The sequence below is a fragment of the Arthrobacter bussei genome, assembly GCF_009377195.2.
Taxonomy (GTDB): domain Bacteria; phylum Actinomycetota; class Actinomycetes; order Actinomycetales; family Micrococcaceae; genus Arthrobacter_D; species Arthrobacter_D bussei.
In genome coordinates this window covers 455720-686405 of the sequence record NZ_VJXX01000001.1, presented here as the reverse complement: position 1 = coordinate 686405, position 230686 = coordinate 455720, and the positions used below count along the sequence as shown (strand labels likewise).

At 69.8% G+C, this 230686-nt stretch carries 194 protein-coding genes, 1 tRNA gene and 3 pseudogenes (2 of these 198 cut by a window edge); 120 read left to right on the top strand and 78 right to left on the bottom strand.

Features of this window, described 5'->3' with window-relative positions; translation table 11 throughout:
- From FNH21_RS03120 to FNH21_RS03100, 5 genes are all read left to right on the top strand, one after another.
- Positions 1–1861 carry the 3' portion of a PTS mannitol transporter subunit IICBA gene (locus FNH21_RS03120; RefSeq protein WP_191931565.1) on the top strand. The gene continues 131 nt to the left of window position 1, outside the view, so the window shows 1861 of its 1992 coding nt (coding positions 132–1992); the start codon falls outside the window, past its left edge; its stop codon occupies positions 1859–1861.
- Positions 1861–3012, top strand: coding sequence for a mannitol-1-phosphate 5-dehydrogenase (locus tag FNH21_RS03115; RefSeq protein WP_191931564.1), 1152 nt, complete (start codon positions 1861–1863; stop codon positions 3010–3012). Before FNH21_RS03120 ends, FNH21_RS03115 begins: the two co-directional genes overlap by 1 nt.
- Positions 3013–3147: 135 nt before the next feature.
- Positions 3148–5712, top strand: a complete 2565-nt coding sequence (locus FNH21_RS03110) for a rhamnogalacturonan lyase (protein ID WP_152812229.1) — start codon at positions 3148–3150, stop codon at positions 5710–5712.
- Between the two features lie 117 nt (positions 5713–5829).
- Positions 5830–6279, top strand: coding sequence for a BLUF domain-containing protein (locus FNH21_RS03105; RefSeq protein WP_338403136.1), 450 nt, complete (start codon positions 5830–5832; stop codon positions 6277–6279).
- A gap of 29 nt (positions 6280–6308) precedes the next feature.
- Entirely contained in the window at positions 6309–6740 is a 432-nt protein-coding gene (locus FNH21_RS03100) for a DUF1801 domain-containing protein (protein WP_152812227.1), read from the top strand.
- A gap of 78 nt (positions 6741–6818) precedes the next feature.
- Here the strand turns inward: FNH21_RS03100 and FNH21_RS03095 are convergent, their stop codons facing one another.
- On the bottom strand, positions 6819–7802 hold the full coding sequence (locus FNH21_RS03095) for an acetylxylan esterase (RefSeq protein ID WP_152812224.1): 984 nt from the start codon (positions 7800–7802) through the stop codon (positions 6819–6821).
- Positions 7803–7965: 163 nt separating this feature from the next.
- Between FNH21_RS03095 and FNH21_RS03090 the strand changes: the two genes are divergently transcribed.
- The 7 genes from FNH21_RS03090 to FNH21_RS03060 all read left to right on the top strand — a co-directional run bounded on the left by FNH21_RS03090 (position 7966) and on the right by FNH21_RS03060 (position 14742).
- A complete protein-coding gene (locus FNH21_RS03090; protein ID WP_152812222.1) occupies positions 7966–9258 on the top strand; it encodes an ABC transporter substrate-binding protein in 1293 nt (430 codons plus the stop codon).
- A 19-nt stretch (positions 9259–9277) separates the two neighbouring features.
- Positions 9278–10261 carry a carbohydrate ABC transporter permease gene (locus tag FNH21_RS03085; protein ID WP_422108738.1) on the top strand — a complete coding sequence of 328 codons (984 nt, stop codon included), beginning with the start codon at positions 9278–9280 and terminating at the stop codon, positions 10259–10261.
- Positions 10258–11178, top strand: a complete 921-nt coding sequence (locus tag FNH21_RS03080; protein ID WP_338403135.1) for a carbohydrate ABC transporter permease — start codon at positions 10258–10260, stop codon at positions 11176–11178. Before FNH21_RS03085 ends, FNH21_RS03080 begins: the two co-directional genes overlap by 4 nt.
- The gene (locus FNH21_RS03075; RefSeq protein WP_152812221.1) at positions 11175–11819 is read left to right on the top strand and encodes a hypothetical protein; all 645 of its coding nucleotides are present in this window, start codon (positions 11175–11177) and stop codon (positions 11817–11819) included. Before FNH21_RS03080 ends, FNH21_RS03075 begins: the two co-directional genes overlap by 4 nt.
- 164 nt (positions 11820–11983) lie before the next feature.
- Positions 11984–13960, top strand: a complete 1977-nt coding sequence (locus tag FNH21_RS17385; protein ID WP_191931563.1) for a beta-galactosidase — start codon at positions 11984–11986, stop codon at positions 13958–13960.
- 141 nt (positions 13961–14101) lie between these two features.
- Complete coding sequence (locus FNH21_RS03065; RefSeq protein WP_152812219.1) at positions 14102–14383, top strand: HPr family phosphocarrier protein; 282 nt, start codon at positions 14102–14104, stop codon at positions 14381–14383.
- A gap of 116 nt (positions 14384–14499) precedes the next feature.
- Complete coding sequence (locus FNH21_RS03060) at positions 14500–14742, top strand: hypothetical protein (protein WP_152812217.1); 243 nt, start codon at positions 14500–14502, stop codon at positions 14740–14742.
- 87 nt (positions 14743–14829) lie between these two features.
- Here the strand turns inward: FNH21_RS03060 and FNH21_RS03055 are convergent, their stop codons facing one another.
- Complete coding sequence (locus FNH21_RS03055; RefSeq protein WP_055768341.1) at positions 14830–15969, bottom strand: glutamate--cysteine ligase; 1140 nt, start codon at positions 15967–15969, stop codon at positions 14830–14832.
- A 241-nt stretch (positions 15970–16210) separates the two neighbouring features.
- Here FNH21_RS03055 and FNH21_RS03050 point away from each other — a divergent pair, with 241 nt between their 5' ends.
- The 5 genes from FNH21_RS03050 to FNH21_RS03030 all read left to right on the top strand — a co-directional run bounded on the left by FNH21_RS03050 (position 16211) and on the right by FNH21_RS03030 (position 20697).
- Positions 16211–16558 carry a DUF6507 family protein gene (locus FNH21_RS03050; RefSeq protein WP_152812215.1) on the top strand — a complete coding sequence of 116 codons (348 nt, stop codon included), beginning with the start codon at positions 16211–16213 and terminating at the stop codon, positions 16556–16558.
- A 2-nt stretch (positions 16559–16560) separates the two neighbouring features.
- Positions 16561–17916, top strand: a complete 1356-nt coding sequence (locus FNH21_RS03045) for a hypothetical protein (RefSeq protein ID WP_152812213.1) — start codon at positions 16561–16563, stop codon at positions 17914–17916.
- 86 nt (positions 17917–18002) lie between these two features.
- A complete protein-coding gene (locus FNH21_RS03040; protein WP_191931562.1) occupies positions 18003–18542 on the top strand; it encodes a hypothetical protein in 540 nt (179 codons plus the stop codon).
- Positions 18539–19846 (top strand): DcrB/PsbP domain-containing protein, encoded by a 1308-nt coding sequence (locus FNH21_RS03035; protein ID WP_152812211.1) that lies wholly within the window; start codon positions 18539–18541, stop codon positions 19844–19846. The genes FNH21_RS03040 and FNH21_RS03035 overlap by 4 nt, the downstream gene beginning before the upstream one ends.
- A gap of 32 nt (positions 19847–19878) precedes the next feature.
- A complete protein-coding gene (locus tag FNH21_RS03030; RefSeq protein WP_338403134.1) occupies positions 19879–20697 on the top strand; it encodes a shikimate 5-dehydrogenase in 819 nt (272 codons plus the stop codon).
- Positions 20698–20718: 21 nt separating this feature from the next.
- On the opposite strand, the gene FNH21_RS03025 is transcribed toward FNH21_RS03030, so the two are convergent.
- From FNH21_RS03025 to FNH21_RS03005, 5 genes and pseudogenes are all read right to left on the bottom strand, one after another.
- Positions 20719–22611: an amylosucrase gene (locus FNH21_RS03025; protein WP_152812209.1), complete on the bottom strand. Its 1893-nt coding sequence runs from the start codon at positions 22609–22611 to the stop codon at positions 20719–20721.
- Positions 22612–22696: 85 nt separating this feature from the next.
- The gene (locus FNH21_RS03020) at positions 22697–24037 is read right to left on the bottom strand and encodes an ABC transporter substrate-binding protein (protein WP_152812207.1); all 1341 of its coding nucleotides are present in this window, start codon (positions 24035–24037) and stop codon (positions 22697–22699) included.
- Between the two features lie 80 nt (positions 24038–24117).
- Positions 24118–24949, bottom strand: a pseudogene (locus FNH21_RS03015) (carbohydrate ABC transporter permease).
- Positions 24950–25044: 95 nt separating this feature from the next.
- Entirely contained in the window at positions 25045–25983 is a 939-nt protein-coding gene (locus FNH21_RS03010; protein WP_152812205.1) for a carbohydrate ABC transporter permease, read from the bottom strand.
- Positions 25961–28036 (bottom strand): beta-galactosidase, encoded by a 2076-nt coding sequence (locus tag FNH21_RS03005; RefSeq protein WP_152812202.1) that lies wholly within the window; start codon positions 28034–28036, stop codon positions 25961–25963. Before FNH21_RS03005 ends, FNH21_RS03010 begins: the two co-directional genes overlap by 23 nt.
- Positions 28037–28325: 289 nt before the next feature.
- Between FNH21_RS03005 and FNH21_RS03000 the strand changes: the two genes are divergently transcribed.
- Both FNH21_RS03000 and FNH21_RS02995 read left to right on the top strand, forming a co-directional pair.
- Positions 28326–29012 (top strand): hypothetical protein, encoded by a 687-nt coding sequence (locus FNH21_RS03000; protein ID WP_152812200.1) that lies wholly within the window; start codon positions 28326–28328, stop codon positions 29010–29012.
- Between the two features lie 266 nt (positions 29013–29278).
- Positions 29279–30130, top strand: a complete 852-nt coding sequence (locus tag FNH21_RS02995; RefSeq protein ID WP_241742707.1) for a S1 family peptidase — start codon at positions 29279–29281, stop codon at positions 30128–30130.
- 225 nt (positions 30131–30355) lie between these two features.
- Here the strand turns inward: FNH21_RS02995 and FNH21_RS02990 are convergent, their stop codons facing one another.
- Entirely contained in the window at positions 30356–30802 is a 447-nt protein-coding gene (locus FNH21_RS02990; RefSeq protein WP_152812196.1) for a VOC family protein, read from the bottom strand.
- Positions 30803–31041: 239 nt separating this feature from the next.
- Between FNH21_RS02990 and FNH21_RS02985 the strand changes: the two genes are divergently transcribed.
- Positions 31042–32496 carry an APC family permease gene (locus tag FNH21_RS02985; RefSeq protein WP_152812194.1) on the top strand — a complete coding sequence of 485 codons (1455 nt, stop codon included), beginning with the start codon at positions 31042–31044 and terminating at the stop codon, positions 32494–32496.
- A gap of 249 nt (positions 32497–32745) precedes the next feature.
- On the opposite strand, the gene FNH21_RS02980 is transcribed toward FNH21_RS02985, so the two are convergent.
- Complete coding sequence (locus FNH21_RS02980) at positions 32746–33099, bottom strand: histone-like nucleoid-structuring protein Lsr2 (protein ID WP_152812192.1); 354 nt, start codon at positions 33097–33099, stop codon at positions 32746–32748.
- A 679-nt stretch (positions 33100–33778) separates the two neighbouring features.
- Between FNH21_RS02980 and FNH21_RS02975 the strand changes: the two genes are divergently transcribed.
- Both FNH21_RS02975 and FNH21_RS02970 read left to right on the top strand, forming a co-directional pair.
- Positions 33779–34627: a PhzF family phenazine biosynthesis protein gene (locus tag FNH21_RS02975; RefSeq protein ID WP_152812190.1), complete on the top strand. Its 849-nt coding sequence runs from the start codon at positions 33779–33781 to the stop codon at positions 34625–34627.
- 185 nt (positions 34628–34812) lie between these two features.
- Complete coding sequence (locus tag FNH21_RS02970) at positions 34813–35994, top strand: FAD-dependent monooxygenase (RefSeq protein ID WP_152812188.1); 1182 nt, start codon at positions 34813–34815, stop codon at positions 35992–35994.
- Between the two features lie 149 nt (positions 35995–36143).
- Here FNH21_RS02970 and FNH21_RS02965 read toward each other — a convergent pair whose 3' ends face one another.
- The 5 genes from FNH21_RS02965 to FNH21_RS02945 all read right to left on the bottom strand — a co-directional run bounded on the left by FNH21_RS02965 (position 36144) and on the right by FNH21_RS02945 (position 38861).
- Entirely contained in the window at positions 36144–37040 is an 897-nt protein-coding gene (locus FNH21_RS02965) for a DUF4394 domain-containing protein (RefSeq protein ID WP_152812186.1), read from the bottom strand.
- A 77-nt stretch (positions 37041–37117) separates the two neighbouring features.
- Entirely contained in the window at positions 37118–37663 is a 546-nt protein-coding gene (locus FNH21_RS02960; protein WP_152813910.1) for a GNAT family N-acetyltransferase, read from the bottom strand.
- Positions 37664–37722: 59 nt separating this feature from the next.
- Positions 37723–37917, bottom strand: coding sequence for a hypothetical protein (locus FNH21_RS02955; RefSeq protein WP_152812184.1), 195 nt, complete (start codon positions 37915–37917; stop codon positions 37723–37725).
- Positions 37918–38014: 97 nt separating this feature from the next.
- Positions 38015–38509 carry a Cys-tRNA(Pro) deacylase gene (gene ybaK, locus FNH21_RS02950; protein ID WP_191931561.1) on the bottom strand — a complete coding sequence of 165 codons (495 nt, stop codon included), beginning with the start codon at positions 38507–38509 and terminating at the stop codon, positions 38015–38017.
- A 19-nt stretch (positions 38510–38528) separates the two neighbouring features.
- Positions 38529–38861 carry a hypothetical protein gene (locus tag FNH21_RS02945; protein ID WP_152812182.1) on the bottom strand — a complete coding sequence of 111 codons (333 nt, stop codon included), beginning with the start codon at positions 38859–38861 and terminating at the stop codon, positions 38529–38531.
- A 479-nt stretch (positions 38862–39340) separates the two neighbouring features.
- Here FNH21_RS02945 and FNH21_RS02940 point away from each other — a divergent pair, with 479 nt between their 5' ends.
- Entirely contained in the window at positions 39341–40357 is a 1017-nt protein-coding gene (locus tag FNH21_RS02940) for a LacI family DNA-binding transcriptional regulator (protein WP_152812180.1), read from the top strand.
- A 24-nt stretch (positions 40358–40381) separates the two neighbouring features.
- Positions 40382–40675 carry a DUF503 family protein gene (locus FNH21_RS02935; protein WP_191931560.1) on the top strand — a complete coding sequence of 98 codons (294 nt, stop codon included), beginning with the start codon at positions 40382–40384 and terminating at the stop codon, positions 40673–40675.
- Between the two features lie 6 nt (positions 40676–40681).
- Here the strand turns inward: FNH21_RS02935 and FNH21_RS02930 are convergent, their stop codons facing one another.
- Together FNH21_RS02930 and FNH21_RS02925 are read right to left on the bottom strand one after the other, a co-directional pair.
- Positions 40682–41401: an HAD family hydrolase gene (locus FNH21_RS02930; protein ID WP_152812178.1), complete on the bottom strand. Its 720-nt coding sequence runs from the start codon at positions 41399–41401 to the stop codon at positions 40682–40684.
- 113 nt (positions 41402–41514) lie between these two features.
- The gene (locus FNH21_RS02925) at positions 41515–42729 is read right to left on the bottom strand and encodes a THUMP-like domain-containing protein (protein ID WP_152812176.1); all 1215 of its coding nucleotides are present in this window, start codon (positions 42727–42729) and stop codon (positions 41515–41517) included.
- Between the two features lie 241 nt (positions 42730–42970).
- On the opposite strand from FNH21_RS02925, the gene groES reads away from it, so the two are divergent.
- Together groES and groL are read left to right on the top strand one after the other, a co-directional pair.
- A complete protein-coding gene (groES, locus tag FNH21_RS02920; RefSeq protein WP_055768411.1) occupies positions 42971–43267 on the top strand; it encodes a co-chaperone GroES in 297 nt (98 codons plus the stop codon).
- A 72-nt stretch (positions 43268–43339) separates the two neighbouring features.
- Complete coding sequence (gene groL, locus FNH21_RS02915; protein ID WP_055768414.1) at positions 43340–44956, top strand: chaperonin GroEL; 1617 nt, start codon at positions 43340–43342, stop codon at positions 44954–44956.
- A 288-nt stretch (positions 44957–45244) separates the two neighbouring features.
- Here the strand turns inward: groL and FNH21_RS02910 are convergent, their stop codons facing one another.
- On the bottom strand, positions 45245–46879 hold the full coding sequence (locus FNH21_RS02910) for a ribonuclease J (protein WP_152812174.1): 1635 nt from the start codon (positions 46877–46879) through the stop codon (positions 45245–45247).
- Positions 46880–47153: 274 nt separating this feature from the next.
- On the opposite strand from FNH21_RS02910, the gene guaB reads away from it, so the two are divergent.
- A complete protein-coding gene (guaB, locus tag FNH21_RS02905; RefSeq protein ID WP_422108737.1) occupies positions 47154–48770 on the top strand; it encodes an IMP dehydrogenase in 1617 nt (538 codons plus the stop codon).
- Between the two features lie 45 nt (positions 48771–48815).
- Positions 48816–50645: an ABC transporter ATP-binding protein gene (locus FNH21_RS02900; protein ID WP_152812172.1), complete on the top strand. Its 1830-nt coding sequence runs from the start codon at positions 48816–48818 to the stop codon at positions 50643–50645.
- Positions 50646–50659: 14 nt separating this feature from the next.
- On the opposite strand, the gene FNH21_RS02895 is transcribed toward FNH21_RS02900, so the two are convergent.
- Together FNH21_RS02895 and FNH21_RS02890 are read right to left on the bottom strand one after the other, a co-directional pair.
- Entirely contained in the window at positions 50660–51361 is a 702-nt protein-coding gene (locus FNH21_RS02895; RefSeq protein ID WP_152812169.1) for an LmeA family phospholipid-binding protein, read from the bottom strand.
- 234 nt (positions 51362–51595) lie between these two features.
- A complete protein-coding gene (locus FNH21_RS02890) occupies positions 51596–52225 on the bottom strand; it encodes a GNAT family N-acetyltransferase (protein WP_152812168.1) in 630 nt (209 codons plus the stop codon).
- Positions 52226–52605: 380 nt separating this feature from the next.
- Between FNH21_RS02890 and FNH21_RS02885 the strand changes: the two genes are divergently transcribed.
- From FNH21_RS02885 to FNH21_RS02870, 4 genes are all read left to right on the top strand, one after another.
- Positions 52606–53100 carry an FBP domain-containing protein gene (locus FNH21_RS02885; protein ID WP_152812166.1) on the top strand — a complete coding sequence of 165 codons (495 nt, stop codon included), beginning with the start codon at positions 52606–52608 and terminating at the stop codon, positions 53098–53100.
- A 161-nt stretch (positions 53101–53261) separates the two neighbouring features.
- Entirely contained in the window at positions 53262–54401 is a 1140-nt protein-coding gene (locus FNH21_RS02880) for a GuaB3 family IMP dehydrogenase-related protein (protein ID WP_055768435.1), read from the top strand.
- Positions 54402–54461: 60 nt separating this feature from the next.
- Positions 54462–56186, top strand: coding sequence for a glycerol-3-phosphate dehydrogenase/oxidase (locus FNH21_RS02875; protein ID WP_152812164.1), 1725 nt, complete (start codon positions 54462–54464; stop codon positions 56184–56186).
- A 103-nt stretch (positions 56187–56289) separates the two neighbouring features.
- Complete coding sequence (locus FNH21_RS02870) at positions 56290–56772, top strand: PTS sugar transporter subunit IIA (RefSeq protein ID WP_055769300.1); 483 nt, start codon at positions 56290–56292, stop codon at positions 56770–56772.
- Positions 56773–57021: 249 nt separating this feature from the next.
- On the opposite strand, the gene FNH21_RS02865 is transcribed toward FNH21_RS02870, so the two are convergent.
- Both FNH21_RS02865 and FNH21_RS02860 read right to left on the bottom strand, forming a co-directional pair.
- Positions 57022–58767: an ABC transporter transmembrane domain-containing protein gene (locus FNH21_RS02865; protein WP_191931558.1), complete on the bottom strand. Its 1746-nt coding sequence runs from the start codon at positions 58765–58767 to the stop codon at positions 57022–57024.
- The gene (locus tag FNH21_RS02860) at positions 58760–60481 is read right to left on the bottom strand and encodes an ABC transporter transmembrane domain-containing protein (RefSeq protein WP_191931557.1); all 1722 of its coding nucleotides are present in this window, start codon (positions 60479–60481) and stop codon (positions 58760–58762) included. Before FNH21_RS02860 ends, FNH21_RS02865 begins: the two co-directional genes overlap by 8 nt.
- A gap of 131 nt (positions 60482–60612) precedes the next feature.
- Here FNH21_RS02860 and FNH21_RS02855 point away from each other — a divergent pair, with 131 nt between their 5' ends.
- The 4 genes from FNH21_RS02855 to FNH21_RS02840 all read left to right on the top strand — a co-directional run bounded on the left by FNH21_RS02855 (position 60613) and on the right by FNH21_RS02840 (position 67940).
- Positions 60613–61560 (top strand): SURF1 family protein, encoded by a 948-nt coding sequence (locus tag FNH21_RS02855; protein ID WP_338403133.1) that lies wholly within the window; start codon positions 60613–60615, stop codon positions 61558–61560.
- Complete coding sequence (locus FNH21_RS02850) at positions 61553–62041, top strand: DUF3817 domain-containing protein (RefSeq protein ID WP_191931556.1); 489 nt, start codon at positions 61553–61555, stop codon at positions 62039–62041. Before FNH21_RS02855 ends, FNH21_RS02850 begins: the two co-directional genes overlap by 8 nt.
- Positions 62042–62174: 133 nt before the next feature.
- A complete protein-coding gene (guaA, locus tag FNH21_RS02845) occupies positions 62175–63761 on the top strand; it encodes a glutamine-hydrolyzing GMP synthase (protein ID WP_191931555.1) in 1587 nt (528 codons plus the stop codon).
- Positions 63762–63854: 93 nt separating this feature from the next.
- A complete protein-coding gene (locus FNH21_RS02840; protein ID WP_152812160.1) occupies positions 63855–67940 on the top strand; it encodes a DUF4011 domain-containing protein in 4086 nt (1361 codons plus the stop codon).
- A 47-nt stretch (positions 67941–67987) separates the two neighbouring features.
- On the opposite strand, the gene FNH21_RS02835 is transcribed toward FNH21_RS02840, so the two are convergent.
- Positions 67988–68656 carry an RcpC/CpaB family pilus assembly protein gene (locus FNH21_RS02835; protein WP_152812158.1) on the bottom strand — a complete coding sequence of 223 codons (669 nt, stop codon included), beginning with the start codon at positions 68654–68656 and terminating at the stop codon, positions 67988–67990.
- Between the two features lie 86 nt (positions 68657–68742).
- Between FNH21_RS02835 and FNH21_RS17380 the strand changes: the two genes are divergently transcribed.
- Complete coding sequence (locus FNH21_RS17380; RefSeq protein WP_338403211.1) at positions 68743–69078, top strand: hypothetical protein; 336 nt, start codon at positions 68743–68745, stop codon at positions 69076–69078.
- 62 nt (positions 69079–69140) lie between these two features.
- Here the strand turns inward: FNH21_RS17380 and FNH21_RS17485 are convergent.
- A pseudogene (locus FNH21_RS17485) lies at positions 69141–69227 on the bottom strand (FmdB family zinc ribbon protein); the annotation flags it as partial.
- An 87-nt stretch (positions 69228–69314) separates the two neighbouring features.
- Positions 69315–69956 (bottom strand): 5-formyltetrahydrofolate cyclo-ligase, encoded by a 642-nt coding sequence (locus FNH21_RS02825; RefSeq protein WP_152812154.1) that lies wholly within the window; start codon positions 69954–69956, stop codon positions 69315–69317.
- A gap of 56 nt (positions 69957–70012) precedes the next feature.
- Here FNH21_RS02825 and galU point away from each other — a divergent pair, with 56 nt between their 5' ends.
- From galU to FNH21_RS02810, 3 genes are all read left to right on the top strand, one after another.
- Positions 70013–70915: a UTP--glucose-1-phosphate uridylyltransferase GalU gene (gene galU / locus FNH21_RS02820; protein ID WP_152812152.1), complete on the top strand. Its 903-nt coding sequence runs from the start codon at positions 70013–70015 to the stop codon at positions 70913–70915.
- A gap of 6 nt (positions 70916–70921) precedes the next feature.
- On the top strand, positions 70922–71551 hold the full coding sequence (locus tag FNH21_RS02815; RefSeq protein ID WP_152812150.1) for a GNAT family N-acetyltransferase: 630 nt from the start codon (positions 70922–70924) through the stop codon (positions 71549–71551).
- 92 nt (positions 71552–71643) lie between these two features.
- Positions 71644–72651, top strand: a complete 1008-nt coding sequence (locus FNH21_RS02810; RefSeq protein ID WP_152812148.1) for a hypothetical protein — start codon at positions 71644–71646, stop codon at positions 72649–72651.
- Positions 72652–74196: 1545 nt separating this feature from the next.
- On the opposite strand, the gene FNH21_RS02805 is transcribed toward FNH21_RS02810, so the two are convergent.
- A complete protein-coding gene (locus tag FNH21_RS02805; RefSeq protein WP_152812146.1) occupies positions 74197–75069 on the bottom strand; it encodes an alanyl-tRNA editing protein in 873 nt (290 codons plus the stop codon).
- Between the two features lie 68 nt (positions 75070–75137).
- The gene (locus tag FNH21_RS02800; protein WP_152812144.1) at positions 75138–75620 is read right to left on the bottom strand and encodes an Lrp/AsnC family transcriptional regulator; all 483 of its coding nucleotides are present in this window, start codon (positions 75618–75620) and stop codon (positions 75138–75140) included.
- Positions 75621–75789: 169 nt separating this feature from the next.
- On the opposite strand from FNH21_RS02800, the gene FNH21_RS02795 reads away from it, so the two are divergent.
- From FNH21_RS02795 to FNH21_RS02755, 9 genes are all read left to right on the top strand, one after another.
- The gene (locus FNH21_RS02795; RefSeq protein ID WP_152812142.1) at positions 75790–77031 is read left to right on the top strand and encodes an MFS transporter; all 1242 of its coding nucleotides are present in this window, start codon (positions 75790–75792) and stop codon (positions 77029–77031) included.
- A 93-nt stretch (positions 77032–77124) separates the two neighbouring features.
- Entirely contained in the window at positions 77125–78102 is a 978-nt protein-coding gene (locus FNH21_RS02790; protein WP_152812140.1) for an N-acetylglucosamine kinase, read from the top strand.
- Positions 78103–78404: 302 nt separating this feature from the next.
- The gene (locus tag FNH21_RS02785) at positions 78405–79523 is read left to right on the top strand and encodes an ABC transporter ATP-binding protein (protein WP_152813892.1); all 1119 of its coding nucleotides are present in this window, start codon (positions 78405–78407) and stop codon (positions 79521–79523) included.
- A 2-nt stretch (positions 79524–79525) separates the two neighbouring features.
- Complete coding sequence (locus tag FNH21_RS02780; RefSeq protein WP_152812138.1) at positions 79526–80233, top strand: ABC transporter permease; 708 nt, start codon at positions 79526–79528, stop codon at positions 80231–80233.
- Positions 80233–80985 carry an ABC transporter permease gene (locus tag FNH21_RS02775; protein ID WP_191931554.1) on the top strand — a complete coding sequence of 251 codons (753 nt, stop codon included), beginning with the start codon at positions 80233–80235 and terminating at the stop codon, positions 80983–80985. The genes FNH21_RS02780 and FNH21_RS02775 overlap by 1 nt, the downstream gene beginning before the upstream one ends.
- Positions 80982–81944 (top strand): ABC transporter substrate-binding protein, encoded by a 963-nt coding sequence (locus FNH21_RS02770; protein WP_152812136.1) that lies wholly within the window; start codon positions 80982–80984, stop codon positions 81942–81944. The genes FNH21_RS02775 and FNH21_RS02770 overlap by 4 nt, the downstream gene beginning before the upstream one ends.
- An 89-nt stretch (positions 81945–82033) precedes the next feature.
- Positions 82034–83251: a pyridoxal phosphate-dependent aminotransferase gene (locus tag FNH21_RS02765; protein WP_152812134.1), complete on the top strand. Its 1218-nt coding sequence runs from the start codon at positions 82034–82036 to the stop codon at positions 83249–83251.
- A 46-nt stretch (positions 83252–83297) separates the two neighbouring features.
- On the top strand, positions 83298–84152 hold the full coding sequence (locus FNH21_RS02760; RefSeq protein WP_422108736.1) for a PPK2 family polyphosphate kinase: 855 nt from the start codon (positions 83298–83300) through the stop codon (positions 84150–84152).
- A 61-nt stretch (positions 84153–84213) separates the two neighbouring features.
- On the top strand, positions 84214–85050 hold the full coding sequence (locus tag FNH21_RS02755) for a formate/nitrite transporter family protein (RefSeq protein WP_152812132.1): 837 nt from the start codon (positions 84214–84216) through the stop codon (positions 85048–85050).
- 304 nt (positions 85051–85354) lie between these two features.
- Here the strand turns inward: FNH21_RS02755 and FNH21_RS02750 are convergent, their stop codons facing one another.
- Positions 85355–85591, bottom strand: coding sequence for an exodeoxyribonuclease VII small subunit (locus FNH21_RS02750; RefSeq protein WP_055768492.1), 237 nt, complete (start codon positions 85589–85591; stop codon positions 85355–85357).
- Positions 85592–85712: 121 nt separating this feature from the next.
- The gene (gene xseA / locus FNH21_RS02745) at positions 85713–87035 is read right to left on the bottom strand and encodes an exodeoxyribonuclease VII large subunit (RefSeq protein ID WP_152812130.1); all 1323 of its coding nucleotides are present in this window, start codon (positions 87033–87035) and stop codon (positions 85713–85715) included.
- 178 nt (positions 87036–87213) lie between these two features.
- On the opposite strand from xseA, the gene FNH21_RS02740 reads away from it, so the two are divergent.
- Together FNH21_RS02740 and FNH21_RS02735 are read left to right on the top strand one after the other, a co-directional pair.
- Positions 87214–88080, top strand: a complete 867-nt coding sequence (locus FNH21_RS02740; RefSeq protein WP_152812128.1) for a hypothetical protein — start codon at positions 87214–87216, stop codon at positions 88078–88080.
- A gap of 62 nt (positions 88081–88142) precedes the next feature.
- Complete coding sequence (locus FNH21_RS02735; protein ID WP_152812126.1) at positions 88143–89240, top strand: 4-hydroxy-3-methylbut-2-enyl diphosphate reductase; 1098 nt, start codon at positions 88143–88145, stop codon at positions 89238–89240.
- 96 nt (positions 89241–89336) lie between these two features.
- Here the strand turns inward: FNH21_RS02735 and FNH21_RS02730 are convergent, their stop codons facing one another.
- Positions 89337–90683: a DNA recombination protein RmuC gene (locus FNH21_RS02730; protein ID WP_152812124.1), complete on the bottom strand. Its 1347-nt coding sequence runs from the start codon at positions 90681–90683 to the stop codon at positions 89337–89339.
- 83 nt (positions 90684–90766) lie between these two features.
- Here FNH21_RS02730 and ychF point away from each other — a divergent pair, with 83 nt between their 5' ends.
- Positions 90767–91852, top strand: a complete 1086-nt coding sequence (ychF, locus tag FNH21_RS02725) for a redox-regulated ATPase YchF (protein WP_191931553.1) — start codon at positions 90767–90769, stop codon at positions 91850–91852.
- Between the two features lie 51 nt (positions 91853–91903).
- Here ychF and FNH21_RS02720 read toward each other — a convergent pair whose 3' ends face one another.
- The 4 genes from FNH21_RS02720 to FNH21_RS02705 form a co-directional block, all read right to left on the bottom strand.
- A complete protein-coding gene (locus FNH21_RS02720; protein ID WP_338403132.1) occupies positions 91904–93244 on the bottom strand; it encodes a Y-family DNA polymerase in 1341 nt (446 codons plus the stop codon).
- The gene (locus FNH21_RS02715) at positions 93237–93614 is read right to left on the bottom strand and encodes a LexA family protein (protein ID WP_422108757.1); all 378 of its coding nucleotides are present in this window, start codon (positions 93612–93614) and stop codon (positions 93237–93239) included. Before FNH21_RS02715 ends, FNH21_RS02720 begins: the two co-directional genes overlap by 8 nt.
- A gap of 236 nt (positions 93615–93850) precedes the next feature.
- Positions 93851–95026, bottom strand: a complete 1176-nt coding sequence (locus tag FNH21_RS02710) for an RtcB family protein (RefSeq protein WP_152812118.1) — start codon at positions 95024–95026, stop codon at positions 93851–93853.
- Positions 95027–95080: 54 nt separating this feature from the next.
- On the bottom strand, positions 95081–95395 hold the full coding sequence (locus tag FNH21_RS02705) for a hypothetical protein (RefSeq protein WP_055768512.1): 315 nt from the start codon (positions 95393–95395) through the stop codon (positions 95081–95083).
- A 449-nt stretch (positions 95396–95844) separates the two neighbouring features.
- Here FNH21_RS02705 and FNH21_RS02700 point away from each other — a divergent pair, with 449 nt between their 5' ends.
- From FNH21_RS02700 to FNH21_RS02690, 3 genes are all read left to right on the top strand, one after another.
- Positions 95845–97614, top strand: a complete 1770-nt coding sequence (locus FNH21_RS02700) for an ABC transporter family substrate-binding protein (protein ID WP_338403131.1) — start codon at positions 95845–95847, stop codon at positions 97612–97614.
- A gap of 243 nt (positions 97615–97857) precedes the next feature.
- A complete protein-coding gene (locus tag FNH21_RS02695) occupies positions 97858–99399 on the top strand; it encodes an ABC transporter permease (RefSeq protein ID WP_152813884.1) in 1542 nt (513 codons plus the stop codon).
- Positions 99396–100427, top strand: coding sequence for an ABC transporter permease (locus FNH21_RS02690; RefSeq protein ID WP_152812112.1), 1032 nt, complete (start codon positions 99396–99398; stop codon positions 100425–100427). Before FNH21_RS02695 ends, FNH21_RS02690 begins: the two co-directional genes overlap by 4 nt.
- Before the next feature lie 8 nt (positions 100428–100435).
- Here the strand turns inward: FNH21_RS02690 and FNH21_RS02685 are convergent, their stop codons facing one another.
- Positions 100436–101059 carry a PH domain-containing protein gene (locus FNH21_RS02685; RefSeq protein WP_152812110.1) on the bottom strand — a complete coding sequence of 208 codons (624 nt, stop codon included), beginning with the start codon at positions 101057–101059 and terminating at the stop codon, positions 100436–100438.
- Between the two features lie 89 nt (positions 101060–101148).
- Here FNH21_RS02685 and FNH21_RS02680 point away from each other — a divergent pair, with 89 nt between their 5' ends.
- The 7 genes from FNH21_RS02680 (at position 101149) to FNH21_RS02650 (ending at position 111467) form a co-directional block, all read left to right on the top strand.
- On the top strand, positions 101149–102978 hold the full coding sequence (locus FNH21_RS02680; protein WP_152812108.1) for an ABC transporter ATP-binding protein: 1830 nt from the start codon (positions 101149–101151) through the stop codon (positions 102976–102978).
- 380 nt (positions 102979–103358) lie between these two features.
- Positions 103359–104996 carry a peptide ABC transporter substrate-binding protein gene (locus tag FNH21_RS02675; RefSeq protein WP_152812107.1) on the top strand — a complete coding sequence of 546 codons (1638 nt, stop codon included), beginning with the start codon at positions 103359–103361 and terminating at the stop codon, positions 104994–104996.
- Positions 104997–105132: 136 nt separating this feature from the next.
- Positions 105133–106059 (top strand): ABC transporter permease, encoded by a 927-nt coding sequence (locus tag FNH21_RS02670; RefSeq protein WP_055768523.1) that lies wholly within the window; start codon positions 105133–105135, stop codon positions 106057–106059.
- Positions 106052–107062 carry an ABC transporter permease gene (locus FNH21_RS02665; RefSeq protein ID WP_152812106.1) on the top strand — a complete coding sequence of 337 codons (1011 nt, stop codon included), beginning with the start codon at positions 106052–106054 and terminating at the stop codon, positions 107060–107062. Before FNH21_RS02670 ends, FNH21_RS02665 begins: the two co-directional genes overlap by 8 nt.
- A complete protein-coding gene (locus FNH21_RS02660) occupies positions 107059–108756 on the top strand; it encodes an ABC transporter ATP-binding protein (protein ID WP_152812104.1) in 1698 nt (565 codons plus the stop codon). The genes FNH21_RS02665 and FNH21_RS02660 overlap by 4 nt, the downstream gene beginning before the upstream one ends.
- 224 nt (positions 108757–108980) lie before the next feature.
- Positions 108981–110897, top strand: a complete 1917-nt coding sequence (gene typA, locus FNH21_RS02655) for a translational GTPase TypA (protein ID WP_152812102.1) — start codon at positions 108981–108983, stop codon at positions 110895–110897.
- A 21-nt stretch (positions 110898–110918) separates the two neighbouring features.
- The gene (locus tag FNH21_RS02650) at positions 110919–111467 is read left to right on the top strand and encodes a hypothetical protein (RefSeq protein WP_152812100.1); all 549 of its coding nucleotides are present in this window, start codon (positions 110919–110921) and stop codon (positions 111465–111467) included.
- A 21-nt stretch (positions 111468–111488) separates the two neighbouring features.
- Here FNH21_RS02650 and FNH21_RS02645 read toward each other — a convergent pair whose 3' ends face one another.
- Positions 111489–111983 (bottom strand): ArsR/SmtB family transcription factor, encoded by a 495-nt coding sequence (locus tag FNH21_RS02645; RefSeq protein ID WP_152812098.1) that lies wholly within the window; start codon positions 111981–111983, stop codon positions 111489–111491.
- A gap of 372 nt (positions 111984–112355) precedes the next feature.
- Here FNH21_RS02645 and fdxA point away from each other — a divergent pair, with 372 nt between their 5' ends.
- The 3 genes from fdxA (at position 112356) to FNH21_RS02630 (ending at position 115308) form a co-directional block, all read left to right on the top strand.
- Positions 112356–112703, top strand: coding sequence for a ferredoxin (fdxA, locus tag FNH21_RS02640; protein ID WP_055768541.1), 348 nt, complete (start codon positions 112356–112358; stop codon positions 112701–112703).
- A 3-nt stretch (positions 112704–112706) separates the two neighbouring features.
- A complete protein-coding gene (gene dapC / locus FNH21_RS02635) occupies positions 112707–113858 on the top strand; it encodes a succinyldiaminopimelate transaminase (RefSeq protein ID WP_422108756.1) in 1152 nt (383 codons plus the stop codon).
- A gap of 166 nt (positions 113859–114024) precedes the next feature.
- Positions 114025–115308 carry a citrate synthase gene (locus FNH21_RS02630; protein ID WP_152812097.1) on the top strand — a complete coding sequence of 428 codons (1284 nt, stop codon included), beginning with the start codon at positions 114025–114027 and terminating at the stop codon, positions 115306–115308.
- A gap of 74 nt (positions 115309–115382) precedes the next feature.
- On the opposite strand, the gene galE is transcribed toward FNH21_RS02630, so the two are convergent.
- Positions 115383–116411 carry a UDP-glucose 4-epimerase GalE gene (gene galE / locus FNH21_RS02625; RefSeq protein WP_152812095.1) on the bottom strand — a complete coding sequence of 343 codons (1029 nt, stop codon included), beginning with the start codon at positions 116409–116411 and terminating at the stop codon, positions 115383–115385.
- Positions 116412–116539: 128 nt separating this feature from the next.
- Between galE and FNH21_RS02620 the strand changes: the two genes are divergently transcribed.
- Positions 116540–117154: a hypothetical protein gene (locus FNH21_RS02620; protein WP_152812093.1), complete on the top strand. Its 615-nt coding sequence runs from the start codon at positions 116540–116542 to the stop codon at positions 117152–117154.
- Positions 117155–117166: 12 nt separating this feature from the next.
- Here the strand turns inward: FNH21_RS02620 and FNH21_RS02615 are convergent, their stop codons facing one another.
- Both FNH21_RS02615 and dapD read right to left on the bottom strand, forming a co-directional pair.
- A complete protein-coding gene (locus FNH21_RS02615) occupies positions 117167–117982 on the bottom strand; it encodes a hypothetical protein (RefSeq protein ID WP_152812091.1) in 816 nt (271 codons plus the stop codon).
- 66 nt (positions 117983–118048) lie between these two features.
- Entirely contained in the window at positions 118049–119050 is a 1002-nt protein-coding gene (gene dapD / locus FNH21_RS02610; RefSeq protein ID WP_152812089.1) for a 2,3,4,5-tetrahydropyridine-2,6-dicarboxylate N-succinyltransferase, read from the bottom strand.
- 33 nt (positions 119051–119083) lie between these two features.
- Between dapD and dapE the strand changes: the two genes are divergently transcribed.
- Positions 119084–120175, top strand: a complete 1092-nt coding sequence (gene dapE, locus FNH21_RS02605) for a succinyl-diaminopimelate desuccinylase (RefSeq protein WP_152812087.1) — start codon at positions 119084–119086, stop codon at positions 120173–120175.
- Between the two features lie 110 nt (positions 120176–120285).
- Here the strand turns inward: dapE and FNH21_RS02600 are convergent, their stop codons facing one another.
- The 4 genes from FNH21_RS02600 to FNH21_RS02585 all read right to left on the bottom strand — a co-directional run bounded on the left by FNH21_RS02600 (position 120286) and on the right by FNH21_RS02585 (position 123581).
- A complete protein-coding gene (locus FNH21_RS02600; RefSeq protein WP_152812085.1) occupies positions 120286–121155 on the bottom strand; it encodes an amino acid ABC transporter permease in 870 nt (289 codons plus the stop codon).
- Positions 121152–121829 carry an ABC transporter permease subunit gene (locus tag FNH21_RS02595; RefSeq protein WP_191931550.1) on the bottom strand — a complete coding sequence of 226 codons (678 nt, stop codon included), beginning with the start codon at positions 121827–121829 and terminating at the stop codon, positions 121152–121154. Before FNH21_RS02595 ends, FNH21_RS02600 begins: the two co-directional genes overlap by 4 nt.
- A gap of 77 nt (positions 121830–121906) precedes the next feature.
- Positions 121907–122746: a glutamate ABC transporter substrate-binding protein gene (locus tag FNH21_RS02590; RefSeq protein ID WP_152812083.1), complete on the bottom strand. Its 840-nt coding sequence runs from the start codon at positions 122744–122746 to the stop codon at positions 121907–121909.
- Between the two features lie 58 nt (positions 122747–122804).
- Entirely contained in the window at positions 122805–123581 is a 777-nt protein-coding gene (locus FNH21_RS02585; RefSeq protein WP_152812081.1) for an amino acid ABC transporter ATP-binding protein, read from the bottom strand.
- A 117-nt stretch (positions 123582–123698) separates the two neighbouring features.
- Between FNH21_RS02585 and FNH21_RS02580 the strand changes: the two genes are divergently transcribed.
- The 5 genes from FNH21_RS02580 to FNH21_RS02560 all read left to right on the top strand — a co-directional run bounded on the left by FNH21_RS02580 (position 123699) and on the right by FNH21_RS02560 (position 127300).
- Complete coding sequence (locus FNH21_RS02580; RefSeq protein WP_152812079.1) at positions 123699–124562, top strand: LOG family protein; 864 nt, start codon at positions 123699–123701, stop codon at positions 124560–124562.
- A 35-nt stretch (positions 124563–124597) separates the two neighbouring features.
- A complete protein-coding gene (locus tag FNH21_RS17370; protein ID WP_338403130.1) occupies positions 124598–125071 on the top strand; it encodes a DivIVA domain-containing protein in 474 nt (157 codons plus the stop codon).
- Positions 125068–125706: a DNA-3-methyladenine glycosylase I gene (locus FNH21_RS02570; protein ID WP_191931549.1), complete on the top strand. Its 639-nt coding sequence runs from the start codon at positions 125068–125070 to the stop codon at positions 125704–125706. The genes FNH21_RS17370 and FNH21_RS02570 overlap by 4 nt, the downstream gene beginning before the upstream one ends.
- Entirely contained in the window at positions 125703–126968 is a 1266-nt protein-coding gene (locus FNH21_RS02565; protein ID WP_194718414.1) for a hypothetical protein, read from the top strand. The genes FNH21_RS02570 and FNH21_RS02565 overlap by 4 nt, the downstream gene beginning before the upstream one ends.
- A gap of 164 nt (positions 126969–127132) precedes the next feature.
- Entirely contained in the window at positions 127133–127300 is a 168-nt protein-coding gene (locus tag FNH21_RS02560; RefSeq protein ID WP_082471292.1) for a DUF3117 domain-containing protein, read from the top strand.
- Positions 127301–127335: 35 nt separating this feature from the next.
- On the opposite strand, the gene FNH21_RS02555 is transcribed toward FNH21_RS02560, so the two are convergent.
- Positions 127336–127974 carry an O-methyltransferase gene (locus FNH21_RS02555; RefSeq protein ID WP_152812077.1) on the bottom strand — a complete coding sequence of 213 codons (639 nt, stop codon included), beginning with the start codon at positions 127972–127974 and terminating at the stop codon, positions 127336–127338.
- Positions 127975–128290: 316 nt separating this feature from the next.
- Between FNH21_RS02555 and sigE the strand changes: the two genes are divergently transcribed.
- The 3 genes from sigE to FNH21_RS02540 all read left to right on the top strand — a co-directional run bounded on the left by sigE (position 128291) and on the right by FNH21_RS02540 (position 130480).
- Complete coding sequence (gene sigE, locus FNH21_RS02550; protein WP_422108735.1) at positions 128291–128938, top strand: RNA polymerase sigma factor SigE; 648 nt, start codon at positions 128291–128293, stop codon at positions 128936–128938.
- A 5-nt stretch (positions 128939–128943) separates the two neighbouring features.
- On the top strand, positions 128944–129930 hold the full coding sequence (locus FNH21_RS02545; protein WP_152812075.1) for a zf-HC2 domain-containing protein: 987 nt from the start codon (positions 128944–128946) through the stop codon (positions 129928–129930).
- 133 nt (positions 129931–130063) lie between these two features.
- Positions 130064–130480 (top strand): twin-arginine translocase TatA/TatE family subunit, encoded by a 417-nt coding sequence (locus FNH21_RS02540; RefSeq protein WP_191931548.1) that lies wholly within the window; start codon positions 130064–130066, stop codon positions 130478–130480.
- A gap of 15 nt (positions 130481–130495) precedes the next feature.
- Here the strand turns inward: FNH21_RS02540 and FNH21_RS02535 are convergent, their stop codons facing one another.
- Genes FNH21_RS02535 through FNH21_RS02525 form a run of 3 tightly spaced genes read right to left on the bottom strand, consistent with a single transcriptional unit; the run spans position 130496 to position 133510 of the window.
- Positions 130496–131638: an Mrp/NBP35 family ATP-binding protein gene (locus FNH21_RS02535; protein WP_338403129.1), complete on the bottom strand. Its 1143-nt coding sequence runs from the start codon at positions 131636–131638 to the stop codon at positions 130496–130498.
- A complete protein-coding gene (locus FNH21_RS02530) occupies positions 131635–132222 on the bottom strand; it encodes a DUF1003 domain-containing protein (protein ID WP_241742852.1) in 588 nt (195 codons plus the stop codon). The genes FNH21_RS02535 and FNH21_RS02530 overlap by 4 nt, the downstream gene beginning before the upstream one ends.
- A gap of 4 nt (positions 132223–132226) precedes the next feature.
- Positions 132227–133510 carry a magnesium transporter MgtE N-terminal domain-containing protein gene (locus FNH21_RS02525; RefSeq protein WP_191931547.1) on the bottom strand — a complete coding sequence of 428 codons (1284 nt, stop codon included), beginning with the start codon at positions 133508–133510 and terminating at the stop codon, positions 132227–132229.
- A 172-nt stretch (positions 133511–133682) separates the two neighbouring features.
- Here FNH21_RS02525 and FNH21_RS02520 point away from each other — a divergent pair, with 172 nt between their 5' ends.
- Positions 133683–134609 carry a YflT domain-containing protein gene (locus FNH21_RS02520; RefSeq protein ID WP_191931546.1) on the top strand — a complete coding sequence of 309 codons (927 nt, stop codon included), beginning with the start codon at positions 133683–133685 and terminating at the stop codon, positions 134607–134609.
- A gap of 110 nt (positions 134610–134719) precedes the next feature.
- Here FNH21_RS02520 and FNH21_RS02515 read toward each other — a convergent pair whose 3' ends face one another.
- Positions 134720–136300, bottom strand: coding sequence for an aminopeptidase P family protein (locus FNH21_RS02515; protein WP_152812072.1), 1581 nt, complete (start codon positions 136298–136300; stop codon positions 134720–134722).
- Between the two features lie 116 nt (positions 136301–136416).
- Here FNH21_RS02515 and FNH21_RS02510 point away from each other — a divergent pair, with 116 nt between their 5' ends.
- The 4 genes from FNH21_RS02510 to FNH21_RS02495 are packed head-to-tail and all read left to right on the top strand — an operon-like array spanning position 136417 to position 138978.
- On the top strand, positions 136417–137052 hold the full coding sequence (locus tag FNH21_RS02510) for an NAD(P)-dependent oxidoreductase (protein ID WP_152812070.1): 636 nt from the start codon (positions 136417–136419) through the stop codon (positions 137050–137052).
- Positions 137049–137501 carry a MarR family winged helix-turn-helix transcriptional regulator gene (locus FNH21_RS02505; protein WP_152812068.1) on the top strand — a complete coding sequence of 151 codons (453 nt, stop codon included), beginning with the start codon at positions 137049–137051 and terminating at the stop codon, positions 137499–137501. Before FNH21_RS02510 ends, FNH21_RS02505 begins: the two co-directional genes overlap by 4 nt.
- A complete protein-coding gene (locus FNH21_RS02500; RefSeq protein WP_191931545.1) occupies positions 137498–138139 on the top strand; it encodes an alcohol dehydrogenase catalytic domain-containing protein in 642 nt (213 codons plus the stop codon). Before FNH21_RS02505 ends, FNH21_RS02500 begins: the two co-directional genes overlap by 4 nt.
- Entirely contained in the window at positions 138136–138978 is an 843-nt protein-coding gene (locus tag FNH21_RS02495; RefSeq protein WP_191931544.1) for a PHP domain-containing protein, read from the top strand. The genes FNH21_RS02500 and FNH21_RS02495 overlap by 4 nt, the downstream gene beginning before the upstream one ends.
- 20 nt (positions 138979–138998) lie before the next feature.
- On the opposite strand, the gene FNH21_RS02490 is transcribed toward FNH21_RS02495, so the two are convergent.
- From FNH21_RS02490 to FNH21_RS02475, 4 genes are all read right to left on the bottom strand, one after another.
- Positions 138999–139880, bottom strand: a complete 882-nt coding sequence (locus FNH21_RS02490) for a DNA methyltransferase (RefSeq protein ID WP_191931543.1) — start codon at positions 139878–139880, stop codon at positions 138999–139001.
- Between the two features lie 6 nt (positions 139881–139886).
- Positions 139887–141686: a DEAD/DEAH box helicase gene (locus FNH21_RS02485; protein WP_191931542.1), complete on the bottom strand. Its 1800-nt coding sequence runs from the start codon at positions 141684–141686 to the stop codon at positions 139887–139889.
- A 298-nt stretch (positions 141687–141984) separates the two neighbouring features.
- Positions 141985–143469 (bottom strand): RNB domain-containing ribonuclease, encoded by a 1485-nt coding sequence (locus tag FNH21_RS02480; protein WP_338403127.1) that lies wholly within the window; start codon positions 143467–143469, stop codon positions 141985–141987.
- Positions 143470–143576: 107 nt separating this feature from the next.
- Complete coding sequence (locus tag FNH21_RS02475) at positions 143577–144023, bottom strand: YdeI/OmpD-associated family protein (RefSeq protein ID WP_152812064.1); 447 nt, start codon at positions 144021–144023, stop codon at positions 143577–143579.
- A gap of 176 nt (positions 144024–144199) precedes the next feature.
- Here FNH21_RS02475 and FNH21_RS02470 point away from each other — a divergent pair, with 176 nt between their 5' ends.
- Entirely contained in the window at positions 144200–145036 is an 837-nt protein-coding gene (locus tag FNH21_RS02470; protein ID WP_152812062.1) for a ferritin-like fold-containing protein, read from the top strand.
- A gap of 153 nt (positions 145037–145189) precedes the next feature.
- Here the strand turns inward: FNH21_RS02470 and FNH21_RS02465 are convergent, their stop codons facing one another.
- Both FNH21_RS02465 and FNH21_RS02460 read right to left on the bottom strand, forming a co-directional pair.
- Positions 145190–145414, bottom strand: a complete 225-nt coding sequence (locus FNH21_RS02465; RefSeq protein WP_191931541.1) for a DUF3107 family protein — start codon at positions 145412–145414, stop codon at positions 145190–145192.
- Positions 145415–145459: 45 nt separating this feature from the next.
- Positions 145460–146080 (bottom strand): TetR/AcrR family transcriptional regulator, encoded by a 621-nt coding sequence (locus FNH21_RS02460; protein WP_338403126.1) that lies wholly within the window; start codon positions 146078–146080, stop codon positions 145460–145462.
- Between the two features lie 150 nt (positions 146081–146230).
- On the opposite strand from FNH21_RS02460, the gene moeB reads away from it, so the two are divergent.
- Positions 146231–147481, top strand: a complete 1251-nt coding sequence (gene moeB, locus FNH21_RS02455) for a molybdopterin-synthase adenylyltransferase MoeB (RefSeq protein WP_152813866.1) — start codon at positions 146231–146233, stop codon at positions 147479–147481.
- A 49-nt stretch (positions 147482–147530) separates the two neighbouring features.
- Here the strand turns inward: moeB and FNH21_RS02450 are convergent, their stop codons facing one another.
- Entirely contained in the window at positions 147531–148913 is a 1383-nt protein-coding gene (locus FNH21_RS02450) for a glutamyl-tRNA reductase (protein WP_191931540.1), read from the bottom strand.
- Between the two features lie 183 nt (positions 148914–149096).
- On the opposite strand from FNH21_RS02450, the gene hemE reads away from it, so the two are divergent.
- The 8 genes from hemE to hemL all read left to right on the top strand — a co-directional run bounded on the left by hemE (position 149097) and on the right by hemL (position 158175).
- Positions 149097–150158 carry a uroporphyrinogen decarboxylase gene (gene hemE / locus FNH21_RS02445; protein ID WP_152812056.1) on the top strand — a complete coding sequence of 354 codons (1062 nt, stop codon included), beginning with the start codon at positions 149097–149099 and terminating at the stop codon, positions 150156–150158.
- Between the two features lie 2 nt (positions 150159–150160).
- Positions 150161–151876: a protoporphyrinogen oxidase gene (gene hemG, locus FNH21_RS02440; protein ID WP_338403125.1), complete on the top strand. Its 1716-nt coding sequence runs from the start codon at positions 150161–150163 to the stop codon at positions 151874–151876.
- Positions 151877–151947: 71 nt separating this feature from the next.
- Positions 151948–152667, top strand: a complete 720-nt coding sequence (hemQ, locus tag FNH21_RS02435; RefSeq protein ID WP_152812054.1) for a hydrogen peroxide-dependent heme synthase — start codon at positions 151948–151950, stop codon at positions 152665–152667.
- A gap of 47 nt (positions 152668–152714) precedes the next feature.
- Positions 152715–153869 carry a ferrochelatase gene (locus tag FNH21_RS02430; protein WP_152813861.1) on the top strand — a complete coding sequence of 385 codons (1155 nt, stop codon included), beginning with the start codon at positions 152715–152717 and terminating at the stop codon, positions 153867–153869.
- 14 nt (positions 153870–153883) lie between these two features.
- Positions 153884–154849: a hydroxymethylbilane synthase gene (hemC, locus tag FNH21_RS02425; RefSeq protein WP_152812052.1), complete on the top strand. Its 966-nt coding sequence runs from the start codon at positions 153884–153886 to the stop codon at positions 154847–154849.
- Positions 154850–154881: 32 nt separating this feature from the next.
- Positions 154882–155847 (top strand): uroporphyrinogen-III synthase, encoded by a 966-nt coding sequence (locus FNH21_RS02420; protein ID WP_191931539.1) that lies wholly within the window; start codon positions 154882–154884, stop codon positions 155845–155847.
- Complete coding sequence (hemB, locus tag FNH21_RS02415; RefSeq protein WP_152812047.1) at positions 155844–156830, top strand: porphobilinogen synthase; 987 nt, start codon at positions 155844–155846, stop codon at positions 156828–156830. Before FNH21_RS02420 ends, hemB begins: the two co-directional genes overlap by 4 nt.
- A gap of 10 nt (positions 156831–156840) precedes the next feature.
- Entirely contained in the window at positions 156841–158175 is a 1335-nt protein-coding gene (gene hemL / locus FNH21_RS02410) for a glutamate-1-semialdehyde 2,1-aminomutase (RefSeq protein WP_152812046.1), read from the top strand.
- Between the two features lie 392 nt (positions 158176–158567).
- On the opposite strand, the pseudogene FNH21_RS02405 reads toward hemL, so the two are convergent.
- Positions 158568–159248: pseudogene (locus FNH21_RS02405) on the bottom strand (exonuclease domain-containing protein); the annotation flags it as partial.
- A gap of 75 nt (positions 159249–159323) precedes the next feature.
- On the opposite strand from FNH21_RS02405, the gene FNH21_RS02400 reads away from it, so the two are divergent.
- From FNH21_RS02400 to FNH21_RS02390, 3 genes are read left to right on the top strand one after another with little or no spacing between them, the layout of a single operon-like run.
- Positions 159324–159779, top strand: a complete 456-nt coding sequence (locus tag FNH21_RS02400; protein WP_152812044.1) for an MGMT family protein — start codon at positions 159324–159326, stop codon at positions 159777–159779.
- A 57-nt stretch (positions 159780–159836) separates the two neighbouring features.
- Positions 159837–163190 (top strand): ATP-dependent helicase, encoded by a 3354-nt coding sequence (locus tag FNH21_RS02395; protein ID WP_152812042.1) that lies wholly within the window; start codon positions 159837–159839, stop codon positions 163188–163190.
- Positions 163187–166672, top strand: coding sequence for an ATP-dependent helicase (locus FNH21_RS02390; RefSeq protein WP_338403124.1), 3486 nt, complete (start codon positions 163187–163189; stop codon positions 166670–166672). The genes FNH21_RS02395 and FNH21_RS02390 overlap by 4 nt, the downstream gene beginning before the upstream one ends.
- 131 nt (positions 166673–166803) lie before the next feature.
- Here FNH21_RS02390 and FNH21_RS17365 read toward each other — a convergent pair whose 3' ends face one another.
- Positions 166804–168312, bottom strand: coding sequence for a phosphotransferase (locus tag FNH21_RS17365; RefSeq protein WP_152812038.1), 1509 nt, complete (start codon positions 168310–168312; stop codon positions 166804–166806).
- 163 nt (positions 168313–168475) lie between these two features.
- Between FNH21_RS17365 and nudC the strand changes: the two genes are divergently transcribed.
- Genes nudC through FNH21_RS02370 form a run of 3 tightly spaced genes read left to right on the top strand, consistent with a single transcriptional unit; the run spans position 168476 to position 172120 of the window.
- Complete coding sequence (gene nudC / locus FNH21_RS02380) at positions 168476–169432, top strand: NAD(+) diphosphatase (RefSeq protein ID WP_152812036.1); 957 nt, start codon at positions 168476–168478, stop codon at positions 169430–169432.
- Positions 169432–171540, top strand: a complete 2109-nt coding sequence (locus FNH21_RS02375; RefSeq protein ID WP_338403123.1) for an ATP-dependent DNA helicase UvrD2 — start codon at positions 169432–169434, stop codon at positions 171538–171540. Before nudC ends, FNH21_RS02375 begins: the two co-directional genes overlap by 1 nt.
- Positions 171527–172120, top strand: coding sequence for a YgjP-like metallopeptidase domain-containing protein (locus FNH21_RS02370; RefSeq protein ID WP_191931537.1), 594 nt, complete (start codon positions 171527–171529; stop codon positions 172118–172120). The genes FNH21_RS02375 and FNH21_RS02370 overlap by 14 nt, the downstream gene beginning before the upstream one ends.
- 60 nt (positions 172121–172180) lie before the next feature.
- Here the strand turns inward: FNH21_RS02370 and FNH21_RS02365 are convergent, their stop codons facing one another.
- Positions 172181–173776: a zinc-dependent metalloprotease gene (locus FNH21_RS02365; RefSeq protein WP_152813856.1), complete on the bottom strand. Its 1596-nt coding sequence runs from the start codon at positions 173774–173776 to the stop codon at positions 172181–172183.
- Between the two features lie 242 nt (positions 173777–174018).
- Between FNH21_RS02365 and FNH21_RS02360 the strand changes: the two genes are divergently transcribed.
- From FNH21_RS02360 to FNH21_RS02350, 3 genes are all read left to right on the top strand, one after another.
- Positions 174019–175113 carry a YlbL family protein gene (locus FNH21_RS02360; RefSeq protein ID WP_338403122.1) on the top strand — a complete coding sequence of 365 codons (1095 nt, stop codon included), beginning with the start codon at positions 174019–174021 and terminating at the stop codon, positions 175111–175113.
- A 241-nt stretch (positions 175114–175354) separates the two neighbouring features.
- The gene (locus FNH21_RS02355) at positions 175355–178396 is read left to right on the top strand and encodes a UPF0182 family membrane protein (protein ID WP_191931536.1); all 3042 of its coding nucleotides are present in this window, start codon (positions 175355–175357) and stop codon (positions 178394–178396) included.
- 68 nt (positions 178397–178464) lie between these two features.
- A tRNA-Met gene (locus FNH21_RS02350) sits at positions 178465–178538 on the top strand.
- Between the two features lie 395 nt (positions 178539–178933).
- Here the strand turns inward: FNH21_RS02350 and FNH21_RS02345 are convergent.
- The 3 genes from FNH21_RS02345 to FNH21_RS02335 form a co-directional block, all read right to left on the bottom strand.
- Positions 178934–180334: a cryptochrome/photolyase family protein gene (locus FNH21_RS02345; RefSeq protein WP_152812032.1), complete on the bottom strand. Its 1401-nt coding sequence runs from the start codon at positions 180332–180334 to the stop codon at positions 178934–178936.
- Between the two features lie 114 nt (positions 180335–180448).
- Complete coding sequence (locus FNH21_RS02340; RefSeq protein WP_152812030.1) at positions 180449–181243, bottom strand: PspA/IM30 family protein; 795 nt, start codon at positions 181241–181243, stop codon at positions 180449–180451.
- A 55-nt stretch (positions 181244–181298) separates the two neighbouring features.
- A complete protein-coding gene (locus FNH21_RS02335; RefSeq protein ID WP_191931535.1) occupies positions 181299–183458 on the bottom strand; it encodes a TPM domain-containing protein in 2160 nt (719 codons plus the stop codon).
- A 454-nt stretch (positions 183459–183912) separates the two neighbouring features.
- On the opposite strand from FNH21_RS02335, the gene FNH21_RS02330 reads away from it, so the two are divergent.
- The 4 genes from FNH21_RS02330 (at position 183913) to FNH21_RS02315 (ending at position 188393) form a co-directional block, all read left to right on the top strand.
- On the top strand, positions 183913–185529 hold the full coding sequence (locus FNH21_RS02330; RefSeq protein WP_338403121.1) for a S1C family serine protease: 1617 nt from the start codon (positions 183913–183915) through the stop codon (positions 185527–185529).
- A 299-nt stretch (positions 185530–185828) separates the two neighbouring features.
- Positions 185829–186656: an electron transfer flavoprotein subunit beta/FixA family protein gene (locus tag FNH21_RS02325; RefSeq protein WP_191931534.1), complete on the top strand. Its 828-nt coding sequence runs from the start codon at positions 185829–185831 to the stop codon at positions 186654–186656.
- A gap of 33 nt (positions 186657–186689) precedes the next feature.
- Positions 186690–187637 (top strand): electron transfer flavoprotein subunit alpha/FixB family protein, encoded by a 948-nt coding sequence (locus tag FNH21_RS02320; RefSeq protein ID WP_152812028.1) that lies wholly within the window; start codon positions 186690–186692, stop codon positions 187635–187637.
- A 3-nt stretch (positions 187638–187640) separates the two neighbouring features.
- A complete protein-coding gene (locus FNH21_RS02315; protein WP_152812026.1) occupies positions 187641–188393 on the top strand; it encodes a PIG-L deacetylase family protein in 753 nt (250 codons plus the stop codon).
- A gap of 180 nt (positions 188394–188573) precedes the next feature.
- Here FNH21_RS02315 and FNH21_RS02310 read toward each other — a convergent pair whose 3' ends face one another.
- The 7 genes from FNH21_RS02310 to folP form a co-directional block, all read right to left on the bottom strand.
- Entirely contained in the window at positions 188574–189425 is an 852-nt protein-coding gene (locus tag FNH21_RS02310; RefSeq protein ID WP_191931533.1) for an anti-sigma factor, read from the bottom strand.
- A gap of 16 nt (positions 189426–189441) precedes the next feature.
- Complete coding sequence (gene sigK / locus FNH21_RS02305) at positions 189442–190059, bottom strand: ECF RNA polymerase sigma factor SigK (RefSeq protein WP_152812022.1); 618 nt, start codon at positions 190057–190059, stop codon at positions 189442–189444.
- A 178-nt stretch (positions 190060–190237) separates the two neighbouring features.
- Entirely contained in the window at positions 190238–191080 is an 843-nt protein-coding gene (locus FNH21_RS02300; protein ID WP_152812020.1) for a class I SAM-dependent methyltransferase, read from the bottom strand.
- Between the two features lie 19 nt (positions 191081–191099).
- Positions 191100–191567: a tRNA (cytidine(34)-2'-O)-methyltransferase gene (locus FNH21_RS02295; RefSeq protein ID WP_191931532.1), complete on the bottom strand. Its 468-nt coding sequence runs from the start codon at positions 191565–191567 to the stop codon at positions 191100–191102.
- A 9-nt stretch (positions 191568–191576) separates the two neighbouring features.
- Positions 191577–192536, bottom strand: a complete 960-nt coding sequence (locus tag FNH21_RS02290; RefSeq protein ID WP_191931531.1) for a J domain-containing protein — start codon at positions 192534–192536, stop codon at positions 191577–191579.
- 232 nt (positions 192537–192768) lie between these two features.
- Positions 192769–193548 (bottom strand): pyrimidine reductase family protein, encoded by a 780-nt coding sequence (locus tag FNH21_RS02285; protein ID WP_152812016.1) that lies wholly within the window; start codon positions 193546–193548, stop codon positions 192769–192771.
- On the bottom strand, positions 193545–194489 hold the full coding sequence (gene folP, locus FNH21_RS02280) for a dihydropteroate synthase (RefSeq protein ID WP_422108734.1): 945 nt from the start codon (positions 194487–194489) through the stop codon (positions 193545–193547). Before folP ends, FNH21_RS02285 begins: the two co-directional genes overlap by 4 nt.
- A 115-nt stretch (positions 194490–194604) precedes the next feature.
- On the opposite strand from folP, the gene FNH21_RS02275 reads away from it, so the two are divergent.
- Genes FNH21_RS02275 through FNH21_RS02260 form a run of 4 tightly spaced genes read left to right on the top strand, consistent with a single transcriptional unit; the run spans position 194605 to position 198409 of the window.
- Positions 194605–195831 (top strand): cysteine desulfurase family protein, encoded by a 1227-nt coding sequence (locus FNH21_RS02275; protein ID WP_152812012.1) that lies wholly within the window; start codon positions 194605–194607, stop codon positions 195829–195831.
- The gene (gene mnmA / locus FNH21_RS02270; RefSeq protein ID WP_152812010.1) at positions 195828–196967 is read left to right on the top strand and encodes a tRNA 2-thiouridine(34) synthase MnmA; all 1140 of its coding nucleotides are present in this window, start codon (positions 195828–195830) and stop codon (positions 196965–196967) included. Before FNH21_RS02275 ends, mnmA begins: the two co-directional genes overlap by 4 nt.
- 43 nt (positions 196968–197010) lie before the next feature.
- Positions 197011–197388 (top strand): chorismate mutase, encoded by a 378-nt coding sequence (locus FNH21_RS02265; protein ID WP_152812008.1) that lies wholly within the window; start codon positions 197011–197013, stop codon positions 197386–197388.
- Positions 197381–198409, top strand: a complete 1029-nt coding sequence (locus tag FNH21_RS02260; RefSeq protein ID WP_191931731.1) for a uroporphyrinogen decarboxylase/cobalamine-independent methonine synthase family protein — start codon at positions 197381–197383, stop codon at positions 198407–198409. Before FNH21_RS02265 ends, FNH21_RS02260 begins: the two co-directional genes overlap by 8 nt.
- A 99-nt stretch (positions 198410–198508) precedes the next feature.
- On the opposite strand, the gene FNH21_RS02255 is transcribed toward FNH21_RS02260, so the two are convergent.
- The 6 genes from FNH21_RS02255 to FNH21_RS02230 all read right to left on the bottom strand — a co-directional run bounded on the left by FNH21_RS02255 (position 198509) and on the right by FNH21_RS02230 (position 205377).
- A complete protein-coding gene (locus FNH21_RS02255) occupies positions 198509–199177 on the bottom strand; it encodes a DUF4166 domain-containing protein (RefSeq protein WP_152812006.1) in 669 nt (222 codons plus the stop codon).
- A 184-nt stretch (positions 199178–199361) separates the two neighbouring features.
- Complete coding sequence (locus FNH21_RS02250; RefSeq protein ID WP_191931530.1) at positions 199362–200654, bottom strand: DUF58 domain-containing protein; 1293 nt, start codon at positions 200652–200654, stop codon at positions 199362–199364.
- 57 nt (positions 200655–200711) lie between these two features.
- Positions 200712–201788, bottom strand: coding sequence for an AAA family ATPase (locus FNH21_RS02245; RefSeq protein ID WP_152812004.1), 1077 nt, complete (start codon positions 201786–201788; stop codon positions 200712–200714).
- Positions 201785–203071 (bottom strand): DUF4350 domain-containing protein, encoded by a 1287-nt coding sequence (locus tag FNH21_RS02240; protein ID WP_152812002.1) that lies wholly within the window; start codon positions 203069–203071, stop codon positions 201785–201787. Before FNH21_RS02240 ends, FNH21_RS02245 begins: the two co-directional genes overlap by 4 nt.
- 95 nt (positions 203072–203166) lie before the next feature.
- The gene (locus FNH21_RS02235; RefSeq protein WP_152812000.1) at positions 203167–203838 is read right to left on the bottom strand and encodes a DUF4129 domain-containing protein; all 672 of its coding nucleotides are present in this window, start codon (positions 203836–203838) and stop codon (positions 203167–203169) included.
- Between the two features lie 42 nt (positions 203839–203880).
- Positions 203881–205377 carry a DUF7847 domain-containing protein gene (locus FNH21_RS02230; protein ID WP_152811998.1) on the bottom strand — a complete coding sequence of 499 codons (1497 nt, stop codon included), beginning with the start codon at positions 205375–205377 and terminating at the stop codon, positions 203881–203883.
- A 201-nt stretch (positions 205378–205578) separates the two neighbouring features.
- Here FNH21_RS02230 and mtrA point away from each other — a divergent pair, with 201 nt between their 5' ends.
- From mtrA to secA, 7 genes are all read left to right on the top strand, one after another.
- On the top strand, positions 205579–206256 hold the full coding sequence (gene mtrA, locus FNH21_RS02225; RefSeq protein ID WP_152811996.1) for an MtrAB system response regulator MtrA: 678 nt from the start codon (positions 205579–205581) through the stop codon (positions 206254–206256).
- A 136-nt stretch (positions 206257–206392) separates the two neighbouring features.
- Positions 206393–208174 (top strand): MtrAB system histidine kinase MtrB, encoded by a 1782-nt coding sequence (mtrB, locus tag FNH21_RS02220; protein WP_241742702.1) that lies wholly within the window; start codon positions 206393–206395, stop codon positions 208172–208174.
- Positions 208164–209909 (top strand): LpqB family beta-propeller domain-containing protein, encoded by a 1746-nt coding sequence (locus FNH21_RS02215; protein ID WP_152811994.1) that lies wholly within the window; start codon positions 208164–208166, stop codon positions 209907–209909. Before mtrB ends, FNH21_RS02215 begins: the two co-directional genes overlap by 11 nt.
- A 61-nt stretch (positions 209910–209970) precedes the next feature.
- Positions 209971–211056: a ComF family protein gene (locus FNH21_RS02210; protein ID WP_152811992.1), complete on the top strand. Its 1086-nt coding sequence runs from the start codon at positions 209971–209973 to the stop codon at positions 211054–211056.
- A gap of 107 nt (positions 211057–211163) precedes the next feature.
- Positions 211164–211898: a ribosome hibernation-promoting factor, HPF/YfiA family gene (gene hpf, locus FNH21_RS02205; RefSeq protein ID WP_152811990.1), complete on the top strand. Its 735-nt coding sequence runs from the start codon at positions 211164–211166 to the stop codon at positions 211896–211898.
- Between the two features lie 99 nt (positions 211899–211997).
- Positions 211998–213212, top strand: a complete 1215-nt coding sequence (locus tag FNH21_RS02200; protein ID WP_152811988.1) for a winged helix-turn-helix domain-containing protein — start codon at positions 211998–212000, stop codon at positions 213210–213212.
- 123 nt (positions 213213–213335) lie between these two features.
- Positions 213336–216056, top strand: coding sequence for a preprotein translocase subunit SecA (gene secA, locus FNH21_RS02195; RefSeq protein ID WP_191931529.1), 2721 nt, complete (start codon positions 213336–213338; stop codon positions 216054–216056).
- On the opposite strand, the gene FNH21_RS02190 is transcribed toward secA, so the two are convergent.
- Positions 216057–216656 (bottom strand): Rv3235 family protein, encoded by a 600-nt coding sequence (locus FNH21_RS02190; RefSeq protein WP_152811986.1) that lies wholly within the window; start codon positions 216654–216656, stop codon positions 216057–216059.
- A gap of 151 nt (positions 216657–216807) precedes the next feature.
- Positions 216808–217611 carry a LysM peptidoglycan-binding domain-containing protein gene (locus FNH21_RS02185; RefSeq protein WP_206687019.1) on the bottom strand — a complete coding sequence of 268 codons (804 nt, stop codon included), beginning with the start codon at positions 217609–217611 and terminating at the stop codon, positions 216808–216810.
- A 114-nt stretch (positions 217612–217725) separates the two neighbouring features.
- Between FNH21_RS02185 and FNH21_RS02180 the strand changes: the two genes are divergently transcribed.
- A complete protein-coding gene (locus FNH21_RS02180) occupies positions 217726–218280 on the top strand; it encodes a hypothetical protein (protein WP_152811982.1) in 555 nt (184 codons plus the stop codon).
- A gap of 50 nt (positions 218281–218330) precedes the next feature.
- Here FNH21_RS02180 and FNH21_RS16995 read toward each other — a convergent pair whose 3' ends face one another.
- Positions 218331–218558, bottom strand: a complete 228-nt coding sequence (locus FNH21_RS16995) for a helix-turn-helix domain-containing protein (protein ID WP_338403120.1) — start codon at positions 218556–218558, stop codon at positions 218331–218333.
- 184 nt (positions 218559–218742) lie between these two features.
- Here FNH21_RS16995 and FNH21_RS02170 point away from each other — a divergent pair, with 184 nt between their 5' ends.
- The 4 genes from FNH21_RS02170 (at position 218743) to FNH21_RS02155 (ending at position 227218) form a co-directional block, all read left to right on the top strand.
- The gene (locus FNH21_RS02170; protein WP_338403119.1) at positions 218743–219399 is read left to right on the top strand and encodes a CpaB family protein; all 657 of its coding nucleotides are present in this window, start codon (positions 218743–218745) and stop codon (positions 219397–219399) included.
- Positions 219396–220727, top strand: a complete 1332-nt coding sequence (locus tag FNH21_RS02165) for a nucleotide-binding protein (protein ID WP_191931528.1) — start codon at positions 219396–219398, stop codon at positions 220725–220727. Before FNH21_RS02170 ends, FNH21_RS02165 begins: the two co-directional genes overlap by 4 nt.
- A gap of 47 nt (positions 220728–220774) precedes the next feature.
- Positions 220775–225604 (top strand): NAD-glutamate dehydrogenase, encoded by a 4830-nt coding sequence (locus tag FNH21_RS02160; RefSeq protein WP_152811979.1) that lies wholly within the window; start codon positions 220775–220777, stop codon positions 225602–225604.
- A 135-nt stretch (positions 225605–225739) separates the two neighbouring features.
- Positions 225740–227218 (top strand): sensor histidine kinase, encoded by a 1479-nt coding sequence (locus FNH21_RS02155; protein ID WP_152811977.1) that lies wholly within the window; start codon positions 225740–225742, stop codon positions 227216–227218.
- A gap of 91 nt (positions 227219–227309) precedes the next feature.
- Here FNH21_RS02155 and FNH21_RS02150 read toward each other — a convergent pair whose 3' ends face one another.
- Positions 227310–227558 carry a WhiB family transcriptional regulator gene (locus FNH21_RS02150; protein WP_055769355.1) on the bottom strand — a complete coding sequence of 83 codons (249 nt, stop codon included), beginning with the start codon at positions 227556–227558 and terminating at the stop codon, positions 227310–227312.
- A gap of 241 nt (positions 227559–227799) precedes the next feature.
- Between FNH21_RS02150 and FNH21_RS02145 the strand changes: the two genes are divergently transcribed.
- Positions 227800–228222: a hypothetical protein gene (locus FNH21_RS02145; RefSeq protein ID WP_152811975.1), complete on the top strand. Its 423-nt coding sequence runs from the start codon at positions 227800–227802 to the stop codon at positions 228220–228222.
- On the opposite strand, the gene FNH21_RS17250 is transcribed toward FNH21_RS02145, so the two are convergent.
- Positions 228185–230686: the 3' portion of an FtsK/SpoIIIE domain-containing protein gene (locus FNH21_RS17250; protein WP_152811973.1), read on the bottom strand. The gene runs 102 nt beyond the window's last position; only the last 2502 of its 2604 coding nucleotides appear in the window; the start codon falls outside the window, past its right edge — the gene reads right to left on this strand; the stop codon is at positions 228185–228187. The genes FNH21_RS02145 and FNH21_RS17250 overlap by 38 nt on opposite strands.

Below are 230686 nucleotides of genomic sequence, written 5' to 3'. Positions count from 1 at the left end.
GTTCATCGAGGCCGGGTACTTCCCCGTGGGCGTCCTCGGCGGCTTCGGGGAGAACGCGGCGGGGGATCCGAACGTGGGGCTCGTCGGCCCCATGATCACCTACCTGCTGCCGCTGCTCATCGGCTACACCGGCGGCAAGATGATCTACGAGACCCGAGGCGGGGTCGTCGGTGCCGCGGCCACGATGGGCGTGATCGTCGGGACGAGCATCCCGATGTTCATCGGTGCCATGATCATGGGCCCGCTCACCGCCTACCTGATGAAGAAGCTCGACTCCATCTGGGACGGCAAGATCCGCCCCGGCTTCGAGATGCTCGTCAACAACTTCTCCGCGGGAATCTTCGCGGCGATCATGGCGGTCTTCGGCCTGCTGGCCGTCGGCCCCGTGGTGACCCTGTTCAGCGACGCCGCGGGCAGGGGCGTGGACTTCCTGGTCAGCAACGGCCTGCTGCCCTTCACGAGCATCCTGATCGAGCCGGCGAAGATCCTCTTCCTCAACAACGCCATCAACTACGGCGTGCTCACACCCCTCGCCACACAGGAGGCCACCGAGACGGGGAAGTCGCTGCTGTTCCTGCTCGAGGCCAACCCCGGCCCCGGTCTCGGCCTCCTGCTCGCCTACGCGATCTTCGGCCGCGGCATGGCCAAGGCCTCCGCTCCCGGCGCCATCATCATCCAGTTCCTCGGCGGCATCCACGAGATCTACTTCCCCTACGTGCTCATGAAGCCCCTCATGGTCCTCGCCGTGATCGGTGGCGGCATGGCCGGTATCTTCACGCTCGTCCTCACGGGAGCCGGCCTGCGCTCGCCCGCGGCGCCGGGCAGCATCATCGCCGTCTACGCGGCGACGGCGTCCGACAGTTTCGTCGGCGTCACGCTGTCCGTCCTCATGGCGGCAGCCGTCAGCTTCCTCATCGGCTCCGTCATCCTCAAGACCTCGAAGTCCTCGGACGACGACGACATCTCGGGTGCCGCAGCCAAGATGGAGGGACTGAAGGGCAAGAAGAGCTCCGTCGCCGGGAACTTCGCGTCCTCGTCGGCCACCGACGGTCCCATCCGCTCCATCGTCTTCGCCTGCGACGCCGGGATGGGTTCCTCCGCCATGGGCGCCTCGGTCCTCCGCAACAAGATCAAGGCCGCCGGCTTCCCGGACGTCAAGGTCACTAACTCGGCCATCGCCAACCTGAAGGACGACTACGACGTCGTCGTCACGCACCAGGACCTCGCCGCGCGCGCCGAGCCCCTGACGCGGAGCGCCACGCACGTGGCCGTCGACAACTTCATGAACAGCCCGCGGTACGACGAGATCGTCGAACTGGTCCGCGCCAGTGCGGCGGCCGAGGGCGGCGTCGACCCGAAGGCCCCGATGCCCGCAGCAGCGGCATCCGAGGTCGACGACGTCAGCCACGGCGACGCAGCCGCGGGCGGCAACGACGTCCTGGCCGAGGAGAGCGTCGTCCTGCACGGCAGCGCCACGACCCAGGAGGACGCCATCAACGAGGCGGGCCGCCTGCTGGTGGATCGCGGCGCGGTGGATGCCACCTACGTCGCCGCCATGCACGAGCGCGAGAAGTCGGTCCCGACCTACATGGGCAACTTCCTCGCCATCCCGCACGGTACCAACGCGGCGAAGGACCTCATCAGGCGCTCGGCCGTCTCGGTGGTGCGCTACCCCGAGGGCATCGACTGGAACGGCAAGCAGGTGAAGTTCGTGGTCGGCGTCGCCGGCGTCAACAACGAGCACCTGTCCATCCTCTCCGCGATCGCCCGTGTCTTTTCCGACAAGGACCAGGTGGCCAAGCTCGACGAGGCCACCTCGGTGGACGAGGTCCTCGCCCTCTTCGGAAAGGTCAATGCGTAGTGAAGGCAGTACATTTCGGTGCCGGCAACATCGGACGCGGCTTCGTGGGGCTCCTGCTCCACGAAGCCGGGTACGAGGTGGTCTTCGCCGACGTCGCGGACGCCCTGATCGACCAGTTGGCCTCGACGCCCGGCTACGAGGTCCATGAGGTCGGTGAGGAGCCTGCTGTGAAGACGGTGGACAACTACCGCGCCCTCAACTCGCGCTCGCAGGAGGAGGAGGTGGTCGCGGAGATCGCCTCGGCCGAGATCGTGACCACCGCCGTGGGACCGAATGTCCTGAAGTTCCTGGCCCCGGTCATCGCCCGGGCCATCGCACAGCGCGACGCCGCGTCGGCACCCCTGCAGGTCATGGCCTGCGAGAACGCCATCAACGCGACGGATCTCCTGCGGCGCGAGGTGGAGCAGGTCTACGACGGTGCGGACCTTCCGGCCCGCGCGGTCTTCGCCAACACGGCCGTCGACCGGATCGTCCCGAACCAGGCCGAGGGCCAGGGTCTCGACGTGACGGTGGAGACCTTCTTCGAGTGGGTCATCGACCGCACGCCGTTCGCGGGCCGGGCTCCGGAGATCCCCGGGGCCACCTATGTGGACGACCTCGCCCCGTACATCGAGCGCAAGCTGTTCACGGTGAACACCGGACACGCCTCGGCCGCCTACTTCGGCTACGCAGCCGGTGTGGACAAGATCGCCGACGCGATGGCGGACGAGGGGATCGCGGGCAAGGTGCGCGCGGTCCTCGACGAGACCAAGCAGCTGCTGGTGTCGAAGCATGGCTTCGACGAGGCGGAGCAGGAAGCGTACGTGCAGAAGATCCTGCGCCGTTTCACGAACCAGCACCTGCCGGACACGGTGGTGCGTGTGGGACGAGCGCCGCTGCGGAAGCTGAGCCGTCATGAGCGCTTCGTGGGACCGGCTGCCGAACTGGCGGAGCAGGGCGTCCACCCGGCGGCCCTGCTCGAGGCGATGCGGGCGGCGCTGACCTTCACGGCGCAGGACGATCCGGAGGTCGCGGCGCTGGCCGAGATCCTCGCATCGCAGGCCCCGGACCAGGCGACGACGTCGATCACCGGCCTCGAGGCGGATCACCCGCTGTACGTCCCGGTGCGGGACCTGATCGCGCAGCACGCTCCGGGGCACCACCCGGCGTAGGGCCCGGACCTGCACCGCAGGGAAGGGGGGAGGGGGCGGCTTCGGCCGCCCCCTCTTCGCGTGCCTGCCCTTGACGGATCCCCGGGGGACTCCTAGCGTGTTAAGGAAAGCGTTTTCCAAACAGAGGATTCAATGATGAGTTCGGTACAGAAAACAGCACGGCCCGTCTGCGTCGCCCTGACCGCCGGAGTCCTCCTCACCGCCGGCCTGTCGGTCCCCGCCCTCGCCCAGGGTGGGGGAACGGCGAATGGGGCACCGATCGGCGGGGTCCAGCTCGAGTACCTCGACCGCGGGCTGGTGGCCGCCGCCACGCCGCAGGGCGTCTTCCTCAGCTGGCGCCTGAGTGCCACCGAGGCGGCGGAGGGAGCAGCCGGCGCCGGCGGACCCGACTTCACGGTCTACCGGGACGGACAACCGATAGCGACGGTCACGGACAGCACGAACTTCCTCGATCCCTCCGTCATCGGGCCCGCCGCGGCGGGTGCTGCGCGCTACAGCGTCGCCGCCGTCGTCGACGGACTCGAGGTGTACCGCAGCGCCGAGGTTGCGCCCTGGGCCCAGGCATACACCGACCTCCCGCTGGACAGACCGGCCGACGGCGTCACGCCGGCAGGGGAGGCCTACACCTATGCGGCGAACGACATGAGCGTCGGGGACGTGGACGGTGACGGTTCCTACGAGTACTTCGTGAAGTGGGACCCGTCGAACTCGAAGGACGTGTCGCAGGTCGGGTACACGGGCAACACCTACATCGACACCTACGCCGCGGACGGCCGGCTGCTCAGCAGGATCGACCTCGGGGTGAACATCCGCTCCGGCGCCCACTACACGCAGTTCATGGTGTCCGACTTCGACGGCGACGGGCGCTCGGAGCTGATGCTGAAGACGGCGCCCGGAACGAAGACCAGCACCTACGGCCCGGACGGCGGCGTGCTGTCCGAGGAGTACGTCACCCTCCCCCAGGCAGACGTCGCGGCAGGCTTCGGCGACACCGACGACTACCGGCTGAGCGCCGCCGGGTACTACGAGCACGTCGTCGATCTCTTCTCCGGCTGGCAGGACCACCCCGAGGTGGCCGCCGGGAACTGGCCCGCCACGCTCGAGGAGGCCTTCGGGATCGAACCCCGGTACGAGTACCCGCTCTCCGACGCCGACGCGCGGGCCATGGCCGACTACTTCATGGACGTCTACGCCCCGTCCCGCAGTGCCCGCAACAACCTCCGCGCGTTCGAGGGCTTCATCGTCGACGGACCCGAGTACCTGAGCGTGTTCGAGGGGGCCACCGGTGCCGAATTGGAGACCGTGCCCTACGAGCCCGGCCGCGGTGACGACGGCCTGATGTGGGGCGACTACGCGATGGCGCGGATCGAGCCGGGCAACCGCGTGGACCGCTTCCTCGCGGGCGTGGCCTACCTCGACGGCGAGAACCCGTCGGCCGTGTTCGCACGCGGCTACTACACGCGGGCCACCGTCGTCGCCTACCGCTGGGACGGCGAGCAGCTGACGCGCGACTGGGCCGTGGACTCGGGCCACGTCCCCATGTCCAACCCCTTCAACGACGGACCGCACGGTGGCACGGGCACCAGCCCCGACTTCGGGACCCTCACCGGGCAGGGCTTCCACTCCCTGAGCGCTGCCGATGTGGACGGCGACGGGCGCCAGGAGATCGTTTACGGGAGCGCGACCATCGACGACGACGGCTCGCTCCTCTACAGCTCCTTCGACGCCCTCCCGGCCGGGAGCTCCGCTCCGGGTACGGTGGCGAAGCTCGGTCATGGCGATGCGATGCACGTCACGGACATCGACCCCGACCGCCCGGGCCAGGAGATCTTCTCGGTCCACGAGGGCGCCACGGGCGCGCCCTACGGATGGGCCATGCGCGACGCCTCGAACGGCGAGGTGCTCTTCGGGGGGTACACGGGCAAGGACACCGGACGCGGCATGATCGGTGACGTCGATCCTGCCGTCCGGGGCCTGGAGAACTGGGCCGTCGGACTCCGCTCGGCCTCGGGCACGCTCCTGCAGCCCACCGGGTACGGCACCAACATGAGTATCCGCTGGGCCGCGGACGGCACTACGCAGCTCGTCAACGGCTCGGGCAACCAGACCCCCACCATCGACGACGCACGCCGTGGCCGGCTGCTGACGGCGACCGACACGCGGACCAACAACGGGACCAAGGGCAACCCGTCGCTCGTCGCCGACGTGTTCGGTGACTGGCGCGAGGAACTCCTCGTCCGGACGGCGGACAGCTCGGCGATCAGGATCTTCACGAGCACCGAGGTGACGGACCGCAAGCTGTACACGCTGATGCACGACCCCCAGTACCGCGCGGAGATCGCCCGGCAGAACACGGCCTACAACCAGCCCGCGTACACGAGCTTCTACCTCGCCTCCGATACCGACCTTGCCGCGGTGCCGGTACCGGACGCCTTCCTGCTCGGCGCCCTGCCGGCCCTGCAGCGGCAGCTCGAGGAGTTCATCGTCTCCGGCCGGGTCACCGGGCCGGCCGTGCAGCAGCTCCGCGCCCCGCTCGATCAGGCACAGCGCGCGGTGGACCGGGACCAGGCGGGCCAGGCCGCTCGTGCCCTGGAGAAGTTCATCGACCGGCTGGGCAGGGACAAGCCGGGCTCGGTCGAACGGCAGGCGCGCACCATGCTGGAGCGCTCGGCGACCCTGGTCCTGCCGACCCTGCACTGACGGGGCGGACGGAGACGTCCGGCAGGGCCGCGTGCGGACGGGTACGCGGCCCTGCCGGATCCATGCCCGGAGGAAGTGGCTCGTTCCACGCCGTGATTGTCGGTTAGATTGACAGGTGTGACCAACGCTTCCCGTGACCTGCTGTCGATCGTCTACTCCAGCAGCGCTGCTCATCCCTACGACGACGAGGGCCTCGGCGCCCTGCTCGCGCTGTGCAGGGCGAACAACGCCCGCAACGAGCTCACGGGCATGCTGCTCTACCGGAACGGGCGTTTCCTGCAGGTCCTCGAAGGGCCGGAGGACCAGCTGCGGCGCCGGATGTCCATCATCGCCGCGGACCCCGAGCACACGGACGTGCGGGTCCTGTTGCAGGAGACCATCGACGAACGCCAGTTCCCCGACTGGACGATGGGCTACGAGCCCGTGTCGGAGACCCTCGAGGAGGACGTGCCGGGCTACCGCAGCACGTTCTCGGATCTCGAGCGCGAGCAGGAGCCCACGCACTCCCTGCAGGCGCTCAAGGAACTCATCCGCTGGTTCCAGGACCGTGCCGTCCAGCTGCGCTGATGGTCCCGACGGCGGCGGAGTCCTGACCCATGGCCGATCCCGTCGCGCGACCCACCGCTGAGGACCCCGCGGCTTTCCTCGCGGCCGTCCAGCACCCCGTCCGCCGCAGGGACGGGGTGGCGCTCGCCGCCCTGATGGGCGCGGTGACCGGTGCGCCCGCCACGATGTGGGGACCCTCCATCGTGGGCTTCGGCTCCTACCACTACAGCTACGCCTCCGGTCACCAGGGTGACGCCGCAGCCGTCGGGTTCTCCCCGCGGAAGGCGCACCTCGTCCTGTACGGACTGACCTACGGCCCCGGCGCGGGGGACTTGCTCGCGCGCCTCGGGAAGCACCGGCGTGGAGCGGGATGCCTCTACGTGAACACCCTGGCCGATGTCGACCCGGGCGTGCTGCGGCTCCTGGTCGCGGGCGGTTACGACCACGCGACGACGGTCCTGCACGTGCCCCGGCAGTCCTGAGGACCGCTCGCAGCGCGCAGGGGCGGACTGCGAGCGGTTCCGCGGGCTCACAAGGGGTGCGCGACGGAGGACGGGGGGTCAGCCGCCCATGATCTCGCGGACGAACGCCAGGTGCTCGACGTCCTGGAAGGCGCCGCCCTGCTCGTGTCCGTTGTACGGGTAGACCTTCATCCGTGCAGGGCCCGCGTAGTGGTTGTGCGCCGCGAAGACGCACGACGGCGGGCACACGTCGTCGAGCAGTCCCACGGAGAACAGCGCGGGCATGGTGCTGCGCGCGGCGAAGTTCACGCCGTCGAAGTAGCTGAGCGTGCGGAAGACGGTGTCGACGTCGTTGCGCCTGGTCCCGAGGTATCTCGAGATCTCCGCGTAGGGCGCCGTGTCCACGATCTCGGTGGCGCGTCGCATGTGCGCGAGGAAGGGGACGTCGACGATCGCCCCCACCGGAGGGGTGCCGTTCACGCGCTGGGTGAGAGCCGCCGTGGCGAGGGTGATGCCCCCGCCCTGACTCCCGCCCGAGATGACGATCCGTGCCGCATCGACGGCGGGGTGGGCCTGCGCCGCCGACACGGCATGCACCGCATCCACGAAGAGCCGCCGGTAGTAGTAGGTGTCGGGTTCCTGGATGCCCAGGGTCATGAAGCCGCCGTGGTGCGGCCCGGCCAGGGGGCCGTCCATGGTGTCCCCGGTCCGGTGTCCGGCCCCCTGCCCGCGGAGGTCCATCACGAAGTGGGCGTAGCCGGCGCTCGGCAGGCCCGTCCACTCGCCGAGGAGGCCACGTCCGCCGCCGTACCCGATGTACGTGATGACCGTCGCCAGCGGGCCCTCCACGTGCCGGGGCCGCAGCAGCCAGCCTTTCACGGGCTGCCCGTCGAAGCCGGCGAAGGTCACGTCCTCGGTCACGAGCTGCGAATACCCGGCGTCGACCTCCACGAACATCGGCTGCGCCCTGTGGACGCGCTGTCCGTCGAGCGTGCGGTCCCAGAAGGAATCGAAATCAGTGGGCTCGTCCCGCTCGGGGCGGTAGCGCTGCAGATCGGCGAGCGGCATGTCGAATTGGGGCATGGGGTGCATCCTTTCACGCGCCGGATGAGCGAGGATAGTGGGCGACGACGTCCCGCCCTCATCCGACTGTTGACCATTGATACGATTCAATCTACGCTGTGGGATAACGCTTTCCCGAAGCGTTCCACGATGGCTGACGATGAAGTTTTCCAGGAGGACAACGATGTTCCGCACTCTCACACGGCGCACCCTGACGGGTGTCGCGGCCCTGGCGGCCACCGGGTTGGTCCTGACCGGTTGCGGCGGTGGCGGGAATGAGCCGGCCGCCCTCGACACCGAGGAGCAGATCACCCTCAACTACACCTTCTGGGGCAACGACGACCGCGCTGCGCGGTACGACAAGGCGATCGCCGCGTTCGAGGAGGAATACCCGAACATCACGATCAACGACACCTTCACCGACTACCCCTCCTACTGGGAGAAGCGTCAGACCGAGGCTGCCGGTGGTGGCCTGCCCGACGTCATGCAGTTCGACTACACGTACCTCCGCCAGTACGGCGACAACGGCCTGCTGCTGAACCTCGAGGACTACTTCGGCAGCGGCATCACGACCGACGCGATCGACGAGACCCTCCTGGCCACCGGCACGCTGGAGGACGGGACCTTCGCCATCCCCACCGGCTACAGCGCCTGGTCCGTGTTCCAGAACCCGGGTCTGCTCGCAGACACGGGGGTGGAACCCTACGAGGGCGGCACGAGCTGGGAGGACTACGACGCCTACATGGCCTCCGTGACCGAGGCGGGCGGCGGGACCGTCTACGGCGGCACCGACACGACACAGCGCATCCAGGACCTCGAGCTGAAGCTGCGGCAGCAGGGCCGTGAACTGTTCACCGAGGACGGTGAGCTCAACTTCACGCAGGAGGAGCTGGCCGAGCACTGGACCGAGGGCCAGGAGAACCGCGACAGCGTCACCGTTCCGCAGAGCAAGCTGGAGGAGATCAACCCGGTCTCCGGATTCGGCGGCGCCATCACCACCAGCGAGATGAGCTGGAGCAACTTCCTCGGTGGTTACCTCGGCGACTCGGGGGCCGAGGAGATCACCATCGTGGCACCTCCCACGAGCAACCCCGACGAGAAGGACCTGTACCGGAAGGTCGGCCTCATGCAGGCCGCGTCCGCCCAGACGGAGCATCCCGAAGCTGCCGCAGCGTTCGTGGACTTCCTCATCAACAGCCCCGAGGTCGGCGAGATCTTCGGTGCGACGCTCGGCATCCCCGCCTCGGAGACGCAGCTCGAGGGAGCGAACCTCGAAGGACCCGACAAGGCCGTGAAGGACTACCTCGACTCGATCGAGGAGCGCATCGGTGACGCTCCGGCGGCACCCGTCAACGGCTTCGGCGCCGTCGAGCAGACCTTCTGGGACCTCGGCAAGTCGATCGGCCTGGGCGCCGTCACGCCGGAGGACGCCGCGAAGCAGTTCTTCGACGAGGCCGCCGTCACGCTCGGTAACTAGCAGGACAAGGAGTCAGCCCGTGACCACGGATTCGGCGCACGCGCCGGCAACACCCCGCACCGCCGCATCCGGTGCCCGTCCGGCGGATCATCGCCGGACGGGCACGCCCCGCCCGCGCCGCAGGAACCGGGACACGGTCGCCGGCTACGTGTTCCTCTCGCCCTGGCTGCTCGGCTTCGTCGGGCTCACCCTCGGTCCCATGCTGGCCTCGCTGTACCTGGCCTTCACGGACTACAACCTCTTCACCGCCCCGGAGTGGACGGGCCTCGAGAACCTGACCCGGATGGCCGGTGACGAGCGCTTCTGGGACTCGGTGAGGATCACGCTGATCTACGTGCTCGTCGGGACGCCGATCAAGCTTGCAGCGGCGCTCGCCGTGGCGATGCTGCTGAACTACAAGGCCCGCGGCACGGGATTCTTCCGCTCCGCCTTCTATGCGCCGAGCCTCATCGGCGCGAGCGTGAGCATCGCCCTCGTGTGGCGTGCCATGTTCTCCACGGAGGGGCCCGTGGACAGCACGCTGAACCTGTTCGGCATCAACATGGGCGGCTGGATCGGTAACCCGTCCCTGATCATGCCGATGATGATCCTGCTGGCCGTGTGGCAGTTCGGCGCCCCCATGGTGATCTTCCTCGCCGGACTCAAGGGCGTCCCCGCGGAACTGTACGAGGCGGCGTCGGTCGACGGCGCGAAGTCCTGGCGCAAGTTCATCAGCGTCACGGTGCCGATGCTCTCGCCGGTGATCTTCTTCAACCTGCTGCTGGAGATGATCAACGCCTTCCAGATCTTCGCCTCGGCCTACATCATCGGCTCCGGGACCGGCGGACCCGGGGGAGCCACGAACTTCTACACCGTGTACCTCTACACAAGGGCCTTCGCGAACAACCAGATGGGCTATGCGTCGGCCATGGCCTGGGTCCTCCTGCTCGCCGTAGGAGTCCTGGCCTTCATCCTCTTCCGCACCTCCAAGAGCTGGGTCCACTACGCAGGAGACTCCAAGTGACCACGATCGAATCGAACCCTGCCGTCCCGGTGCCGGTGGACCCGGACCACCGGAGGCAGTCCGGCCCCCGCCGGCGGCCCATGCGCCGCCACCTCCCGACAGCACTCTGGATCGTAGGGATCGCGGCGCTGACGGCTGTCGTCCTCTACCCGCTCCTGTGGATGTTCTCGGCGTCGTTCAAGCCCAATGCGGAGTTCGGCAGCAACCAGGGGCTCCTCCCGGAGAACCCCACCTTCGACAACTTCGTGAAGGTCATGCAGGGCATCGCCGGCATCCCCACGTGGAAGTTCTTCCTGAACTCGCTCATCCTCGCCGTCGGCGCAGTGATCGGTACCGTGATCTCCTCGTCGATGGCCGCCTACGCGTTCTCGCGCATCACCTTCAAGGGCAGCAAGATCCTGTTCGCCGCCATGATCGGGACGCTGCTCCTGCCGTTCCACGTGCTGATCATCCCGCAGTACATCATCTTCCGGAACCTCGGCCTGATCGACACCTTCTGGCCGCTGCTCGCCGGCAAGTTCCTCGCCACCGAGGCGTTCTTCGTCTTCCTGATGGTGCAGTTCATCCGCAACCTGCCCCGTGAGCTCGACGAGGCCGCGCGCATCGACGGCTGCGGCCACGGGCGGATCTTCCTGTCCATCACGCTGCCGCTCATCAAGCCGGCCCTGATCACGTCGTCGATCTTCGCGTTCATCTGGAGCTGGAACGACTTCCTCGGTCCGCTCCTGTACCTGAACTCGCCGGACAAGTACCCCCTGCCGCTGGCACTGAACATCTTCAACGACCAGACGAGCACGTCGGACTACGGCGCCACGATCGCCATCTCGGTGCTGGCGCTGCTCCCGGTCATGCTGTTCTTCATCATCTTCCAGCGGTTCCTCGTGGACGGCGTCGCCACCCAGGGCCTGAAGGGATGACCCGGGGCCGGCGGGACGTTGCAGCCGAGCGCGGGCGTCTTTCGGCCGTCCGCGACGGCAGCGCCGTGCGCTGGCCCGGTGCGACGGCGAGGTTCGCCCTGTTCGGCGAGGTGCTCTGGGTCGGCGTCCTGTGCTGTGTCGCCGCGCTCGGGATCATCACGCTCCCGGCGTCCCTCGCGGCCGGGTCCGCGCACCTCCACCGCTTCCTCCGTGCGGAGGACTCGACCGTGCGGCAGTTCCTGGCTGACTTCAGCGCAGCGCTGCGCACCGGCTGGCAGGCGGGGATCGGCGTGCTCGTCGCGGCCGCGCTGCTCCTGCTGGACATCGTCGTCGCCGGCTCGGGCCTCCTGCCCGGCGGGCCCCTCGTGCTCGGGGCCGGGATCCTGCTCCTCGTCGGGCTGCTGTGCGGCCTCGCGGGCACCACTGCGCGCTGGTACGCGACGCGGTCCTGGCGCATCGCGGCGCGCCACTGGCTCAGCGACGCGCGCCAGGACCCGGCGGGGATCCTGTGGCTCGCCGCCGCCGTCGTCCTCACCGCCGTGGTCACCTGGCAACTTCCGCCGCTGATCGTCCCGGGTGTGGGCTGCCTCGTCTTCGCGGCCCTCGCGACGTCTGTGCGGGAGCGCCGGAGGCGCTCCTGACGCGCCCGGCGCACCGTCCCGGTCGCACCGCCCCAGGCCCGACCCAGATCCGACCCTGATCCGACCCAGATCCGATCCAGATCCGCCCCTGATCCGACCCAGTCCACCCGCATCCCCCGTAGCACCGGCAGCACCGGCAGCACCGGCAGACAACAGGAGACCACGTGCACTACGGCGCCGATTACAACCCCGAGCAATGGCCCGAGGAGGTGTGGCCCGAGGACGTCGCCCGCATGCGCGAGGCCGGCGTCACCCTGGTGAGCCTCGGCATCTTCTCCTGGGCGCGCATCCAGCCCTCCGAGCACGAGTTCGACTTCGCGTGGCTGGACCGCGTCATCGGGCTGCTGCACGAGGGCGGCATCGCCGTGGACCTCGCCACGGCCACGGCCTCACCGCCGCCCTGGGCGACCGTCGCCTACCCGGAGATGCTCGCGGCCGACGAGAACGGGACACCCTACTGGCACGGCAGCCGCCAGCACTATGCGCCGTCGTCGCCCGCCTACCGCAGGCTCGCTGCGGCCCTCGTGACGAGGATCGCCGAACGCTACGCCGGGCACCCCGCCGTGGTGCTCTGGCACGTGAACAACGAGTACGGGTGCCATCTGAACACGGACTACTCCGACGCCGCGCGTGATGCGTTCCGCGGCTGGCTCCAGCAGCGCTACGGCTCGATCGACGCCGTGAACGAGGCGTGGGGCACGATGTTCTGGTCACAGCGCTACGGCACCTTCGCGGAGATCTTCCCGCCGCGGCACGCGCCGTACAGCCACAATCCCGGCCAACTGCTCGACTACCGCCGCTTCACCTCGGACATGCTCCTGGAGTGCTACCGGATGGAACGGGACATCATCCGGGCGGCCGGGGCCACGCAGCCCGTCACCACCAACTTCATGGGCGCGTTCAAGCCCGTGAACTATGCGCAGTGGGCGGCGGAACTCGACGTCATCAGTGACGATCTCTACCCGGACCCGAACGAGCCCGAGAGTTTCCGGGAGGGGGCGTTCCACGGGGACCTCATGCGCTCGCTCAAGCCGGGGACGCCGTGGCTGCTCATGGAACAGGCCTCGAACGCCGTGAACTGGCGGCCCACCAATGCCCCGAAGGCACCGGGTCAGCTCGCCGCGCAGAGCATGCAGGCGGTCGCACGCGGGGCGGACGGCATCCTGTTCTTCCAGTGGCGGCAGTCCAGGGCCGGATCCGAGAAGTTCCACTCCGGCATGCTGCCGCACGCCGGAACGCGAACGCGCACGTGGCGCGAGGTGACGGCCCTCGGCCGTACCCTCGCGAGCCTGCCCGATCTGCCGGCCGGCGACGGCTCGGCGCGCGTCGCGCTCCTGATCGACTGGGAGAACTGGTGGGCGATCGAGAACCCCGACCATCCCGTACCGCTGGACTACCTGTCGCTGCTGCGCGGCTGGTACGACGCCGCCCATCGCCTCCATGTGCAGGTCGACCTCCTGCCGCCGACGGCCGACCTCGCGCCGTATGACGTCGTCCTCGCGCCCCATCTCTACCTCCTCACCGCGCAGGCCGCCGCCAACCTGCAGGGCTTCGTCCACGCGGGTGGGCACCTGCTGGTGACGGCGTTCTCCGATGTCGTCGACGAGTACGACAGGTTCCGACCCGGCGGCTTCGGTACCCAGCTGCGGGACCTGCTGGGGATCGTCGTCGAGGACTTCGGCGCGCTGGTGCCCCCGGGGTCCGCGGGTCCCGGCCAACAGCACGCGCGGGTCCGGGGTGAGGCCGTCGCCTTCGAGGGCTCCCTCCTGGCGGAGGAGGCACACGCAGTGGATGCCGACGTCCTGGCACGGTTCGACGGCGGGCGTGAGGACGGCCGTCCCGCCTTCACCGTCGCGGACCGGGGGGACGGCCGCGCCTACTATCTCGCGACTGTCCCCGACGACGGCGGCGCGCGCCAGGTGCTGCAGCAGGTGTTCGCCGGTGCCGGCGTGGAACCCGTGCTGCCCGACCTGCCGCCGACGGTCGAAGCCATCCGGCGTGGCTCGCTGCTGACCGTGATCAACCACGGGACCGACGCAGCGGAGGTCGGCCTCCGCGGCGAGGACGTCCTGGGCGGCGGAGCCCTGGACGGCGTGACACTCCAGCCCTTCGGGTACGTCGTCGTCCGCACCGGCGGCTGACCGGACCGGGGAACATCGGATTCGAGCCGGATCTTCGGTCGATCCCTGCAGCGGAGGCGGGTAGATTTCTCAGTGGGCCCGCCGGACGGACGCGAGCAGCCCATCGCGGCGACGCGAGCGGACCGGGCAGGAAGGCAGGACATGGTGGACGAGGTGGTCATCGGTGATCCCCACGGTCTTCATGCCGCCCTCGCCCGACGGATGGCGGACCTCGTGGAGGGGTCGGGCTGCGACGTGCGCCTCCACCGATCGGCCGAGCCGCAGAACGCCGCCGACGCAGCCCGGCTGCTGGATGTCCTAGGCCTCGGCCTCGGAGCGGGAGAGATGGTCCAGGTGACGTGCTCCGGTCCGGCAGCCGAGGGAGTCCTCGCCGAGGTCGTCGCCCTGCTCGGGGCAACCCCGCCCGGCACCTCCGGCACCTAGGCGCATCACCTCCCGTCTCGAGGCCGGCACCTCCCACAGACAGCCGATGGGTGCAACGATGTCGTGGGCGGCAGTCCGCCCTGCGGCCGGACAGCGCTCCGGCCTACGCTCGTTTGATGAAACAGCCGAGCGAGAACCACCACCTGAAGGACTTGGGCAGCACCGAGGGGATCGATCCGACGGACGTCGGCCAGATCCAGGACGGACCCCTCACGGCGGCCGACGAGGTCGACCTCATCGCGAACCAGGCCGTGCCCGACGGCGATCCGTCCCCGCAGACGGCCGCCGGGAATCTCGGCCTCGAGGATGCTCCCGCGGACAACCCGACGACCGACGACCGCTTCACCGGCGGCCGATAGGGCCAACCGGCGAGCAACCGGCGAGCGACCGGCGGCCGACTGGCGGGCGACCGGCGGGCACCCTCGGCGGAACCGGCCGCGCGGACCCTAGGCGCGCAACTGCTCCACCATGTCGAGCACGACGGCCCGGAGGTCGCCATCGTTCTCCTCGGCGATCCGCCTTTGACGCTGGTACCCGGCGCCGCGCCGCATGATGTCCTCGACGTCGGCGAGCTCGCTGCTGCAGCCGAGCTCGGCGGCGATGGGCTCGAGCCGGTTCAGGACCTCGACGAGGTGCTCCGTGACGAGCTGCTCGTTGCCGTCGGCGTCGAGGATGATGATCGCGTCCAGACCGTAGCGGGCAGCCCGCCACTTGTTCTCCTGGATGTGCCACGGCTGCATGGTGGGTATGGTGCCGCCGGCGTCGAGCGCCCGCGAGAACTCATGGACCAGGCACTGGGTGAGGGCAGCGACGGCCCCGACGTCCTGCAGGGTCGAGAGGCCGTCGCACACGCGCATCTCCACTGTACCGAGGTTGCCCACGGGCCGGATGTCCCAGCGGATCTCGCTGACGGAGTCGATGACGCCCGTGGTGGACATGTCCTGCACGTAGGACTCGTAGCCCGACCAGTCGTCGAAGTGGAAGGGGAGTCCCGCGGTGGGCAGCTGCTGGAACATGAGGGCCCGCTGCGACGCATAGCCCGTATCCTCGCCGCCCCAGAACGGGGACGATGCCGAGAGCGCCTGGAAGTGGGGGAAGTAGTTGGTCAGGCCGTCGACCACCGGCAGGGCCTTGTCCCGCGCGTCGAGGCCCACATGGACGTGCACGCCGTAGATGACCATCTGCTGGCCCCACCACTGCGTGCGGTCGATCAGCTTGGCGTAGCGCTCCTTGTCCGTGACGGGCTGGGATCGGGGCGCGCTGAAGGGGTGCGATCCGGCGCAGAACAGTTCGATGCCCATGGGGTCGGTCACTTCCCGCACGGCGGCGAGGGAACGGGAGAGGTCCTCCTTCGCCTCCGCCACGGTGCTGCAGATCCCCGTGACCAGCTCCACGGTGTTGAGCAGCAGCTCCTGCTTGATGTGGGGATGCTCCTCGTCCTCCTGGAGCTCGGGGTGGTTCGCGCTGACCCCGCGCAGCACCTGGTCGGCCACCGAGACGAGTTCGCCGTTGTACCGGTCCACGAGGGCGAGCTCCCACTCGACGCCGAGGGTGGACTGCGCGGACTGGGCGAAATCGATCTTCAAGGAGACGCTCCTGGAACGGGACGGGACGGGAAGGGGTGCGGACGCCTCGTCGATGCGCCGTCGCAGGGAGGACTGTCCCCAGTGTAGTGACGGAGCCGGGTGCAGCGATGCGTCCCCGTCTCGACGGTGGCACTGGATGGGGAGTTCTCCCCATCGCCCGGAACCCGCATCAGCACCTAGAGTGCAGGAGGGACGCGGCGCTCAGGCCGCCGTCCGCAGCTGAACGCATGGGGGAATGGATATGGCGATACCGGGGTACGACATCGACGTGGCCGCATGCCGGGGCGTGCTGGCCGGCGTGACGGCCGAGAGTGCGGAGATCGACACCGCGCGCGCCGACCTCAGCTCGGCGATCGATGCGGCGATGACGGCCTCCCGCAGCCAGCAGATCGGCGGAGCCCTCATCGCCCTCTGGAACAACGTGCTCGTCCTCCAGTGCGAGGCCGCGGCGACCAGGGTGGAGAACGCCGTGAACGGTGTGGGTGCTGCGATCAACGCCTATGTGGAGGGGGACGCCGCCATGGCGGACACCGCTCGCGCCCGGGTGACGGAGATGCCCTCCCTCGACATCGACGACGCGAAGGAGTGACGGTGGGCTTCGACACGAGCGGCCTGGACGACTGGGCGCTGACCGCCGACCTCGACGCCGCAGCCGCGGAGATCGCCACAGCGGGGACCGCTGTCAGCGCCGCCGTCGACGGCCTGGCCACCACCTGGTCGGGACTGTCCGCCTCCTACAGTGCACCCGAGCAGGTCGACGTCCTCGCGGTGTTCAGCAGCATCACACCCCACGGGGACGTCCTCGAACTCGCCGCCGCGCAGGCGAAGACGGCGCTGACGGCCTTCGCGGACACCGTCCGCCAGCTCGAGGCCCGGCGTTCAGCCCTGCTCGGCGAGGCCGCCGCCTTCGAGGCGGACCCGCCACGCGTCGACCCCGCCGATCCGGATTCGGACGTCGACCAGATGCAGCAGGGTCTGCTGCAGCACGACATCACTGCGCTGGCGCAGGACTACGACGACGCGGTCCTCGCGTGCGTCGCTGCACTCAACGGCATCGACGGCACCACCGACGACACGGTGAGCACCCTGAGCGGACCCGAGGTGGGACTGGTCGTCGCGGGTGGAACGAACTACTCGGGCACCTACACGTTCAAGCGCGTCGACATCACGGCCTACCGCCAGGTCCCCATGCCGTGGCAGGACTTCAGGTTCACACCCCTCGATCCGAACCTGCCGCTCACGCCGGCGGAGATCGCGGGGAACCGCTACCTGACCATCGACGGTCGCGATGTCCACATCGGCAGCCCGGACCACCCCGACTACGGCCGCACGGTGTCCGAGGCCTACACGCGGAACGGGTTCGTACCCGCGGTGGATTGGCGCCCGTCGGTGAACCAACGGCTCTACGACACCTCAGCGGCCTACCGGGCGCGAGTGGACGCGAACCCCTCCAACTGGCGCATCCCCGATCCGGCGGCGCCGAGGCCCACCTTCGGCGAGCTGCCGAACGGGCTGAAGGGGATCAGGATCGGCGGCGGCGTGCTCGCGGTGGGTATGGCGGGATTGACCATCGCGGACGAGCGCGGCAAGGCCTACGACCGTCTGCTCGTGGAGCACCCGGAGATGAGCGAGGCGGACCGGAGCGCCCGGGCCACCGAACTCGGCGTGGTGCGCGGTGGAGCGAAGACCGCGTTCGACGTCGGTGCGGGCATGACGGGTGCCGCCGTCGGGACCATGATCGGCGGTCCTGTGGGTACGGTGATCGGCTTCGGCGTCGGCATGGGCATCTCCTACCTCGCGGACCAGGAACTGCCCGACTGGCTGGGCGGGGAGAGTGTCAAGGACGCCGTCGCGGACGGTGCGGAGGCGGCGTACGACGCCGGCAAGGAGGTCGTGTCCGACATCGGAGGGGCGATCTCGGACGGGTGGGACTCGGTCTTCGGCTAGGCTGGCCGCGCCGCCGAGCGTCCGACGCCGCCGCCCGGCCGAGGACCCTGTGATCCTGCCCGCCCCTTCGCCCCACGGAGCCCCTGATGTCCCCGATCCTCCTGTTCACCGCCCTCCCGCTGGGCCTCTTCCTCATCGTCGCGAGCATCGCGACGATCCGCCGGACCTGGACCTTCCTCGTGGTGGGGGACGGCTTCCTGCCGGGCAAACCCAGCCTGGCGATGCTGCCGATCGGCGTCTTCCTGATGGGTATCGCCGTCGATGACGCCCTGCTCGACCTGCCGCAGCCCGCAGCCGGGCTGGTCGGTCTCGTCCTGACCGCCTGCCTGGCCCTGGGACTGCTCGGCTGCTTCTTCGTGCCACGCTTCCTCCAGCCCCGCTGGATGAGGGAGTCCGACGACCGCATCAGGAACGGGACGGACGCCTTCTCCCGGAAGTACGGGCCGACGGACGGGCAGACCGACGGGCAGGAGGGCGGGCATCGGGACGCCGCACCCCGGGACCGGCCACCGACCCGGACGGACACCCCGATGCAGGACCCGATGCAGGACCCGATGCAGGACCCGATGCAGGACCCGATGCAGGACCCGATGCAGGACCCGATGCAGGACCGGAAGGCGCCATGACCACGCAGCTCGATCAGGGGTGGACCTGGGAGACGGCGGGCCCGGTCTCCGTCCCGCGGCTCGGCGCCTGGCAGCGGCTGTCCGAGCGCGGCGCCGCACTGGTGCTCGCGCATCCCGAGGTCCCCGAGGGGACGTTCCGGCCGAACCTCGTCGTGCGCCTCGGTGAGAGCGGCGGGGCGTCACTCGCCCTGCTCGCGACGAGGGCCGTCATCTCCTCCCTCCGATCCCTGCCGGGAGCCCATGTCGTCGGACACGAGGAAGCCACTCTCGGCGGGCATCCCGCCCGCCGCCAGAAGATCACCTACGAGCAGGCCGGCCAGGCCGTCTGCGCCGTGCGGTGGCTCTGCGTGGTCGGCGGGCTGTCCCTCGAGATCACGTGCAGCTTCGCGCCCGAACAGCTGATGGGGATGGAACCCCTCCTTCATCGGATGGTCTCCCTGGCGACCGTCGAGACAAGGCAGACCACGCCGCCGGCCGGGGCTCCGGCGGTGACCGGTCCCGAGCCGGCCCTCGACCGGACCGCCTCCGAGCACCTGGGGCGTCCCCTCGAGGATCTCTCCCGCATCGCCGCCGTGCAGCCGTTCGTCGCCGGCGGCCACATCGTCGGTGACGAGGCCCTCGGCCTGCTGATGAGCCGTGCCGAGGACCGTGCGGGCGCCTCCGATCGGGCCGAGGAGGGTCCGCTGCGTGCCGAACTCGCCGCAGCCGGTCTGCTCGACGCGACGGGTGTGTCGACGACGGCGGGACGGCACCTGCTCGCCCCGCTGAGGGAGCAGACCTTCTCCTTCACGGTCGGCGCCTCCCGCACCGATCTCGCGACATCGCTCACGGCATGGGTCGGCCCGGCCGGTGCCTTCCTGGTGTCCGGTCCGGCACCGGCCGGGGACCCCGCGGTCCCGGCGCTCGGGCGGAGCCGGGTGCAGGCCGTGAACGTCGCCGGCCTGCCCGCCCTGATCGTCTCCTGGCTGGGGGTGGGACCCGCCTGGAGCTACACCGGCGAGCACCTCGCCCTGACCGCGGAGGCCTTCGCCCGCCGGCTCGAGACCGGCCCGGTCACCAGTCCGCCGGGCCGCGATCCTGGTCTGGCGCGGATGTGGCGGGAGCCGTGGCTCGCCTGGTCCCTGCAGGACGCGGGCGCGGCGGCGCCGGCGAGCACGTGGCTCTCGGCAGGCACGGCGGGTCAGCACCTCGTGTTCGTGAACGGGACGGGAGGCGTCGAGCTCGAACCCTTCGAGTCCGCCGCCGTGTGGAGCGTTCTGGCCCGGCACGTGCACGACGGCATGGTGCGCCTGGGCGCCTACTAGGCCGGATGCCGCACGGCAGGGAGAATGGCCGGGTGCCCATCCTGAACAAAGACATGACCCTCTGCATCTCCCTGGCAGCCCGACCGAGCAACATCGGCACGCGCTTCCACAACTACCTCTACGAGGAGCTGGGGCTGAACTACATCTACAAGGCGTTCACCACCACCGACCTCCCGGCCGCCGTCGCGGGCCTGCGCGGCCTAAGCATCCGGGGTTGTGCCGTGTCCATGCCCTTCAAGGAAGACGTGATCCCGCTCGTCGACCGGATGGATCCGTCGGCCACCGCGATCGACTCCGTGAACACCATCGTGAACGACGACGGCGTCCTGACCGCCTACAACACGGACTACCTGGCCGTAGAACGGCTGCTCCGCGAGCACGCTGTCCCGCCGGCGTCCTCCGTGCTGGTGCGGGGGTCGGGCGGCATGGCGAAGGCTGTCGTCGCCGCCCTGCGGGACTCCGGGTTCGAGCGGGTCACCGTCGTCGCCCGCAACGAGCGGACCGGGCGCGCGCTCGCCGGCCTGTACGGCTTCGACTGGCGTGCCGACGTCGGCGATGCGGTGGCCGATCTCCTGCTCAACGTGACCCCCCTGGGCATGGCGGGAGCGGATGCGGACGCCCTCGCCTTCCCGCAGGCGGCCGTCGACGCCGCGCAGGTGGTGTTCGACGTCGTCGCCTCCCCGTCGGAGACGCCCCTCGTCCTCGCCGCGAGGGCGGCCGGGAAGCCCGTGATCACCGGGGCCGAGGTGGTGGCCCTGCAGGCGGAGGAGCAGTTCGTGCTGTACACCGGGATCAGGCCTACCCCGGACCAGGTCCGTGCAGCGGGGGAGTTCTCGCGCCGGGAGGCCTGACGCACGCGGCCGTCGCCGTCGTCAGACCCGCAGCCACCGCACGCCGTACGGTTCGAGGGTCAGCGCGGTGTCCAGGCGGACCACCCCGCCCCCGATGAGGTCGACGGCGGTCCGCGGCAGCCCGGACAGCGTGGTCGACGCGACGACCTGGTGGGTGTCGGCGACATTGGCGAACACGACCACGGTGGAGTCCTCGCCGTCGAGCAGCCCGGGCCGCTGGTACCCCAGGACGTGCGGGTTGTGGGTGTGGAAGGGCACGAGCCTCCCGCCGGTGAACTCGGGCGTTCGCTTCCGCACGCCGATGAGTCCCGACAGGCCGGTGAAGAGTGCGCCCGCTCCGGTGGCGGGGTCGGTCCTCGTGGCGTAGCGCTCGGCGGGGTAGGCGGGCCGGCCCACCCAGCGGCTGTCCCCGGCCTTCGCGGGATCGTCCACGTAGGAGTAGTCGTTCAGCTGGCCCACCTCGTCCCCGAGGTAGAGCAGAGGGATGCCGCCCGTGCTGAGGATGATGGAGTGGGCCAGCAGGATGCGGGCCACCGCGGCGCCGTCGCCGGCCTCCAGTCCCGCGAGCGAGGCCGTGGTCCCCGAGATGCGGCAGTCGCCGGTGCGCGGATTGTCCTGGAACGGGACGCCGCGCGCGAAGCTGTCCGGGAAGCGGTCCACGTAGAAGGCGTTGAGGAACCGGCGGTGGTCGTGGCCGTCGATGCCGAGTTCCGCGGCGTCCTCGTCGGAGAAGGTCCACCCGATGTCGTCATGGCTGCGGACGTAGTTGACCCACGCGGTGCCGTCGGGGAGGTCGTGCCGGCGTTCCAGCGCCTGGGCGAGGAGGGAGGCGTCCCGCGTGGCGAGCGAGTTCCAGATCAGGGCCATCTGCAGCGGGTTGTAGCTCAGCCGGCACTCATCCGGGTCGACGTACTGCACCACCTCGTCGGGGTGCACGATCGCCTCCGACTTGAACAGGAGCGACGGCGCCGCGAGGCGGCACACGGCGTTGAAGGCCTGGAGGAGGAGGTGCGCCTCGGGCAGGCTCTCGCAGGGGGTGCCGAGCTGCTTCCAGATGAAGGCGACGGCGTCCATCCGGATGATGTCGATGCCCTGGTTCGCGAGGTAGAGCATCTCGCCGGCCATGGCACGGAAGACCCTCGGATTGCGGTAGTTCAGGTCCCACTGGAAGGAGTAGAAGGTGGCCCAGATCCAGCGTCCGTCCTCGAGCTGCACGAAGGAGCCGGGGTGGTCGTCGGGGAAGATCTCGCGCACCGTCCGCTCGTAGGCGTCGGGCAGCTCCCGGTCGGGGTAGATCCAGTAGAAGTCGGCGTAGTCGGGGTCGCCGGCAACGGCCCTGCGCGCCCATTCGTGCTCGTTGGAGGTGTGGTTGAAGATGAAGTCGACCACGAGGGCGATACCCTCCTCGCGGAGCTCCCGTGCGAGGTCCGCGAGGTCGTCCATGGTCCCGAGCCGGGGGTCGACGTCCCGGTAGCTGGACACCGCGTAGCCGCCGTCGGAGTTCGCCTCGGGCGCGAGGAAGAGCGGCATCAGGTGCAGGTAGGTGAGCCCGAGTTCGCGGAAGTAGGGGATGCGCTCACGTACCCCGGAGAGATCGCCGGCGTACAGGTCCACGTAGCAGACGCCCCCGAGCATCCTGTTCGACTGGAACCACTCGGGTGCCATGGCCCGCGACGCGTCGATGTCCTTGAGGTCCGCGGGGCGCTCCTGCCAGGACCGGGCGGCGTCCAGCACCACCTGCACCAGCTCCGCGTCCGCATCCGGCCCGTAGATCCGGTGGAACAGGGACTGCAGACGCGGGAACTCCGCGTCGAAGCGTACCTCGAAGGACCTCCACTCGGCATCCGGCGTCTCCGCCGAGCGGGCGGACCGCAGCTCTGCTCGGATGCGGTCCTCGGGCAGTGGCGTGGTCATCCGTCAACCCTATTCCAGGCGGATGCAGGAAGCGCCGCGTCCCTTCCGGGACGCGGCGCTCCATGGTCTGGTGCTCGGCGCGGAGCTACTCCGAGACGGGGATCGACTGCGCCTTCAGCGAGTCGATCGTCTTCTGCTGGCCGGTCTCGAGGGCGTCCATCAGCGTGCCCGAACCACCGATGGCGGCACCGAACCCGTCGGAGACGTCGGTGTAGGTCTGCGTCATGGTCGGTCCCCAGGTGAAGTCCGGGTTGACGTTCGAGGAGGCGTCGGCGAAGACGTCGTAGATCTTCTGGCCGCCGTAGTAGTCGACGCCGCCGGCGAAGGCTTCGAGGTCGGTGGCCGACTTCGCAGCCGGGTAGAGGCCGCCGAGTTCATTGGCGAGGGCGAGGGCTTCGGGATCGGTGTTCAGCCAGAGCGCGAACTTCGCGGCTTCGGCCGGGTGCTCCGAGCCCTTCAGCACTGCGGTGGAGGAACCGCCCCAGTTGCCTGCGGTCTCGCCGCCGTCCTCCCACTGCGGCATCGGGGCCACGGCCCACTTGCCGGCGGTGTCGGGTGCGCCGTCGGACAGGGTTGTCGCGCCCCAGACCGCCGAGACCCAGGTCCACTGCTGGCCGGTGTTGAAGGACGCGTTCCACTCGTCCGAGAACGAGGGGAGGGTGGAGACGAGGTCCTTGGACAGCAGGTCCTGCCAGTAGGTGGCGACCTCCTCGGACTCGGGGCTCGTCAGGTTGACGTCCCAGTTCTCGCCGTCGTTCGCGAACCACTGGCCGCCGTTCTGCCACACCATGCCGGCGAACCAGTTGACGTCGGTCTTCGGGAAGTTGGTGATGTAGGAACCCTGGGCCTTGATCTCCTCGGCCGCCGTGGCGTACTCCTCCCACGTGGTGGGCACCTCGATGCCGGCCTCCTCGAAGAGGTCGGCGCGGTAGTACATGGCCATGGGGCCGCTGTCCTGGGGGACCGCGTAGACCGAGCCCTCCTCGCCAAAGGTCACCTGGCCCCACGTCCAGTCCACGAACTGGTCCTGGGCGTCGGCGACACCCTCGCAGCCCGCGATGTTCTCCAGGCCGTCCTGGACGCGGAAGTTCGGCAGTGCGTCGTACTCGATCTGGCCGAGGTCCGGGGCGTTACCGGCCTGGATCTGGTTGAAGAAGTTCTGGTACGTACCCGAGTTGCCGTTGGGACCTGTCTGGACGGTCACCTGGATGTCCGGGTTCGCCTCGTTCCAGAGCTCGACGACCTGGTCCATGCCCGGTACCCAGGTGGTGAACTCGAGGGTCACGGGGCCGTCGGAGGCCTCGCAGGGGGCTGCCTCGGCCCCTGCCTCGGCTCCGGAGCTGTCTCCGCCGGCTGAACAGCCGGAGAGAGCCAGCGCAGAGATCATGGCAAAGGCCGCGGTGACTTTTCCGTAATGCGCGCGCATTGTCTTTCCTATCGGTTGATTGAGCAGTGCGGGGGCGGACGCCCCGACACCTGTGGTGCTGGTCGGGAAGATCGGGAGTGCTACTTGACGCCGCCGGCGCCCAGGCCGCTGCTCCAGAACCGCTCGCGCGAGGAAGGCGATGATCAGCGGGACGATCGACACGAGCGCTCCGACGATCACGAGCGAGCGCAGTTCGGGGATCTGGCTGATCTGGCTGTTCCAGGCGTAGAGGCCGAGGGTCACCGGGAAGAGCGCCTGGTCGCGGAGCATGATCAGGGGCAGGAAGAAGTTGTTCCAGATGGCCACGAACTGGAAGAGGAAGATCGTCACGAGGGCCGGTGCCATCAGGCGCGTGGAGACCGTGAAGAACGTCCGGATTTCCCCCGAACCGTCCAGGCGGGCCGCCTCGAGCAGTTCGCCCGGCACGCTGGCCGCGGCGTAGATGCGGGCGAGGTACACGCCGAACGGGCTCACGAGGCTCGGCAGGAAGACGGCCCACATGGTGTTGGTGAGCTCGACCTGGCTGAAGATCAGGAACAGCGGCAGGGCGAGCGCCGTCGCCGGGACCAGGACACCGCTGAGGACGATGTTGAAGATCGCCTCGCGGCCCCTGAACTCGTACTTCGCCAGGGCGTACCCGCACATCGCCGCGATGACCGTGCCGATCAGCGCGCCCACTCCTGCGTACAGGGCGGAGTTCAGCAGCCAGCGGCCGAAGAGGCCGTCCCCGTAGGAGAACAGGCGGCCGAGGTTCCCGAAGAACGTCCCGAAGGAGTTCGCCGTGAACCACAGCGGAGCCGTGGAGGTGATCTCGCCGCCGGTCTTCGTGGACGTGGTGAGGAGCCACCAGATCGGTGTCAGGAAGTAGAGGGTGAAGACCCCCATGATGAGCATCGCGGCGCTGCGGGACATGATGCTCTGGCGCGGCCCGCGGGCACGCGTGTCGGCACCGGGCGCCGTCGTGCTCCCGCCGCGGCGGCTCCTGGGGGTGGTGGCTGGGGCTGCCGTCACTGGGTGACCTTCCGCTGGGTGGACTTCAGGAAGACGAAGGAGAGGATGAACGTGGCGAGGGCGAGGACCACCGAGAACGCCGCGGCGAGGTTGTAGTTCGGCACCGACGCCGTGGTGTAGACCGCGAGGTTCGGGGTGAACGTGCTGTTGATCGCCGAGCTGAAGCTGCGCAGGGTCTGCGGTTCCGCGAGCAGCTGCAGGGTGCCGATGATCGAGAACACCGCGGTGAGGATGATCGCGGGGATCACGAGGGGGATCTTGATCCGCCAGGCGATCTGGAGGTTGCTGGCGCCGTCGAGCCGTGCTGCCTCGTAGATCTCGGTGGGGATCGCGAGGAGCGAGGAGTAGATGATCAGCATGTTGTAGCCGACGTAGACCCACGTCACGATGTTCGCGATGGCCCAGAGCACCAGGTTCCCGCCCAGGAAGTCGACGTTGGAGGTCACGGCGCCGAAGGGCGAGAGCGACGGTGAGTAGAGGAAGCCCCACATGATCGCGGCGATGACGCCCGGGACGGCGTACGGGGCGAAGAACGCGAGGCGGAAGAACTTCTTGCCCTTCAGCAGCGGGGAATCGAGGAGCAGGGCGAACAGCAGGGCGAGGCCCAGCATGATCGGTACCTGGACCACGCCGAACAGGAGGACGCGGCCCACGGATTCCCAGAACGCCGTGTTCTGGAAGACCTGCTCGTACTGCACGAGGCCGCCGAAGACCTGGCGCGGCGGTCCGAAGGTACCCTCACGCTCGACGGTGAGCAGTGACTGCACGATCGCGTAGATGATCGGGACGGCGTAGAAGGCGAGGAACAGCAGTGCGAACGGCGCGATGAACAGCGCCACCGCGCGGCGCTGCGCTCCGGACGAGCGGTTCTTCCGCGTGGCCGGTGGCGCCTTGGGCGCGTCGGCCGGAGTGCTAATGACGGTCATGGCCTGCATCCTTTCGGCCCTGGGGCGAGCCGTCGGTGTGGGGGAGTGCTGATTCCGTGGTGTCGGTGCGGACGACGCGGACCGCGCCTGCGGGAACCACGACGACGTCGGCCACGGCCTCGGCGGTCAGCAGTTCCATCCCGCGGACCCGGTGCTTGCGGTCCTCGGTGGAATGGTTGATGAGGAAGACGTAGTCGTGGCCGTTGCCGCGCCGGGTTACGCACTCCAGCCCGGACTGCGCTTCCGGGAGGCGGACGCCGGCGGCCACGGCCGCCCGCAGCAGCAGGTCCTTCAGGACCCCGCCGTCGAGCACGGTCGAGGCATACCAGGCCTCGCCGGCCCCGGCGCGATTGCGGGTCACGGCCGGAGCACCTGCGTGGTGGCCGGTCGCGTACCGGAGGACGGCTTCGGCTGTCGTGAGGTGGAGCGACTCGGACCAGAGCGACGCCGGTGACCCGTTGTCCAGCGTCAGCGGGTGTGCCGGGTGGAGCGGGAAGAACTCCTCGGACCGGATGCCGAGCAGGTCCCGGAAAGCGCCCGGGTAGCCCCCCGGACGCACGCGTTCGTTCTCGTCGACGATCCCGCTGAAGAAGGTGACGAACGCCGAACCGCCGGCGCGGACGAAGGCGCTGATCCTGTCGGCGTCCTCGTCGCGGATCAGGTAGAGATGGGGGACCACCGCGAGTTTGTACCCCGAGAGATCCGCTCCGGGCGCGACGACGTCGACGGTCAGTCCCGCTTCCCACAGCGCCCTGTAGGCCGCGTGCACCTGCTCGATGTACCGGACGTCCCCGGAGGGGTGTGATTCCTGGTCGTGCGCCCACCAGGCCTCCCAGCTGAAGACGAGGGCCACGTCGGCGTGCACCGTGGTGCCGGCGAGCTCACCCAGCCTGCCGAGCGAGGAACCCAGGTCGACGACGTCGCGCCAGGTCTGCGAGTCGGTGCCGGCGTGCGGGACCATGGCCGAGTGGAACTTCTCGCTGCCCTGCAGCGACGCGCGCCACTGGAAGAAGCACAGGCCATCGGCACCGCGGGCGAGGTGCGTGAGGGAGGTGCGGAGCATCTCGCCGGGTCCCTTGGCGATGTTGCGGGGCTGCCAGTTCACGGCTCCGGTGGAATGCTCCATCAGCAGCCATGGACGGCCCTGGGCGAGCCCCCGGGTGGCGTCCGCGGTGAAGGCGAGCTCCGCGAGGGGGGCCTCGAGGCGGTGGTCCACGTAGTGGTCGTTCGCGATGACGTCCATGTGCGGCGCCCAGGTCCAGTAGTCCTGGTTCCGGATGTGTGCGGCGACCATGAAGTTGGTGGTGACGGGCGCATCGCTGGTGCGCCGGAGGACGGCCTCCTCCGCGCGGTAGTGAGCGAGGAGTTCGTCCGAGCTGAAGCGGTTGAAGTCGAGCGTCTGGGTGGGGTTGGTCGCGGAGAGCGTGAGCCTCGGCGGGAGGATCTGCTCCCACGCGGAGTAGCGCTGGCTCCAGAAGGCGGTGCCCCAGGCGGCGTTGAGCGCGTCCAGGGTGCCGTAGCGCGTGCGGAGCCATCCTCGGAACGAGTCCGCGGAGACGTCGCAGTAGCACAGCGAGTTGTGGCAGCCGAGTTCGTTGGAGACGTGCCACAGGCGGAGGGCGGGGTGGTGGCCGTAGCGGGTGGACACCTGCTCGACGAGGGCGAGGGCACGCTCGCGGTAGATGGGCGAGCTGGGGCAGAAGGCCTGCCGGCCGCCCGGCCAGCGGGCGGTGCCGTCGGCCGTCCGCGGCAGGATCTCCGGGTGTGCCGTGGTCAGCCACGCCGGGGTCGACGACGTCCCGGTGCCAAGATTCACGCCGATCCCGTTCGCGGCGAGGAGGTCCATGACGGCGTCGAGGTCGTCGAAGCGGAAGGTGCCCTGCTCGGGTTCGATCTCTGCCCACCCGAAGATGTTGACGGCGACGAGGTTGACGCCGGCTTCCTTCATGAGGCGGACGTCCTCGTCCCAGACGGACCGGTCCCACTGCTCGGGGTTGTAGTCGCATCCGTACACGAGCTGCCCGGTCCCGGACAGTGCTGCGACGGTGGTTGTGCGTGCCAAGCCTGCTCCTCGATGCTGCGATGCCGATCCCGTCGTCGGGGAGGCGCCGGCGCATTCTGTGAACGCTCCCACAACTGGGCGGCGGGACTCTCCATCGAGGATCTGTGAACGTTCCCAGAGTAAGCGTCGTCACACGGGCTGTCAACGCACGGAGCGGTCCGGTCGGCCGGGCGGTGATCCGCGTCGACGCGGTTCGGTACCCGCCCCGCCCCATCCCTGCGCCGTCCTGAGGTCATCGGTGCGGCGTCCCGCTCTCGCGCAGCATCGGACGCGACGCTAGGGTCGGCCTGTGAGTGGTGTGGTGGCGGCCGTGGGCAACAACGCGGACTGGTGCTCTGCCGTGTGCCGCGCCCACGACGTCCCGGTCACGGTGTGGAACGGCATCTGGCGGACCGGGACGACGCCGCCGCGCTTCTATCCCGACGCCATGACGCTGCGTCCGGGGCAGACGTCCTCGGCACTCGTGGAAGGTCTGGGTGATCGCCCCGCCTGCGCCGTGAAGGACGGGTGGGCTTCGCTCGATCTCCGTGCTGCCGGCTTCGAGCCGGTCTTCACCGTGTCGTGGATCCGCCGGATGCCGGACGACGCCGCCGGCACAGCGCTGGCGTGGACCCGGGTCGACGACCGTCCCGGCGCGGCCGCCTGGGAGGACGCCGCCGAACTGCCGGGCCTGCTCCGCCCAGGACTCCTCGGCGAGACCGCGGTGCGGATCCTCCTCGCCCGCGACGGGGCGACCGTGGTGGGCGGGGCGATCCTCTTCAGGAGCGCGTCCGTCGTCGGGCTGTCGAATGTCTTCACCACGCCCGAGGCGCGCGGCGCCGTCTGGGGTGACCTGCCTGCCCTCGCGCAGGCGACAGACGCCGGCGTGCCGGTGGTCGGCTACGAGCACGGCGCCGATCTCGACCTCGCCAGGGGCGCGGGATTCCAGCCGATAGGCCAGTTACGGGTCTGGCGTCGCGGCGGCGAGGACCGCTAGGTCATCCCCGCACCCCTCCTGCGAACCCTTCCTGCGAACCCTTCCTGCGCATCCTTCCTCCGCACTCTTCCTGCGCACTCTTCCTGCGATCCTGCGCTGCCGCCGGACCGCACCTGGAGCGCAACAGGCGGCCGGCCGGACCAGGGCGATCCGTCGTCGGTTGCCCGCCCATCGTGCCGCTTCTGAAAGCCCTCCGGAATCAGTGGCCGTAGCTCCGCCAGCGGCTGTACGGTTCTCGCACCACCCGCTTCGGAAAGGTCGCAATGATGAGACGTCTCCTTCGAATGTCCGCGCTCCTCGCCACGTCGGCGATGGCGCTCGCCGCAGTCGGCATCCAGCCCGCCGCAGCCATCACCGGGGGTCAGCCCGACGGCGAGGCGCACCCCAATGTGGCACTGATCCTCGCGTACGACGAGGACGGATCGCGGTACCGCTGCTCGGCCACCCTGATCGAGCCGACGGTCCTCCTCACGGCCGCGCACTGCACGGACCCCGCCGTCGGCAGCACTTTGGTCACCTTCGACACGGTCGTCGCCGAGACGCCCCCGCTGCCGTTGCCCGTGGCCGCAGACCCCTCCGCCGGGTACACCGACGAGGAGATCACGGCGGCAGGATTCTTCGCCGGCACGGCCCTGACCCATCCCGAGTACTCGGACTTCACGGATACGGACAACTGGAACGATGTCGGCGTCATCGTCCTCGATGAGCCCGTGGTCGGCATCGAGCCGGCCGTCGTCGCCCCGCTCCGGTACCTCGACCGGTTCGCCTCGCCCGTGCTCAACAGGACCCTCTTCGAGGTCGTGGGATATGGGACCGAGGTGCGCAAGCCGGCGACAGGTCCGCAGAAGCCCCAGCCCATGTCGTATCCCCTGATCCGGCGCAGCACCACCTCCCCGGGACAGAAGCTGACGCCGCAGATCCTCCAGCTGCAGGGCAACCCGAATGACAACCGCGGGGGAGGAGGAACCTGTTTCGGTGACTCCGGGGGGCCCGTCTTCCTCGATGGCTACCTCGTGGCGGTCACGAGCTATGGGTACACCTCGAACTGCCGCTACCTCGGCGGCTACCAGCGGGTCGAGATCCCCGTGGTCCAGGAGTGGCTCGCAGCGACCCTCTGACCCGACCCGAGCCCACCCGTCAGGAGCCGCTCCCGTTCGTGGGGGGCGGCTCCTGCCGTGTCCTGCCCCCGAGGTCCTGCCGCGTTCTCGGGCTGACGTCGCCCGCGCCGTCGTGCACGCCTTGTCGCGCGCTCGTCCCTGATCACCGGCGTGTCCCGGCGCGACACGCACACTGCCCCCGTAAAGCCGTGCACGATGCCGCGGGCCGGGACACCCGGACCGGGCTCAGGCCGGCTGCTGCTCCCCGTACTTGGCCTGCACCGCTTCCCAGTCGCCGGTCTGGGCGATCGGGTCCATCCACAGGACTTCCCAGGCATGTCCGTCGGGATCGGCGAAGGAGCGCGAGCGCATGAAGCCGAGGTCCTGGGCCTTCCCCTCGTCGGCGCCGGCCGCCACGGCCCGGTCGACGAGCGCGTCGATCGCGGCCGGGGACCCCACGCTGATCGCGTTGATCACTGCGGAGCTCGTCCGGGTGTCCGCCACCGGCTTGTCCGTGAAGCGGGACCAGTGCCCGTGGGTGAGGAGCATCAGGTGGATGGTGTCGCTGATCGTGACGGCGGCGGCGTCGTCGTTCGAGAAGTCGGGGTCCAGGGTCCAGCCGAAGCCGGTGTAGAACTCCCTGGACCTGCCGAGATCGGTGACGGGGAGGTTGATGAAGACCTTGGTGCTCATGGCTGTTCTCCTGTTCGTGGTGCTGCTGCTGAAGGGGCTCTGTGCTGAACCGTGTATCCCTTGGACGAGGGATAGTCCGGAAAATCATCGGTAGCGGACCAAGCTTCGTCCACGGCCGCGCCGAGCGCGAACGGGCGCGGTCCCCGCCCTGCGTCACGAGTGACATTTCTCCGGGCGAGTGCTTGCTAAGCAGACTGAACAGGGCCACAGTGAGGTGGAAAACCTAGGGGAGGCCGACCATGAGTACTTCTGCCGAGCACGTGTCCGACGCTCCGACCACGACCGGCGAGCCCGAACTGAAACGGGTCCTCGGACCGAAACTGCTCCTGCTCTTCATCGTCGGCGACATCCTCGGGGCGGGGGTCTACGCCGTGACCGGGACCATGGCCGGCACCGTCGGCGGAATCGTCTGGCTCCCGTTCCTGCTGGCCTTCATCGTCGCGACCATGACCGCCTTCTCCTACCTGGAACTCGTGACGCAGTACCCCCAGGCGGCCGGGGCGGCGCTCTACACCCACAAGGCATTCGGCATCCACTTCGTCACGTTCCTCGTGGCGTTCGCCGTCGTCTGCTCCGGGATCACGAGCGCTGCGACATCGGCCAACGTCCTCGCCCAGAACTTCTTCGGCGGCCTCGAGGTGAACGGGTGGCTGGAGATGCCGGGGCAGGGCGTCATCACCGTCGTCGCCCTCGCCTTCATGCTGCTGCTGGCCGTGATCAACCTCCGCGGGGTCGGCGAGAGCGTCAAGTTCAACGTGGTGCTGACACTCGTGGAGATGACCGCACTGTGCATCGTGATCGGTGTCGGATTCCTGGCGATGGCGCAGGGCAAGGGCAATGTCGGCGAGATCTTCGTGTTCACCGACGCGCAGGACAAGGGACTGTTCCTCGCCGTGACCGCGGCGACGTCGATCGCCTTCTTCGCCATGGTGGGGTTCGAGGACTCCGTGAACATGGTGGAGGAGACCCAGAACCCGGAGCGCATCTTCCCGCGCACCATGCTCACCGGCCTGGGGATCGCCGTCATCTTCTACATGCTGGTGGCCATCTCGGTGGTCACGGTGCTCAGCCCCACCGAACTCGCCGGGATCCGTGAGGCCGAGGGGGCGGCGTTGCTGGAGGTGGTCCGCGCCGGTTCGCCGGACTTCCCGATCGACAGGATCTTCCCGTTCCTCGCCGTCTTCGCGGTCGCGAACACCGCCCTCATCAACATGCTCATGGCCAGCCGGCTGATCTACGGCATGGCCCGTCAGGGCGTGCTTCCCCGCCCGCTCGGCAAGGTGCTCCCGGTGCGCTGCACACCCTGGGCCGGCATCGCGTTCTCGACCGTCCTGGCCCTCGGGCTGATCCTGTACGTGACCAGCGACCCGGACAGCAACATCGTGGCCAACCTCTCCGGCACCACTGCCTTCCTCCTGCTGTGCGTCTTCACCGTGGTGAACATCGCCTGCGTGGTGCTGCGACGGAAGCGCGACGTCAATCGCAAGGTCTTCTTCACCTCGCCCGGACCGCTCCCCATCGTGGCCGCGCTCCTCTGCGCCTTCCTGGCCGGTCCCTGGGTGGGGCGCGACGTCGTCCAGTACCAGATCGCAGGCGGCCTCATGGCCATCGGGGTGGTGCTGTGGCTCATCACCTGGCTCGTCAATCGGCGCACCAACACGACCGCGGGTGACCTGAGCAGCCTGGACGGGTGAGCGACGGGAAGCCGACCTGCAGGCTCGTCGCCCGGCAGCAGCGATCCGGCGGCAGCGAGCACGACGGCGAACGGACACACGTCGATCGGGACCTAGCGGATGTCGCGGACCGCAGTGTCTTGCCCCTTCACTGATCGGCGAGACCTCGGGCCTACCGTTCGGCCCTCGCCCACCGCTCGTCGGACGCCGCCATCAGATCATCCCGTCCGCGCCGGTCCTCTTCGCTCCTGGTCGGCTGCGACCCGGCTCCTACCGAGCTTCGTTGTACGCGTCGATGATCGACTGGGTGATACGTCCCCTCGAGCTGGGGTTGTGACCGTTGTCCTTGGCCCACTGGCGGATCTGCTGCGTCTCTTCGCGCTTGGACTTGGTCGTCGACGGCGTCGAGGTCGCCTGGCGGGCCTGCCCGCTCTGACCGCGCCGGCCCGCAGACGACTTCCGCCCCTTGTCGACGTAGAGGGACAGGATCGAGCGCAGCTTCTCGGCATTCTCTGCCGTGAGATCGATCTCGTAATCGGTGCCATCGACGCCGAATCGCACGGTTTCCTGTGCTTCCGCACCATCGAGGTCGTCGACCAATTCCACCTGGACGCGCTGTGCCATTGTTCTACTCCTGGATTACTCGTTGTCGACGAATGTGTCCCCCTTCTCCTGACTCTATCCCGGAACTGACTAAGCCTGCTTTTTATCCCCGATATCACCACCGACGTCCCCCGCCGTGCTTTTCATTCCTCGGCGCGTTCCAGGACGACCGAGCGGCACATGCCATCGCGGAGCAGGTCCACAGGAATCGCCGGCACGGAGGAATTCGAGGCTCGTATGTCAGGGCTGACAGATGTCCTGGATAATCCGCTGGACCTGGTCTCTCCGGAAGAGGCCGACATCGGTGTCGTCGCAGCGGAGGCCTTCCTGGACAGCGCAGATATCGATCCTGCTCATTGCAGGGCACGGTTTCCGACGGTCTGGCGTCCTCCCGGGCAGAGCGACTCAGGGAGTCATGGGAATGGGCCGAGCCGGAAGCGATGGGATCCTGCTGCTGGTGATGATCGACGGTTCGACCGAGAAAGCCGTCCGACGGACTTTCGATATCGGGCGTGAGCGGATTGCTCGGTGCTCGCCGGCCTCGAATGAATTGTTTCTGGATCTCATCGGTGAGGAGTCCTACGCTCTGCCCCCTCATCGAGTCATCGAGTCATTCAGTCATCGACTCATCGACGTCGACGACAGCAAGCGACCCGCGCAGCCCCGGCGGATCAGGCGGTGTGCCCGCTAGCCTGTGCGCATGGAGATCCTCCGCTACGCAGCCTTCACGGACACGCCCGACGGCGGTAACCCGGCTGGGATAGTGCTCGACGCCGATCACCTCGAGGCGGCGGAGATGCAGGCCATCGCCGCGGAGATCGGGTACGCGGAGAGCGCGTTCGTCCTGCGGCGATCCGCCGGTCGAGCACAGCTCCGCTACTTCGCCCCGGAGGCGGAGGTACCTTTCTGCGCCCATGCGACGATCGCCACGGGCGTGGCGCTGGCCGAGCGTGAGGGTGTGGGGCGACTCCTGCTGGATGCACCGGTGGGGCCGATCGACCTCGTCACGGAGCTGGTGGACGGACGTCTCGTGGCGTCACTCGTGACGGTCGAGCCGCGCGTGGAAGGGATCGACGGCGGTGTGCGCGCGGAGTTGCTGCTTCGTCTGGGGCTCGGTGAGACGGACCTCGACCAGAGCCTGCCCGTGCTGCTCTCCTACGCGGGCAATGTCCATCCGGTCGTCCCCGTGCGGAGCGCGGCCGTCCTGCGCGGGCTCGACTACGACTTCCCCGGGCTGAGGAGGCTCATGGCAGCCCAGGGCTGGAATGCGACCGTCGCCGTCGTGCATCGGCGGGACACGCTCGTCTTCGACGCCCGCAATCCGTTCCCACCGGGAGGCGTCCGCGAGGATCCCGCCACAGGATCCGCGGCGGCCTCCCTGGGCGCCTACCTGCGGCACCTCGGAGAGGTCTCGCCACCGGCGACGCTGACGGTCCACCAGGGCGCCGACGTGGGCCGCCCGTCGCGGATCACCGTGCTCGTTCCACCCTCGGGGGGCCTGACGGTCCGGGGCGGCGCCGTGCCCATCGTGGCGTCGTCGATCCTCTGACAGACACAGACACAGACACAGACACAGACACAGACAGGACGCGGACAGGACGCAGCCAGGACGCACGGCTCCGACGTGGAGCCTCGGGTAACGAACGCCGTGCCGGCTTCGCGGGGTTTCGCTGTCCCGAGGAGTCGCCGCTCGGCGTACGCTCGGCTGATGGAAGCGCATGAGGGGATGGGATCATGACGGCCGAGCACCACGCGGTGGTCGTGGGCGGAGGCATCGCCGGCCTGGCTGCGGCGGTGTCTCTCGTGCAGGAGGGCTGGACGGCGACAGTGCTCGAGCGGGAGCGAGCCTTCACCGAGGTCGGTGCGGGGCTGACGATCACCCCCAACGGGATGTCCACCCTGGCCTCCATCGGCGTCGACGCTGCTGTCCGCCGCGCAGGCTTCCGGGTACGGATGGCCGGCACCACCGACGAGCACGGCTCCTGGTTGGTGCGCCTTCCTCGCGCCGAGGCGACCGGCCCGGGCCAGGATGTCTACGGTATCCACCGCCAGGACCTCCACGGCGCGCTGCTCACAGCAGCCCGAGATGTCGAACTGGTCAGTGGTGCCCGCGTCATCAGCGTCACCCCGGGCACACCGGGCGGAGCCAGGGCGCGGGTGGACTGTCGAGGAGCGGCGGGCGCGACGTCCTACGACGCCGATCTGGTCGTCGGAGCCGACGGTCTTCGCAGCACCGTCAGGAGCCTCCTTGCGCCCGGACCGGTACCTCGGTTCAGCGGCAAATCGTCGTGGCGGGGGATCGCCACCGATTCCGCGCTGGTGACCGAGGACTTCACCGTTCGCTGGGGCCCGGGAACGGAGTTCGGGGCCGTGCGTATCGGAGCGAACCGGGTCTACTGGTACGGATACACCTCCTCGGATGAGGGGCGGCGTCGGCCTGACGAGAAGACCGCGGCCTTGCACCATTTCACGGGGTGGGCCGACCCCGTCCGGCCTCTGATCGATCGGACGCCGACCGATCAGGTCATGCGCCATGACGTCTATGACCTGGCCCCCCACCTCGGGACCTACGTGCATGGACGAGTGGCGCTCGTCGGCGACGCGGCGCATGCCATGCTCCCCACGATGGGGCAGGGAGCGAACTCCTCTTTGGAGGACGGCGCGTGCATCGGTCTCCTGGTCGGCCGACCCGTCAGGGAGGGAGAGTCCCTGGAGGTCGCATTGAGCAGGTTCGACGCAGCGCGCCGCCCGCGTACGCAGAAGATGGTCGGCCGGTCACGGGGTGCCGGGCGGGTGGGAGCCGACGTCGACGGCAGGATCAGCATTGCCGTCCGCAATTCGATGATGAGGATGGTGCCGGCCGGACCGGCAGTGAAGGCAGGAGCATCGGTCCTCGCCTGGAGAGCATCGCACTGAGCGGAAGCGAGCAGGATGACCGCCTCGTGCCGGCGCGCTCCGGCTGCCCGGAGCCTGCTCCGCTGCTGCGATCGGGGTTCGGAGGACGAGCGGCCCCACCCGGGACGAGGACGCGACGGCCGCGGCCGGGTCCGGGGCGGGGACGCGCGTCAGCGCTGGTCCAGGGGCAGGGCGATATCGGTGACCGCCGCGCCGATCGTGCCGCGGGAGGTTGCCGTGCCGCTGAGCAGGGCGATCTCGTAGAGGGAGCCGTTCACGGCGGCGAAGCCCGTGACTCCGACGGTGGTGCCGTCCCGGAGCGTGGAGTAGATGTCGAAGCCTGTATCGCCACCGGCATCGACACCGAGCATTCCTGTCGGGGCCAGCGATCCGGCATTGGCGGGAGACTGCACGGCGATTTGGTTCAGGGCGGTGTCCAGGTCGAACAGCGTGGTCGCGGTGTTGGGATCGAGGTCGTTGTTGGTGTAGGCGGCGCCGTTGATGCCGGGGGCGATCGCCGGCGCCGCATAGCTCAGCGCGCCGTCCGCGACGGTCGGCGCACCTGCGGTGGCGAAGGGCTGGCGCAGGTTCTGACCGCTGTCGCTGGTGATCCTGAGCGCGTTCGCGGCGGGGTTGAAGTCGACGCCGAACGTCGACCCGGTCAGGGCGACGGTGAGCCGGGTGACCAGGGTCGCCAGGCCTGTTCCCGCATCGATCCGGTACACACCGGCGCCGGCGGCTCTGTCGCCCACGCCGTAGAGGTGGCCGTCCTGCACGCGGTAGTCGATGCCGATCAGGCGCGTGTCACCTCCGGTCAGACCGGTCACGCCGACTGCACCGCGCACCTTGCCGGGCTTCGCGGTCTCGAAGTGCACCAGTGCGGTCCCGCCGTCGGCCAGGCCCACGATACGCAGCTTGCCGGCTCCGTTCCCGCCCCCGTTCGAGTGCTGCACGGACGCACTGCCGGTCTGGGAGGAGCCGCCCGTCGCGCTGGCGACGGCCGGGACCAGGCCCACCGCAGCGATCGTGGCGAGTGCAAGGACACCCAGTGTGGTCTTCTTCTTCATCGTGTTCTCCTCGGGAAGCGCCGGTCACCGGGATTCGGCGACTCGTGAGGGGTATACGCGTTCCGGGGGAGCAGCGTTCACGCGCCACCCAGGGAAGGGGGATGCGGTACCTCCGTGCCCGACGGGACGTCGCGGATCCTGGCGTAGGACATGAGGTCCCGCCGTCGGCCGCCGATCTCGAGGTAGCCTCGCAGCAGCCCCTCGACCGCGAATCCCGCCGACGTGGCGGCGCTCGCCGAGGCGCTGTTCCACGGCTCGACGTGCAGTTCCAGGCGGTGCAGTTCCGGGAGGGTCCACGCGAACGGGACGAGGGCGCGCAGGGCGTCGGTGGCGACGCCCCGGCGGCGGGCCCGGGGCATGACGGCGTACCCCACCTGTGCGCGACCGAGGGCGCGGTCACGCAGCCACAGCCCGATCATGCCGAGCGCCTGGCCGCTGCCTGCGTCCCCGACGGCGAACGAGAACCCGGTGCCCTCGACGTGCCGTTGCCGCTGGCGCGCGATGTAGGCCAGGGCACCGGCGCGGTCGCACGCCGGCGGAAGGGTCCCGATCAGGGGTACATAGGGATCGGTCGAGAGCTCCTGCACCATTCCCACATCCCGGTCCTCGAACCGCCGGAGCATCACCTGTCCGGCGGACGGCGCTGTGGCCGGCCACGCCGGAAGCTCCCACAGCGGGTGGTTCACGGCCGGAGACCGAAGGCGGCGAGACCGAGTTCCGCGTGTCGGCGGACACCCATCGAGGCGTAGAAGGGGTGTGAGCTGGAGGCGCCCGGGGTGTCCTCGGCATCGGTGGTGAGCGCGAGGAACATGCATTGCCTGTAGCGGTCCCTGATCTCTTCGGCGGCCGGAGGGATGCTCGCGCTGATCGTGATCACGCCTCCACCGTAGCGGTCGACGGCGGGACCGCAGCTACCTCGGCGCGGACAGCCGTAGCGGGCGGCAGGACAGCCGGCCCGGGTGTCGACGTGTGCCTCAGGGGTCGGCGATCGGGGCCGTCAGCGCTCCGGTCACCGCGATGAGGTCCGCGGGGGAGAGCTCGACGTCGAGCCCCCGCTGTCCTCCCGAGACGAAGACGGTGGAGTGCTGCAGTGCCGTCACGTCGATCACCACGGGCGGTGGAAGCCGCTGCCCGACCGGCGAGATCCCCCCGAGGACGTAGCCGGAGCGCCGCTGCGCGTCGGCCGGATCCGCCATCACGGCCCTGCGCCGGCCGAGGGCCGCTGCGAGTGCCTTCAGGTCCAGGGAGCCGCTGACCGGGACGACGGCGACGGCGAGCACCCCGTCCACACTGGCCATGAGGGTCTTGAAGACCCGGGACGGCTCGACGCCGAGCGCTTCGGCGGCTTCGAGGCCGTAGGACGAGACGCCGTCGTCGTGACGGTAAGGACGCGCGGTGAAGGCGATCCCGGCGTCGGAGAGGACGGCCAGCGCGGGGGTGCTGCGCGTGCCGGCGGTCCGTCGGGCCACGGTGTCTCCTTCGGACGTCCTACGAGGCGGTCGCGACGTCCCGCGCCGCGGCGAGGTCCCACAGATCGGGCTGGCCCCAGGCGCCCGTGAAGTCGCAGGTGAGGATGAATTCTGCCATCACACCACCCGTGAGGACGAGTCCTTCGATGCAGTCCACGCCGTTGTGCTGCAGGCGTTCCACGCCTTCCTGCGCGACGAGGGCCGTGATGAGGTCCTCGGTCGTCAGGGGAGTGTCGGTGCGGGTGGAGCACCAGTACAGGTACAGTCCCTCGAGCTCATCGGCGGGGACGAGGGAACCGTCGGCGGTGACGGCGGTGCAGTCCTGCAGGAAGGTGGCGATGTGCTGCGTCATGGGGGTGGTCCTTTGCAGTATGGCGTACAGGTGCCGGGAAGGGATGGGCCGGCGGGGTGGGGACGCTCGCAGGGGCCGAGGCAGGAAGGTGACGTGCAGGGCCCGGAGCGGGAGGTGCGGGAGGAGTGCCACGACGGGCATCCACCGCGTCAGGAGGCGGTGCGGATCCCGGTGCGGAACACTGGGGCGACGACGCCTGGCGGGCACGGCGAGGCCGTGCGGCCGGCGCCTGGACGGCGGACGGAAGGATCCGCAGGACGGCTGGTACGGCAGCCTGCGAGCGGCTGTGGAAGAAGGACTTCCTGGTCGTTCATGGTGCACGCCCCGATCGGGGATGGTGCTCTACTGACCGGCACGCGATCCGTGGATCGGCGACCAACGAGAAGAACCGAGGTCAGCCGCCTTCTTCTAGACAACTGCTCCCCACCCTACGCCTGTTTCACGCCGGCGGCCCGTGGGGGCTCGGCTAAAGTACACGTATGCCCCCGCCCCGCACCCGGAACCGCCGGGCGACCATCAACGATGTCGCGACCGCGGCCGGGCTCTCCAGAGGGACCGTCTCCCGCGTCGTCAACGGTGAGCGCTATGTGTCCGACGAGGCGCGGATCGCCGTGGAGGAGGCGATCGCGAGCGTCGGCTACGTCCGCAACTCGGCCGCCCGCAATCTCGTCACGCAGGAGTCACGCGCCATCGCGCTGATCATCCACGAACCCCACTCGCTCCTGTTCGAGGATCCCAACATCGGCTCGATCCTGCTCGGGGCCAACGAGGTGCTCTCGAGGGCGGACTACCAGCTGGTCTCGCTCATCATCGACTCCGACCGCGACAGCCGCCGCGTGGCCGACTACCTGCGGGGCGGGCTCGTGGATGGCGCCGTCATCGTGTCCGCGCGCGCCTCGGATCCCATCGCGTCCGCCGTCCGCGACATCGGGGTACCGGCTGCGTTCGTCGGCCACCCACCCGGGACCCCGGACCTCCCCTACGTCGCCATCGACAACTCCGCGGCCGCGCGGTCCATCACCGAGCGGCTCGTGGCGACGGGCCGCAGGCGCATCGGGATGATCGCCAGCGCCATGGACCGCGACTCCGGACACGACCGCTTCGCCGGGTTCCGCGAGGCGATGGGTTCGCGCTTCGATCCGTCACTCGTGGTCGAGTACCCGCTCTACACCTACGCCGCGGGGCTCCAGGGGATGCAGGAACTGCTGCGCCGGTGCCCGGAGATCGACGGCGTGTTCGCCGCGTCCGATGCCGTTGCCGCTGGGGCCATGACGGCGCTGCAGGAGTCGGGGCGGAAGGTGCCCGACGATGTCGGGATCGTAGGGTTCGACGACAGCAGCTGGGCACTGCGGACCCGCCCGCAGCTCTCGACGGTCCGGCAGCCCGCCGACCTGCTCGGCAGCACCGCGGCCGAGCTCGTCCTCGCGCAGATCAGGGGCCTGCCCAGTGCGGTGCAGGTCCTGGACACCGCCGTCGTCTGGCGCGATTCCGCCTAGTAGCCGCAGGTCAGGAGCATCACCGTGTGGATCGGGTCCATCGAGTTCGACATCCTGCTGGGTGACGTGCATTCCCTCAAGGGAAAACGGTCCGTGGTACGGCCGATCCTCGCCGACCTCCGGCGCTCCTTCGAGGTGTCCGTCGCCGAGGTGGGCCACCAGGACCTGCACCGGCGGGCGATCGTGGGCGTCGGACTGGTCAGCGGCGACCGGCAGCACGTGGTGGACGTGCTGGACCGCGTGGAGCGCCACGTCGCGTCCCGTCCGGAGATCGAGCTGCTCAGTGCTCGGCGGCGGCTGCTCGACAGCGAGGACTAGGCGCGGTCAGGGCTTCGCGTCGGCCGCTGCGAGCCGGTGCAGCGCACCGTCGTCGAACGCCGTCAGGAGCGCCCGGATGTCCTTGTGCACCTCGACGGCCCCTGCCTCGCGGAGCTCGGCCGCGCTCGTGCCGCCGGAGGCGAGCCCGACGGTCGGGATGCCGAGTTCGGAGGCCGCCAGCACGTCCCACACGGAGTCCCCGACGAACACCGTGTTCTCGGCGTCCAGTCCGCCCGCCGTCAGCGCCGCCTGGAGGATGTCCGGATCGGGTTTGCTGTTCTCGGCGTCTCCCGAACTCGTCGCGGCGCTGATGGCCTCGTCCGCGCCGATGATGCCGCGCGAGACGGCCAGCTCCTGGTGCGAGGCGGAGGAGGCGAGGACCACGGTGAGGCCGTCGTCGGCGCATCGCCGCAGCAGCTCGCCCGCGCCCTCGAAGCTCCGAAGCCCGGGCCAGAAGGTCGAGAACACCGCGGAGCGGGTGGCATCGAGCTCGCCGTCCTGCTCTGTGTCGCGATCGTCGCCGAGCAGGTGGGCCACGAGCTTGTCCCCGCCCATGCCGATCGCACGGTGGATCTCCGCCATCGGCAGGTCGTGGCCGAACCGGCGGAAGGCCTGCCACCACGCCAACGTGTGCTGGTAGTTGGAGTCGACGAGAGTTCCGTCCACGTCGAAGAGGACCCCGTGCCGTGTCGGCCGGTCGTCCGTGCTGCTGGCGCTGCCCGTCATGCCTGTGCTCCGTCCCTCCGTCGCCCGTCCTGGTTCCCCACGAGTCTAGGAAGCCCGGCGCATCCCCGGGAGGGGCGCCGCCGGGTTGCGGTCGTCCCGGATGTATGGCTCGGTCAGGGGGAGGGTACGGGTTCGACGACGATGGCCACCCGGTCCTCGCCGATCCGCGTCAGGACGAGGGTCGCCTTCCTGCGGCCCTTGCCGGAACCGGTCAGGAGCTGCTTCCGGACCTCCTCCGGGGTGACCGAGGTCCCCCGTTTCTTGATGTCCAGCACGCCGATGCCCTCGGACCGGACCCACGCCTTCAGCGCCTTCACGTTGTAGGGGCGGACCTCGAGGACACGGTAGGCCCGGGCGAAGGGCGTGTCCGTGAGCGTGGGGGCGCAGATGTAGGCGATCATCGGGTCCAGCAGGTGCCCGCCCAGCTGCTCTGCGAGGTCCGCCACCAGCTCGGCGCGGATGACGGCGCCGTCGGGCTCGTAGAGGTAGCCCCCGGGTTCCCCGACCGCCGCCGTCGGGCCCTCCCCGAAGGATGCCTCCGACACCATCTCGGCCGCTCCCCGGGCCCCGAGCAGGAGCGCTGCGCGCCGGACGCCCGGCCGGCGCAGAGCGTTGAACCAGAGCGCCACCTCCGTGACGTCGCCGTCCACGGAGACCCACTGCGCCTCGCACGTCCCGGGAATCGACTCGTGCGGCATACCGGGGCCCATCTTCACGCCGACGGGCATGCCGCTGTCGGCGAGCTGCTGGACGAAGGAGAGCGGGGGGGAGAACGCCTCGGGATCGAAGAGGCGGGACGTGCCCGACGTCGTCGTCGTCCTCCGCGCCGGATCCAGCCACACGCCGTCGTACCCGGCCGTGTCGACGAAGGCGGCGTCGGCGTTCACCACGCGGGCGTTGGGGAAGGGCATCAGGTTCATGGTGGCCGCGGCCGCCGTGGTCTCGTCGAGCTCGACGGCGGTGACCTCGCGGTCGAGCGTGGCCAGAGCCATGCTGTCGGCCCCCAGCCCGCAGCCGAGGTCCGCCACCTTGACGAGTCCGGCGTCGACGAAGCGCCGTGCGTGCTGTGCGGCGACGCTCAGGCGCGTGGCCTGCTCGAGCCCGGCGGTGGTGAGGACCATGTGGTCGGCGAACGGCCCGAACTTCGCCGAGGCCCTGGCCCGCAGGCGCGACTGCGTGAGGGCGGCGGCGACGACGCCGGGCGCGTGACCGGCCTTCCGCAGCTGCTCGGTGAGACGGAGGCTGTCGGCCTCGGTGTAGGGCCCGAGCGAGTTCAGCAGCTCCCAGCCCTCGGGGGTCAGGATGTCCGCGATGTTGTCCGAAGCCATGCTGCCAGCCTAGGCGACGCAGCCGTCGGACCTGGTCCGCCCACGGGTCCCACGGCGTCGGCGGGCCGTCGACATTTGGCACTCGCCTTGACCGAGTGCCAGCCCTTGCATACAGTCTGAGTTGGCACTCACTCCATGTGGGTGCTAATCCCGAGGGAAGCGTTCGCCGGCACCGCGACGACGGTTCACGCCCACCCCGACGGCCCCAATCCATTGGTATCGAACGCAAAGGAGAGCCCGAGTGTCGGTCTCTATTAAGCCCCTTGAGGATCGCATCGTTGTCCGCCCCCTCGAAGCCGAGCAGACCACTGCTTCCGGCCTCGTCATCCCGGACACGGCCAAGGAAAAGCCCCAGGAGGGCGAGGTCGTGGCAGTCGGACCGGGTCGTGTCGACGACAACGGCAACCGCGTCCCCGTCGACGTCGCCGAGGGCGACATCGTCATCTACTCGAAGTACGGCGGAACCGAGGTCAAGCACGGCGGCCAGGAGTACCTGGTGCTCTCCGCCCGCGACGTCCTCGCAGTGGTCGTCAAGTAGTAACCCCTTGAGAAGCCCCGGCCCGCAGTGGCCGGGGTTTTTCTCGCTGCACAAGCCTGAAAGGAATCAACAATGGCAAAGCAGTTGGAATTCAACGACGCCGCCCGCCGTGCCCTCGAGGCCGGCGTGGACAAGCTCGCGAACACCGTCAAGGTGACGCTGGGCCCCCGCGGACGCAACGTCGTGCTGGACAAGAAGTGGGGCGCCCCCACCATCACGAACGACGGCGTCACGATCGCCCGTGAGATCGAACTCGACGACCCGTACGAGAACCTCGGCGCGCAGCTGGCCAAGGAGGTCGCCACCAAGACCAACGACGTCGCCGGTGACGGCACCACCACCGCGACCGTCCTCGCCCAGGCACTCGTCAAGGAGGGCCTGCGCAACGTGGCCGCCGGCGCGGCTCCCGGACAGCTCAAGCACGGCATCGAGGTGTCGGTCGAGGCCGTCGCCAAGCGCCTGCTGGAGAACGCACGCGAGGTCGTCGGTCAGCAGACCGCCAACGTCGCGTCCATCTCCGCGCAGAGCACCGAGGTCGGGGACCTCCTCGCCGAGGCCTTCGAGAAGGTCGGCAAGGACGGCGTCATCACCATCGAGGAGTCCTCCTCGACCGTCACGGAGCTCGTCCTCACCGAGGGCATGCAGTTCGACAAGGGCTACCTCTCGCCGTACTTCGTGACCGACGCCGAGCGACAGGAAGCCGTCCTCGAGGACGCGCTCATCCTCATCAACTCCGGGAAGATCTCCTCGCTGCAGGAGTTCCTGCCGCTGCTGGAGAAGGCACTACAGGCCGGCAAGCCGCTGTTCATCATCGCCGAGGACATCGAGGGCGAGGCCCTGTCCACACTGGTGGTCAACAAGATCCGCGGCACCCTGAACGTCGTCGCCGTCAAGGCTCCCGGCTTCGGTGACCGTCGCAAGGCCATGATGCAGGACATCGCGACCCTCACGGGTGCGCAGGTCGTCTCGCCCGATCTCGGGCTCAAGCTCGACCAGGTGGGTCTCGAGGTCCTCGGCTCCGCACGCAGGATCACCGTCACCAAGGACGCCACCACGATCGTGGACGGCACCGGCAGCGAGTCCGACGTCGCCGACCGCGTGGCGCAGATCCGCGCCGAGGTCGAGCGCACCGATTCCGACTGGGACCGAGAGAAGCTCCAGGAGCGCCTCGCGAAGCTCGCCGGCGGTATCGGCGTGATCAAGGTCGGCGCCGCCACCGAGGTGGAGCTCAAGGAGAAGAAGCACCGCATCGAGGACGCCGTGTCCTCCACGCGTGCCGCTCTCGAAGAGGGCATCGTCGCCGGTGGTGGGTCCGCCCTGGTCCACGCCGGCAAGGCGCTCGACACCGACCCCGCCGTCCTCGCACTCGAGGGCGACGCCGCCACGGCGATCGGCCTCGTGCGCCGTGCGCTCGCGCAGCCGCTGCGCTGGATCGCCGAGAACGCCGGACACGAGGGCTACGTCGTCGTCTCCAAGGTCTCCGACCTCGAGGTGGGTCACGGCTTCAACGCCGCGACCGGCGAGTACGAGAACCTCGTGGACGCGGGCATCATCGATCCCGTGAAGGTGACGCGCTCGGCACTGCGCAACGCGGCCTCCATCGCGGCGCTGGTGCTGACCACCGAGACGCTCGTGGTCGAGAAGCCCGAGGAGTCCGAGGGCGACGAGGGCCACGGCCACTCGCACTAGGACGACTGCCTGAACGGCACACGCTCCCGGCACGTCCAGCAGCACCCCGGCTCATCGAGCCGGGGTGCTGCTGCGTGTGGCCCCTTCCGCGCGGTCAGACCCGGTGCCGTGTCCGGCGCATGGGGCCCATGAAGGACCCCGCGACAGTGGGCAGGGTCGAACACCCCCACTCCGCGAAGCCCCAGAAGGGGGATCCGGGCGACGACGTCCCGACGACGACGAAGCCCCGGCCACTCCTGGGAGTGCCGGGGCTTCGGGTGCTGCGGGCGTCGATCCCGGAGCGTGGGATTAGGCGTCGACGACGATCGCCGTGACGACCGGCTGGCGGTTGTAGAAGCGGCGCATCCAGTTGGCCGTGGCCCGTTCGATGATGTCCTCGGGGTCCTGCCGGCGGCCGCCCTGGCGGTTGGACGCGGCGTCGCGCAGTGCCTTCTCGACGGCGGCTCCGGCCTTGTCGAGATCCTCGTCGGAGCAGGAGAAGCCCTTCGTGAAGAACTCGGGTGCCTCGACCATCTCCCCGTTGTCCGGGTCGATGATGGCGAGGACGGTGACCACGCCCTCCTCGGCGAGGCGACGGCGCTCCACGAGGTCCTCCTCGGTGATGCCGCCGACGCTGTCGCCGTCGACGAACACCAGGCCGGCGTCGACCTTGCCGGAGAGCGTGGCGCGGCCGCGCGCGAGGTCGACGGTCACGCCGTCCTGGGCGATGACCACGTTGCGGGGATCGACACCGGTCGCGACGGCGATCTCCGAGTTCGCGCGGAGGTGGCGCCACTCGCCGTGGACCGGCATGACGTTCCGCGGCTTGACGATGTTGTAGCAGTAGGCCAGCTCGCCGGCGCTGGCGTGGCCGGAGACGTGCACCTTGGCGTTGCCCTTGTGGACCACGTTGGCGCCGATCTCGGTCAGGGCGTTGATGATGCCGTAGATCGCGTTCTCGTTGCCCGGGATGAGCGAGCTCGCGAGCAGGACGGTGTCACCCTCGCTGATCCGGATGGCGTGGTCCTTGTTGGCCATGCGGGACAGTGCGGCCATGGGCTCGCCCTGCGATCCGGTGCAGATCAGCACCACCTTGTGGTCGTCGCTGCGCTCGAGCTTCTTGAAGTCCACGAGCAGGCCCTGCGGGATGTTCAGGTAGCCGAGGTCCGCCGCGATGGTCATGTTGCGGACCATCGAGCGTCCCACGAACGCCACCTTGCGGCGGTGGCGGTGCGCGGTGTCGATGATCTGCTGGATGCGGTGGATGTGGCTCGCGAAGCTCGAGACGATGATGCGGCGCGGGGCGGTGCGGAACACGGCGTCGATGGCCGGGCCGAGGTCCTTCTCCGACGTCGTGAAGCCCGGGACGTCCGCGTTGGTGGAGTCCGTCAGGAACAGGTCCACGCCCTCGGCGCCGAGGCGGGCGAACGCGCCCAGGTCCGTGATGCGGCGGTCGAGCGGGAACTGGTCCATCTTGAAGTCACCCGTGTCCAGCACCATGCCGGCGGCGGTGCGGATGGCGACGGCGAGGCTGTCGGGGATGGAGTGGTTGACCGCGACGAACTCGAGGTCGAAACCGCCCATGGTCCGGCGGTCACCCTCCTTGACCTGGACGGTCTTCGGGGTGATCCGGTGCTCCTTGAGCTTCGCCTCGATGAAGGCCAGCGTGAGGCGTGAGCCGACCAGGGGGATGTCCGCGCGCTCCTTGAGGAGATAGGGGACACCGCCGATGTGGTCCTCGTGCCCGTGCGTCAGGACGACGGCCACGACGTCGTCGAGCCGATCCCGGATGTAGGAGAAGTCGGGGAGGATGACGTTGATGCCGGGCTGGTGCTCCTCGGGGAACAGGACTCCGCAGTCGACGATCAGCAGTTTGCCGTCGAACTCGAACACGGTCATGTTCCTACCGATCTCACCGATCCCACCCAGGGCGACAATGCGCATGGCTCCCTTGGCCAGGTCCCGTGGTGCTGTCAGTGCGGCAGGTCTTTTATTCACAGATTAGGTTTCTCTCAGTGGTGGCGGGGGCAGGGGAGAGGCCGCCGGACGTGTGTCGTCGAGGCCGGCCAACCCGGCAGATCCCTGGAGTGGTCCCGGTCGAGCCGGGCGGATACTCCTTCTAGGGTACGACGTCCGGTGCCGCATCGGCGGATCGGGTCCGGCTGGACGGCTCGCCCGGCCGGTGACGTGAGCGCTGTCACCGGAATAGGGCACCCTGATGAACCGTTCTAGACTGGCAGAGCCCGCCGGCGTCAGCGCCGAAGGCCCCACCCAACTCCCATCGGGCGACACCGAAAGAGGCGCAGCAGTGAGCGAGCAGTCCGGCCAGAACCAGACCCACGACCCCTTCGGATTCATCGGCCTGACGTACGACGACGTGCTCCTCCTCCCCGGCCACACCGACGTCATCCCGTCCGAGGCCGATACCTCCTCGCGCATCTCGAAGCGCATCACGGTGCGGACGCCCCTGCTCTCCTCCGCCATGGACACCGTCACCGAGTCCCGCATGGCCGTCGCCATGGCCCGGCAGGGCGGCCTCGGCGTCATCCACCGCAACCTGTCCATCCAGGACCAGGCGGACCAGGTGGACCGCGTGAAGCGCAGCGAGTCCGGCATGATCACCAACCCGCTGACCATCGGTCCCGATGCCACCCTGCAGGAACTCGACGAGCTCTGCGGCCACTACCGCGTCTCCGGCCTGCCCGTCGTCGACGATGCCGGGCACCTGCTCGGCATCGTCACCAACCGGGACACGCGCTTCGTGCTGGAGCGGGACTTCCCGACCACCCGTGTGCACGACGTCATGACGAAGATGCCGCTGGTCACCGGGCACGTGGGCATCAGCGGTGACGACGCGATCAACCTCCTCGCGAAGAACAAGATCGAGAAGCTCCCGCTCGTCGACGGCGAGGGCATCCTCCGGGGCCTCATCACCGTGAAGGACTTCACGAAGGCGGAGCAGTACCCCCTGTCGACGAAGGACGACGACGGCCGCCTCCGGGTGGGGGCCGCCATCGGGTTCTTCGGCGATGGCTGGGAGCGGGCCATGACCCTCGTCGAGGCGGGTGTCGACGCACTGTTCGTCGACACCGCCAACGGTCACAGCGCGGGTGTGCTCGAGATGATCTCCCGCCTGAAGGCCGAGACCTCGGCGGCGCACGTCGACATCATCGGCGGCCAGGCAGCCACGCGCGAGGGGGCCCAGGCGCTCATCGACGCGGGGGCGGACGGCATCAAGGTCGGCGTGGGCCCGGGTTCCATCTGCACCACGCGCGTGGTCGCCGGAGTCGGCGTGCCCCAGGTCACCGCGATCTACGAATCGGCCAAGGCGGCCATCCCCGCCGGCGTCCCGGTCATCGCGGACGGCGGGCTCCAGTACTCGGGAGACATCGGCAAGGCCATCGTGGCCGGCGCCGACACCGTGATGCTCGGTTCGCTCCTGGCGGGATCCGCCGAGGCGCCGGGTGAGCTGATCTTCGTCAACGGCAAGCAGTTCAAGACCTACCGCGGCATGGGCTCGCTCGGGGCCATGCAGACGCGCGGCAAGAACACGTCCTACTCGAAGGACCGCTACTTCCAGGCGGACGTCACGGGTGACGACAAGCTCATCCCCGAGGGCATCGAGGGGCGTGTCGCCTACCGCGGTCCGCTCGCGTCCGTGGCCTACCAGCTCGTCGGCGGCCTCCGCCAGACCATGTTCTACACGGGCGCGCGCACCATCCCGGAGCTGAAGGCGAAGGGCAAGTTCGTCCGCATCACGGCGGCCGGGCTCAAGGAGTCCCACCCGCACGACATCCAGATGACGGTCGAGGCACCCAACTACGGTTCCAAGTAGCGCAGCCCTCGGCATCAGCCCCCTCACAGAGGGGGCTGATGCCGTATGAGCGGACTGCCGCAGCCCGAAGCCACGGCCCGCCGGAAGCTCCGCCTCGGACCGTACGCGCGCGCCGTCGGGCAGGTCCTCGCCGTCAGCGCGAAGGCGTCGCCGGGCGCCGTGGCGATGAAGGTGGCCGGCTCCCTGATCTCCGCGGTGCTGCCGCTCGTGACAACCTACTTCGCCTCACTCACGACGACGGCGCTCGCGGCCGCCTACGCGAGCGAGCCCGACGCCGGCCGGGCGGCCATCACCTACGTGATCGTCACCGCCATCCTCGGGCTCCTGTGGGGCGCCTTCACGAGCGTGGACCGCTACATCCAGCAGGTCCTCAGCTTCCGCGTCGGTGCGATCGTCGGTGACCGCATGTACGAGCGGTTCCTCGCCCTCGAGTTCTGGCGGTACGACGACAAGGAGACGGTGGACCTCTACGACCGGGCTCGGCGCTTCTCCGACTCCTACGCGCGGGTCCTCGACCGCATCGCGGCGATCTTCACCCAGCTGGCATCCGTGGTCCTCGCGATCGGGGCCCTCCTGCTCGTGAGCTGGTGGATCGCGCTGATCGTCCTCGTCGCCATCATCCCCAGCGTGTACCTGCAGTTCCGCCTCTCGCGCGAGCAGATGGCGCACTGGAACACGCAGGTGGACTCCCGCCGCCAGCGGCGCATGATCGAGAACAACCTCATGAAGCCGCAGCACATCGCCGAGATGCGCCTGTACGGGATCGTCCGCCACCTGATGGGCCTGCGCTCGACGCTCCGGGACGCCGACGAGAAACGGCGGCTCGACTTCCAGAAGCGCTACATCCCCAAGCAGCTCCTCGCCGACGCACTGCAGTACGGCGCGGAACTCCTCGCCCTGGTGTGGATCGTGGGGCAGATCATCGCCCGCGCGCAGCCCGTGGGCCAGTTCCTCTACGTGCAGCAGATCGTCAGCCGGGCCCTGAGCACCGCGAACAACCTCGTGTCCTCGCTGAGCTCCATCGACGAGGACCTCGCGAACCTCAAGGACTACGAGCAGTTCATGGACTTCCCGCTGTCCACCTCGGCGACGGGGCGCCTGGAGGCGGCCCCGTCCGCCGTCGAGCTCCGCGACATCCACTTCACCTACGCGGGCGGCGAGGCAGAGGTGCTCAGGGGGATCTCGATGTCCTTCGAGCGCGGGACGCACGTCGCGATCGTGGGGGAGAACGGGGCGGGGAAGTCCACGCTCATCCGTATCCTCGCGGGCCTCTACCAGCCCAGCACGGGTGAGGTGCTGCTCGACGGCCGCGACTTCCGGGACATCGGGATCGACGACTGGCACCAGCACCTGGCGGTGATGTCGCAGGACTTCCTGCGGTACGAGTTCGCCACCGCCGAGAACAACATCTACTTCGGCGATGTCCACCGCCCACGTGACGACGAGCGGGTGCGCCGCGCCGCTCGGGACGCCGAAGCGATGGAGTTCATCGAGAAGATGCCCAACGGCTTCGAGAACTACGTGAGCAACTGGATGGAGGACCCACGCGGCCGCAAGGGCAGCGGCCTCTCGGGCGGCCAGTGGCAGCGCCTCGCGATGGCCCGCAACTTCTACCGCGACGCGCCCTTCGTCGTCATGGACGAGCCGACGTCGGCCATCGACGCCCTCGCCGAGCACCGTATCTTCACCCGCCTGTTCGCCGACCGGAGCCGCACCATCATCGCGATCAGCCATCGGCTGGCGACGATCGAGAAGGCCGATGTCGTGCACATGCTCGAGGACGGGCGGGTCGTGGAATCGGGCACGCACCGGGAACTGGTGGCGCTCCGCGGACGCTACTTCCGCATGTTCGAGAGCCAGCTCCCCGAGGACTAGCGGGCCGCGCCGCATCACGGCTGGAGGAGGACGTCCTCACCCGCGAGCGCCGCGCGGAACCCGTCGTCGCGCACCACGACGTCCTGAAGGACGAGACCCTCCGGCAGTCCCTCGATCTCGTGCTCGAGCGACACGGAGTTGCGGACGATCGCGGCGATCGCGCCGGAGAGGAAGTCCGGCCCTCCGACGTCGATGGAGCGCGGATCCAGGACGAGGCGGCCGTCCTCGACGTCGACGGTTCCGGTCGCGGTGACGCGCAGGTCGCGGCCGAGTGCCTCGACGGTACGCACCACGGTCGCCTGCCCGTCCTCCGCCGGGCGCACTTCCGCACCGCCGCCCAGTTCGGCCGCGACGACGTCGAAGGGTACGGTCGCGTCGACGGTCAGCTCCGCGGCGACCAGGCCGTCCTGCCCTGTCACCACGTCCCGGCCGACGGCGCGCACGTCCGTCAGCGTCGAGCCCGAGGCGAGTACGGTACCCGCGTCGAGCCGGAGGTCCCCGAACCACACCTGGTCGTCGGACAGGTCCGCGGGCGGGGTGGGGACGCCGGCACCACCGTCCGGCGGCGACGACGACGGTGCGGACGTGGCAGGCCCGGCCCGCCCGGCGTCGGCCGGCTCGGTGACGGCCCACCAGAGGATGATGCCCGCGATGACGAGGAGCACCACCATCCCGGCCGCGCCGATGAGCCAGTCCCGGGCGCGCGTCCATGTCATGAGGCCAGTCTGGCGGGTCCGGTGGGGGAGGGCGAAACGCAGACCGGGGCAACGGGCGCGGCAGGTCCCGGACCAAGGGGGCCCGGCGGGATCGAGGCACGTGGCCGACAGTAGGGGCCGCGACGGTCGGAGCGGACCGACGGCACCGGCGGGACGGGCGGCGCCGGCGGGGACGGGCGAGCGCCGGCGGGGACGGGCGGACGACGCCGACAGCGACGGGCGACAGAGGAGGCGCTAGGGGTGCCTGGGTTGGACCGGCTGCACCGGACGCACCATGGCCACCCTGGGCCATGCATCGAGGCCGGCGTCGGCCTCGTGGCGGCGGACGGCAGCCAGCTCCGGCCCCCACGCGCTCGGGGCGAGGATCGAGAAGCCGAGGCGACGGTAGTAGGGCGCGTTCCAGGGGACCTCCTCGAAGGTCGTCAGGGTGAGGGCAGGAAAGCCCGCCTCCCGGGCCCATTCGTCCACGGCGTCGATGAGCCGGGCCCCGATGCCCGCACCGGCGGAGTCAGGGTGCACCGTGACCTGCTCGACGTGCGCGTTGCCGTCGACGACGTCGAGCAGGAGGTAGGCGATCGGGGCCGCACCGGCGGCCGGTCGCGGGGAGGAGGCCACCCAGGCCCGACCGGCATGCTGGTACCCCGCGAGGACCGCCCGCGGCAGGGCGCCGTCGTCCGCGATCCGTGCCATCCCCACACCCCGGAACGCTTCCCCGGCGGCGTGCTCGATGTCGGGGAGGAACGGCAGATCGGCGGCCTCTGCGGGACGGATGATCGGTTGCGTGCGGGAGGCCGCGGAGGAGGACAGCGGGCGGGGCTGCGGCGGCACAGACGGCGGCGGCACGGGTGGCGGCGTGGTGGTCATGGGCGGTCCAGGGTCGACGACGACGGCGGGGCTGACCCGCCTGCCGGGCGTGCGGCGGCTTTGCGCTGCGTCCGCCGCTCCTGAGAGGATAGCTCTGCAGGACGATCACGGACCGGTGATCGCGGAACAAGGACGGTTGAGCATGCTGGGGACCTCGAAGGCCCGGAGCACCGCGGTGAGCGGGGTGGCCCGCGCGGGCTGCTGTGCGCCCCGGCCGTTGCCGGCCTACCAGCATGCAGCGGGCAGCCCACAGGGCTGACACCGCAGGACCGCCCTCCTCGCGGCGGTTCCTCCACGGGGACGCTTCGATGCGGTCCTCCCATGCCCGGAGCCGGCAGAGCGCGCATCCCCTCGATCCTCCTCTGCAAAGGTGTCCATCCATGCTCCCTGTCTCCAGCTCCGCCATCCGTTCCTCCTTCATCAACGCCACGCGGTCCGAGACCGCCAAGCTCACGCCGCCCAAGAACCTTGACACCCTCGACTGGGACGCGCTCGACGTCCTCGGCTGGCGTGACGAGAAGATGCCGTTGCGCGGCTACCTGGTGCTGCCGACCGACCGCGGTCTCACGGGCATCCTCCTGCGCGCCCCCGAGGGCGGGGCGCGGAAGAACCGCTCCGTGCTCTGCGAGCTGTGCCGCGACGTGTACTCGAAGGAGGACGTCCTGCTCTGGGTCGCCCGCCGCGCCGGTCAGTCAGGGCGCGACGGCAACAGCGTCGGGACCCTGATCTGCGCGGACTTCGTCTGTTCCTCGAACGTCCGCCGGCAGCCTCCCGCGAGCGAGATCCACCCGGACCCCGCCGTCGTCGTGCGCCGTCAGGTCGCCGGACTCCAGGACCGGGCCGCGCAGTTCCTGGACCGCGTGCGGCAGCAGTAGTCCCGTCGGAGGCCCCGGTCCACACCCGGGCCAGGACCCGACCGGATCGGCCGGACCCGCCTGGTCCGGCCGATCCGGGGTACCGGCGTCAGGCCGTCCCGGCGGCGTCACGGAGCGTCGACGCCGCCGGGACGGTACGCGCGCTGGGCTAACCTAGAGCAGTGACTTACGAGATCGAGATCGGCCGAAGCAAGCGCGGACGCAGGGCATATTCGCTGGACGACGTGGCGGTGGTGCCCTCCCGCCGGACCCGGGACCCCCTCGACGTCTCGGTCGGCTGGCAGATCGACGCGTACCAGTTCGAGATGCCCGTCATCGCCGCGCCGATGGACTCGGTCATGTCCCCGGCCACGGCCATCGCCCTGGGTCGACTCGGCGGCCTCGGCGTCCTGAACCTCGAAGGACTGTGGACCCGGTACGAGGATCCGCAGCCGGTGCTGGACGAGATCGCCGGGCTGAGTGCCGGGGACTTCAGCCCCGCCGCGACGCTGCGCATGCAGGAGCTCTACGAGGCGCCGATCCGCGCCGAGCTCATCACCAGCCGCCTGGCCGAGATCCGCGAGGCCGGCGTGACGGTCGCGGGATCGCTCACCCCGCAGCGCACCCAGCAGTTCTACAAGACCGTCCTCGCCGCGGGCGTGGACATCTTCGTCATCCGCGGCACCACGGTGTCCGCCGAACACGTCTCCAAGAACGAGCAGCCGCTGGACCTCAAGAAGTTCATCTACGAGCTCGACGTCCCCGTGATCGTCGGCGGCGCAGCCGGCTACACGCCCGCGCTGCACCTCATGCGGACAGGCGCCGCGGGGGTCCTCGTCGGCTTCGGGGGCGGTGCCACCACCACCACGCGCCGCGCGCTCGGGATCCACTCACCGCTCGCGTCCGCCATCTCCGACGTCGCCGGCGCCCGCCGCGACTACCTGGACGAGTCCGGCGGCCGGTACGTGCATGTCATCGCCGACGGCGGGATGGGCGTCAGCGGCGACATCGTGAAGGCGATCGCCATGGGCGCGGACGCCGTCATGCTCGGGTCCGCGCTCGCCCGGGCCGAGGAGGCGCCCGGGCAGGGCTGGCACTGGGGCCAGGAGGCGCACCACCACGAACTGCCGCGTGGCGACAGGGTCGCCATCGGCACCGTCGGACCGCTCAAGGAGGTGCTGTGGGGTCCTTCGCACCACACGGACGGGACCTCGAACCTGATCGGTGCGCTGCGCCGGGCGATGGCCACCACCGGCTATTCGGACCTGAAGGAGTTCCAGCGGGTGGAAGTGGTCCTCTCGCCCTATGTCTCCAACGACTGATGGGATTACAGTTGCCGTAGCTCCCCAGGGGCTCACAACCTCCCGACGAAGGGTATGGCCATGGCATCCGGTGCACTCAGTCCGCAGGACCGCGACGATGCGCTGAGGGCGCTCAGGGACACGACGGAGCCGGGCAGGGAACTCGACATCCTGATCGTCGGCGGAGGAGTGGTGGGCGTCGGGGCCGCCCTCGACGCCGTCACGCGCGGGCTCACCACCGGCATCGTCGAGGCCCGCGACTGGGCATCGGGAACGTCGTCGCGCTCCTCGAAGCTGATCCACGGCGGGCTGCGCTACCTGGAGATGCTCGATTTCGCGCTCGTGCAGGAGGCGCTGAAGGAACGCGGACTGCTGATCCAGCGCATCGCGCCGCACCTCGTCAAGCCCGTCCCGTTCCTCTACCCGCTGACCAGGCGCTTCGTCGAGCGTCCCTACGTGGGCGCGGGGATCGCCCTGTACGACGCCATGAGCATGACCGGCGGCAACTCGCGCGGTGTCCCCTTCCACAAGCACCTGAGCCGGAAGGGCACGCTCCGCGCCGCTCCCAGTCTCAAGGACGACGCCATGGTGGGCTCCATCAGGTACTACGACGCTCAGGTCGACGACGCCCGCTACGTGGTCAACATGGTGCGCACGGCGCAGCACTACGGTGCCCGGGCCGCGAACCGCGTCAGCGTCGTCGACTTCCTCCGCGAGGGCGAGCGCGTGGTCGGGGCCCGGGTCAAGGACCAGGAGAGCGGGGACGTGTTCGAGATCCGCGCCAAGCAGGTCGTGAACGCGACCGGGGTCTGGACGGACGAGACCCAGGCGATGGTCACCGATCGCGGCCAGATGAAGGTCAGGGCGTCCAAGGGCATCCACCTCGTGGTACCCCGCGACCGCTTCCAGTCCACGGTGGGCCTGATCCTCCGCACCGAGAAGTCAGTGCTCTTCGTCATCCCCTGGGGACGCCACTGGATCATCGGCACCACGGACACCGACTGGGACCTGGACAAGGCGCACCCGGCAGCCACCTCGAAGGACATCGACTACGTGCTGGAGCACGTCAACAAGGTCCTCAAGCGGCCCCTGACGCGCGAGGACGTCGAGGGTGTGTACGCCGGGCTGCGGCCGCTCCTCGCGGGCGAGAACGATTCCACCGCGAAGCTGTCCCGCGAACACGTCGTCGCGCACCCCGTGCCGGGGCTCGTCGTCGTCGCGGGCGGCAAGTGGACCACGTACCGGGTCATGGCGAAGGACGCCGTGGACGAGGCGACCCGCGCACTCGACGAGAAGGTGCCCGAGAGCTGCACCGAGACCGTCCCGCTGCTGGGCGCCGAGGGCTACCGGGCGGCCTGGAACATGCGGGCGAAGCTGGCCGACGACGCCGGCGTGCACGTCGCACGCGTCGAACACCTCCTGCAGCGCTTCGGCACGCAGGCCACGGAGGTGCTGGACCTCATCCGGGAGGATCCCTCGCTCGGCCGGCCGCTGCCCGGCGCGGACGACTACCTCCGAGCGGAGGTCGTCTTCGCCGTCACCCACGAGGGCGCCCGGCACGTCGACGACGTCCTCACGCGACGCACCAGGATCTCCATCGAGTCCTGGGACCGCGGCGTGTCAGCGGCTCCCGTCGTGGTCGAGCTCATGGCGCCGTTCCTCGGCTGGAGCGAGCAGCAGGCCGAGCGCGAGGTCACGCACTACCGGGCACGCGTGGAGGCGGAGCGGCTCAGCCAGGAGCAGCCCGACGACGTCTCGGCGGACAGCGCACGCATGGGTGTGCACGATATCGTCCCGCTAAGCTAGGAGGGCCGGGCGGGCCGCGACGAGCAGTCCCTCACCGGCGCGCGGCGACCGGGCACCCGGTGGCCGCGGCCGTGGGATCTTCGAAAGGCACACAGTGAGCGATCTGTCCTCCGAGCTGCACGACGCCCTGTTGACCACGCCCGACCTCGTGATCCTCGAGATGGAGGCGGCCTCGAAGGAGGACGCGGCGGCGCAGCTCGCGAGCCGCCTGCACGCCGCCGGGCGCATCTCGGACCTGCAGGCCTTCCTCGACCAGGTGAACTCGCGTGAGCACCAGATGGCGACCGGCCTGCCCGGCGGCGTCGGTCTGCCCCACGCGCGCAGCGAGTACGTGAACCAGACGTCGATCGCCGTCGGCGTCACGCGTTTCGGCCACAGCCTGGACTTCGGCGCGGTGGACGGGCCCGCCACCCTTGTGCTCCTCATGGCCACCCCCGCGCAGTCCTTCTCGGAGCACCTGGAGGTCCTCGCGACGATCGCGCGCAGCCTCTTCAAGGAGAACTTCCGCGAGTCGCTGCGCCGCGCGCACGACGCCGAGGTCATCGCGGAGCTCATCAACTCCTCGCTGGTGTTCTTCGACCACTAGCGCCCGGCGGGGCGTTCCCTCGTCCGCATCGTCCGGCTCCTCCGTTCCTCCTATGCGGCGTGTCCTGTACCGACACGCCGGTCCTGCCTCATAATCCGCGAACGACCGCCCGGCCCGGCAGGACGGCACCTTCCGAGCGTCCCGCCGACGTGCTCCGCCGACGTGCTCCGCCTACTCGCTCCGCCGACGTGCTCCGCCTACTCGCTCCGCCGACGTGCTCCGCCTACTCGCTCCGCCGACGTGCTCCGCCTACTCGCTCCGCCAGGAGTTCCAGAGCGAGGCGTACGCTCCATCGAGCGCCAGCAGCTCGTCGTGCGAGCCGAGCTCCGCGATCCGGCCCTCCTCCACCACGGCCACGCGGTCGGCGTCGTGCGCGGTGTGCAGCCGGTGGGCGATCGCGATCACCGTGCGGCCCTCCAGGACCGCGTTCAGCGAGCGCTCGAGATCACGGGCGGCCTGCGGATCGATCAGCGACGTCGCCTCGTCCAGGACCAGCGTGTGCGGATCGGCGAGGATCAGCCGGGCCAGGGCGAGTTCCTGCGCCTGGGCCGGAGCGAGCTCGTAGGCACCGGAACCCACCTCGGTCTCCACGCCCTCCGGGAGCTGCTTGACCCAGTCCAGCGCCCCGACGCTGCGCAGCGCGTCCTCGATCTCGCCGTCGCCGGCATCCGCGCGCCCGAGCCGCACGTTGTCGGACACGGAGCCCACGAAGACGTGGTGCTCCTGGGTCACGAGTGCCACCTCGCGCCGCAGGTCGTCGAGCGGGCGGTCCACGAGCGGCACGCCGCCCACGGTGACCGAGCCCGACGTCGGCGGGTGGATCCCCGCGATCAGGCGTCCCAGCGTCGACTTCCCGGCACCCGATGGTCCGACGACGGCCAGGCGCTCGCCGCGCACCAGGGTCAGGTCCACCGCGTGCAGGACGTTGTGGCCGGGGCGGTAGGCGTAGCTGGCACCCGAGACCACGATGTCCTCGTCGGCAGGCTCCGCCGTCGTCGCGTGGCGGTCCGGCTCGACGTCCTTGATGCCGACGATCCGCGCCAGCGAGGCAGCACCCACCTGGATCTCGTCGGTCCACATGATGAGCAGGTCCACGGGGTCGATGAGCCGTACCGCGAAGAGCGCGACCGCGGCCACCGCGCCCGGGGTCACGAGGCCCTGGCCGGCGAGCCAGCCGCCCCACAGCAGCACCGCCGCGGCGGGCAGCCAGAAGGCGATGTCGGCGGCGGGGAACAGCACGGAGCGCAGCCACAGCGTGTAGCGCTCGGCCCGGAAGCTCGAACCGAGGGCCTCGTCGAGGTCCTCGCGGCGCAGGCTCCCGAGGCTCAGGGCATCCACGGTGCGCGCGCCCTCGATGGTCTCGGTGATGGTCCCGTTCACCACGGCGTACGTCTCGCGCTCACGCATGTAGCCGGCCGCGCTGCGCCGGAGGTACCAGCGCGTCGCCGGCCAGAGCAGCGGCAGCCCGACGAGCAGGGCGAGGGACAGCACGGGCGAGGTGACGACGGCGGCGCCGAGGGTCAGGACGATCGTCACCACGGACACGACGACCTGCGGTACGCCGAAGCGCACCGTGTGGGACACGGCGTCGATGTCGTTGGTGGTGCGGGCCACGAGATCGCCCGTGCCCGCTTTCTCGACGGTGGAGAGCGGAAGGGCGGTGACGTCCCGCATGAAGTCCTCGCGCAGCTCGGCGAAGACGCGCTCGCCGAAGACCATGCCCGAGCGGACGGCGAAGCGGCGGAGGACGGACTGGACGGCGAGGAATCCGAGCATGCCGAGCGAGACGGCCGCGACGAAGCCCGACGTCGTCCCTGCAGCGAGGGCGTCGATGAGGATGCCGAGCAGCAGGGGCCCGGCGAGGCCCGCGACGGCCGACCCGACGTACAGGGCGATCACGGACCCGAGGCCCTTCCGGTGGTGCCGGATGAGGCGCGCCGCCTCGTCCCGCACCGTCCGGGGCGCGGCGACCGGGAGTTTCGCGGTGCTACTCACTGCGGATCACCACGTTCCTGTACTCGTCGTTGCGGTTCATGAGCTCCTTGTGCGTACCCCGGTCCGTGACTCGCCCGCCCTCCATGAACAGGACGCGGTCCATCGTCCGCAGCACCAGGGGACTCGCCGTCACCACCACGGTGGTCCGGCCCTCGCTCCGTCGTGCGCCGGCGAGGCGCGCGGCGATGCGCTGCTCGGTGTGGGCGTCCACCGCGCTGGTCGGCTCCACCAGCACCAGGTTCTCCGCCTCGGTGAGATAGGCGCGCGCAAGGACGAGGCGCTGGCGCTGACCACCCGAGAAGCCCCTGCCGCGCTCCGTGACCTCGTGGTCGAGCCCGCCCTCCAGTCCGTCGAGGATGTCCAGCGCGCTCGCCGCCTCGAGGGCGGCGAGGACGGCGCCGTCCTCGTGCGTGCCGCGCGGGTCGAGCTGGGCACGGAGCGGACCGCTGAACAGGTGGGGGCTCGCTTCGCTGACGACGACGCGCGCACGGATGTCGGCGAGCGGGACGTGCCGCAGGTCGGCGGCTCCCCAGCGCACGGTAGCCTCCTCGAGGACGGCGTCCTCGAAGCGGCCGAGGCGCGTGACGGCGTCGGTGGACTCGGCGGGTTCGCGGGAGACGACGGCGGTGAGCAGGCCGGGCTCGACGACGACGCCGGAGCGCTCGTCGACGAGGACGGACCCGGGCGGGGGCGCCGAAACGGTGGTCGCGCTCTCCGAGACGTTGGCGTCCACGGACAGCACGGCGATGATCTTGCGCGCGCCGACATGGGCGCGGATGAAGCGGGCCACGGAGTCCGCCGCTGCGCGGACGGGGGTCATGAGGAAGATCGAGAAGCCGTAGAGGGCCACGAGTTCGCCCGGCGTGATGTCACCGGAGAGCACCAGGGACGCGCCGACCCAGGTGAAGACGACGCTGAAGGCCCCGGCGATGAAGACCTGCGAGGCCTCGAGGTCGGCGAGGGAGTGTGCCACCCGGATGCCGGAGTCGCGGGTCGCGGCCGATTTCACCCGGTAGCGGTCGACGAAGATGTGCTCCCCGCCGATCCCGCGCAGCACGCGGAGACCGGCCACGGTGTCCGCGCCGACCGCCGTCATCCTGCCCGAGGCCTCGCGCTGCTCACGTTGCCGCGCCTGCATGGGTTTCACCACGAACAGCAGCAGCGCGCAGCACACCGGGACGCCGATCAGCACCACGACGCCGAGGACGGCGGAGGTCTGCCAGATCAGGACGGTCACCACCACCCAGGCGGCGGCCGCCCCGGCCAGGCGGGTCAGGACCTCGTAGACCTCACCGAGCCGGAAGGCGTCCGAGGCCGCCGTCGAGACCACCTCGCCCGTCGAGAGTGCGGTGGGCAGGGCGTCCCCGGTCCGGGCGATCTTGTGGCCGACCAGGCGGACGGACCGGAAGGCCGCCTGCATCCAGTTGCTGACGCCGGCCCGGTGGGTCGCGGTGTCCGAGACCGCCTGCACCACCATGAGCCCGAGCAGTGCTGCTGCCCACCCGAGGAGCGCGCCTGCGTCCCCGCCGATCACACCGTCGTCGATCGCCCTGCCGAGGACGAAGGGCATCACGGCCTGCGATGCCATCCAGACGGTGCCGAGGAGGATCCCCGCGGCGAGCGTCGCCTTCTGGAGGCCGCCCAGCCAGAGCAGGTAGCGCGCGGGGGAGCGCAGGTCCGGCTCGGAGGTCAGGGGATAGGGAAAGGCACGCACGAGGATCCATCCTAGACCGCCTCCGGACAATGCGATAGGGATTTCCCAATCAGTTTTCGGGTCGCTGTGCCGGCAGTGATCCTCTTCATCGTCATTCGCTGTTCTACAGAGGTACGAAGTACCGTGGAGGGGTGTTGAAGACCGCGCTCAAGCCTCGATGGATCCTCATGCTGATCCTCGCGATGGCGATCGCCTCGGTCTTCGTGCTCCTCAGCCAGTGGCAGTTCACCTCCTCCCGCGAGGAGCCGCCGCCCGCGCCGAGCACCACCGAGCAGGTGCGCCCCCTCACGGACGTGCTCCAGCCCCTCACTCCGCTCTACGCCACGGCCGCTGACCAGATGGTCTCACTCGACGGCGAGTTCCTGCCCGGTACGCGGGTCCTGGTGCAGAACAGGCTCCTCGAGGGCGACGACGGCTCCTGGGTGGTGCAGGGATTCGCCGTGGCACCGGCTGCCGGCGCGTCCGACGCGGCCGCCTCGCCCGCTGACTCCGCTCCTGATGGTTCCGCGGTGTCCGCTCCCGATGATGCAGCGACAGCAGGGGATGCCGTCATACCCGTCGTGCTCGGCTGGGTGCAGGAGGACGGTGACGCCTCGGCGCTGCCGGAGCAGGAGGGACCCGCCTCCGTCGTCGGTCGGCTGCTGCCACCCGAGGCGCCCGAGGTGCAGCGACCGGTCGAGGGAGAGGTTCCCACCCTGTCCACGGCGGAGCTCGCGAACCTCTGGGACGTCCGGTCCTACTCGGCCTTCGTCGTGGCGTCCGACGTGTCGGTGGGCGGTGCGGCCGTCCCCTTCGCCTCGGACATGTCCCGTGTCGTCGTCGGCCCGCAGCCCCAGGAGACCCCCCTCAACTGGCTCAACATCTTCTATGCGATCGAATGGGTCGTCTTCGCAGGTTTCGCCTTCTTCCTGTGGTGGCGGCTCGTCGCCGACGACCACCGCCGCATGCTCGAGGACGAGGCGGACGCCGCCGAAGAGGCCCGGCACGCCCGTGCCGGGGGCAGCCGCGGCGGCGCGTCCGAGCGCTCGGACGCGACCCGAACCACCACTCCTCACGAAAGCGGTACCCACCGTGACTGAACCAGCCCGCAACCCCTCCGCGCGGACCACCGGGCGGTCCGCACCGGCGAAGCAGAAGCGTCGGTTCGGGGGCACCCACGCGCAGATCCGTTCGGCCCTGAAGCTCTACAAGGTGCTGGCCTACGCCACCGGCGTCATGCTGCTCCTCGTCGTCGTCGAGATGGTGGCGAAGTACGGGTACGGCTCGGAGATCGTTGCCGGGGGTGGGGCTCCGCTGCAGTTCCTGCCCGAGGTGGTCGCCGAGACCGCGGGCGGGTTCAACCTCTCGACGGCCGTCCTGATCGTGCACGGCTGGCTGTACGTGGTCTACCTCATCGCGGACTTCCGCCTGTGGCAGTTCATGCGCTGGCCCTTCAGCCGGTTCATCCTCATCGCGCTCGGCGGCGTGGTCCCCCTGCTGTCCTTCGTCGTGGAGAAGCGGATCCATGCCCAGGCGGAGACGGACCTGGCCGAGCACCCCGAGGCAGCGCCGCGGTACTGATCCGCCGGCTCGCGCCGGTGCCCGGCAGGCTCGCGCCGTCCCCGTCTCGACGAGCGGATGGACGGTCCGCAGTTCCCCTGGCCCGCGCGGTCCCTGATGTGCGGCACGGAAGTGCGCAGACTATTGTTGACGGGTGACTACCCCCGAGAACGGCTCCGAACACCGCCCTGTCCTCGTCGTGGACTACGGTGCGCAGTACGCCCAGCTGATCGCCCGGCGTGTCCGTGAGGCGGACGTCTACTCCGAGATCGTGCCGCACACGCTGAGTACCCAGGAGATCCTCGCGAAGAACCCCTCGGCCATCATCCTCTCCGGCGGTCCCTCCAGCGTGTACGCCGAGGGGGCGCCCAGGGTCGAGGCGGACCTGTTCGACGCCGGGGTGCCCGTGCTCGGCATCTGCTACGGATTCCAGGCCATGGCCAGCGTCCTCGGTGGCACGGTCGCGAAGACCGGGCTGAGGGAATACGGCTCGACGGACATCACCTCCGACGGAGCGTCCCGCTCCATCCTCGAGGGGACGCCCGAGCACCAGAACGCCTGGATGAGCCACGGCGACAGCGTGCAGGAGGCTCCCGAGGGTTTCGAGGTCCTCGCCAGCACGGCCGGCGCCCCCGTCGCCGCCTTCGCCAACGAGGCCAAGGCGCTGTACGGCGTGCAGTGGCACCCGGAGGTCAAGCACTCTCAGCACGGCCAGGCGGTCATCGAGAACTTCCTCTTCCGCGGAGCGCGCCTGGATCCGAACTGGACCACGCGCAACATCCTGGAGGAGCAGGCGGATCGCATCCGCGAGCAGATCGGGGATGCACGGGTGATCTGCGGCCTGTCCGGTGGGGTGGATTCGGCCGTGGCCGCGGCACTCGTGCAGCGGGCGGTCGGCGACCAGCTCACCTGCGTCTTCGTGGACCACGGGCTCCTGCGTGAGGGCGAGGCGGAGCAGGTCGAGCGCGACTTCGTCGCGGCCACGGGGGTCAAGCTCCACGTCGCCAACGAGCAGAAGCGGTTCCTCGAAGCGCTTGCCGGTGTCTCGGATCCCGAGACCAAGCGCAAGATCATCGGGCGTGAATTCATCCGTGCCTTCGAAGAAGCCGAGCGCGCGATCATGCGGGAGGCCGAGGCGGAGGGCGAGCCCATCCGCTTCCTCGTGCAGGGCACCCTGTATCCCGACGTCGTCGAGTCCGGTGGTGGCGAGGGTGCAGCGAACATCAAGAGCCACCACAACGTGGGCGGGCTGCCGGAGGACCTGCAGTTCGAACTCGTGGAGCCCCTGCGCACGCTCTTCAAGGACGAGGTGCGGGCCGTCGGTGCCCAGCTCGGGCTGCCGGCGGAGATCGTCGGACGCCAGCCGTTCCCCGGCCCGGGGCTCGGGATCAGGATCGTCGGCGACGTCACGGAGGAGCGCCTCGCCCTCCTGCGCAAGGCCGACGCCATCGCGCGCGCCGAGCTCACGGCAGCCGGACTCGACAACGAGGTCTGGCAGATGCCGGTGGTCCTCCTGGCCGATGTCCGCAGCGTGGGCGTCCAGGGCGACGGACGGACGTACGGTCACCCGATCGTGCTGCGCCCCGTGTCGAGCGAGGATGCGATGACCGCGGACTGGTCGCGTCTGCCGTACGACCTCCTCGCGCGCATCTCCAACCGCATCACCAACGAGGTGGACGGCGTCAACCGCGTGGTGCTCGACGTGACGAGCAAGCCGCCGGGAACCATCGAATGGGAGTAAGCGGACAGGGGAGTGGGGTCGGCTCCACTCCCGTCCGCCCGGGCCGCGTTGCTATCCGCGGGGTCCGTCCGCTTTTCGGATAGCTTGGAAGACATGCCCATCTGGTCGAGATCAGCTCGTGACAATGCAGGGAAGAAGGCCGCCGTGCCGGAGCAGGACCAGCGGGACGCGGCTCGGACGCCGTCGGATCGCCAGCGGGACGCAGCCGGAGCGTCGTCGCACGCCGCCGGAAGCACGTCGGGTGTCCCCCCGGAACCCTCCGCAGACACGTCCGCGCAGGACTTCCTGGTGCCGTGGCTGGAGGGCCTGGGTCCGCAGGCCGTCGGTGATACGCTGCTCCACTTCCGCCCGTCCGCCGGCACGAGTATCGACCTCACGCACGCGCATCCCTCCGGACTCGCCCAGCTGCTCGCCGGACGGCGCACGCGCCTGTCCACCCTCCTGCGCGATCCCGTGCAGTACAGTGCGGCCAAGGCGGCGGCGCGGGCTCTGCGGGCGAAGATCTTCGAGCTCGGGACCGAGCGCGGGATCGACGTCGGCTACCTCGCCGCCGGCACGGCGTCATGGCGCTCCGTCGACGGGTCCGGACGTTCGGAGACGCTCAACGCCCCGGTCCTGCTCACCGCCGTGTCCCTCACCGTCCACCCCTCGCAGGACGACTACGAGCTGCAGATCACCGAGCAGGCCCGGATGAATCCCGCGCTCGTCCGGCACCTCCGGAACCAGCAGGGACTCGACGTCGATCCGGGGGCCATCGCCCGCCTCGCCTACGGGACCGCACGGTTCGATCCGCACCCGGTCCTGGAGCGCATGCGCATCCTCGCCGACGGCGTGCGCGGCATGTCCGTGGAGCACCGCGTCCTCGTGTCCACCTTCGCTGACCTCGCCGGCGTCAAGGGCGATCCCGCCCTCCACCCGGACCACCCTGTGCTCTCCGCCCTCATGGGTGCGGCCCGCGGCGACGAGGTCGCCGCGTCCGCCCTGGTGGGCGCGGCCGACGGTCTCGTGTTCCCCGGCCCCGACGAGCGCGATCCCGGCCAGGAACTGCTGGTCCTCGATGCCGACCGGGCCCAGCAGGACGTCCTGGACCTCGTGGACGCCGAGGTCAGTCTGGCGGTCGCCACCCCTCCCGGGACAGGCCAGACGCAGACCGCCCTCAACGTCGCGGTGCGTGCCGCGGCCACCGGTCGGCGGGTGGTCGTCGCGGCCGAGCGCCGCGGAACCCTCAACGAGTTCGTGCAGGACCTGGACGGGCTCGACCTCGGCTCCCTGGTCCTGCAGGTGGGCAGCCAGACGGGTCCCGCGCAGCTGCGCGAGGCCGTGATCCGCGCCCTGGTCCGCAACGAGAAGGCGGTCGAGCCGCAGCTCGAGAGTCTGCACTCCACCCTGACCGGGCACCGGCACCAGCTGACGGAGCATGTCCGGAGCCTGCACAACGTACGCAGTCGCTGGGGCTGCTCGCCCTACCAGGCCATGCAGTCCCTCGCGGGACTGACGGCCCTCGACCCGGCGCCCTCGACGACCGTGCGGCTCAAGCGCAGCGTCCTGGACTCGATCGCGAACCGGCAGGAACTCACCGAGCGCCTCCGACGGGCAGCGGAGCTCGGGAGTTTCAGCAAGGCCTCGACGGAGAGCCCCTGGTACGGGGCGCAGCTGCTCAACCGGAAGGAGACCGAGCACGCGCACGGGCTCGCCGAGCAGCTTTCCACCGAGCTCCCGGAGCTGCGCGGGAAGGTGCAGCGCGTCGCCGAGCACTCGCACATCACGCTCGGCGGAACGGTGCGGGAGTGGGGCGAGCAGCTCGAACTGCTCGTCGCCGTCCGGGAGAGCCTGGACAAGTTCACCCCGGACATCTTCGACCGACCTGTCACGGACCTCATCTCCGCGACGGCGCCGTCCTCCTGGCGCAAGGAGCGGGAGATCGAGATGAGCTCGATGACGCGGTCCCGGCTCCGGCGCGTGGCCAAGGAGTACATCCGGCCCGGCGTGCACATCTCCGACCTCCACACCTCCCTGCTCGAGGTCCAGCAGCAGCGCACGCTCTGGACGCGGTACGCCCTCACCGAGCGCCACCCATCCGTTCCCACGGGACTGGCGGAGATCCACGCTTCCTATCGGGCGGTCGAGACGCGACTCGCAGAACTGACCGACATCCTCCACCACACGGCGCGCCGTCCTGATCTGGCAGGACTGGACCTCGACGGGCTGGAAGTGATCCTCAGTGACCTCGCTGCGGACCGGCAGACCCTGGAGACGCTGCCGGAACGGACGCTGCTCCTCGACGAGATGCGCGAGCAGGGGCTGGCCGATCTGCTCGACGACCTGGCGGAGCGGGAGATCGCCATGGACCGTGTGGGATCCGAGCTCGAACTCGCCTGGTGGCAGTCCGCCCTGGAAGCCATGATCAGCGGCGACGACTACCTGGCCATGTCCGACGGCACGTCCCTCCGCAAACTGGAGGCCGAGTTCCGCCTGGCGGACAACGCGCACATCGCCTCGGGACCCGCACGCATCCGGTGGACGCTCGCCCAGCGGTGGCGCGCAGCGGTCGAGGACCATCCCGAGGACGCCGGCCGCCTCCGGCAGGAACTCAAGGACGGCACCCTGACTCTCGAGGTCTTCGCCGGCCTGCACCGGGATCTGGTCGGGGCCCTGCTGCCCGTCTGGGCCGTGAGTCCACTCACCATCCGCGGCGCGGTGCCCGAGGGCTACCGGTTCGATCTCGCCGTCGTCCTCGACGGCGAGTCGATGTCGCTGCAGAGTGCGGTGCCCTGCGTCGCACGGTCCCGCCAGGTCGTGGTGTTCGGCGACGACCGCCTCGCAGGGCCCAGCCGGTTCAGCATCGAGGTGCAGTCGGCCGATCGGGCGTCCGCACTCGAGCCCCTGCCCAGTGCCTTCGACGCGCTCCGCGACGTCCTGCCGGTCCGGGGCCTGACGGAGATCTATCGCGGGGTCGATCGCAGCCTCGACACCTACCTCAGCGAGGCCTTCTACGACGGGAAGCTCTCCCGCCTCCCGCAGGCGTCCGAGGTCACCGGCGAGGGTCGCGGCCTCGTGGTCGAGTACCTGCCCAACGGCACCGGTATGCCGAGTTCCGAGCACGACGGCGTGGAGAGCGTGGCGGTCGAGGTGAACCGCGTGGTGGAACTGGTCTTCGAGCACATCCGCCACCGCCCCAGCTTCTCGCTCGCCGTCGTCACGGCGAGTGCCCGGCATGCGGCACGGGTGGGGGAGGCCATCCGCCTGCAGATGGCGGAGTTCCCCTGGGCCGCGGAGTTCTTCACCCCCGGCAGGGAAGCGTTCCGCGTGGTTCCCGTCGAGCGGGCAGGGGGACTGGTGCGGGATGACATCATCTTCTCGCTGGGCTTCGGGCGCACACCCCACGGCCGCGCCCTGCATTCCTTCGGTCCCCTGTCGGCACCCGACGGGCGGCGCAACTTCGTCATGGCGATGACCCGCGCCCGGCGCCTCCAGCACGTCCTGACCTGCTTCCAGCCCGCGGATCTGGATCCCGAGCGGCTCACCGCAGGAGCCCTGGACTTCTTCGAACTCCTGCAGCGCGAGCTCGGCGACGGCGGACGGCAGGGTACGGCTGCCTCCCAGAGCAACGAGGATCCGCTGGTGGCCGATCTGGTGGATCGCCTCCGGTACCGCGGGGCGCACGTCTGGGACCACTACGCCGGTGTCCTCGACATCGTCGCCGTGCGGCCCGCGGACATCGCCGCCGACGGCAGCGCCGCGAGCATGCAGGACGAGCGGCCCGCACCGCTCGCCATCGCGTCCGACGGGACGGAGCGCTACGGCGCGATGTCCGTGCGCGAGCGGAGCAGGCTGCGTCCCCAGGTCCTCGAGCGCATGGGCTGGCGCTACCTGCCGCTGTGGACCATCGAGGTCTTCACCGATCCCGACGGATGCGCCGAGCGGGCATCGTCGGTCATCGGCCTGCCGCCGCGGGACTCATCAGACCAGACCGGAACACGGAAGGACGCCGCCAGGATGCGGAAGGACGAGCAGCACCCGGCCCGCGGTACCGCGGTGGGACGTACGGGTGACGAAACGGACACCTCCGCCGCCGTCCTGCCCAAGCTCGCGGCAGAGGATGATGCACGGTCCTGGGGCGACGCCGAGGGTGGTCACGACGAGTGGTTGAAGGAGCAGCGCCCGCCGCACTGGGGCTGAGGCCCGACAGTGACGGCTCCCTGACCGGAGGGACTGCGTCCACCCGGTCAGGGAGCCGTCAGGACCAGATGCACGTCGCCGGAGCTCGACGAGCCGGCAAGCTCCAGAGCACTCTCCGGTGGTGCCGCTACCACGACGAGCCCGGCGTCGTCGCCTGCTCCGGGCCAGCTGCCGACGTCGCCGCCCGCGTCCGTCCAGAGCACGGCGACGGATCGTGCGAGGACCGTCGACCCAGCGGCGGACTCGTACCCGTCACCCGCCCGCAGGATGACGTCGACCAGTTGCCCCGGCGCGAGGAGTCGCACCACGGCGGGATCGGCCGGTCGGAGGGGTACCGCGACCGTCCCGGGCGGAGTGCCGGTGAGGAGTCCCTCGCCGATCAGTGACGTCCGGGACACCGGCGCACCCAGCGACAGCGGCGCGGCGACCTGTCGACCCACGACCTGCGTGGTGCTGGTGGCGGCGCCGACGGCGAGTGCTTCCTCGGGCAGGCGGACGACGGCGATGTCCGCGTCCGTGAGAACCGTCCCGACGGCGAGGTCCCGTGTCGCGGTGACCACCGCCGTCGTCGGATAGTCCTGCCCCACCGCCGCTTCCACGGCCACGCCTGCCGCCGCGCAGAACAGCAGCGCCGCCAGGAGCCTCTTGTGTCGGTGCACGGTCCGGCGAAGACGATAGCGGAGGGGCGGGCCCTGGGTACGGCCGGAGCGATTCATGCACCGACCGTAGGCGGGATGGTCCCACGGCGGTGCCACGTGCCGGGCTATGTGGGCAACTGGAGCCGTGCGCTGACGAGGAGCCTGTGTACCGGCGCACGTCCGTGCCTGCCCGCGACACCGACCGATGGGGTCACGCGGTACGGGATGCCCTGAGGACGGACGGCACGGACACGCGGCCGGTCGATTGCGGCGGTGGTGGTGCGACCGGTCAGGAGGCGGCTGCGGTCCCGCCACCGGACGAGGAGGCCACCGGCTTCGCAGCCGGCTTCGAGGACGAGGACGACGACGAGGACGACGAGGACGACGAGGACGACGAGGTCGAAGCGGACGAGTTCGAGGTGGAGGACGTCGAGGAGGACGTGCCCGACGTCGTCCCGGCGTCCGTGCTCGTCGCGGTGGAGCGGGAGTCGTTGCGGTAGAAGCCCGACCCCTTGAAGACCACTCCCACGCTGTTGAACTTCTTGCGGAGTGATCCGCCGCAGGCAGGGCACACGGTCAACGAGTCGTCCGAGAACGACTGCTGGATGTCGAAGGCGTGGCCGCAGTCCTTGCAGGCGTAGGCGTACATGGGCATGGAGTTCCTCCTGGCGGGCGTCGTGGTCCCCGGATGGCTCGGTCCGACAGTCGCTGGCACTCTCCGGGTGCGAGTGCCAGTCTACACCGCCGTACCCGCCGGCCGGACGCGCAGCGGCCCGTCCGCGGTGAAGATCCCGTCGAGCCGCTGATCGTGCGGCTCGACCGGGATGACGCCATCGGCCAGCACCTCCGACCGGTAGACGACACCCCACCGTGGGACGGCTGATGGCACATCGGCCAGGAAGCGGTCGTAGTAGCCGCCGCCCTGTCCGACGCGGTGCCCGGAGCCGTCGACGCCGAGCGCCGGGACGAGGATCAGACCGACGCCTGTGAGTTCCCCGAAGGCGCTTCGCGGCCCGACGGGCTCCAGCACCGGCGCGCGGACCGAGCGCTCCAGTGCGATGTCAGGGGTCCACAGCACCCAGGACAGACGGTAGCCGGGCTCGCAGACGGGCAGGACGACGTCGATACCGAGGGCCCGGAGTCCGGCGAGGAGGGGAGCGGTGTCGGGTTCGGGGTCACCGGCGAGATAGGCCGTGACCACAGGGCGCCGTCCGGGACGGTCCCCGGCTCCGTGCAGCAGCTGGTCGGCGTGGTCCGCCACCACGCGCGCGAGGTGCACGGACTGCGTGCGCCGGTCGCCGGGATCGAGGGCAGCCCTTGCGGACCGGAGCGTCGAGCGCAGTCGGGCCTTGGCCGTATCACGTGGGATGACTGTCATTCCACCATTGTGCTCATCCACCCGGCGATCGGGGGCCCGTTATGTAGTGTGGTGCCATGACTTTGCGATCACGCGTGACGAAGGCCGTTATCCCTGCGGCCGGCCTGGGGACCCGCTTCCTTCCTGCTACCAAGGCGATGCCGAAGGAAATGCTTCCCGTCGTGGACAAGCCCGCCATCCAGTACGTGGTCCAGGAAGCCGTCGACGCCGGCCTCTCGGACGTCCTGATGATCACGGGACGCAACAAGCGGGCCCTCGAGGACCATTTCGACCGCGTGCCCTTCATCGAGCAGACGCTCGAGGCCAAGGGCGACCACGACAAGCTGGCCGCAGTCCGCCGTCCGTCCGAGCTCGGTGACATCCACTACCTCCGGCAGGGTGACCCGAAGGGTCTCGGCCACGCGGTGCTCCGTGCCAAGCTGCACGTCGGGAACGAGCCCTTCGCCGTCCTCCTCGGTGACGACCTGATCGACGAACGTGACCCCCTCCTCGAGACGATGATCGAGGTGCAGGCGAAGACGGGCGGATCGGTCATCGCCCTGATCGAGGTGGACCCCGAGCAGATCAGCGCCTACGGCTGCGCCGACATCACGGGGATCGACGGCGAGGACCACGTCCGCGTGAACCAGCTCGTCGAGAAGCCGGCAGTGGAGGATGCGCCGTCCAACCTCGCCGTGATCGGCCGTTACGTGCTGCACCCGCGCGTCTTCGAGGTCCTCGAGACGACGGCGCCGGGACGCGGCGACGAGATCCAGCTGACCGACGCCCTGCAGACGCTCGCCGCTGCCGAGGGCGAGGGCTCCGGCGTGTACGGGGTGGTCTTCCGCGGCCGCCGCTACGACACCGGGGACAAGCTCAGCTACCTGAAGGCCGTGGTGACGCTGGCATCGGAGCGCGAAGACCTCGGTCCCGATCTCCGCGCCTGGATTAAGGACTTCAGCTCGAGCATCTCGGACTAGCACGCCATGTGGTCGGCACCCGGCTGGCCTGTGACGCTGAGGACCGGGTCCCTGGTCCTGAGGCCCATCCGCCATCGGGACAAGGCCGCCTGGACGGCGCTGCGCCATCGCAACGCGCGCTGGCTGGCGCCGTGGGAGGCATCCAATCCGGACCCGGAGGGGTTCCTCCCCACTTACCACCAGATGGTGCGGTCGCTGACCGCGCAGGCCCGGGCGGGTTCATCCCTGCCGTTCCTGATCACCGAGCAGGAGCCCGGCTCCCGGGACGCCCGGCTCGTCGGACAGCTGACGGTCTCGGGCATCACGTGGGGTTCGGCGATGTCGGCGACGCTGGGGTACTGGGTGGATTCCGCCCGTGCCGGCCGGGGGCTTGCTCCGACGGCGGTGGCGCTCGCGACCGACTTCTGCTTCAGGGACCTGGGCCTGCACCGTATGGAGATCAACATCCGGCCGGAGAACCGCGCCAGCCTGCGGGTCGTCGAAAAGCTGGGATTCCGCGATGAGGGGCTGCGCCCTCGCTACCTGCACATCGCCGGCCAGTGGGCCGACCACCGGAGCTTCGCACTGACGGAGGAGGAGGTTCCGCGGGGACTCCTGACGCCGTGGCTCGAAACGCCGCGGTCCCGGCGGGAGTAGGGCGCGGTCGAATTCCGCAGGCAGCATATTAGGGCCCGACACACCGGTTCCAATGCTGCACGGCGGACGCAAATGCTCCTACCGTTCTGAGTGTGGTCTTCTCCCTGGATAGCTCGTTGGTGCTCGTCGCGATCGTCGGTCTCTGGCTCGTCTGGGTGGCGCCCTTCCTCCTCCGGAGGGCTGCGCCGGACCTCGCTGCACACTCCCTCCCCGTGACGAACGCCGGGACGACACGTTCCAGGAAGACCGTGATGACGATGAGCGCGTTTCAGGATGACCGGCACCGTCGCCAGGGAGCGCCCCAGGCCGACTCCGCGGGAACTACGACGGGCACCTCCGACTCCGCGGACTCCGACGGTGCCGCCCGATCGGCCCGGGGTCGGTTGGCCCGCGCCGGACTCGGCTCCGTCCACTGGGGCCGCCTCTGCGTCGCCCTGATCGGAGTACTCGCCCTCCTGTCCATCCCCGTCACGCTCGTGCTGATGGCGTTCGGTCTCGTGCCCGTCGCGACGCCCCTGATCGGCCTCGCGGTGGCCGTGGCCGCCGTCGTGACCCTGAGGGCACTCGCCCTCCGCAACCGGCGTGCCAGGGTGGACCGTGCCTTCGCCGAGGCCATGGCGCCCGTTCGCGTCGATGCGATCGGGCCGGCGCCGACGGCACCTGTCGTCACCGCTCCGCGACGTCCGACCACCCTGTTCGATGCGGACGAGACGCAGGTCCGACTCCTGACCGCGATGGAGCTGCGGACCGCCGCCCTCGCCGTCGCCCATGGGTCGACCGTCGTCGACGTCCGGCCGGGGGATGCGGAGGCCGCCGCCCCCGTACTCCCCGAGAACGGGCGCACGACGGGCGCTGCGTGGGCTCCGGTCGAGCTGCCCCGCCCCACCTACGTGGACGCTGCCAAGGTCGAGCGCCAGGCGCCCGCGCCGCTCGACCTCCCGGAGGCGCCGAAGCCGTCGTCGAGGACGCCGATCAAGGCATCCGAAGCCGCGGCCCGGTCCGCCGAGGCCTCGGACGCGTCCGAACCGATCTCCGCGGATAGTGCACCGGCCACCGGACGGATCAACCTCGATGACGTGCTGCAGCGACGGCGCGCCTGACCCGTGCGGGAACCAGCGGGTGGTCGCCTTCGCGGCCCGTGCCTGCGCTAGCCGGACCCCGGCCGGCACGTGAGGGCCCGCGATGCGCGGATTACCCGCGAGCAGGAGACGCTGGAGCTCCTGAGCTCCGGGGCGCCGGGAGACCTCCTGCGCGACACCCTGGCGGCTAGGGGCTGGGACCTGCGCTCGTGGCAGCCGGGATCCCTCCATCACCGGCCCGGAGCCGGGGTGACGGGCGTTTTCCCGATCGAGGTCGCCGCGCCTGCCGCGCCTGCCGCCCCTGGCCACCGCGGCGGTCCGCGCCCGACGTCGGCCCCCGGGTACGCCTGCATCACCTCCTGCACCCTCCGGGAGCTGGGCGAGGAGGTCCGGGTGTTCCATCGGTGCGACGCGGACACGCTCTTCGCCTGGATCCATCCGGCCGACCCCCTGCTCCCGGGACTGCCGCTCGCCCTCGACGTCGGACGGGCCACCATGCTGGCGTTCGGCAGCAGCACGGACCCACACGACATTGTGCTCGACCTGCGCAGCTATCGGCCCCTCCGGCGTGCCGTCGTCCATGTGCAGAACGGCGAGGACCGCCGGTACCTCAAGGCACTCCGGCGCAATGCCGCGGCACCCCTGGCGGAGCGCCACCGCCTCCTGCAGGAGGCGGGCGTACCGGCTCCCGTGCTCGACGGTGAGCCCGTCCAGGACGTCATCGCGATGCGTCCGGCGACGGGTCGGCCACTCGCCGAGCTCCTGATGTCCGACGGCGCCGCGGAGGTGGACCCGCACGCGCTGGTCCGGGTCCTCACGTCGCTCCCGGCCGCGGTGATGTCCCTGCCCGTCCGCGCGCCGTGGTCCGCGAGGGTGCTCGACTACGCCGAAGGCGCCGTGGCGGCCCTCCCCTCCCAGGCAGACCGTATCCGGAGGGTCGCCGCCGGCATCGATGACGCGGTCCGCTCGACCGCGGCCGGCCCGCTGGTCCCCACGCACGGCGACTTCTACGAGGGGAACCTGCTGATCCGGGACGGTCTCGTGTCGGGGCTGCTCGACGTCGACGCGCTGGGGCCCGGCCGGCTCGTCGACGACCTCGCGTGCTTCCTCGGGCACCTGGCCGTCCTGCCGGGACTCCACGAGGGCTACACGCAGGTCCCGGAGGCACTGCTGCGCTTCACCGATGCCTTCGAGCGCCATGTCGATCCCGCAGCCCTGCGCAGCCGTGCCGCGGCGGTCAGCCTCACGCTGATCGCCGGCGCACGGCGCCGCGCCGCGCCGGGGACCGGGGAGAGGGGGGGACGGAAGCAGGGACGGAAGCAGGGACGGAAGCAGGGACAGAAGCAGGGACGGGGTCAGGCACGGCCTCCAGGACACACGCTGCGCCGGACGAGGGCCTGGGCGAGGCCGGATCACGCCTGGCGGTGGCGGAACGCTTCCTCTCCGAAGCCGCGGCCCTGGGAGCGCTGCCCCGCGGCGGGGCGTCCTGACGCCATCACGAGTCGCCCTGCGTGTCCGCGGGACGCCGGTCTAAGGCCCGTCGGTCGGCGGGGGAGGGGCGCCCGGTCAGGCCTGCGCGGAGGTGACCGTGGTGTCCATCTGCAGGACCGGCGTCCCGTCCGCCTCCGCGAGGTCCAGCCGGACGGTGACACCGATGCCGGCCAGCGACGTGAGGTGCGTGCCGCCGCAGGGGATCTCGGCGCGCTCCCCCGGCAGGTCGCACACCCAGTGGCGGCGATCGGTGAGGCCCCCGCCATGGGCCCGGATGCTGATGGGAGCGCCCGTCGCCGTCCACGCGGCGAGCGTGTCGTTGACGGTCGCCGCGATGGCTGCCGGGTCGAGGTCCTCGACGCCGAAGCCCTTCCGCCGGAGCGACTTGCCCAGTCGGTAGCGGTCCCGGGAGCCGAATTCGCCGATCACGGTGGTGTCGATCGCGAGGGCGTCGAAGTTGGGCGCGCCGAGGGCATCCCGGGTGACGTCCTTCTTCCACCGGTCGGCGAGGGCCCGGTTCAGGGCGAGGGACGCCAGGTGGCAACCCGTATGGCCCGCGGACACGGCGGCGCGGTGCGTGGCGTCGACGCGCACCAGGACATCGTCGCCCTCCGCGGGCGTCGCCTCCGAGCCCAGGACATGCGCGACGACGAACGCCCAGCCCTCGGTCCCCTTCCGGACCGGCGACTCGGCGCCGAGGTGGAGCGTGGTGCCGTCGGTGGCACCGACGACGCAGTCGCTCACCTCCCACACACTCTCGCCGCTCGCCAGCACGCCGCGATCCGGTCCCTGGTCGGGCCAGGCGGAGTCGACGGGATGGAAGGCCGTGGTGTCGAGCAGGACCACCCGCCGGCCGTCGTCGCGCATCTCGACGTGCAGCACGCGCGACGTCGATTCGACGGCGCCGGAGGGGTAGGTCACGAGCGTGTCGTGGCGGGGCAGGGTCATCGGAGCTCCTGAAGGGGGTGGGGGCGGCGCGGGTGCGTCACCACGGTCGGGGAAGTGTGCGTCAGGCGTCAGGCGTCGGGCGGCAGCTGCACCAGCCGCTCGAGAAGGGGTTCGGTGCGGTAGGGGATGTGCTCGTGCAGGGCGAGCACCGTCTCGGTGCGGATGACGCCCTTGATGCGCAGGACGGAGCGCAGCGCCACCTGCAGCTGGTGGGTGTCGGTGGCAGCGACGCGGCACCAGACGTCGCCGCGGCCGGAGATCTCGTGCACCTCGAGTACCTGGTTGAGGGTCCTCAACCCGGCGATCACGCCGTCGAGCTCGCGGTGCGCGACCTCGATGGTGATGAAGGCGACGACGTCGTAACCGAGCGCCTCGAGGTCGAGCTCCCGCCCCCCTGGGCGCAGCGCCCCCGCGCGCAGCAGCCGGCGCATGCGGGCCTGGGCCGTGTTCCGGGCCACCCCGAGCAGGTCGCTCAGCTCGCTGACCTGTGCCCGGGGGTCACGGACCAGCTCGAGCAGCAGGCGCAGGTCGAGGTTGTCCAGCTTGCTCATGTAGCTCACTTCCCGTCAGTCGCCGACGTCCCCATTGCGCACGCCGCTCAAAAACGGACGCAGCGACATCTCAGGGAGTGCAGTGGACCTCATCCTATAGAAGTCCGGGCAGACCGCTGCCCCGATAGGCGCCTACGCTGGGCGCGTGTGCGCGAGGAGAAGTGGTGGGATGAGCGTCATCAACGAGCTGCGGATGAGACCGGCGACGGCCGAGCGCCGCAGTTGGGATGCCTCGCTGGCGGTCCGCCTCGGGCTCGCCGTGACCGTGATCTCCACCCTCCTCATCGGCGCCAACCTCGCCACGCCGATCTATCCGCTCATCCAGGAGGACCTCGGCCTGACGCCCTTCGCCGTCACCGTGGCCTTCGCCTCCTATGTCCTCGCACTGATCACCGGTCTCGTCCTCGCGGGCCACTGGTCGGACCACATCGGCCGGCGGGCGGCGCTCGTCGTCGCCGTCGTCCTCGGGCTGCTGGGAGCCGCGCTGTTCGCCGTCGCGACCTCCCTGCCCGTGCTCGCGGCCGGTCGGGTGCTCCAGGGTGCGGCGGTCGCCCTCGCCACCGGTGCCAGTGCGGCGGCCCTCCGCGACCTGCTGCCGTCCCGGCCCGAATGGGCGTCGCGCTTCACCCTCATGGCCTCCGCCGGGGGAGTGGCCGCGGGTCCGGTGATCGGCGGTCTGCTCTCCCTCCTGCCTGCACCGACCCGGACGCCCTTCGTGATCTACCTCGGGGTCCTGGCCACGCTGCTCATCCCCCTCGTGCTGCTGCGGGCGCGCCCGGCCGTGAAACCGCCCGCCGGGGACAACCCACTCGCGGTGCTCCGGCCGCGCCGACCGGCGGTGTCGGCGGAGGCCCGGCGGGCGTTCTGGACGGCCTCGAGCGTGGGCTTCCTCAGTTTCGCGGTCTTCGGGTTCACCCTCAGCCTGGCTCCCACCTGGTTCGCGGACATCGCCGGCACACAGTCGCGCCCGCTGATCGGCCTGCTCGCGGCCCTCGTGCTCGGGTCCTCGGCCGTCAGCCAGCTGCTGTCGCCGCGCGGACGCTTCGTCGTTCCGGTGGGACTCGCCGGGATGGCGATCGGTGTCGGCCTGCTCCCTGCGGCCCAGTCGACCGGCAGCCTCCCGCTGCTGGTCGGGGCCTGCATGGGCGCCGGATTCGGACAGGGCATGGCCTTCCGGGTGGTGTTCAACGAGGTGTCCGTCCGCGTCGACCCGGCGCACCACGCGCAGACCGTCAGCGCCGTGTACGTCATCACCTACCTGGGCAGCGCTGTTCCTGTGCTCGGGCTCGGCGCCGCAGCGGGCATCTGGGGCCTCACCGCGTCCGTGACGGTGTTCGCGCTGCTCGTGGCGGCGGTCTGCGCCGTCCTCGCCGTGGTGTCCCTCGCAGTGCGCCTGGGGGGACCCCGCTGACCCCTTCCGGTCCCGGGGCCACCGGTGCCCCGGGACGGTCGGCGGCCTGCCCGGGCGACGGGTCACCCCACGGCGCCTTTGTAGGCTGTAGCCATGCCTGACATCTCCAGCGCCCCCTCCACCCCCCAGCAGGCCGGCCGTGGGCAGGCCGGCCCGTCCGCGGAGCCGGCCACGTCGCTGGTCGTGGGACTGGACATCGGCGGGTCCAAGACGCACGGTGCGCTCTGGGCCGACGGCGTGCTCGTCGGCGAGGCGCGTGCGGGCAGCGCCAACGTGCAGAACGTGACGCCCGACGATGCCGCGCGGAACCTGGCGGAGCTCTTCCGGGAGCTCACGCCGGCCGGAGGCGCGGACGTGGCGCAGGTCGTCGCCGGCTCCGGGGGAGTGGACACCGCGGGAGACGCCGAACGGCTGCGCGGGCTGATCCGTCCGCACGCCCCCGGCGCCGCCATCGACGTCGTGCACGACACGCGGCTGATCCTGGCGGCCGGCGGTGCCAGGACCGGCATCGCCGTCATCGCCGGCACGGGCTCCGTCGCCTGGGGTGTCGACGGGGAGGGCCGGGAAGCCCGTTCGGGAGGCTGGGGATACCTCCTCGGCGACGAGGGCAGCGGTTACTGGGTGGTCCGCGAGGCCGTGCGACGGACCCTGCACCGGTACGACGCCGGTCAGCAGCCCGACGACCTCGACGCCGCGGTCCTCGCCCTCAACGGGGTCGCCACGCCCACCGAACTCATCGGGCTGTTCCACTCGGGTGCCGGGCGGACCTACTGGGCGGCGCAGTCGCGTGCCGTGTTCGACGCCGCACGGACCGGTCACGCGGAGGCAGGCGGCATCATCGAACGTGCGGCGGGGGACCTCATGCAGCTCGTGCTCGACGTCGTCGACGTCATCGGGCTGCCGGGTCCCGTGGTCCTCGGGGGCGGGCTCGCGATGCACCAGCCGGACCTCCAGGCGCGCCTCCGGTACCGGCTCTCCGACCGCGGCATCGACGACGTCGTGTTCCTCGACCGGGACCCCGTGATGGGCGTGCAGTTCCTCGTCGCGGACAGCGGCCGGGCCGGGCGCTGACCCCGGGCAACCGACGGACCGCCGGGAAACCCGTGATCAGGGTGCCGGGCCTGCAGTGGCGCGGGCGCCGACGTGATGGACCCGTGACCCATATGCGGTCTTGTCCGCTCCGAAGTCAGGGTTAGACTCAGAACTTCCGACAGCTTGAACTGACCGCTGCGCGCCCCGCCCAGTGACCATCCAGACGGCAAGCCGGACCCGTACCTCGTACGGACCCGCGGGCGCAGCCCGGCCGAGAAGCTCCTGCCCGGAAAGGCACAGCTGCCATGACATCCCCAGAGCAATCGTCCGGCCCGCTCCCCATGATCCGGTTCAACGGCATCACCAAGACCTACGACGGCGGCCGGCCCGCCGTCGACGACCTGAGCATGGACATCGACCGGGGCAGGATCACGGTCTTCGTGGGACCGTCCGGCTGCGGCAAGACCACGTCGCTGCGCATGATCAACCGCATGGTCGAGCCCACGTCCGGCACCATCCTCCTCGACGGGCAGGACGTCGCCCTGCAGAAGGCCGCCGAGCTCCGCCGCTCGATGGGCTACGTCATGCAGTCCTCCGGTCTGATGCCGCACCGCTCGGTCATCGACAACATCGCGACCGTCCCCCGCCTGAACGGGGTGCCCAGGGCGGAAGCGCGGGTGCGCGCGAAGGAACTGCTCGACGTCGTCGGCCTCGCGTCCGAGCTCGGGCGCCGCTACCCCGGGCAGCTCTCCGGCGGCCAGCAGCAGCGCGTCGGCGTGGCGCGCGCACTCGCCGCTGACCCTCCCGTGCTGCTCATGGACGAGCCCTTCAGCGCCGTGGACCCCGTGGTGCGTGCAGAGCTCCAGGAGGAGCTGCTGCGCCTGCAGCGGGACCTGGCCAAGACCATCGTCTTCGTCACGCACGACATCGACGAGGCGACGATCCTCGGCGACAAGGTCGCCGTCTTCGCCGTCGGGGGCCGCCTCGCGCAGTTCGCAGCGCCCGAGGAGATTCTCCGTGCGCCCGTCGACGACTTCGTCGCCGGCTTCGTGGGGCGCGATCGCGGGTTCCGGCACCTCTCCTTCCAGCAGGGGGACCACGTCACGGTGCATCCGATCGAGACCATCGAGGTGGATCAGCTCGCGGACCCGACGGTGTCGGTCCGATCGGCGTGGACGCTCCTCGTCGACGCCGACGGGCGGCCCCACGGCTGGGTCCCGCAGGCCACCCGCGGCAGCATCACCACGCAGGCCGACGCCGTGCCGGGAGGATCGCTCTACACCCGCGGCGACACGCTCCGCCGAGCGCTGGACGCCGCCCTCTCGTCGCCGTCGGGCCTCGGCGTGGCGGTCGACGACGACGGGCGCGCGATCGGCATCGTCCGGGCCGCCGAGGTCTTCGAGCTCATCGAGGGCGCCCGCCTCGACCGTGGACGCGCCGACCACAACACGGCGGTGTAGGGATGGACTGGGTCCAGGGAATCGTCGAGTACATCCCCGCCAATGCAGCCCTGCTGCGTGAGCTCACCGGGAACCACCTCGTCCAGTCGATCCTGCCGATCGTGTTCGGGGTCCTCATCGCCGTGCCCCTCGCGCAGATCGCCCGCCTCAACCGTCCGGCGGGCGCCGCCATGCTGACGGCGTCGTCGCTCCTCTACACCATCCCGTCGCTGGCGATGTTCGTCTTCCTGCCCCTCGTGCTCGGCACCAGCATCCTCAGCATGGTGAACGTCGTCGTCGCCCTGACCATCTACGCGGTCGCGCTGCTGATGCGCTCCACCGTCGACGCGCTGAACTCGATCGACGACGGCGTCCGGCAGGCCGCCGTCGCGATGGGCTACACGCCCCTGCGCCGGTTCCTGACCGTCGACCTGCCCCTGTCCGTACCGGTCCTCATCGCGGGCGTGAGGGTCATCTCGGTCACCAACATCTCGATGGTGAGCGTGGGCGCGCTGATCGGGGTACCGAGCCTCGGCCGCCTCTTCACCGACGGCCTCACGCGCAACTATCCCGAGCAGATCGCCGTCGGGATCCTCGTGACGCTGTTGCTCGCCCTCGTGCTCGATCTCCTGCTCGTGCTGCTGGAGCGGGTCCTCACACCGTGGACGCGCGCCACCCCGGCCCGCACCGCCCGGGCTGCGGCCCTCGAGGCGAGGACGGTGGCCGCCTGATGGATTACTCGAGCAGCAACCTGTTCGTCCAGATGGGCGAGTGGCTGTCGGATCCCGTGAACTGGAGCGGCTCCCGCGGGATCCCGATGCGCGTCCTGGAGCACCTGGGCTACGTCGGCCTGACCATGCTGATCGCCTGCGCCATCGCCATCCCGCTCGGCCTGTTCGTCGGGCACACCGGCCGTGGCCGGGTGCTGATCGTCTCGGGCATCGGCATCCTCCGGGCGCTCCCCACCCTCGGCATGGTGTTCCTCTTCGCCCTGCTCTTCTACCGGGGGGTGCTGCCCTCGGTCTGGGCCCTGGTGCTGCTGGCCGTTCCACCGGTGCTCAGTGGCGTGTATGCCGGGATCTCCTCGGTGAACCGCACCGTGGTCGACGCCGCCCGCAGCATGGGGCTGACCGAGTGGCAGATCCTCTTCCGGGTGGAGGTGCCGAACGGTCTCCAGGTGATGATCGGCGGCGTCCGCGCCGGGATCCTGCAGGTGGTCGCGACCGCTACGGTGGTCGCCTACGCGAAGGCGGACGGCCTGGGAGTGTTCCTCGTGGAAGGGACGCAGATCAACGACAACGGCCGGCTCTTCGGGGGTGCCGTGATCATCGCGGTCCTCGCGATCGCCGTCGACGGCCTGATGGCCCTCATCCAAAAGTTTGCGATCTCCCCGGGGCTGCGGGCCACGCAGCCGCCCGCGGGACCGCTGAAGGAATCTGGCCGGCAAGAGGCCGTAGCCAGTGCACAAGGAGGAACAACATGAAGAACCTGTCACACCCGCGCGCCGCTCGGCGCGCCATGATGGGACTGGCCGGCGGCCTGACGGCCATGCTGGCGTTGACTGCCTGCGGTGCCAACAGCGACCCCCAGGGGGAGACAGAGAGCGCAGGGCCCGAAGGGTCCATCGTTGTCGGCTCAGCTGATTTCCCGGAGAGCCAGATCATCGCGGAGCTCTACGCAGGCGCGCTGAACGCTGCCGGCGTCGAAGCGACCACCAAGCCGAACATCGGTTCGCGCGAGATTTACTACCAGGCCATGGAGGACGGCTCCATCAATGTCATCCCCGAGTACAGCGGGAACCTCCTGCTGCTCGCCGACACCGAGGCGACGGCCGCCTCGGCCGAGGAGATCATGGCAGCCCTTCCCGACGCCCTCGCGGCCAAGTCCCCGGATGCGAACCTCGGTGTCCTCGAGCCCAGCGAGGCCGAGGACAAGGACGCGCTCGTCGTCACGGCGGCCACGGCCGAGGAGTACGGGCTGGAGTCCATCGCCGATCTCGCCGAGGTCTGCGGCGAGATCACCCTCGGTGCACCGAGCACCTTCCAGGAGCGCTCGTACGGTCTGCCGGGCCTGAAGGAGAAGTACGGCTGTGAGCCGGGCAGCTTCGAAGCCCTGAACGACGGCGGCGGTGAGCTCACGCTCCAGGCGCTCCTCAACGACGACGTCCAGGTGGCGGACATCTACACGACGACGCCGTCCATCGAGGACAACGACCTCGTGGTCCTCGAGGACCCCGAGAACAACTTCATCGCCCAGCAGGTCCTCCCGCTCATCAACACCGAGACGGTGAGCGAGGAGGCGCAGAACGTCCTCAACGAGGTGTCGGCGCAGCTGACCACCGAGGACCTGCTGTCCCTGAACCGCGAGGTCAGCGGCGAGGAGAAGCGCAGCCCTGCTGACGCCGCCGCCGACTGGCTGGCCGACAAGGGCCTCGCCGGCTAGCCCGGGAGCTTCCTGCCCGCAGGACGCAGGGGCCCGGGACGCGCATCGCCATGCCGCGTCCCGGGCCCCTGCTGTGGCATCCTGATCCAATGGCCACCTACAAGCAGTCGGAAAAGCTCCGGAACGTCCTCTACGACATCAGGGGGCCGCTGCTCGAGCACGCCATGACCATGGAGGCCCAGGGCCACCGCATCCTCAAGCTCAACATCGGCAACCCGGCGCCCTTCGGGTTCGAGGCACCGGACGCCATCCTCGTGGACATGATCCGCAACCTGCCCAAAGCGCAGGGCTACAGCGATTCCCGCGGGATCTTCTCGGCGCGCACCGCCGTCGTGCAGTACTACCAGGGCCGCGGCATCAACTCCATCGACGTCGACGACGTCTACCTCGGCAACGGCGTCAGCGAACTCATCACGCTGTCCATGCAGGCCCTGCTCAACGCGGGCGACGAGGTGCTGATCCCCACCCCCGACTACCCGCTGTGGACGGCATCGGTGGCGCTGGCGGGAGGCACACCGGTCCACTACCTCTGCGACGAGGACAACCACTGGTGGCCCGACCTCGAGGACATGGCCTCGAAGATCACCCCGGACACCCGGGGGATCGTGCTCATCAACCCGAACAATCCGACGGGTGCCGTCTACCCCCGGCCCGTCCTCGAGGGGATCGTGCGCCTCGCCCGCGAGCACGGGCTGATCCTGTTCGCCGACGAGATCTACGAGAAGATCCTGTACGACGACGCGGTGCACGTGAACGCCGCGTCCGTGGCGGGCGACGACGTCCTGTGCCTGACCTTCAGCGGTCTCTCCAAGGCCTACCGGATCGCCGGGTTCCGCAGCGGCTGGATGGCGATCTCCGGCCCGAAGCGTGACGCCGCGAACTACATCGAGGGCATCAACCTGCTCGCCAACATGCGCCTGTGCGCGAACGTCCCCGCGCAGCATGCCATCCAGACGGCCCTCGGCGGGTACCAGAGCATCAACGACCTGATCCTGCCGGGCGGACGCCTGAAGCAGCAGCGCGACAAGGCGGCGCAGCTGCTCAACGCGATCCCCGGCGTCAGCTGCGAGGTGGCTCAGGGAGCTCTCTACCTGTTCCCGAAGCTCGACCCCGACGTGTACCCGATCAAGGACGACGAGAAGTTCGCCCTCGATCTCCTCAAGCAGCAGAAGATCCTCATCTCCCACGGCAGCGCGTTCAACTGGGTGAACACGGACCACTTCCGCATGGTGACGCTCCCGAGCGTCGAGGTCATCGAGGACGCGATCGGCCGGCTCGCCGACTTCCTCTCCACCTACAAGCCCTGACCGCGGGCGGGCCCGCAGCCCGTCCCGCCCCACCCCAGGAGGACCCATGGCGTCACCAGACGATACCGCCGACGAGATGCGCAGGCTCCTCCTCGCGGGGCCGGACTTCTCCCTCGCCGCCGTCGACCCGCACTCGACCCCCGGGTTCGACGGCGGGAAGAAGAAGGGTGCCGCGGCGCTGGCGGACGGCGGGGAGGTCCTCTCGTCCCTGCAGGAGAAGCTGTTCGCCGAGAGCCGGGCCGGCAGCGAGATCGCCGTGCTGCTCGTCCTGCAGGGGATGGACACCTCGGGCAAGGGCGGGATCGTGCGCCACGTCGTCGGGCTCGTCGATCCGCAGGGCGTCCAGCACCATGCGTTCAAGGCGCCGAGCGAGGAGGAGCGCAGGCACTCCTTCCTGTGGCGCATCCGGCACCAGCTCCCGAGGCCCGGCATGATCGGCGTCTTCGACAGGTCGCACTACGAGGACGTGCTCATCCACCGGGTGCGGGGGTTGTCCCCCGCGGAGGAGATCGAGAAGCGGTACGGGGCCATCCGCCGGTTCGAGGCGGAGGTGGCGGCGTCCGGGACGCGCGTGCTGAAGGTCATGCTGCACATCGGCAGGGACGAGCAGAAGGCCCGGCTCGCCGAGCGCCTCGAGCGCAAGGACAAGTACTGGAAGTACAACCCGGGCGACGTCGACGAGCGCGGGTACTGGGACCAGTACCAGGAGGCCTACCAACGCGCCGTCGAGCGCACGAGCACCCCGGAGGCCCCCTGGTTCGTGGTTCCCGCAGAACGCAAGTGGTATGCCCGGCTCGCGGTGCAGCGGCTGCTGACCGCTACGCTCGAGGACATGCAGTTGAGCTGGCCCCGCGCCACGTTCGACGTCGAGGCAGAGAAGCAGCGCCTCGCCGCCACCTGACTGCTGACTGCCGGGCGGGACCCTCACCCGGGAGCGGGGCGACCAAGGACGGACGGGCACCATGAGCGAGGAACGCCGGCGCGAACTCGGTGAGTCGGATGCGCCCGTCGAGGACGAACTGAAGGAGTCCTTCGACGCCACGGTGATCGAGGGCGCGGAGCGTCTCCACCGCACCATAAGGAACATCCTCGTGACCGGGGTCTTCGGTGGCTTCGAGATCGGGCTCGGCATCATGGCCTACCTCGCGGTACTCCACGAGACCGGCAACGAGCTGCTCGCGGGACTCGCCTTCGGCATCGGCCTCGTGGCCCTCCTCCTCGCGCACAGCGAGCTGTTCACGGAGAACTTCCTCCTTCCGGTGGCCGCCGTCGTCGCGAAGGAGGGCAGCGTCGTCCAGCTCACCAAGCTCTGGGGCGGCACCCTCGTCGCGAACCTCGCGGGCGGCTGGGTGTTCGTCTGGATCATCATGCAGGCGTTCCCGCAGTGGTCGGAGACGGTCTCGGAGAGCGCGCACCACTACGTCGACGCGCCGTTCTCCCTGCAGACCGTGGCGCTCGCAGTCCTCGGCGGCAGCACCATCACCCTCATGAGCCGGATGCAGCAGGGCACCGACGACGACGTCGCCCGGATCGTCGCCACGATGATCGGCGGCTTCCTGCTGGCCGGGCTCCAGCTCTTCCACTCCATCCTGGATTCCCTGCTGATCTTCGGCGCCATCCATTCGGGCGCCGACATCACCTACGGCCAGTGGCTCGGCTGGTTCGGCTACACCCTGCTGTTCAACATGCTGGGCGGCCTCGTGCTGGTGACGCTGCTGCGGCTGGTCCGCAGCAAGGAGCTGATCGAGGAACGCCGTCAGCGCGCCCCGGCCGATCCGGACGCGCCGCACAGCACCTAGCCGGCTCGGCGCATCCCGGCCCGACGCATCCCTGCGCCCCCGACCGCGTCCACGGACCGGATCGGACCGCATGCCGTACCGCGCTGGTACCCGGATCCGGGACGCGGGTTCTGGAGGCAAATTCAGAGCCGGGCATGGACCGGACGGACGCGCCCGTCACCGCACCCGTCAGCGCCGTGGATTGAGCACGGGCCGAGCTGTACTCCAGCGTTGCGCGACGAGGTCGTAGGTCGCCGCGACCGCGTCACCGTCCAGCCTCGTGGTCATCGGATCGATCGGATCGGCAGGATCGCTGATGCGGGCGCTACTGTCCCTCGGCCCTGTCCCGGGCAGCCGCCAGGCGGACCTTCGCACCTTCGAGCCAGGATTCGCAGCGGTCGGCGAGTGCCTCCCCGCGCTCCCACAGAGCCAGGGACTCCTCGAGGCTCACGCCGCCCGCCTCGAGCCTGGCCACCACTGCCACGAGTTCCTCCCGAGCCTGCTCGTAGGACAGCGTGTCCACCGCTGCGGGGTCGGGGGCCGACGTCGTGCTCTCTGTCATCTCAGGTTCCTCGTCATGTCGCTGTGCTGCGGTCCGGGTTCTGATCCCGTACGCCGTGCCGCGGGGGGGGGCAGGTCGCGCTGGTCGTCCTGGCTTCTGTGGTCTTCGTTGTGGAGCAGGGTCAGGGCGGCCCGTCGGACGATCTCCGGTCCGTCGCTCCATCATCTGTACCACCCGCCGCGTCAGTCGCCGTCACGCCGAACCGGCCACCCGCCACCCTGATCCGCAGCGCGTCGCCGGCGGCCACCTCCGAGGGGTCGGTCACCACGTGCCCGGCCGCAGTCTGCACGACGGCGTAGCCGCGGTCGAGCGTCTTCTGGGGGGACAGGGACCTGACCCGCTCGCGGAGATGGAGGACTGCGTCGGCCTCACGCTCCACGGCTGCCGTGGTGCAGCGCAGAGCCCGGGAGCGGAGGCGCCCGACGTCGGCTTCCCGGACATCGATCATTCCCTCAGGCTTCGCGAGCGACGGCCGCGACCGGATGTTCGCCAGGCTTTCGCCCTCGCGGTGGACGAGGACCCTGATCGACCGCTCTAGTGCTCCGCGCGCCTGGCGGATGCGCCCGAGTTCCTCGGTCACGTCCGGGACCACGCGCTTCGCTGCGTCGGTGGGCGTGGAGGCCCTGAGGTCGGCGACCTCATCGAGCAGTGGGCGGTCCGCCTCGTGACCGATGGCGCTGACGACGGGTGTCGAAGCCTTCGCGACCGCGCGGACGAGGGATTCGTCGCTGAAGGGCAGCAGATCCTCGAGCGCTCCGCCACCGCGGGCGATGATGATGACGTCGACGCGCGGATCGGCGTCGAGCTGGGCCAGCGCGGCGGAGACCTGCGCGACGCTGCTGACGCCCTGGACCGCGACCTCCCTGACCTCGAACTCGACCGCGGGCCACCTGAGCGCGGCGTTGCGCATCACGTCCTTCATGGCGTCCGAATCACGCCCTGTGATGAGGCCGATCCGGTGCGGGAGCAGCGGCAGTGGCTTCTTGCGTGCTGCGGAGAAGAGCCCCTCCGCCGCCAGCGCCTGGCGCAGGCGTTCGATGCGGGCGAGGAGGTCACCAATGCCCACCGGCCTGATGTCGATCGTCTGCATCGAGAGGCGGCCCGTCTTCACCCAGAAGTCCGGCCGGAGCCGCGCGACGACGCGCGAGCCCCGCTCGAGGGGGGAGGACACGCGGTCCATGACGGTCCCGTAGACGGACAGGGAGAGGGAGACCTCGGAATCGACGTCGCGCAGGGTGATGTAGCACATGCTCGCCCGGCGGTTAAGTTCGATGACCTGGCCTTCGACCCACGCAGCCGGGGCGCGCTCGATATGGGCCTTCAGCTTCTCCGACAGCAGATGCAGGGGCCATGGCGCATCAGGGGAGGTCTCCGCCGCCGTCGCGGGCACCGTGGAAGCTGCGCCGGCCGAGGGCGCGGGTGACCGCACGTGCTCGCTCGTCATCGGTGTCCTGTCCTCCTGGTGGTGCGGCACGCCGTCCCGGTCGGAGAGCGGCAGCTTTCATCTGTATCATCCGCGACCCCCGGGACGTCGGACGGTCAGCGGCTATGTGCGTTTCGAGGCTACCGCCATCGGCCGGTCGCGATGGGCCACCTCTGCAGGGAACAGGCATAATCGTGGGTTGGACCTCCAGCCTAAGGACCTCATGCGGACCCTCCTCTCTGCCCTGCTCGCCTTCCTTGCGCTGTGCGCCGCGGCGATAGGCCTGGCCTCGGCCTGGATCGACGAGAACCTCGTGCAGGAATCGGGTTTCGTCGCGCTCGCTGCCCCCCTCGCGGAGGACGCCGACTTCCAGATGGCACTGTCGGACTCGCTCGTGGAGGAGGTGACGGGTCGTACGGGTCTGCCGGATCGGCTCGATTCCTTCGTCGAGCCCCTCGTCCGCAACGCGGCCGGGGCCGTCACGGAGGCGTCCGGCTATCCGGCAGCCTGGTCGGAGACGCTCCGCCTGTCCCACGCCTTCACCTTCGCCCAGGCGCCCGACGCCGCCGAACCCGCCCCGGCCGTCCTGACACTCGATCTCGGACCCGTCGTGCAGCTGGTCGCCGACGGCATCGGCGGCGGCCTCGGCGTGGACGTCCCGCTCCCGGAGGACACGACGATCGACATCGGGTCGATCGAGCGCGGCGGGCTGCTGAGCGGGGTCGCCGATGTCGTGCAGTCCTGGGCGCTGTATCTCGCCGGTGCGGGCATCCTCGCCGTCCTGGCGCTGCTGGCCGCCCGGCGGCGGGGTACCACCGTGGCGTTGCTCGGCGCCGGCGTGCTGGTCATCGGGGTGCTGGGGCTGCTCGCACGCGAGTGGGTCCCGGCCGCCGCTGCCCGGGCCCCCGGTACGAGCGCGATCGCAGACGTCTTCGTGCGGGGTCTCGCCGAACGTGCAGGTGCCGACATCGCGGTGTCCAGCCTGCCCGTGCTCGTCGGGGGCCTCGTCGTTCTCGTGCTCGGAGTCGTTCTCCAGCTCGTCGCCGGGCGCCGGCGTAGGGCTTAGCTCACAGGGGAGCGGTACGGAGATCAGCCGGGCGTCTGCCCCGGACCCGGTAGAATCAGGGCATGACCAGTACCACCGTTCAGGTCCCCATGCCCACCATCCCGCGCCGACGCCGCTCCCCGGAGGACGTCGCCGCGGCCGCGACCGTGGCGGGACCGAGGAAGGTGCTGCTCGCAGCGCCGCGCGGGTACTGTGCCGGCGTCGACCGCGCCGTGATCGCCGTCGAGAAGGCCCTCGAGCACTACGGGCCTCCGGTATACGTGCGCAAGCAGATCGTCCACAACCTGCACGTCGTCTCCACTCTCGAGGCGAAGGGCGCAGTGTTCGTCGACGAGACGGACGAGGTCCCCGAGGGCGCTCTGGTGGTCTTCTCGGCGCACGGAGTCTCGCCCGCCGTCGTGCAGTCGGCAGAGGATCGCGGACTGCGCACGATCGACGCCACCTGCCCCCTCGTCACGAAGGTGCACAAGGAGGCGCAGCGCTTCGCCCGCGACGACTTCGACATCCTCCTGATCGGCCACGAAGGCCACGAGGAGGTGGAGGGCACCGCCGGTGAGGCACCCGAGCACATCCAGATCGTCAACGGTCCGGAGGACGTCGATAAGGTGCAGGTCCGCGATCCGGAACGGCTCATCTGGCTCTCGCAGACGACCTTGAGCGTCGACGAGACCATGATGACGGTCAACCTCCTGAAGGAGCGTTTTCCCACCCTGCAGGATCCGCCCAGCGATGACATCTGCTACGCGACGTCGAATCGCCAGGCCGCCATCAAGAAGATCGCCCCGGAGTCGGACCTGGTGATCGTGGTCGGGTCGGCCAATTCCTCGAACTCGGTCCGCCTGGTGGAGGTCGCGCTGGAGTACGGAGCCAAGGCGTCACACCGGGTCGACTTCGCGAACGAGGTGGACGAGTCCTGGTTCGAGGGTGTGGCGACCGTGGGCATCTCGTCGGGTGCCTCCGTCCCCGAGAACCTCGTCCAGGACGTCCTGCGGCTCCTCGCCGACTACGGCTACGGGGACGTCGAGGAGGTCGTCACTGCCGAGGAGGACATCATCTTCTCCCTGCCCAAGGAGATCCGCGCCGCGCTGAAGGCGATGGGCGATCCCTCGCAGGGCCGCGGCGGTCGCGGTCCCCGGCAGGATCGCGGCTCGCTCAACTAGGCTTCGACGCGTTCCACGGCCGCCGCTCGACGTCGGCGGCCGGCGAGGTCCCGGTCCGCGTCGGACCCGCCAGAGTCCTCGGTACCGACCGGCACATCAACCCGCGGTACCCTCGAGCAGTTCATGGGCCGTCAGGGATCGAGGCGTCGCGTCGATGGTCGCAGCGGGCTGGGCCGAACCCGCAGCGCTGCTGCCCGCGCGCTGCGCACGGGCGTGACCGAGCAGGCTCACTCCAGCGCCCTGTGAGCCTTCCGGGCCGTCATGTGCCCCGTCGACCGCAGCATCCACCGCATCGAGTGAGGCGGAGTCGAAAGCGCCGATACGCCGTGCAGTCGGCAGGACCCTCGATTCGAGTGCGCCGACAAAGGAGTTGTAGCGCTCCACCGAGGTCTTGAGCGATGCCCCGAGACGCGTCACGTGGCCGCCCATCGTCCCGAGCCGTTCGTAGAGCTGCTTGGAGAGATCGAAGAGCTCCCGGGCATTGTCCGTGAGGACGGCCTGCCGCCAGCTGAACGCGGCGCCCTTGAGGATCCCGAGAAGCGAGATAGGAGAGGCCAGGGCCACGTTCCTCGAGAAGGCATAGTCGAGTAGTTCGGGATCGGCACGCAGCGCCTCGGACAGGATCGACTCGACGGGGATGAAGCAGATGACCAGCTCGGGGGAGTTCGCGGCGCCCTCCCAGTACTTCTTCTTCGCCAGAGCATCGACGTGCGCGCGCAGCGCCTTCCCATGCCGGCGCAGCAGTTCGGAGCGCCGCGCCTCGAGGGCTGCTGCGTCCGCCTCTGCCCAGTCGGCGGACCTGCCGTCCAGTTCCTGGGCGGTGAGGAAGGCGCTGAGCGGCACCTTCGCATCGATCACCAGTTGCTTGTCGCCGGGCAGTTGCACCACCATGTCCGGCCGTGCGCGGTCCCCGCCCTCGCTCCCGTCGAAGGAGACCTGCTCGATGAAGTCGACGCGGGAGAGCATCCCGGCAGCCTCGACGACACGGCGCAGCTGTACCTCGCCCCACTGGCCGCGGGCGCTGGTGCTGCGCAGTGCCCCCGCCAGCGAGTGCGTCGTCGAGAGCAGCCGCGCGTCGACCACCCGGGCTTCCTCGAGCTGCCGGGCGAGCTGTCCGTACTGCTCCACGCGGTCGCGCTCCAGCAGGCCGACCTGGCGCTGGACCTGGGAAAGCTTCTCCGCGACAGGGGCCAGGGCCCGCAGCACCTCCTGGTCCGTCGAGGTCTTCCCCGACAGTTCGCGGTTGTGCTGCTGCAGGAGGTCCCGTTGTGCGGAGGCGGCCGCCAGGTCCGTCGTCGTCCTGCCGAGGCGGGCGGTGGCGTCGTCGAGCTCGGTCCGGAGCTCCTCGGCACGGGTGCGCTGGGTGCGGGCGACGAGGAAGGCGCCCACGGCGCAGCCGAGGACGAAGGCGAGGAGGACGAGAAGGACGGCGGTGGTGCTCATGCCCACACTGTCGCAGGAACCTCCGACATTCAGGCCCACCACACCGGAGGACGGTCCTTCGAGGCCCGGTAGACTTGTCTCCCGTGGCTCTTACTATCGGCATCGTCGGACTGCCCAACGTCGGCAAATCAACTCTCTTCAACGCGCTGACGCGCAACAACGTGCTGGCGGCGAACTACCCGTTCGCGACCATCGAGCCGAATGTCGGGGTGGTCAGCCTTCCCGATCCGCGCCTTGCCAAGCTCGCCGAGGTCTTCAGCTCGAAGCAGCTCCTCCCGGCGACGGTGTCCTTCGTGGACATCGCGGGCATCGTGAAGGGCGCGTCCGAGGGCGAGGGCCTCGGCAACCAGTTCCTCGCCAACATCCGCGAGGCAGAGGCGATCGCCCAGGTGATCCGCGTGTTCGACGATCCCGATGTCATCCACGTGGACGGCAAGGTGGATCCGCGCTCGGACATGGAGACCATCAACACCGAGCTCATCCTCGCCGACCTGCAGACGCTCGAGAAGGCGATCCCGCGCGTCGAGAAGGAAGTGAAGATCAAGAAGCGCGAGGCCGCCCAGCTGGCCGCGATGCAGGCGGCGCAGGCCGTGCTCGAACGCGGCGACACGATCTTCTCCTCCGTCGCGAGCGACAAGCTGGAGATGGAGCACCTCCGCGAGCTCAGCCTGCTCACGGCCAAACCCTTCATCTACGTGTTCAACGTGGACGACGCCGTCCTGGGCAGCGCGCACCGCCAGGCCGAGCTCAGTCAGCTCGTCGCTCCCGCCGACGCCATCTTCCTCGACGCCAAGCTCGAAGCGGACCTCGTGGAACTCGACGAGGCCGAGGCCCGCGAGATGCTCGAGATGAACGGCCAGGAGGAGTCCGGCCTCGACCAGCTCGCCCGGGTCGGGTTCCACACCCTCGGTCTCCAGACCTACCTGACGGCGGGCCCGAAGGAGAGCCGCGCGTGGACCATCAAGAAGGGCGCAACGGCGCCCGAGGCCGCCGGTGTCATCCACTCCGACTTCCAGCGAGGCTTCATCAAGGCCGAGGTCGTCTCCTTCGACGACCTCATCGATGCCGGTTCGATGAGCGAGGCCAAGTCCCGGGGCAAGGTGCGCATCGAGGGCAAGGAGTACGTCATGTCCGACGGCGACGTGGTGGAATTCCGTTTCAACGTGTAGCTCTCGTGTCCCGACATCCCGTAGGTGGTTCGTCGCTCGACGGTCGCCCGATCAGGCTTTGACGACCGGAAGGTCCGCCCACTTCGTCGTGTAGTGCGGCGAGAGCATGTCGCGCTTCATCGTCCACTCCGAGCCTGCCCTGAGGCCGGCGTGACCGAGACCGATGGAAGAGCGCCCGAATCTCCGGCTGATCTCGTGGAGCAGCGGGCCGGTGTCTTTCGCGCCGGCTCTCCCGCCCTCCGGGTCCGCGTCGTCGCCCGAGCCCAGCTCGAGGTTCAGGAGCGAGTCCTGTGTACCGACGGGCTGGAGGTCGGTGATGATGACGCCGGCGCGGATGTACGAGACGCCTTCTTCGATGAGGGGCAGCAGCCCGTGCGCAGCCCGTGTGAGTTCGAGCGGATCAGCGGTGTGCACAGGCAAGGGAATGCAGATGCTGGGCGAGCTCCTGGTGCCGGTGCTGAAGGGTGAGGTACCGGCGAACGCGGTGAGTACTCTGCCCTGGAGGTCTTTGCGTGCCAGGCGTGACGCAGCTCCCTGGGCGTAGACGCTCAACGCCTGCCGCATGGCCTCCGGAGTGCTGACCGGATGAGCGAAGGACCGGGAGAACATGACCTGCTCGTTGCCGGTGGACTCGTTGGACGTGATGCAGGGCGTGCCCTGCAGTTCGAGCACGGTGCGCATCAGCACCACCGAGAACTTCTTCCGGATCACCACCGGATCGGCTTGGGTCAGGTCCCACGCCGAGTCGATGCCGAGCGCGTTCAGGCGTGCAGCGCTCCTGGCGCCGACCCCCCAGATGTCGGTGACCTTCAGCCTGCGCAGGAGCGCCTCACGCTGCCCGGCCGGGATGAGCTCCCAGTGGCAGACACCGTCGAGCCTCGTGTTCCCCTTGGCCCACCGGTTGGCGAGCTTCGCGAGGGTCTTCGTGGGCGCGATGCCCACGCAGACCGGAAGCCCGGTGTTCCTCTGCACCGTCTGCTTGATGGTCCTGCCGGTGGTGCGTTGTTCGCGGTGAGTACCGCCGAGGGTCAGGAACGCTTCGTCGATGCTGTAGATCTCGAGGTCGGTCGTGTGCCGGCCGAGGACTTCCATGACCCGGGCGCTCATGTCCCCGTACAGCTCGTAGTTGCTCGACCGGGCCTGCAGTCCCCATGCCTTCGCCTGCTCCGCGATCTGGAACCACGGGGCCCCCATCGGGATGCCCAGAGCCTTTGCCTCTGCGCTGCGGGTGATCACGCACCCGTCGTTGTTCGACAGGACGACCAGTGGTTTCCCCTCGAGCGACGGGTCGAAAGCCCGCTCGGAGGAGACGTAGAAGTTGTTGACGTCGACCAGGGCCACACTCGACCTCGTGGGCGTGGAAGCCCGGATCCGTGACTCCTGGTCAGACACGGTGCAGGCACCTGGTCGCCACGCCCCAGATGACGAGATCCTCTGGATCCGGAACGGGCATGTCCGGGTAGGCAGCACTGGCCGCGACGAGCGTGACCGCCCCGGCACCAGAGCCGGGATCAGGGCTTGCGACTCGTAACCTCCGGATGACGAGTTCGCCGTCGAGGACGGCGATGACCACGGATCCGTCCCTGGGCCGCAGGGCCCGGTCGACGATCAGTTCGTCACCGTCGGAGATGCCTGCACCCTCCATCGCGTGCCCGGATACCCGCACGATGTAGGTGCTGGTGATGTCCGGGACGAGATGCCTGTTGAGGTCGATCCTGTCCTCGAACCAGTCCTGTGCGGGCGAGGCGAATCCTGACGGCATGAGCTCGGTGCGGGCAGCAGCCGGAGCCGGCCGGCCGACCGTCGTCCCTGAGGCTCCGAACTCATCCACGCGTCCGCGCACCTCTCCCTCTTTCATGCCGGTCCACCTGCAGAGCGGCCCCGGCTCAGGCACCTGATCCTAGACGTCGCCGGTGACACCCGACGTCCACTCACGCTCCGAGGGTCCTGCTGAGGCCACGTCCTGGTCGATCCACCGAGCCTCAGCCCGGTACCCGGTCAGTCGCCTTTCACGTTGAGGATCTGCCGGAGGGTGTGATCCACGCGGACGAGCTTCCGGGCGTCCTCCATGACGACGTCGATGTCCTTGTACGCCTGGGGGATCTCGTCGATGAAGGCATCGGTGTCGCGGTACTCGATGCCGACCATGGCCTGGCGGAGCTGCTCGTGCGTGAAGGTCCTGCGCGCGGCATTCCGGCTGTACTCGCGGCCGGCGCCGTGAGGCGCGCTGTTCAGGGACGGCTCGTACCCGCGGCCGGTGACGACGTAGGAGCGTGTGCCCATGCTGCCGGGGATCAGTCCTCGGACCCCCTCGGCGGCGTTGATCGCGCCCTTGCGGCTGAGCCAGACCTGACGTCCGCGGTGTTCTTCCTGCTCCGTGTAGTTGTGGTGGCAGTTGATGCGCTCTGCCTCGTCGACCGCCCCGTCGACGAATTCGCCGAAGGCGTGGATGACGCGGTCCATCATCTCCTCGCGGTTGAGCAGTGCGAAGTGCTGGGCCCATCGCAGGTGCGCGATGTACGTCCGGAACTCGGGGGTCTCCTCGACCAGATAGGCGAGATCGGGGTTCGGGAGCTTGATGTGCAACATCCTGTTCAGGTCGGCAGCCACCCTGATGTGGTGCTGGGCGATTTTGTTGCCGATGCCACGTGAGCCGGAGTGCAGGAACAGCCAGACGCGGTCCTCCTCGTCGAGGCTGACTTCGATGAAGTGGTTGCCGGAGCCGAGCGTGCCGAGTTGCAGACGCCAGTTCCGGGCGTAGCGGCCGGGGTCGAAACCGGCGTCGTCCGCCTCGCCGTGCAACGCCTCGATGCGTTTCCGGGTGCCGTCGCTCCACAGGGTGGTGTTGTAGTTGCCGGCGCTGAGGGGGATCAGCTGTTCGATGCGCTCGCGCAGGGGACGCAGGTTCCCGGGGAGGTCGTGCGCGCTGTACAGGGTGCGGACGGCGATCATGCCGCAACCGATGTCGACGCCGACTGCGGCGGGGATGATGGCCCGCTCGGTGGGAAGGACGGTACCCACGGCGCATCCCTTGCCCAGGTGCACGTCGGGCATGCTGGCGAGGTGCGGGTACACGAAGGGCATGGACGCTGTTTCGATCAGCTGCTGCCGAGCGGCATCGTCGAGAACACTGGCGAAGCCGAGGTACCTGGGGGCGAGGAATTGCTCTGGCATGTGTGCTCCTTCTCGACGGACACTGCTACTGCCGGCGATGCTCCGGTCCGGCCCTCACCACATCCGGCTGTTGGTCTCCGAGACGAAACCCCGGCCGTCGGAGAACCAGTGGATCGTGGGGCTGTTGCGCGCGGTCGGGGTGGTGAGCTCTGCGAAGAGATCCGCATTGAACCGGTTGTTGAGCTCGGGTGAGCTGAGCACCGTCTCCCTGGTGATGACGAAGACGGGCCCCTTCAACCCCTTGCTCTGGATGGAGAGGTGCACCTCCCTGTGCTGGTCCAGCCGCGCCTTCAGGGCGCCGATGGCTGCCTGCACGTTGGCGTCGTCGTCCCACACCGCTGCATGCTGGTCGACGAACAGCCAGGCCATGGTGCTCCTCATCCGTCTGTCCGCCCGCCCTGCGGGGGCGGCGATCCCTTGTCCGCCGGCAGGCCGACGCCGCCGCGGTGTCCTAAGCAAAACACCCGCCGCGCGAGCGTTCAAGCCGCGGGCGGGCGACGACGTCGGACCGTACAGACCCGCGCCGGAGCGCCGACGCGCGGGTGCTGCTGCCACGGGTCCGCCGGCCCGGCCCGGCGCATGCGGCGCTGAAAAGAAGCTGGAGAAGGACTGTGAACATTTGGTTGCAGCTCGATAACAACAGGGGAGTGGCCTGTCCGATGGATACCTGCTGGTAACAATGTGCCCCTAGGCTGTCGCTCATGTGAGTGACATCACCCCCTTGGGGTCGCGTGTCGGCTGTCATGCAACACCGCGTGCAGCTGGAACCACACTGAGAAATAGGAGGCGGAATGCGTTTCGGACGTACTTCCAAAGCTTTGGGGGTTGCTGCTGTCGCGGCGCTCGCATTGAGCGCCTGCGCTGCGAACACGGGAACAGAGACTCCCGAGGAGAGCGCCGAGGGCGAAGCAACGGGCGGAAACATCCGCGTCGTAGAAGTGAATGCCTTCAGCTCGTTCAACTCGAACAGCTCCGAGGGCAATGTGGACATCAACGGCAAGATCGCCTACGCGACCCACTCCGGCTTCGTCTACATCAACAATGACCTCGAGGTGGAGAAGAACGAGGACTTCGGCACCATGGAGGTCCTCTCCGAGGATCCCCTGAGCGTGAAGTACACGGTCAACGAGGGCGTCAACTGGTCCGATGGCGAACCGGTCGACGGCGGAGACCTCCTGCTCTCCTGGGCCATCGGGTCCGGCTACTTCAACGACGCCACCACCGACGACGCCGGCGAGATCGTCTCCGGGGCGACCTACTTCGACTATGCGGGCGACACCGGCGGGCTCGCCCTCACCGAACTGCCGGAGATCGGCGACGACGGACGGTCCATCACCCTCAACTACTCGGAGCCCTTCGCGGACTACGAGGTGGCGTTCGGCCTCATGACCGAGGGCGGTATCTCCACTCCGGCGCACGTCCTGGCCGAGAAGGGCGGACTCGCCGATGAGGATGCACTGATCGAACTCATCGAGACCGAACCCAAGGGTGACCCCGAGAGCCCGGTCGAGCGCCCCGAGGTGCAGGCCCTCGCCGACTTCTGGAACACCGGCTTCGACACGAAGTCACTGCCGACCGACGAGTCCCTGTTCCTCTCGAACGGCCCGTTCATCGCCTCGGCCATCACGCCGGACCAGTCGATGACGCTGACGCGCAACGAGGACTACAGCTGGGGCCCGGAAGCCAAGGTGGACGAGATCACCGTCCGCTACATCGGCGAGGCGCCGGCGCAGGTCCAGGCCCTGCAGAACGGCGAGGTCGACATCATCGCGCCCCAGGCGTCCGCGGACACGGTCGAGCAGCTCGAAGGGCTCGAGGGCGTCACGGTGGAGCAGGGCAACCAGCTCTCCTACGACCACCTCGACCTGAACTTCAGCGGTGTCTTCGAGGACGAGGCCGTGCGTGAGGCCTTCATGAAGACGGTTCCGCGCCAGCAGATCGTCGAGACGATCGTCAAGAAGATCAACCCGGATGCGCAGCCGCTCGATTCGCAGCTGTTCCTGACCGACCAGGCTCCCTATGAGGAGTCCTCGTCCAACAACGGTTCCGAGGCCTACGCCGAGGTCGACATCGAGGGTGCCAAGGAGCTGCTCGACGGCGCCACCCCCGAGGTCCGGATCATGTACAACCGCGACAACCCGAACCGCCTCAACTCCTACACGCTGATCGCGGAATCGGCCGCCCAGGCCGGCTTCAAGATCGTCGACGGCGGACTGGGGTCCTCCGACTGGGGGGCCGCGCTCGGCAACGGTACGTACGACGCCACGATCTTCGGCTGGATCAACTCGGGTGTCGGCGTGTCCGGCGTCCCGCAGATCTTCAAGTCCGGGAACGGCTCGAACTTCAACGGCTTCTCCAGCCCGGAGGCCGACGAGCTGATGAACGAGCTGATCGTGACCACGGATCCCGACGAGCAGGACGCGCTGCAGGTGCAGATCGACAAGCTGATCTGGGATTCGAAGTACGGACTGCCCCTCTTCCAGGTTCCCGGCGTGGACGCGTACAGCGACAACGTCACCGGCATCGAGTACATGCCGAACCAGACTGGCGTCTGGTGGAACTTCTGGGACTGGCAGGTCGTCCAGTAGCCTCACCGCTGCATCAGGCACGTTCGTAGAAAGGCGCCGGGACAGGGGAACTCGCCCGTCCCGGCGCCTTTTTTCGTGCCGTGCGCCGCGGTCCGCCGGCGTTGCGGAAGGGTCGACGCCGGTGGCCCCGAGGGGGCGGACTGATTGTGAAACGCCACATTCCGTACCCCGGGACCCTGCACTACACTTTCGCCAAAGCGCGGGTACACCCCATCCGCATCCAACATTGAGGCTTTGAAACACATGGTGACCTACATCGTCCGGCGTCTCGTGACCGCCGTCCTCATCCTGTTAGGCGCGTCCTTCGTCGTCTACCAGCTCACCGCCCTCTCGGGGGACCCGCTGGAGGACCTCAGGGCCAGTAACGCCCCCAACAGGGAGCAGCTGATCCAGGCACGGACGGAGCTTCTCGACCTCAACACCCCTGCGCCGCTGCGGTACTTCGGCTGGCTTTCCGGCGCCGTGAAGTGCCTGGTCCCCTTCGCCGCGACCTGTGATCTCGGAGCCAGCATCCAGGGGGAGTCCGTCACCACCTCACTCGCCCGCGCGATGGGCAACACCATCACCCTCGTCAGCACCGCCACCGTCCTCGCCATCATCATCGGTATCTCGCTGGGCATCATCACCGCGCTGCGGCAGTACAGCGGCCTCGACTACGGCGTCACCTTCATGTCCTTCCTGTTCTTCTCCCTGCCGATCTTCTGGCTCGCAGTGCTCCTCAAGGAGTTCGGCGCCATCGGCTTCAACAACTTCCTCGCCGACCCCGACATACCGGTCAGCACCATCGTCGTCGTCGCGATAGCGAGCGGCCTGATCTGGGCCCTGTTCGCCAGCCGGTCCTGGAAGCGGAAGGGCATCGCCTTCCTTCTCGGCGCCGTCGTCGCCGCCGGCCTGCTCTTCGTCCTGGACCTCGTCGACTGGTTCTCGACGCCGGGCCTCGGCCCGATCGTCATCCTGGTGACCGGAGTCGGCATCGCGTTCGGGATAGTGCTGCTGACGGCAGGGCTCCGCAACCGCAAGGCGCTCGTCTCCTCGCTGATCATGGTCGCGGTGGGGCTCGTGGCCTACTACGTGGTGAATCCGATCCTCAACGCCGCAACCATCTGGATGATCATCATCCTCGCGGTCATCACCGTGCTCGTCGGCATGGGCGTCGGATTCGCGATGGGCGGCTACGACCGCGGACAGAGCATGCGTGCGGCCGCCCTCACGGGTCTCCTGATGGGCCTGCTGATCGTGGTGGACCGCTTCATGGTCACGTGGCCCTCCTACGTCAGCAACTCACGCGTGCGGGGCCGCCCCATCGCCACGGTCGGCGCGGAGACACCGGGCCTCGACGGCACCTTCTGGATCAACGGCCTCGACACCTTCACCCACCTCCTCCTGCCGACGCTCGCGCTCCTGCTCGCGTCCCTCGCCAGCTACAGCAGGTACTCCAGGGCCTCGATGCTCGAGATCATGAACATGGACTACATCCGGACCGGGCGCGCGAAGGGCCTCAGCGAGCGGACCGTCGTCATGCGGCACGCCTTCCGCAACGCGCTCATCCCCCTCGCCACCCTCGTCGCCTTCGACATCGGCGCCCTGATCGGCGGCGCCATCATCACCGAGCAGGTCTTCGCCTTCGCGGGCATGGGCCAGCTGTTCGTCCAGGCGCTCCAGCGGACCGATCCCGATCCCATCATGGGCTTCTTCCTCGTCGCGGGCATCCTCGCACTCGTCTTCAACCTGGTCGCCGATATCGTCTACTCGTTCCTCGATCCTCGCGTAAGGGTGAAAGCATGAGCATCCAGACCCCCTCGGACCTCCCGAGCGGCGAAGCGGCCACCGTCACCGGCCCCACGCATCCCGCACCCGAGCCGGAGGCCAAGGGCCTGTCCCAGGGCCAGATCGTCCGCCGGAAGTTCTTCGACAACACCGCGGCGATCATCAGCCTCGTCGCCTTCGCCGTCATCTTCCTCCTGGCGTTCACCTCCGTCGGGTTCGCGGGTATCCCGGGCTGGTGGAAGTACAACCACACCGAGTTCCTGCCCCTGCTCAACGGTGGGGCGCCCACCGTCACCGGTCCGTTCAGCTGGGGGGACCATCCGTTCGGGCAGGACTCGATCGGCCGTGACTACTTCGCCATGACGATGCGCGGGACGCAGAACTCCATCATCATCATGTTCATCATCGGCGCACTCGCGGGACTCGTCGGCGTGATCGTCGGCGCCTGCTCCGGGTACTTCCGCGGCTGGACCGAGGCCGTGCTGATGCGCTTCACGGACGTCATCATCATCATCCCCGTGGTCCTCGCCGCAGCGACGCTCGGCCAGGCCGTGAACCGATACGTGGGGTCGGGGGCGCAGATCTGGCTCCTCGGCCTGTTCCTCGGCCTGGTGCTCTGGACGGGGCTCGCCCGCCTGGTCCGCGGTGAGTTCCTGACGCTGCGCGAACGCGAGTTCGTCGACGCGGCCAAGATCGCCGGGGCGTCCAACACGCGCATCATCTTCAAGCACATCCTGCCCAACGCCGTCGGCGTGATCATCGTGAACACGACCCTGCTCATGTCCTCGGCCATCCTGCTCGAAACCGCACTGAGCTACATCGGGTTCGGCGTCAAGGCGCCGGACGTGTCCCTCGGACTCATCATCAGCCAGAACCAGGAGGCCTTCCAGACCAGGCCGTGGCTGTTCTGGTTCCCGGGCCTCTTCATCGTGCTGATCTGCCTGTGCATCAACTTCATCGGCGACGGCCTGCGGGACGCCTTCGACCCGCGGCAGAAGAAGTTCAACGCCGGCCGGGCGAAGGACGCAGAGAAGCCCGCGGCGTGAGGTCCCTCCTAGGAAATGACGCCGAACGTCAGGGCCGTCGCGACGACCAGGAGGACGCCCGCCGCGAGGGGGGCCAGGTTCCACCTGCGCTGCGCCTTCTCCGGCCGGTCGACGTCGAGCCGGCCGGTCTCCACCAGCTCCTGCCAGCGCGAGCGGACGAGGTACGCCGCGTGGCCGGAGTCGGTGTTCTTCAGGTCTCCGGGCCGCACCGAACCACCGGGTCCGTAGCTCGTCGACGGGAGGTTCGTCAGGTGCTCCACCTTGCCGGAGTGCGTCCCCCAGACGCCGGGAGCGGGAGCGGCCCAGGCGGTGTACCCGCGCGACGGCGTGACCAGTTTCAGGGCGTACCTCGTATCGACGTCGATCAGGGCGTTCCACGGGACGCGCACCGTGACCAGGGGGTTGCGGAGCGAGACGGCGTCCTCGGCGACGAGGACCGCCGGGTACCAGAACAGCCACCACCCCCCGTAGGCGATGCCGAGGAGCGGCCATGCGGTCAGCAGGCCCGCCGGTCCGTCCGTCGCCACGACGGAGGCGAGGCCCCCTGCGGTCACCAGTACGGCGAGACCTGTGAACCACCTGCTGGTCCGCGCCTTGAAGACGGTGGCTCCGGCCACACTCGAGCTGTCCATGGCTCCATGGTCCCAGCACCGACGCCGCCCGCGGCAATCGAGGAGCCCCGGCCCACCGGCACGGGCTCCGCCACGAAGGAGAACCCCTCATGAGTACACAGGTCATCGGCGGCACGCCAGAACCCGGTGCCGGCCGCCCGGCAGCACAGGGGCCCGTGCTCGAGGTCCGCGACCTCTGCGTCGATTTCGGCGTCGACAAGAAGTGGGTGCCCGCGGCCATCGACCTGAACTACGAGGTCAACGCGGGTGAGGTCCTGGCGATCGTGGGCGAGTCGGGCTCCGGCAAGAGCGCGAGCTCGATGTCGCTCCTCGGCCTCCTGCCCTCCAACAGCCGCGTGACGGGGGAGGTGCTGCTCAACGGCAAGTCCGTCCTCACGATGTCGCCGGCGAAGCTGCGGCAGATCCGTGGCAATGACGTGGCGGTCATCTTCCAGGAGCCGATGACGGCGCTCAATCCCGTGTACACCGTCGGCTTCCAGATCGTCGAGACCCTGCGGCTGCACAACGAGATCTCGCCGGACGAGGCCAAGCAGCGCGCCCTTCGCCTTCTGCAGATGGTGGAACTGCCCGATCCCGACAAGGCCTTCCGCTCCTATCCCCACCAGCTCTCCGGCGGGCAGCGGCAGCGTGCCATGATCGCGCAGTCCCTCTCCTGCGATCCCAAGCTGCTGATCGCCGACGAGCCGACCACAGCCCTCGACGTCACCGTGCAGGCGGAGATCCTCGACCTCATGAGGAACCTGCGGAACCAGCTCAACAGCGCCATCGTGCTCATCACGCACGACATGGGTGTGGTGGCCGACCTCGCGGACCGGATCGCGGTGATGCGCAAGGGGCGCATCGTCGAGACCGGCACGGCGGAGCAGATCTTCAACAATCCGCAGCACGAGTACACCAAGGCGCTGCTGGCTGCCGTGCCGCACCTCGGGCAGGGCGACGGGAACGACGACGTCGACATCACCGCGGCGCTGGCAGCGGCGACGCACACCGAACTCCAGTCGGTGGACCACGCCGAACTCGAGCGGCGGGAGAACGAGGTCCTCGCCCAGCTCCACGACGAGGTCCGGGTCACCGCGCCCTCGTCCGAGCCCGTGCTCGAACTGGTCGACGTCGCCATCGAGTACCCGAAACAGGGCCGCGTGCCCGCCTTCAGGGCGGTCGAGGGAGCGCACCTCACGGTGTACCCCGGACAGGTCATCGGACTGGTGGGCGAGTCCGGCTCGGGCAAGACGACCATCGGACGGGCGGCCGTGGGACTGCTGCCCGTCGCGGCGGGCTCCCTGAAGGTCGTGGGGACCGACATCTCGGGCTTCCGCCCGTCGTCGAAGGAACTGGGCGCCGTGCGCCGGCACGTCGGCATGGTCTTCCAGGACCCGTCGTCGTCCCTGAATCCGCGACTGCCCATCGGCGAGAGCATCGGCGAGCCGATGTTCCTCGCGGGCGAGGCGAAGGGCGGCGCCCTGCAGAAGCGCATCGAGACGCTGCTGGACCAGGTGGAGCTCCCTCGTTCCTATCGGAACCGGTACCCCCACGAGCTCTCGGGAGGGCAGAAGCAGCGCGTGGGCATCGCCCGGGCGCTTTCGCTCCGCCCGAAGCTCATGGTCGCGGACGAGCCGACGTCGGCCCTGGACGTGTCGGTGCAGGCCAAGGTGCTGGAACTGTTCCAGAACCTGCAGCGTGAACTCGGCTTCGCGTGCCTGTTCGTCACCCACGACCTCGCCGTGGTGGACGTTCTCGCCGACTACATCTGCGTCATGAAGCGCGGGCGGATCGTCGAGCAGGGCAGCCGCGACCAGATCCTGCGCAGCCCACAGGATCCGTACACCCAACGCCTCCTGGCCGCCGTACCGCTGCCCGATCCCGCCAAGCAGCGGGAGCGCCGCGAACTCCGGGCGAAACTCATGGCGACGAGCGACTGACAGCGCGCGCCCCGCAGGGGGATCGCCTGCTGCTCCCGGAAGCCCGTCCTGCTGCGTCAGGGCGGGCTTTCGCGTGCCGGGCCCGAGGTGGCCGGCCCGGCGGTCGCCGCCGTGGTCCGACAGGGCGCTGTACAGTACTCGAGGCCGAATTCCGCCAGTCGTTATCCAAGCGTGACCAGCATGCGCCGGTACCGCTGGCCTGCGGAAAGACCCCGATGCCGCCTTCTCCCGGGACCCGGACCAGCTCTCAGCCACCTCAGATGTTCAGGGAAGCAACGAAACGGGCATATGATTTTTCGGTGTGAGTTGGCTCTCGCTCTCTGCGGAGCCACCCGACCGGCCACATCAGCGCCGGAAGAACCCAATACCTAGGAGGCGGAATGCGTTTCACGCGCACTTCCAAGATGCTCAGCGTCGCGGCCATCGCCGCGCTGTCGCTGAGTGCATGCGGCGGCGGAAGCAATGAATCCGGCACGAGCGAAGGCACCACCGATGCCGTCATCGTGGTGGACGGATCCGAGCCCCAGAACCCGCTCATCCCCACCAGCACCAACGAGGTGGGTGGCGGCGCCATCCTCGACCTCATCTTCGCCGGGCTGGTCAGCTATGACGCCGACGGCAAGCCGGAGAACGAGATGGCCGAGTCCATCGAGACCGAGGACGCCCAGAACTACACGATCACGCTCAAGGAGGGGAAGACCTTCACCAACGGCGATCCCGTCACCGCGAGCTCCTTCGTGGACGCCTGGAACTACGGAGCCGCAGCCAAGAACGCGCAGCTCTCCAGCTACTTCTTCGAGAGCATCGAAGGGTACGAGGAAGCCAGCGCCGAGGGCTCCACCGTGGAGACCATGAGCGGGCTCACCGTCGTGGACGACCGCACCTTCACCGTCAAGCTCTCGCAGCCGGAGTCCGACTGGCCGCTGCGCCTCGGCTACAGCGCGTTCTTCCCGCTGCCCGCCGCCGCCCTCGAGGACCCCACGGCGTTCGGCGAGAACCCGATCGGCAACGGCCCGTACAAGTTCGCCGCCGAGGGTGCCTGGCAGCACAACCAGCAGATCGAACTCGTCCCCAACGACGAGTACGAGGGCCCGCAGGAAGCGCAGAACGGTGGCGTGACGTTCAAGATCTACCAGAACGACACGACGGCGTACCAGGACCTCATCTCGGACAACCTGGATGTCCTGAAGACGATCCCCACGAGCGACATCAAGAACTTCAAGAACGACCTCGGAGAGCGCTCGATCGAGTCGCCGTACGCGGGCAACCAGACGATCGCCATCCCGTACTACCTCCCGAACTGGGAGGGTGAGGCCGGCAAGCTCCGCCGCCAGGCGCTGTCGATGTCGATCAACCGCGACGAGATCACCGAGGTCATCTTCAACGGTGGCCGTGAGCCTGCCAAGGACTTCACCGCCCCCGTACTCGAGGGCTACAGTGACGAGCTGCCGGGGAGCGAGAACCTCGAGTACAACCCCGAGCAGGCCAAGAAGCTCTGGGAGGACGCCGAGAAGATCGCGCCGTACGACGAGTCGCAGCCCCTGACCATCGGCTACAACGCCGACAAGGGTGACCACAAGACCTGGGTCGAGGCCGTGGTCAACAACATCAAGAACAACCTCGGCATCGAGGTCGCGGGCAAGCCGTACGCGACGTTCAAGGAAGCGCGCACCGAAGCCACGGAGGAGACCCTCACCGGTGCACTGCGCGCCGGCTGGCAGGCCGACTACCCGTCGCTGTACAACTTCCTCGGACCCATCTACGCCACGGGTGCCGGCTCGAACGACGCCCGCTACAGCAACCCCGAGTTCGACCAGCAGCTGACCGACGGACTCGCCGCCAGCACTGTCGAAGAGGGCAACGAGGCGATGAACAAGGCACAGGAGGACCTCCTCGAGGATCTCCCGGCCATCCCGCTGTGGTACCAGGTCGCCCAGGGCGGCTGGAGCAGCAACGTGGACAACGTCGAGTTCGGCTGGAACGGTGTTCCGCTCTACTACGCCATCACCGGCAAGTAACCCCTAACGGACGCGGGGGCCTGCCCGCCTGCGGGCAGGCCCCTTTTCCGTGCTCCAACGAAAAGGTCCAACACCTCATGAGCAACCCCCACCTGCGTCCCGTCCGGACGCCGTCGGCATCGGGAGGTCGGCGCTGATGGTCTGGTACATCGTCCGACGTTTCCTCCAGCTGATCCCCGTCTTCCTCGGCGCCACCCTGCTGGTGTACTTCCTGGTCTTCAGCCTCCCCGGTGACGCCACCGCCGCCATCTGCGGCGAGCGTGGCTGCACCCCCGCCGTCGTGGCCGGTCTGCGCGAGCAGTACAACCTCGACCAGCCCTTCTGGATCCAGTACCTGCTCTACCTCAAGGGCGTCCTGACCTTCGATCTCGGGACGAACTTCTCCGGCCGGCCGATCGCGACCATCATCGCCGAGGTCTTCCCGACCACCGCGAAGCTCGCCATCATGGCCCTCGTCATCGAAGCCGTCTTCGGGATCGTCTTCGGCCTCATCGCAGGCCTCCGCAAGGGGAAGATCTTCGACTCCTCCGTCCTCGTCCTCTCCCTGATCGTGATCGCGGTCCCCATCTTCGTGCTCGGCTTCCTCATGCAGTTCCTGATCGGTGTGAAGCTGCAGTGGACCAATCCGACCGTCAGCGGCGACGCCACCTTCACGGAGCTGCTCCTGCCGGCGGTGGTGCTCGGGCTCGTGTCCTTCGCCTACGTCCTCCGCCTCACCCGCACGAGCATCATCGAGAACGTCAACGCGGACTACGTGCGCACGGCGACGGCCAAGGGCCTCAGCCGCCGCCGCGTCGTCGTCGTCCACGTCCTCCGCAACTCGCTGATCCCGGTGGTGACCTTCCTCGGCGCCGACCTCGGCGCGCTCATGGGAGGCGCGATCGTCACGGAGGGCATCTTCAACGTCAACGGCGTCGGCAACACCCTCTACCGCGCCGTGCTCAACGGGGACGGACCGATGGTCGTCTCGATCGTCACGTTCCTCATCCTCATCTTCTGCCTGGCGAACCTGCTGGTGGATCTCCTGTACGCGTGGCTGGACCCAAGGATTCGATATGCCTGAACCAACACCCACCTCACCCGGCACGCAGGGCCCGGCGCCCGTGGTCCGCACCAAGACCTCCGCCTACCCGATCGAGCACTTCGTCGCGAACGTCGACGAGACGCCGGTCCGTGCTACGGACAGCACGGTGTCCGACGCCGCCCCCCGCAGCCTCTGGGGGGAGGCCTGGCGCAGCCTGCGCAAGCAGCCGCTGTTCATCATCAGCGCCGTCCTGATCCTCGCCGTCATCTTCGTCGCGCTGTTCCCCGGTGTCTTCACCGACGAACCGCCGAACGAGAACTGCCTGCTCGAGAACTCCGACGGCGGGCCCGTCGCGGGACACCCGCTCGGCTTCACGGTCCAGGGCTGCGACATCCTCTCCCGCGTCGTCTACGGCACGCAGTCCTCCCTCACGGTCGGGCTGTTCGCCACCCTCGGCGTGGTCCTGATCGGTGGCCTCATCGGCGCCCTCGCCGGCTTCTTCGGTGGTTGGGTCGACGCGATCCTCGCCCGCATCGGTGACATCTTCTTCGCGCTCCCGCTCATCCTCGGCGCGATCGTCGTCGTGCAGCTGCCCGTCTTCCAGCAGAACCGCAACGTCTGGACGCTCGTCGTCATCCTCGTCACGTTCGGCTGGCCCCAGATCGCCCGCATCACCAGAGCCGCCGTGATCGAGGTACGCAACGCCGACTTCGTGACCGCGGCGCGCTCGCTCGGGGTGTCGCCGCTCGGTGCCCTCGTCAAGCACGTCATCCCGAACGCCCTGGCACCGGTCATCGTCATCGCGACCATCTCGCTCGGGACGTTCATCGTCGCGGAGTCCACGCTGTCCTTCCTCGGTATCGGGCTCCCGCCGGACGTCATGTCCTGGGGGAATGACATCTTCTCGGCGAAACCCTCGCTGCGGAGCAACCCCATGGCCATCTTCTGGCCGGGCCTCGCCCTGTCCATCACCGTTCTGAGCTTCATCATGCTGGGCGACGCCCTGCGTGATGCTCTCGACCCGAAGGCGCGCAAGCGATGAGCCACAGCACAGGCCACCAGACCGCCATGCCCCTGCCGCTCCTCGAGCTCCGGGACCTGGCCATCACCTTCTCGACGTCGAACGGCGACGTGCCGGCGGTGCGCAACGCGCACCTGACCGTCATGCCCGGCGAGACCGTCGCGATCGTCGGGGAGTCCGGGTCCGGGAAGTCGACGACGGCGCTGGCCGCGATCGGCCTCCTGCCCGCCAACGGACGCGTGTCCAACGGCAGCATCATCTTCGACGGCGAGGACATCACCCACGCCTCGGAGAAGCGGATCGTCGAGCTCCGGGGGTCGTCCATCGGCATGGTGCCGCAGGATCCGATGTCCAACCTCAATCCGGTCTGGAAGATCGGCTTCCAGGTGCGGGAGACGCTCAAGGCCAACGGCCTGCCGAGCGGGCCGCAGGACGTCGCGAAGGTGCTCGCGGAGGCGGGCCTGCCCGACGCCGCATCGCGCGCCAACCAGTACCCGCACGAGTTCTCCGGCGGGATGCGCCAGCGAGCCCTGATCGCCATCGGGCTCTCCTGCAGGCCGCGCCTGCTCATCGCGGACGAGCCGACGTCGGCCCTGGACGTGACGGTGCAGCGGCAGATCCTCGACCACCTCGACACCATGACGGAGGAGCTCGGCACCGCGGTGCTGCTCATCACGCATGATCTCGGCCTCGCGGCCGAACGCGCCCACAAGGTGATCGTCATGTACAAGGGTCAGGTCGTGGAGGCCGGGCCCGCGCTCGAGCTGCTCACCAACCCGCGCCACCCCTACACGCAGAAGCTGGTGGCCTCGGCGCCGTCGATCGCCTCCCGCCGGATCGAGTCGGCGAAGAAGGCCGGCGTCCGGACGCAGGACCTGCTGGCACCCTCGGTCACGGCAACCGCTGCGCTCGACAGGGTGATCGAGGTCGAGGACCTGACGAAGGTCTTCAAGATCCGCGGCAGCTGGGGCACGTCGACCGACTTCACCGCGGTGGACAAGGTGTCCTTCTCGATCGCCCGCGGCACCACCACGGCCGTCGTCGGCGAGTCCGGATCCGGGAAGTCGACCGTCGCGAAGATGGTCCTCGGCCTGGAGGGGGCGACGTCGGGCAGTATCCGGTTCGACGGCGTGGACATCACGACGCTCGGGCGCAAGGAGATGTTCGACTTCCGCCGCCGCGTGCAGCCGATCTTCCAGGACCCCTACGGCTCGCTCGACCCGATGTACAACATCTACCGGACCATCGAGGAACCCCTGCGGGTCCACGGTGTCGGTACGGCGAAGACCCGTGAGAAGAAGGTCCGGGAGCTCCTCGACCAGGTGGCCCTGCCGTCCGCGATGATGCAGCGCTTCCCGAACGAGCTCTCGGGCGGGCAGCGCCAGCGCGTGGCGATCGCGCGTGCGCTGGCCCTCGACCCGGAGGTCGTCATCTGCGACGAGGCCGTCTCTGCACTCGACGTGCTCGTGCAGGCGCAGATCCTGAACCTGCTCGCCGACCTGCAGTCCGAGCTCGGGCTCAGCTACCTGTTCATCACGCACGACCTCGCCGTGGTCCGGCAGATCGCCGACCACGTGGCCGTCATGGAGAAGGGGAAGCTCGTGGAACAGGGCACCACCGACGAGGTGTTCGACAACCCGACGACCGCGTACACCCAGGCGCTCCTCGCAGCGATCCCGGGCGCTGCCCTCGAGCTGCCGCCCGAGGTCGCCTAGCCCCACCGGGCATCGAGCGGCGCGGCCCGGAGCGGGCCGACGCACCACGACGACGGCGGTCCTCCACCCGGAGGGCCGCCGTCGTCGCGTGCCGGCGCCGATCCGGACAGCCATTGACAGGCTGCATTAGGTCTGTTTTTCCCCAGCGCCTAGACTGGTGAGAGGGCGTGCAGTGCAGCCGCCGTCAATTTCCCCGCAGTAGATACCGAATTGAGTAATCACGCATGTCTGAAACCACAGGCAACACCGCTGTCCGCAGCGATCTCCGCAACGTAGCCATCGTGGCCCACGTTGACCACGGAAAAACCACCCTGGTCGATGCCATGCTGAAGCAGACCAATTCGTTCGCGGCCCACGGCGACGTGGCCGACCGCGTCATGGACTCGGGCGACCTCGAGCGCGAGAAGGGCATCACCATCCTCGCGAAGAACACCACGGTGTTCTACGACGGCCCCGCGGCCAAGGGCGAGACCATCACCATCAACGTCATCGACACCCCGGGCCACGCCGACTTCGGCGGCGAGGTGGAGCGCGGACTGTCCATGGTCGACGGCGTCGTCCTGCTCGTCGACGCGTCCGAGGGCCCGCTGCCCCAGACGCGCTTCGTGCTCCGCAAGGCCCTCGCGGCCAAGCTTCCGGTCATCCTCCTGGTCAACAAGACGGACCGGCCGGACTCCCGCATCGAGGAGGTCGTCAGCGAGTCGATGGACCTGCTCCTCGGACTCGCTTCCGACCTCGCCGACGAGGTGCCGGACCTCGACCTCGACCTCATCCTGAACGTGCCGGTCGTCTACGCGGCGGCCCGCGTGGGTGCCGCGTCGATCGAGCAGCCGGCGAACGGCAGCGCGCCGTCCAACGACAACCTGGAACCCCTGTTCCAGACGATCATCGACCACATCCCGGCACCCCGCTACAACCCCGACGGCGTCCTCCAGGCGCACGTCACCAACCTCGACGCCTCGCCGTTCCTCGGCCGCCTCGCGCTGCTGCGCATCTTCAACGGCACGCTGCGCAAGGGCCAGCAGGTCGCCTGGGCCCGCCAGAACGGCGAGCTGAAGACCGTCAAGATCACCGAGCTGCTCGCCACCAAGGCGCTCGACCGCGTCCCGACGGACTCCGCCGGTCCGGGCGAGATCGTCGCCGTCGCCGGCATCGAGGGCATCACCATCGGCGAGACCCTCACCGACGTCGACAACCCGCAGCCGCTGCCGCTCATCACGGTCGACGATCCCGCGATCTCCGTGACCATCGGTATCAACACCTCGCCGCTGGCCGGCAAGGTCAAGGGTGCCAAGGTCACCGCACGCCAGGTCAAGGACCGCCTCGACAAGGAGCTCATCGGCAACGTGTCGCTCCGCGTGCTGCCCACCGCGCGCCCCGACGCCTGGGAGGTCCAGGGCCGCGGCGAGCTCGCGCTGGCCATCCTCGTGGAGCAGATGCGCCGCGAAGGCTTCGAGCTCACGGTCGGCAAGCCCCAGGTGGTCACCAAGACCATCGACGGCAAGATCCACGAGCCGATGGAGCACATGACCATCGACGTCCCCGAGGAGTACCTCGGCGGCGTCACGCAGCTCATGGCCGCCCGCAAGGGACGCATGACCAACATGGCCAACCACGGCACCGGCTGGGTCCGCATGGAATTCATCGTGCCCGCCCGCGGCCTGATCGGCTTCCGCACCCGCTTCCTCACGGATACGCGCGGCGCCGGCATCGCGGCGTCCATCTCCGAGGGCTACGAGCCGTGGGCCGGTGACATCGAGTACCGCACCAACGGGTCGATGATCGCCGACCGCGCCGGTGTCGTGACCCCGTTCGCGATGATCAACCTGCAGGAGCGCGGCTCGTTCTTCGTGCAGCCCACCTCCGAGGTCTACGAGGGCATGATCGTCGGCGAGAACTCCCGCGCCGACGACATGGAGGTCAACATCACGAAGGAGAAGAAGCTCACCAACATGCGTGCCGCTTCCTCGGACACCTTCGAGAACCTCACCCCGCCGCGCAACCTCACGCTCGAGGAGTCCCTCGAGTTCGCCCGCGAGGACGAGTGCGTGGAGGTCACGCCGGAGTCCATCCGGATCCGCAAGGTCATCCTCGACGCCAACGAGCGCATGCGCGCATCGCGTTCGCGCGCCCGCGCCTGATCCCGGCAGGTCCAGCGCACCATGGCTCATGACGACGCCGGCACCTCCCCAGCAGGGGAGGGCCGGCGTTCGTCGTTCCCGCTCGAGGATGGTCCCGGTCGGTCCACCGCGGGTGCCGCGCCCGTGTCACCGACCCGGGATGCCGCGGATGCCGCGCCAGGCGCTGTTCCCGGCCGTGTCCCCTCGATCCTCGCGAGCGTGGCCGCGGGAGTCGTGGCGGCCGTCTTCGGGACCCTGCTGCACGGGCAGCTCCTGTACGTGGGCTCCACCGCGATCCCGATCGGTGCGCTCGGCGCCCTGGTCCTCGCCGCGAGCCTCTTCCTGCTCAGCGGCCTGTGGGCGCGCACCGTGATCCAGACGGCCGTCGCGGGCGCCGTGGCCTACGGCGTCGTGGCCCTGATCTCTACGTCCCGTAAGACCCTGATCCTCACCGGCGCCTCGGAGTCCGCCCCGGGGACCGCGCTGGCCGGCAACCTGTGGCTCTTCGGCGTCCTGGTCGTGACGCTCGGCGCCGTCGTGGTGGGGAGCCTCGTGCTGAGGCCGGTCAGGTCCGCGCGCCGGAGGACCTGAGGGGACGGCAGCGTCTCATCCTCAGTCCGCGGTGCGGTCCAGATGGTGCGCGAGCATGATCGAGGTCGCCGTACCGTCGGGGTCCGGTTCGCGCCGCGCATAGTCCTCGAAGACCTCGCGGATGCGTCCCATCATCTCGGCGCGGTTGGCGTCGTTGAGCTTGACGCCCATCCGCCAGACGTCGATGTCGGCGGGCTGCAGCCCCTCGATCTCCTGCAGGAACGTCTCGACGAGGACGGGCGCGGCATTCGGGATGCGGCTGTTCCACGAGAGACCGGTGGCGCGGTAGGGGATCTCCTTCGCACCGCGGTTGCCCGTCCGGGCGTTTTCGGCGGCGAGGAAACCCGTGGACAGCAGGGTCCGGACATGATGCAGGGCCGTTGCCGGATTCAGCTCCAGGATCTCGGCGATCTCCTTGTTGGTCCTCGCCTTGTGGAGGCACAGGCGCAGGATGCGGATCCTGACCGGTGAGCTGAGTGCCCGCCCGCGGGCCTGGAGATCCTCGTCGACAGTCATCCCCTGATTGTACGGGCACCCGGGCGATTGATTGACGGGTCCCAATCACTGTGACGGGTGATGACGTGCCCCCACGCCGCGTCCGCACGGTGCACGTGCCGGCGTCGAGCGCCACGAGGTCCCCGAGGGAGTCCGAGAACCCGTCCCCGTCGCGGCGGCGCACCACCACCCTCGTGCTGAGGGGGAGTGAGGCGAGGAGATCGGCGGGGTTCTGCACCCGTCAAGGGTAGGCGCACTGCACCTCCGACGGGCCGGCGGGTGGAACAGCGACCTCCGTGGATCCGGTCCGGGCGGGCCGGGGCCTTGCGTTAAGCTGGAAGCCGTACCCCAGGGTGCGTCAGCCGACCCCAGTCACCAGGAAAGGCGTGGGAAGTGACCTACGTAATCGCGCAGCCATGCGTGGATGTCAAGGACAAGGCCTGTATCGAGGAATGCCCTGTCGACTGCATCTATGAGGGCGAGCGGTCGCTCTACATCCACCCCGACGAGTGCGTGGACTGCGGCGCGTGTGAACCCGTGTGCCCGGTGGAGGCGATCTACTACGAGGACGACACCCCCGAGCAGTGGGCCGAGTACTACAAGGCCAATGTCGAGTTCTTCGACGTGCCCGCTCCGGCAGGCGCGGCGCTCGGGTCGCCCGGCGGAGCGGCGAAGGTCGGCAACGCCGGATTCGACCACCCGATCATCGCGGCGCTCCCGCCCCAGAACCAGCCCGCCTAAGTGGTGGCCGGGGAGCCGAAACCGTTCGGCCTGCAGCTGCCGGACTACCCGTGGGATGCCATGGCGCCCTACCGGGACATCGCCGCACGGCACCCCGACGGCGTCGTCGACCTGTCGATCGGCACCCCCGTGGATCCCACGCCCGCGCTCATCCAGGACGCCCTGGCCTCGGCGGCGGACGCGCACGGCTACCCGACGACCCACGGGACGCAGGCACTCCGCCAGGCCATCGGCGACTGGTTCGCGCGCCGCAGGGGAGTGACCGGCCTGGATCCGCGGGACATCCTGCCGACGGTCGGCTCCAAGGAACTCGTGGCCTGGCTGCCCCTGCTGCTGGGTCTGCGGGCCGGCGACGTCGTGGTGCGTCCCACGGTCGCCTATCCCACCTACGACGTCGGCGCCCACCTCGCCGGCGCCACCCCGGTCGCGGCCGACTCCCTCGACGAGCTCCCCGACGACGTCCGCGCACGGGTCCGGCTCGTGTGGATCAACTCTCCCGGCAATCCGACCGGAGAGGTGCTGGATGTCCCTGCGCTGAAGACCGTCGTCGACGACGCCCGCGCGCTCGGTGCCGTCGTCGCCTCGGACGAGTGCTACGGCGAACTGGGCTGGGGCGCGTGGGATCCGGCCGACGGCGGTGAACCGGTCCCGAGTGTGCTCGATCCGCGGGTCTGCGGCGACTCGCACACGAACCTCCTCGCGGTGTACTCGCTGAGCAAGCAGTCGAACGTCGCCGGGTATCGGGCCGCGTTCACGGCCGGCGATCCGGCGATCGTCGCCAACCTCGTCAACTCACGCAAGCACGCCGGCATGATCGTGCCGTACCCGGTGCAGGAGGCGATGCGTGCAGCCGTTGCGGATGACGCCCACGTCGCCGCGCAGAAGGATCTCTACCGCCGCCGTCGGGCGGTGCTGGTGCCCGCACTGGAGCGCGCGGGATTCACGGTATCCGGTTCGGTGGCGGGCCTGTACCTCTGGGTGAGCAACGGGCAGGGGACCTGGGACACCATCGGCATGCTCGCCGGGCTGGGGATCCTCGCGGGCCCCGGCGTGTTCTACGGGGACGCCGGGAACGGCTTCGTCAGGGTCGCCCTGACGGGCACCGACGAGCGGGTCGACGCGGCTGCCGCCCGGCTGGCGGACGCTCCCCGCTGAGGAGGCGTGCCGTTGCTGTTCCACAACGAAGGCCAGCAGGATTAGTGGTGGAGGGCTACCGGACGGTAGCGTTTCAGCTGAATATGCGATCGCCGGAACGACGCGTGTCCTCCTGCGTAGCGATGATCGTGGCGACACCCCCGCTCCAGCTCCTGAAGGAGAATCAATGACAGAGCAGAAAGCTGCCTCCCTGCACTACGACGGCGGAGAACTCAGCCTGCCGCTGGTGCCCGCTGTCGAGGGCAACAACGGCTATGACGTGTCGAAGCTGCTGAAGCAGACCGGCCAGGTCACCTTCGACCCCGGCTTCATGAACACCGCGGCCACCACGTCCGCGATCACGTACATCGACGGCGACGCCGGTATCCTGCGGTACCGCGGCTACCCGATCGAGGAGCTCGCGAAGAACTCCAGCTTCCTCGAGGTCTCCTACCTCCTCATCTACGGCAATCTGCCCACACCCGAGGAACTCGGCGCCTTCGACGGCCGGATCCGCCGCCACACGCTGCTGCACGAGGAGCTCAAGGGCTTCTTCGGCGGCTTCCCCCGTGACGCGCACCCGATGCCCGTGCTGTCCTCCGCCGTCTCGGCGCTGTCCACGTTCTACCAGGACTCCCTCGATCCGTTCGACGACGAACAGGTGGAGCTCTCGACGTTCCGCCTGATGGCGAAGCTGCCCGTCATCGCCGCCTACGCCCACAAGAAGTCCATCGGACAGCCGATGCTGTACCCGGACAACTCGATGAACCTCGTGGAGAACTTCCTGCGGCTCTCCTTCGGCCTGCCGGCCGAGCCGTACGACCTCGATCCGATGATGGTCAAGGCACTCGACCTGCTGCTCATCCTGCACGCCGACCACGAGCAGAACTGCTCGACGTCGACCGTCCGCCTCGTCGGAAGCTCCAACGCGAACATGTTCGCGTCCGTCTCCGCGGGGATCAACGCCCTGTTCGGCCCGCTGCACGGCGGTGCGAACGAGGCCGTGCTCAACATGCTGCGCGACATCCAGGCCAAGGGCATGCAGCCCGAGGACTTCATGGAGAAGGTCAAGAACAAGGAAGACGGCGTGAAGCTGATGGGCTTCGGGCACCGCGTCTACAAGAACTACGACCCGCGCGCGAAGATCGTCAAGGCCACGGCGCACGACATCCTCAGCAAGCTCGGCGGGAACGACGAGCTCCTCGACATCGCGATGAGGCTCGAGGAGAAGGCGCTCGCCGACGACTACTTCATCGAGCGGAAGCTGTACCCGAACGTGGACTTCTACACGGGCCTCATCTACAAGGCCATGGGCTTCCCGGAGAAGATGTTCACCGTGCTGTTCGCGATCGGCCGCCTGCCCGGGTGGATCGCCCAGTGGCGCGAGATGATGCAGGATCCGCAGACGAAGATCGGCCGTCCGCGCCAGCTCTACACGGGTGAGGGCGAGCGCCACTACCCGGCCAACTAGCACCGCCGCACGGACCGTACGACGACGGCCGCCCACCTCGCGAGGTGGGCGGCCGTCGTCGTGGTGCCGGTGGGTCAGGCGTTCTCGTGCGTGGTCGCGTAGCCCTGGGGGTTGTTCCGCTGCCAGCGCCAGTGGTCCTCGCACATCTCGGCGAGCGTGCGGGAGGCGGACCAGCCGAGGTCGGCGAGCGCCGAGGACGGGTCCGCGTAGCTGACCGCGGCGTCGCCCGGCCGCCGGGGGGCGAACTCGTATGGGATCTCGCGGCCCACGGCGGCCGAGAAGGCGGCAAGGACCTCGAGGACCGAGGACCCGTTGCCGGTCCCGAGGTTCCAGGTGTGCACGCCGCCGTGGGCCACGAGGTAGTCCAGCGCGGCGAGGTGACCGGCGGCGAGGTCGACGACGTGGATGTAGTCGCGGACACCCGTACCGTCCGGCGTCGGGTAGTCGTTGCCGAACACCATGACCTTCTCGCGCCGCCCCACGGCCACCTGCGCGACGAACGGCAGCAGGTTGTTCGGGATGCCGGTGGGGTCCTCCCCGATGGAGCCCGAGGAGTGCGCGCCCACCGGATTGAAGTAGCGCAGCAGTGCGATGTTCCAGCGGGGATCCGCCGCGCCGAGGTCGCTGAGGATGTCCTCGATCTGCTCCTTGGTGCGTCCGTAGGGGTTGACGGCGTCGAGCGGCAGCTTCTCCGTGAGCGGTACTTCCTCGGACGCCCCGTACACCGTGGCGGAGGAGCTGAAGACGAGCGTGCGCACTCCGGCGTCGTCCATGACGCGCAGGAGGTTCAGGGTCCCGCCCACGTTGTTGTGGTAGTAGTACAGCGGCTTCTCCACCGACTCGCCGACCGCCTTCAGTCCCGCGAAGTGGATCACGGCGTCGACCTGCTCCTCCGCGAAGATCGCGCGGAGCCGGGGTTCGTCGAGGAGGTCCGCCTGGTGGAACACCGGGGCACGGCCGGCGAGGGTGGCGACACGCTGCAGCGAGGTCTCGGTCGAGTTCAGCAGGTTGTCGACGACGACGACGTCGTGGCCGTTCTCGAGCAGGGTCAGGACGGTGTGCGAGCCGATGTAGCCACTGCCACCGGTTACGAGGATCTTCATGCTTCCATCCTAGGCGGGCGCATTCTCCGGACCAGGTGATGACGGCGCGCATGCGGTGCGTGCGCCTCTGGAGCGCCGTGGATCCGGAGGCTACTGTATGACCAGCATGACCGGTCCGAAGGAGGCCCATGTCGTACCCCGACCCCGGCTACAGCACGTACTTCACCGTGGACACCTCGGAGGTGCTGCTCGTGGCGCTGTACCTGAGGGACTGCGCGGGCTTCCGGGGACTCGGGAGGCCGGCGCTGCCGCCGGTCACGCCTGCGGTCCGCCCGGTGGACCTCCGGCGCCTGATGGAACCCTTCGGGGGGTCGGCCACGCTGCGCGTCGAGTGGGAGGCGTGGTGGCACAGCCTCCTGTCGCACCGCATCAGTGACGCCGTCCTTCCGGTCCCGCCGCGCTTCGAGGCGCTCGACGGCATGGAGGCGCTGAAGGCCCTCCTGCGGGCCCGCGTCGGGGCGGCGACCGCCTGGGCCGAGGAGCGGTGCGCGGAGTATGCCCTGCACGCCGGCTCACGCGGGGCCGAGAGCATCGAGTACCTGCTGTCCCGCATGATCCAGGAGCGCGAACTCGAACTGGGCCGGGCGGCGCGGCGGTTCACCCTCCAGGTGATCGAGCTGCCCCTGGGGGTGCGCCGCGCCTGGTGGGTGGAACCGGACAAGCTCCTCATGTGCCAGGAACTGTTCGACGACGAACAGTCCTTCCGCAGTTACGTGGAGCCCGTGATCAGGATGCTGGCCTGACCTGCCCGTGACTCAGGGTGTGGCGCCCGCGACGGTGATGGTCACGATCCCCGACTCCGTCCCGACCGTGCTCCAGCCGCCCTCGGCCCGGTCCCACTCCAGGCCCGAGTGGGAGACCGAGGTGATGTGGAGGGTCGAGGCGTTCGCGACGGCCCACTGTGCGGCCGCCCACCCGAGGCTGCCCGAGACGTCCAGTCTCAGGAGGGTGCCGTCGGCGGTACCGCCCAGCGGCCCGAAGGCCTCGTCAGCGGCGGCGGAGACCGCGAGGGCGTCGCCCGTCGCCGTCGGGTCTCGGAGCGTGCAGTCCAGAGCGGCGGGGGAGTTGCCCGTGAGGGCCGAGGCGAACGCGCGGCCCTCGGGCTCGTGGTCGGCGTAGGCCTCCGGGAAGGCCGAGCGCTGGACGGTCTGCGCGGCCTCGGTGATGGGCAGGTCCTCGTAGCCCGGTACCTGCACGAGGGCGTCGTAGAACGCGCCGGTGGCGTAGGCGGGCATCATGATCTGCTCCTCGGTACCCCACCCCTGGGACGGACGCTGCTGGAACAGCCCCCGGGAATCCGGCCCCGCGTCGTCGCCGTAGTCGATGTTCTCCAGGCGCGACTCCTGGATGGCGGTCGCGATCGCGATCGACGCGGCGCGGGCGGGCAGCCCGCGCTGCACGGCGATCCCCGAGATGAGGGCGGCGTTCCCGGCCTGCGTCGGAGTGAGCTCGAAGGTGTCGGCGCCCACCGTGGCGCTGCACCGCTCACGGACCAGGACCTCGCTCCGATCCAGCTGCGTCACCGCCAGCGCGGCACCGCCCACGACGACGACGCCGAGCACGGTGAGCATCACCGCCGTCCGGACGCGTCGTCGACGCCGCCTCACGGCAGCCGTCGGAGATCGTGGGGTCACGGGTCAGTTGGCGTGCAGGGCCGGGTTGAGCGCGATGCCCTCTCCCGTGCGCGGCTGCGCCTCCACGGCTCCGGTCGTGGAATTGCGACGGAACAGGATGCCGGGCTCGCCGGAGAGGTCCTTCGCCTTCACGACGCTCCCGTCCTGCAGCGTGATCTTGGTGCCGGCCGTCAGGTAGAGGCCGGCCTCCACCACGCAGTCGTCACCGAGCGAGATGCCGACTCCGGCCTCGGCACCGAGCAGGCAGCGCTCGCCGATGGTGATGCGTTCCTTGCCGCCGCCTGAGAGGGTGCCCATGATCGAGGCACCTCCGCCGATGTCGGAACCGTCGCCGACGACGACGCCGGCCGAGATCCGGCCCTCGACCATGGAGTGGCCGAGGGTCCCGGCGTTGAAGTTCACGAACCCCTCGTGCATGACCGTGGTGCCCTCCGCGAGGTGCGCGCCGAGGCGCACGCGGTCCGCGTCGGCGATCCGCACGCCGGCCGGCACCACGTAGTCCACCATGCGGGGGAACTTGTCCACCCCGTACACGGCGACGGGTCCGCGGGCGCGCAGGGCGGCGCGCACCGTCTCGAAGCCCTCGGCGGCGGCGGGCCCGTGATTCGTCCAGACGACGTTGGCGAGGAGACCGAAGACGCCGTCGAGGTTTACGGTGTTGGGCTGGACCAGCCGGTGCGAGAGCAGATGCAGCCGGAGGTAGGCGTCCTCGGTGCCGGCCGGTGCGTCGTCCAGCTCGATGGTGATGTCGACGACGTGCTGGGAGACCCCCCGCGCGTTGTCGACGCCGGCCCGGGCCAGTGCCTCGAGGGTGTCGCGGAGCCCCGACCCGGTCGCGCCTGCCGCTCCGCCGATGGTTCCGTCCGTGGGTGCCTCTCCCAGCCAGGGTGAGGGGAACCAGGTGTCGAGGACCACGCCGTCCGTGGTGACCGTGGCGAGGCCCAGACCACCGGCCGGCCGCCGGGAGTCGCCGGGCAGGGGTGAGTTCGGCAGGGGAGTCGTCATGGGCAGCAGTCTACCGAGCGATAGTGTTTGAGCATGATTCAGACACCCTCCCCGGCGCTCGATCCGACCGCCGACGTGGCGCACCTGACCGCACGCCTGATCGATCTCGAGAGCGTCTCGGGGGGCGAGCGCGGGATCGCCGACGCCATCGAGCAGGTCCTGCGGCCCCTCACGCACCTCGAGGTGGTGCGCGACGGCGACTGCGTGATGGCCCGCACGAATCTCGGGCGCGCCGAGCGCGTGATCCTCGCCGGGCACATCGATACCGTCCCGCTGCCCACGGCGGGTGGATCCCGGGGCACGGTCCCCTCGACCTGGGACGGGGACGTGCTCTACGGGCGCGGCGCCACGGACATGAAGGGCGGCGTCGCGGTGCAGCTGGCACTCGCGGCCACCCTGACGGAGCCGACGCGCGACATCACGTTCGTCTTCTACGACCACGAGGAGGTCGAGGCGTCCCTGAGTGGGCTCGGCCGCGTCGCGGTCTCCTTCCCGGACTGGCTCGTCGCGGATTTCGCCGTGCTGCTGGAGCCTACGGACGGGACCGTGGAGGGTGGCTGCAACGGCACCGCCCGCTTCGACGTGCGCGTCGCGGGCCGCGCCTCGCACTCGGCCCGTGCCTGGATGGGCGTCAACGCCATCCACGGCGCGGCGGAGATCCTCGTGCGCCTGCGCGACCACGAGCCGGCGACGGTGCACGTCGACGGCCTGGACTACCGCGAGAGCCTCAACGCCGTGAAGATCACCGGCGGGACCGCGGGCAACGTCATCCCGGACAGCGCGGTGATCGAGGTGAACTACCGGTTCGCCCCCGACAAGAGCCCGGAACAGGCCGAGGAGTACGTGCGCGCGCTGCTCGAGGGGTTCGAGGTGGAGCGCACCGACGCCGCCGCAGGGGCTCGCCCGGGCCTGCAGCACCCCGCCGCCGCCGCCTTCGTCGCCGCCGTGGGGGCGGAACCGAAACCCAAGTACGGCTGGACGGACGTCGCACGGTTCAGTGCCCTCGGCGTACCTGCGGTGAATTTCGGGCCGGGCGACGCACTCCTCGCGCACACCGACGACGAGCACGTGCACGCCGACGCCGTCCGTGCGTGCCTCCGAGCGCTCACCATCTGGCTCTCCTGACAGCACCGACGACACCGACGAGGAAGGGCCCGGTTCTCCTGAACCGGGCCCTTCGCCGTCCGTGTTGCGTGCCCGGCCGGACCTGGCCGGTCACCGGAGCGTGGTGATTGTCAGGTAGCGGCCGCCTCCGGCACGAGAGGTCCCGGCGCCACGGGCTTGCGGCCCTTCGTCCTGAAGCTCAGGAGGACCGACAGCCGGGTCGCGAGGGTCGACAGCGCGAAGTTGATGAGGATGAAGATCGCTGCCGCGACGAGCAGCGAGGGGATGACATTGCCCTCTCCGACGCCGAGCCGACGGGTGAACTGCAGCAGCTCGGGGTAGGTGATGATGAAGCCGAGCGCCGAGTCCTTCAGGATCACCACGAACTGGCTGACCAGCGCCGGCAGCATCGCGATGAGTGCCTGCGGCACCTCGATGTTCCGCAGCGACTGGTTGCGGGTCAGGCCGATCGCCATGCCCGCCTCGCGCTGGCCCCGGGGCAGGCCGTGGACGCCGGAACGGACGAGCTCCGCGATGACGGAGCCGTTGTAGAGCGTGAGCGCGACGACGACGGCGATCAGGGGCGCGTCCTGCGGCTTCACGGCGCCCGAGCTACCGAGCGCGAGCCAGAAGAAGATCATCATCAGCAGGACGGGTACGGCCCGCAGCACCTCGACGACGGAACCGGCGACCGCGCGGATCGGTGCGGAGTGGGACAGGCGTCCCACGCCGAAGATCAGGCCGAACAGGACAGCCGTGACGATCGAGATCCCTGCGGCCTTCAGCGTGTTCACGAGACCGGGGAGGATGAAGAACTCCCAGGTGCGGGACTCGAGGAACGGAGTCCACATGCTCGCCGCGAGCTGGCCCTTGCCGGCCAGTGCCGACAGGATCCAGGCGAGGACGGCGACGGCGATGAGGACACCCACGATGTTGCCGAGGAGGATGATGCGGCGCGCACGCGGACCCGGCGCGTCGAAGAGGACCTGCTGCGCGCTCATCGTGCCACCGCCAGTCTGCGTGAGGCCCACGTGGTGAGGAGCCCGATGGGAATCACCAGGATCACGAACCCGAGGGCGAACGTGAGGAAGATGGGGACGACCAGGTCTGAGCGGAACTCGATCATGGTCTTCATGAGCCCGGAGGACTCGGTGGCGACGGATCCTGCGGCGGCGACCGTCGAGTTCTTGATGAGAGCGATCAGCACGTTCCCGAGCGGGGCGATGGCCCCGCGGAAGGCCTGCGGAAGGATGATGAGGCGCGCGGCGGGCAGGAAGCTCAGGCCGATCGCCCGGGCGGCTTCCGCCTGGCCGAGCGGGACGGTGTTGACACCGCTGCGGATCGCCTCGCACACGAAGGCCGCGTGGTAGAGCGCGAGGCCCAGGATGGCGATCCGGAACAAACTCGCGTTGAGGTCGCTCGCCAGGCTGATCTGCATGACGGAGAACAGGCCGAGGAAACCGAACGCGAGGATGATGGTCAGTGGCGTGTTGCGGAAGATGTTGACGTAGGCCGCCCCGAACCACTGGAGGCTCGGGATCGGGGAGATGCGGAACAGGGCCAGCACGGTGCCGATGACGAGCGCGAAGATGGCCGCCCAGAACGACAGCTGGATGTTGACCCAGAACGCGGCGGGTACGTCATAGGTCTCGAACAGCGACAGGTAGTTCTCCACGGTTCACCTCTTTCCTGGTGGGGAACATGGCACGGGTGGGGCGGTCCGTGCGGACCACCCCACCCATGGGAGCGATGCTAGGCGCAGGGCGCCGGGGTGGGCGGGTTGAGATCCGCGTTGAACTCGTAGTCGGCCCCTTCGGTGTTGCTCGTGATCGCTTCCTCCCACGCGCCGTCCTCGATCATCTTGGTGATGGCCGCGTTGACCTCCTCGCAGCGCTCGGTGCTGCCCTTCGGCAGGCCGACGCCGTAGTTCTCCTCCGAGAACGTGTTGCCGACGACCTTGAACTTGCCGGCGTTGGCCTCCTGCGCGGCGAGGCCGGCGAGGATGATGTCGTCGGTGGTGACGGCGTCGATCTGGCCGCCACCCATGGCGGTGACGCACTCGGCGTAGCCGGGCTGCTCGACGAGCTGGACACCGGGGTACTGGTCCTTGATCTTCTGCGCCGAGGTGGAGCCGGTGACCGAGCAGAGGTTCTTGCCCTCGAGGTCCTCGGGCCCGGTGATGTCGCTGTCGGTCGGGACGAGCAGGTCCTGGCCGGCCACGAAGTACGGTCCACCGAAGTCGACCGTCTCCTTGCGGGTGTCCGTGATGGAGTAGGTCGCGAAGATCATGTCGACCTGGTTGTTGGAGAGCAGGTTCTCGCGGTTGGCCGACGGCGCCTCGACGAACTCGATCTGGTCCTCGCCGAAGCCGAGCTCGTTCGCCACGTACTTCGCGACGTCCACGTCGAAGCCGGAGTAGGTGCCGCCCTCGTCGTAGCCGAGGCCCGGCTGGTCGAACTTGATGCCGATGCGGACCATCTCGCCGCCGGACTCGCCGCCCTCGCTCTCGGCGCTGTCTCCGCCACCACAGGCGGACAGTGTCAGTGCGGCCACCGCGGCCACCGCGGCTGCTGCGTATCGGGTCTTCTGCATGGGTGCTCCTTGTGTTGCGGCCCCGGAAGGCCTTGGGTGCGAGTGGTGATGTGGGGGATCAGTGGGAGAGGATCTTGCCGAGGAAGTCCTTGGCGCGCTCGCTCCTGGGGTTGGTGAAGAACTCCTCCGGGGTCGCCTGCTCCATGATCTGTCCGTCGGCCATGAAGATCACGCGGTCGGCGGCCCGCCGGGCGAAGCCCATCTCGTGCGTGACGACGATCATCGTCATGCCCTCCTTGGCGAGGGCGACCATCGCGTCGAGGACCTCGTTGATCATCTCCGGGTCGAGGGCGGAGGTCGGCTCGTCGAACAGCATCACCTTGGGCTGCATGGCGAGTGCGCGGGCGATAGCCACGCGCTGCTGCTGGCCGCCGGACAGTTGCGCGGGCAGCTTCTGGGCCTGGTTGTCGACGCCGACGCGCTTGAGCAGGGACATGGCGAGATCCTTGGCAGGACCGGGCTTCATGCCCTTGACCTTGACGGGGCCGAGGGTGACGTTCTCGAGGATCGACTTGTGCGCGAACAGGTTGAAGGACTGGAACACCATGCCGACGTCGGCGCGCAGCTTCGCGAGTTCCTTGCCCTCCGCCGGGAGCACCTTGCCGTCGATGGTGATCTCGCCGTCGTCGATGGTCTCCAGGCGGTTGATCGCCCGGCACAGCGTCGACTTGCCGGAGCCCGAGGGGCCGATCACCACCACGACCTCACCGCGCGCGACGTCCAGGTCGATGTCCCTGAGCACGTGCAGGTCGCCGAAATGCTTGTTGACCTTGCGGAGGGAGACGAGGGGACGTGTCGAGGACGCAGGCGTAGACGGTTGCGCTTCACTTGTCATGGGAGAAATGTAGCGAACTATTCCTCCTCAGCAATACGGAGCAGCCCGGCGGCACCGATTGTGATTCAAGAGCAACCAAATCCGCAGCGTGTGCCGCTCGTTGGTTAGCCTAGGGAAATGTCTCCTTCCCAGCACCCTTCGGTATCCAGTGACGCGTGGCCCCCGGCAGGGGAGGACGACGTCGTGGATCCGCCCGTGGCGGGGCCTACCCGCGCGTCCGGCGAAGCACATCCTGCCGCGTCGCCAGAGGCCACGCGCCGCCGGGGATCGGTGGAGCTGCGCCGCGGACAGGCGACCGGACCGCAGTCCGACAACTCCCTGCTCGACGCGCCGGATTCCGGCGCCTTCACGCGGACGGACCCGTGGCGGGTCCTGCGGATCCAGAGCGAATTCGTCGAGGGATTCGGCACCCTGGCCGACCTCGGCCCGGCCATCAGCGTCTTCGGCTCCGCCCGGACGACCCGCGACTCCTCCTTCTACGGTATCGGGGAGGAGGTGGGGCGGCGTCTGGTCGAGGCCGGCTACGCGGTCATCACCGGCGGCGGACCGGGTGCCATGGAAGCGGCGAACAAGGGTGCGTGCGAGGCCGGGGGAGTGTCCGTGGGGCTCGGCATCGAACTGCCCTTCGAGCAGGGCATGAACGAGTGGGTGGACCTCGGCATCAACTTCCGGTACTTCTTCGCCCGCAAGACGATGTTCGTCAAGTACGCCAGCGGCTTCGTCGTCCTGCCCGGCGGCTTCGGGACGCTCGACGAGCTGTTCGAGGCCATGACGCTGGTCCAGACGCGCAAGGTGACGTCCTTCCCGATCGTCCTGATCGGCGTCGACTACTGGCGGCCGCTGCTCGACTGGATCGAGGGCACCCTGCTCACGGAGGGGACCATCTCGGAGAAGGATCTGTCCCTCCTCCAACTCGTGGACACGGCGGAGGAGGCCGTCCGGATCGTGGCGGCGTCCGCCGGTCACCCCGGCGCTTCCTGAGCTTCGCGCATGCGCGCCTCTGGCACCATTGCCGTGTGACTATCTTCCTGGTGATCCTCGCCATCGTGCTGGTGGGTGCTACGGCGCTCCTCGCGTCCGGTCGCGAGGTGCCGGCGGTGCTGCGGTCCCGGGGCGCCCGGCGAGGGATACCGTCGGCCCGGCGCCGCGCCGCGGACGGGCCCGACGACGCGGCCGAGCGGCATCCGGCGGGAACCTCGACGGGCCACGACGACAGCGGGGTCCTGACACCCGGCGGCGACGAGGACCGGTCGGGACGGGGAGACGGACTCGGCCTGGTCGAGCCGGTCGCGAGCCTGCCGCCGGTCCTGCTGCCCGATGATCCCTCGGGGTCCGACGTCGATGCCGTGCGGTTCGGACTGGGCCTGCGCGGGTACCGGATGGACCAGGTGGACGAGGTCCTCGATCGTCTCTCGACCGCGCTCGAGGCCAGGGACGCCACGATCAGGGCACTGCGGGCCGAACTCGCCGGACGGGACGGACGCCGGTGAGCGGGGCGGTGCCGGGGTCGGACGGTCGCCCGCGCTGCGGCTGGGCCGTATCCAGTGCGGAGTACGAGCGGTACCACGACCTCGAGTGGGGGCGGCCGGTCACGGGCGAGACGGCACTCTTCGAGCGACTGAGCCTCGAGGCGTTCCAGTCCGGCCTCAGCTGGATCACCATCCTGCGGAAGCGCGAGGCCTTCCGCTCCGCGTTCGCCGGGTTCGAGCCCCGCACCGTGTCCGCCTTCGGCGAGGCGGACATTGAGAGGCTCCTCGCCGACCCGGGCATCGTCCGGAACCGCCAGAAGATCGAGGCGACCATCTCGAACGCCCGTGCGCTCCTCGCCCTGCCCGCGGGGACGACGCTCGGCTCGGTCCTCGCCGCCCACCGCCCTGCACAGGTCGCCGCTCCGGCCACCCTCGCGGACGTCCCGGCCATCTCACCGGAGAGTACCGCCCTCGCCCGCGCGCTCCGTGGTCTGGGCTTCCGGTTCGTGGGTCCGACGACGGCCTATGCCATGCTGCAGGCCACGGGCTACGTCGACGACCACCTCCAGGACTGCTGGGTGCGCGATGCACCGTCCGACGCCGCCCCCGCGATCACGCCGGGGAGCAGTGCGGCCACGGGGGCGCGCCTCCCGTGAGCAGCAGCCGCGCACGGACCGGCACCGCGACGAGGGCGGGCCCCGAGCCGGTCGCACAGAGCGGGCGCCGGACCGTCGTGCCCCGGCTCCTCGGGCACTGGTCCGTCCAGGTGCTCGTGATCTTCGTCGTCGGGCGCCTCGTCAGCACGGGCATCCTCCTTCTCGCTGCCTCCCGCCAGGGGGTGAGCCCCTGGTCCGGGCCCGCACCCGCCTACGGCACCTTCATCAACTACTGGGACAGCGGGTGGTACGAGCGCATCTTCCGCGAGGGCTATCCGACGGACCTGCCCACGGACCTGTTCGGCACCGTCACGCACAACCAGTGGGCCTTCTACCCCCTGTATCCGGGCATCGTCCGCAGCCTCGACGTCGTCACGGGCCTCGGCTGGGGGGTCCTCGCCCCGCTGGTCGCGTGGCTCGCCGCTGCGGGCGCGGCCCTCGTGATCTATCGGCTGTTCCGGCAGCGGGCCGGTCACCGCACCGCGCTCGCGGGTGTCACGGTCGTGTGTCTCGCTCCGGTCTCGCCGATCCTGCAGATCCCCTACGCCGAATCCCTGCACCTGCTGCTCCTCGCGTCCGCGCTGCACCTCGTGTCGGCGCACCGGTACTACGCGGCGATGCCCGTCGTCGTCCTCATGTGCCTGTCCCGTCCGGCCGGAGTGCCGTTCGCGCTGGCCCTCGGCATCGTGTTCCTCCACGAGGTGTGGACCTGGCGCCGCGCGGGGGCGGATCCGGTGCTCCGGCGGGAATCGGCCGGCCGGATCCTGCCCCTGCTGCTGCTCGGTGTCGTCGCGTCGCTCTCCGCCGTCGCCTGGCCCCTCATCGCCTGGATGGCGACGGGTCGGCGTGACGCCTACGTCGCCACCGAGACGGCGTGGCGTGGCGAGGCGCTCACACCCTTCCTCCCGTGGTTCGAGAACCCGGCGGTCCTCATCGGTCCGGCAGCCGCGTCCCTCGTGGTCCTGGCGCTCCTCCTCGGCGGGGCCGGACTGTTCCTCGCGCGCTCGGTCCGGTCGCTCGGGCTGGTCCTGAATGCGTGGTGCGCCGCCTACCTGCTGTACCTTGCGGCTTTCTGGGACCCGCAGTCCAGCACCTGGCGCATCCTCGTGCCGCTCTTCCCCCTCGCCCTCGCAGCGGCGTCGCTGCAGAGGGGCAGGGTCCTCCCGGTGCTCCTGCCCCTCTCGGTGGTCCTGCAGTTCCTCTGGGTCGACTGGCTGTGGGGCTGGACTCCCACGGGATCGAACGGGGATTATCCACCCTGAGTGTGATCCACGCCGCACCTGAATTAGCAGGAGCAGGGCTTGTGCTGAATAATGAAGGGGATGACGTGCACCGCCGGGCCTCTCACCGGGTCGACGGGACGGAGCACCGTTTACTGTCGCGCTGCCGCTGACCGCGGTTGCGCCCTGTTGAAAGGGACACCCCTATGGCTGCCATGAAACCGCGTACCGGCGATGGACCGATGGAAGTCACCAAGGAGGGGCGCAGCCTCATCATGCGGGTACCCATCGACGGCGGCGGACGCCTGGTCGTGGAACTCAATGCGGAAGAGGCAGGCAACCTCAAGGACTGCCTGCTCACCGTCACCGGTTGACACCGCTTTGCCCCTCCGCCGGAGCCTCGTCGCCGTCAGGCCTTCTGCTTGACGGCGAGGAGGAGTCCCGTGCCGGTCGGGAGGAGTGCCGAGACGAGCGAATCGTCGTCGCGGACCATCCGGCCCACCTGCCGCAGCGTGTTGGTCGACTGCTCGCGGACGGCGGGTTCCGCCACGCGGTCCTGGTCGAGGGCGTCGTTGACGATGAGGATGCCGCCATCCTTCAACAGGCGGATCGCCTGCTCCACGTACACCGGGAGTCCCGCCTTGTCGGCATCGATGAAGACGAGGTCGTAGGCGCGGTCCGTCAGCCGGGGCAGGACGTCCGCGGCACGGCCCGAGATGGTGCGCGTCCGGTTGGAGGGGATGCCCGCTTCCGCGAAGGCCTCCCTCGCCGCCCGGAGGTGATCGACGTCGGAATCGATCGTGGTCAGCACGGCGCTCCGTCCGAGCCCCCGCAGGAGGCAGACCCCCGACACGCCGGCACCCGCGCCGACCTCGACCGCCGTCGTCGCCTTGGAGGCCGCCGCGAGCACGGTCAGGGCAGCGCCGACCGCGGGTGTCACCGGGGCGACGCCCAGCTCGTGGGACCTATCGCGGGCACGAAGCAGGATGTCGTCCTCGTCGGGAAGCCCTTCCGTGTAGGACCAGCTGCTGTGTTTGTCGGCGGCCATGGGCATCCGTTCTGTGATGGGATTAGGGGGGACTGTCGGAGGCCGGAGCCCCGCCCCAACACTACTGGCTGGGCTGCTCGCACTTCCATGCGGGCGTTCGTTCCGGACCGTCGGCCCTGAGGCGGAGGGTAACCGACGGTGGCACCGATACCGGGAAGCAACACGCGCCGGCCTGCCAGCTACCTCCCAGCTTGGTGCGAAAGACTTCTGACTCGGGACATCCGGCGCGAGCACGGTCCCGAATCCCTGATACCACCGCCTGCTGCACGGGCACCGGCGTGGTGGCCCGATCGGGATACGCGGCGAAAAGGGGTAGATGATGTCCAGCGTGAAGGCGGCACAGCCCGTTGGTAGGTCCGCAGTGGCGGACGATCCCATCCTCGATGAACACGGCAATCCATGGGTGGCACCCTCCTGGGAGGAAGTGGTCACCAACTACTCGCCCAAGGTCTACCGCCTGGCCTACCGCCTGACCGGTAACCGCTTCGACGCCGAGGACCTCACGCAGGAGGTCTTCGTGCGGGTCTTCCGGTCCCTCGCGAACTTCAAGCCGGGCACGCTCGACGGCTGGCTGCACCGCATCACCACCAATCTCTTCCTCGACCAGGCGCGGCGCAAGACCCGCATCCGGTTCGACGGCCTGACGGAGGAGGCCGAAAGTCGTCTCCCCAGCAAGCACCCCGGGCCCGAGCGCAGCTTCGAGTTCAACAACCTCGACATCGATGTGCAGTCGGCGCTCGAGGAGCTCCCACCGGATTTCCGTGCCGCCGTCGTCCTGTGCGACCTCGAGGGACTGGCGTACGACGAGGTGGCGCAGGTGCTGGGGGTCAAGCTCGGTACCGTCCGCTCGCGTATCCACCGCGGCCGCACCATGCTCCGCGAGAAGCTTGCCCACCGCGATCCGCGACCTACCGGAGGAAGCGGTACCGCCCTGGGTGTCCCGCGGATCGCCGGTCTGGGCTAGGGACGGTGCTTCATCCCCGTCGCCTCCTGCAGGACCTCGTGGACGGCGAACTGCCGGACCGACGCCGGATCGGCGTCGAGCGCCACGTCGCGCGCTGCCCCTCGTGCGCAGCAAGCGTATCCAGGCTCCGTGCGCTGAAGAGTGCCCTGCTCGGCCTGCACCGGCCTGCGCCCGACCCGGAGTTCCAGCGGCGGCTCCTGGCCCCCGCCGTCGCGGCCGAGGCTCCGCCACGGTTCCAGCGGCGGGAGGAACGGGCAGGATCCAGCGCAGCCTTCGTCCGTGACCATCACGAGCGGACCGAACACCACCGACGCCGTCGCACCGCCGTCGCCGCAGCCGGCGGGACCGTCGTCGTGGCCGGGGCGATCCTCGGCAGCGCCTATATCGTCGGATCCGAGGCAGCCTCCACGACGGTCGAGGCGGCCGACGGCTCCACGGCACTCCGTGCAGGCTGGGAGTCGGTGGCCCCGCGCACCCCGACGACCCTCGACGCCGAGCAGCTGGACACCCTCCGTGCCGGGGGCTGGTACTGCCCGGAGCTCGAATCCCTCGGGTTCACGCTCAGCAGCGCCGAGGGGATCACGGTGGACGGCAGGCCCACGCTCGAGCTCACCCTCGAGAACGACGGCTCCACCGTCACGGTCTACGAACAGAGGAAGGTCGGCGACGAGGGCGGGAGCGCGGCCGCCCCGTTCAGCGCCGTGACGGGGCGCGTGGTCACGGCCGACGGCTTCGAGCACGTCGGCGGTGCCGACCGCGATCTGTGGGTGCGCTCGGGCGAGCCGTGGCAGGTGGTGCTTGACTCCCCGACGGTCACGTACACCGTGGTGTCCTCGATGCCCGCCGCCGCCATGCCGCAGACGCTGAGTCAGCTCGTGACGACGGAGCACGCCCAGCTGGCCGTGACTCCACCCCGCCAGGAGGATTCGATGATGGAGCGCATCGTCCGGGGACTGTCGATGATCACGCACCCCGGGGGAAGCTCCAGCTAGCAGCGGTCCTCCGGCCGAACCGGGTGACACGGGCATGACGGGCCGGTGAACGTTCGGTGATTCATGACGGGGTCCCACCGCGCGGAGACCCGTGACGGTGATGGGCCTCCGGCCGGGAAGGTAGTCTTTTCAGGTGTTGGGAATCAACGGCCTCGAACTCGTGGTCCTGGCGATCATCGCCGTCGTGGTGCTCGGCCCGGAGCGCCTTCCGGAGTACGCCGCCCAGCTCGCTCGGCTCGTGAAGGGTCTCCGCCGCATGGCCACCGGAGCACGCGAGCAGCTCCGGGAGGAAGTGGGACCGGAGCTCGACGAGGTCGACTGGCGCAAGCTCGATCCCCGCCAGTACGACCCGCGGCGCATCATCAAGGAAGCCCTCCTCGACGACATCGAGGACGTCTTCAAGCCGGTCAGCGAGGGGGCACCGAAGCCTGTCGCCGCCGCCGCGCCCGGTGCCGCGGCACTCGCTTCTCCGCGACCTGCCGTGACGGTCCCCATCGGGCCGCGCCTCGAAGCAGGACAGGCCGCCCCCTACGATCTCGAGGCGACCTGAGCCCTGCGGGCACCCCTACCGGGGCGTGACGTTCAGCCTCAGTCCGTCGAGCCCGCGGGGCCGGCGGGCCAGGGCGCCCGCGATCCGCACGAGTTCCGTGCCCGCCCTGGACGACAGGTGGTCGAGGACCAGCGGGACGCCGTCGTCCCCACCCCGGCGCAGGGCGACATCCAAGGGAATGCTGCCGAGCAGGGGGATGTCGGTCCCGAGCGTCGCCGTCAGGCGGCCGGCCACCGCCTCGCCGCCGCCGCTCCCGAAGAGATCGAGCCGGGTGCCGTCGGGCAGTTCGAGCCACGACATGTTCTCGATCACCCCCGCCACCCCCTGGCCGGTCTGCGCCGCCATGGCCCCCGCGCGTTCCGCCACGTCCGCTGCGGCGCCCTGCGGAGTGGTCACGACGAGCAGTTCCGAGGTCGGCAGGAGCTGGGCCACCGAGATCGCGATATCGCCCGTGCCCGGCGGGAGGTCGAGGAACAGGACGTCCAGGTCGCCGAAGTACACGTCCGTCAGGAACTGCTCGAGCGCACGGTGCAGCATGGGCCCTCGCCACGAGATCGGCTGGTTCCCCTCGACGAACATGCCGATCGAGATGACCTTCACGTCATGGGCGACCGGAGGCAGGATGAGCTCGTCCACGCGGGTGGGCTGCCGGGTGATACCCATGAGTGCCGGCACGGAGAATCCGTACACGTCGGCGTCGACGATGCCCACGCGGAGCCCCTGTGCGGCCATCGCGACGGCCAGGTTGACGGTGACGCTGGATTTGCCGACGCCGCCCTTGCCGCTCGCGACGGCGTAGACCCGCGTCAGTGAGCCGGGATCGTTGAAAGGGATGCCCCGGCGTCCGCCGGCGCCCTTCAGCCGTTCCTTGAGGGCGTCGCGCTGCTCCTGGTCCATCACGCCGAGATCGACCTCGACCCGCCCGACGCCGGGCACGGCGGACAGTGCCGCCTCGGCGTCCTGCACGATCGTGTCGCGCAGCGGGCACCCGGCGATGGTGAGCAGGACGCGGATGCGCACCGTCGCATCCTCGACGGACACGGCGTCGAGCATGCCCAGTTCGGTGATGGGGCGGCGCAGTTCCGGATCGATCACCGTGCCGAGGGCAGCGTGGACCGCGTCCTCCGAGGGCCCGCCGACGGGAAGGTCACTGCTCACCGGACGGGCTTCCTCCCGGCCGGCTGGACCTTGGGCATGGCCACGGTGTTCTCCGGGGGCTTCCGCGGCTTGCGTTTGTGGAGGGTCAGCTCCTGGCCATCCGTCGTCTCGAGCAGTTCCTCGAGGACCGACCGCAGCTCCGACCGGACGTAGTCGCGCGTGGCGACCTCCCGCAGGGCGATGCGCAGTTCCGCGATCTCGCGGGTGAGGTACTCGGTGTCCGAGAGGTTGCGTTCCGCCCGTTGCCGGTCCTGCCGCAGGGAGACGCGGTCGCGGTCGTCCTGCCGGTTCTGGGCGAGCAGCAGCAGGGGAGCGGCGTAGGAGGCCTGGAGGGACAGCATGAGGGTGAGCGCCGTGAAGCCCAGGGCCGCGCTGTCGAACCGGAGGCCCGCCGGCCCGAACGTGTTCCAGCACAGCCAGATGATGCAGAACACCGTCATGTAGAGCAGGAACTGCGGTGTGCCCATGAACCGCGCGAAATTCTCCGTCGCGCTGCCGAACCGGTCGGGGTTCGGTCGCGGGCGGTTGAGGAACCGCTTCCGCGTCTCCTTCGGCGTGTCCAGCCCCCGGGAGTTGGACCTCATCTTCTCAGCCACGGCGGCCACCCCGTTTCGGTTCCGGTGCATCGTCCTGTGCCCGCCAGTCGTCCGGGAGCAGATGGTCGAGGACGTCGTCGACCGTCACCGCGCCGACGAGGCGCCCCTCGGTGTTGACGACCGGCAGCGAGTTCAGGTTGTAGGTCGCGAGGATGCGCGATACCTCGCTGACGTCCGCCTGGTCGCCCACCGCCTCGAGATCGGTGTCGATGATGTTCCCCAGCGGCTCGGGCGGGGGGAAGCGGAGGAGCTGCTGGATGTGCACGACACCCAGGTAGCGGCCCGTCGGCGTCTCGAGCGGTGGACGGCAGACGAAGATGGAGGAGGCGAGGGCGGGCGTCAGCTCCTCGCGGCGGACGTGTGCCAGGGCCTCCGCCACGGTGGCTTCCGGCGGCAGGATGACCGGGACCGTCGTCATGAGGGACCCGGCGGTGTCCTCCTCGTACTCGAGCAGGCGGCGCACGTCCTCGGCGTCCTCGGGCTCCATGAGCTGGAGGAGCTCCTCCTTCTGGGCCTCGGGCAGCTCGTTGAGGAGGTCGGCGGCGTCGTCCGGGTCCATCTCCTCGAGGACGTCGGCCGCCCGCTCCCGGGTGAGCGAGGTCAGGATCTGCACCTGGTCGTCGTCGGGCAGTTCCTGGAGGACGTCGGCGAGGCGGTCGTCCTGCAGCTCCCCGGCAACCTCGATGCGGCGCTTGTCGTTCATCTCGTGCAGGGCGTCGGCGAAGTCGGCCGCTTTCAGGTCGTCGTGCTGGGCGACGAACTGCGTGGCCCCCTGGGGCTCGTCGGTGGCACCGTGGAAGGCGTCGAGCCAGTCGATGATGATGCGCTCACCGCCCCGCCGCAGACCACGCAGTGCGGAGGTCGAACCGCCGCGTCGGACGAAGAGCTGCGACACGTGCCAGTCACCCGCGCGGTTGCGCTCCATCGCGACGTCCTCGACGACCGCGTTCCCGCTGCCGTCGCGCAGTGTCAGCCGGCGGTCGAACAGCTCCGCGACCACGAGCATCTCCGCCCCGCGCTGCTCGAACCGGCGCAGATTGACCAGGCCGGTGCAGATGATCTGCGACGGATCCATGGAGGTGATCCGCGTCATGGGTACGAAGACGCGTTTCTTCCCGGGCACCTCGACGACGAGGCCGATCGCCTGGGGCGGCTTGCCCGGACCGCGGTCGAGCACCACGGCGTCGCGGAGACGCCCGAGGCGGTCACCAAGGGGGTCGAAGACGTCGAGGCCGAGGAGCCGGGCGACGAAGACGCGGGTCGGGTTGGTAGTCACCGCTCTAGGCTATCGGGCGGCACACAACCGGGCGGCATCCTGCGGCCGTGCGACGCCCGGACTGGTGGGCGGCGCGTTCGGGGCGGGCGGACGGCGGACACCGGGCGAACTGCCAGTTCACTCCCGGCGATACGGCACCCATGGACGGCGGTGGTACGCAAGAATGGGGAGCATGTCGACACCACCTCTCGGAACAACTGCCTCCCGCGACCTGGGCCGCGTGCTGCCCACCGGCGAGACGATCGGGCGGTACACCAGCTACCTCGATGCGCAGAAGGCCGTGGACTACCTCGCCGACAACAAGTTCGCCGTGCAGCGCGTCGCCATCGTGGGCAACGACCTGAAGGCCGTGGAGCGGGTCACGGGGCGCCTCAGCTACCCCCGCGTCGCCCTGAGCAGTGCGCTGTCCGGCGCCTGGTTCGGACTGTTCGTCGGCCTGATCCTGAGCCTGTTCGCGAACAGCGTCATGGTCAGCACGGTGCCGTCCTCGATCCTCCTCGGTGCCATCTTCTGGCTGCTCTTCGGCGTCATCACCTACGCGTTCCAGCGCGGCAAGCGGGACTTCACCTCGACGAGCCAGGTGGTCGCGACGAGCTACGACCTCCTGGTCGAGCCGAGCCTCGCCGGTGAGGCTCGCCGGTTGCTGCAGCAGTTGCCCATGAACGGACAGGCCCAGCATCCCGGCACCAACCCGGTGGCGTGGGGCCAGGGGCAGCAGCCGCCCCAGCAGGGACAGGCGCCTGAGCGGCCAGCCTCCTGGAGCGATCCGTTCCCTACCCAGCAGCCCCAGCAGCAGCCCGGACAGGCACAGCCCACGGACGTCGAGGGTCCGGCGGCGGACTCGACGGCAGGACCCGGAACCACCGGACCGCGGCGTGGACAGTTCCCGGACCTGCCCGACGGCCGCCCCCAGTACGGGGTCCGGGTCGAGGATCCGGCCGGACCTGCGACGCCCGTCCCCGACGGGACGCAGGCCGGCGCCGATCGTTCCGTCGCCGGCACCCAGGGACCGGAAGCGCACCAGCAGGGCGCGCAGGCGCCCGGGGACGGCGACGGTCCGGGCGGCTCCGGTTCCTCGGCCGTCGGCGGACCGCGCTAGCCGAGGGTCGATCGACGCCGACGAGTCTGCGTCGATCGACGCGAAGGAACAAATAAGGCAGGGACCCCGCGGTCCCTGCCTTTTTGTTCCCCCTGCGCCGGGCCCCGCGACTACTCCCCGGAAGGGCCCCAGATCCCGGTCATCCAGTCCTCCACGTCCTCGGGCTTCCGCGGGAGGGCGGCACTCAGGTTGACCGGCCCGTCGGCTGTCATCAGGATGTCGTCCTCGATCCGCACGCCGATGCCCCGGTACTCCTCGGGCACGGCGAGATCCTCGTCCTTGAAGTACAGGCCGGGCTCGATCGTGAACACCATGCCCTCGGTCAGCACGCCGTCCAGGTACAGTTCCCGCTTCGCCTGGGCGCAGTCGTGCACGTCCATGCCGAGGTGGTGGCTGGTGCCGTGCGGCATCCACCGTCGGTGGTGCTGGCCCTCATCGGCGAGCGCTTCCTCGAGCGTGACCGGCAGCAGTCCCCAGGCGGCGAGGTTCTCGGCGAGGACCGTGACGGCGGCGAGGTGGATCTCACGGAACTTCCGGCCGGGCTGTGCTGCGGCGAAGCCTGCGTCCGCCGCGTCGAGCACCGCCTGGTAGACCTTCCGCTGGACGTCGGAGTACCGGCCGTTGACGGGAAGGGTCCGGGTGATGTCTGCGGTGTACAGGCTCTCCGCTTCGACGCCGGCGTCGAGGAGCAGGAGCTCTCCCGCCTTCACCTGTCCGGTGTTGCGGATCCAGTGGAGGGTGGTCGCATTGTTGCCGGAGGCCGCGATGGTGTCGTAGCCGAGGTCGTTGCCCTCCTCGCGGGCCCGGGTGAAGAAGGCGCCCTCCACGACGCGCTCGCCGCGGGGATGGCTGATGGCGCGGGGGAGGGAGCGCACCACCTCGTGGAATCCGCTGACGGTCGCCGCGACCGCGGCCTCCATCTGCTCGATCTCCCAGGCGTCCTTGATGAGCCGCAGCTCGGACAGGGCCTCGGCGAGCACGGCGTCCAGGGCATCGGCCTTCTCCAGGTCCACCCCGGTGTTGATGCGGGAGGTGTCCACGAGGGCGTCGGCGTTGAGGTCGACCTCCCTGAGCAGGCGGATCCCGGTGCCGCCGATCTCGACCACACCGGCGTCCTTGGTGATCGCGACCTCGAGGTCGCCGAGGTCCGCGGTCTCGAGGGCGAGCTGCGCCCTGATCTGCGCCATGGACAGCCGCTGGCCGATCCAGAACTCGCCGTACCGGGCGTTGGCGTAGAACTCCGCGCTGTCCCGGCCCGCCAGTTCGCGGAAGTACAGCGTGGCGACGTGGTGGCCGCCGTCGTCGCCCGTCCCGGGATCGACGGGCTCGAGGACGAGGACGGCGTCCGGCTCGTGGTCGAGGCCGAGGCCCGTCAGGTGGGCGAACCCGGAGTGGGGGCGGTACCGGTAGTCGGTGTCGTTCGAGCGGACCTTGAAGGGGCCGGCCGGGATCACCAGGCGCTCGCCGGGGAAGCGGTCCGAGATGGCACGACGGCGTCGGGCGGCGTGCGCGGCGACGGGCGCCTCGGGCGGCAGCTCCTCCGAGGACCGGGCCCAGTCGCCGGCCATGAAGGCCTTGAAGGCGTCGGAATCAGGCCGCTGCGAGCGGTTCTCGTTGCGATCGGAGAGGGGCTGGCCCTCGGGGGAGTCGGTGGGATTCAGGCCCGCGGGCGCGGTGTCGTCGGTGCTCATCCCGTCATCGTCTCACCGGGGCGGCGCAGCAGGAAAGTCTGGCCACAACATAGTTTAGCCGCTAAAGTAAATACCGGCAATGACACCGATACCGACTCGTAGGCTCAGGAGACTCCATGACAACGATCGCGATCTTCGGCGGCTCCGGCAGGACGGGGCGCCTCGTCGTCGAGCGGGCGCTGGCGGCCGGACACACCGTCCGCCTTCTCGCCCGCACGCCCGCGTCCGTTCCACCCCGGGGTCCCGGGGTCAGCGTGGTGCAGGGGGACGTCCTGGATCCGGACGCGGTTGCGCGCGTCGTCGAGGGGAGCGAGGCCGTCATCAGTGTCTTCGGTCAGGTCAAGGGCTCTCCTCCGTCGCTACAGACCGAGGGCACCCGGAACATCACCCGGGCCATGGCGAGGTACGGGGTACGGCGGATCGTCTCCCTGTCGGGTGGCGGGCTACCCGACCCCGAGCACGACCGCCCCAAGCTCGCCGACCGCGTCATCCGTGTGCTCCTGAAGCTCCTGGCGCCGCAGGTCCTGGCCGACGCCCGGAATCATCTCGCCGTGCTCAGGGAGAGCGGTCTGGACTGGACGGTCGTCCGCGGACCGAGATTCAAGGACACGCCCTACACGGGGCACTACCGCGTCGGGTGGGTGGGGGTGGACGCCAGCACCGCGGTGGGGCGCGCGGACCTCGCCGAGTTCCTCCTCGCGCAGGTCAACGACCGCTCGTTCCTCCACCAGCTCCCGCTGGTCAGCACATGACCCACGCGCGGCCCGGACGTGACGCCGTCCTCGCCGAAGCCATCGACGCGATCTCCGCGCTGACCCGGGACCTCGCCGCCGCCGGTACGTATCCGTTCCGAGATCGCCGCCTGGGGCGCGCACAGATGAACCTCCTCTACCAGGTGTCGCGCTCGGCGGGCATCGGCGTCGGTGCGCTCGCGGCAGCTCTCGATGTGACCAGTGGAGCCGTCAGTCAGCACGTGGACGCCCTGAGGGTTGCCGGCCTCGTCACGGTCGACGTCGACCCCGCGGACGCGCGAGCCCGCATCGTGGCTCTCACCGACGTCGCCCGGGAGGAGGTCGATGCGTTCCAGCAGGACTGGATCGCGGCCGTCGCCCCCCGCTTCGACGACCTGTCCGACGACGAGGTGGGCGAACTCCGGCGGCTGCTCTCCCTCGTTCGGCCGGCCGTACGCGCCGCGCGGTGAGGGCGGCGGGCTTCCGCCGGTACGGCGGACCGGACGAGCTGGCCCTCCTCGAGTTCCCTCCGCCGGTCCCCGGACGGGGTGAGGTGCTCGTCCGCGTGGTGGCAGCGAGCGTCAACCCGGCCGACACCCACCTGCGCGCCGGCCATCTCCGCCGTGTCCTGCGCCTCGGCCTGCCCTTCGTCCCGGGCTGTGACGGCGCCGGGACCGTCGTCGCCGTGGGTCCCGCGGTGGACGGCCTGGCAGAGGGCGACGACGTCGTCGTGATGGCCTCGCCCCGTCAATCCGGGCTCTACGCGGAGCTCGCCGTGCTGCCGGCCGCCCAGTGCGGGATCGCCCCGACGCGAGGGGGCCTCATCGCCGCGGCCGGCCTCCCCGTCACCGGCATCACGGCCCTGCAGGCACTGCGTGACAGGGCGCGGGCCACGGCGGGGCAGCGGGTGCTCGTGTACGGTGCGTCGGGCGGTGTCGGCACCATGGCGGTGCAGATCGCCGTCGCGCTCGGCTGCGAGGTGACGGCCGTCGCTCACCGCAGGAGCGAGGAGGGGCATGTCGCGGGGAAGCTCGTCCTGCTCATCGCCGAACACCGCCGCGGAGCAGACAGGAGACGCCCCTCCCGGCGCGTAGATTGGACCCGGTGAGAATCGACCTGCACACGCACTCCAACGTCTCGGACGGCACCGAGGACCCCGATGTCCTGATCGCCTCCGCCGTGACCGCCGGCCTCGACGCCGTCGCGCTGACCGACCACGACTCGACTGCGGGATGGAGCAGGGCACGCACCGCGGCCGGCGCCCTGGGGATCACCTTCGTCCCGGGCATGGAGGTCTCCTGCCGCACGGACACCGGCATCAGCGTGCACGTCCTGTCCTACCTGCACGATCCGCTGCACGGCGGGCTGGGAGAGGAGATCGCGAAGTCGCGGCACGCACGCCTCACGAGGGCCCGCCACATGGTCGAGCTCATGTCCGAGGACTACCCGATCACCTGGGAGCTGGTGCAGGAGCACGTGACCGAGGGCGCAACCGTGGGACGCCCGCACATCGCCGATGCACTGATCGCGCTCGGGATCGTGACGAGCCGATCCGAGGCCTTCGAGCGCATCCTGACCGCACGGTCGCCGTACTGGGTCAGCCACTATGCACCGCACCCGGCAGCCGCCGTCGCCCTCATCCGCGAGGCGGGCGGCGTCCCGGTCTTCGCACATCCGTCCGCGTTCAACCGCGGGGCCGTGGTGGGCGGCGCCGTCATCGACGAGATGATCGATGCCGGGCTCCTGGGCCTCGAGGTGGAGCACCGGGACAACCCGGAGGGCGCCCGCGTCGAGCTGCGGCGCATCGCCCGCGACAACGGCCTGCTCGTGACCGGCTCCAGCGACTACCACGGCACCGGCAAGCCGAACCTGCTCGGCGAGAACGTGACGAGCGCGGAGACCCTCGAAGCGATCATCGGTCTGGCCACCGGGACCCGGGTCGGCTGACCGGGGTTCCGGTGGGTCGGCTAAGGCGCTGATCCGATCCAGGGGGCGAGGCGCGTCTCCATGATCTCGACGGCCTGCGGGTTGCTGTCGACACAGACGAAGCGCCGGCCGAGCTTGCCGGCCACGGCACCCAGGGTCCCGGACCCTGCGAAGAAGTCCAGGACCCAGTCGCCCTCGCGGCTGCTCGCGGCGACGGCACGGCGCAGCAGCCCCTCGGGCTTCTGCGTGGGATAGCCGGTCTTCTCCCGGCCGGTCGGGGACACGATGGTGTGCCACCACACGTCGGTGGGCAGCTTGCCGAGCGCCGCCTTCTCCGCCGTCACGAGTCCAGGGGCCATGTAGGGTTCCCGGTCCACCTCGTCGCTGCTGAAGTGGTACCCGGCCGGGTCCTTCACGTACACGAGGATGTTGTCGTGCTTCGCGGGCCATTTCCGCTTCGCCCGCGCGCCGTAGTCGTAGGCCCAGATGATCTCGTTGAGGAAGCAGTCACGCCCGAAGAGGGCATCCAGCATCACCTTGGCGTAGTGCACCTCCCGGTAGTCGAGGTGCACGTAGAGCGTGCCGTCATCGGCGAGCAGCCGCCAGGCCTCGGCGAGCCGAGGGGCGAGGAAGTCCCAGTAGTCCTCGAACGCGTCGTCGTAGCTTGCGAGGATGCCCTTCACGGTCGAGTAGGACTGTCCCTTGAAGCCCACGCGATCGCCCGACCCCGGGGCCGCCCGCAGCATCGACGTCTGCTGCCGTCGCTGCGCGCGGCCGGTGTTGAACGGCGGGTCGACGTAGATCATGCTGAACGACGCATCGGGCAGGGTGGGCAGGTACTGCGCGTTGTCGGCGTGGACCACGAGATTGGCGCCGTCCGCGCTCCACACGGGAGACGCGGACGGCGCAGGAAGTTCCGTCACCGAGGACTAGTCCTCCGAGCCGCCGGCAGGGTTCCCGACGACCTCGCCGTTGCGGCGACGTGTGCGGCTCCGGCGGGGGCGGTCGCCCGCAGCCGTCTCGCCGGACGTGGCGTCGGCGGTCCGACGGCGGCGTCCGCCCTCGGAGTCGGCTGCCCCGGACCCGGCCGGTGCTGCAGCGGAGGACGTCGCATCGGCGGGACCATTGCTGTCCGCCCCGCGGCCGCCACGGCCGCGGCCTCGCGAGCCCCTGCCGGACTCGCGCTGCTGTCCGCCTGCTGCGGCATCGCTTCTCTGTCCGCCTGCTGCGCCGTCGCGGCCTTGGCCGCCCCGCCCGCCGTCGCGGCCCTGACCCCGGCCGCCCGCGCCACCGGCGCCGTCCGAGCGCCCGCCGCCACGCTTGCCGGTCTCGCCGAGGTCCTCGAGGGTCTCGGCGTTGATCCCGGCGAGCTTGCGGTCCTTGCGGGGCAGCCGCCCCTTGGTGCCCTCGGGGATGTCCAGATCGGTGTACAGGTGCGGCGACGACGAGTAGGTCTCGACCGGTTCGGGCGCGTCGAGGCCGAGCGCCTTGTTGATCAGGCCCCAGCGGGGCACGTCGTCCCAGTCGACGAACGTAACGGCGGTGCCCTTCTTGCCGGCACGGCCCGTGCGGCCCACGCGGTGCAGGTAGGCCTTCTCGTCCTCGGGGCACTGGTAGTTGATGACGTGCGTGATGTCCTCGACGTCGATGCCGCGGGCTGCGACCTCGGTCGCGACCAGCACGTCGATCTTGTCCCCACGGAAGGCGCGCAGGGCCTGCTCGCGCGCTCCCTGGCCGAGGTCGCCGTGGATGGCGCCGGCCGCGAAGCCGCGGTCGATGAGCTCCTCGGAGAGCTTCGCCGCGGTGCGCTTGGTCTTGCAGAAGATGATGGTCCGGCCGCGGTTGCGGGATTGGAGGATCCGGGCCACGACCTCGGCCTTGTCGAGGTTGTGAGCCCGGTAGATGACCTGCCGGATGTCCTTCTTGGTGATGCCCTCGTCCTCGGGGTCCGCTGCCCGGATGTGCGTGGGCTGCGTCATGTAGCGGCGCGCCATCGCAATGACGGGGCCGGGCATGGTCGCGGAGAAGAGGAGTGTCTGGCGAACCGGCGGCGTCGCGGCGATGAGGGTCTCGACGTCGGGCAGGAACCCGAGGTCCAGCATCTCGTCGGCCTCGTCCAGCACCACGATCTTGACGTTCTTCAGGACCAGGAGCTTCTGCCGGTAGAGGTCGATCAGGCGGCCAGGGGTCCCGACCACGATCTCGACGCCCTTCTTGATGGCCTCGATCTGCGGCTCGTAGGCACGCCCGCCGTAGATGGTGACGATGCGCGCGTTGCGCTTCTTCGCCGCCGTCGTGAGGTCACCGGCCACCTGCACGGCGAGTTCACGCGTGGGGACGACGACGAGGGCCTGCGGTGCGCCGGGGACGGGCAGCTTCTCGTAGCCGGCATCGTCGGGCCCGACGACACGCTGGATCGCCGGGATGCCGAAGCCGAGCGTCTTGCCGGTTCCGGTCTTGGCCTGCCCGATGATGTCGTGTCCGCCGAGCGCGATGGACAGGGTCATCGCCTGGATGGGGAAGGGGTGGATGATGCCCGCATCCGCGAGGGATTCCACGATGTCCGGGCGGACGTTGAAGTCCGCGAAGGTCTCCACGACGGGAGCGTGGGGCTCCTCGGTGGTGACCAGCGTATCCTCGACGTCGATGGCGTCCTCGGAATTGTCGGCGACGAGGTGGTGGGCGTCGGCCGCGGGGGAACTGTTCGTGTCGTGATCTGTGTTGTGCACGTTCTACCGTTCATTCAGGCCGTACGGCCGCTGAGGCTCGACGCCCGGGTGGAATCCATCCGGTGCGGAGCGTATCGGCGGGCGCAGGGCGTCCAGTGGAAGCCGATCGCGGGCTTGCAACTGCGTGCGGGCTGCGGAGGGAGACCTGCGCCTGCGGGAAAACTCGGGATCGAGTAGGTACTGCGGGTTATCGAAGAGGGATAACGACCGGGCATCCATTACTACGCTCCAAGCCTACCCTGCCCGCCCCCGGGAGCGTGTCATCGCCCGCGCGTGCACGCCGTGCCGGATGCGGGGGTCACCGTGCGTCAGTGGGTTTGACCTCGAAGCGGAGGCGCCGGCGGGCGATGTCCGCCTCGAGCAGCACCACGGTCACGCGCTCTCCCGCCACCAGTTCCCCGTAGCACTTCGCCTCCAGCGGCGGCTCGGTGACCTGGACCGTACCCGAGAGACGCGGTGCCTGCTTCCCGGGTGCGTCCGCCACGGCGGGCGGGGAGCCCTGCAGGACGACGGCGGAGAACGCCTCGCCGATGCGGTTGCTCAGCAGCGCGGCCTGCACAGCGTCCATGGCTCCGGAGTCGAGGCGTGACGCCGTCTGGTTGGACGACGCCATGAGCGCGTTGAGGTGAGGAAGGGCGTCCCGCACCCACGCAGGCACCTCCTCGCCCGCGCAGAGCGATGCGCAGATCACGAGGACGAAGCGGTCGACGAGCCGGCGCAGGGGAGCGGTGGTGTGCGCGTACGGGGCGGCGATGGCGGACTGGACGACGGCCTCGGGGACCGCGCCGTCGAAGGCCGTGTAGCCGGCGCCGCGGAAGAGCGAGGCCGCGGCGTGCATGAGGGCCAGCTGGCGGGGATCGGTCACGTCCAGCGTGCGGAGGAACGCACCGTAGGGGAGGTCCTCGGGCCACGGGTGATCGAGCGCCTCCGACTGCCGCCGGAACTTGCCGAGCGCGCCGTCGTCGGGCTCGGGCATGGTGCGCAGGACGCCGATGCCGCCGTCGATCATCATGCGCGCGGCCGCCATGCCCGTCATGAGCGAGATCTGGGCGTTCCAGTCCTCGCAGGGGAGTGCCGGCTCGGTGAGGATGCTGTAGCTCCCGCCGTCGTGGATGATCTCCTGGCGGGGGAGGTTGAGGCTGGCTCCGCCGCGGTCGAGTTCCTGCTGGATGCGGAGCAGGCCGATCTCCTGCAGGAGCTCGAGCTGCGCGTCCGCCCTGCCGGCGTCCACGTCCGCCTGGACCTCCGCATAGGTGAGCTGGCGGCGGCTGCGCACCACGGCCCGCTCGACCGTCACCGATCGGACGACGGCGGCCGCGTCCAGCCGGAAGTGCCAGACGAAGGCGGGCCGGTCCTCCTCGGGCAGGAGACTCGCGGCGTCCTCGGAGATGACCTCGGGATGCAGCGAGATACGGCCGTCCGGAGCGTACATCGTCTGTCCGCGCAGCCGTGCCTCGGCGTCGATCGCGCCGCCCGGAGCAACGAACAGCGGGACGTCCGCGATGGCGTACCAGACCTCGAACCCGCCCGCGGGCTCCGGGAGGCGGGCCAGGTGGACGGCCTGGTCGAGGTCGGTGGACCCCGGCGGATCGATGGTCAGGAACGGGAGGTCGCGGAGGTCTGTACCCGGCAGGCGGTGCGCGGCGACCGCCTCCTCCGCCTCCCGCAGCACGTCGGCCGGGAAGTCCTCCCTGATGTCGAGTTCCTCGCGCAGGAGTCGCAGCGACTCGGTGAGGCGCTGCTGGGACTCCCGGTCCCTCAGGTCCATATGCTGTGCTGGCACAGGGCTCAGGGTAATGCACGTCACAGACATCCGGTGCGAGCACGGCCCGGTGGCGCCATGGGCCGGTCCGGTGCGGCCGGGGGCGCGCGGGCGTTCGGATCCTGCCGTCAGTCGGTCGGCGGGCGCAGGGAGTCGACGGCCTTCGCGACGCGGCGCGTCCGTGTGTCCGCCCCCTTGGCCTGCTCGATCGGCACCACGAGGGCCTTCCCCCGGCTGACGGACAGGGCGTCGAACGCGGCGACGAGCCGCGGATCCGACGACAGGGCCACGGCGAGATCCTCCGGCACGTCGACCGTCCGCTCGGCGCGGTCCAGGTCGAGGCGCACCTGTACGGTCTGGCGCGCGGTCAACCCTGCGGCAGCGCGGTGCTCCCCGCTGACGGGGATCATCGCCCTGCCGTCCAGGGAACCGACGGTGGTGCGGAACGTGTAGGAGCCGAGCGTCACCCGGACCGGCGGGCGCCGTCCGCCGTCGAGCGCAGCCAGGACCTCCTCGGGCACCTCGATGCCGGTCGCCGTGCGGCCCGAGAGCTCGAGGACACCTGAGAAATCCATCTGGTCCTGCCTTCCGCCCGGCATCCTGCCGGATCCTCGTCCGTCCATACGATGATCACCTGCCACGGACCGGAGGTGCTGATCCTAGACCGCTTCGGCACACCGGGGACAGGGGGACCAGCGCACGGGCCTCGAACGCGCTTGCCGGACCTCCCGGAGTGCGTACTCTTAGCAGAATGAACAACGGCTCCTCCGACAGCACGGCCCTTTCCGCGACCGATACGGGCCGGACGCAGGACCGGTCCGCCGGAGGATCTGCCGGCGACGGTGCGCCGGCGTCACCGGATCGACCCGGTGCGCGGGACGCGTCGCTCCCGGCCGATGCCGGGCAGCTACCGGCGAGTGCCGCGGACGACGCACTCGGCAACCCACGCTACGCGAGCTTCGTCACCGATCTCCTCGGTGTCATCGCCTACGGGGAGCTGTCCGGTTTCGAGCGGCTCTCCTCCGATGCCCGTTTCTCGCCCAGCCTCGCGGACCGTGCCAGTCTCGGGCGGCTCGCCGTGCTCGAGTTCGAGCACTTCGAGCTGGTCGGCCGGTTCGTGGCCGGTCTCGGCGTCACGATCGAGGACGCCATGGCGCCGTTCCAGGCCTCGATCGACGCCTTCCACGAGCGCACCCGCCCGGGCGACTGGTACGAGTCCCTGATGAAGGCCTACGTCATCGACGCCTTCTCCGGCGACTTCTACCGGGCGCTCGCCGACAGCCTCGACCCGAGAACCCGCGACCTGATCGGCGCGATCGACTCGGGCGACGGCGCCGCGCACCTCCAGCGACGCCTGAAGGAGGCCCTGGCGGACGATCCACGGCTCGCCTCCCGGCTCGCGCTCTGGGGACGGAGGCTCGTGGGAGAGGCCCTGACGCAGGCTCAGCGCGTCGGGATCGAGCGGGAGTACCTGGCGGGACTGCTCTTCGCCAACGAGGCCGACCACACCCAGCACACCACCGCCCTGTTCTCGCAGCTCACGCGGAACCATTCGCGGCGCATGAGCGCACTGGGCCTCACGGCGTAACGCCGATCACCGGGCGGGGACCGCTACCGATCCCCGCCGCGCCGTCCGCACCCTGCCTCGTCCCGGCACAGCTCCGGACCGACCCCGGACACGCAAGAACCCACGGCCGAGGAGCGGAGCCGCGGGTTCTCGTCGAACGGTGGATCAGGAGTGCTAGAGGGCGCCGAACCCGACGCGGCGAGATTCCTCGGCGCCGATCTCCACGTACCCGAGGACGGAGGTCGGGACGATGACCTGGCGGCCCTTGGAGTCCTTCAGGCGGAGCTCGGAGCCGCCGCCCATGGCTGCCGCGACGAGGTCGGCGATGGCGTCGGCGCTCTCGGAGGACTCGAGCACGATCTCCCGGTTGACGTTCTGGATACCGATCTTGACTTCCACGGCGGATGCCTCCTGTGTAGTGAGCGTTACTGCTTCGAACCTACTCTAGATCTCCTTGGGGAAGCGGCTGATTCCGCGCCAAGCTAAACGGTAGATCAGCTCCGCGGCGGCATCGATGTCGAGGCTGCCATCGGTCTCGAGCCAGTAGCGGGCGCTGATCTGCGCCATGCCGGCGAGGCCCCGGCCCAGGAGCGTCGCCTCAACCATCGAGAGCTGGGTGTCGCCGGCGATCACGCCGGCGATCGCACTCGCGAACTGCGCGTTGAACTCCTCGAGCCTGCTGCTGACGTCGGGCTCGTTGCTGATGTCCGACTCGAAGACGAGCCGGTGCGCCCGGCTGTCCTGCGCGATGAACTGGAAGTAGGCCCGCATCGTCGCGTGCACGCGCAGCTTGTTGTCGTCGGTGGAGCGCAGGGCGTCGTGGAGCAGTTGCGTGAGCTCGGCCAGGTGGCTGTCCAGCAGGGCGAGGTACAGGTCCCGCTTCCCGGGGAAGTGCTGGTACAGCACGGGCTTGCTGACCTTTGCCGCGACCGCGATGTCGTCCATCGCCGCCCCGTGGTAGCCGTTGCCGACGAACACCTCCTGCGCTGCCGCCAGGAGTTGCCGACGTCGCTCGTCCCGCGGCAGCCGGACGGCTTTTCCTGCGGTGCTCGGGTCGGCGCTCACGGGGGATCCTCGGGTCCTGGGGGCGGGTGGGGCCAGATCAGTCTACCCACCAGTCCTCCGGCGATGGCTCCACCGGTGCGCGGCGGAATACCCTTGGGCATGACCGCTTCACCGACCACTCCGAACACCTCCGCCGACGTCGGGGCGCCGATGGGGGCGCCGTCCGGGCCGTCGGTCGGTGCGCGTTCCGGGACGCCGTCCACGGCCGTGTCCGGCCTGCCTCCGCTCGTGGAGCCCGCGGCCGGCCTCACCGCCGAGGAGACGCTGCGCTACTCGCGCCACCTGATCATCCCGGGCTTCGGCATGGAGGCGCAGCTGCGGCTGAAGAACGCCCGGGTGCTGGTCATCGGCGCCGGCGGCCTCGGTTCGCCCGCGCTGCTCTACCTCGCGGCAGCGGGCGTCGGCCTGCTCGGGATCGTGGACGACGACGACGTCGAGCTCTCCAACCTGCAGCGACAGGTCATCCACGGCATGGGCGACCTCGGGCGGTCCAAGGCGGAGTCCGCCCGGGCGAGCATCCTGGAGCTCAACCCGCTCGTGGACGTGGTGATGCACGAGGAGCGGCTCGACCGTGGGAATGCGCTGGAGCTGTTCTCGCAGTACGACCTGATCATCGACGGCACCGACAACTTCGCCACGCGGTACCTGGTGAACGATGCCGCGGCGATCCTCGGCAAGCCCTACGTCTGGGGGTCGATCCTGCGCTTCGACGGCCAGGTGAGTGTCTTCTGGCAGGGCCACGGACCGACCTACCGCGACCTCTACCCGGAGGCGCCGCCTCCTGGCTCCGTGCCCTCCTGCGCCGAGGGCGGGGTGCTCGGCGTGCTGTGCGCGCAGATCGGTTCGGTCATGGTCAACGAGGCCATCAAGCTGATCACCGGCGTGGGCACCACCCTCCTCGGGCGGGTCCTGGTGTTCAATGCGCTGGACATGAGCTGGCGGGAGCTGCGCGTCCGCCCCGACCCGTCGGCGGAGCGGATCACGGAGCTGATCGACTACGAGCAGTTCTGCGGGCTGCCCTCGCTCGGTTCCGGGGGCGACCGCGCGGCCGGGAAGGGCGAGGACGCGCCGGTTCCCCTGGTCACGGTGGACGAGCTGGCGGAACTCCTGGCCGCACGGTCCGCCGGCAGCGCGGACTTCGACCTGCTGGACGTCCGGAACCCGGAGGAGTACGCGATCGTCGGCATCGATGGTGCGCGGCTGGTGCCGCAGCACCTCATCCTCGACGGCGAGGAGCGGATCGATGCCGCCCGTCCCGTGATCGTCCACTGCAAGTCGGGGGTGCGCTCGGCCGCCGTCGTCCGCTTCCTCCGGGCGCAGGGCCATCCCGACGCGCGGTCCGTCCAGGGCGGGATCCTCGAATGGGTCAGCCGGATAGAGCCCGGGAAGCCGAGCTACTGACCGGCGTTCCCGGAAAGGGACGGTCGTCACGTCAGGGTGACGCGCGGAGTCAGGCGGTCCGGGCGGGCCGCTCGTGGTCGACGGGGCACACGGCGCCATCGGCGTGGACGTGGCCGGCGTGCGGCGCAGCGGCGGGCGGTAGGGCCGCGTCCGAGGTCCCGGTCGCCTTCTCGGCCGTCGGAGCCACTTCGATGCCGTAGAGGGCCTCCAGTGCTGCGGTGTACTCGTCCTGGCGACCCTCGGCGGCGAGCTCACGCGCCCGTACGGTCGGGACGTGGAGGAGCTGGCGGACCATGCGGCGGAGGGCGAACTCGACCTCCTCGGCGGCAGCCGTGCACCCGTGCTGCGCGCGGACGCGCTCCATCTCGGAGTCGAGCACGGCCTGCGTGTGCTGCCGGAGGGCCACGATCGCGGCGTTCATCGCGCGGGTCGCCTGCTGCTCCTCGAAGGTGCGGGCGGCGTCGCGCACGAGGTCGCCGGCCTGGCAGAGGGCGTCCGCTTGTTCCTCGGGGGCCGCTGCGCGCACGGATTCGAGGGTGATGAGCTCGACGTCGTCGAGCATGCCGACGGCGGGGTCGAAGTCGTGGCTGAGGGCGAGGTCGATCACGACGAGCGGCCGGTCGACGCCCTCACGGATCCGCTGGAGGTCGGCCGCATCGATCCGCGCGTCGCTGCCGCTGCAGCCGATGACGACGTCGGCGCGGCGCATGGCTCCGGGGAGGTCGGTGGCGGTGACGGCGGTGCCGCCGCGGGTGGCGACGAAGGCCTCGGCGCGACCGGACGAGGAGAACACCGAGATGTCGGTGCAGCCGCGGTCCTTGAGTGCTGCCATGGTGGCGCCGGCGTAGGCGCCGGTCCCGAAGAGGACGACGGTCTTCCGTGACCAGTCGGCGTCCGCGGAGATGTCCCCGGCGAGTTCGAGTGCCACGGAGACGATCGAGCGGCCGCGGCTGCCGAGCGCGGTCTGCGCCCCGACGTCCTTCGCGGTCCTCGACGCGGCCTGGAAGAGACGCACGAGCCCGCCACTCGCAGCCCCCGAGCCCTGCGCATCGATGAGGGCGCGCCGGACCTGGCCGGCGATCTCGCGCTCGCCGATCACGGCGGAGTCCAGTCCGGCGCCGACGGCGAAGAGGTGCTCGGCGACGTCCTGGCCGGTATGGGTCTCGAATGATGCCGAGACGGACTGCTCGGGGATGCCGGAGTACTCGCTGATCGTCGAGACGATGGCGGACCGTGCCGCTTCGACGTCGTCCTCGGACGGGGCCTCGGCATAGATCTCGAAGCGGTTGCAGGTGGCCAACACGACGGCGCCGGAGACGGCCCTGTCATCGGCGAGCACGGCGGCAGGGACCTGGGGGGCCCCGACGCTCAGTCGGGCGACCGTTTCCAGGTCCACATTCGAGTGTGTCGCTACAAGTGAAAGAAGTACCACAACCCCTCGATCATACCGAGAACGGCCCTTCCCCACTGAATAGGCCAGCCTTACCGGAGCTTGCAATCCGCGGAATCCTGCGGAATCCTGCCCCACTCCGACGGGCGTGATCTTGGGCACGCCCGGTCCACGCGTGCCGGTGCCGGTTATCCAAACGCTGCGAACTTCGGCAGAATCGGCGGTATGGACCTTGGAGCATCGCACCCGCTGGTCGACGGACGTACGTCCGGCTCGGCACTCATCTCCGCCTACCGCGGGCAGACCCCGCATCGGCGGCCCGTGTGGTTCATGCGCCAGGCCGGCCGGTCCCTGCCGGAGTACCGGGCCCTCCGCGCGGGGACCGACATGCTCGAGTCCTGCCTCGATCCGGAGATGGCGTCGGAGATCACGCTGCAACCCGTCCGCCGGCACGACGTCGATGCGGGCATCTTCTTCTCCGACATCGTCATCCCGCTCAAGCTCGCAGGGGTGGACGTCGACATCGTGCCCGGTGTCGGGCCGGTCCTCGGCTCCCCGATCCGCTCGGCGGCCGACGTCGCCGCCCTGCCCACGCTGACCGACGAGGCACTCGAGCCGATCAGGGAGGCCGTGGCCCTGACCGTGGCGCAGCTCGGGACCACGCCGCTCATCGGGTTCGCGGGCGCCCCCTTCACGCTCGCCGCGTACATGGTCGAGGGGAAGCCGTCACGGGACCACCTGGGTCCACGCACCATGATGCACGCCGATCCCGGCACATGGTCCGCGCTTACCGACTGGGCCGCGGACGCCTCCGGCGCCTTCCTCCGCGCACAACTCGAGGCGGGCGCCAGTGCGGCCCAGCTCTTCGACTCGTGGGCGGGATCCCTGGGCCTCGCCGACTACCGTACGCACGTCGCCCCGGCCTCCCGCCGGGCCCTCGACCATGTGCGGGGTTCCGGCGCACCCCTCATCCACTTCGGCACCGGCACCTCTGAGCTCCTGGTGGCGATGCACGAGGTCGGCGTGGACGTGATCGGCGTCGACTACCGGCTGCCGCTGGACGAGGCCAACCGGCGCCTCGGCGGCTCGGTGCCGCTCCAGGGCAACATCGACCCGGCGCTGCTGCCCGCGCCGTGGCCGGTGCTCGAACGCCATGTGCGCGACGTCCTCGCAGCCGGCGCCTCGGCGCCCGGCCACGTGGTGAACCTCGGGCACGGCGTTCCCCCGGACACCGACCCCGATGTGCTCACCCGCGTCGTGGAGCTGATCCACTCCGTGGAGCCGTAGGCGTGGCGCGGGGGGTGGGGCGCGGCCGGCGGGAGACGTCCGGCAGCGGCGCAGCAGCGGACAGCGGGACAGGTGGCGAGACCGGCGTCGTCGGCGGGACCGGCGGGGCCGGCACCGCCGCGTCCGCTGACGGGCGTCCGCTCGCGGCCTCCGCGCCGGCGCCGACGGTCGTGCGGGCATCCCCCGCGGACACGCCCGCACCGGCAGTGCTGCCGGCACCCGCGCCGGACGCAGGAGCGGGCGATGGCGCAACCCCGGCACCCGCCCGCCGCCGGATCGTCGTCATCGGCGGAGGGCTGGCCGGCCTCGTCGCCGCACGGACCCTGCTGGCCCGCGGACTGGCCGTCACCGTCCTGGAACGGTCCGATCGTTTCGGCGGGACGGTGGACGGCCGGTCGCTCGGAGGATTCCAGCTCGACAGCGGTGCCGAGTCCTTCTCGACCCGCTCGGCCACGGTCCCGGCGCTCGCCGGCGAGCTCGGACTCGGTGACCGCATCGTCACCCCCGATGCCACGGGTGCCTGGGTGCAGCTGCCCGGCAGGGACCTCCGGGCCGCGGCGCAGCCCCTGCCGAACTCCGGGGTCCTCGGCATCCCCGCGGATCCGGGCGATCCCGCCATCACCGCGGTGATCGGCCGGGCAGGGTCCCTGCGCGCGGCCCTGGACAGGGTGCTGCCCGTGGGATCGCTGGCGACGCGCAGTGGGGTCAGCCTCGGTGAACTCGTCCGCACGCGGATGGGGGAGGAGGTGCTGACGCGCCTGGTCGCGCCCGTCGCCGGTGGAGTGTTCTCCGCCGACCCGGACGATCTCGACGTCGACTCCGTGGCCCCCGGTCTGCGGGCGACCATGGGACGGCTGGGATCCCTCGGCGCGGCGGCCGGAGCGCTGCGGAAGGCCGCACCGGCGGGCGCCGCCGTGGGTGGCCTCGACGGTGGCATCGCCCAGCTCCGCGATGCGCTCGTGGAGCAGCTCAGGGCCGACGGCGCAGACCTGCGGACGGGAGAGCAGGTCTCCGCTGTGGCCCGCGACGGTGCAGGCTGGACGGTGACCACCGAGCACTCGACCCTGACCCGTCGCATCGGGGCGGACGCCGTCGTCGTGGCCACCGAGGGTCGCGGCGCTGTCGACCTGCTGGCTCCTGCCATCCCGGCCCTCGCCGACGAGCGTCCCGATCCGGTACCCGGCGTCGCCCTGGTGACGCTGATCGTGGACGTGCCCGAACTCGATGCCCGGCCGCGCGGGACGGGCGTGCTCGTGGCCCGGGGTGTCGAGGGGGTCGCCGCGAAGGCACTGACGCACTCGACCGCGAAGTGGGCATGGCTCCGGGACCAGGCGGGTCCCGGCTCGCACGTCCTGCGGCTGTCCTTCGGGCGCGTGGGGGACACCTCGGCCGACGTCGGGCTCGCCTCACCCGACGACCTCCTCTACCGGCACGCGCTCGCGGACGCCTCGACCCTGCTCGGTGTCGCCATCGACGAGGCGGACGTCCTCGACTGGGACGTGGTGCGCTGGGCAGGCGCCCTGCCACACGCCTCCGTGGGGCACCGCGAGCGTGTGGCCCGCATCCGGGGGGCGGTGGCCGCGGCCGCGGCGTCGCTCGCCGTGACCGGCGGATGGCTGGCGGGGACGGGACTCGTGGCCGTGATCGACGACGCGAGGCTGCGGGCGACAGCCCTCGCCGACGCCCTGCTGACGGGCGATACCGGCGCCCCGATGTGACGTTCGTCTCTTCTACCGTTTGTAGAAGAAAAGGATTTCGAATCGTCTTCCGGCGGGGGCAGACTAGTACCATGACTGAGCCGAACGGTAGCAACCCCGCCCACGCTCCACAGCAGACCGGAGAGGGCGCCGAAGCCCCCGGTGAGTTGTTCTACACGCTCTGGACGGTCTTCAAGCGGGGATCCGCGACGACCGATTCCGGTGCCCACACGCTCGACGAGGTCGTCGCCTCCTTCGAGCAGGACGGCGTCGTGCTCCGTGGCTTCTACGACGTCTCCGCGATGCGGGCCGACGCCGACGTCATGGTCTGGCTGCACGGACCCCGCCCGGAGGACCTCCAGATGGCTGTCCGCAGGCTCAGGAGGACCGAGATGTTCGCCGAGACCACCATGGTGTGGTCCGCCATGGGCGTGCACCGCGACGCGGAGTTCTCGAAGTCCCACAGCCCGGCGTTCTCCCGCGGCGTGGCTCCGGCCGAGTGGGTCTGCGTGTACCCCTTCGTCCGCTCCTACGAGTGGTACATCCTGCCCACCGACGAGCGCCGCGAGATGCTGATGGATCACGGGCTCAAGGGCCGGAAATATCCCCAGGTCATCTCCAACACCGTGTCATCCTTCGCCCTCAACGACTACGAATGGATCCTGGCACTCGAGGCTCCGGAACTCGTCGACCTCGTCGACCTGATGCGATACCTGCGGGAGACCGAAGCACGCCGCCACGTGCGCGAGGAAGTGCCGTTCTACACCGGCCGGCGGATCAACCACGACGAGATTGCAGAGGTGCTCCAGTGACGACACAGGCATTCAACCCCCTCGACGGAGTCGACGAGAACGGCCGCATGGCGCCGAAGGCGTACGACGCCGTCGTGCTCGCCTCCTTCGGCGGACCCGAGGGCCAGGACGACGTCATCCCGTTCCTGCGCAACGTCACCCGCGGCCGCGGCATCCCCGACGAGCGGCTCGAGGAGGTCTCGCACCATTACCGGGCCTTCGGCGGCGTCAGCCCCATCAACAGCCAGAACCGCGCCCTCCGCGCGGCGATGGAGGCGGAGCTGCGCAGCCGCGGCATCGACCTGCCGGTCTTCTGGGGGAACCGCAACTGGGAGCCGTTCATCGCCGACACCCTGCAGGAGGCGTACGACGCCGGACACCGCAAGGTGCTCGCCGTCACCACGAGCGCCTACTCCTGCTACTCCAGCTGCCGCCAGTACCGCGAGGACCTCGGGATGGCACTCGTGAAGACCGGCCTCGAGGGACGCCTCGAGGTGGACAAGGTGCGCCAGTACTTCGACCACCCGGGCTTCGTCGAGCCGTTCGTGGAAGGTGTCACCGGGGGACTCGCCACGGTCCGTGCGGGCCTCGCGGAGCAGGGCACGCCGGACGCCCCCGTGCACATCATGTTCTCCACCCACTCGATCCCCATGGGTGACGCCGAGGCCGCCGGGCCGCGCAACGGCGAAGGCGGGCCCGCCTACGAGGAGGGCGCCTACGTGGCGCAGCACCTCGCCACCGCGCAGGCCGTCCTCGACCGCATCCCCGAGGCCGCAGGTGTCGAATGGTCGCTGGTCTACCAGTCCAGGTCCGGTGCCCCGCACATCCCGTGGCTCGAGCCCGACATCAGCGATGCCCTGCGTGACCGCTACGAGGGCGGCACCCGCGGCGTCGTGATCGTGCCGCTCGGTTTCGTCTCCGACCACATGGAGGTGGCCTGGGACCTCGACACCGAGGCGCTGGAGACGTGCGGCGAGCTCGGTATCGTGGCGGACCGCGTCCCGACCCCCGGCACGCACGCCACGTTCGTCGCGGGCCTCGTCGACCTTATCCTCGAGCGGACGATCGACAACAACATCGCCGACCGTCCGTCCGCCACCGCGCTCGGCCCCTGGTACGACGTCTGCCGGCCGAACTGCTGCGCGAACCGGCGTGGGGAGAAGCCGACCATCGCCTCCGTGGACTCCACCGTGGGGACGCCGCTGCCCAACCCCGGTATGTGATGTCGGCGGGAACCATGGACACGCAGGCCGGCGCGACCGGCGCCATCCGGGTGGGGACGAGGGGCAGCGCGCTCGCGATGACCCAGACGACGACGGTGGCCGAGCGCGTGGCCGACCTCGCATCCCTGCCGTACGAGCTGGTGCGCATCCGCACGGAAGGAGATGTCCTCCGGGGATCGCTGTCGCAGATCGGCGGTACGGGTGTGTTCGTCGCGGCGCTGCGTGACGCGCTGCTCGAGGAGCGCTGCGACATCGCGGTCCACTCGCTCAAGGACCTGCCCACCCTGCCCGCTCCGGGCCTCACCGTGGCGTCCGTCCCGGAGCGGGAGGACGTCCGCGACGCCCTCTGCGCTCGTGACGGGCTGACGCTCGCGACCCTGCCGGACGGTGCGCGCGTGGGGACCGGGTCCCCCCGCCGGGCGGCCCAGCTCCGCGCGGCGCGGCCCGGCCTCGACGTCGTCGACATCCGCGGGAACGTCGACACGCGCCTCGGACGCGTCGCGGGACTCGTGATCGGCGCGCCGGGTGATCTCGACGCCGTCGTCCTCGCCGCTGCCGGCCTCATACGGCTCGGCCGTGACGACGCCATCACGGAACTGATCGATCCCGCGGTGATGCTCCCCGCACCCGGACAGGGAGCGCTGGCCGTCGAGTGCCGCGAGGCCGAGGACACCCCCGGGACGCGTGCGGCCCTGGCCGCCTACGACCATCTGCCGACGCGCCTGGCCGTGACGGCGGAGCGAGCCGTCCTGCTGCAGCTCGAGGCCGGCTGCGCCGCTCCGATCGGTGCCCTCGCCCGGCTGCAGGGCGAGGAACTGGCGCTCGAGGCCGTGGTGTGCAGCCTCGACGGCCGGTCGATCCTCCGCGTGACGCGATCGGCTCCCGTGACGGATGCGGTGGCCGCCGCGCGACTCGGGGTGGAGCTCGCGGAGGAACTGCTCGCTGCCGGCGCCGCCGATATCGCCCCCCTGAGCAGCTGACCCGCGTGGTCGGCGGCCCGGCGGCCAGGAGCGTGATCGTCCTCCGTCATCCTGCACGGGCGGTCCGCGTGGCCGACGCGCTCAGGGCGGCGGAGCTGTCCGTCTTCGCGTTGCCGCTCACGGAGACCGAGCTCCCGCGGGATGTCGACGCCGTCCTGACGGGGCTCGCCGCCCTGGCGCGGGGGGAGTACCGGTGGCTCGTGGTGACGAGCGGCAACACGGTCCAGGCGCTCGATACGATCGGCCGAGCCCGCGCGGTGGGCCTCGCGGCAGCGGTGGCGGCGGGCGGGACCAGGGTCGCGGCCGTCGGCGCGGCGACCGCCCGCCTGCTCGCGGACGCGGGTGTCGCCGTCGACCTGGTGCCCGACGACGCGACCTCCGCGGGCCTGCTCCGCACCATCGGGCGGGGACACGAGCGGATCCTCCTGCCGCAGGCCGACCTCGCACCCGACGACCTCCGGGCGGGCCTCACCGGCCTGGGCTGGCGGGTCGAGCGGATCGAGGCCTACCGCACGGTCCCGTACCCGGCACACCCGTCCCGGCGCGTACCCGGCGTGGTCGAGGACGGAGTACCGCCGCCACTCCTGGTCCCGGGTGACGTCGTCGGGCTGGCGGCCGCTGGTGTCCAGCCCGCCGTCGTGTTCACCGCGCCGAGCACGGTGCAGCAGTTCCGTGAAAGGCTGGCCGCTGGGCCGTTGGCGTTCCACCCCGTCGCGATCGGTCCGACGACGGCGGCAGCACTGCGCGGGCAGGGCTGGGAACCGGGGGCGACGGCGACCGGACCCACCCCGTCCGCGATCAGGGCGGCGGTCCTGGAAGCTTTCGGGACCGAACCGGTGACCCTGCCGTCGGGACGACCGGTGTCCGGGTCGAAGGGACCGCCCGCAGGACCCGCGCCAGCACCACCATCCGTACCTACCTCAGCACCTACCTCAGCACCTACCTCGGCACCTACCTCAGCACCTACCTCAGCACCACCGATCGGAGATCAGCCATGAGCTTCCCCCAGCACCGACCGCGCCGGCTGCGCTCCACGCCGGCGCTCCGCCGCATGGTGGCCGAGTACCGCGTCCACCCGTCCGAGCTGATCCTGCCCGCCTTCATCCGCGAAGGGCTCACGGAGCCCTCGCCCATCCTGTCGATGCCCGGCGTCGTCCAGCACACCACGGAGTCGCTCAAGCGCGCGGCGGCCGAGGCGGTGCAGCGCGGGGTCGGCGGCATCATGCTCTTCGGCATCCCCGAATACCGCGATGCGACCGGCAGCGCCGGCATCGATCCCGACGGCGTCCTCAACCGGGCGATCGCCGATGTCCGGGCCGAGGTCGGCGATGCGCTCGTCGTGATGAGCGACGTCTGCCTCGACGAATTCACCGACCACGGCCACTGCGGCGTCCTCGCGGGCGACGGATCGGTCGACAACGACGCCACGCTGGCGCTGTACGCGCAGATGGCCGTCGAGCAGGCGAACGCGGGGGCGCACGTCCTCGGGCCGTCCGGGATGATGGACGGGCAGGTCGCCGTCATCCGGCAGGCGCTCGACGAGGCGGGACACCAGGACACCGTGGTGCTCGCCTACGCGGCGAAGTACGCCTCGGCGTTCTACGGTCCGTTCCGTGAAGCGGTCGACTCGCAGCTCACCGGCGACCGCCGGACCTACCAGATGGACGCCGCAAACCGGCGCGAGGCCCTCCTCGAGGTCGAACTCGACATCGAGGAGGGTGCGGACATGGTGATGGTCAAGCCCGCCATGAGCTATCTGGACATCCTCGCGGATGTCGCGGCCATGTCACCCGTACCCGTCGCCGCGTACCAGATCTCCGGTGAGTACGCGATGATCGAGGCCGCCGCGGCGAACGGCTGGATCGACCGCCGCCGCGCCATCGAGGAGTCCGTCCTCGGCATCAAGCGCGCCGGTGCGCAGATGATCCTCACCTACTGGGCCTCGGAGCTCGCGCTCTGGCTCGACGAATCCCACAGCTAAGGAACCCACCATGACGACGTCCACGACCTCGGACTCCCTCTACGAGCGCGCCCGCCACCTCATGCCCGGCGGTGTCAACTCGCCGGTCCGGGCCTTCGGATCGGTCGGCGGCACTCCCCGCTTCCTCGTCGACGCGCACGGCGCCTACGTCACCGACGCCGACGGCACGCAGTACGTCGACCTCGTCTGCTCCTGGGGCCCGGCGCTCCTCGGGCACTCCCACCCGGACGTCATCGCCGCCGTGCACCGCGCGGTCGACCACGGTCTGACGTTCGGCGCATCGACGCCCGCCGAGGCGGACCTGGCGCAGCTCGTCAAGGAACGGGTGCCCGCCGTCGAGCTCCTGCGGATGGTGTCGACCGGCACCGAGGCGACCATGACAGCCGTCCGGTTGGCGCGCGGCTTCACGTCCCGCACCCTGATCGTCAAGTTCGCGGGCTGCTACCACGGCCACGTGGACAGCCTGCTCGCCGCCGCGGGTTCCGGCGTCGCCACGCTGGCGCTGCCCGGTTCCGCAGGCGTCACGGAGGCGACGACGGCGGAGACGCTCGTGCTGCCCTACAACGACGTCGAAGCCGTCGAGGAGGCCTTCCGAACGCACGGCGAACACATCGCCGCCGTCATCACCGAAGCCGCACCGGCGAACATGGGTGTGGTGACGCCTGCTCCGGGCTTCAACGCGTTCCTCAGCCGGATCACCACCGAGCACGGCGCCCTGTTCATCGTCGACGAGGTGATGACCGGATTCCGCACGCACCCGGGCGGCTACTGGAAGCTGACCGGCGGGGCCGACGACGCCGAGCACCCGTGGACCCCGGACCTCCTCACCTTCGGCAAGGTCATCGGCGGCGGCATCCCGGCGGCGGCGCTGGGCGGACGCGCCGACGTCATGAACTACCTCGCGCCGATCGGGCCCGTCTACCAGGCCGGAACGCTCTCGGGGAACCCCATCGCCATGGCGGCCGGTGTCGCCACCCTCACCGCAGCGACGGACGACGTCTACCGGCACGTCGACGCACGGTCGCTCGAAGTGAGCGACGCCCTGTCCGCCGAACTGGCGAGGGCCGGGGTGGACCACTCCATCCAGCGTGCCGGCAACCTGTTCAGCGTGGCGTTCGGCACCGCCGAGCGCGGTGTCCGGAACTACGCCGATGCGCAGGGCCAGGAGGCCTTCCGCTACGGCCCGTTCTTCCATTCCATGCTCGACTCGGGCGTCTATCTCCCGCCGTCGGTCTACGAGGCCTGGTTCCTCTCCGCGGCCCACGACGACGCCGCCATGGAGCGCATCCAGGCGGCGCTGCCCGCGGCGGCGAAGGCCGCCGCTGAGGCCGTGCCGGTCGACTGAGCCTGGCCGGCTGCTACCGGGCCGCCGTCGATCGGCAGGAGTCAGGCGACGGCGGCGACCTGCGGTACAGGGATCGCTTCCGTCGCCCTTATTGGGCCCGATGGATCGTGGACGGGCCCTATGCCGGACCCTATGCCGGAGCGTATGCCGGACTCGACGCCGGACCCTATGCCGGACTCGACGCCGGACCCTATGCCGGACTCGACGTCGGAGCGGGCGACGTCGGAACCGACCGCGCCGGAGTTCGCCGTCGGTCCGGCGCCTGCGGGCAGGACCTCGCTTGCCTCCGCAGGTGCGGGTAGGCCGGAGGTACCGGCTGTTGAGGCGCCTGTCGCGCCGTCCACTTGCTCGACGTCGGCAGCCCTTTGCGGGCGCTGCATGTCCCGCTCGTGGGGTACGACGGGCCAGGCCCGTTCGATCACGGCGTCGGGCTCGGTCCGGCGCAGGTACTCCTCGAAGCTGGCAGCCTGGCGGTCGGCCCACACGACGAGCGCGCTGTGCAGTTCCCGCGCCGGACGCTGGAGGAACGGGAACCGGTCGGCGAGGATGTCACCGACCCGCAGTGTCGCCTGGACATCCGCGACGGACGTGTGGGCGTTGTCGAAGCGCACGCCGTAGTGCTCACACAGCGCCGTCAGGGTCCGCTTGCCCCGCCGGTACCGGTCGGCCTGCTTGTCCATGATGAAGGGATCGATCACGGGCGAGGGCGCCGGTACGGCGATGCCGTGCCGGCGTCCCTCCTCGGCGAGCACGGTGAAGTCGTAGCGGGCGTTGTAGGCCAGGACCGGGATGTCCGCGGCGAACAGGCGCGCGAGGACCGCGGCGATGCCGCTGACCACCGCCCCGGCGTCCAGACCGAGCGAGCGGGCGTGGTCCGTGGTGATGCCGTGGATCGCAGCCGCGCCCTCCGGGATCTCGACACCCGGATCGGCCAGCCACTCGTGATGCTCCAGTACCGTGCCCGCACCGTCGACGACGATGATGGTCGCCGTGACGATGCGTGCCGACAGGGGATCCCGTCCGGTCGTCTCCAGATCGAAGGCCGCCCTCGGCGCCGTGTGCCAGCTCGTCATGGCATCACCGTAGCCGCGGGGTCCGACCAAATCGGTGCGCCGCTCCGGCTGGCCCGCCGGACTAGGGTTGACCCCATGCGACCACGAGCAGACGGCCCCCGGCAGCCTCCGGGTCCGCAGGAGGCCGCCGCGGGATCTCGGCCGGCTGCACGGGCTGACCCCGCAGCCTATGCCGGGGCGGTCCTCGACGTGACGGCGATGATCCCTTCGGGGAAGGTGCTCACCTACGGGGACATCGCCGAACTGCTGGCCTGCGGAGGGCCGCGGCAGGTGGGGCGGGCGCTCTCCCTCGCCACCCGGGACGTGCCGTGGTGGCGCGTGCTGCGGGCCGGCGGCCGTCCTGCCCAGGGCCTCGCGCGGGAGGCGAGGTCCAGGTACGACGACGAGGGCACTGCCCTCGCCGTACCGGCGGACCCCGTGGGCGAGGACGACTACAGGGTGGTCCTCGCGGAGGCGCGCTGGTGGCCGTCCCCTGCCCAGCAGGACGCACTGGCCCGCCTCGGCGCGTCGCTGAGCCGCCCCGCGCCGTAGCGCAGGACACCCGTTGCGGTACCCCTGATTGTCCGTGGGATGTGATGGTCTTGAACCATGACCAGCACGCTCCACCAAGGACCGCCCGCTCCCGCGACCGGCGGCCGTCCCCACCGTGACGACGGGCTCACGGACGGGTACGAGGATGTGCTCGCCTCGCTGCAGGACCACGCCGGCCAGGTCCTCGTCCTCGGTGCTCCGGGCAGCGGCAGGTCGACGCTGCTGACCGATCTAGCGGTGCGGCGGATCGAAGCCGGCGTCCTCGATCCCGAGGGCCTGCTGCTGCTCGGTCCCACACGGGCTGCCGCCACCAGGCTGAGGGATGACCTGACCGCGAAACTCGACCGGAGCATCAGCACGGCTCCCGCGCGCACGTGGTCCTCCTATGCCTTCGACCTCATCCGTCGGGCCAGGGCGGAGGGCCGGACGCCGCTCATCACACGGCCGCCGAGACTCCTCTCGGGTGCCGAGCAGGATCTCATCATCAAGGAGCTGCTCGCCGGCCATGACCGGGCGGGCGCGCCGCGGCTCGTCTGGCCGTCCGACCTCTCCCTCGCCCTGCCGACCCGTGGGTTCCGCCAGGAAATCCGGGACCTGTTCGACCGCGTCAGCGAGTACGGCGTATCTGCCGAGGACCTGGCTGCCTGGGGAGAGCGCTTCGACCGCCCCGACTGGGTGGCCGCCGCATTCCTCTACCGTGAGTACCGGGACGTCCTCGATCTCCGCATGCCGGAGGCCTTCGATCCGGCGGGCATCCTCACCGCAGCGCGGGAGATCCTCGAAACGGATACATCATTCCTCGACCAGGAGCGGGCCCGCCTGCAGCTCGTCCTCGTGGACGATTACCAGGAGGCCAATCCCGCGGTCCACGCGCTCCTCGGGCTCATCGGGGCAGGGAACGACGTCGTCATCACGTCCTGCCCGGACACCGTGGCGCAGGGCTTCCGTGGAGCCAGGCCCGAACTCGTGGGTCGGCTGTCCGGCCTCTTCGGTCGGCGGGCTCAGTTCTCGACGCTGCTGCTGCCCGGGTCGCTGACGCTGTCGGGCGGTCTCGCCCGGGCCTGGGAGAATGTGGCATCCCGCATCGCCACCACCGGCGTGAGCACGGCCTACCGGACCCTGCCCGCCGCGGATGTCGAGCCCGCACCCGCTGGGGACCCCGTCGCAGGGATGTCCGGTGCGGGCGCGGCCACCGCGCATGTCCTCGACAGCGCGTTCCACGAACAGCGCTTCATCACGCAGCGGATCCTCGAGGCACACCTGTTGGGCGAGCGCAGCCTCGATGACATCGCTGTGATCGTCCGCAACGGCGCGCAGGTCTCCGCAGTGCAGCGCTTCCTGTCGGCGCAGGGGATCGCGGTGAACGTCCCTGCCGCGGAGACCGCCATCCGGGAGGAACCCGCGGTCCGGCCTCTCCTCGATCTCTACGCCGTCGTGGTGGGGCGTGCGGAGCTCGACACCGAGCTCTGCATCTCCCTGCTGACCTCGAGGATCGGGGGAGCGGGCAGCCTCGACCTCCGACGGCTCCGTCAGATCCTGCGTCGGACCGAGTTGCAGCTGGGCGGGGGCCGGACGAGTGACGAACTGCTCACGGCCCTCTTCTCGTCGCCGGAGGAGATCGCCGCCCTCCCGGCGGAGGGTGCACCGGTGCGGCGCCTGCACCGGATGCTGGAGGCCGGCAGGACCGCCGCCGCGGATACCGGACGAGACCCGGAGACCGTCCTGTGGGCACTGTGGTCGGCGTCGGGTCTCGCCCAGCAGTGGTCGGGGGCTGCCCTTGCGGAGGGCCCCTCGTCAACCCGGGCCGACCGCGACCTGGACGCCATGATGGCCCTCTTCCACACGGCCGAACGCTTCGTCGAGCAGATGCCGGGCGCCGATCCCGAACTCTTCCTCGACTACATCCTGAGCCAGGACATCCCCATGGACACCCTGGCCCAGCGCACCAAGCGGCAGGCGTCCGTCTCCGTGCTGACACCGGCGAGTGCCGCCGGCCGCCACTGGCCGATGGTGATCGTCGGTGGGGTGCAGGACGGGGTCTGGCCCAATCTCCGCCTGCGCGGCGAGCTCCTGGGCTCGGGGGAGCTGCGTGCCCTCCTGGACCACGGCGAGACCTTCCGCAGTACCCGTGACCCAGTGTCACTGCTGCAGGACATCCGCTTCGACGAACTGCGGACCTTCTCGCTGGCCGTCTCGCGTGCCACCGAAGAACTGATCTGCTGCGCGGTGGCATCGCAGGACGAGCAGCCGTCACCGTTCCTCGACGTCGTGGATCCCCTGCCGGCCGGCCTCGCCGAGAGGCCCCGCACGCAGGTCCTCAGGCCGGTGACGCTCCGGGCCCTCATCGCGGAGCTGCGCACCTTCGCGCAGGATCCGCAGGTGGCCGGGGTGCTCACGCGGGAAGCCGTCCGGCACCTCGGACGCATGGCGACCCTCGAGCCGCCCGTTCCCGGTGCCCATCCGGACCAGTGGTGGGGCGTGCTGGGCCTGAGCACGAACGAGCCGGTGGTTCCGCCGGAACAGCCTATCCCCGTCTCGCCGTCGAAGGTCGAGTCCGTGCTGGCCTCTCCGTTGAGCTGGTTCGTCTCCGCGGCAGGCGGGGAACGCACCACCGACTTCGCCCGCTCACTCGGAACGCTCGTGCACCAGATCGCGCAGGACCTACCGGACGCCACCGGCAGCGAGTACGTCCGGGAGCTGGAGCGTCGCTGGCCCCAGCTCGGCATCAAGGACACGTGGGAAGGGCAGGCGGATTTCCGCCGGGCCGAGGGCATGGTGCGGAAGCTCGCCGCCTACGTGCTGGCGATGCGGAAGGACGGCAGGTCCTTGCGCGCCACCGAGGTGGACTTCTCCGTGGACCTGGAGGTGGATGTCGCCGGGGCGGCGCGGGTCGCACGGCTCCGTGGGCAGATCGACCGGCTGGAGCTCGATGCGGAAGGGCGTTTCGTCGTCGTGGACCTGAAGACGGGCAAGAGCGCGCCCGCGGCAGCGGACATCACCCGCCATCCGCAGCTCGCGGCCTACCAGACGGCTGTCGCTTCGGGGGCACTGGCGGGTGATCCGTCGGGTGAGCCGTCGGCAGGTTCCGACGCCGGGATCGACGGAGAAGGTGCGGTCGCGGGAATGACCGAGGACGGAGCAGCGCGCGCCGATCCGATGGCGAGCCTTCCCGGAGGGGCGTCGCTGGTCCAGTTGGGAACCACCGCGAAGAACGTGTCCGTGCAGGACCAGCCCCCGGTCGGGCCGGACGACGCATGGGCGCGGACCATGATCGGGGACGCAGCGGCCCTGATGGCTGCCGCATCCTTCGAGGCGGTCCACGACCCGCGGCGGTCGGGGTTCGGCGGCAGCGGTTGCCGGCTCCCCGAGGTGTGTCCGCTGTGCGAAGAGGGCAAGCAGGTGACGCAGTGACGGGCATCGCCGCTGACGGCTCGTCCCGTCCGGCCGAGCCGGGCCCGGGCCCGGGCCATCCGCGCTATTCGGCCCGCCGCCTCGCGGAACTGCTCCATTCCGATCCCGACGCTCCCGTGCAGTACCCCACGGAGGACCAGGCACGCGTCATCGAAGCGCCGCTGGAACCCCTGCTGGTCATCGCCGGCGCCGGATCGGGCAAGACCAAGACCATGGCGGACAGGGTGGTCTGGCTCGTTGCAAACGACCTCGTACGCCCCGAGCAGATCCTCGGGGTGACCTTCACGCGTAAGGCCGCCGGCGAACTCGCCTCCCGTGTCCGCCAGCGACTGGCGCAGCTCTATGCGTCGCGCCCGGACGACGGCACCTCCGTCGGCAGCGATCTCCTCGACCGGCTCGACCCCACCATCTCGACCTACCACTCCTTCGCGAACGGCATCGTGCAGGACTACGGTCTGCGGATCGGTATCGAGCGGGACTCCGTCATGCTGGGGACTGCGCAGTCCTGGCAGCTGGCCTCCTCCGTGGTCGAGGCCTTCGACGGCGAGTGGGAGCACTTCACCGCCGCGAAGAGCACCCTCGTGAAGGCGGTCCTCGACATGGCGGGTGAGTGCGCGGAACACCTGGTCAGCCCCGCGACCGTCCGTGCCGAGCTGCGTCGGCACATCGACCATGTGGCCGCCCGGTCCTACATCGCGGGGGCGGCCCGGCCCGCGACCCAGAAGGTGCACGACCTCCTGAACAAGCTGCGTACCCGGATCACCGTCACCGAGCTGGTGGAGCGCTACGCCGCCGCGAAGCTCGCACGCCGCCAGCTCGACTTCGGCGACCTGGTCTCCCTCGCCGCGCGGATCGCGCAGGACATCCCGGAGGCCGGACGGATGGAGCGCGAGAAGTACCGGGTCGTCCTCCTCGACGAGTTCCAGGACACCTCGCACGCCCAGATGGTGCTGTTCTCCCGGTTGTTCGCCGATGGCCGTTCGGTCACCGCCGTCGGTGATCCGCACCAGTCGATCTACGGCTTCAGGGGCGCGTCGGCGGGCCAGCTCGCGACGTTCCGAACGGCATTCCCCATCGTCGCACCGGAGGGCCGGGCACCGTCACCTGTGGCTCACCTGTCGGTGGCATGGCGCAATTCGACGTCGATCCTCGAGGCCGCCAACACGGTGTCAGCGCCCCTCAACGTCCCTGCTCCATGGCTGCGCCGGTCCTCGGTGCAGCAGGTCCCCGGCCTTGTCGCCAGGCCGGACGCCCCCCTCGGCGAGGTCACCCTCGGGCGGTTCCGTACCGACGCGCCGATCCCTGCGGCCTCAGCACCCGCGGCGATTCCCGGACAGGCTGCCGGTACCGAGGCCCTGTCCGGCTCCGCGGCTCATCCGCTCAGCGAGGCAGAAGCGATCGCCCGCGAAGTGCTGCGGCAGCGGCGGCGGTCCTTCGAGACGGGCGACGACGGCACGGCACTCCGACCCACGATGGCGGTGCTCTGCAGGGGCCGCAAGCAGTTCGATCCGATCCGGCGGGAACTGGAGCGGGAAGGCATCCCGGTGCAGGTCGTGGGTCTCGGCGGGCTGCTGCGCACACCGGAGATCGTCGATCTGCTGGCCACCCTGCGGGTGCTCGGCGATCCCGACCGCTCGGATTCGATGCTCCGGCTCGTCGCCGGAGCCCGGTGGCGGCTCGGCCCGGCGGACCTGATGGCGCTGGGCGACTGGTCACGGCAACTCGCGCGGACGCGGGAGGCGATGTTCCGCCGGGGAGGCATCTCGGCGGAGGAGCTGGACGAGGACCAGAGCCGTGACGCCGTCGTGGCCCCCGATCTCGCCGAGGCGGGGAGCCTCGTCGAAGCGGTCGACTACCTTCCGCCGTCGGACTGGGTGTCCTCGTCGGGACGCTCCCTCAGCGACACCGCGCGTCGTCGGCTCGATGTGCTGAGGAAGGAACTGCGGACCCTCCGTGGCTTCGTCGGCGATGATCTCGGCAGCCTGATCGGGGAGGTGGAACGCACCATCCTGCTCGACATCGAGGTCGCCGCGAAGCCGGGCGTCAGCATCCACGAAGCGCGCCGCAACCTCGACGCCTTCACAGAGGCCGTCGCCGGTTTCGTGTCCAGCGCCGAGCGGGTCGATCTTCCGGCCTTCCTCGCCTGGCTCGAGGCCGCCGACCAGGAGGAGGACGGGCTGCCCGTCACTCAGCTCGAAGCCAGCCGGGACGCCGTGCAACTGCTGACCGTCCACGCCTCGAAGGGCCTCGAGTGGGACGTCGTCTTCGTGCCCGGACTGAACGGGAAGTCCTTCCCGAGCGGCAAGGACTCCCGATGGAGCAGCGGTGACTCCGCCATTCCCTGGACCCTGCGCGGAGACGCTCCCGAGTTGCCTCAATGGGACTGGGAGCAGCCGGACCAGAAGGAGTGGCTGGTCAGCGAACAGCAGTTCACCGACGAGGCCAGGGCCCATGCGGAGCGGGAAGAGCGGCGGCTCGCCTACGTGGCCTTCACACGCGCGAAGCACGCTCTCGTCTGCACGTCGTCCGCCTGGGGCGGGGGGCGTTCCAAATCTTCCGATCCATCGCCCTACCTGACCGATCTCGTCGCCCTGGCTGATTCCGGTGCACCGGGATTCTCGACGCCGTCCTGGCTCGCAGAGGGCGCGGAAGGTGATGCCAATCCTGCCAACGCCCGTCCGGAACGCGCGGCCTGGCCCGTCGATCCTCTCGGCCCCAGGCGCCAGGACCTGGAGAAAGCTGCACGGGCCGTCCTCGAGCAGACGGCACTGCCGACCCTCGACGTCGATGTCGACGGCGGACGGTGGGGGCGGGAAGTGAGGCTTGCGCTCGCACGGCAGGCTCGTGAATGGGAGCGGACGCCCCTCGGACTTCCCCCGCACATCTCGGCATCCACGCTCGTCGAACTCCGGGAGGATCCGGAAGCCGTCCTGCAGCAGCTTCGACGGCCGCTGCCGCGCCGGCCCGGGTCGGCGGCCCGGAAGGGTACCGCCTTCCATGCATGGATCGAGGAGTTCTACGGGTCCGGCGGCATGCTCGACCTCGGAGAGTATCCCGGCGGCGCCGATGCCCACGTGGACGAGACGCTCGGGCTCCAAGAGATGGCGGCGGTGTTCGAACGGTCGGAGTGGGCGTTGCGTGAACCTGCCGCCATCGAGGCTCCGATCGAGACGAAGATCGGCGGCATCGTGGTGCGTGGACGCATCGATGCCGTGTTCCGGGATGCCGACGGCGGCTGGGACCTGATCGACTGGAAGACCGGCCGTCCGCCCGCCCCGGACCGGCGCGCGGCCAAGGCGGTCCAGCTGGCCGTCTATCGTCTCGCGTGGTCACGGCTGAAGGACGTGCCCCTCGACACGGTGCGCGCCGCCTTCTTCTACGTGGCGGACAACCTGGTGGTGCGGCCCCATGACCTGGCCGACGCGGCCGACCTCGAGCGCATCATCAAGACTGCAGCGCTCGCCGCCGATGCACCGGGGTGAGCGCCGGCTGGGTGAAGGGCGAGGGCGGCGTCGCCCTCCGCCTCGGGTCGGAGAGGCGGCACCGGAGGTGGCGCCCGAGCTGGCAGGACGACCACCGGACGCGTCACGCACCGCGGCGATCGGACCCGGGCTCAGCGTCCGTAGGAGACGATCGGCAGCGCCGACGTGGCGACGTCGTCGGGGGAGCCCGCAGAGGTGTCGCCGCCGCGGAGCAGGGTCACCTTGGACGAACCCCCGGTTGCCGGTCGTTGCCGGGCGGCGACCAGGCGGGCGTGCGCCAGCGACGACCCGGACGGAGTGTCGGCCTCGCGGTGCCCGCGCCCGTGGTCGGCCCCATGGTCCACGGCGCGGGAGCCACCTTCCGTCGACGGGCTGGGCCGGGACGCGGCGCTGGGATCGTAGGCGTGACTGCCGGTGCGCTCCGGGTCATCGGCGCCGGAACGCCCGGCCGGGGCGTCGTCACGGTCTGTGGTCGCTCGGTCAGGCCGAGGAGCGGTCGTACCGGTGCCCGAACCCGCGTCTGCAGCAGTATCCGAACCGTCAGCGGCGTTCCGACGCACGGTGGGGCGAGCGTTCGGCCGGTGATCGGACTGCACGGTGGACGACCACGATCCGCCCGTCGAACCCGGAGTATCGTCCTCGGCGGGCTCGTCCTCGGCGTCGTCGCCGTGTTCGTCGCCCCATTCGCGGCGCTCCTCCTCGGCGCGCTGTGCCCTCTGCGCAGCTTCGTGCTGCTCGCGCTCGATCGACTCCACGTCGGCTGCGAGCGTGGCGAGCATGCCTTCGGCTTCGTGGATCATCGCGCCATCGTCGAGGGCGACTCCGCGGACCAGCCACTGTGCCAGCGCGAACTCCGCCGCAAGTGCGGCCCTGCGGGAGAGGTGGGGGTCGACGGCGGAAGTGCGGGCCGCGCCGTATGCGGCATGCACGGCATCGACGAAGGTGCTGTCCTCGGCCGCCGCCAGCCAGGCGAAGTCCTCGGCCGGGTCGCCGATGCAGAGGTCGGTCCATCCTGTCACCGCGGACACCCGGCCCGCCGAGACGAGCAGGTGGTCCTCGTGGAGATCGCCGTGCATCACGGTCGGGCCGAAGCGCCAGAGCGCCACGTCCTCCAGCGCGTGTTCCCAGCGGCGCAGCAGGACGGAGGGGATCTTGCCCGTGGTCGCTGCCTGGTCCAGTTCGTTCAGCTTGCGCTGGCGGTACTCGTCGGCCTCGTAGCTCGGCAGGTCGGCGCGCTGCACCATGTCCTTGGGCAGTTCGTGGATCGCGGCGATCACGCGCCCGAGTTCCGCGGCCATCGGGCGGCCACCGGCGGCCAGGGTTTCCAGCGTGCGTGTGCTGCCGGCCAGGTGCGAGTAGACGAACGTGCTGAGATCACCCTGCCGGACACTCCCGGCCATGTGCGGGATGAGGAAGGGAAGTTCAGCCTTGACGGCCGGGGTGAAGGCCCGCAGAGCCTGCAACTCCGTCTCGAGGCGCATGCTCGCCTCGGCATGCTTCGGTGATCTGACCCGCCACTGCTTGCCCGCGTCGTCGACCAGGAGGGCGGAATCGAAGTCCGCAGCATCATCCGGTGCGCCTGCGACGCCGGTCGGGGCCAGACCGGGCACTGCGGCACTGGCGATGGCAGCAAGTTCCATGGGTGTCCGTTTCACAAGTTCCACCGTAGGTCGTCCGTCCTCCGCCCGCTCCGTTCCGGCGCGGCGAGTCGCCAGATGTACTACTCGTCTTCCCGTCCGGACCACTCCTCCACCCGGCCTCCGCGGAATGTGTTTTGGGAGAGCGAGAACGTACCGTAGGACCATGACCGAACCCCTCCGGACCCTGGTGCTGCCTCCCCTCGGATCGCTCCCGCTCTCCCGCGCCGATTCCGATCGCGACGGAGTCGCGAGGGTCACCGAGGGGCTCCTGGATCGCCTCTGGGAGACACCGGAGACCAGGGTCCTGACCCTCGTCCGGGGCAAGGCTCCCGTGACCGCCGACGCCTTGCTGCTGCTGGCGCCGTCCGACGTCCAGCGACCCGAGCTGGTCGTGTATCTGGGCCGGATCAACGAGGGTGCGGTGGACGCCGGGGCGCCCGTTGTGCTCGCGGTCCTGCCCGAGGAGGACCCCGCGATCGCCCCCACGCAGGGGTGGCTGGGGCTGCGGGAGATCGCCGCGTCGCTGGACGCCCGTGACGCGGGGCTCTTCGTCGAGGCTGCGGCGATCGCCAACTGGCATGCCACGCACAGCCACTGCCCGCGATGCGGCACGCCCACGGACGTCCGCGACGGCGGATGGGTACGCCAGTGCCCGAAGGATTCATCACAGCACTACCCGCGGACCGACGCCGCGATCATCGTCTCGGTCGTGGACGACGACGACCGCCTCCTCCTCGGCTCCGCCGTCGCCTGGCCCGAGGACCGGTACTCGACGCTGGCCGGGTTCGTCGAGCCCGGGGAGTCGCTCGAGGCTGCGGTGATCCGGGAGGTGGGGGAGGAATCCGGCATCGAGATCCAGTCGCCGGAGTACCTGGGCTCCCAGCCCTGGCCCTTCCCCGCGTCGCTCATGCTCGGCTTCACGGCGCGCGCGGTCACGACCGACGCCGTACCCGACCGCGACGAGATGCGGTCGCTCCGCTGGTTCACGAGACAGCAGCTGTTCGCGGAGGTGCGTGACGGCACCATCGCCGTCGCAGGTGGTGTCTCCATCGCGCGCGCCCTGATCGAACGCTGGTACGGCGGACCGCTGGACGAGGAGCCGTCGGAGGCGCGTCCCTAGTGTCCGAACTGCTGCTCGAGGACAGCATCCTCGAAGGACTGGACGACGAACAGCGGACCGTGGCCAGCACGCTGAGCGGTCCGCTGTGCGTCCTCGCCGGCGCGGGGACGGGAAAGACCCGGGCCATCACCCATCGCATCGCCTACGGCGTGCACACGGGGGTCTACAAGCCGCAGCAGGTCCTCGCGGTCACCTTCACCGCTCGGGCCGCGGCGGAGATGCGGACCAGGCTGAGGGATCTCGGTGCCGGGGGGGTCCAGGCACGGACTTTCCACGCCGCGGCGCTCCGGCAGCTGCAGTACTTCTGGCCGCAGGCCGTCGGCGGGCCGCTGCCGGCCCTCGTCGACCACAAGGCGCAGCTCATCGCCGAATCTGCCCGGCGACTGCGCCTGTCGACGGACCGCGCGGCGATCCGCGATGTCGCCGCGGAGATCGAGTGGGCGAAGGTGTCCATGCTCACGCCCGACGCCTATACGGCCGCAGCGGCGGGCCGGGCGGAACCCGCGGGGATGGACCTGATCACGGTGTCCCGCATCTTCTCGACGTACGAGGACCTGAAGATCGACCGCAATCTCATCGACTTCGAGGACGTCCTGCTCACCACCGTCGCCATCCTGGAGGAGGACGAGAAGGTCGCCGCCACGGTCCGGGCCCAGTACCGTCACTTCGTGGTGGACGAGTACCAGGACGTCTCCCCGCTCCAGCAGCGGCTCCTCGACATGTGGCTCGGAGAGCGCCGCGAGCTGTGTGTCGTGGGTGACGCGAGCCAGACGATCTACTCCTTCACGGGCGCCACCTCCCGTCACCTGCTCGACTTCACGAAGCGGTACGAGGGCGCGCAGGTGGTCCGGCTCGTCCGGGACTACCGCTCCACCCCCCAGGTGGTCCGGGCCGCCAACACGCTGCTGGCGGCAAGGAGCAGCGAGGCGGATCGCCGGGCCGTCAACACCACGTGGTCGGCTCCGCTCGAACTCGTCGCCCAGCGGCCGGCCGGCCCCGAGCCGGTGTTCACGGAGTGCAGTGACGACGAGGCGGAGGCCGCAGAGTGCGCGAGGCGGATCGGCGTCCTCCTCGACCAGGGCGTCAAAGCCAGCGAGATCGCGATCCTCTACCGCACCAACGGCCAGTCGGAGGCGTACGAGCAGGCTCTGGCGAATGCCGGCATCGGCTATCAGCTGCGCGGCGGAGAACGGTTCTTCCAGCGCCGTGAGGTCCGTGACGCCCTCCTGCAGCTGCGGGCGGCGGCCCGCACCCAGGGGGACGACGACGTCCCCCAGCAGGTCCGTGACGTGCTCGCGTCGCTGGGCTACACGTCGGTCGCGCCGCAGAATTCCGGAGCCGTGCGGGAGAAGTGGGAGTCGCTGGCCGCGTTGGTCGGACTGGCCGACGAGCTCAACCGGGTGCGCGGGGCCGAGTCCTTCACCCTGCAGACGTTCGTCGCCGAACTGGAGGAGCGAGCCGCGGCCCAGCATGCTCCGACCGTGCAGGGTGTGACGCTCGCATCGCTCCACTCCGCCAAGGGACTCGAGTGGGACGCCGTGTTCCTCGTCGGGCTGAGCGAAGGGCTCATGCCGATCTCCTTCGCGGACACGCAGGAAGCCGTCGACGAAGAACGCCGCCTCCTCTACGTCGGGATCACCCGCGCCCGGGTCCACCTGGCGCTGTCCTGGTCCACCTCCCGTTCGCCGGGCGGGCGGGCGAGCCGGAAGCCGTCGCGTTTCCTCGATGCGCTCCGCCCCGCGACAGCCGGGCAGGCGAGCTTCCGCCAGCCTCGAGCGAAGTCGACGCGCAAGTCCTCCGCACCAGCGGTGTGCAGGGTCTGCAAGCGACCGCTGCTCACCGGCGCCGAGCGGAAGATCGGGCGGTGTACCGAGTGCCCGGCAAGCTACGAGGAGGAGACGTTCGAGGCGCTCAGGGCTTGGCGGCGGGAGGAGGCACGGGAGAAGGAGGTGCCGGCCTTCGTCGTCTTCACCGATGCGACCCTCATCGCGATCGCCGAGGCGCGCCCACAGACACTCGACGAGCTGGGCGAGCTGGCGGGGATTGGATCGTCGAAGCTGGAACGCTACGGCGAGGCCGTCCTCGAGATCATCAGTGACGCCTCCTGACCCTGCCCGGCCGGACCTCGCAGCGCCGTTGCCGGTCGTCGTCGTGCGATCGGCCCGCAGACGACGGACCGTCAGCGCGGACATCAGAGACGGGGTCCTCCGGGTCTCGATCCCGGGCCATTTCTCCGCCTCCCAGGAGAAGCACTGGGTGAAGCGGATGGTGGAGCGCATGGCGCAGAAATATCCGACGGCGCCGCCCGTCGAGAGCGACGCCCCCGTACCGGACCTTCTCCTGCGCGCCGAGGAGCTGGCGCGCAGGTTCCTCGACGGGCGGGGTGTCCCGGCGCGGATCAGCTGGGTCACCAACCAGAACTCCCGGTGGGCCTCGGCGACTCCCGCGCACCGAACCATCCGCCTCTCGCATCGCCTGCAGGGGATGCCGGACTGGGTGGTGGACTACGTGATCCTGCACGAGATGGCCCACCTGATCGAGCCGTCGCACAGCCCGGCCTTCTGGCGCCTGCTGACGTCCTATCCCCGGACGGAGACGGCCAAGGCCTTCCTCGACGGAGCAGCCTTCGCCGCCCACCGCAACCTGATCGATACGGGCGGCGGGACCGGACCGACAGCTCACTCCTGAGGAGCGGCTGTCAGGAGTGTGGAGCGCCGCCGATCCGGCATGCCGTGATCGGCGTCCGGATCAGCGGTTCGACCCGCCGTCGTGGGCGTCGGGGTCCTGGCTACCGTTCGGTTCCTCTCCGGCCCTGGGGGTTCCGTCGGGCTCCTGCGCAGCGTCGGAGGCCGTTCCCCCACCCGTCTCCTCGACCGTCCCGGGATCGTCGGCGGCGGCATGAGCGCTATTGTCCTCCGCTTCAGCCGCGCCGCTGTCGGATGGCTCTGCCGCGGGCTCGAAGCCACCTGAGAGGAGTCGCTCAAGGGCCGCATCGACGTCCGCGTCGGAGGACTCCAACAGTCTCCGGCGCTCGGAGAATCCGGCGGGATCGTCGAGGTCCTCCGCGTTGGGCAGGAGGTCGGGATGCTGCCACAGGGCGTCACGGCCTTCGATGCCGCGCTCGGTCGTGAGAAGTGACCACAGGGCCGCCGCATCCCGCAGTCGCCGCGGTCGCAGTTCCAGTCCGACGAGGGAGGCGAACGCGTGCTCGGCCGGTCCGCCGGTCGCCCGGCGGCGGCGCACCATCTCGCGCAGGGCACCGGCCGAGGGTAGGTTGGCTGCTGCAGCCGCCGTCGTCTCGTCCACCCAGCCCTCGACGAGGGCGAGAGTGGTCTCGAGGCGCACCAGCGCCGCGTCCTGCTCCGGCGTGCGCTCGGGCATGAAGACGCCCTGCGAGAGAGCGCCCTGGAGACTTTCCGGATTGGTCGGGTCGATGTCCCGCGCGGCTTCCTCGATCTTGTTCATGTCGATGTGGATGCCGCGGGCATAGCGCTCGATACTGCCGAGCAGGTGCCCGGTCAGCCAGGGGATGTGGGTGAACAACCGGACATGTGCGGCCTCGCGCACGGCCAGGAAGAGCTGCACCTCCTGTTCGGGGATGTCGAGTCCCTCGCCGAAGGCTGCGACATTCGCCGGGAGGAGCGCCATCCGGCCGTCGGCCAGCGGGACCCCGATGTCGGTGGAGCCGACCACGTCCTTGGACAGAGCGCCGACGGCCTGCCCCAGTTGCATGCCGAACATCGCACCTCCGACGTTCTGCAGCATGGACGCCGGCCCGCCCATCATCCCCATCATGGACTTCATCTCCTCCGGCAGCTGCTCGGAGATCACATCGGACAGGGCCTTCGCGATGCTCGTGGCGACCGGCTCCGTGAGCCGCCGCCAGGTCGTCATCGTCGCCTCGACCCATTCGGCGCGCGACCACGCGCGGCCGAGCTGGCCCGTGCTCGGGAAGTCGGTGACCGGATCTAGCCACATCTCGGCCAGCTTCAGGGACTCGTCGACGCTGCGTCGCTGGAGTGCCGTGACCGATGGATCGTTGTCGGAGGCGGCAACGCGTCGGGCCTGGTCGTGGGCCATGGTCCAGTTGACGGGCCCCTCACTGGGCGTGGAAAACATCGCCTGGACCTGCTGCATCATCATCGCCATGGCTGCCGGGTCGGAGGGCAGTCCGGCTGCCTTCGCGATCTCCTGCGGGTCGAACCCACCGGCGCCACCGCCGAACATCTTCGACAGCATCTCGGACAACGGGTCCTGGGGCGTGTCGTCGTCGCCGTTCGAGGGGTTGGATGGGTTGGTCACTGATACCACCGGTCCTGGGAGTAGCTTGGCGGGTCCGGGCATGAACGGCTGTGCCATCCGCGCCGGCTGTGGGGATCACGCTACCGGCCACGGGCAGCCGGTGTCCCGCGCCCCGTGTGTCGTTCGCTGAGGGCAAAGACGCGCCCACACCTGCGCCGGCGTCCTGGTGGCCGGGCGATGTCTGCGCACGGATCACGAGGCGTGTCGGTCCGGGCGTCTATTCTGAGAGAGCCGGAAGGGTGCGCACAGCGCCGCAGCACGGCATGCCAACAGAGAGAAGCGCAGTGACGCAGCCTGTCCACTTCGAGTCCTACAGCCCCGAGGAACCGACCCGCCCGAGGGACCCGCGTTTCCGCGCCATGGCCATCTCCGGCGGACTCGCCGTGGTTCTGTCGGCGGCTGCCGTCCTTCTTCCCGCGCCCTACGTCATCGAGGCGCCGGGCCCGACGTTCAACACCATCGGCGAGGTCGACGGTCAGCCGCTCATCACGGTGGCGGGCAGGGAGACGTTCCCGCCGGAGGGTGAGCTCGACCTCACGACCGTCTTCGTCAGCGGAGGTCCCAACGGGCAGGTGAACGTGCTCGACACCCTCCGTGCGTGGGCCGATCCGGTTGAGAACGTCGTCCCCGAGCAGCTCGTGTATCCGGAAGGCACGACGCCCTCGGACGTGCAGGAGCAGAACGCGGTGGCCATGACGTCGTCGCAGGAGTCCGCGATCGCCGCCGCCCTGTCGCACGAGGACATCGACTTCACCGAGGAGCTGTCCGTCGCCGGCTTCGCCGAGGACTCCGCATCGGAGGGGATCCTGCGGTCGGGTGACGTCCTCCGCAGCGTCGACGGTCGCCCGATCGAGGACATCGACGTCCTGCGGTCCACCCTCGCCGATGCAGGGGGTGCTCCGGCCGAGCTGGCCATCGTGCGGGAGGGAGCCGAACAAACGGTCACCGTGACGCCGAAGGAGTCGGAGGCGGGCGGCTACCAGCTCGGGATCGTCCTGTCGTCGACGTTCGACTTCCCGTTCCAGGTCACGATCCAGCTCGACAACGTGGGTGGGCCCTCGGCCGGCACCATGTTCGCGCTCGGCATCATCGATACGCTCACGGAGGGGGACCTGACCGGCGGCAGGCACTTCGCAGGAACCGGCACCATCGACTCCGCGGGAGCGGTAGGCCCGATCGGGGGGATCGCGCAGAAGCTGGTCGGAGCTCGATCCAGCGGCGCGGAGTTCTTCCTCGCTCCGGCGGACAACTGCGGGGACGTCGTCGGGCACATCCCCGACGGGCTCACCGTCGTCAAGGTGGAGACACTCGACGACGCTGTGCAGGCCGTCGAGTCGTTGGGCTCCGGCGGCGACGCGTCTGGATTGCCCTCCTGCTGAGTTCGCAGCAATCGCCACCACGGCAGGTGCTGCAGGTTCAAGCCCTCCGACGACACGGTTCGATGACGATCCTCCGCCTCCGGCGATCAGCGGGAACCTAATTGGTCCGCCTGATCGTGGACAGGGCAGAATGAAAACACGAAGGGCGTGACTGCGCGCTGTCTTCTGTCCGTGTGCGGGCTGGGGGAGCGTTGTGGAACACCGGTCGTCGTGACCCGCAGCAGCTAACGATGAGGTAGATGTGACATCCGGACCAGACCGTCCGTTCGGCAGTAGGCCGAGCCCAGCAAGTGCAGCAACGAGCCGGCGCCGCAGCCCGCTGATACCGACCATCATCGTCGTGGCGGTGATCGTGATCGCGTTCGTCTACCTGTCCCAGGTCTACGCCGACGTGCTCTGGTACCAGCAACTCGGGTTCCTCGAAGTGTTCGTGACGGAGAACCTGTCGCGGATCGTCCTCTTCGTCATCGCGTTCCTCGTCATGGCCGGAGCCGTGTTCTTCAGCCTCCGCATCGCGTTCCGGAGCCGCCCGATCTACGCCCCGGACAGCGCCATCCAGGACAACCTCAACCGCTACCAGGCGCAGCTCGAGCCCATTCGCCGGCTGCTGATGCTCGGGATCCCGGTGGTCCTCGGAGCGTTCGCCGGAACGGCCGCCTCCTCGCAGTGGCAGGAGGTGCTGCTGTTCCTGAACCAGGAGCCGTTCGGCAAGCAGGACCCCGAGTTCGGCATGGACTACGCCTTCTACATGTTCACCCTGCCGTTCCTGAGCTTCGTCCTCGGGTTCCTCATCAGTGTGGTCATCATCAGTGCCATCGCGACGATCCTCACGCACTACCTCTACGGGGGCATCCGCCTGGAGGAGAAGGGGCTCTTCACCACGAAGGCCGCCCGCATCCAGATCGCCGTCGTCGCTGCACTCTTCCTCGTCCTGCAGGGCGTCAACTACTGGCTCGACCGCTACGACACCCTGCTCAACCAGGGCACCTGGGCCGGCGCCCTCTACACCGACGTCAACGCGGTCATCCCGACTAAGGCGATCCTCGCGGTCGCCGCGATCATCGTCGCGGTCCTCTTCGTGGCGTCGGCCTTCATCGGCCGCTGGCGCCTCCCGCTCATCGGCACGGCGATGCTGATCATCACGGCGCTGCTCGCCGGCGGCGTCTACCCGGCAGTCGTGCAGCGCTTCCAGGTGCGCCCGTCCGAACTCAGCCTCGAGAGCCAGTTCATCGACCGCAACATCGACCTCACCCGGGAGGCCTACGGGCTGGACCAGGTGGAGGTGGAGCCCTACACGCCGGAGGCAGTCCCGCAGGCGGGAGCGCTCGGCGACGACGGGGAGACCACTGCCAACATCCGCCTCCTGGACCCGAACCTCGTCTCGGACGCCTTCAGCCAGCTGCAGCAGTTCCGCCAGTACTACCAGTTCCCCGAGACCCTCAACGTGGACCGGTACGAGATCGACGGCGAGGTGCAGGACACCGTCATCGCCGTCCGTGAACTTGACACCAACGGTGTCCCTGACGGGTGGGTCAACGAGCACGTCTTCTACACCCATGGCTACGGCGTGGTGGCGGCAGCCGGTTCGACCGTCCAGCCCGACGGCCGTCCGTCCTTCCTGCAGTCGGGTATCCCCAGTACGGGAGTGCTCGGCGACGAGTCGACGTACGAGCCCCGCATCTACTTTGGTGAGGATTCACCCGAGTACTCGGTGGTCGGCGCTCCCGAGGGCCAGGCACCGGCGGAGATCGACCGTCCCCAGAACGAGAACTCCGACAATGAGTCCCGGACGACCTTCAGCGGTGAGGGTGGACCGGATGTGGCCAATGCCTTCAACCGTCTCGTCTATGCCCTGAAGTTCCAGTCCACGGACCTGCTGCTCTCGGACCAGGTCAACAGCTCGTCGCAGATCCTCTACGACCGTGATCCCGTGGACCGCGTGCGCAAGGTGGCTCCGTACCTGACCCTTGACGGCAACAGCTATCCGGCGATCGTCGACGGCCGCGTCAAGTGGATCATCGACGGCTACACGACGAGCGCGAGCTTCCCCTACTCGACCGAGCAGGAGCTGGAGTCGGCGACACAGGATTCGCAGACCGCGGAAGGGCTCGCCACGGCACTGCCCGCCGAGCGCGTCAACTACATCCGCAATGCCGTCAAGGCGACCGTGGATGCCTACGACGGCTCCGTCAACCTGTATGCCTGGGACGACCAGGATCCGGTGCTGAAGTCGTGGCAGAACGTGTACCCCTCGTCGTTGAAGCCCTTCAGCGAGATGTCGGCCGATCTCATGGCCCACGTCCGCTACCCGGAGGATCTGTTCAAGGTGCAGCGCGAACTGCTCGCCCGGTACCACGTGACCGACACGGACGCCTTCTACAACAACAGCGAGGCCTGGAACGTACCGGGTGACCCGGGCCAGACTTCCGACGGGCAGACGTCGACGGCGCTCACCGACCGCCAGCCGCCGTTCTACCTGACGCTGCAGATGCCGAACCAGGATCAGGCCGCGTTCTCCCTCACCACGCCGTTCATCCCCTTCGTACCGGCGGGGCAGACCCCGAGGAACGTGCTCTACGGATTCCTGGCCGCGAACGGTGATGCGGGAACCGGCGAGGACGGCGTCAAGAGCGAGGACTACGGACGCCTGACGCTCCTCGACAGCTCCGGCCAGGATTCCGTGGTGGGCCCGGGCCAGGCGCAGAACCTGTTCAACTCGGACACCACCGTGTCCCAGGAGCTGAACCTGCTGCGGCAGGGCGCCTCCGAGGTGATCAACGGGAACCTGCTGACGCTGCCGATCGGCGGCGGTATCGCCTACGTGCAGCCCGTGTACGTGCAGTCCTCCGGCAGCTCCTCCTTCCCGGTCCTGCGTCGCGTCCTCGTGAGTTTCGGTGACGACGTCGGATTCGCACCGACCCTCGCCGAGGCCCTCGACCAGGTGTTCGATGGCAACTCGGGCGCCACCACGGGCGACGAGGAGAACGTCGGAGCCACTCCGGAGGATCCGGCGACGCCCGCTGAAGGTGGGGACGAGGGGGCGACCCCTGCTCCTACGCCGACGCCGGGAGCAACCTCGGGTGCCACCCCGCCGGCGACGAGCGGCGATCCGGCCGCGGACCTCCGCACGGCGCTCGACGACGCGAACACGGCCATCCAGGACGGTAACGCCGCCCTGGCAGCCGGCGACTTCGCCGCCTACGGTGAAGCGCAGGACCGGCTGCAGGATGCCCTGCAGCGCGCGCTCGACGCCGAAGCGCAGGTCTCGGGCTCAGGCGAGTAGTCCTCAGGAGCCCGGGCACCCGCTCGATTTGCCTCCTGGCCCCGCGGCCGGTAACGTTAGTTACACGCCGCGGGGTGGAGCAGTTCGGTAGCTCGCTGGGCTCATAACCCAGAGGTCACAGGTTCAAATCCTGTCCCCGCAACGGAGAAGAAGTCCGGTCCACCTGAGGGTGGGCCGGACTTCTTGCTGTGCAGGGAAGAGATCCGGCGGTAGCGACCGACCAGCGATCGCGTCGCGGCACCCGGGCCCCTGCCGCAGTCGCACCGTCGGCCTCGATGATTCCGCCGCCGACCGACCCGGAGTGGTGCCGGGCACGCCCTGCGCGTCCTTGCGCCGCCCTGCGCGTCCTTGCGCCGCCCTGCGCGTCCTTGCGTCGCCCGGTGCGTCCTTGCGTCGGCCTGCGCGTCCTTGCGCGGTCCTGGACGTCCTCGCCCTGCCCTGGGCCGCCCTGCGCGTCCTTGAGTCGCCCGGCGCCGCCCTGCGCGTCCTTGCGTCGCCTGGTGCCGCCCTGCGCGTCCTCGCGCGGTCTGGACGTCCTCAGGACTCCGAGAGCGCCTTGTACGCGCTGAGGGCGCGCTCCCTGCTCTCCTTGAGGTCCACGACCGGCGCCGGATATCCCGGTGCGGAGCCCTTCCACGGTTCGTGCACGTTCTCGGCGTCCGCCAGCTCCGGGACGAAGCGCACCAGATAGTCGCCCTTCGGGTCGAACTTCTTGCTCTGCAGGACGGGGTTGAAGATGCGGAAGTACGGGCTGGCATCGGCGCCGGAACCGGCCACCCACTGCCAACTCGCGGCGTTGCTGGCAGCATCGGCGTCGACGAGGCAGTCCCAGAAGAACTTCTCGCCGACCCGCCAGTCGATCATCAGGTTCTTGATGAGGAAGGATGCCGTAGCCATGCGGACACGGTTGTGCATCCAGCCGATCTCCCACAGTTGCCGCATCCCGGCGTCGATCAGCGGGTACCCCGTGCGTCCCCGCTGCCATGCCTCGAGCTCCGCCTGCGTCGAGCTCTCCCAGGTGAAGGCGTCGAATTCGGGACGGTAGTTCACCGTGGCGAGCTCGGGATTGAAATACAGCAGCTGCCAGCTGAACTCCCTCCACCCGAGCTCTGATCCGAAGACGCGGATGTCCTCGGCCGTGGAACTGTCCTTGTGGTCCTGGGCGGCGTGCCAGACCTCGAAGGGGCTGATCTCGCCGAAGCGCAGATGAGGGGAGAGCATGCTCGTGCCGTGGACGGCCGGGAGGTTCCGGCTGTTCTTGTAGCCCTGCGCAGCGCCGTCGAGGAAGTCATCGAGCCGCTCGTGCGCGCCGGCCTCACCGGGCGTCCACGTGTCCCGGAGGCCCTGGGCCCAGTCGGGTTCGGTGGGAAGGAGGCCCCACGCAGGGAGCTCGTCGGAGTCCAGGCCGGGTCCGTCGGGCGATGAGAGCGAATCAGGCGCCGCCAACGGCGCGCGGGGGGTCCTGAAGGTGAGGCAGGCACGCCAGAAGGGCGTGAAGACCTTGTACGCCTGGCCCGACCCCGAGGTGACCTCCCACGGTTCGTACAACAGGTTCGCCTGGTAGCTCGTGGCGTCGACGCCGCGGTTGGTCAGGGACGACTTGAGGGACGAGTCTGCTGTACGCTCCGCGAGCCCGTACCGCCGGTTCCAGACCACCGCGTGGGCACCGCTGTCCTCCACGAGTCGGTGAATGACGTCACCGGCGGCGCCGCGGCGGAGTACGAGCGGGACGCCGAGCTGGTCGAGGGAGGCGCCCAGCGCCGAGAGGGAGTGGTGGAGCCACCATCGGGAGGCACCGCCGAGGGGACGAATGCCCTCCGTCTCCTCGTCGAGCACGTAGCAGGCGACGACGTCGTCCCCGCTGTCCGCGGCCGCGACCAGCGCGGGGTTGTCGGAAATACGGAGATCGTCGCGGAACCACACCAGTGTCACAGCCATGGCCTCAATCTAGACCGTGCCACCGACGCGCCGGACAGGGCGGACGGCAGGGGGATCATGGCTGCGCGGCCATGATCCCCCTGTGCTATGCAGGCGCCACGGCGCCCCTACCGATCAGTAGGTGGTCTCGCCCGTCGTCGATGGCGTCCCGTCGGCGGCACCGCTGCCGGTACCCTGACCGATCGCCGACTGCGATCCGGAGCCGGACTTCAATGCTGCGAGGCGCGCCTCGATCTCCGTCTGCTCGCCGAGGTCCTCCAGGCTCTCGAACTGCGCATCCAGGCTCGACGACGCAAGCTCCTGCTGTCCACGGACCTTGGCCTCCTCGCGCCGGATCTTCTCCTCGAAACGGCCCACCTCGCTGGTGGGGTCCATGAAGTCGATGCTCTTCACGGCGTCGTGCACCTGCTGCTGCGCCTGGGCGGTCCGGGCCCGCGCGATGAGCTGGTCGCGCTTGACGGTCAGCTCGCCGAGCTTGCCCTTCATCTGGTTGAGGCCGTCCTTGAGCTTGTCCACGATCTCGGTCTGGGACGCGATGGTCGGCTCGGCGCCCTTTGCCTCGTTCTCGGCGGCCATCTGGCGCTGGATCGCGACCTTGGCGAGATTGTCGAACTTCTGGGCGTCGGTGGTGTCGCCGGTCCCGCGGTACTCGTCCGCCTTGCGCGAGGCGGCAAGGGCCTTGTTGCCCCAGCTCCGTGCGTTCTCCACGTCCTCGTTGTAGTCGTCCTGCATCATGCGGAGGTTGCCGATCGTCTGCGCGACGGCACTCTCGGCCTCGGCGATGCTGTTGGTGTAGTCACGGACCATCTGGTCGAGCATCTTCTGCGGATCCTCCGCCTGATCGAGCAACGAGTTGATGTTGGCTCGCGTGAGCTGGGCGATCCTGCCGAAAATTGACTGCTTTACCATTGATTTTCCCTTTCGATTCTTCATGATGGTCTATGCCCTGCAGGTGGGGGAGCGGCTAGAAGTCGCCTCCTCCACCGCCGAAGTCGCCGAAGCCGCCGCCTCCGCCGTCGAATCCGCCGAAGCCTCCTCCACCGAAGCTGCCACCGCCTCCGTCGAACCCGCCCCCGCCGTCGCCGCCGCCGAAGCCGCCGCCTCCGAACCCTCCTCCACCGAAGCCCCCTCCGTTGAGGATGGAGCCGAGGAGAATACCGCCGAGCAGCGCGCCTCCCATGCCGTCCCCGCCACGGCCGCCGTACATGCCACCCATGCCCATGCCGCCGCGCCCGAAGCCTTCCACGTCCTGCTCGGCGAGCTGGGCCGCGTGATCGGCGAGGGTGGCGGCCTGCTGGGCGTGGGACAGGGCGGTCACCGGATCGGACCGCTGCAGATCGAGCGCGTGGTCGAGGTTCCGCTCCGCCTCGGCCAGGCGTGTTCGTGCCTCGCTGCCGACGCCGCCCCGTCGAGCCCGGATGTAATCGGCGGTACCGGAGATGCTGGACTGCGCAGCGATGATCGCGTGCTGGAGCGAGTCCTGCGCACGCCGGGCATTCTCCGCCTGGTCACGGACGCCACCGAGAGCGGCGTCGAGCTGCGCGTGCGCCGCCTCGAGCCGCTGCAGCAGGGCCAGGGGATTGCTCCGCGCGCTCTGGCGCTCCTGCCGGACGGTGGTGACGGCGGACTGCACGGCGGCGATCGGCCCGGCGAGGTCCCTGTACTGCCCCGTCCGGTCCATGGCCTGGGCCTGCGCGAGGTCCTGCTCCGTCTCGGGGAGCGCGCGCTCGAGCTCGCGCTCCGCTGCAGCCAGTTCCTCGGACCGCTTGTCGATCGCGTCGAGCAGGACGGTGCTCTGGTGGACGGCCTCCTCGGCGGCACGGACGGCGACGACGGCGCGGCCGGTGTCACCCGCCGCCATGCGCGACTGCGCCTCGGTCGCCGCGCTGTCCACGAAGGAGAGGCGCTCCCGAGCCTGTTCGATGTTGTCGGCCACCTGGCTCGTGGCGGTATCGGGGTAGCGCCCCTGCAGCGATCTGAGGCTCTGCTCCGCGGCGCTGAAGCGACGGCGGGCCTGCTCGGCGGCGGACTCCGCGCCGGCGAGCGCCTCGGGCGCGTTCCGCTCGAGCTCGCGCAAGGCGTCGAAATCGGCCTTGTGCGCCTGCAGGGAGGAGTTGACGTCCTCACAGCGGCGGATGATCTCGCCGAGCCACTCGCGCTGCTGCTCCTCGGTGTCGGGGATGTGGTCGTCCAGCTGCTGCTGGAGCTTGAAGGATTCGCTCATGTGGCCCTTCGCGGCCGCGATGTCCTGCGAGAAGGTGGTGATCGCCTCGGCGCCGTACTGGGCCTCCGCGAAACCGAGCTCCTGCTCGCTCGACTTGATGGCGTCGTCCGCCGCGACGAGCAGGCTGCCGGCGCGGGTGCGGAGGTCCTCGACGCTCAGTCCGGCCAGGGGATCGACGACCTCACCGTTCGCCGACGGGACCGGCCCGTAGCCGTACTCCTCGCGATTGCGCTGCGCACTGTTGCCGTTGCGGTTCTTCAGCAGCAGGTAGCCGCCTGCGCCGGCGACGGCGACGAGCCCGCCCACGAGGACGAGGCCTCCGAGGGCTCCGCCGCCGGAGGAGGTGCCGGTGCCCGACGACGAGCCGCCGGTACCTCCATCGGTGGTGCCACCCCCGGTGCCGCCGGATCCCGACAGGGCCTCGGACGTGCCCTGGACTGCGGCCAGGCCGGCTCCTGCGAAATCCCTACCCTGCCGCAGCTCCGGTTCGATGTACTCGCTGTAGATGGCCTGGCCCTGTCCGCCGACTGCTGAACCGCTCCCCACGACGTAGGTGGCAGCACCTTGCTCGACGGCGATGGCCAGCAGGCCCTCATTGGACGTCTCGTCGTTCAGCTGGGCCGTGGTCGTGGCCCAGTCGTTACGATCTGAGGGATTCTCGAAGGTGTCGACATAGGCGACCCGCACCGTGAAGCCCTCCTGCGAGCGGAGCTCCTCGATCGCGGCCTCCAGGTCGGCCTCCTCGCTGTCCGAGAGCGCATCCGCGGCGTCGACGACGTAGTCGCGCGCGGAGAAGGTGAGCGGCTCGTCGGCGACAGCCGCCACGCTCGTGAACAGTGGGACGGCCACGACGGCGCCCACGACAGCAGAGACGCAGATGCGCCTGCTCGACATTCGCATTTTCGACCCTTCAGCACGTCCCCCGAGCCGCACCCGATCCCAGGACTGGGGTCGGCGGATGCCGGAGGCTCCCTGTCTTCCCGATTCTATGGTTGGGGTAGGGGAGCGTCCACCACGACTCCTGCGCCCCTAGCGAAAGCGCAGCGGCCTGCCGCGAAGCCACACACCGGGTAGGCGCAGGCCGGGGAGTGACCGGATCGCACTCCTTCCGGCGCCGTCTCCCCCTGCGCATCCCCTCGTGGTCCATGTCTGCCCGGTACGCACGAATGCCTCGCGGTGGACCATGCGAGCATTGCGCCCTCGAAAGCGGAGGATACTGGGTGCGGACGTGTCGGTTCAGGCATTCGAGCAGGCGAGAGGTTCCAGCAACCTCCCAGACACTGCACAGCGAATGTAAGCGTGACGCTCAGCAGCCGTTGCCATGATGTGGTCAACAGCAACGAAAGGACTCCCCGTGAACGAGCAGCCAGGCTCCCAGGGCAACCCGGAACGCCCCCTCCCTCCTCAGCCGCAGACCCCGCCGACATGGGGGACGGGCTGGAACCGGGGGGAGAGTTCGAACCACCAGGGCGCAGACGGAGGCGGGGCCGCGTCACACGCGCAGCCCGAGCCGCAGAACCCGCCGGCCCACGGAGCAGGGCACACCGGCGAGGCCTACCCTGAGACGGCCGCGCAGCAGGTATCACACCCGCGCACGGCCCAGCACCAGGCGGCACCTCTGCCCGCGCAGGCAGCCGATCCGCGGCAGCAGGCCTTCCAGCAGGCGCAGGCCGTGCCCCACCCGGCCTACGCGGGCCACCAGCCCTTCTACGGCGAGCAGAGCGGGTACGGCCGGCCCGGTCAGCCCTCGAACGGTCGCGGCACCGTGAAGGAGCGCAAGCGCGTCGGCCTCGCCACGTTCGCCGCGGGCGTCCTCGTCGCGGGGCTCATCGGCGGTGGTGTGGCCACCGCGGGCGTGAATGCCCTGGACGGAGGCACGACGGCGGCAACGAACCAGTCGGCGCCCGAGTCGGTCGTCGTCAACAACACGGATGACGTGAACACCATCACGGGCGCGGCCGTCACCGCGTCACCGAGTGTCGTCACGATCGCGGTGAGCGGAGGGAGCGCCAGCGGATCCGGATCGGGCATCATCCTCGACACCGACGGGCACATCCTCACCAATACGCACGTCGTGACTCTCGGCGGGCAGGTGTCCGATCCCTCGGTGGAGGTCAAGCTGAACGACGGACGTGTCTTCCCCGCCACGGTGGTCGGCACCGATCCGCTCAGCGACCTCGCCGTCATCAAGGTGGACGCCCCCGACCTGAAGGCAGCCACGCTCGGCAACTCCGACGAACTGAACGTCGGTGACACAGCGATCGCGATCGGTGCTCCGCTCGGACTCAGTGGCACCGTCACCGACGGGATCGTCTCGACGCTCAACCGGACCATCAGCGTGGCGTCCTCCGCGGTTCCCGAGGAGCAGCCCGACAGCAGCGGCTCCGAGGACGGTGAGGGCTTCAACTTCCTGCCGCCGGGAGGGTCCGGCGGTCAGCAGACCCAGTCCCAGGGTTCCATCTACCTGAACGTCATCCAGACGGACGCCGCCATCAATCAGGGCAACTCGGGTGGCGCGCTGGTCGACGCCGACGGCCGGATCATCGGGGTCAATGTGGCGATCGCCTCGGCGGGATCCGGCGAGTCGACCGGCAACATCGGCGTCGGCTTCTCCATCCCGATCAACTATGCGGACCGCATCGCCCAGGAGATCATCGCCGACGGCGAGGCCACCCACGGGTTCCTCGGTGTCAGTGTCACGGCTGCGGCCGGCGACGGCTCGCAGTCGGACTCGTCCTTCTCGTCGGGCGCGCTCGTCGAGTCGGTCGAACCGGGATCCCCGGCGGAGGGCGCCTCCCTCGAGGTCGGCGACGTCATCACGAAGGTCGGCACCTTCACGATCTCCGATCCCCAGTCGCTCACCGCGGCCGTCCGGATCCAGACCGTCGGCCAGCAGGTACCGGTCGAGATCATCCGCGGGGGTGAGAGCCGCACCATCGAGGTCACGCTCGCGCAGGCTCCCACGCCCTGACCTACCCCCAGGGCGGTTCGACCGAGGTCCGACCGCCCTCCGTACGGGTCGGCGGTCCCGCTGCACACCGCTGACCGCTTCCAGCAGCACCCCGGAAGCACCCCAGAAGTACCGCAGAGGTACCGCAGAAGCACCGCGAAGAGAAGGCGGACCCGGATCAGGGTCCGCCTTCTGTTCGTCGGACCGGTGCAGGCGCAGTGCCGACGGCGGATCCGGCCCGCGCCTGCGCCCGGGCACAGGCGTCACCGCGCTGTGGTTAGCTAGGCGGTGGGAAGATCCCCGAACGAGGAAGGTCATCAATGGACGAGGCCCCAGCAAACGGACTGCACATCGCGGTCCTCGTGAAGCATGTTCCCGACGCCCAGTTCGACCGGCACATCAGCGGTGACGATCTGACGACGGTCCGTTCGGAGAGCATCCTGTCGGAGCTCGACGAGTACGCCCTCGAGGCGGCGCTCCAGCTGGTCGAGACGCACGGGGGACCAGCATCCGGCCATCGCATCACGGCGATCACGATGGGGCCCGCAGGCGCCGTCGCCGCCGTGAAGAAGTCCCTCCAGATCGGGGCCGACGACGGTGTGCACCTGACCGACGAGGCCCTCGGCGGCTCCGACGCCTCCGCCACCTCAAAGGCCCTCGCAGCCCTCCTGCGGCACGTCGGTCCCTTCGACCTGATCCTCACCGGCATGGCCTCCACGGACGGGGAGACCTCCCTCGTGCCCGCGCAGCTCGCCGAGCGCCTCGCCCTGCCCCAGGTCACCTTCGCCGCCTCACTCGACCTCACCCCCGGCGACGACGGCTGGAAGCTGGCGGCCCGTCGCGACAACGACACCTTCGCAGAGACGATCGAGGCCCCGCTTCCCGCCCTGGTCTCGGTGACGGATCAGATCAACGACCCCCGCTACCCCAACTTCAAGGGCATCATGGCGGCCAAGAAGAAGCAGATCCAGGTCCTGTCCCTGACCGACATCGGCCTCGAACCGGCCGAGGTCGGTCTCGAGGGATCGTGGACCAGGGTCGAGGCCGCCGCGCCGCGGCCGCCGCGCACCCAGGGTGTCCTGATCACGGACGAGGGCGACGCCGGTATCCGGCTCGTCGATTTTCTCGCCGGCCAGAAGCTCCTCTAGTCCGATGCTCGCCTTCCTTCCCGGAGTCCGCCCATGACCACAGTCCTCGTCTTCCTCGACCACGCCGGAGCGAGCCTCGCCAAGAGCGAGCGCGAGCTCCTCTCCCTCGGTGCCACGCTGGGCGACGTCGTCGTCGCCCTCGCGGGGGAGGCCGAGCAGGCCTACCTCGACGGCATCGGCTCCTACGGGGTCGGGGAGGTCTACCGCCCGGACTCCGCCGAGGCGTCCGACGTCCTCGTCGCGGGCAAGGCCGTCTTCCTTACGGAGGCGGTCCGTGCCTCGGGCGCGGAGATCCTGCTGCTTGGGAACTCCTACGAGATGAAGGAGATCGCCGCGCGGGTTGGCGTCCGGCTCGAGTCCGGTGTCATCACGGACGTCGTCGCCCTCGCGGGGGACCTGACGGCGACCAAGGCCGATTTCGCCGGGTCCTATTCCGTCGACTGCCGCGTGACCACCGGGATCGCCGTCCTCACCATCAAGCCCAACAGCGTCGAGGCGACCGAGGCCGGGCTCCCGTCCCCGCCCCGCGAGGTGCGGATCCCCGTGGAGGTCCCCGAGGCGGTCGCCAGGATCACCGGGCGGACGGACAAGCCGGTGAGCGGGCGCCCCGAACTCGCGGAAGCCCGGGTGATCGTCGCCGGTGGGCGCGGGGTGGACGGGAACTTCGGACCGCTCGAGGACCTCGCCGACGCCCTCGGCGGTGCGGTCGGTGCGTCCCGCGCGGCGACCGATGCCGGGTGGATCGAGCACTCGGCGCAGATCGGGCAGACGGGCAAGACCGTGTCCCCGCAGCTCTACATCTCCGCCGGGATCTCCGGTGCCATCCAGCAGAAAGCCGGGATGCAGACCTCCAAGGTCATCGTCGCGATCAACAAGGATGCTGATTCTCCCGTGTTCGAGATCGCGGACTTCGGGATCGTGGGTGACCTCTTCACCGTGCTGCCCCAGGCCACCGAAGAGATCCGGAAGCGCGGGCTGTAGGGCATGGCCGAGGACGGACAGCCTGCCGCGCCCCGCCGGGTCCTGGTGTTCGCCGCCCATCCTGATGACATCGACTTCGGCGCCTCGGCGACGATCGCGTCGTGGACGGCCGGTGGCGCTTCGGTGGAGTACTGCGTCCTGACCGACGGCGACGCCGGCGGCTTCAGCGATGAGGATCGCCCGGGCATCGCTGCACTCCGGCGGCAGGAGCAGCGTGCAGCAGCAGCGCTCGTGGGCGTGCAGGAGGTGACTTTCCTCGGCGAGCCGGACGGGTACCTCGAACCCACCGACGCCGTCATCCGGGAGATCGTCCGGCGCATGCGCGAGGTCCAGCCCGACGTGGTGCTCTCCATGCACCCGGAGCGGAGCTGGGACAGGATCCAGAAGAGTCACCCGGATCATCTCGCGTGTGGCGAGGCAGTGACGAGGGCCGTCTACCCGGCCGTCGAGAATCCCTTCGCCTACCCGGAACTGGAGGCGGCTGGGCTGCACAGCTATCGGGTGCCCTGGCTGTGGTTCTACGGATCACCAACCCACCACGAGAACCGCTTCGTCGACGTCACCGGCAGGGAGGACCAGAAGATCGCGGCGATCACCGCGCATCGCAGCCAGCACCCCGATGTGGACCGCATGCAGACCCGGGTTCGTGCCTTCCTCCAGGACAATGCCCGGAGGGGCGGACTACCCGAGGGCCGCAGTGCCGAGGCCTTCCACGTGGTCGGCGTCAACACCGATAAGACCATCGCGGGCTTCTAGTCCGTCCGGTCAGACGCCTGCCATCCGTCGTCCCGTCCACGTGAACCTGTTCCCGCCCGCCGGCAGGGAGCTGCCTTCCCTGTGGGCAGTGCGAATGGACTGCCCACGGAATGAGAAGAGCCCCGCCGATGACCCGGCGGGGCTCTTCTCAGGTGCTCAGCGTGCTACCAGCCGCCGTGGTCACGCTCCGAGCGGGATCTGGGCGACGATGGGGAGCGTCGGTACCTCGGAGCCGCCCTCCGGCTCGACCGTGATGGCCAGGGCACTGAATCCGCTGATGTCGGACACCTCGGTGACCTTGCCTCCCGAGACGTCCTCGCCGGTCATGGTGCTGACCGAGATCGGGGCCGTCCCATCGGCAGGGACACGCCACATCTGGTAGACGAAGCCCTCGGCAGGAGCGGGAACCCCGGTCAGCGTGACGACGGCGGCGTCCTCCTCGCCGGAGACCGCGAGTTCGGCGGTGCCTCCGGACTGGAGGGTGAGCTCCTCGGTGCGGACATCGGAGGCCTGCAGTACCTGCTGCTCGAGGCTCGTCTGCTGCAGGTTCTGGGCGATGGTCACGCCGCCCACGGCGAGGACCACCGCTGCGGCAGCGGCGACGACCCAGCGGGCTGCCCGGGAGGACATCGATGCCTTGGCTGCCCTGCGGCCGGCCAGTTCATCGGGGACACCGCTGACGTCGGAGCCCCGCGGTGCGGTGGACCCGGAGAGCCCTCCGGCAGTTCCGAAGGTGGTGGGGGCCTCGGGGCCGCCGGTTCGGGCGCCGGGGAGCTGCGCCACGATCCGCTCGAAGAGGTCTGCGGGAGGGTCGATCTGATCCGTGGCGTAGGCCGAGGCGACCGTCTCGCGGCACGTGCGGACACGGTCTGCGAAGGTGACGCCTACGGCCGGATCGACGTCCTCCAGGAACGCTTCGATGACCTGGCGTTCCTCGGCGCTGATGGCATCGAGCGCATAGAGTTCCGCCCACTCGAGCACGTGGCCACGGGCCAGGTCGGTGTCGAGGTCATCTGCAAATTGTCTGTTCATATCCTTGTCCTGCATCTCAGTTCACCCCCAAGCATGTCTTGAGTCGGAGTAATCCATCCCGGATTCTCGATTTGATGGTCGGTACCGCGACGCCGAGTTTCTCAGCCACCTCGCGGTAGGTGAGGCCGCCGTAGTAGGCCATTTTCACCGATTCCTGCTGGGTCGCGGTGAGCGTGTCCAGACACCTCACCACGCTCTCGGCCTCGAGGCGTTGCGTGACGGTGTCGACGACGTCGTCATGATCGATGGTCTGCGTCGCCGCCCCGTACCGCGCTTCACGGTCCGTGGCGCTCTGCTCCGAGCGCACCTTGTCCACGGCCCGCCGATGAGCCAGCGTCATGAGCCAGGCCATCGGACTGCCGAGCGCGGGGTTGAAGCGGTCCGCGGTGTTCCAGACCTGGAGGTAGACCTCCTGGGTCGCGTCCTCGCTCAGTTCCGGATCGATGAGCACCCGCCGGGCGAGTCCGTAGACCCGCTTCGACGTCTGCTCGTAGAACAGCGCGAAGGCCGTGCGGTCCTGCTGCGCGGTCCGCAACAGCAGATCGGTCAGGGTGGGACCGGCGCTGGGATCAACGGCCACCTCGTCCGCTGCGGGTGAGATGGGACTGACCCGGCTTACTCGTGGCGTTTCCATAGGGCTCCAGCATAAAGCGCCGGATGCCTCAAACCGAATAGCATCGGGAGGGTCGTGCCGCGGGGGACGAACCCGTCCCTGCTGCAATAGCACCATCCATTCCTCCGATCGCTGCGGGGCTCTGCCCCGTCACCCATCATTCGAAGCAGGTGCAGCGCCGGATGGCTCGGTGGTGCAGCTACTGCTCCGGCCGGGAGGCGACGGCGATGAGGGAATCGGCGTTCAGGACGAAGTCGTCACCGAGCCGGCCCACAAAGGTGTCACGGACCCGGGCGAGGGCTTCGGCATCGTCCGGGAGAAGCCCCCGGTAGCCGCTGCCGAGGGCCAGCGACCAGGCGTAGTCGGCTTCGAGGGGGACGGCCAGGCCTAGCTTCTCGACCGTGATGTCGGTGAGCCCACGCGCGGCCAGCCACGCCTGAAGACAATCCGCGGAGGCGAGGCGCCGACAGTTCTCGACGAAGACGGGGGCTGCGGGAGGGTCGATGCCCTCCCCGCCCGGCCCCCCGGGCTCGATCCGTTCCGTATCGACGGCGCGAAGGACCTCCAGCAGCAGCTCGCCGAAGGGCTCGAGGGCGCCGTCGTCCCAGGCGCTCATGGCCACCCGACCGCCGGGACGCAGCATCTGCACGATCCGATCCATCCCGGTGTCCATGTCGTCCAGGAGGAAGATCCCGTAGCAGCTGATGACGGCGTCGTACTGCTCCTCGGGGACCCAGTCGGCAGGCTCGACGCGGTGGAACGAGACGTTGCCGAGTCCGAGCGCCTCGGTCTTCACCGCCGCGAGCTCGATCATGGCCGTGGAGCGGTCGATCGCATCCACCCGGCCGGCGGGACCCGCCAGCTGTGCGGCGGGCACCGTGCCGCTACCCGTGCCGGCGAACAGGTCGAGGACCCGCTCGCCCACGAGGATGTCGGCCGCGGCGACGACGGCATTGCTCACCGGGTTCCACACAGCGGGCGCGAGGCGGTCGAAGTCCTCTGCGCCGCCGTCGGGCAGGGTTGCGGCATGGCGAGCGGGCATGGAGGCTCCTAGGCGGGGTTCATCGCTGGGCACCTGCGAAGTCCTGCTGGCGCCAGGCTTCGTAGAGCACGATGGATGCGGTGTTGGCGAGGTTGAGCGATCGGCGCGAGGGGAGCATGGGGACCCGGACGCGGGCGGTGACGCGGGCGTCCTCCTTGACCTCCTGCGGCAGTCCGTCGGACTCCCGTCCGAACATGAGGACGTCCGAGGGCTCGTAGGCGATGTCCGTGTAGGAGACGTCACCGTCGGAGGTGTACGCGAAGACCCGCCGGGGCTGCAGCGCGGTCCATGCGTCCTCGAGGTCACGGTGCACGTGCAGCACCGTGAGGTCGTGGTAGTCCAGGCCGGCGCGCTTCAGCTTGGAGTCCTCGAGGCTGAAGCCCAGGGGTTCCACGAGGTGCAGCTCCGCACCGGCAACGGCGGCGAGTCGAATGGCGGCTCCCGTGTTGCCGGGTATTTCAGGAGTGTGGAAGAGGATGCGGAACACGACCCCATCCTAACTTTCCGCGGCGGCGAGCAGACGCGCGAGCACCGGCAGCTGCACCACGCCCGGTGACGGCCCGGAGGCGAGGAAGGACCGGATGGTCCGGACCGCGGTGCCGGCGTTGACCACCTGGACGAGGCCGGGCGCCGACCGGTCGAATCCCGGGGGGACGTCGATCACCGGGGCGAACGGGTTGTCGGGAGCGCCGTGGATGAGCACCCACCCGGCCACATTGCACTCGGGGAACATCTCCTGCAGGACCCGCACGCTCGCCCCCATGCGGTAGTCGACGGGCCGGCCCTGCTGCCGGAGGACACGTCCGTCCCAGGAGAACGTCCCCGGGGGAGCGGTGAAGGAGTCGATGACCGCCATGCGGTATCCGGCGAGCAGCACATGCCCGGCCTCGGTGTTCTCCCGGTCGTCGAACTCGAGCCCGTTGACGAGCCGCGCCGCCGGATAGGTGGGCAGCAGTGCGCGATCGAGCAGGGCAGCGGTCCGCAGTTCGCCGTCGATGCGCGCCCGGACCCCCGCGTTGAGCCTGCCGAACATGCCCGGTTGCCGGGGGGAACCGTGCAGCTGCTTCCCGGCGAGGATGAGCGGCACGGCAGGCGGGGACGACGGCGAGAAGGGCGGCAGGTAGGTGGCCGGAGCTCTGGCTGCTTCGTCGTCCTCGACCCGGGTGCGGGTGGGTTGTGGCGCACGGGCTGCGCCCGGGCGGCCGGCTGCGGCACCGGGGGCCGGTGGGGCGGCGGGCCGGCGTCGACCCGTCTCGGCGTCGTACCGTTCGCGTCGCAGCGGGTCGCTGAGCGTCTCGTAGGCCACGGCGACGTCGTGGAAGCGTGCCGCGCTCCCGCCGAGGTCCGGATGTGCCGCGCGGGCCGCGCGGCGGTAGGCGTCCTTGATGACCTTCGCGTCGGCTTCGGGAGGCACGCCGAGGACGTCGTAGTAGGACGTCCGTGCTGCCTCTGCCATCGATGGCCCTTCCTGGGGATGTTCGCGCCGACCGGTCATGGTGTCGGCGGTGGCGCGGTGTCGCCTCGCTCCGCCGTCCGGTACCACCCGAGACTAGAGGTCCGCCGGGGGCCGCACAAAAATCCGGACGGAACGGCTGCCCGTGCCGACCCAGGTACAACGGTGCAGTCCGCCGGTAAGTTCTCGGGAGTGACGGGACCCACCCGGCTGCGCCGACGCGGCGTACCGGCGGTCAGGCGCCCCGCCGGTACAGCGCGTAGAGGGCGGACTCCTCGGTGAGGAGGGAGGCGAGATCCATCGGGACGGAGTCCTTCGGACTGTCGCCCGTCGAGATGCGCGGCCCCTCACCGCCCGCGAGGAGAGGACTGATGGACAGGGCCAGTTCGTCCACGGTGTGCGAGCGGGTGAAGTCGCCCAGGACGGCGGGTCCGCCCTCGCACAGGACCTTCAGCAGTCCACGCCGGCCGAGCTCGGCGAGGACCGCGGGAGCCTCGACGGTCCCGGTGCCGCAGTCGACGACGTCGGCCACGGCCGACAGGGCGGCCCGCCTGCCGGCGTCGGCGGTGCCGGCCGTGAGGATGACCGGGCGCACGGGTGCCCTCGTGAAGAAGCCGCTCTCCGGGTCGAGGTTCAGGCTGCCGGAGATCACCGCGATGGCCGGGTGCGCGGCGAGCCCGTGCTGTGATCGCCAGGCGCGTGCGTCGTCGTCGACCAGTTCCCCCTCGTAGCCCTCGGCGCGGATGGTGCCCGCGCCGACGAGGACGACGTCGGCGAGCCTCCGCAGCACCGTGAAGATCCGCTTGTCGCCGTCGTTCCCGAGGCCCGCGGAGAAGCCACCGCTCGTCGCTGCGCCGTCGGCCGCCGCCACGAAGTTGAACCGGACATAGGGCCGGTCCACGGCAGGGTAGGCGTAGTTGCGGTGCAGGGCCTCGTCGTCGAGGCCGGCGGAGGTACCGGTGCCGGGGCCGTTGTCGGCGGACGGGCCGGAGCCGGGGAGGAGGGAGATGATCATGGGGCCGCCGGTTCGTTGTAGTCGCCCATGTTGTGGCGGAGGTGAAGGGGTTCGCGCCAGCCGAGGACCGCCTCGGTGAGATCGATCGCCGCGCGGGATGCCGCGACGTTGTGCATGCGGAGCACCCGGGCACCGCCGAGGATGCAGATGACGGCCGCCGCGAGCGACCCCTCCACCCGCTCGCGCTTCGGGCGGTCGAGTGTCTCGCCGATGAAGTCCTTGTTGGAGACGGCGGCGAGCGTCGGGAAGCCGAGGCCCGCGATCTCCGCGAACCGTCGCGTGATCTCCAGCGAGTGCAGCGTGTTCTTGTTGAGGTCGTGCCCCGGGTCGACGAGGATCCGGTCCTCGCCGATGCCGAGCCGGACGGCGTCGTCGACCCTGCGGACGAGGAACTCCGCGACCTCGCGGACGACGTCGTCGTAGGTGGGACGCGGATAGACCGTGCGGGGAGCCGCGAGGCTGTGGGTGATCACGAGGTGCGCGCCGGCCTCGGCCACGACCGCGGCCATGTCCGGGTCCCGCAGGCCGGTCGTGTCGTTGACGACATTCGCCCCGGCCGCGAGCGCCTGGCGTGCCACCTCGGGAAGGAAGGTGTCCGCGGAGATGATCACCTCCGACACCGCGCGCACGGCGCTGATGACCGGGACGATCCGATCGGCTTCTTCGGCGGCGGGGATGGGCTCGCCGGGGGAGAACGGCGCGCCACCGATGTCCACCCAGTCCGCGCCGTCGTCGACGGCCTTCAGGGAGGCGTCCACCGCGGCCTGGAGCGCGAAGGTCGCTCCACCGTCGTAGAAGGAGTCCGGGGTCCGGTTGATGACGGCCATCAGGGCGACCTGGCGGTCGAAGTCGACGGTGCGCGTGCCGAAGGTGTGTACCGCGTGCCGGAAGCCGGGCAGATAGGTGCCGGGCGAGGAAGGAGCCGCTGCGTGACTGTCCACCCTGCATTCATACCACTGCACCCTGCGCGTCCCGCTGCAGGTCCGAGGTGGCACCGCCACCGTGACCGGCGCCACCGGAATGGGCTGCGCGGCGTGGCGCCCGTAGAATCGGAGCATGCCCGTGTATGTCGATCACGCGGCGACCACGCCCATCTCGGCGCCGGCGCTCGCCGCACTCACCCTCGAACTCAGCCGCAGCGGCAATCCCTCCTCGCTGCACGGCTCGGGTCGTCGTGCCCGGCGGTCGGTGGAGGAATCCCGCGAGACGCTCGCTGCGGCCGCCGGAGCACACGCCTCGGAGGTCGTCTTCACCTCCGGCGGCACCGAGGCGGACAACCTCGCCATCAAGGGCCTCTACTGGGCGCGCAGGTCCGCCGACGCGGCGCGCACCCGCATCCTCTGCAGTGCCGTGGAACACCACGCGGTGCAGGACACGGTCGAGTGGCTCGAGCGGCACGAGGGGGCCGAGGTCGTGTGGCTGCCCGTCGACGCTGCCGGCGTCGTGTCACTCGACGCCCTTGAGGCCGCGCTCGCGGAAGCGCCGGAGCGTACGGCCCTCGCCACGGTCATGTGGGCCAACAACGAGGTCGGGACGGTGCAGCCCGTCGAGGCCGTCGTCGCCGAAGCCGCCCGGTACGGCATCCCGGTCCACAGCGACGCGGTCCAGGCCTTCGGTTCCCTGCCGGTCTCCTTCGCCGCCTCCGGACTCGCCACCATGGCCGTCAGCGCCCACAAGATCGGCGGACCGGTGGGAGTCGGCGCGCTCCTCGTCCGCCGCGACGTCACCCTGACGCCCGTGCAGCACGGCGGCGGACAGGAGCGGGACATCCGATCGGGCACGCTCGACGGCGCGGGCATCGCGGGCTTCGCGGCCGCCGCGGACGACGCCGTCGCGCACCTTCCCGTCGAGGCGCCGCGTCTCGCGCGGCTCAGGAACCGCCTGATCGAGGGCATCGCGCGCCAGGTGCCCGACGCCGTCCTGCGCGGGATACCGCACCCCGCACCCGAGGGCGCGCGCCTGCCCGGCAACGTCCACTTCACCTTCCCCGGCTGCGAGGGGGATTCGCTCCTGTTCCTCCTCGACCTGGCGGGCATCGAGTCCTCGACCGGCTCGGCCTGCACCGCCGGCGTCCCGCGGCCCTCGCACGTCCTCCTCGCCATGGGCCTGAGCGAGGACGAGGCCCGCGGTGCGCAGCGTTTCAGCCTCGGGCATACATCCACGGAGGACGACGTTGACGCGGTGGTGGGTGCCATCGGTGACGCCTACGGGCGCGCCCGTACGGCGGGCATGGCAGGACACGCATCGACCATCCAGACGGCAGGGACGGGTTTTTCGGCATGAGGGTACTGGCAGCGATGAGCGGCGGCGTCGATTCCGCGGTGGCGGCGGCACGGGCGGTCGAGGCGGGGCATGACGTCGTCGGCGTCCACCTCGCGCTGTCCAGGATGCCCGGGACGCTCCGGACGGGCAGCCGGGGCTGCTGCACCATCGAGGACTCGAGGGACGCCTGGCGCGCCTGCGACATCCTCGGCATCCCCTACTACGTCTGGGACTTCTCGGAGCGGTTCAAGGCGGACGTCGTGGACGACTTCGTCGCCGAGTACGCCGCCGGACGCACCCCGAACCCCTGCATGCGCTGCAACGAGCGCATCAAGTTCGCCGCACTCCTCGAGAAGGCCCTGGCCCTCGGGTTCGACGCCGTCTGCACCGGACACTACGCCAAAGTCGTCGAGGACGCCGACGGCAACCCTGAGCTGCACCGCGCCGCCGACTGGGCGAAGGACCAGTCCTACGTGCTCGGGGTCCTGACGCACGAGCAGCTCCGGCACTCGATGTTCCCGCTCGCCGAGACGCCGTCGAAGGCCGAGGTCCGCGCCGAGGCCGAGCGCAGGGGCCTCTCGGTGGCGAACAAGCCCGACAGCCACGACATCTGCTTCATCCCGGATGGCGATACGCGCGGCTGGCTCGAGGAGCGGATCGAGATGACCGAAGGGGACATCCTCGACGTCGACGGTCAGCGGCTCGGCAGCCACCCCGGCGCCAATGCGTTCACCGTCGGCCAGCGTCGCGGCCTCAAGCTCGGCACGCCCGCCGCGGACGGCAAGCCCCGCTTCGTCCTCGAGATCCGGCCCAAGCAGAACGAGGTCGTCGTCGGCCCCGAGCACCTGCTCGCGATCGATGAGATGACCGGCATCAAGGTGTCCTGGGCAGGCCTGCCGATCGGGGAGGTCGCCACGGGTGAGGAGTTCGACTGCATGGCGCAGGTGCGTGCACACGGCGATCCCGTCGCCGCCCGGGCACGCGTCCACGCAGGCGCGGGCGCCACGACGCTCGTGGTCCGGTTGGTCGAGCCCATGCGCGGCGTCGCCCCGGGCCAGACCGTGGTGCTCTACCAGGGCACGCGTGTCCTCGGGCAGGCGACCATCGACGCCGCTCGCTCCGCGCTCCGACCGGACCTCGCGGCGGCCGAGGGCTAGTCGCAGTTCACGGACCCCCTCCGGGGTCTGCTTGACTGGAGTCATGACGCATCCCCGCAGTGGTTTCGACCCGTCTGCCAGCTCGCTCGCAGGGGGCGTCGCCCCCGAGGTGATGGCCGAACTGCTCTCCGTGAGGAGCTCGATCGACAACATCGACGCGACCCTCGTCTACCTGCTGGCCGAACGCTTCAAGGCGACGCAGCGCGTGGGCCACCTGAAGGCCGAGCACGATCTGCCCGCCGGGGACCCGCAGCGCGAGGCGGCGCAGATCGCCCGGCTCCGGATGCTCGCCGAGGAGGCGCAGCTCGACCCCGCGTTCGCCGAGAAGTTCCTGAACTTCATCATCTCCGAGGTCATCCGGCACCACCAGGCCATCTCGGAGAACCGCCGTCCGGAGGCGACCGGTGGGCCCCGTGCCTGAGATCGGCTCCGCGACCGTCAGGGCGACGGCTGCGGGGGACTGGCCCGGGACCGATCCCCTCGAGGCCGACCGCGCGGTGCGCGGCGAGTTCGGCGGGGCGAACATACCCTTCCTCCCGGCCCTGCCCGCGCGCGGACCCGGGAGTGACGACGTCGGCCGCACCCTGGGGATGCTCGTCGAGCTGCCGTTCGACCTGCAGCCGCACGGATGGCGTCTCGTCCAGCGCCCCGGGGCCGACCAGCGCCGCGCCGAATCCGCGCTGTCCTCCGACCTGAACGCGCTCGGGGACATCGCGGGCGCCGAGGACCGTCCTGCTGCCGCATTGAAGCTGCACCTGCACGGTCCGCTGTCGCTGGCCGCCGGGCTGCACCTGCACAGCGGCGAACGCGTCCTGATCGACCACGGGGCCCGGCGGGAGCTCTACGCGTCGTTGGCCGCGGGCGCGGCCGACGTCGTCCGGCGCGTGTCCTCCGTGGCGCGCGGCGCGGACCTCGTCATCCAGTTCGACGAACCCGATGCGGACAGGATCCTCAGCGGCCGGGTGCCGACGGCCAGCGGCTACCGTACCCTCCGCGCGATCGACCGGCGCGAGGCGACGGAGGCGTGGGGCCTCGTGGCGTCGTCGGTCCTGGCCGCCGGAGCGGTCGGCACCGTGCTCGCCCTCGGTACCACGGACACCGCGCTGGAAGCGGCCCGCGAGGTGGCCGGCACGGCCCTGGCCCTGCAGCTGCCCGCGATCTCCGACCGACAGTGGGAGGCGCTCGCCGAGGACGTCGAGGCCGGTCGGGCGCTCTGGCTGGCGATCCTGGATCCGCGGGCCATCACTCCACAGGTCAGCGCGCTCGTGGAGCCGGTCCTCGCCGCCTGGCGTCGCGTCGGCCTCCCGCCGCGAGCCCTCTCGGCCGTGACGGTCACGACGCCGTCGGGCCTCGCCACGCGCTCGCCGGCGGACGCGGTGCGGGCCCTGACGCGACTGGCCCAGGCCGCGGACGCCCTCGACCAGGTGCGCGCGGAGGGCTGACCGCGGCGACCGTCAGACGCGCTGCGGGCCCTGACGCGACTGGCCCAGGCCGCGGACGCCCTCGACGAGGTGCGCGCGGAGGGCTGACCGCGGCGACCGTCAGACGCGCTGTTCCCAACGGCTCGGCCGTGCGGTCGCGGGCAGGGCGCCGTCGAACGGATGGGTGGCGTACTCGAACACCCCCGCGTACACGAGCAGGGTGCCCAGCTGCCGGTGGATGACGTTCGTCGTGATGCGGAAGGCGCCGAGGTCGTCGTCCCACCACTGCTCGACGTAGGCGAGTGCGCCGAGGGCGTCGGGCAGGGGGAGCCGGAGCCCTGCGAACACGCGCGTCTGCGAGGAGACCATGCGCATGCGGCCCTGCTCCGAGGCGGTGCACGTCAGGAGCGTGGCCATCCGGCGGTGCCGCCCAACGTAGTCCGTGAGGATGCCGTCCTGCAGCGAGGTGGTGTCCTCGAAGACCCGCACCGCGGTGCCGAAGTCCAGTTCACGGCGCGCCGTGAGGGCCGGGCGTCCGAACGGATCGGTGTGCGGGTAGTTGTCGATCGTGAACGGCACGTCGGTGTTGTACTCGGGGAAGAACGCGTTCTCGAGCGCTGTCAGCCGGAAGGCCGGCCGCGCGAACCACGCGGGGGAACCGGCGACGTCGAACACACCCCGCCCGTGGCCGGCGAGGCCACTGCCGGCATGCAGGCCGAAATACTCGCGCAGCTCGGGCTGGAGTCGTCCGAACCCTGTACCCATCGCCTGCTGGTAGATCGAGGTCATGCTGCCCACTTCCGTCGCTCGGACAACCAGTCAACCATGACGCGCACGGTGGGCCGTGCGTGCGTGCGCAGCCGGGGGCTGCCCGGGACCTCGGGTTCCGCACCGAGCGCGTCCACCAGGCGGTCGCGCATCGCACGGGGGGAGCGAGGCGTACCCCGGGCGCCTCGACGGACAGGCAATCCCGTCACAGCCGGCCGGCGGCCTTGAGGCGGATGTACGCGTCGGCCAGCTGCGGCGGCAGCTCGGACGGCACGGCGTCCACGACCTCCGCCCCCAGCAACCGGATCTGCTGCGCCACGGCTGCGCGATCGAGCAGGGCGCGTTCGGCGGCGGCCGCACGGAACGTCGCCGCCGCCGTCGTCCGGTCGTCCCGCATCTCCTCGAGCCGCGGATCGCGGACCGACGCCACCACGACCACGTGGCGTTCGGTGAGGCCGGGCAGGGCCGGCAGCAGGCCCTCCTCCACCGCGCCCGCGTCGAGGGACGTCAGCAGCACCACGAGCGAGCGGTGCGCCGACGCCGCGCGTACCTGCGCCGGGACCCGGGACCAGTCCGCCTCGATCAGCTCCGCCTCCAGGGGCGCCATCGCCGTCACGAGGGAACTGAGGAGGTTGCCCTTCGCCGTCGAGTCGACGCGCGCGCGCAACCTGCGGTCGAACGCCAGGAAGTGCACCTTGTCGCCGCCCCGCTCGGCGAGCACGGACAGCAGCAGTGCCGCCTCGATCCCGGTGTCCAGCCGGGGTTCGTCCAGCACCCGCGCAGCGGACGTGCGCGAGGTGTCCAGCAGGACGACGACGCGACGGTCCCGCTCCGGGCGCCACGTCCGTACGACCGTGTCGCGTCGGCGTGCCGTGGCGCGCCAGTCGATCGATCGGACGTCGTCGCCCCGCACGTAGTCACGCAGGGAGTCGAACTCGGTGCCCGCACCCCGGATCTGCACGGCGGACTGCCCGTCGAGCTCCCGCAGCCGGCGCAGCTTCGAGGGCAGGTGGCGCTTGGAGTTGAACGGGGGCAGGACCCGCAGGACGCCCGGAGCGGGAACGGCCAGCTGGCGCGCCGCCATCCCCAGCGGGCCGGAACTGCGGATGGTGACGGCGCCGACCCGCAGGATCCCGCGTCTGGAGGGCTGCAGGAGCACGGACATCCGCCGCGCCTCGCCCGGCGGCACCACGACGCGCTGCTCCGGATCGCGTGCGCCGGCAGACGGTTGCCAGGCCTCCCGCACGGTGGCACGCAGCCTCCTCGCCGTGTCATTGCGCAGCACGAGCGCGCTGGTGCACTCCTCGCCGAGCCGCACGCTGTCCGGCAGGGTCCGGACGATGCCCACACGCCTCGGCGACGCGGCGAGTGCTGCGTCCGCCGCCGCGAGGACGGCGAGCAGGGCGGCCCACAGCAGGATCGACGTCGCGCCCGGGAACAGGACGACGGGCACGACGCCGAGCAGCGCCAGCAGGACGAAGCGGCCGGTGATGACCACGGTGAACTCCTCTCGGACCCCGCACGGTCCGTGCGGCGGCCCTGCGGTGGGGTCGGTCTACCGGGGGACGGGGACGGTACCGAGGATGCTGCCGAGGACGTCGTCGACCTCCACCCCGTCCATCTGTGCCTCCGGCCTGAGGGCCACGCGGTGGCGCAGCGCGGGCAGGGTGAGGGCCTTGACGTCGTCGGGCGTCACGAACGTCCGGCCCGAGAGCCAGGCCCAGGCGCGCGAGGTGTTGAGCAGGGCGGTGGCGCCGCGCGGTGACACGCCCAACTGGAACGACGGCGAGCTGCGCGTGGCACGGACTAGGTCCACGATGTAGGCGAGGACCTCGGGAGCTATCGACACGGCGTCCACCGCCGCCCGGGCACGGTCGACGTCACCGGCGTCCGCGACGGCACGGATCCCGGCGGCACCGAGGTTGCGGGGGTCGAAGCCGACGCTGTGCCGGCGGATCACCTCGATCTCGTCCTCCCGGCCGGGCAGAGGCAGCGTGAGCTTGAGCAGGAACCTGTCCAGCTGCGCCTCGGGCAGGGGATAGGTGCCCTCGTACTCGACCGGGTTCTGGGTGGCCGCGACGATGAAAGGCGTCGGCAGCGCCCGGGAGACGCCGTCGACCGATACCTGGCGCTCCTCCATGGCCTCCAGGAGTGAAGCCTGGGTCTTGGGCGGCGTCCGGTTGATCTCGTCGGCGAGCAGGATGTTGGTGAAGACGGGGCCCTCGCGGAACGTGAACTCCGAGGTCGCGGACTCGTAGATGAGCGATCCGGTGATGTCACCCGGCATGAGGTCCGGGGTGAACTGGACCCGCTTCGTGTCCAGGTCGAGGGCAGTTGCGAGCGTCCGCACGAGCAGGGTCTTGGCTACGCCGGGAACACCCTCGAGCAGCACGTGGCCGTCGGCGAGGAGACCGATCAGCAGTCCGGTCACGGCGGCGTCCTGCCCGACGATGGACTTGCCCACCTCGCTGCGGACCCGGAGCAGCGCCGCGCGCGCGGACCGGCTGTCCTCGGTCTCGACGCCCTGCTCCGTCTCCGGGCGGTCGGCCAGACGGGTGGCCGGGTGGGACCCTCCGGAGGCGGCCGTCGGGTAGTTCCGGGAAGCGTCCTGCCGGCCGGGTGTGTCGGTCATGATGACGTGATCTCCTTCTCGAGGTCGAGGATCTCCTGTGCCCAGTGCACGAGGTCGCGGTGCGAGGTCGGGGTGTGATGGAGCAGTCGCTGTTCCAGCTCGACCCGGGGCCGGCCCGTGTGGCGGGCGGCTGCGTCCACCACCTCCAGCGGTGACGCCGAGCGGTCGACGCGCAGTCGACGGGCCACGCGGGCCAGTGTCGCGGCGCGGAGGTTCCGGGCCGCGTGGTCCACCGAGCGTGCGTCCTGGTAGAGGCGCGCACGTCCTTCCGCGGTCTCCGCCGAGCGGACGACGACGGGGAGCGGTTCGGTGGCGAGCGGACCGAGGCGCCTGCCGCGCCAGAGCATCGCCAGCACTGCACAGGCGAGAAGCCAGAGCAGCAGGGGATTCACCCACGGCGGAAGGAGGGTCAGCGGATCGATGCCCTCACCGACCGAGACGATGTCCGCTCCGGTGGGTTCGTACCAGACCAGTGTCGGGGAGGATCCGAGGGCGCGGAGCGCCAGCGCCGCGTGGCCCTCCTCGGTGATCGAGCCGTTGGACAGGAGCTCAGGCGCGCCGAGCACGGAGACCCGCCCGCTGCTGCCGGTGACGTACAGGCCGCCGGTCCTGGCACTGTCCTGGTCGGTGTCCTGGTCGGTGTCCTGGTCGGTGTCCTGGTCGGTGTCCTGGTCGGTAGTGCCTCCTGCCGGCCCGTCCGCAGCGCCCGGGAGTTCGACGGCGAAGCATTCCGTGCTGCCCGCGTAGGCCGTTCCCGCTGCGGTGATGCGGCCCGCTGCCGTCGCGTCCGGGTCGGCGCACTGCGCCGCCACGGGCGGGGCGTCCCCGGCGAGTCCGACGGGTGCCGGTCCGACGACGGCGAACCCGTCCGCCAGTTCCGAGAGCTGGCGGTCACCGGGCGCGGCCAGGACGGCGCGATCGGAGGCGGATTCGAGTTCGGCCACCTGATCCGCACTGAGGTACTGCTGGGCATCGTTCAGGAACAGGGTGGCCGGACCGGCCGACAGCTCGTCGAGAGCGTCCTCGAACGACGTCGCGTGGACGACGTCGACGCCCTCGGCGGACAGGACCTCGGCGACAGCCATGGCACCTGCGGGGCCGGGATTCCCGGGGGACAGGGGGCGATCGTCCTCCTCCGAGCCGGGGATGAGGTTGACGAGGAGGATGAGCGCCAGGACGAGGGCGCCGACGAGCAGGGGGAGGGCACGGCGGGCGCGGGTGCGCGCCGTGCCCAGCGTGCTTCCGCCGTCCCCCATGATCTCGCCGCCCGGACCGTGAACCATCCGCCGTGCGGGTGGCTCGGTCCCTCCGGAGGGCGCCGCCGGACGGGATGCGGGCCCAGCGCTGCCAGCACCGGATCCGGTTCCTGCCAGGGGCGTCACCGCGGTGCCGCCAGGACGTCGGCGCCGTGACCCGGCGACGCTGCCGGGCGTGCTGAGGAGAAGCTCGCGTCGAGCGCGGACGCCCGCCGGTACTGCTCGCCCGTCGCCGTGCCGTTGCCGTAATGGGTCTCGTTGAAGAGGTCGGCGAGCCAGGCGATGTCCGGGGAGAGCGCGGGGTGGACCCCGCCGAGCTGGACGGCGGCTTCGGTCGCCGTCCTGCCCGGCTGTTCGGCGATCACCACCCGCTCCTCTGACGCACGGATGATGGCCCGCAGCACGTCCGCGACCGCCCTGTTCCAGTCCCCGCCGGCCGCGTGTGCCGATGCCCGGTCGCGGTGCTGTGCCGCGGTGAGGTGCCTGGCGTCGTCGAAGACCGCGGCATCCGGGGTGCGCCCGCGGGCATTGAGGCGGGGTTTGATGAGCACGACCGCGACCACGATGACGAGCGCGGCCCCGATCGCGAGGACGAGCGTGCCGGGTCCTGCGCCGAGGCTGCCGATGCCGTCGAACAGGCGGGCGATCCCGCGGAGGAGGTCGGTGAGGATCCGCTCGAAGATCGAGGGCTGGGCCTCGACGTACACGGTCTTCGCCAGTTCGTCCTCGAGCAGGCCGCGCGCCTCGTCGGCGTCCGGGGCGAGGCCCAGGGACGGCAGTACGGGTGGGATCATGTGCTGCTCCGCGGCGTCGTCACGCGTCCCCCGCCGACCGCATCAGGAACGTCCGCCCGGCTGGTGGCCGAAGGCGGTCGTGCCCCCGGGGAGCGCGTCCGAGGGCGCGATGCCGGCCTGCTCGTGCTCGCGCATGAGGACGACATCGAACCCTTCGCGTCGGATCCGCAGATCGACATAGAGGAGCGAGGTGACGCCGGCCTGGAAGGCGTAGCCGATGGCGGTGAACAGTGCGGTGATGGCCTGCGTCGCGGCGAGGACCGGCAGGGAGTCGAGGGCGTCGGGCGTCGCGGAGGAACTGGCGCTGAAGCCGAAGAAGAGCGACACCGCGAAGGTGAGCGGCGTCGAGATGACCGAGGCGATGATGGACACGATGATGCTGGTGAGGATCACGATTCCGAAGGTCCGCCACCAGTTGCCGCGCGTCAGCCGCCACGAGCGCCTGATCGAGGTCCAGGGACCGGTCCCCTCGAGCATGAGAGCCGCCGGGGCGACGACGAGCTTGATGCTGACCCAGATCAGCACGGCGACGGCACCGAGGACGAGCGGCACGATCACCAGCGGCGAGTACTCCTCGAGCCCTGCGATCGCGAGGACCGAGATGCCGACGAGCAGCAGCAGGCCGGCGAGGCCCGCCGCGAAGGACAGCAGGCCGAAGCCCAGGAGGGGGAGGAGCCGGCTCCGGGCGAGCCGCCAGGCCTGGCCGAAGGTGGTCTTCTGGTTGATGACCGCTCGGGCGATCGGGATGACGAGGATCCCCTGCAGGACGAGCAGCGCCACGCCCGACACCACGCCGGCGATCGACGCGAAGACCCCCAGGCCGGCGACGGCGCCGATGATCGTATCCGTCGAAGGGTTCGGCTGGTCGAGCACCTCGATCGAGGAGAAGAGGTTGCCGAGCAGCAGTACCGTGACCAGGGCGACGACGGCCTGGAGGAGGATCGCGATCCCGAAGGTGGCCACGGGGTTCTTACGGCAGGCCTGGAAGGCACCGTCGAGGATCTCGCCGAGCCCGAGCGGACGCAGGGGGATGACGCCCGGTTTGGGCGGCGCCTGGTACTGGCCCGAATGGTACGCGGGTCCGCCGTACGGTCCACCACCCTGCCCAGGCCCCGGTGCCGGGTACTGGTTGCCCCATCCACGGGAGGGAGAGGAGATCGGACCGGGCGCGGAGGTCCCGGACCACGCGCCCTGCTGCCCGTATGAACCCTGACCCGCGGGTGCCGGACCGTACGGTCCCTGGTTGGTCGGTGCCTGCCCGTATGAACCCTGACCTGCGGGTGCCTGACCGTATGGACCTGGGTTGGTCAGTGCCTCGCCGTACGGTCCGTGGTTCTCGGTGTCCGGACGGTAGGACGGACCTGCGGCCTGTGTGGGGGAAGGGCTCGGGCCGCCGGGTGAGTGCCACGGCGACGCCGGGGGGTCGAAGGATCCTCCGGCCGGTCGTGCCGCAGGATCCGGGGCGCCGGTGTCGCGGCGGTGCTCCGCGCGCCCGGGGTCGCCCCCGTCGTCCTGCCGACCGTCTACCTGATCACTCATCGCATCCCCTCGAACGGCGCTGCCGGGAGGCATGGACTCAGCATCCCCACGAGCATCATAGTGAGCGGTGACGCGGATGTGCAGGAGCGCGCCGCGCGGGGCGGCCATCGCGCGGTCCGCTCCGCTCGACGGGGACACGACCCGGCTCCCTTCCGGTGGGGCTGGTGGGACTTTGTGCCCATGATGGGACAGTATTGGGGGATGAAGGCTCGCATACTGGTCATCGATGACGACGAGGCCCTGTCCGAGATGATCGGCATCGTCCTCCGGAACGACGGGTTCGACCCCGTGTTCTGTGCCGACGGGTCCGCGGCGCTCGGTGTCTTCCGTTCGACCCGCCCCGATCTGGTCCTGCTCGACCTCATGCTCCCCGGCATCGACGGGATCGAGGTGTGCCGGCAGATCCGCGCCGAGTCGGACCTCCCGATCGTGATGCTGACCGCGAAGTCGGACACGTCCGACGTCGTGCGCGGACTCGAATCCGGAGCCGACGACTACGTCCCCAAGCCCTTCAAGCCCGCCGAGCTCGTGGCGCGCGTGCGTGCCAGGCTCCGGCCCGCGGAGTCGAAGGCGCCCGAGACACTGAAGATCGGCGACGTCAGCATCGACGTCGCCGGGCATGAGGTGACACGGGCGGGGACGCGCGTCTCCCTGACTCCCCTCGAATTCGACCTGCTGGTCGCCCTGGCGCGCAAGCCATGGCAGGTCTTCACCCGCGAACTGCTGCTCGAGCAGGTCTGGGGGTATCGCCATGCCGCGGACACCCGGCTGGTGAACGTCCACGTGCAGCGGCTGCGTTCGAAGATCGAGCGTGATCCCGAGGCGCCCGAGATCGTCCTCACGGTGCGTGGTGTCGGTTACAAGGCCGGGCAGGGCTGACGCGGGAGGGCGTGACGCGCGCGCCGACGTCCCCTCCGAGTCCTCAGTCGACGCGACACCGACCACCGCCCCGCGGGTGACCGGTGCCGCCGTCGAGCGTTCGTTCGGTGACTCCGGCAGGACTGCTCCCGGATCCTTGGGCGCGTCCACCACCGTCGAGGAGGTCGTCGACGAGGTCGGGGCCACCGCTCCGGCAACGACCTCCCCGTCGAACGACGGCCCCGCGTCCGGCCCCGCGCAGGGGGTGCTGGGAGGAGCCCGCACCGCGTACCGCACAGTGTCCCGCCACTGGCGGCGCTCCCTCCAGTTCCGCACGGTCGTCGCGACGATGCTGCTGACCTCCGTGTCCTTCGTGGCCGTGGGCGGGTTCCTGTCCAACCAGATCACCAACGCCCTCTACGATCAGCGGTTCGACCAGTTCAGCGCCGAGGCATCGGACGCGCTCGACGACGAGAAGGCGGTGTTCCGCAACTCGTCGGCGACCGACACCGACACCATCAATCGCCTGGTCCTCGACTCGGTGACCCAGCTGGTGGGCACCGATTCCGATGCGCCGCGCCAGTCCATCCTGGTGCCGCTGCCGACCGACAACGGCTCCGTCGTCTCGACGACGACCAGCCAGGCGGGGGCCACCGCGCGCATGCTGCCGCCCGATCTGCAGGCCGCCGTCGCGGACGGCGAGGAGATCTACTGGGCGCCGATGGTGATCCCGGTGACGGAGAGCGGGGCGACCAACGCGCCCGGCCTCGCCTTCGGCACCCAGGTGACGCTCCCTCCCGAGCAGAATCCCGTCGCGCTCTACGTCTACTACGACCTCTCGACCATGCAGTCGACCCTCGACGACATCCACCGTGTGCTGTGGCTCGCCGGCGTCGTGCTCCTGATCGTGATCGGCGCGATCGCCTGGTACGTGACCCGCAGCGTCGTACGGCCGGTCAGCTACGCGGCATCCGTCTCGGAGAAGCTCGCCGCCGGCGAACTCCAGGAGCGCATGGAGGTGACGGGTGAGGACGAAGTGGCGCGGCTCGGCGCCTCCTTCAACCACATGGCGGGCAGCCTGCAGGACCAGATCACCCAGCTCGCACAGTTGTCGCAGATGCAGCAGCGTTTCGTCTCGGACGTCTCGCACGAGCTGAGGACACCGCTGACGACGGTCAGGATGGCAGCCGAGGTCCTTCACGATGCGCGTGAGGAGTTCAACCCGATCAACAAGCGCTCCGCCGAGATCCTCTTCGACCAGGTGGAGCGGTTCCAGGCGCTCCTCGCGGACCTCCTGGAGATCTCCCGCTTCGACGCCGGCGCGGCGGTGCTCGAGGCCGAATCGGTCGATATCGTCCAGCTGGCGCAGCACGCCATGGACGGTGCTCGTCCACTCGCAGAGCGGCTCGGCTCCGACCTCGTCATCGTGTCCGGGGAGTCGATGTGCATCGTCGACGCCGATGCGAGGAGGATCGACCGCATCCTCCGCAACCTGATCGTCAACGCGCTGGAGCATGGCGAGGGCAGGCCCGTGGAGGTCCACATCGCGAGCAACCCGGAAGCCGTCGCCGTCGCGGTGCGGGACCACGGCATCGGCATGACACCGCTGCAGGCCTCCCGCGCCTTCGACCGGTTCTGGCGCGCTGATCCCGCCCGCGCCCGCACCACGGGCGGCAGCGGGCTCGGGCTCTCGATCGCCATGGAGGACGCGCGGCTGCACAGCGCCTGGCTCGAGGCCTGGGGGGAGCCCGCCGCGGGAGCCTGCTTCCGCCTGACCCTCCCACGCCATCAGGGCACCGACCTCGCGTGTTCCCCCCTCGCGCTGCCGCCTTCTTCCGCCTCCGTCCCGCAGCGCGCGGCGCAGGGACGCGGCACCCGTGCGCACGCTCCGGAGCCGCGACCGCAGGACGACGACGAAGGGCACGGCAGTGGACACTGATCGTCGGTGGGGCCGCGGCGCCGCACACGCGCGGAGGCCGCGCCTGACCGGGCTAGCCGTCTCGGCGCTCCTGGCCTTCGTCCTGCTGGTCACCGGGTGTTCGGCGATCCCGACGTCGGGCCCCGTCGGTGTGATCTCCGCGTCGGAGGGGGAGCCCGACGTCGTGGCGCCCGTCTTCGACCCGCAGGGGCCGTCCAGTGGAGCCACGCCCGAGCGCGTCCTGCAGGATTTCATCAGGGCGGGCACGGGAGCGGGTGGAGGCTACAGTGTGGCTCGCCAGTTCCTGACCGCCGAACTGGCGGAGACCTGGCAGCCCGAGGAGCGGATCGTCCTGTTCCGCGGTGATCCTCGGGTCGAGAAGCGTGAGACCGACGGCGTCTACCAGATCCAGCTCGAGACCACGGGGACCGTCGACGCGCGGGGCGTCCGGACCAACAGCGCCGGACCGTCGACGGAGACCCTCGGGGTCCGCATGGTCGAGGCCGACGGCGAGTGGCGCATCGATGAGATCCCGGACGGCATCATGATCGCGCAGAGCAGCGCGAGAGACCTGCTGACCTCGCACAGCCTCTCCTTCTACAGCAGCAACTACCGCTACTGGGTGCCGGACGCCCGCTGGTTCGTGCGGCGGACGGGCGTGACGGCGCGGATCGTCCAGGCCATGCTCGCCGGACCCGCGCCCTATCTGCAGGGAGCGGTCACCAGCGCCTTCCCCGAGGGCGTCACCCTCGCCCGGGATTCGATCCCCATCACCTCGGGGAGGGCCTCGGTGGAACTCTCGCCCGAGATCCTCGACAACGCGACCGATCTGAAGCTGCAGCAGATGAATCAGCAACTTGAGGCCAACCTCGTCGGACTCAACGACGTCACGTCCGTCGAGATGACCAGTGGACAGCCGATCCAGCTCGGCGATCGTGCTCCCGACCTCGTGACCCCCGAACGGACGCCCGATGTCGGGGGCGAGCAGGTGGCCATCGCGGACGACGAACTCGTACGGGTGCGGAACGGAGGGATCGTCGCCATCGACGGTCTACCCTCGGTCGCCGAGTACGATCCCGTCGACCCCGCGACGTCCGTCTCCGGCAGCGCCTATTCCTTCGTGGCCGCGGACAGGTCCGCCCTCTTCGTGACTGCTCCGGGCAGCCAGGTCCGTGAGGTCCTGTCAGGAGCCGGCCTGACCCAGCCCTCGTTCGACCCCGAGAACTGGCTGTGGACGGCGCGCTCGGCCGGGGCGGGCAGCGAGGTCCTGGCGGTCCCGCCGGGCGGCACGCAGGAGAACGCCGTCCTCCTCGCCGCGGGGTGGCTCGGGGACCGGGCCGTCAAGGACCTGCGCGTCTCGCGTGACGGTTCCCGTGCCCTGGTCGTCACGGAGCGCGAGGGGGCGGGGGAGATCCTGCTCGCGGGCATCACGCGGTCGGCGCAGGGCGCACCGCTGGGGCTCACCACACCGGTGAGCATGCCTGTTCCCGGTCCGGTCGACACAGCCAGGTGGGCGGGGCAGAGCACGATCGTCGCCTCGTCGATCGGGGCCGATGAGGAGGCCATCCCGGTGGTGCTGCACCTCGACGGCGAGGTGGAGGAGATGGCCGCACTCGAGGGTGTGGAGGGCATCAGTGCCGGGTCGGACGCCGAGGATACGTTCTATGCGCAGGCTGACGGCTCCCTCTACCGACGCATCGTGACGAGCTGGGTGAACGAGGAACTGGCGGTCAGGGACCCCGCGTTCCCGGGGTGAGTGTGTCCACATAGGGCCGTCCGCCGCTGCTGTCGGGACGGCCCCATGATGGGCTCGGAGCATGCATCCCGGTGAACTCATGGACCGACTCGTCTTCGCCCGCCCTTCTGTCCGCGTCGGGTCTGCCGTCACGGCCTTCGTCGCTCTCGTCATGCCGTCGTCCTGCGTTCTCTGCGGCCGGTGGGACACCTCGCTCTGTCCCGCCTGCCGCGCCGTCTTCCGGCGCGCGACGTCCCGGCCGTATCGCGCCGAGGCCGGTGCGGAATCCCTGCCGGACGTCCCCGTCGGAATCGCCGCCGACGACGCGGGCCGGGGCTTGCGGCCGGGACGCGGACGGGCGGCGGGGGCGGTTCCTGCGTCCATCGAGGTCGGACCGCTGCCGGTCGTCGCCGCCGGTCGCTACGGCCGCGCGGTATCGGGGGTCCTGCTCGCCTTCAAGAACCACGGGCACGTCGATCTGGGTCCGCCGGTCGCCGCGGCGCTCGCCGGCGCACTGCACGAGGCGGTCCGAGGGCTCATGGCGCCGGGATCGGGCACACCGTCGCCCGTCCTGCTGGTACCGGTGCCGAGCCGCTCCTCGTCGTCGCGCCGTCGCGGGTACGAACCACTGATGATCCTGCTCAGGAGGCTCGAGCGGACGGGGGCGCTCCCGGCGGGGACCGCCGTCACCCCGGCTGTCCGGCAACGGTCATCTCCTGCGCGATGGTGGATCGGCCGGCGCGGGCGTCGGGCCGGCGCACTCGCGCGGGCCACCGTGGCAGCGCTGCGTGCAGGACCGCAGGGCGGGCAGAAGGGTCTGGGCCGGCGGCGGCGCAGGTCGAACGTCCTGGGGACGATGCTGCTGGCCGGACCGGCACGTCACCGTGTCCCGGGCAGCTCCTGCATCATCGTCGACGACGTCCTGACGACGGGCGCGACCATCAACGAGATGTACCGGGTGCTGCACGCCGGAGGGGCCCGCGTCCAGGGAGCGGTCGTGGTCGCTGCGACCTCCTCGCCCGCCGGTACCGCCCCTGTCCGCCCGTCCGGCGGGTTTGCTCGGACACCGGGCAGCAGTACCACGGTGGCGCCGGGGCCGGTCCGGGGGACACCCAGCAAGCTACCGGAAGTTTTGCAGCGTGGAGGGGTGAATAAAGAACAGCCGTGAACTACCGTGAAGTACGGGTACCACACAGTGACGACACGTACCCGTCGGCGGCGGCTCTGCACAACGCCACGGCCGCCGTCGTGTCACCTAGCGATGTGGAGGGCACCATGGAATTTGTGATCAATGGTCGGAACCTGGCGGTATCGGACCGTTTCCGTGAGTACGCGACGGAGAAGATCGACAAGATAGAGCAGCTCGGCGACAAGGTACAGCGCGTCGACGCCAAGATCACCAAGGAACCCAGCGCACGCATGGCGGACACCTCGCTCACGGTCGAGCTGACGGTGCTCTGCAGGGGCCCTGTCGTCCGGGCCGAGGCCTCGGCGGGCGACAAGTTCGCCGCCTTCGATCTCGCCTACGCCAAGCTCCTCGAGCGCCTCCGCCGGGCGCGCGACCGGCGGAAGGTCCACCACGGTCGGCACACCCCGCTCGCGGTGCGCGTCGCGACGGCCGACCTCGAGCCCGCCGATCCGGTGCAGCCCATCTACCTCGAGACGCCGGTCATCGCGCCGACCTCCCACGAACCGGCGGCGGAGACCGAGGACGTCGATACCTATTCGTCGCCGGACGACGTGCCCGCCGGGGACTCGCCGGTGCTGATCCGCCGCAAGGTGTTCTCCGGGACGCCCATGACCCTCGACGACGCCGTCGACAACATGGAACTCGTGGGTCACGACTTCTACCTCTTCGTGGATTCCGCCACCGGAGCTCCGTCCGTCGTCTACCGACGGCAGGGCTGGACCTACGGCGTGATCACGCTCGACTCCAAGTGCGCGGAGGGCACCGAGGAACCCCACGAGGAATTGCTGGCGTACCGGGCGCGCGAAGCCGCCACCGCCTAGCCCACTTCAGGGGTCGGCACGCCGCCCCACCACGACGACGAGGAACTGCCTCCGCGCCCGGCGCGGGGGCAGTTCCGTGCGGGAGATTGTCACCTGACGATGCAGACACTCACCATCGCGCAGGCCCGACGCATCGCCCTGGCCGCCCAGGGCCTGCACCGCCCCAGGCTCGAGGCACCGACGTCGCTCCGGGCTCTGCGCGCTGCAGCCCTCCGCCTGCAGGTCCTGCAGATCGACTCCGTCAACGTCCTCGTGCGATCCCACTACCTCCCCCTCTTCTCCCGGGTCGGGTCCTACGACCGCGCCCACCTGGACGCCATGTCCTCCGCCGCACCGCGCTCCCTGGTCGAGTACTGGGCCCACGAGGCGAGCCTCGTGCCACCCGAGCTGTACCCGTACCTCGTGGCGCACCAGCGGCGCACGTGGATGGGCGCGTCGAGCGTCCCTGCGGAGCAGCGAGCCCTTCTCGAGTCGAGAATCCTCGGGCTGCTCGATCAGGGAGTCCCCCTGACGGCGTCCGCCGTCCAGCGACAGGTGGGCGGGGACCCGTCCCGTCCGGCCGAGGGCTGGGGCTGGCGGTGGACCGTCGCGAAGCGCGTGCTCGAGGATCTGTTCGCCCGGGGGAGTATCGGCTCCGCCGGACGCAACGCTCAGTTCGAACGCCTCTACGCGCCTCTCACGGCCGTGCTGCCGGATCCCCGGCTCGCCGGCCAGGAGGTGGACGCCACGGAAGCGCTCGCGGTCCTTGCGGACCGGGCGCTCGGTGCCCTCGGTGTGGCGTCGGCCCGCTCGGTCGCCGACTACTTCAGGACGCCGGTCCGGCAGACCCGCACTGTCCTGGAGTCGCTCGTCAAGGCCGGGTCGGTCCGGAGCATCTCCGTTCATGGGGAGGCGGACCCCTGGTACCTGCACCCCACCGCCGAAGCCATCCCGAGGAAGGCGCAGGGCCGGGCCCTCCTCAGTCCCTTCGACTCCCTCGTCTTCGAGCGCGACAGGCTGCTGCGGCTGTTCGCCTGCCACTACCGCATCGAGATCTACACCCCCGAGGAACGCAGGGTGCACGGCTACTACGTCCTCCCGTTCCTCCTCCGGGACGGCATCGCCGCGCGGGTGGACCTCAAGGCGGATCGACCGGATCGCACGCTGCTCGTGCGCGGCAGCTACGCCGAGAAGGACGCGCCTGCGGACACCGCGCACGAACTCGCTGCTGAGCTGCACCTACTCGCGGGCTGGCTCGGGCTGGACGACGTCGTCGTCGAGGACCGTGGCGACCTCGCGCCCGCGCTCGCCGGTCAGGTCGGCAGGATACCCTGAGCGGAAGACGCAGGCCCGGTCGCCGCATCGCGCCGCACGGGTACCGGAACGGAGGGGCGGAACGTCCCTCCCGTAGACTAGAGACGCCATCTTTGGGCAGCATCAGATTGGGAGCAGATACCAGTGCCATCACTTCTTGAACGAGTACTCCGCACCGGCGATAAGAAGACACTGAAGCGACTCCGGAACTACGCTGACGCGATCAACGTGCTGGAAGACGAATTCCGCGAGATGTCCGATGCGGAGCTGCGCGGCGAGACCGACCGGCTGAAGAAGCGCCACGCGGACGGCGCATCCCTCGACGACCTGCTGCCCGAAGCCTTCGCCGCGGTCCGCGAAGCGTCGAGCCGGACGCTGGGCCTGCGCCACTTCGACGTCCAGCTGATGGGCGGCGCCGCCCTGCACCTCGGCAACATCGCCGAGATGAAGACGGGCGAGGGCAAGACCCTCGTGGCCACGGCACCCGCCTACCTCAACGCCCTGAGCGGCAAGGGCGTCCATGTCGTCACCGTCAACGACTACCTCGCCGAGTACCAGTCGGACCTCATGGGTCGCGTCTACCGCTTTCTCGGCCTGACCAGCGGCTGCATCCTCTCGAAGCAGGACCCTGCGACGCGCCGTGAGCAGTACGCCGCGGACATCACCTACGGGACCAACAACGAGTTCGGGTTCGACTACCTGCGCGACAACATGGCGTGGAGTGCGGCGGAGCTGGTGCAGCGTGGCCACAACTTCGCCGTCGTCGACGAGGTGGACTCGATCCTCATCGACGAGGCGCGGACGCCGCTGATCATCAGCGGGCAGGCCTCCGGCGACGTCAACCGCTGGTACAACGAGTTCGCGAAGGTCGTGCAGAAACTCACCGTCGAGGCCGACTACGAGGTGGACGAGAAGAAGCGCACGGTCGGCGTTCTCGAGGACGGCATCGAGAAGGTCGAGGACTACCTCGGCATCCACAACCTGTACGAGTCGGCGAACACCCCGCTGATCGGGTTCCTCAACAACGCGATCAAGGCCAAGGAACTGTTCAAGCGGGACAAGGACTACGTGGTCCTCAACGGCGAGGTCATGATCGTCGACGAGCACACGGGCCGCATCCTGGCTGGCCGTCGCTACAACGAGGGCATGCACCAGGCGATCGAGGCGAAGGAGGGCGTGGAGATCAAGGCCGAGAACCAGACCCTCGCCACCGTGACCCTCCAGAACTATTTCCGCCTCTACGAGAAGCTCTCCGGCATGACCGGCACGGCCGAGACCGAGGCCGCCGAGTTCATGTCGACGTACAAGCTCGGCGTGGTACCCATCCCGACGAACAGGGAGATGGCCCGCAAGGATCTCTCGGACCTCATTTACAAGAACGAGGTCGCCAAGTTCGACGCCGTCGTCAAGGACATCGTCGAACGCCACGAGACCGGCCAGCCCGTGCTCGTCGGCACCACCAGCGTGGAGAAGAGCGAGTACCTCTCGAAGCAGCTGGCGAAGGCCGGGGTGCGCCACGAGGTGCTCAACGCGAAGAACCACGCGCGGGAAGCCGCGATCATCGCGCAGGCCGGGCGGAGGAGTGCCGTCACCGTCGCCACGAACATGGCCGGTCGAGGGACCGACATCATGCTCGGGGGCAATGCGGAGTTCAACGCCGTCGCTGCCCTCGAGAAGCTCGGGCTCGACCCCGCGGACAACGCCGAGGAGTACGAGGCCAAGTGGCCCGAGGCCCTGGAAGCAGCCAAGGAGGCCGTGAAGTCGGAGCAGGACGAGGTCCGCGAGCTCGGCGGACTCTATGTGCTCGGCACCGAACGCCACGAGTCACGGCGCATCGACAACCAGCTTCGTGGCCGGTCCGGACGCCAGGGCGATCCTGGCCGATCGCGTTTCTACCTCTCGCTGACCGACGACCTCATGCGTCTCTTCAACTCCGGTGGTGCCGAGCGCATCATGAACAGCGCCACCATGCCCGATGACGTCGCCCTCGAGTCCAAGCTCGTCTCGAAGGCGATCGAGAACGCGCAGGGACAGGTCGAGGGCCGCAACGCCGAGCAGCGCAAGAACGTCCTCAAGTACGACGACGTCCTGAACCGTCAGCGCGAAGCCATCTACGGGGACCGCCGTCGGATCCTCGAGGGCGGCGATCTCAAGGAGAAGGTTCAGTTCTTCCTGGAGGACGTCATCACGGCGATGGTCGACGAGACCACGGCGCAGGGCCACGGGGACGACTGGGACTACGAGCTGCTGTGGACGAACCTCAAGACGCTGTACCCGATCACGCTGACGGCCGACGAGGTCATCGACGAGGCGGGCGGTGCGTCGAAGCTCACGCGCGATTTCCTGCACGACGAGATCCTCTCGGACGCCAAGCTGGCCTACCAGGCGCGGGAGGAAGCACTCGGTGAGCAGACGATGCGCGAGCTCGAGCGGCGCGTGGTCCTGTCGGTCATCGGCAGGAAGTGGCAGGAGCACCTCTATGAGATGGACTACCTCAAGGAGGGAATCGGCCTGCGTGCCATGGCCCAGAGGGACCCGCTGGTCGAGTACCAGCGTGAGGGGTTCATCCTCTTCCAGGCGATGATGGAGTCCATCCGCGAGGAAAGCATCGGCTACCTGTTCAACCTCGAGGTCGAGGTCGCCGCGCCGGCCCAGACCGGGCTGCCCGGGGTGACCGACGCCAGGGGCATCGTCCAGGCCCCGACCATCAAGGCGGCGGGGCTCGAAGCTCCCGCTAAGCCTGCGACGTTGAACTTCACGGCGCCGAACGCGCAGGGCGAAGCGGAGATGCACGTCGAGCGGAACAAGCCCCAGGCCGCTCCCGCCACCGCCAAGGCCACGGGCAAGAAGGCCCGGAAGAAGTAGTCAGCCGATCTCCAGGGCGGTCACCCGCCACGCGCCGCGCCGTTGCTCGATCCGAAGAGCGACGGCGCGGACGCGTTTCCGGTCGAAGGCGACGACTGAGGCCTCGTAGACCCCTGGGCTGATCGGGCAGACCCGTGCTGATCGCACCACGACCTGGCGGACACTGCCTCCGGCGGGCGAGCCGCTGTTTCCCGACCCGGCACCGACACAGCGGACGAGGTTCGCTCTCAGCTGCAGGCGTTCGTAGTTCTCCGGATCGAGCCAGCGTGACATCTGCTGCAGCGGCCGGACGCCGCTCAGGACCTCGAGAGCGCCCTGCGCCACGGACCGGGCAATCCCCGAGATGCGCTGCATGGTCTCCCCGTCCGCGTCCGCGATCACGGGGGCCGGAAGGGCCTGACCGGCCGGCGCGGGACGTACCGCGTCGACAGCCCGGTCGGCGTCGTCGTTCCCGGGGCCGTCCGTCGGGGTGAAGGGCAGGACGGTCGCGCCGCCGGAGGCCAGAGGCCCACGGGGCCTCGTCACCAGGGGGCGTGGAGCACCGCTGACCTCGGCGAGCTGATGAGCAGCGGTTCGGTGGATCTGGGTGACGGCGGACATGATGTTCCTCTCGTGTACGTGGCGTGGTGATGGGTGATGTGCGGAGTCCGACCGGCGTCGCTGGTCCCCTGACGAGGGTGGCGTCCACCCGGTGAAGGGCGCGCCGAAGGACGGCGGGGTGATGCTGCTCTTCAGGGGCGGTGGGCGGTGCTCAGGTCCGCGGCGCGCGGAGGACCTGACCGGGCAGGAGGAGGGACGGATCCTCCCCGATGATGGTCCGATTCGTGTCGTACCACGCAGGCCAGGCCTCGGCGACATCAGCAGCGGTGGAGAGGGGGCCGAGGTGACGCTCGACGATGGACCAGAGAGAGTCCCCGGGCACCACCACCACGGCCACCCCGTCGAGATCGGAACGCATCGGTGTCGGGGCGAGCATGCCTCCCGCTGTCGGCATCGGTGCCGGTTTCCATCCGGGCGAAACAGCAGCCCGCTCTTCGGCCGGCCCCGTCGCCGATGTGCCGGCGACGGGCACGGGTGACCAGGACGGGGATGCGGCGACCTTCGATGCCGGGGCCGCCGCGGGGAGGGACCTGAGGTTTCCCATCAGCGGTGGGTGCGCCTGCGCGACCTGGAGAGGGACGGAGGCGGACGTCCGCTCCATCGATGACGGGTCCGGGTGAGCGCCATGGGCGACGGCGGGCACGGCCACCAGGTTGATGCCGACAAGGGCGGCGGCGAGACGTCGCATGACAGCAGGCGTGCAACGCTGCGCCAGCCGGGCTGCCGTCGACGGACCGCGGCGCAGGACCAGGTCGGAGGCGATGGCGACGAGGAGCGTCAGAACCCACCAGATGACGGCGACGACGCCGATGACCGAGATCGCCGCTCCGATGAACCCCTCGACGGACGCCATCCCCTGGGTGATGGATCTCGCTGCGAGTGCCCGTCCCGCGAGGGCCACGATGCCCCCGCACACGAGGATCAACCCTGCTGACACCGCGTCCGTTCTGCTCATCATGACCTCCTGCTGTCAGTTTGAACCGCTTTGATGCAGTTTGTCTACGTTCATTCCCGAGGAACGCGTTTGATCATCATTGACGCTGTCAAGGATCCGGCCTAGCGTGATCGCATGCGATGGGATGCCCTGTTCACTGATCTGGAAGCCCAGCTGCACTCCGCGTCGGTCGCGCATCAGGAGGGCGAGATCAGGGACAGGACGCGGACGGAACAGTCTCGGGTGACGATGTCCCAGCGGCTCATCGGCCAGGTCGGACGCCACCTGTCCATCTCGACGCGGGGCGGCAGAACGGTCTCCGGGCTCGTGACCAACGTCGGCTCCGCGTGGGTCTCCCTGGTCGTCGAGGGCAGGTCGGTGGTCGTCCCGTTCGCCGCGGTGCAGGTCCTGCGCGATCTCGACCGGGCGGCCGGTCAGCCGCTCAAGGGTGTCGAGGCGAGACTCGGCCTCGGGTCGGTACTACGCGAGCTGTCCCGCGACCGATCCGTCGTGGCACTCTGGATCGGGATTCCGGCCACGCACATCATCGGCGTGATCGAACGCGCTGGCGCGGATTTCCTCGAACTGGGACTGTCAGGTGAGGATCGCAGGCCGTCGCAGGGCAGGGAGATCCTGACCATCCCCTTCGCCTCGATCGACACGGTCGACGCGGCCCACTCGGGGGCATGAGCGGTTCCGGGAGACCTGGACGGTCGTGTTCCCCGGGAGACTCCCCGGCCTCAGAGGGCCTGCGGTGCTCCGCTCTCGGCCCTGAGCGCCGAGGCGGTCTTCTCGTAGGCCTTCGCGATGTACTCCTCGAGGATGCGCGTCTCCACCCGCCACTGGCCGCGGCCGCCGACCTGGATCGCGGGAAGCTCGCCCGAGCGGACGAGCGCATAGGTCTGGGAGGAACTGATGTTCAGCACCTCGCCGACGTCCGCGAGCGTGAGGAAACGTCGTTCGGCCACGGGTCCGCCTTTCCTGGTCGGTTGTCGTCCCTCAACAGTCTGCCATTGCGCCGGCGCGGTGGTGTCGATTTTCCACAGTTTGACCCGCTTTGGCGCTCTTCGGTTCCCTTCGGATCGTTCGTGCACGAGACTGGCTGTCCAAGCGTGGTCCGGTCCGGAGTGCGCCCTGTGTGGGGAGACCCGAGTGAGCATCGACGCGCGAACCACGCTGTCGCCGACCGAGGCACAGCGACTGAGGAAGCCCTCCTGGAAGGATCCCCGGCTCCTGGTCGGGCTGCTGCTCGTGCTCGCGTCCACGACGGGGGTGATCGCCCTGCTCCAGAGCCAGGACAGGACGACGCAGGTCTACTCCGCGCGCACCGAGATCCCCGTCGGAGCGACCCTGACGGCGGAGGACCTCGTCGCGGTCCCCGTGCGTCTCGGTGATGCAGCGGGGTCCTATCTGCCGGTGTCGGAGGGGATCGCGGAGGGGACGGTCGCGACAAGGCTCGTCGCACGCGGTGAACTGGTGCCGTCCTCTGCCCTCGGGACCGCGGACGAGCTGGACCGGAAGCCCGTCGGTCTCACGGTCGAGGATCCTTTGCCCACAGGTGCGGCCGCGGGCGACCGGGTGGACGTCTGGATCTCCCTCCGGACCGACACGAATACGTATGACGAACCGCAACTCCTGCTCGAAGCGGCAGAGGTCGCCGAACTGACGGTCGGCGAGTCGGCCCTCGGATCGAGCTCCTCCACCCTCGTGCAGGTCCTCGTCGAGGACGACGCCATGCCCGAGTTGCTCAACGCCCTGTCCAACGACGCCCGCATCGCCGTCGTGCTGGATCCGGGCGCAGGTTCGTGAGCATCCCGGTCATCACGCTGGGTGCGACGGCGAGCGCCTACGTACCGGGCCTCGAACAGCTGCGCGGCCCGGTGACGGTGGTCCGACGGTGCGAGGACCTGCCGGAGCTGATCGCGGCCTGCCAGACGGGCCTTGCGCGTGCGGTCGTCATCGGCCACGGTGCCGCCGACCTGACAGCGAGCCTCGTCGACCGCCTGGCCTATTCCGGAGTGGTGGTGGTATCGCTGGACGACGGATCGCCGGACCCGGATGCACCAGTGGTGGACGGGGTCGAGTACGTGGAGTCGTCGATCGCGCCCTCGGCACTCGCCGAGGCGGTGACCAGGGCTGTCGAGCGGTTCGACGCCACCTCGTCGGTCCGGCGGACGTCCCACGCGTATGCGGATCCGATGAATCTCCTCGCGGATCCCGTCGCTCCGGCGGTCGAGATCGCCGAGCCGACGGGGGAGGGGCGAATCATCGCGATCTGGGGTCCCACCGGTGCCCCCGGCCGCACGACCGTGGCGATCAACATCGCGGCGGAACTCGCAGCGGCCGGCGTCTCCGTCCTCCTCGTCGACGCCGATTCGTACGGCGCGAGCATCGGCGCGTCTCTCGGGCTCCTCGACGAGTCCGCCGGCCTCGCGCAGGCCTGCCGGATCGCCGATCAAGGTGGCTTCAGCGGAACCGCCCTCGGGCGGATCTCGATCAGTGTCGCCATCAAGGGTGGGCGGCTGCGGGTCCTGACCGGCATCACGAGGCCGGATCGCTGGCCCGAGCTGCGTCCCGCCGCGCTCAGCCAGGTGTTCTCGGCAGCGCGCGCCCTGGCGGAGGTCACCGTGGTCGATTGTGGATTCTGCCTCGAGGCGGACGAGGAGCTGAGCTTCGATACTCTCGCGCCTCGCCGCAACGGTGCAGCGCTGCGCTGCCTCGAGGTGGCGGACACGGTGATAGCGGTGGGATCGGCGGACGCCATCGGTGTGCCCCGCATGGTCAAGGCACTCTCCGAACTCGCCGACATGGTCCCGACGGCCGTACCGCGCATCGTCTTCAACCGGGTCCGTGCCGCTGCCGTGGGCCGTGGGCCGGAGACGCAGCTGAGGGAGGCCTGGGAGCGCTTCGGTCCGGCCTCGGCCGTCGAGGCCTTCCTGCCTGCGGATGCCTCCGCTGCGGACCAGGCACTGCTCGCCGGCACGGCACTGCTCGAGACGTCACCGGCATCGCCGTTGCGCCTCGCCATCGCAGGACTCGCCGGTGTCCCGGCCGCCGAGGGGCGGCGCCGCGGCGGGCGTGTGTTCCGCCGGCGCGACGTGAAGTTTCAAGGCAACCCCGATAGGGTTCAACGGTAAGAGGTCGCAATGGAGCGGCCTTTCATTTCGTTACGGAGGCCCTTTCCATGTCGTCTGGATCCAGAACAACGGATCAGTCAAGCTCGGACACGTCAGGGGAGGAATTCGTAGAGCATTACTTCGAGCACCTCGCGGACGAGGACGCCGCCGGTTACGCGCCGAGCGATCTCCGCCAGCGGGCTCTCGCGCACCGTGATCTCGCCGAGACGCGCGAGCCCGGGGCCGCGGCGATCGGCATCATGGACCAGGGCACCTCCAGCGTCGTCCTGATCGTCACCGACGACATGCCCTTCCTCGTCGATTCGGTCACCGCGGAACTCGTCCGGCAGAACGCGGCGATCCATCTCGTGGTGCACCCCACCTTCCTCGCCGTGCGGGAGGACCGGTCCCACGCTCTCACCGGGCTGCGACGCGTGCCGTCGACCGCCGGCGCGTCGAGCGGGGACACAGCCGCGCTGCCCGACATCGGCGAGCTCGTCGGCCTCGAGGGTCGGACGACCCACATCGAGTCCTGGATGTCGGTGGAGGTCACCCGGCTGGCCGATGGCGCAGCGAAGGAATCCATCATCGACGGCCTGCACCGGATACTCGGCGACGTCCGGTCCGCCGTCGAGGACTGGCCCGCCATGCGGAGCGCCGTGCGCTCGATCGAAGCTTCCCTGGACTCCATCGCGGGCACAGCGGACATCCCGGACCTCCGGCAGGCGCAGGAACTCCTGCAGTGGCTCGACAGTGGGAACTTCACCTTCCTCGGGTACAAGGAATACGACCTCGTCACGGACGACGACGGCGCCGATGCCCTGCGCGTGCGGGAGGGCAGCGGACTGGGTCTGCTGCGCCTCGGCAGTGCCGGCGGGCACCTTCAGCAACTCACGGCCGCAGGGCGGGCCAAGGCCCGGGAGCGGCGCGCCCTCGTCATCACGAAGGCGAATTCGCGCTCCACCGTGCACCGCGCCGCCTACCTGGACTACATCGGCATCAAGAGCTTCGATGCCCAGGGCAATGTCAGCGGCGAGCGGCGCTTCATCGGGCTCTTCGCGACCAGTGCCTACACGGGCTCGGTACGTAATGTCCCGCTGGTCCGGGACAAGGTCTCGGAGGTGCTGCGCCGCTGCGGGTTCCCATCGGACTCGCACTCCGGCAAGGACCTGCTGTCGATCCTCGAGACGTACCCGCGTGACGAGCTCTTCCAGATCGGCGTGACCGACCTCGTCACCACCGCGCTCGGGATCCTGCGCCTCCAGGAGCGACGCCGCACGCGCCTGTTCCTCCGCCCGGACGTCTACGGGCGCTTCATGTCCGCGCTCGTCTACCTCCCGCGCGACCGCTACACCACCAGCGTCCGGCTGCGGATCGAGGGCGAGCTGCGAGCGGCCCTGGACGCCGACTCGATCGACTTCGAAGCTCGGATGAGCGAATCCGCCCTGGCCCGGCTCTTCTTCCGCATCCGGCTGCAGCGGGGCGCGGAGATCCCCGAGGTCGACGCCGCGCAGCTCGAGGAGAGGCTCGTCCGGGCAGCACGGTCCTGGTCGGAAGGGATCGTGGAGGTCGCGCAGGAGCGGTTCGACCAGGACTCCGCGCAGAGCCTGGCGATCTCCTGGGCCGAGTCGTTCCCGCCCAGCTACCGGGTGGACTATGAGGTGGAGGACGCCCTCGAGGATATCGCCCGCTTCGAGAAGCTCGCGGACTCGGGCGCGGGAGTGCCCCAGCTGCACGTGTATGTCCCGGAGCGTGACGGGGCCGAGGATGCGCGTCTCAAGCTCTACCTCACCGAGGCGAAGAGCCTGACGCAGATCCTCCCCTACTTCCACAACCTCGGCCTGGAGGTGCTGGACGAGCGTCCGTTCGAGATCACGCGGGCCGACGGGCGGTCGTTCTTCCTGTACGACCTCGGGCTGAAGTACCCGGCCGGCATCTCCGCCCTGGGTACGGCGCTCCTGCTCCAGGACGCGTTCTCCGCCGCGGTGTCCGGCAGCAGCGAGTCGGACGCCTTCGACCGCCTCGTCCTGAGCGAGGAGCTTGGCTGGCGCCAGGTGGTGATCCTGCGGGCCTACGCCAAGTACATGCGCCAGATGGGCAATACGAACTCCTACGGCTTCGTCGCGGACACGCTGCTGCGGAACCCGGTGGTGACCCGCGCGCTCGTCGCGCTGTTCACCGCCCGCTTCGATCCCGACCTACAGGGTGATCGGGACGCCGCCTCGACAGCGGCCCGCGCCGCACTGGATGACGGTCTCGAAGGGGTTCCGACGCTCGATGCCGACCGGGTCCTGCGGACCTTCGCCAATCTCATCGAGGCGACGCTGCGGACCAACTACTTCCAGGACAAGCGGTACGTCAGTCTCAAGTTCGACACGGCGAGGATCGACGGCGCACCGTTCCCGCGGCCCAAGTTCGAGATCTGGGTCTACTCGCCCCAAGTGGAGGGTGTGCACCTCCGATTCGGCAAGGTCGCGCGCGGCGGGCTGCGCTGGTCCGACCGGCGCGAGGACTTCCGCACGGAGGTGCTCGGCCTCGTCAAGGCGCAGACCGTCAAGAACGCGGTGATCGTGCCGACCGGTGCCAAGGGCGGGTTCTTCGCCAAGCAGCTCCCCGATCCGTCCGAGGACCGGCAGGCCTGGCTGGCGGAGGGACAGGCGAGCTACCGCACCTTCATCCGGGGATTGCTCGACATCACGGACAACGTGATCACGAACGGGACCACCGAGACGGTGGTGCCGCCGTCGCGCGTCGTGCGGCACGACGACGACGACACCTACCTGGTGGTCGCGGCGGACAAGGGGACCGCCTCCTTCTCGGACATCGCCAACGAGCTGTCGGCCGAGTACGACTTCTGGCTCGGTGACGCGTTCGCCTCCGGGGGATCGGTGGGGTACGACCACAAGGCCATGGGTATCACCGCGCGCGGCGCCTGGGAGTCGGTCAAGCGGCACTTCAGCGAGCTCGATGTCGATACCCAGACGGACGACTTCACCGTGGTCGGTGTCGGTGACATGAGCGGGGACGTCTTCGGCAACGGCATGCTGCTCTCGGAGCACATCCGGCTCCTCGCGGCCTTCGACCACCGGCACATCTTCCTCGATCCCGCCCCCGAGGCCGCTGCCTCCTTCGCGGAGCGGCGGAGGCTGTTCGACCTTCCCCGGTCGAGCTGGGAGGACTACGACAGCAGCCTCATCAGTGAAGGCGGCGGTGTGTTCCCCCGGCAGGCGAAGTCCATTCCCGTGTCGCCGCAGGTCCGCCAGGCACTCGGACTCGATGACGGCGTCACCCGGCTCAGCCCGCCCGAACTGCTGAGGGCGATCCTGAGGGCCCCGGCCGACCTCCTGTACAACGGTGGTATCGGGACCTACGTCAAGGCCTCGGACGAGACCCACGCCGAGGTCGGGGACCGCGCCAATGACGCCATCCGCGTCAACGGCGACGAGCTCCGTGCCCGGGTGGTCGGCGAGGGAGGCAACCTGGGCATGACCCAGCGCGGCCGGATCGAGGCCGCCCTGTCCGGAGTCATCCTGAACACCGACGCGATCGACAACAGTGCGGGCGTCGACTGTTCCGACCACGAGGTCAACATCAAGATCTTCGTCGACCGGATGGTGCGCGCGGGTCGTCTGCAGCCCGAGGAACGGGCCGACTTCCTGCATTCCATGACCGACGAGGTCGCGCGCCTGGTGCTGCAGGACAACATCGACCAGAACGTGCTCCTGCTCAACGACCGCCAGCGGGTCATCGAATGGAGCCCGAGCTACGAGCGCATGATGGACTGGCTCGAGCAGAAGGCCGATCTCGACCGCGACCTGGAGGCGCTCCCGACGACCGCGGTGCTGCGGCGACGTATCGACGCCGGTCAGGGACTCACCTCTCCCGAACTCAGCGTGCTGGCGGCCTACGCGAAGATCGAGCTCACGAAGGTGCTGTCGGCCGGCACCCTGGCCGACGATCCCTATTTCAGTGAGACGCTGAGGCGCTACTTCCCCCGCCAGCTCGTCGAGCGCTTCGACGACCTGCTGGACACCCACCCGCTGCGCCGCCAGATCATCTCGACCGTCGTCGCCAACGACATCATCAACCTGGGCGGTATCACCTTCGCTTTCCGGGTGATGGAGGAGACATCGGTGCCGGAGCCGGTGATTGCCCGGGCCTTCGTGGCGCTACGCGAGATCTACTCCTTCGACGAGACGGTCGACGCCCTCGCCGCGCTGCCGGCGGACTTCCCCACGGAGCACTGGACCAGGGTGCACCTGGACCTGCGCCGGCTGCTCGACCGCGCCGTCCGCTGGTTCGTGAACCACGTGGAGCAGGGCACACCCGTCCAGGCCGACATCGACGCCTTCAAACCGCTCATCGCGCCGTTCATGGCACGCTTGTCCGGCTACCTGCGTGGTTGCGACCTCGAGCGGGCTCGCGTCGGGGTCGAGACGGCGACGGCATGGAACCTGCCGGAGGAACTCGGGCGGCACTGGGCCGAGCAGTTCGAGTCGTTTGCGCTTCTCGATATCGCCTACAGCACGCGCCGCGTGGACGAACCGGTCGAGAACATCGCGCAGGTGTACTACGCCGTGTACGACAGGTTCGAGGTCGATAACCTGCTCGAGCGGATCACCAAGCTGCCGCGGAGCGACCGGTGGCAGGCGCTCGCCCGCGCAGCCCTCCGCGACGATCTCTATTCGACCGTCGCGGACATCGCCGTCGCCGTCATGCGCGCCTCGCAGGACATGCGCCAGCGTGACGCGGCCGACCGGCTGCAGGCCTGGCAGGAGCAGAACGCCGACCAGTTGCAGCGGGCGAGCAACATGTTCGCGGAGGTCAACCTGCTGGAGCAGGACGACATCTCGTCCCTGTCCGTCGCGCTTCGACTCCTGCGGTCCATCGTCCGGTAGCGGGAGGGCCTCACTCCCGGTCGGCAGCAGCCGACCGGGGGTGACAGACTGAAGACCCGGCCGTGCGAGCAACGGTCGGAGCAGTCGGGCGGCGCAGCCTGACCCGGACCGCTACGCCGAACGACAGAGGACTCCATGGCCATTTTCACTGACCCGATCCGCGAACACGCGGGATTCGAGCCCGGCGACGCCGAATGGCTGCACCTGTTGGTGGGGGACTGGCAGATGGTCGCGGACCTCGCCTTCGCCGACCTCGCCCTCTGGTTCCCGCTCGACGGCGGCGGCTATGTCGCTCTTGCCCACGCCCGGCCCTCGACGTCGCACACGGTCTTCCACAGCGACTTCGTCGGTGAGAGGATCCGTGCGGATCTCCAGCCGCTCGTCGACGTCGCGTGGGAATCGCAGAAGATCGAGCGGTCCGGCGAGACGAACTGGACCACCGAGATGGCAATGCGCGTGGAGGCCGTGCCGATGGTGCGCAACGGCCGTACCCTCGCCGTCGTGACGACGCACATGGATCTCTCGAGTTCGCGCATGCCGTCGCGGCTCGAGCTGACGTACCGCCAGTGCGCGTACGACCTGCTCCGCATGGGGACGCTCGGACTCTGGCCCGATTTCGCCACCCCGACCGGATCGCGACGGGGCGCCCCCCGGGTCGGCGACGGCCTCATCCGGCTCGACGTCGACGGCATCGTGCAGTACGCCAGCCCGAACGGTGTCTCCGCGTTCCGTCGGCTCGGCGACGTCGAGACGCTGGAGGGCCGCCCGTTGGCGGAGATCACGACGGCGCTGCTCAAGGACCGGCGGATGGTGGACGAGACACTGCCGCTTGTCGTCACCGGGCGCATGCCCTGGCGCACCGAGATCGGGTCCCGAGGAGTCAGTCTCTCGCTCCGCGCCATCCCCCTGCGGGACGAGAAGGAGCGGTTCGGTGCTCTCGTGCTCTGCAGGGACGTCTCCGAGCTGAGGCGCAGGGAGATGGAGCTCGTCTCCAAGGACGCGACCATCCGTGAAATCCACCACCGGGTGAAGAACAATCTCCAGACCGTGGCGGCCCTGCTGCGGATGCAGTCGAGGAGGATGGTGAGTGAGGAGGGGAAGCTCGGTCTCGAGCAGGCGATGCGGCGGGTGTCGACCATCGCGCTCGTGCACGAAACCCTGTCCCAAGGGCTGGCGCAGAGCGTGGACTTCGACGAACTCATCTCGCGCCAGTTCCGCCTCTCCGCCGAGGTCGCCTCACCGTCGCAGGCGGTCCGCACGGAGAGGAGCGGCGACTTCGGGGAATTGCCGAGCGACCTGGCGACCCCGCTCGCCCTTGTGATCAACGAACTCGTCACCAACGCGGTGGAGCACGGTCTGTCCGGACGAGCCGGGACGGTGTGGCTGATGGCGGACCGGCAGACCGAAGCCGACGGCGAGGACACGCTCAGGGTGACCATCGCGGACGACGGCGTCGGGCTGCCGGCGGGTGGTCACGCCGAAGGGCTCGGCCTGCAGATCGTCCGGACCCTCGTCACGAGCGAGCTCGGCGGTACGATCGAGTGGAGCACGCGACCGGGCGGGGGGACATCCGTCACCCTCGAACTGGGGCTCCGGCTCAACCAGGGTATGTGAAGCGGATCATCGCCGGAACGAAGAAGGGCCGCCCATCGGGCGGCCCTTCTTCACCGGGTCGGTGCCCGGAGCTCCGGGTGCATCGCGTCCGTCAGGACGCGCGCCGTGCCCGAGCCGCCCGGCGCTTCAGCGCCCGGCGCTCGTCCTCGCTCAATCCGCCCCACACTCCGGCATCCTGCCCGGATTCGATGGCCCACTGCAGGCAGGTGTCCTGCACCTGGCAGCGGCGGCAGACGCTCTTCGCCTCTTCGATCTGAAGAAGCGCCGGTCCGGTGTTGCCGACCGGGAAGAACAGCTCCGGGTCCTTGTCCAGACAGGCTGCGCGACTACGCCAATCCATGATGATCACATTCTCCTTCAGCCTCGCACACGTGCGTCTTGTGAAAATATTCACGAGGGGGCTCATAGTAAAGGGGCCGACATCGGCCCCCTGATTTGCTCTGCTTTTAAGGCTGTCACGTTACCAATCGGTAAACAAGGGTTTTACAGCTCTAATTGATGGTGCGGGTGAGGGGTATGTCACAGCACGGCCGTCATCGCCGGTTCGGGGTGCGCCTGCGCCGGTCGGGTATGGTGCGAGGATGTCCACCGATCCCGCAGTCCAGCAGCCCGCGAGGCCAGGGGGCGTCCTCGTCATCGCCGGGATCCTCGCGCTCGAAAGCGTCGCACTCGGGGTCCTGGCCGTCGCCTCGATCCTGACGATCTTCACAGCAGCCCCCCTCTCCGTCGGCGCGTCGGTCTTCATGGCCGTGCTGCTGCTGATGGTGGCGGGTGGCCTCTCCGTTCTCGCCGTCAGGCTCACGGCGGGTTTCCGGTGGTCGCGGTCGCCGGCGCTCGTCGTGCAGCTCTTCCTGGTGATCCTCTCCTTCCCCTACTTCTCCTCGGGGAGTCCACGTGTAGGATTCCTGCTCATGGTGCCCGCCGCCGTCGTGATCGTGCTGCTGTTCTCCCGCCGCGTGCTGGATTTCACCGTCCGAACGACGACCCCCGAACGAACGCTGTAGGGACCGGCCCTCCACCAGTGACGGCGATTCGTGCGTCGGGCCCCGAGGGTCCAGGGGCGTGGGCGATCTGCAGCTCCTGCACGCCGGAGGGGCCGCAGGCCAACGCGCGACCGGGGACCGACAAGTCACTCGACTCGATACGAACCCCGAGGAAGTCGCCGTCCGAGGAATTCCGCGGCGACAGGACGATGCCCCGCCCCGATGCGCGGGCGGGCAGCGACAGGGGGACCCGGGCCATCAGGGACGGGCTCGGAGCGGCAGTCAGCACGGCGGCGGCTCCCCGGGTGACGAGCGAGGAGAGTGCCTGCTGCACGTCGGCCGGCAGCTGGTCGGCGTCGTCGACGAGAAGGAGGAATCCCTCGCAGCTCGAGCCGCTGGTCCCTGCCACGCTGCGCCAGTAGGCGGCTGCGCCACCCGCCGTCCCTCCCGGTCGCGGTGTGAGCACCTGGAGCTGTGCCTGCAGGAGCCTCGATGATGCCTCGAGGACCCGGAGCGCGTTGGAGCGTCCGGAGGCGGCATGTCCGAGGACGAGGACGACCTCCGCGCTCCGCATTTGGAGCAGGTACGGCCGGAGATCGTCGCCGTGCAGGCCGAGGGCCAGCGCGGTGCCGGTCGGGTCGGTAGCCTCGATGGCGAGCGTCGCTTCGTGGAGCTCCTCGAGGGTGACCGCCTTCGGGAGGGCGTGGACGGGGAACGGTGCCCGGGTGGGAGCCGGCGGCCGCTCCTGCGGGATCTCGGCTGCCAGCACCAGCTGGCACACGGCGTCTCCCGTCGTCCCGGCGATCCGGCCCTGCACGAGCCCCCGTCCCCTGTAGGCGTCGATCGGCGGGATCCTCGGCCACGTCATCGTCGTCTCCTGGTGCGCGCCCAGCGGGAGATAGACGCGGTTCGGCACGAGCGCGAAGAATCGCGCCGTCGTGAGTTCGCGGTCCCCGCTGATCAGGACGGAGACGCCGCAGGCCGCTCCGTCGCGCACGAGGGCCTGGAGGTCATCCTCCGCGCGCGCGAGACGTCCCTGGCGGAACTGGGTGCTCCAGCGGCCCCAGCCGGTGACGGCCAGGACGATCGGGGAGCGGGGCCGGGGGGCGTCCGCCGTGAGTGCGGCGAGCCGTTCGAGGACGCGGGCCGCCCGGGCGGGTTCCGCTGCCCCGACGTAGGCCCCGGTGTGGTCACTGTCCGTGTGGCCTGCGAGGGAACCGTCGCCGTCCAGCAGGTACAGATGGACCTCGTGGTCGACCTGGGGGAGTCCGACGACGACTGCGGCGACTGCGTCCTCCAGGCCGCTTGCGGGCAGTCCGATCAGCGCAAGGTGCGAGTGGTTCTCGGGTCTCCACAGGAGGGCGCGCTGTTCCTGGCGTTCCGGCAGGTCGATCAGGCCGAGCGCGACCTGCCCGCCGCGGGCGCCCCCGAAGTGCATGGCCGCATCGTGGTCCTTGCCGTGGTCCTTGCACTCGCCTTTGCACTGGTTCTTGCACTGGTCCTCGCACTGGTCCTGGCCACGCTCCGAGGCGTACGCCGTCCCGTTCCAATCGTCGGCCGGAGGATAGGTTCGGCAGAGGTCCGGCGTCAGGAAGGCCAGGAGGGGCGGCAGCACGGGCCCGGGCGGTCGACGCCGGCCCGGACCGCCTGCCGCGTCGACGACGGCCCTGACGGCATCCGTGAGGACCGACTCGGACGCAAGTGACGGCTTCGCGACCGACGATGCAGGGCCGTCCTTCTGCGCAGTCTCGGGCCGAGGGTCCGGTCTCTGGTCCCGTCCGTGGTCCGTTCCGTGGTTTTTTCCGTGGTCCAGTCCCTGATTCGTCGCCCGGCCCCGTGCATCGCCATCCGCGTGGCCCGGAGCTCGGCCGATGTCTTGTCCAGTGAGGGTGAACGCAACGTGGGACGGATCCAATCGATCGGACGTCCTTCCTCGCGGCCCGGGGGCGGCATGATTCCGTCGCCGGTCGGGCTGCCGCACGTCCCGTTCGCCGAGAAAGTCGGTCAGGAACTGCCAGCCGGGTGAGTCGGCACTCCGCGGAAGCGTGGACGACGATGCCACCTGGAAGGAGAGTGGCTCTTCCGCACCGCGCCGGAGGAATGCTCGGCCCGGAAGATCGACGGAGATCTCCGCCGCAGCACCGGAGCCGAGAAGATCCTGTGATTCCATCGCGGTCTGGACGCGCAGCAGGATCGATGACGTGATGTTCGTGCGCAGGTCGGGCGTGATCGCGCCCTGAACGCGCTGCGTGGCGAGGACCAGATGCACCCCGAGCGATCGTCCGAGCGCCGCGATCTTCATGAGATCCGCGACCGCCGTCGGGACGTCGTCGCTGAGCATGCGGAACTCGTCGATGACGACGACCAGTCTCGGCGGACACGTCACGGGAGACTCTCGCCGGAGCGCGTCCAGGTCGTGCACGCCCTGGTCGGCACACAGAGCCTCCCGCCGCCGCAGTTCTGCGCGCATCGACGTGAGCGCGCG

Bases quoted from the DNA above. Each gene is read 5' to 3' on its own strand.
- FNH21_RS03110 (WP_152812229.1), top strand. From the start codon at position 3,148: ATGAGTTCGGTACAGAAAACAGCACGGCCCGTCTGCGTCGCCCTGACC.
- FNH21_RS03100 (WP_152812227.1), top strand. From the start codon at position 6,309: ATGGCCGATCCCGTCGCGCGACCCACCGCTGAGGACCCCGCGGCTTTC.
- FNH21_RS03095 (WP_152812224.1), bottom strand. From the start codon at position 7,802: ATGCCCCAATTCGACATGCCGCTCGCCGATCTGCAGCGCTACCGCCCC.
- FNH21_RS03090 (WP_152812222.1), top strand. From the start codon at position 7,966: ATGTTCCGCACTCTCACACGGCGCACCCTGACGGGTGTCGCGGCCCTG.
- FNH21_RS03075 (WP_152812221.1), top strand. From the start codon at position 11,175: ATGACCCGGGGCCGGCGGGACGTTGCAGCCGAGCGCGGGCGTCTTTCG.
- FNH21_RS03065 (WP_152812219.1), top strand. From the start codon at position 14,102: ATGGTGGACGAGGTGGTCATCGGTGATCCCCACGGTCTTCATGCCGCC.
- FNH21_RS03060 (WP_152812217.1), top strand. From the start codon at position 14,500: ATGAAACAGCCGAGCGAGAACCACCACCTGAAGGACTTGGGCAGCACC.
- FNH21_RS03050 (WP_152812215.1), top strand. From the start codon at position 16,211: ATGGCGATACCGGGGTACGACATCGACGTGGCCGCATGCCGGGGCGTG.
- FNH21_RS03040 (WP_191931562.1), top strand. From the start codon at position 18,003: ATGTCCCCGATCCTCCTGTTCACCGCCCTCCCGCTGGGCCTCTTCCTC.
- FNH21_RS03035 (WP_152812211.1), top strand. From the start codon at position 18,539: ATGACCACGCAGCTCGATCAGGGGTGGACCTGGGAGACGGCGGGCCCG.
- FNH21_RS03025 (WP_152812209.1), bottom strand. From the start codon at position 22,611: ATGACCACGCCACTGCCCGAGGACCGCATCCGAGCAGAGCTGCGGTCC.
- FNH21_RS03020 (WP_152812207.1), bottom strand. From the start codon at position 24,037: ATGCGCGCGCATTACGGAAAAGTCACCGCGGCCTTTGCCATGATCTCT.
- FNH21_RS03010 (WP_152812205.1), bottom strand. From the start codon at position 25,983: ATGCAGGCCATGACCGTCATTAGCACTCCGGCCGACGCGCCCAAGGCG.
- FNH21_RS02995 (WP_241742707.1), top strand. From the start codon at position 29,279: ATGAGACGTCTCCTTCGAATGTCCGCGCTCCTCGCCACGTCGGCGATG.
- FNH21_RS02990 (WP_152812196.1), bottom strand. From the start codon at position 30,802: ATGAGCACCAAGGTCTTCATCAACCTCCCCGTCACCGATCTCGGCAGG.
- FNH21_RS02985 (WP_152812194.1), top strand. From the start codon at position 31,042: ATGAGTACTTCTGCCGAGCACGTGTCCGACGCTCCGACCACGACCGGC.
- FNH21_RS02980 (WP_152812192.1), bottom strand. From the start codon at position 33,099: ATGGCACAGCGCGTCCAGGTGGAATTGGTCGACGACCTCGATGGTGCG.
- FNH21_RS02975 (WP_152812190.1), top strand. From the start codon at position 33,779: ATGGAGATCCTCCGCTACGCAGCCTTCACGGACACGCCCGACGGCGGT.
- FNH21_RS02970 (WP_152812188.1), top strand. From the start codon at position 34,813: ATGACGGCCGAGCACCACGCGGTGGTCGTGGGCGGAGGCATCGCCGGC.
- FNH21_RS02965 (WP_152812186.1), bottom strand. From the start codon at position 37,040: ATGAAGAAGAAGACCACACTGGGTGTCCTTGCACTCGCCACGATCGCT.
- FNH21_RS02960 (WP_152813910.1), bottom strand. From the start codon at position 37,663: ATGCTCCGGCGGTTCGAGGACCGGGATGTGGGAATGGTGCAGGAGCTC.
- FNH21_RS02945 (WP_152812182.1), bottom strand. From the start codon at position 38,861: ATGACGCAGCACATCGCCACCTTCCTGCAGGACTGCACCGCCGTCACC.
- FNH21_RS02940 (WP_152812180.1), top strand. From the start codon at position 39,341: ATGCCCCCGCCCCGCACCCGGAACCGCCGGGCGACCATCAACGATGTC.
- FNH21_RS02930 (WP_152812178.1), bottom strand. From the start codon at position 41,401: ATGACGGGCAGCGCCAGCAGCACGGACGACCGGCCGACACGGCACGGG.
- FNH21_RS02925 (WP_152812176.1), bottom strand. From the start codon at position 42,729: ATGGCTTCGGACAACATCGCGGACATCCTGACCCCCGAGGGCTGGGAG.
- groL (WP_055768414.1), top strand. From the start codon at position 43,340: ATGGCAAAGCAGTTGGAATTCAACGACGCCGCCCGCCGTGCCCTCGAG.
- FNH21_RS02910 (WP_152812174.1), bottom strand. From the start codon at position 46,879: ATGCGCATTGTCGCCCTGGGTGGGATCGGTGAGATCGGTAGGAACATG.
- guaB (WP_422108737.1), top strand. From the start codon at position 47,154: ATGAACCGTTCTAGACTGGCAGAGCCCGCCGGCGTCAGCGCCGAAGGC.
- FNH21_RS02900 (WP_152812172.1), top strand. From the start codon at position 48,816: ATGAGCGGACTGCCGCAGCCCGAAGCCACGGCCCGCCGGAAGCTCCGC.
- FNH21_RS02895 (WP_152812169.1), bottom strand. From the start codon at position 51,361: ATGACATGGACGCGCGCCCGGGACTGGCTCATCGGCGCGGCCGGGATG.
- FNH21_RS02890 (WP_152812168.1), bottom strand. From the start codon at position 52,225: ATGACCACCACGCCGCCACCCGTGCCGCCGCCGTCTGTGCCGCCGCAG.
- FNH21_RS02885 (WP_152812166.1), top strand. From the start codon at position 52,606: ATGCTCCCTGTCTCCAGCTCCGCCATCCGTTCCTCCTTCATCAACGCC.
- FNH21_RS02875 (WP_152812164.1), top strand. From the start codon at position 54,462: ATGGCATCCGGTGCACTCAGTCCGCAGGACCGCGACGATGCGCTGAGG.
- FNH21_RS02840 (WP_152812160.1), top strand. From the start codon at position 63,855: ATGCCCATCTGGTCGAGATCAGCTCGTGACAATGCAGGGAAGAAGGCC.
- FNH21_RS02835 (WP_152812158.1), bottom strand. From the start codon at position 68,656: ATGAATCGCTCCGGCCGTACCCAGGGCCCGCCCCTCCGCTATCGTCTT.
- FNH21_RS02825 (WP_152812154.1), bottom strand. From the start codon at position 69,956: ATGACAGTCATCCCACGTGATACGGCCAAGGCCCGACTGCGCTCGACG.
- galU (WP_152812152.1), top strand. From the start codon at position 70,013: ATGACTTTGCGATCACGCGTGACGAAGGCCGTTATCCCTGCGGCCGGC.
- FNH21_RS02815 (WP_152812150.1), top strand. From the start codon at position 70,922: ATGTGGTCGGCACCCGGCTGGCCTGTGACGCTGAGGACCGGGTCCCTG.
- FNH21_RS02805 (WP_152812146.1), bottom strand. From the start codon at position 75,069: ATGACCCTGCCCCGCCACGACACGCTCGTGACCTACCCCTCCGGCGCC.
- FNH21_RS02800 (WP_152812144.1), bottom strand. From the start codon at position 75,620: ATGAGCAAGCTGGACAACCTCGACCTGCGCCTGCTGCTCGAGCTGGTC.
- FNH21_RS02795 (WP_152812142.1), top strand. From the start codon at position 75,790: ATGAGCGTCATCAACGAGCTGCGGATGAGACCGGCGACGGCCGAGCGC.
- FNH21_RS02790 (WP_152812140.1), top strand. From the start codon at position 77,125: ATGCCTGACATCTCCAGCGCCCCCTCCACCCCCCAGCAGGCCGGCCGT.
- FNH21_RS02785 (WP_152813892.1), top strand. From the start codon at position 78,405: ATGATCCGGTTCAACGGCATCACCAAGACCTACGACGGCGGCCGGCCC.
- FNH21_RS02780 (WP_152812138.1), top strand. From the start codon at position 79,526: ATGGACTGGGTCCAGGGAATCGTCGAGTACATCCCCGCCAATGCAGCC.
- FNH21_RS02775 (WP_191931554.1), top strand. From the start codon at position 80,233: ATGGATTACTCGAGCAGCAACCTGTTCGTCCAGATGGGCGAGTGGCTG.
- FNH21_RS02770 (WP_152812136.1), top strand. From the start codon at position 80,982: ATGAAGAACCTGTCACACCCGCGCGCCGCTCGGCGCGCCATGATGGGA.
- FNH21_RS02765 (WP_152812134.1), top strand. From the start codon at position 82,034: ATGGCCACCTACAAGCAGTCGGAAAAGCTCCGGAACGTCCTCTACGAC.
- FNH21_RS02760 (WP_422108736.1), top strand. From the start codon at position 83,298: ATGGCGTCACCAGACGATACCGCCGACGAGATGCGCAGGCTCCTCCTC.
- FNH21_RS02755 (WP_152812132.1), top strand. From the start codon at position 84,214: ATGAGCGAGGAACGCCGGCGCGAACTCGGTGAGTCGGATGCGCCCGTC.
- FNH21_RS02750 (WP_055768492.1), bottom strand. From the start codon at position 85,591: ATGACAGAGAGCACGACGTCGGCCCCCGACCCCGCAGCGGTGGACACG.
- xseA (WP_152812130.1), bottom strand. From the start codon at position 87,035: ATGACGAGCGAGCACGTGCGGTCACCCGCGCCCTCGGCCGGCGCAGCT.
- FNH21_RS02735 (WP_152812126.1), top strand. From the start codon at position 88,143: ATGACCAGTACCACCGTTCAGGTCCCCATGCCCACCATCCCGCGCCGA.
- FNH21_RS02730 (WP_152812124.1), bottom strand. From the start codon at position 90,683: ATGAGCACCACCGCCGTCCTTCTCGTCCTCCTCGCCTTCGTCCTCGGC.
- FNH21_RS02715 (WP_422108757.1), bottom strand. From the start codon at position 93,614: ATGCCGTCAGGATTCGCCTCGCCCGCACAGGACTGGTTCGAGGACAGG.
- FNH21_RS02710 (WP_152812118.1), bottom strand. From the start codon at position 95,026: ATGCCAGAGCAATTCCTCGCCCCCAGGTACCTCGGCTTCGCCAGTGTT.
- FNH21_RS02705 (WP_055768512.1), bottom strand. From the start codon at position 95,395: ATGGCCTGGCTGTTCGTCGACCAGCATGCAGCGGTGTGGGACGACGAC.
- FNH21_RS02695 (WP_152813884.1), top strand. From the start codon at position 97,858: ATGGTGACCTACATCGTCCGGCGTCTCGTGACCGCCGTCCTCATCCTG.
- FNH21_RS02690 (WP_152812112.1), top strand. From the start codon at position 99,396: ATGAGCATCCAGACCCCCTCGGACCTCCCGAGCGGCGAAGCGGCCACC.
- FNH21_RS02685 (WP_152812110.1), bottom strand. From the start codon at position 101,059: ATGGACAGCTCGAGTGTGGCCGGAGCCACCGTCTTCAAGGCGCGGACC.
- FNH21_RS02680 (WP_152812108.1), top strand. From the start codon at position 101,149: ATGAGTACACAGGTCATCGGCGGCACGCCAGAACCCGGTGCCGGCCGC.
- FNH21_RS02675 (WP_152812107.1), top strand. From the start codon at position 103,359: ATGCGTTTCACGCGCACTTCCAAGATGCTCAGCGTCGCGGCCATCGCC.
- FNH21_RS02670 (WP_055768523.1), top strand. From the start codon at position 105,133: ATGGTCTGGTACATCGTCCGACGTTTCCTCCAGCTGATCCCCGTCTTC.
- FNH21_RS02665 (WP_152812106.1), top strand. From the start codon at position 106,052: ATGCCTGAACCAACACCCACCTCACCCGGCACGCAGGGCCCGGCGCCC.
- FNH21_RS02660 (WP_152812104.1), top strand. From the start codon at position 107,059: ATGAGCCACAGCACAGGCCACCAGACCGCCATGCCCCTGCCGCTCCTC.
- typA (WP_152812102.1), top strand. From the start codon at position 108,981: ATGTCTGAAACCACAGGCAACACCGCTGTCCGCAGCGATCTCCGCAAC.
- FNH21_RS02650 (WP_152812100.1), top strand. From the start codon at position 110,919: ATGGCTCATGACGACGCCGGCACCTCCCCAGCAGGGGAGGGCCGGCGT.
- FNH21_RS02645 (WP_152812098.1), bottom strand. From the start codon at position 111,983: ATGACTGTCGACGAGGATCTCCAGGCCCGCGGGCGGGCACTCAGCTCA.
- FNH21_RS02630 (WP_152812097.1), top strand. From the start codon at position 114,025: ATGACAGAGCAGAAAGCTGCCTCCCTGCACTACGACGGCGGAGAACTC.
- galE (WP_152812095.1), bottom strand. From the start codon at position 116,411: ATGAAGATCCTCGTAACCGGTGGCAGTGGCTACATCGGCTCGCACACC.
- FNH21_RS02620 (WP_152812093.1), top strand. From the start codon at position 116,540: ATGTCGTACCCCGACCCCGGCTACAGCACGTACTTCACCGTGGACACC.
- FNH21_RS02615 (WP_152812091.1), bottom strand. From the start codon at position 117,982: ATGCTCACCGTGCTCGGCGTCGTCGTCGTGGGCGGTGCCGCGCTGGCG.
- dapD (WP_152812089.1), bottom strand. From the start codon at position 119,050: ATGACGACTCCCCTGCCGAACTCACCCCTGCCCGGCGACTCCCGGCGG.
- dapE (WP_152812087.1), top strand. From the start codon at position 119,084: ATGATTCAGACACCCTCCCCGGCGCTCGATCCGACCGCCGACGTGGCG.
- FNH21_RS02600 (WP_152812085.1), bottom strand. From the start codon at position 121,155: ATGAGCGCGCAGCAGGTCCTCTTCGACGCGCCGGGTCCGCGTGCGCGC.
- FNH21_RS02590 (WP_152812083.1), bottom strand. From the start codon at position 122,746: ATGCAGAAGACCCGATACGCAGCAGCCGCGGTGGCCGCGGTGGCCGCA.
- FNH21_RS02585 (WP_152812081.1), bottom strand. From the start codon at position 123,581: ATGACAAGTGAAGCGCAACCGTCTACGCCTGCGTCCTCGACACGTCCC.
- FNH21_RS02580 (WP_152812079.1), top strand. From the start codon at position 123,699: ATGTCTCCTTCCCAGCACCCTTCGGTATCCAGTGACGCGTGGCCCCCG.
- FNH21_RS02560 (WP_082471292.1), top strand. From the start codon at position 127,133: ATGGCTGCCATGAAACCGCGTACCGGCGATGGACCGATGGAAGTCACC.
- FNH21_RS02555 (WP_152812077.1), bottom strand. From the start codon at position 127,974: ATGGCCGCCGACAAACACAGCAGCTGGTCCTACACGGAAGGGCTTCCC.
- sigE (WP_422108735.1), top strand. From the start codon at position 128,291: ATGATGTCCAGCGTGAAGGCGGCACAGCCCGTTGGTAGGTCCGCAGTG.
- FNH21_RS02530 (WP_241742852.1), bottom strand. From the start codon at position 132,222: ATGAGGTCCAACTCCCGGGGGCTGGACACGCCGAAGGAGACGCGGAAG.
- FNH21_RS02520 (WP_191931546.1), top strand. From the start codon at position 133,683: ATGTCGACACCACCTCTCGGAACAACTGCCTCCCGCGACCTGGGCCGC.
- FNH21_RS02515 (WP_152812072.1), bottom strand. From the start codon at position 136,300: ATGAGCACCGACGACACCGCGCCCGCGGGCCTGAATCCCACCGACTCC.
- FNH21_RS02510 (WP_152812070.1), top strand. From the start codon at position 136,417: ATGACAACGATCGCGATCTTCGGCGGCTCCGGCAGGACGGGGCGCCTC.
- FNH21_RS02505 (WP_152812068.1), top strand. From the start codon at position 137,049: ATGACCCACGCGCGGCCCGGACGTGACGCCGTCCTCGCCGAAGCCATC.
- FNH21_RS02475 (WP_152812064.1), bottom strand. From the start codon at position 144,023: ATGGATTTCTCAGGTGTCCTCGAGCTCTCGGGCCGCACGGCGACCGGC.
- FNH21_RS02470 (WP_152812062.1), top strand. From the start codon at position 144,200: ATGAACAACGGCTCCTCCGACAGCACGGCCCTTTCCGCGACCGATACG.
- moeB (WP_152813866.1), top strand. From the start codon at position 146,231: ATGGGGGCGCCGTCCGGGCCGTCGGTCGGTGCGCGTTCCGGGACGCCG.
- hemE (WP_152812056.1), top strand. From the start codon at position 149,097: ATGGACCTTGGAGCATCGCACCCGCTGGTCGACGGACGTACGTCCGGC.
- hemQ (WP_152812054.1), top strand. From the start codon at position 151,948: ATGACTGAGCCGAACGGTAGCAACCCCGCCCACGCTCCACAGCAGACC.
- FNH21_RS02430 (WP_152813861.1), top strand. From the start codon at position 152,715: ATGGCGCCGAAGGCGTACGACGCCGTCGTGCTCGCCTCCTTCGGCGGA.
- hemC (WP_152812052.1), top strand. From the start codon at position 153,884: ATGGACACGCAGGCCGGCGCGACCGGCGCCATCCGGGTGGGGACGAGG.
- hemB (WP_152812047.1), top strand. From the start codon at position 155,844: ATGAGCTTCCCCCAGCACCGACCGCGCCGGCTGCGCTCCACGCCGGCG.
- hemL (WP_152812046.1), top strand. From the start codon at position 156,841: ATGACGACGTCCACGACCTCGGACTCCCTCTACGAGCGCGCCCGCCAC.
- FNH21_RS02400 (WP_152812044.1), top strand. From the start codon at position 159,324: ATGCGACCACGAGCAGACGGCCCCCGGCAGCCTCCGGGTCCGCAGGAG.
- FNH21_RS02395 (WP_152812042.1), top strand. From the start codon at position 159,837: ATGACCAGCACGCTCCACCAAGGACCGCCCGCTCCCGCGACCGGCGGC.
- FNH21_RS17365 (WP_152812038.1), bottom strand. From the start codon at position 168,312: ATGGAACTTGCTGCCATCGCCAGTGCCGCAGTGCCCGGTCTGGCCCCG.
- nudC (WP_152812036.1), top strand. From the start codon at position 168,476: ATGACCGAACCCCTCCGGACCCTGGTGCTGCCTCCCCTCGGATCGCTC.
- FNH21_RS02365 (WP_152813856.1), bottom strand. From the start codon at position 173,776: ATGCCCGGACCCGCCAAGCTACTCCCAGGACCGGTGGTATCAGTGACC.
- FNH21_RS02345 (WP_152812032.1), bottom strand. From the start codon at position 180,334: ATGGCTGTGACACTGGTGTGGTTCCGCGACGATCTCCGTATTTCCGAC.
- FNH21_RS02340 (WP_152812030.1), bottom strand. From the start codon at position 181,243: ATGGTAAAGCAGTCAATTTTCGGCAGGATCGCCCAGCTCACGCGAGCC.
- FNH21_RS02335 (WP_191931535.1), bottom strand. From the start codon at position 183,458: ATGCGAATGTCGAGCAGGCGCATCTGCGTCTCTGCTGTCGTGGGCGCC.
- FNH21_RS02325 (WP_191931534.1), top strand. From the start codon at position 185,829: ATGGACGAGGCCCCAGCAAACGGACTGCACATCGCGGTCCTCGTGAAG.
- FNH21_RS02320 (WP_152812028.1), top strand. From the start codon at position 186,690: ATGACCACAGTCCTCGTCTTCCTCGACCACGCCGGAGCGAGCCTCGCC.
- FNH21_RS02315 (WP_152812026.1), top strand. From the start codon at position 187,641: ATGGCCGAGGACGGACAGCCTGCCGCGCCCCGCCGGGTCCTGGTGTTC.
- FNH21_RS02310 (WP_191931533.1), bottom strand. From the start codon at position 189,425: ATGAACAGACAATTTGCAGATGACCTCGACACCGACCTGGCCCGTGGC.
- sigK (WP_152812022.1), bottom strand. From the start codon at position 190,059: ATGGAAACGCCACGAGTAAGCCGGGTCAGTCCCATCTCACCCGCAGCG.
- FNH21_RS02300 (WP_152812020.1), bottom strand. From the start codon at position 191,080: ATGCCCGCTCGCCATGCCGCAACCCTGCCCGACGGCGGCGCAGAGGAC.
- FNH21_RS02290 (WP_191931531.1), bottom strand. From the start codon at position 192,536: ATGGCAGAGGCAGCACGGACGTCCTACTACGACGTCCTCGGCGTGCCT.
- FNH21_RS02285 (WP_152812016.1), bottom strand. From the start codon at position 193,548: ATGATCATCTCCCTCCTCCCCGGCTCCGGCCCGTCCGCCGACAACGGC.
- FNH21_RS02275 (WP_152812012.1), top strand. From the start codon at position 194,605: ATGCCCGTGTATGTCGATCACGCGGCGACCACGCCCATCTCGGCGCCG.
- mnmA (WP_152812010.1), top strand. From the start codon at position 195,828: ATGAGGGTACTGGCAGCGATGAGCGGCGGCGTCGATTCCGCGGTGGCG.
- FNH21_RS02265 (WP_152812008.1), top strand. From the start codon at position 197,011: ATGACGCATCCCCGCAGTGGTTTCGACCCGTCTGCCAGCTCGCTCGCA.
- FNH21_RS02255 (WP_152812006.1), bottom strand. From the start codon at position 199,177: ATGACCTCGATCTACCAGCAGGCGATGGGTACAGGGTTCGGACGACTC.
- FNH21_RS02245 (WP_152812004.1), bottom strand. From the start codon at position 201,788: ATGACCGACACACCCGGCCGGCAGGACGCTTCCCGGAACTACCCGACG.
- FNH21_RS02240 (WP_152812002.1), bottom strand. From the start codon at position 203,071: ATGGTTCACGGTCCGGGCGGCGAGATCATGGGGGACGGCGGAAGCACG.
- FNH21_RS02235 (WP_152812000.1), bottom strand. From the start codon at position 203,838: ATGATCCCACCCGTACTGCCGTCCCTGGGCCTCGCCCCGGACGCCGAC.
- FNH21_RS02230 (WP_152811998.1), bottom strand. From the start codon at position 205,377: ATGAGTGATCAGGTAGACGGTCGGCAGGACGACGGGGGCGACCCCGGG.
- mtrA (WP_152811996.1), top strand. From the start codon at position 205,579: ATGAAGGCTCGCATACTGGTCATCGATGACGACGAGGCCCTGTCCGAG.
- FNH21_RS02210 (WP_152811992.1), top strand. From the start codon at position 209,971: ATGCATCCCGGTGAACTCATGGACCGACTCGTCTTCGCCCGCCCTTCT.
- hpf (WP_152811990.1), top strand. From the start codon at position 211,164: ATGGAATTTGTGATCAATGGTCGGAACCTGGCGGTATCGGACCGTTTC.
- FNH21_RS02200 (WP_152811988.1), top strand. From the start codon at position 211,998: ATGCAGACACTCACCATCGCGCAGGCCCGACGCATCGCCCTGGCCGCC.
- FNH21_RS02190 (WP_152811986.1), bottom strand. From the start codon at position 216,656: ATGTCCGCCGTCACCCAGATCCACCGAACCGCTGCTCATCAGCTCGCC.
- FNH21_RS02185 (WP_206687019.1), bottom strand. From the start codon at position 217,611: ATGAGCAGAACGGACGCGGTGTCAGCAGGGTTGATCCTCGTGTGCGGG.
- FNH21_RS02180 (WP_152811982.1), top strand. From the start codon at position 217,726: ATGCGATGGGATGCCCTGTTCACTGATCTGGAAGCCCAGCTGCACTCC.
- FNH21_RS02160 (WP_152811979.1), top strand. From the start codon at position 220,775: ATGTCGTCTGGATCCAGAACAACGGATCAGTCAAGCTCGGACACGTCA.
- FNH21_RS02155 (WP_152811977.1), top strand. From the start codon at position 225,740: ATGGCCATTTTCACTGACCCGATCCGCGAACACGCGGGATTCGAGCCC.
- FNH21_RS02150 (WP_055769355.1), bottom strand. From the start codon at position 227,558: ATGGATTGGCGTAGTCGCGCAGCCTGTCTGGACAAGGACCCGGAGCTG.
- FNH21_RS02145 (WP_152811975.1), top strand. From the start codon at position 227,800: ATGTCCACCGATCCCGCAGTCCAGCAGCCCGCGAGGCCAGGGGGCGTC.